219 protein-coding genes, 3 tRNA genes, 4 rRNA genes and 3 pseudogenes (2 of these 229 cut by a window edge) are annotated in these 230,686 nt (G+C 38.5%); 68 read left to right on the top strand and 161 right to left on the bottom strand.

Annotation, left to right across the window (positions count from 1 at the left end; translation table 11 throughout):
• From PL_RS20725 to PL_RS20715, 3 genes are all read left to right on the top strand, one after another.
• Positions 1 to 311: the 3' end of a homogentisate 1,2-dioxygenase gene (locus PL_RS20725; protein WP_041885394.1), read on the top strand. It extends 856 nt beyond the left edge of the window; the window shows 311 of its 1,167 coding nt (coding positions 857-1,167); the start codon falls outside the window, past its left edge; it ends in the stop codon at positions 309 to 311.
• 53 nt (positions 312 to 364) lie between these two features.
• Positions 365 to 1,492, top strand: a complete 1,128-nt coding sequence (hppD, locus tag PL_RS20720; RefSeq protein WP_041885392.1) for a 4-hydroxyphenylpyruvate dioxygenase — start codon at positions 365 to 367, stop codon at positions 1,490 to 1,492.
• A gap of 487 nt (positions 1,493 to 1,979) precedes the next feature.
• Positions 1,980 to 2,900 carry a YihY/virulence factor BrkB family protein gene (locus PL_RS20715; RefSeq protein ID WP_041885390.1) on the top strand — a complete coding sequence of 307 codons (921 nt, stop codon included), beginning with the start codon at positions 1,980 to 1,982 and terminating at the stop codon, positions 2,898 to 2,900.
• Here PL_RS20715 and PL_RS20710 read toward each other — a convergent pair.
• Both PL_RS20710 and PL_RS20705 read right to left on the bottom strand, forming a co-directional pair.
• Positions 2,897 to 3,175, bottom strand: coding sequence for a hypothetical protein (locus PL_RS20710; protein WP_041885386.1), 279 nt, complete (start codon positions 3,173 to 3,175; stop codon positions 2,897 to 2,899). The genes PL_RS20715 and PL_RS20710 overlap by 4 nt on opposite strands.
• 111 nt (positions 3,176 to 3,286) lie before the next feature.
• Complete coding sequence (locus PL_RS20705; protein ID WP_041885383.1) at positions 3,287 to 3,886, bottom strand: porin family protein; 600 nt, start codon at positions 3,884 to 3,886, stop codon at positions 3,287 to 3,289.
• Positions 3,887 to 4,055: 169 nt separating this feature from the next.
• Between PL_RS20705 and PL_RS20700 the strand changes: the two genes are divergently transcribed.
• A complete protein-coding gene (locus PL_RS20700) occupies positions 4,056 to 5,822 on the top strand; it encodes a sensor histidine kinase (RefSeq protein ID WP_041885380.1) in 1,767 nt (588 codons plus the stop codon).
• A gap of 78 nt (positions 5,823 to 5,900) precedes the next feature.
• Here the strand turns inward: PL_RS20700 and PL_RS20695 are convergent, their stop codons facing one another.
• The 4 genes from PL_RS20695 to PL_RS20680 form a co-directional block, all read right to left on the bottom strand.
• Positions 5,901 to 6,200: a hypothetical protein gene (locus tag PL_RS20695; RefSeq protein ID WP_041885377.1), complete on the bottom strand. Its 300-nt coding sequence runs from the start codon at positions 6,198 to 6,200 to the stop codon at positions 5,901 to 5,903.
• Between the two features lie 78 nt (positions 6,201 to 6,278).
• Complete coding sequence (locus tag PL_RS20690; RefSeq protein WP_041885374.1) at positions 6,279 to 6,863, bottom strand: riboflavin synthase; 585 nt, start codon at positions 6,861 to 6,863, stop codon at positions 6,279 to 6,281.
• Positions 6,864 to 6,868: 5 nt separating this feature from the next.
• Positions 6,869 to 8,353, bottom strand: a complete 1,485-nt coding sequence (accC, locus tag PL_RS20685) for an acetyl-CoA carboxylase biotin carboxylase subunit (protein ID WP_041885371.1) — start codon at positions 8,351 to 8,353, stop codon at positions 6,869 to 6,871.
• Between the two features lie 24 nt (positions 8,354 to 8,377).
• Positions 8,378 to 9,406, bottom strand: coding sequence for a threonine aldolase family protein (locus PL_RS20680; RefSeq protein ID WP_041885369.1), 1,029 nt, complete (start codon positions 9,404 to 9,406; stop codon positions 8,378 to 8,380).
• Between the two features lie 543 nt (positions 9,407 to 9,949).
• On the opposite strand from PL_RS20680, the gene PL_RS20675 reads away from it, so the two are divergent.
• Positions 9,950 to 10,813: an N-acetylglucosamine kinase gene (locus PL_RS20675; RefSeq protein WP_041885366.1), complete on the top strand. Its 864-nt coding sequence runs from the start codon at positions 9,950 to 9,952 to the stop codon at positions 10,811 to 10,813.
• Between the two features lie 74 nt (positions 10,814 to 10,887).
• Here PL_RS20675 and PL_RS20670 read toward each other — a convergent pair whose 3' ends face one another.
• The gene (locus tag PL_RS20670; RefSeq protein WP_041883350.1) at positions 10,888 to 11,577 is read right to left on the bottom strand and encodes an NUDIX hydrolase; all 690 of its coding nucleotides are present in this window, start codon (positions 11,575 to 11,577) and stop codon (positions 10,888 to 10,890) included.
• 118 nt (positions 11,578 to 11,695) lie between these two features.
• On the opposite strand from PL_RS20670, the gene pfkA reads away from it, so the two are divergent.
• Genes pfkA through gap (PL_RS20655) form a run of 3 tightly spaced genes read left to right on the top strand, consistent with a single transcriptional unit; the run spans position 11,696 to position 14,533 of the window.
• Entirely contained in the window at positions 11,696 to 12,682 is a 987-nt protein-coding gene (gene pfkA / locus PL_RS20665; RefSeq protein WP_041883349.1) for a 6-phosphofructokinase, read from the top strand.
• A gap of 1 nt (position 12,683) precedes the next feature.
• Positions 12,684 to 13,526 carry a hypothetical protein gene (locus PL_RS20660; RefSeq protein ID WP_041883347.1) on the top strand — a complete coding sequence of 281 codons (843 nt, stop codon included), beginning with the start codon at positions 12,684 to 12,686 and terminating at the stop codon, positions 13,524 to 13,526.
• 5 nt (positions 13,527 to 13,531) lie between these two features.
• Positions 13,532 to 14,533 (top strand): type I glyceraldehyde-3-phosphate dehydrogenase, encoded by a 1,002-nt coding sequence (gene gap, locus PL_RS20655; protein ID WP_041883346.1) that lies wholly within the window; start codon positions 13,532 to 13,534, stop codon positions 14,531 to 14,533.
• A 116-nt stretch (positions 14,534 to 14,649) separates the two neighbouring features.
• On the opposite strand, the gene PL_RS20650 is transcribed toward gap (PL_RS20655), so the two are convergent.
• The 4 genes from PL_RS20650 to PL_RS20635 form a co-directional block, all read right to left on the bottom strand.
• A complete protein-coding gene (locus PL_RS20650; protein ID WP_041883345.1) occupies positions 14,650 to 14,886 on the bottom strand; it encodes a hypothetical protein in 237 nt (78 codons plus the stop codon).
• A gap of 196 nt (positions 14,887 to 15,082) precedes the next feature.
• The gene (locus PL_RS20645; RefSeq protein WP_041883344.1) at positions 15,083 to 15,844 is read right to left on the bottom strand and encodes a LytR/AlgR family response regulator transcription factor; all 762 of its coding nucleotides are present in this window, start codon (positions 15,842 to 15,844) and stop codon (positions 15,083 to 15,085) included.
• Positions 15,819 to 16,916, bottom strand: a complete 1,098-nt coding sequence (locus PL_RS20640) for a sensor histidine kinase (protein ID WP_082035971.1) — start codon at positions 16,914 to 16,916, stop codon at positions 15,819 to 15,821. Before PL_RS20640 ends, PL_RS20645 begins: the two co-directional genes overlap by 26 nt.
• Positions 16,917 to 17,909, bottom strand: a complete 993-nt coding sequence (locus PL_RS20635) for a hypothetical protein (protein ID WP_348620271.1) — start codon at positions 17,907 to 17,909, stop codon at positions 16,917 to 16,919.
• A gap of 183 nt (positions 17,910 to 18,092) precedes the next feature.
• Between PL_RS20635 and PL_RS20630 the strand changes: the two genes are divergently transcribed.
• The 3 genes from PL_RS20630 (at position 18,093) to PL_RS20620 (ending at position 22,167) form a co-directional block, all read left to right on the top strand.
• Positions 18,093 to 18,476, top strand: a complete 384-nt coding sequence (locus PL_RS20630; protein WP_052496402.1) for a hypothetical protein — start codon at positions 18,093 to 18,095, stop codon at positions 18,474 to 18,476.
• A gap of 232 nt (positions 18,477 to 18,708) precedes the next feature.
• Complete coding sequence (locus PL_RS20625; RefSeq protein WP_041883341.1) at positions 18,709 to 21,075, top strand: TonB-dependent receptor; 2,367 nt, start codon at positions 18,709 to 18,711, stop codon at positions 21,073 to 21,075.
• A 66-nt stretch (positions 21,076 to 21,141) separates the two neighbouring features.
• Entirely contained in the window at positions 21,142 to 22,167 is a 1,026-nt protein-coding gene (locus PL_RS20620) for a PepSY-associated TM helix domain-containing protein (protein ID WP_235324569.1), read from the top strand.
• 41 nt (positions 22,168 to 22,208) lie between these two features.
• Here the strand turns inward: PL_RS20620 and PL_RS20615 are convergent, their stop codons facing one another.
• From PL_RS20615 to PL_RS20605, 3 genes are all read right to left on the bottom strand, one after another.
• Entirely contained in the window at positions 22,209 to 22,736 is a 528-nt protein-coding gene (locus PL_RS20615; RefSeq protein ID WP_052496401.1) for a GNAT family N-acetyltransferase, read from the bottom strand.
• A gap of 3 nt (positions 22,737 to 22,739) precedes the next feature.
• Entirely contained in the window at positions 22,740 to 24,701 is a 1,962-nt protein-coding gene (gene glgB / locus PL_RS20610; RefSeq protein WP_041883339.1) for a 1,4-alpha-glucan branching protein GlgB, read from the bottom strand.
• 101 nt (positions 24,702 to 24,802) lie between these two features.
• Positions 24,803 to 27,274, bottom strand: coding sequence for a glycoside hydrolase family 31 protein (locus tag PL_RS20605; RefSeq protein ID WP_041883338.1), 2,472 nt, complete (start codon positions 27,272 to 27,274; stop codon positions 24,803 to 24,805).
• A 292-nt stretch (positions 27,275 to 27,566) separates the two neighbouring features.
• Here PL_RS20605 and PL_RS20600 point away from each other — a divergent pair, with 292 nt between their 5' ends.
• The 3 genes from PL_RS20600 (at position 27,567) to PL_RS20590 (ending at position 31,396) form a co-directional block, all read left to right on the top strand.
• Positions 27,567 to 30,005 (top strand): penicillin acylase family protein, encoded by a 2,439-nt coding sequence (locus tag PL_RS20600; RefSeq protein WP_041883336.1) that lies wholly within the window; start codon positions 27,567 to 27,569, stop codon positions 30,003 to 30,005.
• Positions 30,006 to 30,008: 3 nt separating this feature from the next.
• Positions 30,009 to 30,350, top strand: coding sequence for a hypothetical protein (locus PL_RS20595; protein WP_041883335.1), 342 nt, complete (start codon positions 30,009 to 30,011; stop codon positions 30,348 to 30,350).
• A gap of 62 nt (positions 30,351 to 30,412) precedes the next feature.
• Positions 30,413 to 31,396, top strand: a complete 984-nt coding sequence (locus tag PL_RS20590) for an acyl transferase (protein WP_082035970.1) — start codon at positions 30,413 to 30,415, stop codon at positions 31,394 to 31,396.
• On the opposite strand, the gene tyrS is transcribed toward PL_RS20590, so the two are convergent.
• The gene (gene tyrS, locus PL_RS20585) at positions 31,397 to 32,683 is read right to left on the bottom strand and encodes a tyrosine--tRNA ligase (protein WP_041883334.1); all 1,287 of its coding nucleotides are present in this window, start codon (positions 32,681 to 32,683) and stop codon (positions 31,397 to 31,399) included.
• A gap of 155 nt (positions 32,684 to 32,838) precedes the next feature.
• Here tyrS and PL_RS20580 point away from each other — a divergent pair, with 155 nt between their 5' ends.
• Genes PL_RS20580 through dapA form a run of 3 tightly spaced genes read left to right on the top strand, consistent with a single transcriptional unit; the run spans position 32,839 to position 36,452 of the window.
• Positions 32,839 to 33,528, top strand: coding sequence for an ACP phosphodiesterase (locus PL_RS20580; RefSeq protein ID WP_041883333.1), 690 nt, complete (start codon positions 32,839 to 32,841; stop codon positions 33,526 to 33,528).
• Positions 33,529 to 33,547: 19 nt separating this feature from the next.
• The gene (gene ligA / locus PL_RS20575; protein WP_041883331.1) at positions 33,548 to 35,566 is read left to right on the top strand and encodes an NAD-dependent DNA ligase LigA; all 2,019 of its coding nucleotides are present in this window, start codon (positions 33,548 to 33,550) and stop codon (positions 35,564 to 35,566) included.
• A gap of 4 nt (positions 35,567 to 35,570) precedes the next feature.
• Positions 35,571 to 36,452 carry a 4-hydroxy-tetrahydrodipicolinate synthase gene (gene dapA, locus PL_RS20570; RefSeq protein ID WP_041883329.1) on the top strand — a complete coding sequence of 294 codons (882 nt, stop codon included), beginning with the start codon at positions 35,571 to 35,573 and terminating at the stop codon, positions 36,450 to 36,452.
• A gap of 87 nt (positions 36,453 to 36,539) precedes the next feature.
• Here dapA and PL_RS20565 read toward each other — a convergent pair whose 3' ends face one another.
• The 19 genes from PL_RS20565 to rrf (PL_RS20475) form a co-directional block, all read right to left on the bottom strand.
• Positions 36,540 to 36,719, bottom strand: coding sequence for a histone H1 (locus tag PL_RS20565; protein ID WP_041883327.1), 180 nt, complete (start codon positions 36,717 to 36,719; stop codon positions 36,540 to 36,542).
• A gap of 261 nt (positions 36,720 to 36,980) precedes the next feature.
• Positions 36,981 to 38,222, bottom strand: a complete 1,242-nt coding sequence (locus PL_RS20560) for an aminotransferase class I/II-fold pyridoxal phosphate-dependent enzyme (RefSeq protein ID WP_041883325.1) — start codon at positions 38,220 to 38,222, stop codon at positions 36,981 to 36,983.
• Positions 38,223 to 38,395: 173 nt separating this feature from the next.
• Positions 38,396 to 40,030 carry a cell division protein FtsZ gene (gene ftsZ, locus PL_RS20555; protein WP_041883323.1) on the bottom strand — a complete coding sequence of 545 codons (1,635 nt, stop codon included), beginning with the start codon at positions 40,028 to 40,030 and terminating at the stop codon, positions 38,396 to 38,398.
• Positions 40,031 to 40,159: 129 nt separating this feature from the next.
• Entirely contained in the window at positions 40,160 to 41,521 is a 1,362-nt protein-coding gene (gene ftsA / locus PL_RS20550) for a cell division protein FtsA (protein ID WP_041883322.1), read from the bottom strand.
• An 83-nt stretch (positions 41,522 to 41,604) separates the two neighbouring features.
• On the bottom strand, positions 41,605 to 42,753 hold the full coding sequence (locus tag PL_RS20545; RefSeq protein ID WP_052496400.1) for a cell division protein FtsQ: 1,149 nt from the start codon (positions 42,751 to 42,753) through the stop codon (positions 41,605 to 41,607).
• Complete coding sequence (gene murC, locus PL_RS20540; protein WP_041883321.1) at positions 42,746 to 44,101, bottom strand: UDP-N-acetylmuramate--L-alanine ligase; 1,356 nt, start codon at positions 44,099 to 44,101, stop codon at positions 42,746 to 42,748. The genes PL_RS20545 and murC overlap by 8 nt, the downstream gene beginning before the upstream one ends.
• Complete coding sequence (gene murG / locus PL_RS20535) at positions 44,102 to 45,214, bottom strand: undecaprenyldiphospho-muramoylpentapeptide beta-N-acetylglucosaminyltransferase (protein WP_041883319.1); 1,113 nt, start codon at positions 45,212 to 45,214, stop codon at positions 44,102 to 44,104. It abuts the gene before it with no gap.
• Between the two features lie 10 nt (positions 45,215 to 45,224).
• A complete protein-coding gene (locus PL_RS20530) occupies positions 45,225 to 46,433 on the bottom strand; it encodes an FtsW/RodA/SpoVE family cell cycle protein (protein WP_041883318.1) in 1,209 nt (402 codons plus the stop codon).
• 1 nt (position 46,434) lies between these two features.
• Positions 46,435 to 47,778 carry a UDP-N-acetylmuramoyl-L-alanine--D-glutamate ligase gene (gene murD / locus PL_RS20525; RefSeq protein ID WP_041883317.1) on the bottom strand — a complete coding sequence of 448 codons (1,344 nt, stop codon included), beginning with the start codon at positions 47,776 to 47,778 and terminating at the stop codon, positions 46,435 to 46,437.
• Positions 47,778 to 49,025: a phospho-N-acetylmuramoyl-pentapeptide-transferase gene (gene mraY, locus PL_RS20520; RefSeq protein WP_041883316.1), complete on the bottom strand. Its 1,248-nt coding sequence runs from the start codon at positions 49,023 to 49,025 to the stop codon at positions 47,778 to 47,780. The genes murD and mraY overlap by 1 nt, the downstream gene beginning before the upstream one ends.
• Positions 49,025 to 50,482 carry a UDP-N-acetylmuramoyl-L-alanyl-D-glutamate--2,6-diaminopimelate ligase gene (locus PL_RS20515; RefSeq protein ID WP_041883314.1) on the bottom strand — a complete coding sequence of 486 codons (1,458 nt, stop codon included), beginning with the start codon at positions 50,480 to 50,482 and terminating at the stop codon, positions 49,025 to 49,027. The genes mraY and PL_RS20515 overlap by 1 nt, the downstream gene beginning before the upstream one ends.
• A gap of 1 nt (position 50,483) precedes the next feature.
• On the bottom strand, positions 50,484 to 52,583 hold the full coding sequence (locus PL_RS20510) for a penicillin-binding protein (RefSeq protein WP_041883352.1): 2,100 nt from the start codon (positions 52,581 to 52,583) through the stop codon (positions 50,484 to 50,486).
• Positions 52,573 to 52,995, bottom strand: coding sequence for an FtsL-like putative cell division protein (locus PL_RS20505; protein WP_348620262.1), 423 nt, complete (start codon positions 52,993 to 52,995; stop codon positions 52,573 to 52,575). The genes PL_RS20510 and PL_RS20505 overlap by 11 nt, the downstream gene beginning before the upstream one ends.
• Complete coding sequence (gene rsmH, locus PL_RS20500; protein ID WP_041883312.1) at positions 52,992 to 53,897, bottom strand: 16S rRNA (cytosine(1402)-N(4))-methyltransferase RsmH; 906 nt, start codon at positions 53,895 to 53,897, stop codon at positions 52,992 to 52,994. The genes PL_RS20505 and rsmH overlap by 4 nt, the downstream gene beginning before the upstream one ends.
• Complete coding sequence (gene mraZ, locus PL_RS20495) at positions 53,887 to 54,354, bottom strand: division/cell wall cluster transcriptional repressor MraZ (RefSeq protein WP_041883311.1); 468 nt, start codon at positions 54,352 to 54,354, stop codon at positions 53,887 to 53,889. Before mraZ ends, rsmH begins: the two co-directional genes overlap by 11 nt.
• Positions 54,355 to 54,543: 189 nt before the next feature.
• Complete coding sequence (locus tag PL_RS20490) at positions 54,544 to 55,737, bottom strand: phosphoglycerate kinase (RefSeq protein ID WP_041883309.1); 1,194 nt, start codon at positions 55,735 to 55,737, stop codon at positions 54,544 to 54,546.
• Between the two features lie 81 nt (positions 55,738 to 55,818).
• A complete protein-coding gene (locus PL_RS20485) occupies positions 55,819 to 56,256 on the bottom strand; it encodes a GNAT family N-acetyltransferase (RefSeq protein ID WP_041883308.1) in 438 nt (145 codons plus the stop codon).
• Positions 56,249 to 57,241: a type I glyceraldehyde-3-phosphate dehydrogenase gene (gap, locus tag PL_RS20480; protein ID WP_041883307.1), complete on the bottom strand. Its 993-nt coding sequence runs from the start codon at positions 57,239 to 57,241 to the stop codon at positions 56,249 to 56,251. Before gap (PL_RS20480) ends, PL_RS20485 begins: the two co-directional genes overlap by 8 nt.
• A 351-nt stretch (positions 57,242 to 57,592) precedes the next feature.
• Positions 57,593 to 57,704 (bottom strand): 5S ribosomal RNA (rrf, locus tag PL_RS20475).
• A gap of 306 nt (positions 57,705 to 58,010) precedes the next feature.
• Here rrf (PL_RS20475) and PL_RS20470 point away from each other — a divergent pair.
• Entirely contained in the window at positions 58,011 to 59,231 is a 1,221-nt protein-coding gene (locus tag PL_RS20470; protein ID WP_160292126.1) for a retropepsin-like aspartic protease, read from the top strand.
• 71 nt (positions 59,232 to 59,302) lie between these two features.
• Here the strand turns inward: PL_RS20470 and rrf (PL_RS20465) are convergent.
• The 8 genes from rrf (PL_RS20465) to PL_RS20430 all read right to left on the bottom strand — a co-directional run bounded on the left by rrf (PL_RS20465) (position 59,303) and on the right by PL_RS20430 (position 69,306).
• A 5S ribosomal RNA gene (gene rrf / locus PL_RS20465) occupies positions 59,303 to 59,414 on the bottom strand.
• A 144-nt stretch (positions 59,415 to 59,558) separates the two neighbouring features.
• Positions 59,559 to 62,437, bottom strand: a 23S ribosomal RNA gene (locus tag PL_RS20460).
• 229 nt (positions 62,438 to 62,666) lie between these two features.
• Positions 62,667 to 62,743: transfer RNA gene (locus tag PL_RS20455), tRNA-Ala, on the bottom strand.
• Positions 62,744 to 62,758: 15 nt separating this feature from the next.
• Positions 62,759 to 62,832: transfer RNA gene (locus PL_RS20450), tRNA-Ile, on the bottom strand.
• Between the two features lie 198 nt (positions 62,833 to 63,030).
• Positions 63,031 to 64,552: ribosomal RNA gene (locus PL_RS20445) — 16S ribosomal RNA — on the bottom strand.
• The 16S, 23S and 5S rRNA genes sit together here with 2 tRNA genes alongside, the layout of an rRNA operon.
• A gap of 1,304 nt (positions 64,553 to 65,856) precedes the next feature.
• Positions 65,857 to 67,062, bottom strand: a complete 1,206-nt coding sequence (locus PL_RS20440) for a PAS domain S-box protein (protein WP_041882467.1) — start codon at positions 67,060 to 67,062, stop codon at positions 65,857 to 65,859.
• A gap of 291 nt (positions 67,063 to 67,353) precedes the next feature.
• Complete coding sequence (locus PL_RS20435) at positions 67,354 to 67,713, bottom strand: CoA-binding protein (protein WP_041882465.1); 360 nt, start codon at positions 67,711 to 67,713, stop codon at positions 67,354 to 67,356.
• A gap of 51 nt (positions 67,714 to 67,764) precedes the next feature.
• A complete protein-coding gene (locus tag PL_RS20430; protein ID WP_041882464.1) occupies positions 67,765 to 69,306 on the bottom strand; it encodes an NAD(P)/FAD-dependent oxidoreductase in 1,542 nt (513 codons plus the stop codon).
• 193 nt (positions 69,307 to 69,499) lie between these two features.
• On the opposite strand from PL_RS20430, the gene PL_RS20425 reads away from it, so the two are divergent.
• The 9 genes and pseudogenes from PL_RS20425 (at position 69,500) to PL_RS20385 (ending at position 76,626) form a co-directional block, all read left to right on the top strand.
• Positions 69,500 to 70,729, top strand: a complete 1,230-nt coding sequence (locus PL_RS20425; protein ID WP_041882463.1) for a tyrosine-type recombinase/integrase — start codon at positions 69,500 to 69,502, stop codon at positions 70,727 to 70,729.
• A gap of 198 nt (positions 70,730 to 70,927) precedes the next feature.
• Positions 70,928 to 72,292, top strand: a complete 1,365-nt coding sequence (locus PL_RS20420; protein WP_041882462.1) for a hypothetical protein — start codon at positions 70,928 to 70,930, stop codon at positions 72,290 to 72,292.
• A 58-nt stretch (positions 72,293 to 72,350) separates the two neighbouring features.
• Entirely contained in the window at positions 72,351 to 72,962 is a 612-nt protein-coding gene (locus PL_RS20415; RefSeq protein ID WP_041882460.1) for a hypothetical protein, read from the top strand.
• A 122-nt stretch (positions 72,963 to 73,084) separates the two neighbouring features.
• Positions 73,085 to 73,243, top strand: a pseudogene (locus tag PL_RS20410) (transposase); the annotation flags it as partial.
• Between the two features lie 508 nt (positions 73,244 to 73,751).
• Positions 73,752 to 74,333, top strand: coding sequence for a LemA family protein (locus PL_RS20405; protein ID WP_041882485.1), 582 nt, complete (start codon positions 73,752 to 73,754; stop codon positions 74,331 to 74,333).
• 82 nt (positions 74,334 to 74,415) lie between these two features.
• The gene (locus tag PL_RS20400; protein WP_041882459.1) at positions 74,416 to 74,859 is read left to right on the top strand and encodes a TPM domain-containing protein; all 444 of its coding nucleotides are present in this window, start codon (positions 74,416 to 74,418) and stop codon (positions 74,857 to 74,859) included.
• 9 nt (positions 74,860 to 74,868) lie between these two features.
• A complete protein-coding gene (locus PL_RS20395) occupies positions 74,869 to 75,645 on the top strand; it encodes a TPM domain-containing protein (protein ID WP_041882458.1) in 777 nt (258 codons plus the stop codon).
• A 14-nt stretch (positions 75,646 to 75,659) separates the two neighbouring features.
• Positions 75,660 to 76,064: a hypothetical protein gene (locus tag PL_RS20390; RefSeq protein ID WP_041882456.1), complete on the top strand. Its 405-nt coding sequence runs from the start codon at positions 75,660 to 75,662 to the stop codon at positions 76,062 to 76,064.
• Between the two features lie 10 nt (positions 76,065 to 76,074).
• Positions 76,075 to 76,626: an NUDIX hydrolase gene (locus PL_RS20385; RefSeq protein ID WP_200890738.1), complete on the top strand. Its 552-nt coding sequence runs from the start codon at positions 76,075 to 76,077 to the stop codon at positions 76,624 to 76,626.
• 89 nt (positions 76,627 to 76,715) lie between these two features.
• Here the strand turns inward: PL_RS20385 and PL_RS20380 are convergent, their stop codons facing one another.
• The 6 genes from PL_RS20380 to PL_RS20355 all read right to left on the bottom strand — a co-directional run bounded on the left by PL_RS20380 (position 76,716) and on the right by PL_RS20355 (position 86,490).
• Positions 76,716 to 77,528, bottom strand: coding sequence for a tyrosine-protein phosphatase (locus PL_RS20380; protein ID WP_052496301.1), 813 nt, complete (start codon positions 77,526 to 77,528; stop codon positions 76,716 to 76,718).
• An 8-nt stretch (positions 77,529 to 77,536) separates the two neighbouring features.
• Positions 77,537 to 79,147, bottom strand: coding sequence for a SusD/RagB family nutrient-binding outer membrane lipoprotein (locus tag PL_RS20375; RefSeq protein WP_041882455.1), 1,611 nt, complete (start codon positions 79,145 to 79,147; stop codon positions 77,537 to 77,539).
• A 22-nt stretch (positions 79,148 to 79,169) separates the two neighbouring features.
• Positions 79,170 to 82,535 (bottom strand): SusC/RagA family TonB-linked outer membrane protein, encoded by a 3,366-nt coding sequence (locus PL_RS20370; protein ID WP_041882454.1) that lies wholly within the window; start codon positions 82,533 to 82,535, stop codon positions 79,170 to 79,172.
• Between the two features lie 249 nt (positions 82,536 to 82,784).
• On the bottom strand, positions 82,785 to 84,215 hold the full coding sequence (dnaA, locus tag PL_RS20365; RefSeq protein WP_041882452.1) for a chromosomal replication initiator protein DnaA: 1,431 nt from the start codon (positions 84,213 to 84,215) through the stop codon (positions 82,785 to 82,787).
• Between the two features lie 195 nt (positions 84,216 to 84,410).
• Positions 84,411 to 85,958 carry an acyl-CoA mutase large subunit family protein gene (locus PL_RS20360; protein WP_041882451.1) on the bottom strand — a complete coding sequence of 516 codons (1,548 nt, stop codon included), beginning with the start codon at positions 85,956 to 85,958 and terminating at the stop codon, positions 84,411 to 84,413.
• A gap of 1 nt (position 85,959) precedes the next feature.
• Positions 85,960 to 86,490 (bottom strand): hypothetical protein, encoded by a 531-nt coding sequence (locus tag PL_RS20355; RefSeq protein ID WP_041882450.1) that lies wholly within the window; start codon positions 86,488 to 86,490, stop codon positions 85,960 to 85,962.
• Positions 86,491 to 86,759: 269 nt separating this feature from the next.
• Between PL_RS20355 and PL_RS20350 the strand changes: the two genes are divergently transcribed.
• The gene (locus PL_RS20350; RefSeq protein ID WP_041882448.1) at positions 86,760 to 87,110 is read left to right on the top strand and encodes a HesB/IscA family protein; all 351 of its coding nucleotides are present in this window, start codon (positions 86,760 to 86,762) and stop codon (positions 87,108 to 87,110) included.
• A 92-nt stretch (positions 87,111 to 87,202) separates the two neighbouring features.
• On the top strand, positions 87,203 to 88,435 hold the full coding sequence (locus PL_RS20345; RefSeq protein ID WP_041882447.1) for an ABC transporter permease: 1,233 nt from the start codon (positions 87,203 to 87,205) through the stop codon (positions 88,433 to 88,435).
• A 117-nt stretch (positions 88,436 to 88,552) separates the two neighbouring features.
• Here the strand turns inward: PL_RS20345 and rfbB are convergent, their stop codons facing one another.
• From rfbB to PL_RS20320, 5 genes are read right to left on the bottom strand one after another with little or no spacing between them, the layout of a single operon-like run.
• Positions 88,553 to 89,602, bottom strand: a complete 1,050-nt coding sequence (rfbB, locus tag PL_RS20340; RefSeq protein WP_041882446.1) for a dTDP-glucose 4,6-dehydratase — start codon at positions 89,600 to 89,602, stop codon at positions 88,553 to 88,555.
• A 35-nt stretch (positions 89,603 to 89,637) separates the two neighbouring features.
• Positions 89,638 to 90,204, bottom strand: a complete 567-nt coding sequence (locus tag PL_RS20335) for a hypothetical protein (RefSeq protein ID WP_052496299.1) — start codon at positions 90,202 to 90,204, stop codon at positions 89,638 to 89,640.
• The gene (gene galE / locus PL_RS20330; protein ID WP_041882445.1) at positions 90,205 to 91,227 is read right to left on the bottom strand and encodes a UDP-glucose 4-epimerase GalE; all 1,023 of its coding nucleotides are present in this window, start codon (positions 91,225 to 91,227) and stop codon (positions 90,205 to 90,207) included. It abuts the gene before it with no gap.
• 6 nt (positions 91,228 to 91,233) lie between these two features.
• Positions 91,234 to 92,223, bottom strand: a complete 990-nt coding sequence (locus PL_RS20325; RefSeq protein ID WP_041882444.1) for a UDP-glucuronic acid decarboxylase family protein — start codon at positions 92,221 to 92,223, stop codon at positions 91,234 to 91,236.
• Complete coding sequence (locus PL_RS20320; RefSeq protein ID WP_041882443.1) at positions 92,223 to 93,533, bottom strand: UDP-glucose dehydrogenase family protein; 1,311 nt, start codon at positions 93,531 to 93,533, stop codon at positions 92,223 to 92,225. The genes PL_RS20325 and PL_RS20320 overlap by 1 nt, the downstream gene beginning before the upstream one ends.
• Before the next feature lie 218 nt (positions 93,534 to 93,751).
• Between PL_RS20320 and PL_RS20315 the strand changes: the two genes are divergently transcribed.
• Positions 93,752 to 94,948 (top strand): 3-deoxy-D-manno-octulosonic acid transferase, encoded by a 1,197-nt coding sequence (locus PL_RS20315; protein WP_235324531.1) that lies wholly within the window; start codon positions 93,752 to 93,754, stop codon positions 94,946 to 94,948.
• Here the strand turns inward: PL_RS20315 and hemH are convergent.
• The 4 genes from hemH to PL_RS20295 form a co-directional block, all read right to left on the bottom strand.
• Positions 94,926 to 95,951 carry a ferrochelatase gene (gene hemH / locus PL_RS20310; RefSeq protein ID WP_041882442.1) on the bottom strand — a complete coding sequence of 342 codons (1,026 nt, stop codon included), beginning with the start codon at positions 95,949 to 95,951 and terminating at the stop codon, positions 94,926 to 94,928. The two genes, PL_RS20315 and hemH, sit on opposite strands and share 23 nt — an antisense overlap.
• A 127-nt stretch (positions 95,952 to 96,078) precedes the next feature.
• The gene (locus PL_RS20305; protein WP_041882440.1) at positions 96,079 to 96,927 is read right to left on the bottom strand and encodes a 4-hydroxy-3-methylbut-2-enyl diphosphate reductase; all 849 of its coding nucleotides are present in this window, start codon (positions 96,925 to 96,927) and stop codon (positions 96,079 to 96,081) included.
• Positions 96,928 to 97,076: 149 nt separating this feature from the next.
• The gene (locus PL_RS20300) at positions 97,077 to 98,126 is read right to left on the bottom strand and encodes a hypothetical protein (RefSeq protein WP_041882439.1); all 1,050 of its coding nucleotides are present in this window, start codon (positions 98,124 to 98,126) and stop codon (positions 97,077 to 97,079) included.
• Position 98,127: 1 nt separating this feature from the next.
• Entirely contained in the window at positions 98,128 to 98,637 is a 510-nt protein-coding gene (locus PL_RS20295) for a phosphoribosyltransferase family protein (protein ID WP_348620249.1), read from the bottom strand.
• A gap of 136 nt (positions 98,638 to 98,773) precedes the next feature.
• On the opposite strand from PL_RS20295, the gene PL_RS20290 reads away from it, so the two are divergent.
• Positions 98,774 to 99,481, top strand: coding sequence for a head GIN domain-containing protein (locus tag PL_RS20290; RefSeq protein ID WP_041882438.1), 708 nt, complete (start codon positions 98,774 to 98,776; stop codon positions 99,479 to 99,481).
• Between the two features lie 63 nt (positions 99,482 to 99,544).
• Here the strand turns inward: PL_RS20290 and PL_RS20285 are convergent, their stop codons facing one another.
• The 6 genes from PL_RS20285 to kbl all read right to left on the bottom strand — a co-directional run bounded on the left by PL_RS20285 (position 99,545) and on the right by kbl (position 105,129).
• Positions 99,545 to 99,943, bottom strand: a complete 399-nt coding sequence (locus PL_RS20285) for a hypothetical protein (RefSeq protein WP_041882437.1) — start codon at positions 99,941 to 99,943, stop codon at positions 99,545 to 99,547.
• A gap of 8 nt (positions 99,944 to 99,951) precedes the next feature.
• A complete protein-coding gene (gene rlmD, locus PL_RS20280) occupies positions 99,952 to 101,367 on the bottom strand; it encodes a 23S rRNA (uracil(1939)-C(5))-methyltransferase RlmD (RefSeq protein ID WP_052496298.1) in 1,416 nt (471 codons plus the stop codon).
• Positions 101,368 to 101,739: 372 nt separating this feature from the next.
• On the bottom strand, positions 101,740 to 102,315 hold the full coding sequence (locus PL_RS20275; protein ID WP_348620245.1) for a TetR/AcrR family transcriptional regulator: 576 nt from the start codon (positions 102,313 to 102,315) through the stop codon (positions 101,740 to 101,742).
• Positions 102,315 to 102,740, bottom strand: a complete 426-nt coding sequence (locus PL_RS20270) for a hypothetical protein (protein ID WP_041882434.1) — start codon at positions 102,738 to 102,740, stop codon at positions 102,315 to 102,317. The genes PL_RS20275 and PL_RS20270 overlap by 1 nt, the downstream gene beginning before the upstream one ends.
• An 18-nt stretch (positions 102,741 to 102,758) precedes the next feature.
• A complete protein-coding gene (gene pheS / locus PL_RS20265; protein WP_041882433.1) occupies positions 102,759 to 103,796 on the bottom strand; it encodes a phenylalanine--tRNA ligase subunit alpha in 1,038 nt (345 codons plus the stop codon).
• A 142-nt stretch (positions 103,797 to 103,938) separates the two neighbouring features.
• The gene (gene kbl, locus PL_RS20260; RefSeq protein WP_041882432.1) at positions 103,939 to 105,129 is read right to left on the bottom strand and encodes a glycine C-acetyltransferase; all 1,191 of its coding nucleotides are present in this window, start codon (positions 105,127 to 105,129) and stop codon (positions 103,939 to 103,941) included.
• A 373-nt stretch (positions 105,130 to 105,502) separates the two neighbouring features.
• Between kbl and PL_RS20255 the strand changes: the two genes are divergently transcribed.
• The 3 genes from PL_RS20255 (at position 105,503) to PL_RS20245 (ending at position 107,653) form a co-directional block, all read left to right on the top strand.
• Positions 105,503 to 106,189 (top strand): LexA family transcriptional regulator, encoded by a 687-nt coding sequence (locus tag PL_RS20255; RefSeq protein ID WP_041882431.1) that lies wholly within the window; start codon positions 105,503 to 105,505, stop codon positions 106,187 to 106,189.
• Between the two features lie 106 nt (positions 106,190 to 106,295).
• Positions 106,296 to 107,054 carry a type I methionyl aminopeptidase gene (gene map / locus PL_RS20250; protein WP_041882429.1) on the top strand — a complete coding sequence of 253 codons (759 nt, stop codon included), beginning with the start codon at positions 106,296 to 106,298 and terminating at the stop codon, positions 107,052 to 107,054.
• A 155-nt stretch (positions 107,055 to 107,209) separates the two neighbouring features.
• Complete coding sequence (locus PL_RS20245; protein ID WP_041882428.1) at positions 107,210 to 107,653, top strand: nuclear transport factor 2 family protein; 444 nt, start codon at positions 107,210 to 107,212, stop codon at positions 107,651 to 107,653.
• 12 nt (positions 107,654 to 107,665) lie between these two features.
• Here the strand turns inward: PL_RS20245 and PL_RS20240 are convergent, their stop codons facing one another.
• The 11 genes from PL_RS20240 to PL_RS20190 form a co-directional block, all read right to left on the bottom strand.
• Positions 107,666 to 108,430: a LytR/AlgR family response regulator transcription factor gene (locus PL_RS20240; RefSeq protein ID WP_041882426.1), complete on the bottom strand. Its 765-nt coding sequence runs from the start codon at positions 108,428 to 108,430 to the stop codon at positions 107,666 to 107,668.
• Positions 108,405 to 109,457 carry a sensor histidine kinase gene (locus PL_RS20235; RefSeq protein ID WP_052496297.1) on the bottom strand — a complete coding sequence of 351 codons (1,053 nt, stop codon included), beginning with the start codon at positions 109,455 to 109,457 and terminating at the stop codon, positions 108,405 to 108,407. The genes PL_RS20240 and PL_RS20235 overlap by 26 nt, the downstream gene beginning before the upstream one ends.
• 22 nt (positions 109,458 to 109,479) lie before the next feature.
• Positions 109,480 to 109,953 carry a hypothetical protein gene (locus PL_RS20230; protein ID WP_152620319.1) on the bottom strand — a complete coding sequence of 158 codons (474 nt, stop codon included), beginning with the start codon at positions 109,951 to 109,953 and terminating at the stop codon, positions 109,480 to 109,482.
• 3 nt (positions 109,954 to 109,956) lie between these two features.
• A complete protein-coding gene (locus PL_RS20225) occupies positions 109,957 to 110,904 on the bottom strand; it encodes a heme-binding domain-containing protein (RefSeq protein WP_041882424.1) in 948 nt (315 codons plus the stop codon).
• Between the two features lie 544 nt (positions 110,905 to 111,448).
• Positions 111,449 to 112,363, bottom strand: coding sequence for a bestrophin family protein (locus PL_RS20220; RefSeq protein ID WP_041882423.1), 915 nt, complete (start codon positions 112,361 to 112,363; stop codon positions 111,449 to 111,451).
• Positions 112,364 to 112,381: 18 nt separating this feature from the next.
• Positions 112,382 to 113,920, bottom strand: coding sequence for a SulP family inorganic anion transporter (locus tag PL_RS20215; RefSeq protein ID WP_041882422.1), 1,539 nt, complete (start codon positions 113,918 to 113,920; stop codon positions 112,382 to 112,384).
• 26 nt (positions 113,921 to 113,946) lie between these two features.
• Complete coding sequence (locus tag PL_RS20210; RefSeq protein WP_152620318.1) at positions 113,947 to 116,250, bottom strand: TonB-dependent receptor; 2,304 nt, start codon at positions 116,248 to 116,250, stop codon at positions 113,947 to 113,949.
• Positions 116,251 to 116,484: 234 nt separating this feature from the next.
• Positions 116,485 to 116,619, bottom strand: a complete 135-nt coding sequence (locus PL_RS20205) for a hypothetical protein (protein ID WP_262496962.1) — start codon at positions 116,617 to 116,619, stop codon at positions 116,485 to 116,487.
• 178 nt (positions 116,620 to 116,797) lie between these two features.
• Positions 116,798 to 117,820 (bottom strand): GTPase ObgE, encoded by a 1,023-nt coding sequence (gene obgE / locus PL_RS20200; protein WP_041882418.1) that lies wholly within the window; start codon positions 117,818 to 117,820, stop codon positions 116,798 to 116,800.
• Between the two features lie 77 nt (positions 117,821 to 117,897).
• Positions 117,898 to 118,467 (bottom strand): adenylate kinase, encoded by a 570-nt coding sequence (locus PL_RS20195; protein WP_041882417.1) that lies wholly within the window; start codon positions 118,465 to 118,467, stop codon positions 117,898 to 117,900.
• A 412-nt stretch (positions 118,468 to 118,879) separates the two neighbouring features.
• Complete coding sequence (locus tag PL_RS20190) at positions 118,880 to 120,643, bottom strand: hybrid sensor histidine kinase/response regulator (protein ID WP_348620229.1); 1,764 nt, start codon at positions 120,641 to 120,643, stop codon at positions 118,880 to 118,882.
• A 633-nt stretch (positions 120,644 to 121,276) separates the two neighbouring features.
• Between PL_RS20190 and PL_RS20185 the strand changes: the two genes are divergently transcribed.
• Together PL_RS20185 and PL_RS20180 are read left to right on the top strand one after the other, a co-directional pair.
• Complete coding sequence (locus PL_RS20185; RefSeq protein WP_041882413.1) at positions 121,277 to 121,831, top strand: TetR/AcrR family transcriptional regulator; 555 nt, start codon at positions 121,277 to 121,279, stop codon at positions 121,829 to 121,831.
• 187 nt (positions 121,832 to 122,018) lie between these two features.
• Positions 122,019 to 122,432, top strand: coding sequence for a nuclear transport factor 2 family protein (locus PL_RS20180; RefSeq protein WP_041882412.1), 414 nt, complete (start codon positions 122,019 to 122,021; stop codon positions 122,430 to 122,432).
• A gap of 54 nt (positions 122,433 to 122,486) precedes the next feature.
• Here PL_RS20180 and PL_RS20175 read toward each other — a convergent pair whose 3' ends face one another.
• On the bottom strand, positions 122,487 to 124,892 hold the full coding sequence (locus PL_RS20175) for an outer membrane beta-barrel family protein (protein ID WP_041882411.1): 2,406 nt from the start codon (positions 124,890 to 124,892) through the stop codon (positions 122,487 to 122,489).
• A gap of 107 nt (positions 124,893 to 124,999) precedes the next feature.
• Between PL_RS20175 and PL_RS20170 the strand changes: the two genes are divergently transcribed.
• Together PL_RS20170 and PL_RS20165 are read left to right on the top strand one after the other, a co-directional pair.
• Positions 125,000 to 126,667, top strand: coding sequence for a histidine kinase (locus PL_RS20170; RefSeq protein ID WP_348620224.1), 1,668 nt, complete (start codon positions 125,000 to 125,002; stop codon positions 126,665 to 126,667).
• The gene (locus PL_RS20165; protein WP_041882409.1) at positions 126,664 to 127,362 is read left to right on the top strand and encodes a LytR/AlgR family response regulator transcription factor; all 699 of its coding nucleotides are present in this window, start codon (positions 126,664 to 126,666) and stop codon (positions 127,360 to 127,362) included. The genes PL_RS20170 and PL_RS20165 overlap by 4 nt, the downstream gene beginning before the upstream one ends.
• 17 nt (positions 127,363 to 127,379) lie before the next feature.
• Here the strand turns inward: PL_RS20165 and PL_RS20160 are convergent, their stop codons facing one another.
• Positions 127,380 to 128,930 (bottom strand): serine hydrolase, encoded by a 1,551-nt coding sequence (locus tag PL_RS20160; protein WP_052496292.1) that lies wholly within the window; start codon positions 128,928 to 128,930, stop codon positions 127,380 to 127,382.
• A gap of 522 nt (positions 128,931 to 129,452) precedes the next feature.
• On the opposite strand from PL_RS20160, the gene PL_RS20155 reads away from it, so the two are divergent.
• The 5 genes from PL_RS20155 to PL_RS20135 all read left to right on the top strand — a co-directional run bounded on the left by PL_RS20155 (position 129,453) and on the right by PL_RS20135 (position 137,470).
• Complete coding sequence (locus PL_RS20155) at positions 129,453 to 130,019, top strand: RNA polymerase sigma factor (protein WP_052496291.1); 567 nt, start codon at positions 129,453 to 129,455, stop codon at positions 130,017 to 130,019.
• Between the two features lie 88 nt (positions 130,020 to 130,107).
• Positions 130,108 to 131,256 carry a FecR family protein gene (locus PL_RS20150; RefSeq protein WP_041882408.1) on the top strand — a complete coding sequence of 383 codons (1,149 nt, stop codon included), beginning with the start codon at positions 130,108 to 130,110 and terminating at the stop codon, positions 131,254 to 131,256.
• 80 nt (positions 131,257 to 131,336) lie between these two features.
• Positions 131,337 to 134,897 carry a SusC/RagA family TonB-linked outer membrane protein gene (locus PL_RS20145; protein ID WP_348620216.1) on the top strand — a complete coding sequence of 1,187 codons (3,561 nt, stop codon included), beginning with the start codon at positions 131,337 to 131,339 and terminating at the stop codon, positions 134,895 to 134,897.
• Positions 134,898 to 134,907: 10 nt separating this feature from the next.
• Positions 134,908 to 136,299, top strand: coding sequence for a RagB/SusD family nutrient uptake outer membrane protein (locus PL_RS20140; protein WP_052496288.1), 1,392 nt, complete (start codon positions 134,908 to 134,910; stop codon positions 136,297 to 136,299).
• Positions 136,300 to 136,312: 13 nt separating this feature from the next.
• Positions 136,313 to 137,470: a TlpA disulfide reductase family protein gene (locus tag PL_RS20135; protein WP_087149082.1), complete on the top strand. Its 1,158-nt coding sequence runs from the start codon at positions 136,313 to 136,315 to the stop codon at positions 137,468 to 137,470.
• Between the two features lie 183 nt (positions 137,471 to 137,653).
• Here the strand turns inward: PL_RS20135 and PL_RS20130 are convergent.
• From PL_RS20130 to PL_RS20115, 4 genes and pseudogenes are all read right to left on the bottom strand, one after another.
• Positions 137,654 to 138,865, bottom strand: a pseudogene (locus tag PL_RS20130) (IS256 family transposase); the annotation flags it as partial.
• Between the two features lie 128 nt (positions 138,866 to 138,993).
• Positions 138,994 to 139,320, bottom strand: coding sequence for a hypothetical protein (locus PL_RS20125; protein WP_152620316.1), 327 nt, complete (start codon positions 139,318 to 139,320; stop codon positions 138,994 to 138,996).
• A 1,006-nt stretch (positions 139,321 to 140,326) separates the two neighbouring features.
• Positions 140,327 to 140,659 (bottom strand): DUF1493 family protein, encoded by a 333-nt coding sequence (locus PL_RS20120; RefSeq protein ID WP_041882398.1) that lies wholly within the window; start codon positions 140,657 to 140,659, stop codon positions 140,327 to 140,329.
• An 18-nt stretch (positions 140,660 to 140,677) separates the two neighbouring features.
• Positions 140,678 to 141,358, bottom strand: a complete 681-nt coding sequence (locus PL_RS20115) for a hypothetical protein (protein WP_041882396.1) — start codon at positions 141,356 to 141,358, stop codon at positions 140,678 to 140,680.
• A gap of 67 nt (positions 141,359 to 141,425) precedes the next feature.
• Here PL_RS20115 and PL_RS20110 point away from each other — a divergent pair, with 67 nt between their 5' ends.
• On the top strand, positions 141,426 to 141,758 hold the full coding sequence (locus PL_RS20110; protein WP_152620315.1) for a hypothetical protein: 333 nt from the start codon (positions 141,426 to 141,428) through the stop codon (positions 141,756 to 141,758).
• A gap of 226 nt (positions 141,759 to 141,984) precedes the next feature.
• Here PL_RS20110 and PL_RS20105 read toward each other — a convergent pair whose 3' ends face one another.
• The 9 genes and pseudogenes from PL_RS20105 to PL_RS20065 form a co-directional block, all read right to left on the bottom strand.
• Positions 141,985 to 142,404 carry a hypothetical protein gene (locus PL_RS20105; protein ID WP_041882391.1) on the bottom strand — a complete coding sequence of 140 codons (420 nt, stop codon included), beginning with the start codon at positions 142,402 to 142,404 and terminating at the stop codon, positions 141,985 to 141,987.
• Positions 142,401 to 143,162, bottom strand: coding sequence for an RHS repeat domain-containing protein (locus PL_RS20100; RefSeq protein ID WP_235324530.1), 762 nt, complete (start codon positions 143,160 to 143,162; stop codon positions 142,401 to 142,403). The genes PL_RS20105 and PL_RS20100 overlap by 4 nt, the downstream gene beginning before the upstream one ends.
• 729 nt (positions 143,163 to 143,891) lie before the next feature.
• Entirely contained in the window at positions 143,892 to 144,329 is a 438-nt protein-coding gene (locus PL_RS20095) for a hypothetical protein (protein WP_348620211.1), read from the bottom strand.
• Positions 144,330 to 144,331: 2 nt separating this feature from the next.
• Complete coding sequence (locus PL_RS20090; RefSeq protein WP_082036046.1) at positions 144,332 to 145,009, bottom strand: hypothetical protein; 678 nt, start codon at positions 145,007 to 145,009, stop codon at positions 144,332 to 144,334.
• Positions 145,010 to 145,582: 573 nt separating this feature from the next.
• Positions 145,583 to 145,867, bottom strand: coding sequence for a DUF1493 family protein (locus PL_RS20085; RefSeq protein WP_052496604.1), 285 nt, complete (start codon positions 145,865 to 145,867; stop codon positions 145,583 to 145,585).
• Between the two features lie 78 nt (positions 145,868 to 145,945).
• Positions 145,946 to 146,587 (bottom strand): annotated as a pseudogene (locus PL_RS20080) (DUF6443 domain-containing protein); the annotation flags it as partial.
• 16 nt (positions 146,588 to 146,603) lie between these two features.
• Positions 146,604 to 147,089: a hypothetical protein gene (locus PL_RS20075; RefSeq protein WP_152620396.1), complete on the bottom strand. Its 486-nt coding sequence runs from the start codon at positions 147,087 to 147,089 to the stop codon at positions 146,604 to 146,606.
• Positions 147,090 to 147,094: 5 nt separating this feature from the next.
• Positions 147,095 to 150,559 (bottom strand): DUF6443 domain-containing protein, encoded by a 3,465-nt coding sequence (locus PL_RS20070; protein WP_348620208.1) that lies wholly within the window; start codon positions 150,557 to 150,559, stop codon positions 147,095 to 147,097.
• 59 nt (positions 150,560 to 150,618) lie between these two features.
• Positions 150,619 to 153,915, bottom strand: coding sequence for a hypothetical protein (locus PL_RS20065; protein WP_041886818.1), 3,297 nt, complete (start codon positions 153,913 to 153,915; stop codon positions 150,619 to 150,621).
• A gap of 872 nt (positions 153,916 to 154,787) precedes the next feature.
• Between PL_RS20065 and PL_RS20060 the strand changes: the two genes are divergently transcribed.
• Together PL_RS20060 and PL_RS20055 are read left to right on the top strand one after the other, a co-directional pair.
• Positions 154,788 to 155,138 (top strand): hypothetical protein, encoded by a 351-nt coding sequence (locus PL_RS20060; protein WP_348620205.1) that lies wholly within the window; start codon positions 154,788 to 154,790, stop codon positions 155,136 to 155,138.
• A gap of 117 nt (positions 155,139 to 155,255) precedes the next feature.
• Entirely contained in the window at positions 155,256 to 155,678 is a 423-nt protein-coding gene (locus PL_RS20055) for a hypothetical protein (protein WP_041884600.1), read from the top strand.
• A 32-nt stretch (positions 155,679 to 155,710) separates the two neighbouring features.
• Here PL_RS20055 and PL_RS20050 read toward each other — a convergent pair whose 3' ends face one another.
• From PL_RS20050 to PL_RS20000, 11 genes are all read right to left on the bottom strand, one after another.
• Positions 155,711 to 156,136 carry a hypothetical protein gene (locus PL_RS20050; protein ID WP_348620204.1) on the bottom strand — a complete coding sequence of 142 codons (426 nt, stop codon included), beginning with the start codon at positions 156,134 to 156,136 and terminating at the stop codon, positions 155,711 to 155,713.
• 252 nt (positions 156,137 to 156,388) lie between these two features.
• Complete coding sequence (locus PL_RS20045) at positions 156,389 to 156,841, bottom strand: CHAP domain-containing protein (RefSeq protein ID WP_041884607.1); 453 nt, start codon at positions 156,839 to 156,841, stop codon at positions 156,389 to 156,391.
• A complete protein-coding gene (locus tag PL_RS20040) occupies positions 156,834 to 157,040 on the bottom strand; it encodes a hypothetical protein (RefSeq protein WP_348620201.1) in 207 nt (68 codons plus the stop codon). Before PL_RS20040 ends, PL_RS20045 begins: the two co-directional genes overlap by 8 nt.
• Before the next feature lie 5 nt (positions 157,041 to 157,045).
• The gene (locus PL_RS20035) at positions 157,046 to 159,121 is read right to left on the bottom strand and encodes a hypothetical protein (RefSeq protein WP_052496490.1); all 2,076 of its coding nucleotides are present in this window, start codon (positions 159,119 to 159,121) and stop codon (positions 157,046 to 157,048) included.
• A 2-nt stretch (positions 159,122 to 159,123) separates the two neighbouring features.
• Positions 159,124 to 159,696: a hypothetical protein gene (locus tag PL_RS20030; protein ID WP_041884610.1), complete on the bottom strand. Its 573-nt coding sequence runs from the start codon at positions 159,694 to 159,696 to the stop codon at positions 159,124 to 159,126.
• Positions 159,697 to 159,758: 62 nt separating this feature from the next.
• A complete protein-coding gene (locus PL_RS20025) occupies positions 159,759 to 161,402 on the bottom strand; it encodes a hypothetical protein (RefSeq protein WP_041884612.1) in 1,644 nt (547 codons plus the stop codon).
• Entirely contained in the window at positions 161,402 to 163,423 is a 2,022-nt protein-coding gene (locus PL_RS20020) for a hypothetical protein (RefSeq protein WP_041884613.1), read from the bottom strand. Before PL_RS20020 ends, PL_RS20025 begins: the two co-directional genes overlap by 1 nt.
• Positions 163,423 to 166,566: a hypothetical protein gene (locus PL_RS20015; RefSeq protein WP_041884615.1), complete on the bottom strand. Its 3,144-nt coding sequence runs from the start codon at positions 166,564 to 166,566 to the stop codon at positions 163,423 to 163,425. Before PL_RS20015 ends, PL_RS20020 begins: the two co-directional genes overlap by 1 nt.
• The gene (locus tag PL_RS20010; RefSeq protein WP_041884616.1) at positions 166,559 to 167,092 is read right to left on the bottom strand and encodes a hypothetical protein; all 534 of its coding nucleotides are present in this window, start codon (positions 167,090 to 167,092) and stop codon (positions 166,559 to 166,561) included. Before PL_RS20010 ends, PL_RS20015 begins: the two co-directional genes overlap by 8 nt.
• A gap of 58 nt (positions 167,093 to 167,150) precedes the next feature.
• Positions 167,151 to 167,423, bottom strand: coding sequence for a hypothetical protein (locus PL_RS20005; RefSeq protein WP_041884619.1), 273 nt, complete (start codon positions 167,421 to 167,423; stop codon positions 167,151 to 167,153).
• A gap of 1 nt (position 167,424) precedes the next feature.
• Entirely contained in the window at positions 167,425 to 167,871 is a 447-nt protein-coding gene (locus tag PL_RS20000; protein ID WP_041884620.1) for a hypothetical protein, read from the bottom strand.
• A gap of 204 nt (positions 167,872 to 168,075) precedes the next feature.
• Between PL_RS20000 and PL_RS19995 the strand changes: the two genes are divergently transcribed.
• Positions 168,076 to 168,429, top strand: a complete 354-nt coding sequence (locus PL_RS19995; RefSeq protein WP_152620362.1) for a hypothetical protein — start codon at positions 168,076 to 168,078, stop codon at positions 168,427 to 168,429.
• 21 nt (positions 168,430 to 168,450) lie between these two features.
• Here PL_RS19995 and hemF read toward each other — a convergent pair whose 3' ends face one another.
• The 12 genes from hemF to PL_RS19935 form a co-directional block, all read right to left on the bottom strand.
• Positions 168,451 to 169,347: an oxygen-dependent coproporphyrinogen oxidase gene (gene hemF, locus PL_RS19990; protein ID WP_041884623.1), complete on the bottom strand. Its 897-nt coding sequence runs from the start codon at positions 169,345 to 169,347 to the stop codon at positions 168,451 to 168,453.
• 103 nt (positions 169,348 to 169,450) lie between these two features.
• Positions 169,451 to 169,615: a hypothetical protein gene (locus PL_RS19985; RefSeq protein ID WP_160292142.1), complete on the bottom strand. Its 165-nt coding sequence runs from the start codon at positions 169,613 to 169,615 to the stop codon at positions 169,451 to 169,453.
• A complete protein-coding gene (locus tag PL_RS19980) occupies positions 169,615 to 170,553 on the bottom strand; it encodes a hypothetical protein (protein WP_152620363.1) in 939 nt (312 codons plus the stop codon). Before PL_RS19980 ends, PL_RS19985 begins: the two co-directional genes overlap by 1 nt.
• A 12-nt stretch (positions 170,554 to 170,565) precedes the next feature.
• Positions 170,566 to 171,141, bottom strand: a complete 576-nt coding sequence (locus tag PL_RS19975; protein ID WP_041884627.1) for a hypothetical protein — start codon at positions 171,139 to 171,141, stop codon at positions 170,566 to 170,568.
• Positions 171,138 to 171,656, bottom strand: coding sequence for a hypothetical protein (locus tag PL_RS19970; RefSeq protein ID WP_041884628.1), 519 nt, complete (start codon positions 171,654 to 171,656; stop codon positions 171,138 to 171,140). Before PL_RS19970 ends, PL_RS19975 begins: the two co-directional genes overlap by 4 nt.
• A gap of 10 nt (positions 171,657 to 171,666) precedes the next feature.
• On the bottom strand, positions 171,667 to 171,891 hold the full coding sequence (locus PL_RS19965; protein ID WP_041884630.1) for a hypothetical protein: 225 nt from the start codon (positions 171,889 to 171,891) through the stop codon (positions 171,667 to 171,669).
• Positions 171,892 to 171,893: 2 nt separating this feature from the next.
• Complete coding sequence (locus PL_RS19960; RefSeq protein ID WP_041884631.1) at positions 171,894 to 173,240, bottom strand: phage major capsid protein; 1,347 nt, start codon at positions 173,238 to 173,240, stop codon at positions 171,894 to 171,896.
• Position 173,241: 1 nt separating this feature from the next.
• Complete coding sequence (locus tag PL_RS19955; RefSeq protein ID WP_348620193.1) at positions 173,242 to 174,072, bottom strand: hypothetical protein; 831 nt, start codon at positions 174,070 to 174,072, stop codon at positions 173,242 to 173,244.
• Between the two features lie 87 nt (positions 174,073 to 174,159).
• Positions 174,160 to 175,428 (bottom strand): phage portal protein, encoded by a 1,269-nt coding sequence (locus PL_RS19950; RefSeq protein ID WP_041884635.1) that lies wholly within the window; start codon positions 175,426 to 175,428, stop codon positions 174,160 to 174,162.
• A gap of 89 nt (positions 175,429 to 175,517) precedes the next feature.
• A complete protein-coding gene (locus PL_RS19945) occupies positions 175,518 to 176,804 on the bottom strand; it encodes a phage terminase large subunit (RefSeq protein WP_041884636.1) in 1,287 nt (428 codons plus the stop codon).
• Complete coding sequence (locus tag PL_RS19940; protein WP_052496491.1) at positions 176,776 to 177,249, bottom strand: terminase small subunit; 474 nt, start codon at positions 177,247 to 177,249, stop codon at positions 176,776 to 176,778. Before PL_RS19940 ends, PL_RS19945 begins: the two co-directional genes overlap by 29 nt.
• A complete protein-coding gene (locus tag PL_RS19935; RefSeq protein ID WP_041884637.1) occupies positions 177,249 to 177,653 on the bottom strand; it encodes a recombination protein NinG in 405 nt (134 codons plus the stop codon). The genes PL_RS19940 and PL_RS19935 overlap by 1 nt, the downstream gene beginning before the upstream one ends.
• A 157-nt stretch (positions 177,654 to 177,810) precedes the next feature.
• On the opposite strand from PL_RS19935, the gene PL_RS19930 reads away from it, so the two are divergent.
• Positions 177,811 to 178,170, top strand: coding sequence for a hypothetical protein (locus PL_RS19930; protein ID WP_041884639.1), 360 nt, complete (start codon positions 177,811 to 177,813; stop codon positions 178,168 to 178,170).
• Between the two features lie 269 nt (positions 178,171 to 178,439).
• On the opposite strand, the gene PL_RS19925 is transcribed toward PL_RS19930, so the two are convergent.
• The 11 genes from PL_RS19925 to PL_RS19875 form a co-directional block, all read right to left on the bottom strand.
• Positions 178,440 to 178,955 (bottom strand): hypothetical protein, encoded by a 516-nt coding sequence (locus tag PL_RS19925; protein ID WP_041884641.1) that lies wholly within the window; start codon positions 178,953 to 178,955, stop codon positions 178,440 to 178,442.
• Between the two features lie 184 nt (positions 178,956 to 179,139).
• On the bottom strand, positions 179,140 to 179,547 hold the full coding sequence (locus tag PL_RS19920) for a hypothetical protein (protein WP_041884643.1): 408 nt from the start codon (positions 179,545 to 179,547) through the stop codon (positions 179,140 to 179,142).
• Positions 179,544 to 179,798, bottom strand: coding sequence for a hypothetical protein (locus PL_RS19915; protein WP_041884645.1), 255 nt, complete (start codon positions 179,796 to 179,798; stop codon positions 179,544 to 179,546). The genes PL_RS19920 and PL_RS19915 overlap by 4 nt, the downstream gene beginning before the upstream one ends.
• Entirely contained in the window at positions 179,795 to 180,088 is a 294-nt protein-coding gene (locus PL_RS19910) for a hypothetical protein (protein WP_041884647.1), read from the bottom strand. Before PL_RS19910 ends, PL_RS19915 begins: the two co-directional genes overlap by 4 nt.
• Before the next feature lies 1 nt (position 180,089).
• Positions 180,090 to 180,329 carry a hypothetical protein gene (locus tag PL_RS19905; protein WP_041884648.1) on the bottom strand — a complete coding sequence of 80 codons (240 nt, stop codon included), beginning with the start codon at positions 180,327 to 180,329 and terminating at the stop codon, positions 180,090 to 180,092.
• Between the two features lie 5 nt (positions 180,330 to 180,334).
• Positions 180,335 to 180,517 carry a hypothetical protein gene (locus PL_RS19900; RefSeq protein ID WP_041884649.1) on the bottom strand — a complete coding sequence of 61 codons (183 nt, stop codon included), beginning with the start codon at positions 180,515 to 180,517 and terminating at the stop codon, positions 180,335 to 180,337.
• A 35-nt stretch (positions 180,518 to 180,552) separates the two neighbouring features.
• Complete coding sequence (locus PL_RS19895) at positions 180,553 to 180,795, bottom strand: hypothetical protein (protein ID WP_041884652.1); 243 nt, start codon at positions 180,793 to 180,795, stop codon at positions 180,553 to 180,555.
• A gap of 21 nt (positions 180,796 to 180,816) precedes the next feature.
• Positions 180,817 to 181,035: a hypothetical protein gene (locus PL_RS19890; protein WP_041884653.1), complete on the bottom strand. Its 219-nt coding sequence runs from the start codon at positions 181,033 to 181,035 to the stop codon at positions 180,817 to 180,819.
• Between the two features lie 34 nt (positions 181,036 to 181,069).
• A complete protein-coding gene (locus PL_RS19885) occupies positions 181,070 to 181,375 on the bottom strand; it encodes a hypothetical protein (protein ID WP_041884655.1) in 306 nt (101 codons plus the stop codon).
• 233 nt (positions 181,376 to 181,608) lie between these two features.
• Positions 181,609 to 181,863, bottom strand: coding sequence for a hypothetical protein (locus tag PL_RS19880; RefSeq protein ID WP_041884656.1), 255 nt, complete (start codon positions 181,861 to 181,863; stop codon positions 181,609 to 181,611).
• 235 nt (positions 181,864 to 182,098) lie between these two features.
• Positions 182,099 to 182,326, bottom strand: a complete 228-nt coding sequence (locus tag PL_RS19875; protein WP_041884658.1) for a hypothetical protein — start codon at positions 182,324 to 182,326, stop codon at positions 182,099 to 182,101.
• A 103-nt stretch (positions 182,327 to 182,429) separates the two neighbouring features.
• On the opposite strand from PL_RS19875, the gene PL_RS19870 reads away from it, so the two are divergent.
• Positions 182,430 to 182,633, top strand: coding sequence for a hypothetical protein (locus PL_RS19870; protein WP_041884660.1), 204 nt, complete (start codon positions 182,430 to 182,432; stop codon positions 182,631 to 182,633).
• 26 nt (positions 182,634 to 182,659) lie between these two features.
• On the opposite strand, the gene PL_RS19865 is transcribed toward PL_RS19870, so the two are convergent.
• The 19 genes from PL_RS19865 to PL_RS19775 all read right to left on the bottom strand — a co-directional run bounded on the left by PL_RS19865 (position 182,660) and on the right by PL_RS19775 (position 191,224).
• Complete coding sequence (locus tag PL_RS19865; RefSeq protein WP_041884662.1) at positions 182,660 to 182,848, bottom strand: hypothetical protein; 189 nt, start codon at positions 182,846 to 182,848, stop codon at positions 182,660 to 182,662.
• A 361-nt stretch (positions 182,849 to 183,209) separates the two neighbouring features.
• Positions 183,210 to 184,097 (bottom strand): DNA cytosine methyltransferase, encoded by an 888-nt coding sequence (locus PL_RS19860; RefSeq protein ID WP_041884665.1) that lies wholly within the window; start codon positions 184,095 to 184,097, stop codon positions 183,210 to 183,212.
• 2 nt (positions 184,098 to 184,099) lie between these two features.
• On the bottom strand, positions 184,100 to 184,297 hold the full coding sequence (locus tag PL_RS19855) for a hypothetical protein (protein WP_041884667.1): 198 nt from the start codon (positions 184,295 to 184,297) through the stop codon (positions 184,100 to 184,102).
• Positions 184,294 to 184,530 (bottom strand): hypothetical protein, encoded by a 237-nt coding sequence (locus PL_RS19850; protein ID WP_041884670.1) that lies wholly within the window; start codon positions 184,528 to 184,530, stop codon positions 184,294 to 184,296. Before PL_RS19850 ends, PL_RS19855 begins: the two co-directional genes overlap by 4 nt.
• A 32-nt stretch (positions 184,531 to 184,562) precedes the next feature.
• Complete coding sequence (locus PL_RS19845; RefSeq protein ID WP_152620364.1) at positions 184,563 to 184,796, bottom strand: hypothetical protein; 234 nt, start codon at positions 184,794 to 184,796, stop codon at positions 184,563 to 184,565.
• A gap of 4 nt (positions 184,797 to 184,800) precedes the next feature.
• Positions 184,801 to 185,025 carry a hypothetical protein gene (locus tag PL_RS19840; protein ID WP_041884673.1) on the bottom strand — a complete coding sequence of 75 codons (225 nt, stop codon included), beginning with the start codon at positions 185,023 to 185,025 and terminating at the stop codon, positions 184,801 to 184,803.
• Complete coding sequence (locus tag PL_RS19835; protein ID WP_348620186.1) at positions 185,022 to 185,387, bottom strand: hypothetical protein; 366 nt, start codon at positions 185,385 to 185,387, stop codon at positions 185,022 to 185,024. The genes PL_RS19840 and PL_RS19835 overlap by 4 nt, the downstream gene beginning before the upstream one ends.
• Positions 185,387 to 186,397 carry a hypothetical protein gene (locus tag PL_RS19830; RefSeq protein WP_041884677.1) on the bottom strand — a complete coding sequence of 337 codons (1,011 nt, stop codon included), beginning with the start codon at positions 186,395 to 186,397 and terminating at the stop codon, positions 185,387 to 185,389. Before PL_RS19830 ends, PL_RS19835 begins: the two co-directional genes overlap by 1 nt.
• Complete coding sequence (locus tag PL_RS19825) at positions 186,394 to 187,152, bottom strand: hypothetical protein (protein WP_348620180.1); 759 nt, start codon at positions 187,150 to 187,152, stop codon at positions 186,394 to 186,396. Before PL_RS19825 ends, PL_RS19830 begins: the two co-directional genes overlap by 4 nt.
• Positions 187,153 to 187,218: 66 nt before the next feature.
• A complete protein-coding gene (locus tag PL_RS19820) occupies positions 187,219 to 187,578 on the bottom strand; it encodes a hypothetical protein (protein ID WP_052496534.1) in 360 nt (119 codons plus the stop codon).
• A 13-nt stretch (positions 187,579 to 187,591) separates the two neighbouring features.
• Positions 187,592 to 187,972 carry a hypothetical protein gene (locus PL_RS19815; RefSeq protein WP_041885584.1) on the bottom strand — a complete coding sequence of 127 codons (381 nt, stop codon included), beginning with the start codon at positions 187,970 to 187,972 and terminating at the stop codon, positions 187,592 to 187,594.
• Positions 187,969 to 188,481 carry a hypothetical protein gene (locus tag PL_RS19810; protein WP_041885581.1) on the bottom strand — a complete coding sequence of 171 codons (513 nt, stop codon included), beginning with the start codon at positions 188,479 to 188,481 and terminating at the stop codon, positions 187,969 to 187,971. The genes PL_RS19815 and PL_RS19810 overlap by 4 nt, the downstream gene beginning before the upstream one ends.
• 2 nt (positions 188,482 to 188,483) lie before the next feature.
• Entirely contained in the window at positions 188,484 to 189,119 is a 636-nt protein-coding gene (locus PL_RS19805; protein ID WP_348620174.1) for an ERF family protein, read from the bottom strand.
• Positions 189,120 to 189,142: 23 nt separating this feature from the next.
• Positions 189,143 to 189,445 (bottom strand): hypothetical protein, encoded by a 303-nt coding sequence (locus tag PL_RS19800; RefSeq protein WP_041885575.1) that lies wholly within the window; start codon positions 189,443 to 189,445, stop codon positions 189,143 to 189,145.
• A 7-nt stretch (positions 189,446 to 189,452) separates the two neighbouring features.
• Positions 189,453 to 189,815, bottom strand: coding sequence for a hypothetical protein (locus PL_RS19795; RefSeq protein WP_348620169.1), 363 nt, complete (start codon positions 189,813 to 189,815; stop codon positions 189,453 to 189,455).
• Positions 189,816 to 189,833: 18 nt separating this feature from the next.
• Complete coding sequence (locus tag PL_RS19790; RefSeq protein WP_152620379.1) at positions 189,834 to 190,031, bottom strand: hypothetical protein; 198 nt, start codon at positions 190,029 to 190,031, stop codon at positions 189,834 to 189,836.
• A 109-nt stretch (positions 190,032 to 190,140) separates the two neighbouring features.
• Positions 190,141 to 190,428 (bottom strand): helix-turn-helix domain-containing protein, encoded by a 288-nt coding sequence (locus PL_RS19785; RefSeq protein WP_041885571.1) that lies wholly within the window; start codon positions 190,426 to 190,428, stop codon positions 190,141 to 190,143.
• 2 nt (positions 190,429 to 190,430) lie between these two features.
• Positions 190,431 to 190,655 (bottom strand): hypothetical protein, encoded by a 225-nt coding sequence (locus PL_RS19780; RefSeq protein ID WP_041885570.1) that lies wholly within the window; start codon positions 190,653 to 190,655, stop codon positions 190,431 to 190,433.
• A complete protein-coding gene (locus tag PL_RS19775; protein ID WP_152620378.1) occupies positions 190,646 to 191,224 on the bottom strand; it encodes a response regulator transcription factor in 579 nt (192 codons plus the stop codon). The genes PL_RS19780 and PL_RS19775 overlap by 10 nt, the downstream gene beginning before the upstream one ends.
• A 126-nt stretch (positions 191,225 to 191,350) precedes the next feature.
• On the opposite strand from PL_RS19775, the gene PL_RS19770 reads away from it, so the two are divergent.
• The 5 genes from PL_RS19770 to PL_RS19750 all read left to right on the top strand — a co-directional run bounded on the left by PL_RS19770 (position 191,351) and on the right by PL_RS19750 (position 193,895).
• Positions 191,351 to 192,046, top strand: coding sequence for a S24 family peptidase (locus PL_RS19770; RefSeq protein ID WP_052496533.1), 696 nt, complete (start codon positions 191,351 to 191,353; stop codon positions 192,044 to 192,046).
• Positions 192,047 to 192,060: 14 nt separating this feature from the next.
• Entirely contained in the window at positions 192,061 to 192,594 is a 534-nt protein-coding gene (locus tag PL_RS19765; RefSeq protein WP_152620377.1) for a hypothetical protein, read from the top strand.
• A gap of 11 nt (positions 192,595 to 192,605) precedes the next feature.
• On the top strand, positions 192,606 to 192,959 hold the full coding sequence (locus PL_RS19760; protein WP_152620376.1) for a hypothetical protein: 354 nt from the start codon (positions 192,606 to 192,608) through the stop codon (positions 192,957 to 192,959).
• Between the two features lie 190 nt (positions 192,960 to 193,149).
• Positions 193,150 to 193,551: a hypothetical protein gene (locus PL_RS19755; RefSeq protein ID WP_041885559.1), complete on the top strand. Its 402-nt coding sequence runs from the start codon at positions 193,150 to 193,152 to the stop codon at positions 193,549 to 193,551.
• Positions 193,551 to 193,895, top strand: a complete 345-nt coding sequence (locus tag PL_RS19750; protein WP_041885557.1) for a helix-turn-helix domain-containing protein — start codon at positions 193,551 to 193,553, stop codon at positions 193,893 to 193,895. Before PL_RS19755 ends, PL_RS19750 begins: the two co-directional genes overlap by 1 nt.
• On the opposite strand, the gene PL_RS19745 is transcribed toward PL_RS19750, so the two are convergent.
• The 4 genes from PL_RS19745 to PL_RS19730 form a co-directional block, all read right to left on the bottom strand.
• Complete coding sequence (locus PL_RS19745; protein ID WP_052496532.1) at positions 193,887 to 195,098, bottom strand: site-specific integrase; 1,212 nt, start codon at positions 195,096 to 195,098, stop codon at positions 193,887 to 193,889. The genes PL_RS19750 and PL_RS19745 overlap by 9 nt on opposite strands.
• 141 nt (positions 195,099 to 195,239) lie before the next feature.
• A tRNA-Arg gene (locus PL_RS19740) sits at positions 195,240 to 195,313 on the bottom strand.
• A gap of 106 nt (positions 195,314 to 195,419) precedes the next feature.
• Positions 195,420 to 195,884 carry a redoxin domain-containing protein gene (locus tag PL_RS19735; RefSeq protein WP_041885554.1) on the bottom strand — a complete coding sequence of 155 codons (465 nt, stop codon included), beginning with the start codon at positions 195,882 to 195,884 and terminating at the stop codon, positions 195,420 to 195,422.
• 35 nt (positions 195,885 to 195,919) lie between these two features.
• A complete protein-coding gene (locus PL_RS19730; protein ID WP_041885590.1) occupies positions 195,920 to 196,837 on the bottom strand; it encodes an SDR family oxidoreductase in 918 nt (305 codons plus the stop codon).
• Positions 196,838 to 196,987: 150 nt separating this feature from the next.
• Here PL_RS19730 and atpD point away from each other — a divergent pair, with 150 nt between their 5' ends.
• Together atpD and atpC are read left to right on the top strand one after the other, a co-directional pair.
• Complete coding sequence (gene atpD, locus PL_RS19725; RefSeq protein ID WP_041885552.1) at positions 196,988 to 198,493, top strand: F0F1 ATP synthase subunit beta; 1,506 nt, start codon at positions 196,988 to 196,990, stop codon at positions 198,491 to 198,493.
• A 22-nt stretch (positions 198,494 to 198,515) separates the two neighbouring features.
• On the top strand, positions 198,516 to 198,758 hold the full coding sequence (gene atpC / locus PL_RS19720) for an ATP synthase F1 subunit epsilon (protein WP_041885551.1): 243 nt from the start codon (positions 198,516 to 198,518) through the stop codon (positions 198,756 to 198,758).
• A gap of 97 nt (positions 198,759 to 198,855) precedes the next feature.
• Here the strand turns inward: atpC and PL_RS19715 are convergent, their stop codons facing one another.
• Positions 198,856 to 201,237: an ABC transporter permease gene (locus PL_RS19715; protein ID WP_041885549.1), complete on the bottom strand. Its 2,382-nt coding sequence runs from the start codon at positions 201,235 to 201,237 to the stop codon at positions 198,856 to 198,858.
• Between the two features lie 688 nt (positions 201,238 to 201,925).
• Between PL_RS19715 and PL_RS19710 the strand changes: the two genes are divergently transcribed.
• The 11 genes from PL_RS19710 (at position 201,926) to ilvA (ending at position 215,975) form a co-directional block, all read left to right on the top strand.
• On the top strand, positions 201,926 to 202,816 hold the full coding sequence (locus tag PL_RS19710) for a branched-chain amino acid transaminase (protein ID WP_041885587.1): 891 nt from the start codon (positions 201,926 to 201,928) through the stop codon (positions 202,814 to 202,816).
• Positions 202,817 to 202,837: 21 nt separating this feature from the next.
• Complete coding sequence (gene ilvD, locus PL_RS19705) at positions 202,838 to 204,535, top strand: dihydroxy-acid dehydratase (RefSeq protein WP_041885548.1); 1,698 nt, start codon at positions 202,838 to 202,840, stop codon at positions 204,533 to 204,535.
• A gap of 32 nt (positions 204,536 to 204,567) precedes the next feature.
• The gene (gene ilvB / locus PL_RS19700) at positions 204,568 to 206,307 is read left to right on the top strand and encodes a biosynthetic-type acetolactate synthase large subunit (protein WP_041885546.1); all 1,740 of its coding nucleotides are present in this window, start codon (positions 204,568 to 204,570) and stop codon (positions 206,305 to 206,307) included.
• Between the two features lie 9 nt (positions 206,308 to 206,316).
• A complete protein-coding gene (gene ilvN / locus PL_RS19695; protein ID WP_041885545.1) occupies positions 206,317 to 206,937 on the top strand; it encodes an acetolactate synthase small subunit in 621 nt (206 codons plus the stop codon).
• 71 nt (positions 206,938 to 207,008) lie between these two features.
• Positions 207,009 to 208,490, top strand: coding sequence for a ketol-acid reductoisomerase (ilvC, locus tag PL_RS19690; RefSeq protein WP_041885542.1), 1,482 nt, complete (start codon positions 207,009 to 207,011; stop codon positions 208,488 to 208,490).
• 58 nt (positions 208,491 to 208,548) lie between these two features.
• A complete protein-coding gene (gene leuC, locus PL_RS19685) occupies positions 208,549 to 209,955 on the top strand; it encodes a 3-isopropylmalate dehydratase large subunit (protein WP_041885540.1) in 1,407 nt (468 codons plus the stop codon).
• A gap of 108 nt (positions 209,956 to 210,063) precedes the next feature.
• Positions 210,064 to 210,648, top strand: a complete 585-nt coding sequence (leuD, locus tag PL_RS19680; protein ID WP_041885538.1) for a 3-isopropylmalate dehydratase small subunit — start codon at positions 210,064 to 210,066, stop codon at positions 210,646 to 210,648.
• On the top strand, positions 210,648 to 212,111 hold the full coding sequence (locus PL_RS19675) for an ATP-binding cassette domain-containing protein (RefSeq protein ID WP_200890791.1): 1,464 nt from the start codon (positions 210,648 to 210,650) through the stop codon (positions 212,109 to 212,111). The genes leuD and PL_RS19675 overlap by 1 nt, the downstream gene beginning before the upstream one ends.
• A 4-nt stretch (positions 212,112 to 212,115) precedes the next feature.
• Positions 212,116 to 213,207 carry a 3-isopropylmalate dehydrogenase gene (gene leuB / locus PL_RS19670; protein WP_041885534.1) on the top strand — a complete coding sequence of 364 codons (1,092 nt, stop codon included), beginning with the start codon at positions 212,116 to 212,118 and terminating at the stop codon, positions 213,205 to 213,207.
• Positions 213,208 to 213,214: 7 nt separating this feature from the next.
• Positions 213,215 to 214,723 carry a 2-isopropylmalate synthase gene (locus PL_RS19665; RefSeq protein ID WP_041885532.1) on the top strand — a complete coding sequence of 503 codons (1,509 nt, stop codon included), beginning with the start codon at positions 213,215 to 213,217 and terminating at the stop codon, positions 214,721 to 214,723.
• Position 214,724: 1 nt separating this feature from the next.
• Positions 214,725 to 215,975, top strand: a complete 1,251-nt coding sequence (ilvA, locus tag PL_RS19660) for a threonine ammonia-lyase IlvA (protein WP_041885530.1) — start codon at positions 214,725 to 214,727, stop codon at positions 215,973 to 215,975.
• 99 nt (positions 215,976 to 216,074) lie between these two features.
• Here the strand turns inward: ilvA and PL_RS19655 are convergent, their stop codons facing one another.
• The 3 genes from PL_RS19655 to PL_RS19645 all read right to left on the bottom strand — a co-directional run bounded on the left by PL_RS19655 (position 216,075) and on the right by PL_RS19645 (position 218,949).
• Positions 216,075 to 216,932, bottom strand: a complete 858-nt coding sequence (locus tag PL_RS19655) for a cupin-like domain-containing protein (RefSeq protein WP_041885528.1) — start codon at positions 216,930 to 216,932, stop codon at positions 216,075 to 216,077.
• A 126-nt stretch (positions 216,933 to 217,058) separates the two neighbouring features.
• Positions 217,059 to 217,952, bottom strand: a complete 894-nt coding sequence (locus tag PL_RS19650) for a M12 family metallopeptidase (protein ID WP_041885527.1) — start codon at positions 217,950 to 217,952, stop codon at positions 217,059 to 217,061.
• 115 nt (positions 217,953 to 218,067) lie between these two features.
• The gene (locus PL_RS19645) at positions 218,068 to 218,949 is read right to left on the bottom strand and encodes a M12 family metallopeptidase (protein WP_041885525.1); all 882 of its coding nucleotides are present in this window, start codon (positions 218,947 to 218,949) and stop codon (positions 218,068 to 218,070) included.
• Between the two features lie 345 nt (positions 218,950 to 219,294).
• Here PL_RS19645 and PL_RS19640 point away from each other — a divergent pair, with 345 nt between their 5' ends.
• Entirely contained in the window at positions 219,295 to 219,705 is a 411-nt protein-coding gene (locus tag PL_RS19640; protein ID WP_041885524.1) for a hypothetical protein, read from the top strand.
• Positions 219,706 to 219,715: 10 nt separating this feature from the next.
• Here PL_RS19640 and PL_RS19635 read toward each other — a convergent pair whose 3' ends face one another.
• The 11 genes from PL_RS19635 to hemA all read right to left on the bottom strand — a co-directional run.
• A complete protein-coding gene (locus PL_RS19635) occupies positions 219,716 to 220,702 on the bottom strand; it encodes an ABC transporter ATP-binding protein (RefSeq protein WP_348620150.1) in 987 nt (328 codons plus the stop codon).
• A gap of 142 nt (positions 220,703 to 220,844) precedes the next feature.
• Positions 220,845 to 221,642 (bottom strand): outer membrane beta-barrel protein, encoded by a 798-nt coding sequence (locus PL_RS19630; protein WP_235324632.1) that lies wholly within the window; start codon positions 221,640 to 221,642, stop codon positions 220,845 to 220,847.
• 921 nt (positions 221,643 to 222,563) lie between these two features.
• A complete protein-coding gene (locus PL_RS19625; protein ID WP_041887343.1) occupies positions 222,564 to 223,112 on the bottom strand; it encodes a CopD family protein in 549 nt (182 codons plus the stop codon).
• Complete coding sequence (gene hemE, locus PL_RS19620) at positions 223,112 to 224,134, bottom strand: uroporphyrinogen decarboxylase (protein ID WP_041887341.1); 1,023 nt, start codon at positions 224,132 to 224,134, stop codon at positions 223,112 to 223,114. Before hemE ends, PL_RS19625 begins: the two co-directional genes overlap by 1 nt.
• Positions 224,135 to 224,140: 6 nt before the next feature.
• Positions 224,141 to 224,665, bottom strand: coding sequence for a tetratricopeptide repeat protein (locus tag PL_RS19615; RefSeq protein ID WP_041887339.1), 525 nt, complete (start codon positions 224,663 to 224,665; stop codon positions 224,141 to 224,143).
• Positions 224,665 to 225,372 carry a response regulator transcription factor gene (locus PL_RS19610; protein ID WP_041887337.1) on the bottom strand — a complete coding sequence of 236 codons (708 nt, stop codon included), beginning with the start codon at positions 225,370 to 225,372 and terminating at the stop codon, positions 224,665 to 224,667. Before PL_RS19610 ends, PL_RS19615 begins: the two co-directional genes overlap by 1 nt.
• 5 nt (positions 225,373 to 225,377) lie before the next feature.
• Entirely contained in the window at positions 225,378 to 226,214 is an 837-nt protein-coding gene (locus tag PL_RS19605; RefSeq protein ID WP_348620148.1) for a sensor histidine kinase, read from the bottom strand.
• Between the two features lie 85 nt (positions 226,215 to 226,299).
• Positions 226,300 to 227,673, bottom strand: coding sequence for a glutamate-1-semialdehyde 2,1-aminomutase (hemL, locus tag PL_RS19600; protein WP_052496607.1), 1,374 nt, complete (start codon positions 227,671 to 227,673; stop codon positions 226,300 to 226,302).
• A gap of 1 nt (position 227,674) precedes the next feature.
• Positions 227,675 to 228,643 (bottom strand): porphobilinogen synthase, encoded by a 969-nt coding sequence (gene hemB, locus PL_RS19595; RefSeq protein WP_041886691.1) that lies wholly within the window; start codon positions 228,641 to 228,643, stop codon positions 227,675 to 227,677.
• Between the two features lie 15 nt (positions 228,644 to 228,658).
• The gene (hemC, locus tag PL_RS19590; RefSeq protein WP_041886690.1) at positions 228,659 to 230,242 is read right to left on the bottom strand and encodes a hydroxymethylbilane synthase; all 1,584 of its coding nucleotides are present in this window, start codon (positions 230,240 to 230,242) and stop codon (positions 228,659 to 228,661) included.
• A gap of 158 nt (positions 230,243 to 230,400) precedes the next feature.
• A protein-coding gene (gene hemA / locus PL_RS19585) for a glutamyl-tRNA reductase (protein WP_041886689.1) crosses the window boundary here: on the bottom strand, positions 230,401 to 230,686 show its 3' portion. Its footprint extends 941 nt past the window's final position; the window shows 286 of its 1,227 coding nt (coding positions 942-1,227); the start codon falls outside the window, past its right edge; the stop codon is at positions 230,401 to 230,403.

Below are 230,686 nucleotides of genomic sequence, written 5' to 3'. Positions count from 1 at the left end.
AATTTGATTATCATCCGCTATCTATTCCTGCACCTTATAATCATAGTAATGTAGACAGTGATGAGGTTTTATACTATGTAGATGGTGATTTTATGAGCAGAAAAAGTGTAGTTAAAGGACAAATCACACTTCACCCCGGAGGTATTCCTCACGGACCACACCCTGGCACAGTCGAAAAATCGATCGGTAAGGAAAACACAGAAGAACTGGCTGTCATGATTGATCCTTTCCGTCCTCTGATGTTAACTGAAGACGCACTGGCAATCGAAGATGAAAGTTATCATAAAAGCTGGCAGATTAATATTAAATAAACCAAAACTAACCTTATACCCAAATACATTTTTTTAAAATAAAAAAACAAGACATGCAAACACTAGTTGTAGAAAAAGACACAGAAGTACGTGATTTCCTGCCGCTTAATGGCACAGACCATCTTGAGCTTTATGTAGGTAATGCCAAACAATCTGCACACTTCTATAAAACAGCCTTTGGTTTTGAAACTGTGGCGTATGCGGGACCAGAAACCGGCCTGAGAGACAGGGCTTCCTATGTATTACAACAGGGAAAAATCAGATTGGTACTGACCACCCCGATGAACTCAGAAGGTTTAATCGCAGAGCATATCAAAAAACATGGTGATGGGGTTAAGATCCTTGCCCTATGGGTAGATGATGCCTACAAATCTTATGAAGAAACCGTTAAACGTGGTGCGGTATCCTATCAGGAGCCTAAAACCCTGACTGATGAATTCGGAGAAGTGCGCACTGCAGGTATTTATACTTATGGCGAAACTGTCCACTTATTTGTAGAACGTAAAAACTATAAAGGTGCATTTATGCCTGGTTATGTTGCGGTTGAAGGTGGCTACACCCCAGGTAGCACTGGTCTTTTATATATTGACCACTGCGTAGGAAATGTTGGGTGGAACAGAATGAATGAAGCTGTAAAGTGGTATGAAGATGTGATGGGCTTTAAAAACATCCTTTCTTTTGATGACAAACAGATCAACACAGAATACTCTGCTTTAATGAGTAAAGTGATGAGTAACAAAAATGGTTACGTAAAATTCCCGATCAACGAACCTGCTGAAGGTAAAAAGAAATCACAGATCGAAGAATACCTGGAATTTTATGAGGGTGAGGGCGTACAGCATATTGCAGTAGCTACTCATGATATCATCAAAACAGTAAGAGAAATGAAATTGCGTGGTGTAGAGTTCTTAAGTGCTCCGCCAAAAGCCTATTATGATACTTTACTGGAACGTGTTGGAAAAATTGATGAGGACATCGCTCCGCTGCAGGAACTGGGAATTTTAGTAGATTATGACGAAGAAGGTTATTTACTGCAAATTTTCACTAAACCTGTTCAGGATCGTCCTACCTTATTTTTTGAGATTATTCAAAGAAAAGGTGCGCAGTCTTTTGGTGCAGGAAACTTTAAAGCTTTGTTTGAGTCATTGGAACGCGAACAGGAATTAAGAGGAAATCTATAAAAGAAAATGTGCTGTGCGTTGTCAGTAATACCTTGTCTGAGGGGGTAAGGAGTAATTTCATCACATAAGCACATTTTTTTTAAAATAAATATCATAAGCGCATAGGGGCTTTCCTTTTTTAAGCGTCTTATACCAGGACGAGTTATCTGACTTTGTCTGACATGAAAAATTCAGGGTGATTTAATCACCCTGTTTATAAAATATTTATCCATATCAATCATTATCATTCAGGGTAATGACATATGGTGTGTTACTTGTATAGTGTCTCAACTATATGGGGTGTTGTTTAGTTAATTATGTGGTGTGTTTAGCTAAATTGTTCTTAAAAAACCAGGTATACCTCGTGGGAAGGCCTTAGGGTCTCCCACGGGATCTCCCTGGTATAAAAGCACAGTAGTCTGTGTTTTTTCTTACCACCAATCTTTTTTTATATCTTTTCATTCGGAAAAAATAAGTACTTTCGGGCTTCACCGGCAACCAGAGAGGCATGTTTAACAATACTATCCAGAACGTTCATATTTTTACCGTGCATTTTCGGAAAGCATTTAAACTGTTTCAAAAGAATGACCCTTTAAGACTTGCGGGAGCGACTGCCTTCTTTGCAAATTTTGCTTTGCCACCCATCTTATTAATTCTGATCCGCCTGTTTGGTTTTTTTATAGACCGGAAAACACTGGTTAACAGAATTTTTGAACGCCTGGGCACATTACTGGATGACAGCAGTACTCAGCAGATCAGGCAGACCCTAAGAAATATCAGGGGGATGGATCATGAATGGTATGCCACCCTGCTCAGTTTCATCTTTTTTCTTTTTGTTGCTACCACACTTTTTGCAGTGATTAAAAACTCCATGGATCAGATCTGGTCTATCGGGATAAAAGATAAGACCAGCTTCCTGTTTAAACTAAAAATAAGAGCAAGGTCTATGGCGATTATTCTGGTGGCAGGTATACTTTTCTTTGTAGGATTGCTTACGGACAGTATCCAGGCATTTATAGGCGTGTACATCAATACTGCTGCACCGACTTTTGGTCATGTCTTTTTAAGTATACTAAATCAACTCCTGTTTATTGCTATTGTAACTACCTGGTTTAGTGTTTTATTCAGATTTCTCACTAATGGAAGGCCTACCTGGAAATCTTCTGTCAGAGGGGGTATCCTGACAGGCATACTTTTCACCTTAGGGAAATACATTCTACGTATCGCCCTGCCGATGAGTAATATAGGCAACATTTATGGGGCATCAGGATCTATTGTTCTGATTATGCTTTTTGTATTCTACTCTTCTTTTATTTTTTATTTCGGGGCTTGTTTTGTAAAGATACTGAGTGATGCCAAAGAGACTCCCATACGTCCCGTTAAAGGTGCGTTTAATTATGAAATCAAAGAGGTTTTAAAACCATCCTAAGTCAGTTCCTGCATTGCCGTCCGCTCAAAGCCATGCATCTCAAAGACTGCTAATTTATTCAGAAGGTTATAATGAAGGGTGCCAAAAAAATTAATTATTCCATCTTTATTTTTCCCTTCGATACAAATACTCTCCTTACTGACCTCGGGGTGTTGCAAAAATTGGTCAGCTATTACATCTTCGTCCTTAATTTTAATATCGGCGATGTCGATAGCATACTCTTTCATTAGCAATAAAAAGCTTGTTCCATTCAATAATAACTCTTTGATACTCATAGCTGAAGGATTTAAGGTTAGGGAAGATTACCTCTGCAAATTTAAAGCCAAAAATAAAGGGGTAAGCCTGCATGGCTCACCCCTTTATGTCATATTTTACAGCACTGATTTTTAGAACAGTCTTAACGCAAGTCCCAAGGTAAATAAGTTCAGTCTCTGACCATCATAGTTTTGTTTTCCCAGCTTTGTAATACCAGCTTCGTATCTAAGATCTACACCTAATTTACCAATATCAACACCAGCACCAAATTGCCATGCTACAGCCTGTTTTTTAAAGTCACCTCTAAAAATATTACCTGTTGCATCTCCAAGGGATTGTTTATCATCCAGGATAAATGAAACTACAGGACCTGTATTTAAACGCACGCCAATACCGGCAGCACCAATCTTGGTTCCAATTAACAATGGTACATCAAGACTTGTAAATTTAACTTTGTTTTCCTGACCAACACTTGCAGGATCGTTACTGGTCATCTTTGTGTTTTTACCCGACAAATAAAGCTCTGGCTGGAAGTGTATGCCAGCTGCACCGATTCTTGCCCAAACACCCGCATAGTAACCAGCTGAGTTATCACTGCTGAATGTGTTATGACTGCTTAGTTTAGAAAGATTGGCTCCTCCTTTTACACCAAACTGAAAAGTTGGTAATATCTGGCCGAAGGCAACTGCACTAAAGCAGATAAACAATGAGAATAGGATTATTTTTTTCATAAATTTTTATTTGTTTATTTATCAATTTTAATAAAACATCAGCTGTTTTATATTGAGTAAAATTAGGAATATTTTTTTTGCAAACTAAATTACGTCAATTTAAATTAATCGGGCCTTATTTCATAGATTTGTTGATGCCCTCAAACCACATGCAACAATCAGTATTCTAATGGATTTTGATTTTAACCTCTATGCATTAAGCCTGATTATTTCCGGCATCATCACTCTTCTTCTTTCAAGTTACATACTGAGTAATGAAAAGGGGACAGTCCGCTGGGTCGGATACCTGATGTTATCCAATTCGATCTGGTCTCTGGCTTATGGTTTTGAACTGGCAAGCACCACGCTGAGCCAAATGAAATTCCTGATCAACATCGAGTACATAGGAATTGTTGCAGTCCCTTTTTACTGGTTTTTGTTCTGCATGGATCTTTCGGGAAAAGAAGAATGGTTAAAAAAAACAGGCAATCAATTATTGATCACTGCTGTTCCGATACTTTCACTGATACTGGTATGGACCAATCATGTGCATCATCTGCATTATAAGATGCTTAGTGTAGATTACAGTGGCAGCTTCCCGATGCTCAAGATTATGCCGGGGATAGCTTTTTATTTTTTTATCGGTTATTTCTATACCCTGCTTATTGTAGGGAATTATTTCCTGATCAGGAAATTCAGAAATTCTGACCGGATTTATAAAAAACAAAACCAGGTTATCCTAACCGCAGCCATGATTCCATGGCTGGCAAACTTCTCTTATCTGGTAGGATTAAGACCTATACCCAATCTGGATATTACTCCTTTTGCTTTTCAGCTCTCCACTTTCCTGATCTTTATTGCCATTTACCGGTTTAAATTTCTGAGTGTCCTGCCGGTTGCCAGAGAAAAGGTTCTGGAGCTGATGCAGGATGGATTTATCGTACTGGATTACCGGAACCGGGTTATAGATTACAACTCTGCATTCAAAAAATACATCAGTGTGTATCATTCTGATAAAATCATAGGTAAAGACATTAATGAATTACTGCAATATCAGCCAGAACTCCTGGATCTGCTCAATCATCAGGAATCCGGAAAAGTAGAATTACTCGTGCATACAGCTAATGGTGTATTTGATCTGGAAGCTGATATCTGCTTTTTAAACGAGAATAAGTTAAACCGTAATGCAACCATTATCAAGCTACAGGATTTAACCAATGTCAGACAGGAAGCACTGAAATCCAAACGCCAGGCAGAAGAGCTGCAAAAGCTGAACCAGTTAAAGGACAGAATATTCTCTATTATGGCACATGATCTGAGAGGCCCGCTGTTAAATCTTGCAGAAGTACTAAAAATGACTTCTGATGATACGATAAGTGCTGAAGAGTTTAAAGACCTCTCTCCTACGCTTACCAAAGATATTTCTTATACAACAGACCTCCTGGAAAATATCCTGCACTGGTCAAGAAGCCAGCTTAAAGGATATGGAATCAATAAGGATCTTTTTGATCTGAAAAATCTGATCAATACGGAAGTCAATTATCATCTTAAAGCAGCTACAGGAAAAAAAATAGAAATTATCCAGCAGCTGGCTGATGATCTGACTGCCCATGCCGACCTGCTGATGATGCAGATCGTGATCAGAAATCTGATTATCAATGCGATCAAATTCTGTCATGAGAACTGCAGGATCAATATTTCTGCTACTTATTTAAATCCCGATTATATAGGACTGAATATTCAGGATAACGGTGTTGGTATCGCCTTTGAAAATATTCAAAAGATATTTAAGGGAGAGAACTTCTCCAGCAGAGGAACACAGAATGAAAAAGGAACAGGAATAGGACTGATGGTCTGCTGGGACTTTATGGCCAGAAATGAAGGCAGTATTCATATCGAAAGTGAGCTGGGTAAAGGAACTACCTTCAAACTTCAGATTCCCAGACGGTCTTTGTAAAAACCTGAATCCGGCAGTATAAAAAAGGGACCATTCTTTTCAGAACAGTCCCTTCTGGTAATGCAATCAATTTATTGACTATCCTTTGGTTGCATCATTAATGATTTGCCTTTCTTTCAGCGCATCAACATTATTTTTATTTCCGAAATTCTGAGTTTTATCTGCAAAATATGCCAGTATCTCTACAATGGTATCTAAGTTATCAGCAACCCGTTGATGCATATCCGGTAAATCTTTATCCAGTTTTTTGTCACTTAACTCAATATTATCAACTTCAATTTTTCCTATCTTTTGAATAATTGCCTGTTGTGAATGCTGTAAGTCTTCTAATTCTCTTACAATTTTCTCCATCAATTCAAACTTCTTTAAGGTATCCATATAATTGTATTTTAAATTATGATGTAAATATTTACAGTCAATATCAACCAATTACCTTGCCATAGATTTGAATTCTGTTTATTTATTGATTAAGCGGGCTACATATTTACCTATAATATCAAACTCAAGATTCACTGTATCTCCGGTATTTACTTCCTGTAAATTGGTATGTTCAAAAGTATATGGAATGATAAACACAGAGAATTCATCTTCAGCAGAATTGACTACGGTAAGACTAATTCCATTTACCGATACAGATCCTTTTTCCACAGTTACATTTCCCTTACTGCTATCGTATTTAAAACGGTACTCCCAGCTCCCATCAAGTTCTTCTCTCCGTACACATACAGCCGTCTGGTCCACATGTCCCTGAACTATATGCCCGTCAAGACGGCCATTCATCTGCATACATCTTTCCAGATTCACCTTCATTCCTTCGGTCAGGTGCTGCATATTACTTTTCTCCAGGGTCTCCTGGATTGCAGTAACCGTATGGGTACGCTCATTAATTGCTACTACTGTCAGACATACGCCGTTATGCGATACACTCTGATCAATTTTCAATTCGTGACTAAGCGCAGATTCAATTGTATAATGAATGTTTGTTCCTTCTACTCTGATCTCTTTAACTGTTCCTAGTGTTTCAATAATGCCTGTAAACATAAATTCTAATATTTTGTCCGGTTTTTAAGCCAGTTACTGGTTGTCCCGCCTGCCGTTTCTGTTACTGCAGTGCTTTTTTTCTTCTTCAGGTTTTTCAGTGCAACTATAGCCGCAATAAGGGCTTCATCTTCTTCTGTTTTTTCCCTGTCCTGTGGGTTAAAATATTTACTTACGAAATGGGTATCAAAATTTCCGGAAGTAAAAGCCTCATGTCCCATGACAAATTTACCAAAGTTCAAAGTAGTTTGAATGCCTGTAATGTCATATTCTGAAATCGCACGGCTCATTCTGGAAATAGCTTCCTCCCGGTTTGCACCATAGGTAATCAGCTTGGCAATCATTGGATCATAGTAAACAGGAATTTCCATCCCCTGTTCAAATCCATCATCTACTCTGACTCCATTCCCTTTTGGCGTGCGGTAAGTCTTTAATATGCCAATGTCCGGAAGGAAATTATGCTGCGGATCTTCTGCATAAACTCTGAGTTCCACGGCATGTCCGTTAATTTTTAAATCCTCCTGGCTATAGCTCAATTTCTCGCCCCTGGCTATTTTAATCTGTTCTTTAACCAGATCAAGCCCGGTAATTAATTCTGTAACCGGATGTTCTACCTGCAAACGGGTATTCATTTCCAGAAAAAAGAAATCCAGGTTTTCATCTAAAATAAACTCTACAGTACCTGCTCCGGTATAATTAACAGATCTGGCAACGTCTACAGCACATTTACCCATTTTCTCTCTGATTTCAGGAGTGAGCACACTGGAAGGTGCTTCTTCAATGACCTTCTGATGTCTTCGCTGAATAGAGCATTCTCTTTCAAAAAGATGAACTATATTTCCATGATTATCTCCCAATACCTGTATTTCGATATGTCTGGGTGATGAAACATATCTTTCTATAAAAACTGCTCCATCACCAAATGCGGATTTGGCTTCACTTACCGCCAGCTGCATCTGCTCTTCAAAAACAGCCAGTTCTTCTACAATACGCATCCCTTTTCCTCCTCCGCCTGCGGCAGCCTTAATCAGAATCGGAAAGCCAACTTCCTGTGCCCTGCGTTTAGCTTCTTCTATATCAGTAATGGCTTCTTCGGTTCCGGGAACCATAGGAATATGATATTTCAATGCGGCAGCTTTAGCAGATAATTTATTGCCCATTGTTGCCATCGCTTCTGGTGAAGGCCCTATTAGAATCAGTCCGGCATCTTTCACCATCCTGGCAAATTCGGCGTTTTCTGATAAGAATCCATATCCAGGATGTATAGCTTCAGCACCTGTGGTTATACAGGCGTCTATAATCTTTTGTCCTACCAGATAAGACTGGCTTGCAGGTGCAGGGCCAATAAAAATAGCTTCGTCTGCATAACGTACGTGAAGGGCTTCTCTGTCGGCTTCAGAAAATACAGCGACAGTCAATATGCCCATTTCTTTTGCAGAACGCATGATACGCAATGCAATCTCGCCCCTGTTGGCAATTAAAATCTTCTTCATATTAATCTTTATATAATAGAATTATTATGGTTTAAGTTCTTTGATCAGCTGAATGGCCCTTGCAATCTGACCGGCATCTGTATTGAGGTGAGTAACAAATCTCAAAGTATCCGGGCCAAAAGCACCACATAAAATACCACTGGTATTTAGACTGTCCAGTATACCCGCAGCAGTATAACCTGCTGCTATTTTAAAAATAACAATATTCGTTTCTACTGGCATTACTGATTCTACAAACACGGCTTCTTCCAGAGCATCTGCCAGAAGCTGCGCATGCAAATGATCTTCTGCAAGCCTGGTTACATGATGGTCCAGCGCATAAATCCCTGCAGCAGCAAGAAAACCTGCCTGGCGCATGCCACCACCAAATGCTTTACGGATCTTTTTTGCCTGACGAATAGTAGCTTTTGTACCCAGCAGTACTGAACCCACCGGCGCGCCCAGTCCTTTAGAAAGACATATTGAAATTCCGTCAAAATACTGACCGTAATCTCCGGCCTGATCCCCTGTTCTGACCAGCGCATTAAAAATTCTTGCACCGTCCAGATGGACTTTTAAACCCCGGCTCCTGCAGAGTTCTGCTATCGGTGCGATCTGCTCCAGTGTATAACAGGCTCCACCTCCTTTATTTACTGTATTTTCCAATACCACTAAACTGGAATTAGGATAATGGATATTATCTTCATTAATTTCCGGGGCAATCATTTCCGGAGTAAGAATTCCTCTTGGTCCGTTAAGCAGCCTTACTGAAGCAGAAGAATGAAATGCAATACCACCACCCTCATAACGGTAAACATGTGCGGTCTGATCACAAATTACCTCATCCATAGGCTGGGTAAAACACTTAATCGCTATCTGATTGGTCATGGTCCCCGAAGGACAAAATAATCCGGCTTCCATATTAAAGAGTACAGATAGCTTGTTTTCAAGTTCAGCAACAGTTTCATCTTCCCCGTATACATCATCACCAACTTTTGCCATCATCATTGCAGAGATCATATCTGCAGTAGGCATCGTTACAGTATCACTTCTAAAATCTATTTTTTTTTGCATGGAATAGTGCAGGATAACACACAATTTCATTTTTATGTGCTTCCTGTAATGGTTAATGGTGAAATTATCACAATTACAGTTCACATCAAAGTATTTTTATTCGTGTGGTAATGAAATACAACATTAAATTCTTTATTTGCTCGTTATGAGTGATTTAAAATTGAATGATTGGGTATTTTAAAAGAATATTGTGACCTTTATCTGCTATGATAAAATATTAAAATTTGGAATTTAAAATAACTAGTGTAATTTTATCTTAGTGTTAATTTAACAATATCTTAATTACCGAGGCTTACAGCCTGAATACTTGCACTTTACAAAGAGGCACAAGAAAAAGATAATTAAATTGAGGGGGATAAAAGAAGGCAAATACAGGGAATAACACTAAAATTAAAAAATAAATACAGAGATAAACGCCGGTATCAGGCAAACAAAAACTGAACGGGCAAAAAGGACCATAAACAGACCATTAAAAAAGACCGAAAATGGAAAAAAACAAGTTGTCAGGAATATTTACTTTTACCCCAAAAAAAACGAATTAAGATGATAGTTATTGCAGATGGTGGTTCAACCAAAACCAATTGGTGCTTAATTAATGAAGCTGGTAGAAAAATTCATTTTAACACTGAAGGTTACAATCCGTATTTTTCAAGTACAGATTATATCGTTGAATCTTTAAAAAAATCCTTACCGGATCATTTAGAAGCAGATAAGCTAACAGAAGTATATTATTACGGCGCAGGCTGTTCAACTGATGCAAATAAAAAAATTGTATCAGATGCTATGGGACAGATTTTCCCTAATGCAATCATCTTTATCGGACATGATTTACTGGCTTCGTGCAGAGCATTATTAGGTGATGAACCTGGTTTCGCTGCTATCCTGGGTACAGGTACGAATTCATGTCTTTATGATGGAAGCGACATTTCTTTAAACATTGATTCTTTAGGTTATTTCCTTGGTGATGAAGGTAGCGGATGTTACATCGGTAAACGCATTCTTGGTGATTACATGAAAGGTTATATGCCAAAAGGACTGAGAGAAAGTTTCTATGATAATTTTGCACTGACTAACGAAGATATCTTTGACCACATCTATAATAAGCCGCTTCCAAACCGTTTTTGCGCAGGATTCAGCAAGTTCTTATATGACTTCAAAGATAACTACGAGGACTATGCATTCTCTACTGTAGAATATGCTTTCACCGCATTTTTTGAGAACCTGGTTATTCACTATCCTAATTATAAAGACTATACCTTAAACTGTGTGGGTTCTGTAGGCTATAGCTTCAGAGATATCCTGAGCATTGTTGCTGACAGATACGAAATGGGTGTAGGTAAAATTATCCGTTCTCCTATAGATGATCTTGTTGATTACCATATGCAACCAGCAAGAAGTCTGAGATAAAAAGGAAATCAATGCATAAAAAAAACCGGTTATAAATAACCGGTTTTTTTTATGCATTGATTTATCTTGTCCTTTTAAAAAGAGATTTCTTTTCCAAATAACTTTCCATATTTTCTTTTATCAAAACGGTACAGCGTGGCTGCCCTAAAAGACACTCCTTTCTGTTTCTCATTCAGGTCTTTTAAAACGTTGAAGCTGAGCATTTTTTTCCTGAAATTTCTTTTGTCAAGTTTTTTGCCCAAAATAACTTCATACACATTCTGCAATTGCGTTAATGTGAATTTTTCAGGCAGTAATTCAAATGCTATAGGCTGATGTTTGATCCTCCTTTTGATCTTTTCAAGCCCCTGATCAAATATTTTCTGATGATCAAAAGCCAGAGGAGGCAGCTCTTTGACATTAATCCAATGTGCCTGTTTAGCATAATTGCTGATTGGTTTAAGGGCTTTATCGCCCCCCAAACGCAACATTGCATAATAAGCTACTGATATAATTCTCCCCTGAGGGTGGCGGCCGACATCACCAAAAGTATAGAACTGTTCCATATAAACATTCTCTATACCAGTTAGTTCGTGCAGAATACGCGCCGCTGACTGATCTAAACTTTCGTTCTCGTTTACAAGATATCCGGGAAGGGCCCACCAATCTTTAAAAGGTTCTTCATTCCTTTCAATCAAAAGAACTTTTAATTCTCCTTCATCAAATCCGAACAAAACACAATCTATCGAGAAGGTGGAAGTAAGCTGTGGTAAGACTTCTTTCAAAACATTAAATTTTTAAAAACTAAAGCAAATTAATATACTTGTTTGCGATTTACATAAAATAAATCAAAATAAATTACTTAGTGTAATATCTACACGGTATATTCGTATATATAAACACATGAAACCAAATATCAAAAATATCGCTGTATTGACATCTGGGGGTGACGCTCCCGGGATGAACGCATGCATAAGAGCAGTTGTACGTACCGGTATTTACAATGGTATAAATATGTTTGGAGTTTTGCAAGGTTATCAGGGATTAATAACGAATAATATTATTCCTATGGATGCCCGTTCAGTGAGCAACATTATCCATTTAGGTGGAACCGTACTCAAAACGGCACGTTGCTTAGAGTTTAAAACTGACGAAGGTATGGACCTTGCGTATGAAAACCTCAAGCTGCATCAGATAGATGCACTGGTTGTTATTGGTGGTGATGGTACTTTTACCGGAGCCCGTCGTTTTGCGCAAAGACACCAGATTAATGTAATTGCCATTCCCGGTACTATTGACAATGATTTATACGGATCCGATTTTACATTGGGCTATGATACTGCCATTAACACAGTCATCGAAGCCATAGATAAAATCAGGGATACCGCTGATTCACACGACCGTTTATTCTTTGTTGAGGTAATGGGCCGCGACTCAGGTTGTATCGCTTTAAGAAGTGCTATTGCCTGCGGAGCTGAAGCTGTATTACTGCCTGAGAGAGCAACAAGCCTGGACGAGCTGATCAAACAGCTTGAAGCCGGAGCAGCAACAAAGAAGTCTTCCAGTATTGTAATTGTATCTGAAGGACATAAACAGGGTGGTGCCTATGACATTGCCAAACATGTTAAAGAAAAGTTCAACCATTATGATACAAAGGTGACTATCTTAGGACACCTGCAGCGTGGTGGAAGTCCAAGTAGTTTTGACAGGATCTTAGGTAGTCGTTTAGGATATGCAGCCGTAAATGAATTGCTGAAAGGCAACACTCAGCAAATGGTTGGATTAAGAGGAAACGATATTAAGCTGACCAGTCTGGACGAAGCGCTGACAGAACATAGTTTTAAATTAGAAAGTGATCTTTTGGAAATGACTAAAGTTTTATCCATTTAACATGATAGCGGTAGTATACAGCGGCTCAAAAACGGCGCTATGGAAAATAGCTAAAGATGGCAAAACCATTGCAGAATGCAGCATGCCTGGCATAAATCCATTTTTCGTAGACCAGAAATCGTTATTACAACAGCTTAATAAAAAAACTATTTTAATCAACAATGCAGAGCAGATCAAAAAGATTCATGTTTTTGCTGCCGGAGCAACTTCTTTAGACCGCAGAAATGAATTGGTGGCCTCTTTAGAGATGTTCTTTAAACATAGTAAAATTACTGTTCAGGATGACCTGTATGGTGCTGCTATAGCTGCATGTTTTAATAAAAGTGGTATTGTAGGCATTTTAGGAAGCGGAGCAAACTGTGCATACTTTGATGGCAGTAAGCCCGAACCAAATAATTATGGCCTTGGTTTTATCCTTAGTGATGAAGGTTCTGCAACCTACCTGGGTAAAATGGTCCTGAAGTATTATCTGCAGGAAAAACTTCCGGCAGACCTGATGGCAAAATTCAGTAAAAAATATGATCTGAGCAGATCAGAAATACTGGATAAAGTTTATAAAAAAACTATGGCTCAGCAGTTTCTGAGCTCTTTCCTGGATTTCTTTATAGAAAACAGGGAACATGAATATATACAACAGTTACTGGATAATGCTTTTCAGCGTTATATAGATACTTACCTGTTACCGACCATCAAACTTCATCCTGGTGAAGAAGTTCATTTTGTAGGGATAGTGGCAGGAAACTTTCAGGATCGTTTGCGTGCGGTAGCAAAGAAAAACGGTATTGAAATTACAACGATTACCAAAGAACCAATATATAATTTACTTAATTACTATTCAAATTAATAATAATGACAAAAATTGGAATAAACGGTTTTGGCCGTATCGGCAGACTGGTTTTCAGAGCTGCTTTAAAAAGAGGTTTAGACATAGTTGCAATTAATGATCTTGTTGAGCCGGATTATATGGCTTACATGTTAAAATACGATTCTACACATGGTCGTTTTGATGGAACTATTGAAGTAGTTGACGGACATTTAGTAGTTAATGGAAAAACAATCCGTATTACTGCGGAGAGAGATCCTGCAAACTTAAAATGGAATGAAGTAGGTGTTGAAACTGTTATTGAGTCTACAGGGTTATTCTTAACTCAGGCTGATGCTGAAAAACATCTTGCTGCAGGTGCAAAAAGAGTTGTTCTTTCTGCTCCGGCCAAAGATGATTCTATCCCTACTTATGTAATGGGTGTAAATCATGACAAGTTAACAGCAGATCAGACTGTTGTTTCTAATGCTTCATGTACAACTAACTGTCTTGCACCAATCGCTAAGGTATTACACGATAACTGGGGTATTGCTGAAGGATTAATGAGTACTGTACACGCTGTAACAGCAACACAGAAAACTGTTGATGGTCCTTCTGCGAAAGACTGGAGAGGCGGACGTGGTGGTTTCTCTAACATCATTCCTTCTGCTACAGGTGCTGCAAAAGCAGTAACTAAAGTTATTCCTGCACTTAAAGGTAAATTGACTGGTATGGCTTTCCGTGTACCGGTTGCTGATGTATCAGTAGTAGATTTAACTGTACGTCTGGAAAAACCAGCTACTTATCAGCAAATCAAAGATGCAATGAAAGCTGCTTCTCTTGGTGAATTAAAAGGAGTTTTAGGTTACACTGAAGATGAGGTTGTTTCATCTGACTTTATCGGTGATGATCACGCTTCTATCTTTGATGCAAATGCAGGTATCGCATTAAATGACAACTTCGTAAAAGTAGTTTCATGGTATGATAACGAATGGGGCTATTCTTCAGCATTAGCAAAATTCGTAGAATACTACGGAAACTTAAAATAAAACCCGTTCATACAGGTTTATATTTGGTTAGAACAGGGATGTTTCGGATGGAACATCCCTTTCGTTTTTCTATACCTTCCAGTTTTTATACCTTCCAGGCTTTTGTTAATCCTGTTTTAAACTTTAAATTCATCCAGAGAATAGGGCATCTCTATACATAAAAACCCTTGCTCCAGTAAGAGCTGTTCCACTGCAATAGTGCAAAGTACAGGGCTCACAACTCTGAGAATCTTATCGACATCTTCTAAATCAAAAGTCCAGTTCTTCTCTCCAAGGAAGGCATTTAATTCTGGCCTTAAACACTCCAGATCATCATTGTCCTGGACTGATGTTTTAAAAATAATAATGTTCATCACTTATAATTAAATAGTTCAAGATTTATAAAAAATATCAGGAGACAAAACCTGTAAATTCTAATCTGCCACAGGAGAATAATCTCTAAGATAAAGATGTGACATAAGGTTCGATATTTATAGGGATTACAAGCTGAACCGCACAAAATAGGCGGTGAATAGTCCTAATTTGCCGGTAAAATCATTATATAATCAATTACTTCCTGGCCAGCCAATCCAGAAACTGAGGCGTTTTTTCCTTACTGATGGTAATAGGATCCCTGAACGAAACAGACAGGTTAATCACCAGCTTACGGGAAAAAAAATGTGCTGCATCTTTTACAGCTTTCCGGTTCACAAGATACTGACGGTTTACTCTGAAAAAATCATCACCCGATAGTTTTTCAAGCTCTTCCAGATTCTTATTCAGCACATAGGTTTTATGATCAAAAGTCAGCAGACTGGTTTCCTCATTGGCGATATAGAACAAAGCGATATGATCAGTTTTGACAGGAATGATTTTATCCTTATAGCTCACTAATATAGAAGATGTCTTTGGTGGCATCTTACTTACAAAATGATCAAAAATAGCATCATAGGTTATTCTTTCAGGAGAGAATCCTCTGCGTAAAGAATGGTATTTGTTTAAAGCCTGTGCAATGGAAACTTCAGTAAATGGCTTTAGAATATAATCAATACCGTTGGTCTTGAAAGCATTCATCGCATACTCATCATAAGCAGTGCAAAAAATAATAGGTGCAGCAACGTTGACGGTTTTAAAAACATCAAAGCTCACCCCATCACCTAATTGTATATCACTAAAGATTAAATCAGGTACAGGCCCTCTTTCAAAATATTCCACGGCTTCTTTTACAGATCTGAGAAAAGCAACCAGCTGCGCGTCGGGCTGCAATTTCAAAATCACATCAGCGAGATCTTCAGCCGTTAACTTTTCATCTTCTATAATTACGATCTTCATTATCTAAAATTTTTAAACTCACTGAAAAGACTTTACCATCATCTTTGATTTCAATATCATCCCCTGATAACAGTTTATATCTTTCAGCAAGATTAGCTAAGCCGCTTCCGGTAGAGTGTTCGGTCACTGACCTCAGCTTAATATTATTGGCTACACTGATCCAGTTTCCAGTTTGTTTTATTTCTATGGTAAGCGGATCTGCATCAGTCAGTTCATTATGCTTAATTGCATTTTCGAGAAGAGGCTGCAAAGAGAAAACAGGCAGCAGACCCTCTGATTTTGTGGTGTCAAAAGAAAACCGCAGCGCTTCCCCAAATCTGACCTTCTGCATTTCCAGATAATCTATCCCTAATTTCACTTCATCATGGAGTGTTGCGAGTCCTCTTTTATTTCCGGATACCGAAACCCGCAAAAAGTCTGATAACCGCTGCAGGTAATCTTCTGCTCTGGCAGGACTCTTTTTGATTAACGATTTAAGAATATTAAGAGCATTAAATAAGAAATGAGGCTGAATCTGCTGCTGTAGTAACTGATAAGCAGCTTCTGAACTAGCCGCATTTAACCTGGAGTTTTCCAGTTGTGCTTTATTATTCGCATCCTGAACAATAATGAAATTTTGCAACAGCAGCAATACACTATTGACAAACAGCCCCTGCACTGCAGTATACAGATAAATAATATCTCCTTTAACTTTAATGCCCAGTGTTCTTGCAGAGATCCCCTGCTGAATCAGATACATTTGAAAAGCGTACATAATCCACATAATCAGTGTACTCATCACAAAACTGGACACATAGAACCAGGCTGTACAATTACGTCCGCCAACACGGTTCTTTTCTTTCAAAATGACAAGCAAACCTGTATTACCTATACTGATAAACATCATCAGGAAGAAAAACATAATTGATCTGCATGATGCTCCCTCCATAGTCTCTCCTTCCATAGAGGAAGAACTGAACAGGAACAGGCTTATAGCCAGAGAAAAACTACAGCTTACTTTTAATAAATTCTTAATCGGAAGCTTTGTCTTCATCGTGGCAAATATAGTCAGGATAGAAAAAGGATCTTTCATTTATTTTTTCTTTGGAGCGCTCAGCTTACTGTTGGGTATTACATAGGATATATTCATATTAAAAAATGTGGAAGCTATTTTAGTTCTGGATTTATAGTCATTAAAGCTCTCATTCACCTTAATCAAACGAGTAGTAAGTGTATTTCTATATCCACCTTTAATTCCCAGCAGAAAAGTTTTCCCCAGCAGATGTTCATATCCGGCATAGCTGTTGATTTCATTGGATATCCATTCGTAATTACCTGCTTTATACGGTCCTTCAGCATCCTGCTTTAAAAAAAAAGAATTACCTGTCAGTTCAACACCAGTACTGAACCAGCCACCCAATACGCCCGATCTTCTTGCAATCAGCTTTTGCGGAAGCACCATATCCATCTCCCATAAACTGCCAGAGAATTTATGCCAGTAAGAATACATTGGAAAAAATGGGACTATAGTAGATTTTTCAAGATTCACATAGAGGCCGATAATCGAAAGTGTTGAAGCATTCTGTTTCAGAATCAGTGAAGAGGAAAGACTTCCGCTTAGTTTTTTAATATTAAAAAAATTTGAACTGCCCAGTACCAGGTTTGCATTATAAAAAACAGGCTTGTTCCATAAGACACCGCGATATCCTGCAGAAAACATAGCATCAAAATCATCTTTAGCCGTTTTTCCTCTGTTATAAAGCCCGTCTGAGGTTTCCTTGCTATAATACGAAAATGAACTTCTGGTATAGGTTCCGCCAGCTGACAGTACCAGTTTATTTTTGGTATAAACAGGAAAAGCCGCAAAAATCCTGAGCCGCTGGCCTGAGAACTCCCCCTCTCCTTTCCGCTCCTCTCCTTTGGAAAGTAATTTATAATCAGAATCCCCGTAATATTCCTTTTGAATAGTGACCAATTTAAGGATGGGGTAACTTTCCTGAACTGGTTTCCTGTTTAAAAGAGAATCCTGAGCAGAAACAGAGATTGTAAGCTGAACTAATGACAACAATAATAATGGAACTTTCATTTACCGGATTTTTATGCGAAAATGCCGAGTTAGCCGGAAGCGCGAAAGTATTTTACCACCGAAACGGACAACATTACACCCGAAAAGTACAATTACAATTCCCTTCTAAACCACAAGTTTTAACTGTTTATTCCCCTACTGGCAAAAAAATCTTACATTTGCGCCATATTCAAAGCATATCCATTGAAAAGATCACTCTGTATTTTATTACTGTTTATCATTGCCTCGCAATCCTTTAACAAATTGTGGGTAACGGTATCTTTTAAAATGAATGAGCGTTATATTTCAACAGTCCTTTGTGAGAATAAAAACAGACCTGAAATGCATTGTAACGGGCGCTGTATTTTAGCTAAAAAACTAAAACAGGCCGAAGAGAATGAGCAAAAGCAAAGAAATCAGAATCAGGAGAACACGAACGTATTATTTTTCTGCAAACTGAACAGACTTAAATTTACCGGTGTTCCTTTAACCGGACAAAAAGATAGCTTCAACAGATTCTATCTGCATTTCAAACCTTCTTCGTTCCATAACGATATTTTCAAACCACCACAAGGTCATTTAGCTTAAATTTCAAGGTATAACATCTGACCAGCATAAGATTCGTTCATGCTGTCAGCATTCACTGAGCTATGATTATGCTGATTTTCTGCATACGCATATCTTTTACAGGTAATACCTATGCTTTGCCTTTCCGGCAGGGCATATGACCGGCTTATAATAGCTGATCATCTATACATATTATGCAATATGATTTGATAAAAGCATTCAGCTTATCCCAAATCGCAATCTATAAATAAACATGAAAATCAAGGTTTTCCTTATCATATTACTATTTTTTCCTTTTCACAGACTTTCGGCTCAATCTCCTTCAGGTTCTTTACATGGTAATATTATTTCTTTTGACAACGAGCCTATTCCTGACGCCAATGTCGTGTTCCAAAATACAACGCTTAAAACAACAACTGATGCAAATGGAAATTTCAGCTTCAAAAATGTCCCTGCCGGAACTTATATTCTGATAGTTTCCAATATCGGTTATACTGCCAAAAGACAGAATATCATCATTGAAGCAGGAAAAAAGCTAAGACTCAATTTTCAACTCTCAAAAAGCAGACAGGAGCTGAATGAGGTTGCCATCAGCGGAGCCAGAAACCATTATAAGGTAAAGAACTCCAGCACGTCTACCAGAATGGATATTCCACTGTTAACCACGCCTCAGTCTGTTCAGATAGTCTCTAATCAGGTCATCAAAGACCGCCAGGCATTTACACTGAACGAAATTTCAAACTCCTTTACGGGTATGAAAGCCAATAATGGCAGCGGTTCTTTTAGCATCCGCGGTTTTACAGCTTACTCTCCTACGGATGCCAGCTTTCTGTTGTATAACGGAATCCGCGGAAATCTATACTTATGGAGCCAGCAGCCTTTACTTTATAATATTGAAAATGTAGAATTACTGAGGGGGCCATCAGGAGCATTATTCAGTGAAGGTTCTCCGGGAGGAGTGATCAATTTCGTAACCAAGAAACCGCTTGCAAAAGAGAGATATGAATTTGATTTATCTGTAGGGAGCTGGGATTTCAGGCGTTTATCTGCTGATTTAACAGGCCCTTTGTCCAAAAACAAAAAATTGCTTTACCGGGCTATTATTGGTTATGACAAATCAAAAAGCTTCAGAGATTATCAGGATAAAGAGAACATCTTTATTGCTCCATCGCTAACCTACCTGTTCTCTGATCAGACTGATTTGAATTTAGAGATCAATTATGCGCATCAGAAAACAAATCAGCAATATGATAATGGTACTTATATCCGTACCAACCCGGACGGAACTTTTGACTTTAATTATTATCCGAATAACCTGACTGTACAGAGTCCTTCAGACTACGGAAAAACAGACAATGTCTCAGCTACACTGACTTTTAATCATCAGTTCAGTGACCGGCTTAAACTGACTGCTGTTCACCGGGCAGTAAATAGTAAACTGGACTATACCGATCACATCCCGGTAGGAAAAATCAGAAATGACTCTATCAGCCGTGGTTATCAGGACTGGGAAACCAGCCGCTTTAGCTTACAGACAACCGCTTACTTAGCTTATCAGACCAATACAGGCTCCTTAAAGCATAATATGATTACAGGGGTTGATTATAATCGTTATGGATGGACTAAAAATGATTATCAGTACAAACCCGCAACACGTATCTCTATTTTTAACCCTGATTACAGTAATGATCCGCCTGCTGAATCTGTTAAAGCACAGGAATCGGATGATAATAAAAGAATTACCAATCTTATCGGTGTATATGTTCAGGATCAGATCAGCCTGGGCGAAAAATTAAAAGCTTTACTATCTCTACGTTATGATTCTTACAATGCAAAAGAAACCCCGCTTTCGGCAAGAGACAATAAACAGGGTGATGAACTGCAGGCCTCCGGGTTTATTCCGCGTGCCGGACTGGTTTATTTACCTGCTGCTCATATTTCAGTATATGCCAGCTTTTTAAAATCATTTAATCCGCAAACGTCTAATAACGTTCTATCTGGCGGCCCTTTTCCTACCCGCAGAGCCACACAATATGAAATTGGCTATAAAGGAGACTTCTTTAACAACGCACTTTCTACCAGTGTTGCGCTTTATCAGATCAGGTATGCAAACATTCTTGCCTCAGCTCCCACCGAAGAGAATTCTCATCGCCAGGAGGCTCTTAAAGGGACCAGAAGCAATGGTATAGAGTTTTCCGCAACAGGGACTATTCAGAATTTCAATATCATAGCTGGTTATGCCTACAATGACCATGTGATTCTCACTACCAGTACTTTTGGTAAAAAAGGCGATCGCTTTAATAATGCGCCAAAACATATAGCCAGTTTATGGTTAAAATATAATGTCGCAAAAGGCGTGGTTAAAGGATTGGGCGCCGCGGCCGGAGTAAGATATGTGAGTGACCAGGTAGGTCAGATTAGTAATCAGAATTTTGTGTTCCCGTCTTATACAGTTTTTGATGCTGCATTGAACTACCGCAGAGGAAAATACAATATTCAGCTCAACGCTTATAATTTAACTGACAAACGTTATTTCACTGGCAGCCGGTCAGGTACAGTGACTGGTGGTTTAGGTGATCCGTTGAATTACAGATTGGGGATAAGTTACCTGATTCAATGAAAAAGTTAAATTTAACACGTGTTCTGGTTTTCTCCATACATAGCTGGCTGGGTTTAATTACTTGGTGTGTTTTTGCTTTTATTGGGAATAAGCGGATCAGGCCTTGTCTTTCTGAAAGAAATAGATCAGGCCGTACATGCTGAGCTCTTAACTGTAAAACCTGCAGGTAAACGTTTACCACTGGATAGTTTTTATCTTAAAATCACCCGCAGCCACCCAAATATCAAAGGGATAGCCTGGCTCAATCCGGTTGCTGCTCCAGACAGGGCTTATGAATTCAGGTTATACCAGAATGATGGTAAAATCAGCACCTATGACCTGGGTATGGTTAGTATGAATCCATATACCGGTCGGGTGTTGAGAGATGGAAATTTAAAAGACTTCAATACTGGTTTTATGCACTGGCTGATACAATTCCACTGGAGTTTTCAGTTAGGTCTACCCGGACTTTTAATGGCTGCTATATTCGGTATAACCATGTTGATTTCGATATTGACCGGTCTGATTATTTACCGGAAATATATTTGGAAGGTATTGACATTCCGGGTAGGTATCAGATGGAAAAACCGGAATACGATAGCTTCTGGTTTACATCGTGTGGTTGGTGTATGGACACTTGCGTTTAACCTGATCATATTTTTCACAGGCTTCTGGATGAATATGTTCGCCTTTGACTATCAGTACTGGCAGAAACAAACCATCCCCTGCCCGGCAAATACTTTAGCTAAACAGTCACTGGAGGGGCTTTTAAATCAGGCTTATCAAAAATTACCGGCTTTAATCCCACAAAGTGTTTATCTGCCAGCACAGCCTGGAAGTGATTTCAAAGTCACCGGTACATTAAAAGATCAGAGTCCATTATTTCAGGGTGGGAATTCTGTCTCTTTTGATGCTGTCAATGGCCAGCTGACAGCAATAAAAATGTTTAGTGAAAAAAGTCTGTGGGATAAAACAGAGGCAACATTTTTCCCTTTACATACCGGGAATTTCGGTGGTGTCCCGGTAAAGATTTTATATGTTCTGATCGGTCTGCTACCGGGTTTATTATCAATTACCGGTTTTATGCTCTGGTGGAGAAAAATAAAGTTATAAATTAAAAGGGACGTGCCCGCAACGGCATGTCCCTTTTAATTTCAAGTGTTTTTTTCATAAACAAAGGTATCCCTGAACCTCCCCTTCATCTCAATATCCTTTTTAATCAGCTTTACACGAAAGAAACCACATTTTTTCAGGACAGCCTGCGAAGCAAGGTTTAAAACATCACAGGTAGCTTCTACAGTTTTCACGTTTAACTTCCCGGCAGCAAATTCAATTAAAGCTTTGGTCGCTTCTGTAGCGTATCCGCTTCTCCAGTATGCCGGGTTTATAATATAACCCAGATTTCCTTTGGATTTTTCGGCTGTATCAAATCTGAAACCACATCCACCAATCAGCATCTCTTCTTCTTTTAAGATGATGGCTAATTCAAAACTAACCCTGGGGATAGCATTCCGGGACTCCATCACAGTTTCAATAAACTCTATAGTATCAGCTTCACTGTTCGGACCCCAGTTTTCATAGATTAAAATTTCTTCGAGTTTTGCATACTCGTGCACTGCTTCCCAATCCGCCTCCTGATATTCTCTGAGGATCAGTCTTTCTGTTTCTATCCTGGTTTCCATCTGCTAAACTGTTTTCAGTACCATTGCTCCCAGAGGTGCAATATTGATCGTCATAGAATATTCTCTTCCATTTGCCCGGACAGCTTCAGGCATAAAGTCCTGCTCATTGAGTTTACCGCTACCAAAAAACTCAGTAGCGTCACTATTGAAAATTTCTTTCCACGAAGCTTTAAATGGTAATCCGATTCTATAGTTCTGTCTGTAAACCGGCGTCATATTCAGAATCACAATCAGTGTATCCTTAGCTTTATGTCCCTTACGGGTATATACATAGATTGAATGATTGCTGTCATCGGCACTGATCCATTCGAATCCTTCAGGAGAAAAGTTAAAATTATATAAACCAGGTTCCGTACGGTATAGCTTATTAAGTGCTTTAACATAATTCTGCATCCCTGAATGAGCTTTATAACGCAGTAAATCCCAGTCCAGAGATCTGGTAAAATTCCATTCTCCGTTCTGTGCAAACTCGTTCCCCATAAAAAGAAGTTTAGTTCCCGGCTGGGTAAACATATAAGCATATAAAAGACGCAGATTAGCATGTTTTCTCCACTCGTCGCCTGGCATTTTATAAATCATGGATGACTTGCCATGTACTACTTCATCATGAGAAAAAGGAAGCATAAACTTTTCTGAAAAGGCATAGGTAATACTAAAGGTAAGCTGATGATGATTATACTTTCTGTCAATCGGATCAGTTTTAAAGTATTTAAGCGTATCGTTCATCCATCCCATCATCCACTTCATACCAAAACCCAGTCCGCCTTCTGTTACAGGATGAGTTACACCAGGATAGGTACTGCTTTCTTCTGCAATGGTTTGTACACCTTTAAAATTACTGTAAACAGATTCATTCAGGTCTTTAAGAAACTGTATTGCGCCCAGATTCTCTGAACCTCCATACTGATTGGTTGCCGCATCACCTGCTTTTCTCGAAAAGTTAAAATACAACATCGAAGCCACAGCATCAACACGCAGGCCATCAGCATGGAACTGATCCAGCCAGTACATGGCATTACTGATCAGAAAAGATCTGACTTCATTTCTGTCATAATTGAAGATATATGATTTCCAGTCCGGATGAAAGCCTTTACGCATATCGGCATGCTCATATAAATGCGTTCCGTCAAAATGGAACAATCCATGTGCATCTCCCGGAAAATGTGAAGGTACCCAGTCCAGTATCACAGCAATATTATTTTGGTGAAACTGTTCAATCAGATACATCAGTTCCTGTGGAGTACCATGTCTGGAGCTCGCTGCATAATACCCTGTAATCTGATAACCCCAGGAAGGATAATAAGGATATTCCATAATGGGCATCAGCTCTACATGGGTAAAGCCCATTTCCAGTACATAAGGAACAAGGCTATTCGCTATTTCTTTATAGGTTAGAATACGATCGGGTTCTGAAGGATCACGCTGCCAGGATCCCAGATGGACTTCATAGACAGAAATTGGCTGATCAAGAGCGTTTAAAACCGGACGTTTTTTAAGCCATGCTTTATCTTTCCATTTATACACTGTATCCCAGACTACAGAAGCCGTCTGAGGGGGATGTTCCCACCGGGTAGCAAAAGGATCTCCTTTTTCGTAATTTTTCCCATCAAATCCCTTGATAAAGTATTTATAAACTGTTCCTTTCCCTACCGAAGGAATAAAACCTTCCCAGATTCCTGATTCATCAAGCCTCTTATACAAGCGGTGAGCTGTAGCGTTCCACTGGTTAAAATCTCCGGTAACATAAACATCCTGTGCATTTGGAGCCCATACTGAAAAATAAGTTCCTTCAGTATTGTTCAGTGTCAAAAGATGTGCTCCCATTTTTTCATACAAACGGAAGTGTTTGCCGGAAATAAACAAGGCGACATCAAAATCTGTCAGTAAACTAAAAATCCAGACAGGTGCATCTGCAGGTACAGCAATAATTTCTTTAACAGGTTTACCCTGATTCGCTTTAGCCATTATTCTATAGGATTATATTTATTCAAAATGCTCCCTTCAGGAAAATACCGTCCTTGTTATCAGCTATCTGGGTTTCTTTACAGAGACTCAGACAGCAAACCTTATTCTCCCTGAATTTGTATTACAGAAAAGTTCTTATTGGTCTTAAAACGTAAACAATTTCTGTCGTCTGTATAATAATCCTTTATCTCCAGTCCGTCAACAATCACTTTCTTAATTCCGAAAGGTATGCCGATCAGATTATAATTATAGGTTTCATAATTCGGTGTATATAAGCCTTCCAGTTTTTGCTGAATCAGCAAACGGCGATCATTTCCTTTCACCGTAAACTTCTTCTCAGAATAAATATCCTGCTCATAAGCAAAGGTATCTCCATGATCTTCAAAGAAAAATGAATTGACCTCATAATTCGCATAATAAATATTCAACAGTACTTCATCAACATTTTTCTCTCCCACATACTGCATTACCGGATATTCCGGAATAACAGCACCTGCCTTGATGAAGATAGGCATATCTTCTAATGGTGCATCTATTAAATGTTCATTTTCACCGGCTAGCAATTCATGTGTCCAGAAGTTATACCATTGTCCTTTTGGTAAATAAACTGTTCTTGAAACTGCACCCTGTTCCAACATCGGACACACCAGGATTTTATCACCAAAGGCAAACTCATCCTGTCTGAAATGATTACTCACTTTATCCTGCTCCAGCATAACCAGAGGTCTTAAAATCGGGAAACCATAACGATGATGTTCCCAGAACACAGAATACAGATAAGGCATTAAGCGATACCTCAGCTCAATAAATTTACGGTTGATTGCTGTATAAGGTTCGCCAAAACTCCATGGTTCTCTTTCTGCAGTATCTCCAGCAGAATGTGCACGCATGAAAGGAGAAAAAGTGCCCAGTTGTATCCATCTGGTAAATAACTCTCCATCGGGTTCTCCGCTAAAACCACCAATATCCGTCCCGCAAAAAGGGACCCCTGACACAGACATCCGCTGACATTGTATATTTCCTATTTTCAAATGCTCCCAGCTGGCTACATTATCTCCGGTCCAGACGCAACCATAACGCTGCATCCCGGCATATCCGGCACGCGTAATTGTAAATGGTCGTTTATTACGCATCAGCTTTTTCAGGCCGTCATAAGTGGAGCGTACCATTTGCATGCCGTAAATATTATGTGCTTTCCGGTGTGATCCCCTGTGTCCGTCGTAATTATGCCGCACATCGTTTGGAAAGGTTCCTGCCCCGAAAACTGCCGGTTCATTCATATCGTTCCATACACCTGCAACTCCCATATCCACAAGTTCCTTGTATAAACCACCCCACCACTCTCTTACAGTAGGATTAGTAAAATCCGGAAACTGACATCTGCCCGGCCATACATGACCTTCCATAAAGTAGTCATCACTCCTTCTGCAGAAATAATTATTTTCTTTTCCTTCTTTAAAGACCCAGTAGTTATCATCAACCTTAATACCGGGATCAATCATAACGACTGTTTTAAATCCGTCATCAGCCAGTTCCTTAATCATCTTCCTCGGATCAGGAAAATGCTTTTTATTCCAGGTGAAACAACGGTAACCATCCATATAATCAATGTCGAAGTAAATCGCATCGCAAGGAATATCCCTGGATCGGAATCCTTCTGCTACCGCTTTGACCTTGGTCTCAGGATAGTAACTCCAGCGGCACTGATGATAACCCAAAGCCCATTTCGGAGGCATAGGATGTGTTCCGGTAAGACTCTGGTAACGCTTAATCACATCCATCATATGTGGTCCGTGAATATAATAGTATTGCAGTTCACCACCGTCCGACCAGAAGCTGGTCTTTTCATTGTCTTCTTTTCCGAAATCAAAATAAGAGCGGAAGGTATTATCAAAGAAAATACCATACGCAGATTTCTGATGAATACCTGTATAGAAAGGAATAGTTCTGTATAGCGGATCCTGATCCCAGCCAAAAGAATAAGCATCAGTATTCCAGTTCTGGAAATGACGCCCTCTCAGATTCATATTTCCTGACTTGTCCCCCAGGCCAAAGAAGTTTTCTTCAGGAAAACATTTCTTGGTTGCAAAAACATAATATCCGCCAAAGTCTGCATTTTCTTCCCAGTGCATGGGAGATGCATCTTCACTCATTACAATTTGTGAGAGGTTCTCTATAAATGAGATATGAAAATCTGCTTTTCTGATTTTACAGGTAATGGTATTGGTAGAAATTGCATAACAGTCTTCCTGTTCATCAAAGCTGAAAGTACTTACTTTCTGATCTACCACCGGAACAGCGTAAGAGAACTCTTCGAGGAATACACTGTGCGGGGCAAGTCTGACACGAATAATTTCGTTACTTACCACTCTTACCTCTACACTCGCTTCGCCATCTGAAAAGAAAAATTTATTTCCTTCCTTACGTACTTCCTGCACATGTGTCAGATATTTCTTAACTATCGGTTTTAAGGCTAATACCGGATTATTTAAATGTTGAATCGTAGTTTCAACTATTTCCTTAATATTATCGTTGTCCTTTATTTCGTTTCCTTGTTCTTCGAATTCTTCCATAAAAAGGTTTCCGTAATCTGTTTGTCTGAATAAATTCTTTGTTGCTATAGCTAAAGTGTTAATTATTATGCCAAAACACAAGGCTTTTCAGATATAATTAATGGCGGATTTCAAAGTTTTGAGCCTACAATGTGCTTTGCTGAATCTATTTAGCTTTTTCTTTGACAAAGCCAGAGCTATCTTCACATAAACCACATAAAAATGTGCAACATTAGTAATCAATCCAGTTTTATATTAAATTGCCGTAGAATACCATGATCATGAAAAACCTTTAACCGGCAATGCAATTCATATGAGGAACAAATTCAAAGCATTAATCTGCGTCATTACACCTATACTATTAGCCTTTGTTTTAAATACAAAGTTTGGAAGTCTTCCCCCTCTTTTAAAGTTTCTTAACCCATTTACGGGTTTTTGGCAGAATGCAGAAAAAATGAGTATCTCCAGACAAAGCGGATTAAAATTAAAAAAGACACTCGAGAATGTTGATGTTATTTTTGATGACCGTATGATCCCTCATATTTTTGCTAAAAATGATCATGATGTCTATTATACCCAGGGTTATATCACAGCAATGAACCGCTTATGGCAGATGGATTTCCAGACCCGCTATGCTGCCGGCAGACTATCCGAAGTTGTAGGCGCCAAAGCCATAGAGCTGGACAGATACCAGCGCCGTATGGGTATGGTTTATGGCGCTGAGAACTCCTTGAAAGGAATGATGGAAGATCCTAAGTCAAAAGCAATGATCGAAGCTTATACAGATGGAATCAATGATTATATCCATTCTCTTTCCAGTTCACAGCTTCCACTGGAATATAAAATACTGGATTTTACTCCCGAAGACTGGACTCCGCTAAAATGTGCATTACTGCTTAAACAGATGTCTGCAGTCTTGGCAATGGGTTCTGATGAATTCTATATGAGTAATATCATGAAAAAATATGGCCCGGAAGTAACTGCGAACCTCTTTCCTGATTATCCTTTCCGTGAAGACCCGATTATCCCTGTGGGTACAAAATGGGATTTTAAACCCTTGCAGATACCTCAGGCTCCTGCCTCTTTTACAGAAAGCACTACAGGTAAAGTCAAAACTAAAGTACTTGAAGACGGTATTGGCAGCAATAACTGGGCTTTATCAGGTGCAAAGACTGCTTCTGGTTATCCAATACTGGCCAACGATCCGCATCTCAATTTAACACTGCCTTCAATTTGGTACCAGATTCAGTTAAATGCCCCGGGATTAAATGCTTACGGTGTCTCCTTACCAGGCGCACCAGGTATTACAATTGGTTTCAACAAAGATATTGCCTGGGGAGTGACTAATGTTGCCGCAGATGTACTCGACTTCTATCAGATTCAGTTTAAAGACAACACCCATCATCAATATAAATATAACAACGCATGGAAAAACACAACCACCAGACTGGAAACCATCAAAATCAGAGGAGCGAAAAACGAAATTGACACAGTCTACTATACCCATCACGGACCCGTTGTTTATTTTCAGAAACCTAAGAGACTTAATATGGCCGATAATGTTCCTCTCGGACATGCACTGCGCTGGATAGCTCACGATAAATCAAATGAGCTGAGGACTTTTTATGAACTCAACAGAGGAAAAAACTATGCAGATTACCGCAAAGCTTTAACTTACTACTCAGCTCCTGCACAGAACTTTATTTTTGCTTCTTCAGCGAACGATATAGCCATTACTGCTAATGGAAAATTCCCTTTAAAATGGAAAGATCAGGGTAAATTTATCCTGGACGGATCTGATCCTAAAAATGACTGGCAGGGATGGATACCGGCAGCACAGAATCCCACTGTTAAAAATCCCGAAAGAAACTTCGTCAGCTCTGCCAATCAATCCTCTACAGATCCTACCTATCCCTATTATATCAACTGGGAATTCGGTTCTTATGAAAGAGGCAAGAGAATCAATGACAGACTAAAAGCAATGACCGGAGCAACTGCCGACAGTATCAGGATCATGCAGAGCGATAGCTATAGTATCCTTGCACAGAATCTGCTGCCTGCCCTGATAGCCAAAGTGGATCCTGCAAAATTAAATGCTACTCAGAAAGAAGCACTGGAGCTTACAGCTAAGTGGAACAAATTCTTTTCAGCAAAGGCAATAGCAGGCAGTATTTTTGACCTGTGGACTAAACGTTTGTTTTTTGACATCTGGGATGATGAATTTACTATCGCCTCTGTTCCGATGCGTTATCCTTCAAAAGACAGAACCACAGAATTAATTTTAAAAGATCCGGGGTCCAAATGGTTTGATAATGTCAACACACCTCAGAAAGAAACATTAAACGACCTGGTTAATGAAGCTTTTAAATACGCCTGTGACAGTCTGGAAAAGAAATACGGGCCGATTGGCAAAAACTGGCAATGGGCCAATGTGAAACAGACACACGTGCCGCATCTGGCAAAAATCCCGGGTCTGGGTTCAGAAACACTGATGATTGGCGGGGCTAAAAGTACAATCAATGCTTTAGGCGAAACCAACGGACCATCATGGAGAATGATTGTTGAGCTTGGAAAGACACCAAAAGGCCATGGGGTTTATCCTGGCGGTCAGTCTGGTAATCCGGGCAGTTTTTTCTATGATGATATGATTAATACCTGGGCTGACGGTAAATTATATGATCTCTATCTGATGCAATCAGCAGATGATAAACAAGGTAAAGTTCTTTCTCATTTAAAAATTTCTAAAAAATAGCTCATGGTATTTCTCGTTATACTTATCGCCTCTTTTCTATTACAATTGGTTTTACCCTGGTGGATCATTGTTATTATTTCGTTTGCTACCTGCGGACTGATTGGTAAAACTGCAAAATTATCCATTTGGCAACCTTTTTTTGCTATTCTTTTATTGTGGACAGGAGTAGCTCTTTATCAAAGTCTGCCTAACCATAATCTGCTCGTTTCCCGTATTGCAGAAATGTTTGGCCTTCATGGCTGGTGGTTAATTCTGGCAGTCTCTGCACTTTTAGGCGGATTTGTAGCAGCAATAAGTGGTTTTTGTGGTTATCAGTTCAGAAAAGCTGTACTGATAAAAAAATAAATACAGAAAATTAAGACCCTGTTAAAAATCCATCTAATAATCAGTTTGTGTATTTTTGTCACGTGAAAGCTTTAATTCCTCAAATATTTTCTATCCGCAATGAACAAGAATTTAATGATGCTGCCTTAGCTGTCTTTAAATATCAGGCGGAATTTTGTATCCCTTATCGTCAGTTTATAACAAACCTGAACATAAAAACAGCTCAGATAACCCAGGTTACAGAAATCCCGTATCTGCCAATCAGTTTTTTCAAAAGCCACCGTGTAGTTAGCAATACTGATCCGGAAGAGATTGTTTTCAGTAGTTCCGGTACTACAGGACAGATACAGAGCAAACATCTGGTTACTGACCTCAAAGTATATGAAGATAGCTTTAACAAAGCCTTTGAGCAATTCTATGGTAAAGTAGCAGATACCTGCCTGCTGGCTTTGCTTCCGTCATACCTGGAAAGAGATGGTTCTTCACTTATTTATATGATTGATGCCCTGCTGAATCAGAGTAAACATCCTGACAGTGGCTATTTCCTGCATAATCATGAAGACCTTTTTAATAAATTATCAGCTTTAAAAGCGGCTGGACAGAAAACCATTTTAATTGGTGTCACCTATGCTCTGCTGGATTTCCTGGAGCTTTATCAGTTGGATTTCCCTGAACTGATTGTAATGGAAACCGGAGGAATGAAAGGAAAAAGAAAAGAAATGGTCAGGGAAGAATTACATGAAATACTGAAAAGCGGATTTGGTGTTGATGCCATTCACAGCGAATACGGAATGACAGAATTACTTTCACAAGCTTATTCATCAGGCAATGGTGTATTTGATTGCCCTAACTGGATGAAGATTGTGTTAAGGGACACAAATGATCCCCTAACACTCCTCAATTCTAATCAGACAGGAGGAATAAATATCATTGATCTGGCAAATATCAACTCCTGTTCATTTATCGCTACTCAGGATCTGGGCCGGTTATTGCCTGGCGGTTCCTTTGAAGTACTTGGCCGTTTTGACAATGCGGACATCAGAGGCTGTAACCTGCTGGTTCAGTAATTATTCTGCTATTAACAGGAAATAATTCTTTTTACCTTTCTGAACGATAATATATTGGCCGTTAATCAGGTTGCTGGCAGTATAGCTGGCAGTAACCTCGGCTACTTTTTCTTTGTTAATACTTAGTCCACCACCCTGGATCGTTTTCTTCACCTCTCCTTTCGAAGGGAATACGGTAGTTTTTTCTGCCAGTAAAGTAGCTACGTCAATACCTGCAGCCAGTTCTTCGCGGCTTATAGCAAACTGTGGTACACCTTCAAATATCTCCAGGATATGAGCAGGGCTCAGGCTTTCCAAAAACGACAGAGAACCATTACCGAACAAGAATTCTGAAGTTTTCACAGCCGTTTCCAAAGCCGCTTCAGAATGCGTTCTGATGGTAATATCAGTTGCAAGAGCTTTCTGTAAAATTCTTAAATGCGGTGCTGCATCATGTTCTGCTTCCAGTTTCTCCAGCTCCTGTTGGGTCAGTAAAGTAAAGATACGTATCCATGCTCTGGCATCAGAATCAGTTGCATTTAACCAGAACTGGTAATATTTATAAGGAGAAGTTTTTTCAGGGTCCAGCCAAATTGCACCACTTTCGGTCTTTCCAAATTTGGTACCGTCTGATTTTTTGATCAGTTGTGTAGTCAGTCCATAAGCAGTTCCCCTGTCTTTTCTTCTGATAAATTCTGTTCCGGTTACAATATTACCCCATTGATCAGAACCACCCATCTGTATCGTACAGTTGTTATTTTTCCATAAATAATAGAAGTCATAGCCCTGGATCAGCTGGTAACTGAATTCTGTAAAAGACATACCAGTATCACCTTCAAGACGTTTTTTAACACTGTCTTTGGCCATCATATAGTTCACTGTGATATGTTTACCTACATCTCTGATAAAATCAAGGAAACTAAACCCTTTAAACCAGTCTGCATTATTAACCATTACAGCGCCATTACCCTCAGTGCTAAAGTTTAAAAACTGATTTAATTGTTTTTTAATACCATCCAGGTTATGAGCCAGCGTTTCTTCGGTCAGTAGGTTTCTTTCCTCAGACTTTCCCGATGGATCACCAACCATACCTGTAGCTCCGCCAACAAGTGCATATGGTTTATGTCCTGCACGCTGAAAGTGGATTAACGTCATGATTTGTGTCAGGTGACCAACATGTAAAGAATCTGCTGTAGGATCAAAACCAATATAACCTGAGCACATGCCCTCATTTAATTTATCTTCTGCATTGGGCATGATATCATGTAACATGCCTCTCCATCTTAATTCATCAACAAAATTGGTCATCGCTTTATAATTTCGCCAAAGATAAGAAACCGTTTAAATTTATAAGATGATAATTAAATATCATCTTGGACAGATTCTTGTCAGGTTTAAATAATTACGGGTTATTTTGACTATTTCCCACAATGCCTCATTAAAAAAACTCTATTTTTAAAGCAATGAACTTTCTTTCGCACTTTTATTTTGAACGGCAAAACTCCAGTGATTATATGGTGATGGGTGTGGTATTGCCAGATCTGATTAAAAATGCAGATAAAGACTGGAATCTGAATCCTCAAAAAGACGAGTATCTTTTCAGAGATGTACCAGAATATGCCGCATTACTCAGCGGATGGAAAAGACATCTGGAAGTAGACCGTATATTTCACTCTTCCCTATTTTTCAAAGAACAGACTGCACTGCTTAAACAACTGATTTTACCAGCTTTACAGACTGGCCCGGTAAAACCTTTCTTTTTAGCACATATAGGACTTGAGCTCATCCTTGATCATTTACTTTTAACCCAGGGAATCGTAGACACTGCTCACTTTTATCAGCAGCTTAATAATGCACATACCCCATCCCTGGCTGGTTTTTTAAAGTATGCCGGACTTCCTGATCAGAAACGGTTTGATCATTTTCTTGACAACTTCATTTCCAGTGAATACCTTTTCAGTTATGAACAGATAGAGAATATAACCTATGCATTGAACCGGATATGTATGCGGTTATGGAATAATCCATTTCAGGAAGAGCAGTTACAAACCTTAACACTGAAGCTCGGAGAATTTAAACAGCAGCTGGATAAACAAGGTTTTATGACCATATTTAACCAGATAAATGAGGAACTCGATAAGCAAAATTTCTAAAATTTAGTACCTTCGCCTTATGTCGCAATCCACTATTAAAGACACTATGGACGCCTTGGTTAATGAGCTTAACCAACACAGTTATAATTATTATGTACTGGCTATGCCAACCATTGCCGATTACGAGTTTGACAAGAAACTGGAAGAACTGGCAAAGCTGGAAAAAGAGCATCCCGAATTTGCCGATCCCGATTCCCCAACTTTAAAAGTTGGAGGAGATATCACCAAAAACTTCGTGACAGTGAAACACAGATGGCCTATGCTTTCACTGGGTAATACCTATAATGAGCAGGATCTGCGTGATTTTGATGAGCGCATCAAAAAATCAATCGGTGATAATTTTGAATATGTATGTGAACTGAAGTTTGACGGACTTTCAATCAGTCTTACTTATCAGGATAACCAGCTTTTAAGAGCTGTTACCCGTGGAGACGGAACCAAGGGGGACGATGTAACTGCCAACGTAAAAACAATCAGTAATATCCCCCATCATTTAAAAAAAGCAGATACCCCTCAATTGTTTGAAATCAGAGGGGAAATCTTAATGCATAGTGCAGCTTTTGAAAGACTGAATAAAGAAAGAGAAGAGCTGGGAGAAGTACCATATGCCAATCCCCGCAACTTTGCATCAGGCACGATAAAAATGCAGGATCCTAAAGAAGTAGCCAAAAGGCCGCTGGATGCTTTCTTTTACTCTCTGCACACAGAAAAAGAGTATTTCAAAACACACTGGGAGAGTCTGCAGGAGCTCAAAAAATGGGGTTTCCACGTATCCGAACATACCAGACTGAGTAATAACATTGAAGAGGTTCTCGAATTTATCCATTACTGGGAAAATCAGCGTTTTAAACTCAGCTATGACATTGATGGAATTGTTATTAAAGTCAACAGTTTTACTCAGCAGCAGGAATTAGGTTTTACGGCAAAATCTCCGCGCTGGGCAATTTCCTATAAATATAAGGCACAGGAAGTAGAGACTATCCTTGAAAGTGTGAGTTATCAGGTTGGACGTACCGGAGCAGTTACCCCTGTGGCTAACTTAAAGCCTGTACAATTAGCCGGGACAACAGTAAAACGTGCCACATTGCATAATGCCAATGAGATTGAAAGACTGGATCTCCATGTTGGGGACAGTGTTTTTGTAGAAAAAGGAGGTGAGATTATCCCTAAAATCATCGAAGTCAATCTCGCGCAGAGAAAAGAGGGTGCCCAAAAAGTTATTTACCCTGTAATATGCCCTGAATGTGGTACGACCCTGGTTCGTAAAGAAGGTGAAGTTGCATTTTACTGTCTGAATGATGAAGGCTGCAGACCGCAGATAGTAGGTAAAATTCAGCATTTCATTTCCAGAAAAGCCATGAACATTGACGGTCTTGGGGATGAAACCATAGAATCATTTTACCACAAAGGTTTACTGGGTCATATCAGTGACCTGTATACCTTAAAAGACAAGGCTGAAGAGCTGAAAAACATAGAAAGATTCGGAGAGCGTTCTATCGAGAATATGCTGAAAGGTATAGAACTGTCTAAGCAAATGCCTTTTGAAAAGGTTCTTTTTGGTCTTGGGATCAGATATGTAGGTGAAACAGTAGCTAAAAAACTGGCCATTGGAACAGGTAATATTGACCGTTTGATTGCTGCTACACAGGAAGAATTAACAGCAATAGATGAAATCGGAGGCCGGATTGCAGAAAGCATTACAGAATACTTCAGTAAACAGGCACATATTGATCAGATTAACCTCTTAAAGTCATATGAACTACAGTTTGAGACTATTAATACTGTAATTACACTTGACAGTGACAAATTAACCGGAAAAACATTCGTAATTTCGGGGGTTTTTGAACAATACAGCAGAGAAGAGCTGAAAGACATGATTGAAAACAATGGCGGAAAGATATTAAGCGGTATTTCTGCCAAACTGAATTACCTGCTTGCAGGTGATAACATGGGCCCATCAAAATTAGAGAAAGCCCAAAAACTGAATGTTCCCCTGATTTCAGAGAACGACTTATTAGAGATGTTGAATAAAGATTAAAAAAATGAACAAATTTCATGGAACGGGTGTAGCTCTTGTTACACCATTTAACGCAGACGGATCTGTAGACTATGACAGTTTAGCAAAACTGATCAACTACCAGATCGATGGAAAAGTAGAATACCTGGTATCATTAGGTACTACAGGTGAAACAGCAACACTCAATAAGGACGAAAAGAAGAAGATCTGGGCATTCACAGCAGAAATAAATAATGGCAGATTACCATTGATTGCAGGTATCGGCGGTAACAATACAGCAGAAGTTGTACAGGAAATCAAAACCTTTGACAGTACAGGATATGATGCTATACTTTCAGTAAGCCCATACTACAACAAGCCTACACAGGAAGGCATATATCAGCACTATAAAGCGATCAGTGAGTCTACAGACCTATCTATAATGCTTTACAACGTTCCGGGCCGTACAGCAAGTAATATGAGCTCAGAAACGACCTGTCGTCTGGCAACAGACTGCAAAAACATCATCGGCACCAAAGAAGCTTCCGGAAGCTTCGATCAGTTCAATCAGATTATGAGAGACAAGCCTGCCGGTTTCCTGTTGATTTCGGGTGATGATCCTGTTGCTTTACCAATGATTGCACTTGGTGCAGTGGGCGTAATTTCTGTAGTTGGAAATGCTATTCCATTGTTATTCTCTGAAATGATCAGACTATGTCTTAAAGGTGACTTTAAAGGAGCTCAGGCACTTCATCTGAAAACAGTAGAGTTTACCAGATTAGCATTTGAAGAAGGTAACCCTGCAGGAATAAAAGCTGCTTTAAAATATTATAATGTTTGTGGCGATCACGTGCGTCTGCCGTTAGTATCTGCTTCAGACCGTCTTACTCAGTTGATCAGCACTCAAATCAAGCAATTCAGTAACTAGATCTGTTAAGTTCAGATTATATAGCTGATCCATAAAAAAACGCCCCGGTACTACCGGGGCGCTATAAATTGAAAACAAGAAATTGGTTTAAGCCTCTTTGTTTTTGGTTTCCTGAATCTCCAAACGAATAGCCTGCGCTATATTTTTAAGATCCTGCATTCCTTTGCGGACACGTGTTCCGGCTGCACTGTTGGCTTTGTTGTAAAACTTGTCTGCATCAGTTTCTAATGTGGTAACAAGTTTCTTTAACTCATCAAATTTTTTCATGTTCTAATTACCTTTTGGTTTATTGATTAGGTTTGATTAATACTCAATTACTAATGTAAGCGGTTTATTCTAATAAATGAAAAATTACCAATACAATTAAAAACGATAAAACCGTGTTTTTATCCACAAAAAGCATGGTTATTCACAAATTAAGCAAAAAACCAAAGATATTTCACTGAAAAACAGACATATACAAAACAAGAAAAATAAAAAATGCCCTTTACATGTAGTAAAGAGCGTTTTTTATGAACGTTAATCAGCCTATTCAGGACTGAATTTATTATCATTATAATAACCACTTTTCAGTTTTTCTGAGACCTCACTGAAGGCCTCCAGCGTACGCTCAACATCTTCCAGTGTATGCATGGCAGTTGGTATCAGTCTAAGCTCAATTAAGCCCTTAGGAATAACCGGATACACAACGATAGAACAGAAGATGCTATAGTTCTCACGAAGATCCATAGTCAATGCTGTTGCCTGTAATAACTCTCCTTTTAAAAATACCGGCGTAACCATAGTATTGGTAATACCCAGATCAAATCCGCGTGCTCTTAATCCTTTTTGCAGGGTAGTAGCAATGTTCCAGAGTTTCTCTCTTAATTCAGGATTGTTTTTCAGCAATTCTAAACGCTTAAGCAAACCAATTACCATTGGCATTGGTAATGCTTTGGCAAAAGTCTGGGAACGCATATTATAACGGAAGAAATTAGTGATTTCTTCTGATGAAGCAACAAAAGCACCAATTCCGGCCATTGACTTTGCAAATGTGCCGAAATAGATATCTACTCCCTCAATACAATCCTGTTCTTCATGTGTTCCGGCACCGGTTTTACCCATCGTACCAAATCCATGCGCATCATCAATTAACAAACGGAAATTGAAGTCTTTTTTCAGTTCAATAATTTCCTTTAATTTTCCCTGTGCACCTGACATACCAAAAACACCTTCAGTAATTACAAGGATTCCACCTCCTGTATTCTCTACCAGTTTTGTAGCACGCTCAAGCTGTTTGCGGGCACTCTCTATATCATTATGTTTATAAACAAAACGTTTACCTAAATGCAGACGTAAACCATCAATAATACAGGCGTGACATTCTCCATCATAAACAATAACATCATTTCTGTCAACAAGACAATCAATGATAGATAACATACCCTGGTAACCGTAGTTAAGCAGGAATGCATCAGGCTTACCAACAAATTCTGCCAGCTCCTGTTCTAATTGCTCATGATATTTAGAGTTTCCAGACATCATTCTGGCACCCATCGGGTAAGCCATACCAAAATCTGCAGCTCCTTTTGAGTCAGCTTCTCTTACTTCCGGGTGATTCGCTAATCCAAGATAATTATTTAAGCTCCAGACCAAATGTTCTTTACCACGAAAATTCATATGTGGTGCAATCGCACCTTCTAATTTTGGAAAGGAAAAATATCCATGTGACCATTTTTGGTGTTGCCCAAGCGGGCCCATATGCTTTGCTATCTTTTCAAAAATATCCAATGTATCTGTATTTAAGTTGTCTTTATATTTTATGCAAATTTAAGCTTTCTAAGGCTGAAATACAAGATTGGCCAAAAACCGGCAATCTTGCTGACATGCATACGATTATTATGCCAAAAAAGCCTTAACATGGGGTTGTTAAGGCTTTTTATTATTTTTTTTATACTGGCTGATTAATCAACATTATCGTGAAGGAATGAATTATTAGGTCGGATCTCAGTTCCTCCCTCTTCATCATTGCTCAAAGTAAATCTTGATACCTGCGATTCTGAAGAATGCTGAACCTGTTGTAACTGGGTTTGCTTACGTTTATAAGCAGGCTCATTTTCAAGTTCCTGTAATCCGTTGGTGGTACGTAATTTCATGCTCAGATCTTTAAGCCTCATAATACGTTCCTTTGATTTCTTCAACTGATCTTCAATAGATTCGTCACTTTTATCATCATCCAGACCAGGAACAACAATTTCCTCCTGCTGTTGCGCAGCTGCAGGCTCAATATAGTTTGATTTAGGTGTTTCAAAAACAAAGTCAGTTTCTGACACTTTTAATTCAAAGTCTATTCCTGCTTCCTGTTTGTTTTCAGCCGGGGTAGATTCTTCTTCTACCAGCGTATGTCTGATAATGCCACTATCGGCATCATCTCTTCTGTTTTTACTTCCACTGTACATGTCCCCAAAAAGATCTGATTGTTTCAGATCATCTTTCAGTTTCATTACAGGCTCATTCGTATAAGCACCAGCTTTTGGTTCAATAAAAGAGTTAACCGGTTCCAATGGTTTTACCAAAGGAGCTTCTTCAGGAGTCAGTAAAGAAATTTTCTTTACATTCTTTTTGTCATGAGCACGCTGTTCAGTAGTCTGGAATCCTGTAGCAATAATTGTAACAGAAATCTTTTCTCCAAGGTTCTCATCAATACAGTTACCCCAGATCAGATCTGCCGTTAAACCAGCTTTATCCTGAATATAATCAGTGATAATAGCTACTTCATCCATTGTAACCTCTTTTAAGCCTGAGCTGATGTTCAGCAGAATATATCTTGCACCTTCAATCTCATTATCTTTCAGCAATGGAGAAGCAAGAGCACCTTCTACAGCGCTTAATGCACGGTTTTCTCCTTCACAGGCAAAACTACCCATGATAGAAACACCGCTGTCCTTCATTACCGTACGCACATCTTTAAAATCCACGTTGATATAACCGGGAACAGTTATGATTTCAGCAATACCTTTGGCAGCAGTTGTCAGAATATCATCTGCCTGTGCAAAAGCAGAACCCAGAGTAAGGTTCCCGAATATTTCACGTAAACGATCATTCGAAATAACCAGATAAGAATCTACATATTTCTTCAGTTCGTCCAGACCATCTTCCGCCTGCATTTTACGTCTTTTACCTTCGAAAGAGAAAGGAGTGGTAATGATAGCGACAGTTAAAATGTCCAGTTCCTTCGCTGCCTGCGCAATGATTGGACTGGCACCTGTTCCTGTACCACCACCCATACCAGCAGTAATAAACAGCATTTTTGTAGTACTGCCTAACATGCTTTTGATATCGTCTATATTTTCAATAGCCGAATTTTTCCCCACTTCCGGAATTGAGCCTGCACCCATTCCTTCGGTTAAACTTGCACCAAGTTGTACTTTATTAGGTATAGGGCTGAACTCCAATGCCTGAGCATCAGTGTTACAGATTATAAAGTCTACACCTGCAATTCCTTGACGGTACATATGGTTAACCGCATTACCACCACCGCCACCAACACCAATTACCTTGATGATTGATGACTTATCTTTTAACATTTCAAAATACATATATTTATGAATCAGTTACTTAAAAATTGGTTTTACCTGTTCATCTCTCATTGTAATATTAACACTTTTTCAACACACGTTTTCCACAAGTGTTTAAAATGTGGAAAAATCGTTTATTGTGGATAATTATTACGGTTTTATATAATCCTCATCGCTTACGTTCATGTCGTCTTTGATGAAATCCTTAGTCTTTGCTAATAATTTATCAAATAATCCACCACCCGGGCGCTTCACTTTATCCTTAACAACTGCTGGTCTTTCCACATAAATACCTGGCTGTTTTAACTCTTCAATCAGCTCTTCAGCTTTTTGAATTCCTTTAATCAGCAAGCCGACACTGGTCGCATACATCGGGCTTTTCAGGTCATCATAAATGGTCTTGGGCATATCCTCATATTTCGACAAATGTTCATTCGGATAACCCACACGACAATCCAGTCCTGTTACATATTCAACCAGTTGAGAAAGATGTTTTAATAACGCTCCACCACCGGTAATCACTACACCACCGATTAGTTTTTTCTCATAACCAGAAGATTTGATTTCGTAATAAACATGCTCTATGATTTCTTCCATACGGGCCTGGATCACATAAGCTAGGTTTTTTACAGAAATTTCTTTTGGTTCCCTGCCACGCAGACCAGGTACACAAATAATTTCATTTTCTTTATTTTCTTCAGCTAAAGCAGAACCAAAACGTGTTTTCAACAGTTCAGCCTGATTTCTCATGACAGAACAGCCTTCACGAATATCTTCAGTTACACTATTTCCACCAAAAGGAATAACCGCAGTATGACGGATAATACCCTCATGGAAGATAGCAATATCGGTAGTGCCACCACCGATATCAACCAAAGCGATACCAGCTTCTTTTTCTTCATCACTCAATACCGATTCAGAAGAAGCCAGGGGCTCTAAAATCAATTCCTGAGTCTGTAAACCAGCATTTGTCACACATCTCATGATGTTTTTCACAGCTGTTACCTGACCTGAAATAATATGGAAATTCGCTTCTAAACGAACTCCGGCCATACCGATCGGATCTTTTACACCAGGCTCATTATCGACAGTAAATTCCTGTGGCAGTACATGAATGATTTCTTCTCCCGGGGGCATAACCAGTTTGAACATATCATCAATCAACTTATCCAGATCTTTTTTACTGATCTCATTATTAAGTTCCCTTCTGGTCAGGATTCCACGGTGCTGCAAACTTTTGATATGCTGACCTGCAATACCTACGTTTACTACACGTACTTCTACATTGGACTGACCACTTGCCAGTTCAACCGCCTGTGAAATACCCTGTACAGTTTTTTGTATGTTGGAAACCACACCACGGGTAACACCCGCAGACTCTGCTTTCCCAATACCCAAAACCTCAATTTTGTCATGCTGTGTTCTGCGACCAACTATCACACAGATTTTTGTGGTACCGATGTCCAACCCCACTACTATTGGAGACTGAACGGTGGTTTTTTCTTTGCCCATAACTATATTTATTTGTCGAATTATCTAATCTTATTTTTCCTGGTATCTTATTTATCATTTGGTGGTTATCTTCCTTCCCGGTATCAGGGAGCCGGAGGTTTAACCGTTTTATGTGTGTCTTTTACTGGTTTTGCCGTAGCTTTTGCAGCTACCGGTTTTACCGGCGCAGCTTTTTGTTGTTTACTTTTATCTGTTACTGGTTTAACTACAGTTTTTACCGCTTTCGGTGTTACTTTTACCGGTTTATGTGCAACCGTGTTCCCCGTTTTGTGCACTGGCTTAACCGAAGCAGGTGTTATTTTTTTAACTGCCGGAACACTTACCTCAGACGTCTCCGGATTATTACGAAGTTCTGCTTCTACTTCAGCCCTCACCAGAGAATCCATGACTTTCTTGGCTGATGCTATAGTTGGTTTTGCAGGTTTAGCTCTGCCGGTTAACCCCAATATGGAATCCATGTTGTTTTTTTCACAAACAATCTGATTGGTGTATTTGATGTTTATGGTTTTATAGGTATCCCAGCCTACCTTTGGCATCGCCTCTTTATAGAAGGTCAGCAGGTTGGTCATTTTCGTTTGAAGAGAATCCGCATTACCTAAAATGATACGCTGATTACCTACCCTTGGTATCAATTCTATATCATCCCTGTCATTAACAAATATTTGCTCAATTTGTGAGTCCCAAAGTGTATCTTTTTTCAAAAACAATGCCGTTTTATATAAATCCGAAGCCATCTTGGTGATCAGTGTATCTACTTTGCCACTAAAGTGCTCCAGAATATGCCCGTTCGCCACTACAACATTTGCTGTAAAGTTCACAGACACAGGCATTTTCAATCCATTCTTATCAATATAAAAATCCTGACCACTGGCGCTGATAATTCTTAATAAAGGTTGTCTCTGACTAATTTCTATATGAATAACTCCATCCATATCCGCATAAACTGTAGACATTGCGATATAAGGATTAGACTTAATTTTTTCTTCAATAGCATGCAGGTTTATCCCCTCCAGTTTACGTCCGATCAGCTGTCCTTCATTCTGTTTCAATATCGCATCAATTTCTTCTCTCTCGATAAAATTATCTGCCCCGGGGATAAGAATTTTAATATTAGTACAAGTAACGGTATTCTTTTTTATCGACACAAAGCTCATTAGAGTAACTATTCCGCCAAGACAAACTATCCAGGCAAAACACTTAAACACAAACTTCCAGTCGATCCTTTTAAGCATTGGTCAAAATATTTTTTAACGGTTGAATCAAAGTATCTATATCACCAGCCCCTACCGTAACCAGTAATTCAGGCTGAGTTTCTTTTACATACGCCAGTACTTCTTCTTTTTGATAAACCTTACTGTTTTTCAGCGTAAGTTTTGCTCTTAAAAATTCGGCATCAATACCTTCCATTGGCAACTCTCTGGCAGGATAAATATCCAGCAGCAGTAATTCATCAGCAGTACTTAAAACCTTTGCAAAATCATCTGCAAAGTCACGTGTACGGCTAAAAAGGTGTGGCTGAAAAACAACCGTCATCTTTTTATCCGGATACAATTGTCTTACGGCATCAAAACAGGCACGCAATTCTTCAGGATGATGCGCATAGTCATCAATATAGATGTGCTTATCCTCACGGACAACATATTCAAAGCGTCTTTTTACCCCTTTGAAACTTGCAATAGCCGCTTTCACTTTTTCAGGATCTATACCCAGTTTCAGTGCAGCCGCCATAGCCACTATAGCATTCTCTATGTTATGTTTTCCAGGCAGCATCAATGGTATATTAGTAATACTTACATCCTGGTCTTTATAATCAAACACAAAATTTCCTTCTTCTACCCTGATATGGAGCGCCTGAACCTCTGCATTTATATCGACCCCATAAGTTATCCCACCATTGAGCGGTAAGCCTTTCTTAAAGAATAAAACGCCACCGGTTTTCAGCTGCTGTGCAAACAAATGAAAGGATTCATGCAATTGTTCTGCATCACCATAAATATCCAGATGATCCGCATCCATTGAAGTAATTACTGCAATGTCCGGATGCAGAGTCAAAAAAGAACGATCATATTCATCCGCTTCCACGACCACTACATGATTGTCACCAAGCAGAAAATTACTTTGATAATTTGTAGCAATCCCGCCTAAAAATGCAGTACATCCATAACCACTATCGGTCAGAATGTGTGCAACAATAGAAGAAGTTGTTGTTTTACCATGTGTGCCGGCAACAGCAATACAAAACTGTCCCTTACTGATTATTCCCAGTACCTGAGATCTTTTCTTTAAGTTGAAGCCATTATCCCTGAAATAATTCAGCAGCACTGCATTTGCCGGAATTGCCGGCGTATAAACAATCAGTAAATCACTTGCCGGTATTTCAAAATCAGCAGGTAATGAACTCGCTTCATCGGTATAAGAAATCAATATCCCTTCCTCTTCGAGTGTCCGGGTCAAAACAGTACTTGTTTTATCATATCCGCCTACCAGGCAGCCACGTTTTTTAAAGTAACGCGCAAGCGCACTCATTCCGATACCACCGGCACCAATAAAATAAACGCGTTTGATCAGATCCAGTTCCATTTATATATCTTTCTTTACTACTAATTTAAATACCTCATCAGCGATCAGCACATCTGCTTCCGGCAATGCCATTTCGCCAATATTCGCAGATAACTCTTCACACTTTGCACTATCTTTTAATAAATCAAGCGCCTGCTTTACCAGTGTATCCTCAGCAGAGCGATCATTAATTAACAAAGCAGCATTTCTTTTCACTAAAGCCATTGCATTCTTAGTCTGATGATCTTCTGCCACATTTGGAGAAGGCACCAGAATTACCGGTTTCTTAATCAGACAGAGTTCAGCAATTGTTCCCGCACCTGCCCTCGAAATAATCACATCAGCAGCTGCGTAAGCCAGATCCATCTGATTTAAAAACTCAAGCACGCGGATGTTTGGATGAAAATCAAGTCCGATACGTCCGGTAATACCTGCATAATAATATTTACCCGTTTGCCAGATCAACTGTACATCCTGGTCTATAAAATCCTGCAAATGCTTTTCTATACTTTTATTTAATGTTGCAGCGCCCAGACTTCCGCCTGTCACTAAAACAGTTTTCTTTAGCGGATCCAGTTTAAGCAGTTCTGCACCATGGAAACGCTTATTATAGATATCTATAACATCTTTACGAACCGGGTTACCAGTTTTCATAACTCTGTCAGCAGGGAAAAACCTGTCCATCCCATCAAACGCGACACAAATTTTAGAAGCCTTTTTCCCCAGTCTTTTGTTGGTCATACCAGCATAGGAATTCTGTTCCTGTATCAGGTATGGGATTTTTTTCCAGGAAGCAGCAAATAATACCGGCCCTGAAGCATAACCACCAACTCCTACTACTACATCAGGTTTGAAAGTTGAAATCAGCTTCAAAGCCTTTTGCATACTGTCTATCAGTTTAAAGGGTAAACTCAGATTTTTAAGTATAGATCCCCTTTGTATTCCACTGATATTTAATCCTACAATTTTGTAACCGGCAGCAGGAACTTTTTCCATTTCCATTCTGCCCAGTGCACCTACAAATAATATTTCACAATCAGGCTCTATGCGTTTTAGCGCATTAGCTATAGCAATGGCCGGAAAGATATGTCCGCCAGTACCGCCTCCTGAAATAATTACTCTTGTTGGTCTCATTTTATATCTGTTATGTCATTGCCGGTAACTCACCAACAATAACTTTATTCATTTTACTTTCTGGTTTAGTGATATCTTCACTAAGCCCTTTTTTGCCATTTTCTTCTACGTCTCTGCTCACACTCAGGATAATTCCAAAAGCGATACTTGTAAAAATCATCGAAGTACCACCCATACTTACCAATGGTAAAGGAACACCGGTTACCGGCCCCAGTCCTACTGCTACAGCCATATTTGCAAAGGCCTGTATGGTCAGACTAAAACTTAAACCTGCAGCGAGCAGTGCACCAAAAGCCTTCGGACTCTGGGTGACTATCCTGACACAGCGGTAGAGCAGCACCAGGTACAGAACGATAATGATCAGTGCCCCAAACAAACCATATTCCTCTACGATAATCGCAAAGATAAAATCCGAATAAGGGTGAGGCAGGAAGTTACGCTGCGTACTATTTCCAGGTCCTTTCCCAAAAACACCACCAGAAGCCAGTGCTATCTTAGACTGATCAGCCTGAAATGTTTTGTCAGAATGCTGCTTCTCAGGATGCATATAAGAATTGATACGGGATTTGTAAGTCTCCCGTCTCGGCCCCAGAAAAAACACAAACATCAGCAGGACAAAACCACCCGCACAAACAATCATAATCTGCTTGATACTGATCCGGCCGATAATCAGCAATAATATACTTACCCCGAACAACATCAGTGCTGTTGACAAATTGGCTAATGCAATCAATACGAAAACCACACAAACAGAGCCCATAATCGGGATAAATGAGGTCTTTACGTCTTTAATATTTTCCTGTTTCTTGGTCAGCATTCTGGCCAGAAACGTAATCAATGCCAGTTTAGCTAAATCTGAAGTCTGAAAGGTCAATCCGATAATAGGTATTTTAACCCATCTGGAAGCATCATTCAGGCTGGCTCCGAAAACCAGGGTATAAAACAATAGCGGAATCGTAATAATCATAAGGATCTTTGAAATTCCCGCATAATATTTATAGTCCACCAAATGCGCAATATAGATCATACCAATCCCCATCACCACAAAAATCAAATGTTTGGTGAGCAGAATTTTCTCTACAGTTTTACCCTGTTTATAAGCAAGTGTTCCAGTTGCACTATAAACCGCAAAAATAGAAATCAGAGACAACAGGATTATGATAAGCCATATCCAGCGGTCCCCTTTGGTTTTCTCTAACAGCGCTTGTACCGTACCCATTTTACAATTCTTTTACAGCCATTTTAAATTGGTTTCCACGATCCTCATAATTCTTAAACAAATCAAAACTAGCGCAGGCAGGTGACAACAATACGGTATTCCCTTTTGTTGCCAGATGATAAGCTACCTGTACAGCTTCATGTGCAGAAAATGTGTTGACAATAACCTCAACATCATCTTCAAAAGCTTCATGAATACGCTTATTATTTTTTCCCAGACAAACAATAGCTTTCACTTTTTGCTTCACCAGGTCTTTTAACATATCATAATCATTTCCTTTATCAACCCCACCCATAATCAGGATCACATCAGTATTTACACTTTCAAGTGCATACCAGGTAGAATTGACATTTGTCGCCTTGGAATCATTGATATAATCCACACCAGAAATCTTAGCGACATGCTCCAACCGGTGTTCAATATTTTTAATATCCCCCATACTCTCTCTGATAGTCGCATTGCGGATGTCCAACACTTTTGCGACTATGCCCGAAGCCATAGAGTTGTAGATATTATGCTTGCCTTGTAAAGCTAACTCTGAAATTGACATGGTTAAATTGTCTTTTGGATTTACATTGATATGAATATTGTTACCTTCCAGATAGGCACCGCCTTCTATCTTTTTACGAATAGAGAATGGGCATTTCTGTGAATTCACCTTGGTACTTTTCAATACCTTAAGGGTTTCATCATCATCGGCACAAAAGATAAAATGATCTTCAGGTCTCTGATTCTGTACTATACGCATTTTGGATGCTGCGTAATTTGTCATTTTGTAATCGTACCTGTCCAGATGGTCAGGCGTAATGTTTAATAGTACAGCGATATCAGCCCTGAATTCATACATATCGTCCAGCATAAAGCTTGATATTTCCAGTACATACCAGTCAAAACTCTCTGTCGCAACCTGTGCAGCGAAACTATGTCCTATATTTCCTGCCAGACCGACGTTCAGGCCAGCTTTTTTAAGGATATGATAAGTCAGCATCGTAGTTGTAGTTTTACCATTAGATCCGGTAATACAAATAGTCTTTGCTGTAGTATATCTTTTGGCAAACTCAATCTCTGAGATAACCGGAATATTTTTCTTTTTCAGTTCTCTGATAATCGCAACTGAATCTGCAATCCCGGGGCTCTTAATAACTTCATTTGCATTAATAATACTCGCTACTGTATGTTGCTTCTCTTCAAATGCAATATTCAGTTCTACCAGCGTTTCTTTATAACGTTCAGCAATTGCTCCAAAATCCGAGACAAAGACATCAAAACCCTGCTTTTGTGCAAGTATTGCTGCCCCTACGCCGCTTTCTCCAGCTCCAAGTATGACGATTCTCTGCTTTTCCATTATCTCAGTTTTAAAGTGATTATGGTGATAATAGCCAACAATATTCCTACAATCCAGAAGCGGGTCACAATTTTCGCTTCATGGTAGCCTTTTTTCTGATAATGATGATGCAATGGCGACATCAGGAATATCCTTTTGCCTTCACCAAAGCGCTTTTTAGTGTATTTAAAATAAGATACCTGCAGCATCACTGAAGTCACCTCAATCAGGAATACACCACATAAAATCGGGATCAGCAATTCTTTTCTGATCATAATAGCCAGTGCAGCGATTATACCGCCGATGGCCAGACTTCCGGTATCTCCCATAAAAACCTGTGCAGGATAAGAGTTATACCATAAAAATCCGACACACGCACCTACAAAGGCACCGGCAAAAATCATGAGCTCACCAGAATTGGGGATATACAGGATATTCAGATAATCTGCGATAACCGTATTACCCGATACATAGGCCAGTAAACCCAGGGTAATCCCTATAATAGCGGATGTACCCGTTGCCAGGCCGTCTATTCCATCGGTCAAATTCGCTCCGTTCGAAACTGCCGTAATAATAATTACCACAAAAAGGATGAACACGAAAACCGCATATTTTTCATATCCAGGGCCTAAAAACTTCAGTACCTTGGCATAATCAAATTCATTATTTTTATAAAAAGGAATATTGGTAATTGTAGACTTTACATCCTGCGTATAATAAAACTTCTCTCCTTTTTGTCTCAGTACCATAGGCGCCGTGTTTTTGCTTACCCCTGTTTCATCAACAGTCTGCCTAACCACAATATTTGGATTGAAGTACATTGTCCAGCCTATGATCAATGCCAGACCAACCTGTCCTACAATTTTAAATCTGCCTGCAAGCCCTTCTTTATTCTTTTTAAATACCTTGATATAATCATCTACAAAACCAACCGCACCCATCCAGATCGTGGTTACAATCATCAGTAATACATATACATTGGTCAGGTTAGCCAGTAATAAAGTTGGAATCAGAATCCCCATCAGAATCATAATACCGCCCATAGTTGGAGTACCCTGTTTCTGCATTTGTCCTTCCAGCCCCAGATTTCTTACCGTTTCACCAACCTGCATTTTGTGCAGATAATTGATAATCCTTCTTCCATATACTGTTGTAATAATCAATGAAATGATAATCGCCAGCGAGGTACGGAACGTAATGTACTGGAACAACCTTAAACCAGGAAATTCGTAATGTGCATTTAAATATTCAAACAGATAGTATAACATTAGCTGATTAAGTTTAATTGTTCCATCAACACTTCTTTATCATCAAAATGATATCTTACTCCATTAATTTCCTGATACTTTTCATGTCCTTTACCAGCAATAAGGATAATATCCCCTGGTTTAGCTAAATGACAGGCAGTTTTAATCGCTTCCCGGCGGTCAGCAATAGTTAAAGTTTTTCTTTTATTGGTTGGTGATACACCGGCTTCCATTTCAGCCAGAATCTGATGCGGATCTTCCGTTCTTGGATTATCAGATGTCAGGATTACTTTATCACTCCAGTCACAGGCTACCTGAGCCATTACCGGGCGTTTGGTTTTATCTCTGTCCCCACCACAACCAATTACAGTGATTACCTGTTCAGTGCCTTTTCTGATATCATGGATTGTACTTAATACATTCTGAACTGCATCAGGGGTATGCGCATAATCCACCAGACCGATAATCTGTGCAGTGTTTGGTACTTCTTCAAAACGGCCTTCAGCTCCTGTAAGATTACTCAGCAATGTTAATACACTTAATTTATCCTGTCCAAGTAACATAGCCGTACCGTATACAGCTGCCAGGTTATAGGCATTAAATGACCCTACCAGTTTAAAAAACACATCGGTATGGTCAATTTCAAGATTTAAACCACTGAATCTGTTCTCAATTATACTTACCTTATAATCAGCCAGCTGTTTTAAGGCATAACTCTTTTTCACTGCCTTAGTATTCTGAAGCATAACCATACCATTTTTATCATCGGCATTGGTTAAAGCAAAAGCATTTTTTGGAAGCATGTCAAAAAAGGATTTCTTAGCTCTGATATAATTATCAAAGGTTTTATGAAAATCCAGATGATCATGTGTAATATTTGAAAAAACACCACCAGCAAAAGTAACCCCCTCAATTCTGTGCTGAACCATAGCATGAGAACTTACTTCCATAAAGCAGTAAGTACAGCCCAGCTCAACCATCTGTTTTAAAAGCTGATTAAGCGCTAATGGATTTGGTGTAGTATGTGTAGCAGGAATGATCTGATCATTGACCTGATTCTGTACCGTAGAAATCAATCCGGTATGAAAACCAAGACTTCTGAATAATTTAAATAAAATAGTTGCAATGGTAGTTTTGCCATTTGTACCTGTGATACCAACCAGTTTCAATGCAGAAGAAGGATTTCCGTAAAAATTGGAAGCCATAATTCCAAGTGCCACTGAAGAATTTTCCACAATGATATAAGTAACCGCAGGATTTACCTCTGCCGGAATCTCTTCACAAATAATGACCGTTGCCCCTGCAGCAATAGTCTGGCCGATAAATTTATGTCCGTCCGACAAAGTTCCTTTTATGGCAAAAAACACAGCATTCTGCTGTACCTCACGTGAGTCAAACGTAAGCACATTAATCACCCTGTTGGTTTTTCCAACCAGGTTTTTAATTGCTACTCCATATAAAACATCCTGCAACTGCATCTTAATTCAATTCTAATTGTACCAATAATCCCCTTCCAATCTTCATCCCTGCGGGAACAGACTGGCTTATTACTTTCCCACTTCCTTTGATCTGTGTTTTCAGACCTGCATTTCCTAAAAGGTAAAGTGCATCTTTCAGCCCCATTCCACTTACATTAGGCATCATGCCTTTTACTGAATTATATTCTTCGTAAACAATCCCGTTGCTGGTATCCACACTATTGAAATAGTCAGATTTAGCTGCATAAAGGGCTTTAATTCCCAGGGCATTATAAACGCTTTTTACTGCTTTACTCTGTCCGGCTTTCGCTTCCGGACTTTTAGTGTTCCCAACCAGATGGTCAGTCATATCATTATACATCTGCATATCGCTTGCATAAATACGATCTGCAATTTCTTTAAATACCGGCCCTGCTACCGTTCCGCCATAATATCCGTTCTTAGCTCCATTAACCGAAACCATAATCGAATACTTAGGCTTGTCAGCCGGAAAGTATCCACAAAAAGAAGACTGATAACTCCTCTTAGCCTTATATCCGTTTCTTCCATCAGCTACCTGTGCAGTACCAGTTTTACCCGCTACCCTGTAAAATGGAGATCCCATGAGTTTACCAGTACCTTCTGTCACTACCCCCTCAAGCATTGCATGAAGTTTTTTTAAGGTACTTTCAGAACAAACCTGCTCGCTAATCACTCTTGCATGAAACTGTTCAATCGGATTTCCCAATCTTCTGATTTCTTTCACAAAAATTGGCGCTATATATTTTCCATTATTTGCAATGGCATTATAAAACGTCAAAATTTGCAGCGGGGTAATCTGCATTTCATAACCATAAGCCATTTGCGGCAAGGTTAAACCACTCCATGATTTATAGGATGGGTTCTTAATAACCGGTTTTGTCTCACCAGGAATTTGCAATCCCAGCCGCTCATTCATATGTATCCGATATAAATGATCTGTAAATTGTGAGGGATTATCTTTATAAGCCCCATAAACAAACTTGGCGACCGCTGTATTGGCAGAAACCTCAAATGCTTTTTTTGCGGTTACCACTCCCACACCGCCGTGAGAATCTTTTATCGTATGGTTAAAAATCCTGAACGTACCGTTTCCTGTATCTACAGTGGTATTGGTGTCTATTTTTTTGTCCTCCAGTAAAGCCATGTAAGAAGCCAGCTTAAACGTAGAACCAGGGTCCTGACTTCCGCCTATTGCGTAATTGAACATTTCTTTATAAACACCATCACTTTCTTTGGTGAAGTTTGCCACTGCTCTTACCTCTCCGGTTTCAACTTCCATTAAAATCACGGTACCATAATCCGCATTACTTTTAATCAGCTGTTTCTCCAATGCACTTTGTGCAAGATCCTGCATATTGATATCGATGGTAGAAATAATATCTGATCCTTCTTTAGGCGCAATTTCAGCTTCATCATTTACCGGCATCCAGACACCACCGGCAATTCTTTGTACTAATCTTTTACCACTCTCCCCATTGATATAATTCCCGTAGGCACCTTCCAGCCCTACACCGTTTGATACATTTTCATTTTTATACCCGATAGTCCTTGCTGCCAGAGACTTGAAAGGTAAAATCCTTTTATTTTGCTGAATAGCCATCAGACCACCACTATATTTTCCAATATTATATAATGGAAAAGTCCGGATAGTCTTTAAATCCTGGTAATTCACTTTACGTTTAATCAATAAATACCTCACACTGTCTGCCCTGGCAGTACGCAGAATACGCGAATATTCTTTTGGGGTTTTATCCGCAAAAAACTGAGAAAGTTTCATAGCCAGAGAATCCACTTTGGCATAAAAAATCTTACTGTCACTTATACCTCCGGCATATAAGTCCATCCGAAGTTCATACTCCGGTACAGAGGTAGCTAACAGGCTTCCATCATTAGAATAAATATTACCACGTGCAGCATCCACATTGATATACTTTGTAGAAAGACTATCGGCCATGGCACGCCATTTATGTCCCTCTACAAATTGTACATCACATAACCTGACTATTACTGCCACGGCAAGCAGTACAATCAGTCCGAAGGACAAATAAACACGTAATAGTATGTTAGCTCTAATGTTCATCATTACTTATGATAATTTTTTTAGGAGGCTCTGTCAGCTCCTTAATGCCTAACGTATCTACTTTCTTAGCTACTTCTGTCAATTTACTTTTGAACATCAGATCAGCTTTCAGTGACTTATATTCCCAGCTCAGTTCTTTTACTTCCTTATTTAACTTATCTATATCCCTGATATTTTTAACCGCCATATGGCTGTTTGCGATATAAAGCATCGTAAGCAGCGATAAAAAGATCAGAAAAGGCAACATAGCGGTAGCGGCTTCTTTACTTACCACCCCGTCTACAAAAAGCTTTTTAAAGAAAAGATTAGCACTTTCAGTCTCCTTTTCTTTCTTAGGCTTTTTCAAGCGGATTACTGGTTCTTCCAGTAATTCTTCTTCTTCCTCTTCTTCTCCTCTGAACTGGTTGTTCATATCTTTTCTCCAATTCTCAATTTTGCACTTCTGGATCTGCTGTTTCTTTCCAGCTCGTCCTCTTCAGCAATCACAGCTTTACGTGTAATTGCTTTATATGGTTTTTCTTCATTGCCAAAAAAGTCCTTATCAGCTTCTCCTCTGATTTTACCTTTAGCAATAAAATTCTTTACTGGTCTGTCTTCCAGTGAATGATATGACATCACGACCAGCCTGCCGCCCGGACTTAAGACCTCAGCAGTCTGTAATAAAAAGCTCTCCAGCACTTCGATCTCCGCATTAACCTCGATCCGCAAAGCCTGGAACACCTGTGCCATATATTTATTTTCTTTGCCTTTAGGGATATGAGCCCCTGCTGCAGTTTTAAAATCAGCCAATGTTACAATAGGTTGTCCTGCACGAAACGTTACGACCGCTCTGGCCAGTGATTTCGCATTTTTAACCTCCCCATAGATTCCAAATATTTTATGGAGCTTATCTTCCGTATAGGTATTTAAAACATCGGCAGCGGTAAGCTTACCCTGTTTGTCCATCCGCATATCCAGAGAAGACTCAAATCTTGTAGAGAAACCTCTTTCCGGCTCATTAAACTGATGTGAAGAAACCCCAAGATCAGCCAGAATACCATCTACCTGTTTGTATCCCAGTAAACGAAGATTATTTTTCAGGAAAGCAAAATTCTGATCAACAAATAAAAAACGAGGATCATCAATCTTATTTCTCTGTGCGTCCGGATCCTGATCAAAAGCGATGAGTACACCATCTTTCCCCAGTTTAGACAAAATTTCTCTGGAATGACCACCTCCGCCAAAAGTAACATCTACATACACACCGTTAGGTTTAATATTCAAACCATCAATACATTCTTTCAAAAGTACCGGTACATGATAATTATTTTCCATCTTCCCCCCTGTTTTTATTTCCCATCACTTCTTCTGCCAGATTTGCAAAATCTTCCGGCTCACTATCCAGTAAATTGTCATATGCAGTTTTAGACCAGAGCTCTATTTTATCAAACTGACAAGACAGAATTACTTCTCCATCTATACCTGCAAATTCCAATAATGACTTCGGAAGATTGACTCTACCCGAGGCATCCAGCGTCAATTCTGTCGCGCCACGAGTAAAAAACCGGATAAATTCTCTTGTTTTTTTCTCGTACTGGTTCAGTTTACTCAACTCTTCCACTATCCCTTCCCATACTTTTTTTGGGTAGATGACCAGGTGCTTCTCAAAACCTCTGTTTATCACAAGTCCCTCTTGCTCAACGTTTGGCAATTGTTTTTTCAGATTCGACGGGACCATCATGCGGCCTTTCGTATCCAATTTACAATCAAATTCTCCAAGTAGTTGAACCATTTTAGTATCTACACATTTTATGTAGTGTAAAAATAGACACTTCTACCACTTTTTACCACAATCTACCACAAAAAAGTTTTCAACATAAATTATCCTCCACATTCTACCACCATATATGCAAAAAGGCCGCTTTAAAAAGCGGCCTTTAAAAAAGACAATTATTCTGTGGAAATTTTGTTGGTTTCGGGCTTATCCGTTAATTGCCTTTACGCCAGGGAGTTCTTTGCCTTCCATATATTCCAGTAAAGCACCACCACCGGTTGAGACATAACTCACTTCATCTTCCAGATTAAACTTGGCAATTGCTGCTGCAGAATCACCACCACCAATCAGTGAAAATGCACCATTTTCTTTTGTCGCAGCTACTACCGCATTAGCGACAGCACGTGTACCCTGCTCAAAATTTGCCATTTCAAAAACTCCCATCGGGCCATTCCATAATAAGGTTTTTGATTTTTTAATGATTTCAGAGAAAAGCTCAACTGACTTAGGACCAATATCCAGTCCCATCCAGTCTGCCGGGATATGACCAGCATCCACATTTTTCTTTGCTGCGTTATTATCAAATTTATCTGCGATAACCGTATCTACCGGTAAAATTATATTTACTCCTTTTGATTTTGCTTTTTCCAGCAATTGCAGACAAAGTTCCATACGATCAGCTTCCAGCAGAGAAGTGCCTATTTCGCCACCCTGTGCTTTGCTGAATGTATAAGCCATACCACCACCAATAATCAGATTATCAACTTTTTCCAGTAAGCTTTCAATTAACAGGATTTTATCCGAAACTTTTGCACCACCCATAATAGCAGTGAAAGGTTTTTCAGCATGATGATTTATTTTCTCTGCATTTTTCAGTTCTTCAGCCATCAGGTATCCGAAGTATTTTTCTGTCGGGAAAAACTCAGCAATGATTGAGGTAGAAGCATGAGCACGGTGAGCTGTACCGAAAGCATCATTGACATATACATCTCCTAATTTAGCCAGTTTACCTGCGAAATCTTTATCTCCTTTTTCTTCCTCTTTGTAGAAACGAAGATTTTCCAGTAGCAATACCTGTCCCGGAACAAGATTTTTTGCTTTATCAACTGCCGAAGCACCGATACAATCATCAGCAAATTTCACTTCAAGATCAAGCATTCTTGATAAATCACCTAAAATGTGTTTCAGCGAGAATTGATTATCAGGACCTCCTTTTGGACGGCCCAGGTGTGACATTAAAATCACAGATCCACCGTCATTCAAGATTTTAGTGATCGTTGGTAATGCGGCACGCATTCTTTTATCATCTGTGATATTAAAATCTTTATCCAGAGGGACGTTAAAATCAACTCTTACTAAAGCTTTCTTATCCTTGAAATCACATTGGTCAATTGTTTTCATCTTGTATCTAATTTTTAGGTGTTAAATGGAGTTATTATCCTGATTGATAAAGGATAAATAACCAATTTCATGTTAAATAATTTATTTTTCGGCTATTTGGTTCAACATATCATAATGCGGGCCGATTCCCGGGATTTCAAACTCCTCAGAAATGACTTCAAAACCCAGTTTACTATAGAAACCTACGGCTGCAGTTCTTGCATTACACCAAATATAAGAAGCATGAACCGATCTAAGCTCATCCATTGCAAAATTAATCAGTTCTGCACCAAAACCTTTACCTGTATAAGCCGGATCAGTTGCCATAGCACGTAATCTGAAGCCTCCCGTACCTCTGTTCTTATAATCTTCCGGAATAAATGTCCCGATAGAAACCAGCTTATCAGCTTCAAAACAACCCAGGTGAAATCCACCTTCAATACTATCTGTAGGTAACTCACACTCTTCCAGCGGTCTGTTCTTCCATAAGACTGTGCTTCTTAAAAATCTCGTTTCTTCTTTAGCTATCCGTTTAATCATAACGCTGAGAGAGTTTAAGTACCAGATCCACTAATCTTGCCGAGTAACCGGATTCATTATCATACCAGCCTACAACCTTAACCAGGTCACCAACTATAGAGGTTAATTGTGCATCAAAAATACAAGAGTGAGAATTATCTAATATATCGACAGAAACGATAGGGTCCTCTGTATATTCCAGCACTGCTTTCATTTCATTGTCTGCGGCAGATTTAAAGGCCTGATTAATCTCTTCTATAGTTGCTTTTGATTTAAGGATACAGGTAAAATCCGTCAATGAGCCATTTAATACCGGCACACGAATTCCTGCTCCGCCTAATTTGCCCTCCAGATGCGGAAAAATATTAGTAATTGCTTTTGCCGCGCCTGTGCTTGTAGGAATAATAGATGCTGAAGCTGCTCTGGCTCTTCTCAAATCCTTATGCGGTGCATCATGAAGATTCTGGTCGCCGGTCATGGAGTGTACGGTTGTAATATAGCCGTCCAGAATCCCCCATTTATCATCAAGGATCTTGACCATTGGCGCTACGTTATTTGTCGTACAGGAAGCGTTAGAAATAATATCCGCACTTAAATCAATTGTCGAATCATTTACGCCCAGTAAAAACATAGGAATATCCTTATCTGCGGGAGCCGAAATCAATACCTGTTTAGCCCCTGACTGCAAATGTTTGCCTGCACCAGCTCTGGTGGTAAATTTCCCTGTAGATTCCAGTACGACATCTATCTCCAGCGTTTTCCAGGGTAAGTTCTCAGGTTGTGCTTCTCTGAAAACCCGAATTCTTTTTCCATTAATAATCAGTGCCTCATCATCAAATGTTACCTCACCTTTAAAACCACGGTGAACGGTATCATATTTAAAAAGATGTGCTAATGTTTTTGGGTCACCCAAATCATTGATAGCCAATACATTGATATTTTTATCCAAAGCCGCACGTAAAAATATACGGCCTATTCTACCAAAACCATTAATTGCTAATTTCATTTCATCTATTAATTTATTGTCTGTTTTTAGCAGGAACCTTTGGTCATCAACGCTTATAAAAACAAAAGCGACCTTTAAAACCCCTGAATAAATAAATTATCGCACTGTGTGCTTAATAATAATTTTAATCCTGCGGGATTCCTGCTCAACTGACGGCACAAAACTAGCTATATTCTTTGGGCTTAACCTATGATATTTAATTGTTTTACATCTGATTTATAGATCAGTTGAATCACAATGGTTTAAAGTGTTTAAAGGCCAGTAAACAGCAAAAAAATTATATAATTTCAACAATTCGGCTCCTCCGGAAACAAGAAAAGCCTGCAGTTTTCACTACAGGCTTTCTTTAAGATTTGGCACCGACCTACTCTCCCACGTGTTACCGCAGTACCATCGGCTCTGGTGGGCTTAACTTCTCTGTTCGGAATGGGAAGAGGTGGACACCACCGATATAGACACCTAAATATTTTGAACATTTTAATACGTTAGCATCAAATGTTTTTATGTCTTATTGATGGCTCAAAGATAGCTAAAAAACTCACATCTGCGCTATAAATTCCAAATTATTGATGATTAGCTTAACAATTAATTTTTGTATATTTAATATAAAGAATTTCTAACCAAATATAATCTTGCCTTCAGTGACTTAGCGTTCCCCAGCTTTCCAGAGGACCTATATGTCCCGTATTAACAGAAATATATTTTGCTGGAAATCATAACCAGAACTATGACGATCCAACGCCTCTCCAAGCAAGTTAACAGATTAAAATTGTCATACGGCTCAATTATTCTAATTGTTCTGTCTCTCTATTTCCCTTTATCAGTACAGGCGCAGACTTTTCAGTTTAGCGGAAACCGTCAAAAACAAACCATCAGTTTTACGCTGGTAAAAAATCTCATTATTATTCCGGTTTACGTGAATGAAAAGGGCCCTTATAATTTCCTGCTGGATACCGGGGTAGCCCAAATGATTATTACTGACACTACATTTCTAGCCGATCTGGATCTGAAAAACGCACAAACTGTAAAGGTCCAGGGCTATGGCCTTGGCGATAATATTGAAGCCGTGCTCACCAGAAATATTACGGCCAGAGTAGGTAAAGCAACGATCAATAATATTCCGACTGCCATATTCAAAAAAGATATTTTCGACCTGTCCAGTTATCTGGGAATTAAAATATATGGAATATTGGGGCATTACTTCTTTAATAGTTTCATTGTAAAAATCAATTATTCAGGAAACAGGCTTACTTTCTATAACCCTGATACTAAAATAGAACCTAAGGGTACAAAAATACCTATACAGATCACCAATGGTAAACCTTATATCAATACACAGATAGAAACAGCTACACTAGGCAAAATTGATGTAGAATTATTGATAGATAATGGTTCCAGCCATCCGCTGATGATGGAATCGCTCCAGGACAAACCTTTCCCTCTTCCTCCTACTGTAATCCCGGCAAATCTGGGTGTGGGAATTAATGGTATAATCAATGGAAATATGGGTAGAATAGCTGATTTGAAATTGGGTACTTATAATTTTACTGATGTATTAACAGGTTTTCCTGATTTCAATATAGAACGTTCAACCCTGGAAGGAAAATCAAGGAATGGCAGTCTTGGTTCAGATATCCTGCGCCATTTCCTGGTTACTTTTGATTATCAGAGTGGTTTTTTATATCTTAAAAAAACTAATAACCGTATTCCTGTTTTTGAGCATGACATGTCCGGACTTGAAGTCTATGTCATCCAGGGTATGAAAGACCGGTTTTATATCGGAAGGATTGAATCCGGATCTCCGGGAGAGCTGGCAGGTTTGCAGGCTAATGATGAAATTACGGCTATAAACTTTAGCTCTGTCCAGCATTTCACCTTAAATGATCTTACAGAATTGCTGAAAGAACACGATGGTAAACAAATCCTCATCGAGATCTTACGGGGCTATGATAAGCATATTTATATTCTCAAACTAAAAAAGAGAATTTAGGTCTTCGTTCACCAGTAAGGAAAAGTCTATAAACAAGAAAAGCCTGTAGTTTCCTACAAGCTTTCTTTAAGATTTGGCACTGACCTACTCTCCCACGTGTTACCGCAGTACCATCGGCTCTGGTGGGCTTAACTTCTCTGTTCGGAATGGGAAGAGGTGGACACCACCGATATAGGCACCTAAATGTCTTTATCAATTGTTATTGATCAGTATTTTATTTGTTTTTCTCCAAATAACCTTTACAGTTATCCTGTTTCCAGCTCAGAGACAAACGATGACATATTATTGAAAGAAGTTAGTTATGAAGAACAAACAACAGTTTATTGCTCTTGAAAGCTTCGGATGATTAGTATTACTCGACTATGCTGTCACCAGCTTTACATCTGTAACCTATCAACGTAGTAGTCTGCTACGGTCCTATATGGAATTCTCATCTCGTGGCTAGTTTCGCACTTAGATGCTTTCAGCGCTTATCTATTCCCAACGTAGCTACTCTGCAATGCCCCTGGCGGAACAACAGATTCACTAGAGGTTAGTCCAACCCGGTCCTCTCGTACTAAGGTCAGCCCCACTCAAAATTCCTACGCCCACAACAGATAGGGACCGAACTGTCTCGCGACGTTCTGAACCCAGCTCGCGTGCCACTTTAATCGGCGAACAGCCGAACCCTTGGGACCTTCTCCAGCCCCAGGATGTGACGAGCCGACATCGAGGTGCCAAACCTCCCCGTCGATATGAGCTCTTGGGGGAGATCAGCCTGTTATCCCCAGCGTACCTTTTATCCTTTGAGCGATGGCCCTTCCATGCAGAACCACCGGATCACTATATCCGTCTTTCGACCCTGCTCGGCTTGTCTGCCTCACAGTCAAGCAAGCTTATGCTATTGCACTCCTCATACGGTTACCAAGCGTATTGAGCTTACCTTTGAAAGCCTCCGTTACCTTTTTGGAGGCGACCACCCCAGTCAAACTACCCATCAAACAATGTCCTCTCCTGAAAGAGTTAGACACCGAATACAAAAAGGGTGGTATTTCAACGTTGACTCCACAACACCTAGCGATGCCACTTCATAGTCTCCCACCTATCCTACACATCCTGTATCCAATGTCAATGTTAAATTGTAGTGAAGGTGCATGGGGTCTTTCCGTCCCGTTGCGGGTACCCGGCGTCTTCACCGGGACCACAATTTCACCGAGCTCATGGCTGAGACAGCGCCCAGATCGTTACACCATTCGTGCAGGTCGGAACTTACCCGACAAGGAATTTCGCTACCTTAGGACCGTTATAGTTACGGCCGCCGTTTACTGGGGCTTCGATTCAATGCTTCGCCTTGCGACTAACATCCCCTCTTAACCTTCCAGCACCGGGCAGGTGTCAGGCCTTATACTTCATCTTTCGATTTTGCAAAGCCATGTGTTTTTGTTAAACAGTCGCCTGGGCCTTTTCACTGCGGCTGACATTGCTGTCAGCGCCCCTTCTCCCGAAGTTACAGGGCCATTTTGCCGAGTTCCTTAGCCATGATTCACTCGAGCACCTTAGAATTCTCTTCCCGGATACCTGTGTCGGTTTGCGGTACGGGTTTTTATAACCTGAAGCTTAGCGGTTTTTCTTGGAAGTCTGATTACCTGCGCTATCCACTTACCCGAAGGCTTGCGGTACTATCGACCTTTAGCAAAGAATGCGGATTTGCCTACATTCCCTATACCTACAGTCTTTAACGATCTATTCCGTCAGATCGCGGCAGTGTCACTACTCCGTCCCCACATCGCAGTTATAAAAAGTACTGGAATATTAACCAGTTGTCCATCGAATTTCCCCTTCGGGTTCTCCTTAGGCCCCGACTAACCCTGATCCGATTAGCGTTGATCAGGAAACCTTATCCTTTCGGTGGGCAGGTTTCTCGCCTGCCTTATCGTTACTTATGCCTACATTTGCTTTTCCAGAAGCTCCACCCTGGCTTACGCCAAAACTTCGCTGCCGCTGGAATGCTCCCCTACCGTAATATTAATATTACCCATAGCTTCGGTGTACTACTTTATGCCCGTTTATTATCCATGCACGATCGCTCGACTAGTGAGCTGTTACGCACTCTTTAAATGAATGGCTGCTTCCAAGCCAACATCCTAGCTGTCTAGGCAATCGCACCTCGTTAGTTCAACTTAGTAGTAACTTAGGGACCTTAGCTGATGGTCTGGGTTCTTTCCCTCTCGGCCCGTGACCTTAGCACCCCGGGCCTCACTGCAGTGTATATTTAATAGCATTCGGAGTTTGTCTGGATTTGGTAGGATTTGACTCCCCCGCACCCAATCAGTAGCTCTACCTCTAGTAAACTTAACCACCACGCTGTTCCTAAAAACATTTCGGGGAGTACGAGCTATTTCCCAGTTTGATTAGCCTTTCACCCCTACCCACAGATCATCCGGAAACTTTTCAACGTTTATCGGTTCGGTCCTCCAGTACGTGTTACCGCACCTTCAACCTGTCCATGGGTAGATCACAAGGTTTCGCGTCTACCTCCCCTGACTATACGCCCTATTCAGACTCGCTTTCGCTTCGGATCCATGTCTTAAACATTTAACCTTGCCAGAGAAGAGTAACTCGTAGGCTCATTATGCAAAAGGCACGCCGTCACGCCACCTGGACGCTCCGACCGCTTGTAAGTACACAGTTTCAGGTTCTATTTCACTCCCCTGTTCGGGGTTCTTTTCACCTTTCCCTCACGGTACTGGTTCACTATCGGTCTCTCAGGAGTATTTAGCCTTACCGGATGGTGCCGGCAGATTCCCACAAGGCGTCTCCGACCTCGCGGTACTCAGGATACTACTAGACTAATGTTACTTACGTGTACGCGGCTCTCACGCTATATTGCCAGGCTTCCCATCCTGTTCCACTTCATTTCATTAATGCCACATCGTAGTCCTACAACCCCAGTTATGCCGTAACATAGCTGGTTTGGGCTCTTTCCAGTTCGCTCGCCACTACTTTGGAAATCATTATTATTTTCTCTTCCTCTGCTTACTTAGATGTTTCAGTTCGGCAGGTTTGCGCATCGTAATGCGACTAGTCTTCAACTAGCCAGGTTTCCCCATTCGGAAATCTTCGGATTAATTCATATTTGCTAATACCCGAAGCTTATCGCAGCTTATCACGTCCTTCATCGCCTCTGAGAGCCAAGGCATCCCCTGTGTACTCTTTCTTACTTTCTTCTCTCCATAGCCTTTTGCGCCTATGGAAATGCTTTTTTTGATGGTTATTAACTCTACGGATTGTATCAATGCAAGCACCTTTACCTTCCTTCAAGCTAACAACGTCTCTATTGTTGTTTGCTCTTCTTTATTAACTTCTTCCAATATGTCAAAGAACTTTATTGTCCCAGATATTTGTATTTCTACGCCTATCCTATTTCCTGTACCTTTTATCTTAAGTACGGGCCAATGGTGGAGAATAACGGAGTCGAACCGTTGACCTCCTGCGTGCAAGGCAGGCGCTCTAGCCAGCTGAGCTAATCCCCCTTAGAATTATAACTGTAGTCCCGAGCAGATTTGAACTGCTGACCCCTACATTATCAGTGTAGTGCTCTAACCAACTGAGCTACGGGACTATTTACCTCAGTGCAGTATTGTTGTTGAGGTGTCTCAGCACAATTCCTTTTCCTCGGTCAATACCTTCTTTCAGTAGGCGAACAACTATTATGATGTTTCATCCTATGGGTTTTTCTTTTGAGATTTGTTGTCATTTACTTATACCAATTGATCAATCGGTATATCATTTACGCAGCGAGTAATCTACCTTTCTCCAGAAAGGAGGTATTCCAGCCGCACCTTCCGGTACGGCTACCTTGTTACGACTTAGCCCCAGTTATCGGTTTTACCCTAGGACGCTCCTTGCGGTTACATACTTTAGGTACCCCCAACTTCCATGGCTTGACGGGCGGTGTGTACAAGGCCCGGGAACGTATTCACCGTATCATTGCTGATATACGATTACTAGCGAATCCAACTTCAAGAGGTCGAGTTGCAGACCTCTATCCGAACTGTGAATGGCTTTTGGAGATTTGCTTGCTGTTACCAGCTTGCTGCCCTCTGTACCATCCATTGTAGCACGTGTGTAGCCCCGGACGTAAGGGCCATGATGACTTGACGTCGTCCCCTCCTTCCTCTCTGTTTGCACAGGCAGTCTGTTTAGAGTCCCCACCTTAACGTGCTGGCAACTAAACATAGGGGTTGCGCTCGTTGCGGGACTTAACCCAACACCTCACGGCACGAGCTGACGACAGCCATGCAGCACCTAGTTTCGTGTCCTTGCGGACTCATCTATCTCTAAATGATTCACTAACTTTCAAGCCCGGGTAAGGTTCCTCGCGTATCATCGAATTAAACCACATGCTCCTCCGCTTGTGCGGGCCCCCGTCAATTCCTTTGAGTTTCAATCTTGCGACCGTACTCCCCAGGTGGAATACTTAACGCTTTCGCTTAGCCGCTAACTGTGTATCGCTAACAGCGAGTATTCATCGTTTAGGGCGTGGACTACCAGGGTATCTAATCCTGTTTGATCCCCACGCTTTCGTGCCTCAGCGTCAATAAAATCATAGTAAGCTGCCTTCGCAATCGGTGTTCTGTGACATATCTATGCATTTCACCGCTACTTGTCACATTCCGCCTACCTCTAATTCATTCAAGCTCTTCAGTATCAAGGGCACTGCGATGGTTGAGCCACCGTCTTTCACCCCTGACTTAAAAAGCCGCCTACGCACCCTTTAAACCCAATAAATCCGGATAACGCTTGGATCCTCCGTATTACCGCGGCTGCTGGCACGGAGTTAGCCGATCCTTATTCCTTCGGTACATTCAGCACATTACACGTAATGTGGTTTATTCCCGAATAAAAGCAGTTTACGACCCAGAGGGCTGTCTTCCTGCACGCGGCATGGCTGGTTCAGAGTTGCCTCCATTGACCAATATTCCTTACTGCTGCCTCCCGTAGGAGTCTGGTCCGTGTCTCAGTACCAGTGTGGGGGGTCATCCTCTCAGATCCCCTAGACATCGTGGTCTTGGTGGGCCGTTACCCCGCCAACTAACTAATGTCACGCATGCCCATCTTAATCCTATAAATATTTGATCATTGTACAATGCTGTACTGTGATTTTATGCGGTGTTAATCCGAATTTCTTCGGGCTATCCCCCTGATTAAGGTAGGTTGCATACGCGTTACGCACCCGTGCGCCACTTTCGCTACCAGCAAGCTGGTAACTATCGTTCGACTTGCATGTATTAGGCCTGCCGCTAGCGTTCATCCTGAGCCAGGATCAAACTCTCCATTGTAAAATGTGTTGTTTGAACGCTGACCATTCTTAACTTGTATTAATAATAGTCTTTATTCTTATTTGTCTGTCAGAATAGACTTAAAAAACTCGCGCGGTTCATGTACTTTGAACTTGTACGTGTTTACCTCGCTACGTTTGTAAATGACATCTCTTTAATGAACTTCTCGACTTAACCTCCCGGCAGTCTATATATGTTGCAATGCTAATCTTTCTAATCCCTCAAGTCTTAATGTTCTCAAGGTCTTTTCCAGCTTCTCATCGTTTCAATCTTGTTTATTTGCTTTGTCAACATCCGTTGTAAAGCTTCCCGTTTTTGTTGGGACTGCAAAGGTAGAAATCTTTTTTAATTTGTCAAGCTTTTTATTTTTTATTTTTGAAGTTTTTTATTCCTTCTTCAAACTCAACCAATCTCTGTTTTTGCACCCTCTCCATATCCTTTTCACTGTTTCCCTTCCTCCGAAGCGGGATGCAAAAGTAGGAAAATTATGCCGCTATCCAAACATTAACACACTATTAATTGTATCTATTCCTTAACTACATGATTATCAGTTCAAAATACCGTAAACTATTTTCAGCAGTAGCAGCAGAGCGATCAGCTTTCCTTCAATGAAGCCTTAATAGTGCAGTATTTAACAACAGCATGAAGTCCAATTACACCGATTAACAGCATCATCTGCCCGGTTAACTAAGCAATCGCAGCTCTCAAATCGCACAATTACATCACATAGACCTGCCCTTTCACCTCTCATTACCACAATTTCAACATCCAATACTCAACTGATTGTCCGGTGAATTATTATTTCCAGGGTTTCTTTAGTGGTAGTGCTGGGGTTTGAACTAGCCTTGAACTGGGGTTGAACTAGCCTTGAAGTAGCCCAGGCTAGTTCAACCCTACTTCAACCCTACTTCAATACCACTTCAACAGGCTACACAACCCCTACCCAACCCAAACAATACGATCTAATACCGGTCATGATATATATACTCCAGCCAGATGACCATTCCTTTATAGCACAGCTATAGCACACATCTAACAGATTTGTTCAATCCCCACAGATAACAACAAGTCAGCTCACAGCTCAATAAGACTTCGGGGTTGGCATAGGGTTGGTATACCCCAGGGGTATACCAACCCTATGCCAACCCCGACCACAAACACCCTTTAAACCTCCCCGCAATTCACCCTCCCTTTTAAAAGCCATATTATAAAGACATCCTCTTTTTAAACGGACCAGCCAATTCCGGTCTTTAAAAAGATATTTCTGAATTAGCTTACCGCCCGATAAAATTTTCTTTTGAAAATCAAGCCATATCCTGAGACTGCTGAACAGCCTGGCCTTCCATAGTTTGTTTATTGATCATAATGACAGCGTCATCCAGCTCTTTGGAAGAGACTGCAAGAAAATCAACAAACTCCAGGACATCATCGCTATTTGCTGAATCTTTAATTAAACTGATCAATCCTAATATATTACTTAGTGGTCTTCTTACCTGATGAGAGTTCAGCCAGGCAATTTCTTTCAGCTGTTCGTTCTGATTGAGCAGCTGCTGTTCATATTTTTTCTGCTTATCAATATCCTGCATCGCCCCTATCATCCGGATAGGTTCACCTTCAGTATCAAAGATTGCGTAGCCACGATCCCTGATATATTTAAAAGAACCATCAGCACACCGGTAACGGTACTCTGCAAAAAAATACTTCTGCTTATCTGTAAATATCTTTTTGAACGAATCCATTACCGACAAGCGGTCATCCGGATGAATCTTCTGCATCGCCCCGAAAATATCAGGACTTGTATCCCTGGCATAACCATAAGTTTCATTATACCCCTGCATCCATTTGAGTTTATCCTTTACCACATCATAATCCCAGATCACATCATTTGTTGCATGGTTAACGGTCTCATATAAATGAAGCAGGTCGTTAATCTTTTTTTCATCCTTAATAGATTTATCTATATCGGCGACCATGACAAGATAAGCTCCGCCTTTCAACAGGGGTATAGGATGAAAAGTTGTTTTGACATAAAACCGCTCTCCATCTTTTTTCTGATGCAGCCAGACTATAGATTCAGGATTCTGATCTCCATATTGGTCCATGAAGTTCTTGATACGTTCACGCTCCTCTTCAGGCCTGATATCAAAAGACGTCATTTGCAAAAACTCCTGCTCAGTATAACCGTATAACTTAGTCATTGCCTCATTGACAGAAATGATTTTAAAACTTCCTTTGGCCATTACATATATAGCAAGCGGACTTGTATTAAATAGCTTCTGATAATTCAACGCTGTAGTTTCCTGATCTTTTTGATAAAACCGAACAGAGAAAAAGATAATAAACGACCCAATGACCATAAAGGTCACATCCAGTAAAAAATGAAAATTCCATAAATTGTTATGCTCCCTGCCCGTCCAGATCCAGTCAATTAATCCATGCCCCAGCAGCAATGCAGCGATTCCGAGCAACAGATAAAAAGCTATTATTTTAAGCAACGGCAGACTCTTCATCTGGGTAATATTTATCTTTTACAGGTGTTCTGATTATCTAAAATAGCAATCAATTATCAAACATTCATCCTTTTAGCAATTATTCTTTATCAAAACAGACAAAAAAACTATTATTATATAACATTAGCCAGATCATCAAAAACTGATCAAAACGATAACATTATAATTAAAGAATAGAAATGAAAAACATGACAGTCATCAGGTTCCCGGATATGAATACCGGGCTCTATGTCAGATCAGACAGAAACCGGGCCACAATTCTCCCGGACAAAGTAAAACAGAAATGTTGATTTAATACTGACCGGTAGATAATAAAACCAGTGTACAGGCTTCAACAGCCTCTATATGATGCTCCTTTAACAAGGATTCCAGTTCATCATTCTCCGTTCCGGGATTAAAAATAACCCGTTTAGGTTTTGTCTTCAGAATATAGTCGAAATATTCAGTCTGCAAATGCGGACCAACATATAATGTAATCGTATCAATATCAGTATGAATTTCCCCTGGCTTCTCAATTGGGATACCAGCAACCTCACCGCTCTTAATACCCACATTAACAATGGAATGACCTTTTTCCGTAAGCATTTTAGCTGCCAGATAAGCATATCTTGCCGGGTTGGGTGTTGCACCTATAATCAATGTATTCTTCATCTGCTGTAAATTCTCCTGGTATCTTTAAAAACAGTAGCCTTACTGAATTGTTTAGCTAAATTTCAATATCGCATTTGCACAGTTGACCCCATCAATCGCTGCTGAAACTATTCCACCGGCATAACCCGCTCCTTCAGCACATGGATACAAACCAGCTACTTCCGGATGCTGAAAGGTATCACGGTCTCTTGGTATACGCACCGGCGATGAACTTCTGCTCTCCACACCAACCAATATCGCTTCGTTTGTATAATAACCTCTCATCTTTTTACCAAAAAGCGGCAGTGCATTTTTCAAACTTGAAGCAATAAAATCCGGCAGCATATCTTTAAGCATCACACTTTTTGTACCTGGCAGATAAGAGTTTTTTGGTAAATCTTCAGAAAGTCTGTCTTCCACAAAATCTATCATCCGCTGTGCCGGAGCAACCAAATTACCCCCACCCATTGCAAAAGCCTTTTCTTCAATAGCCGACTGAAAATTCATCATCCGCAGCGGGTCATCGCCCGGAACATCTTCCAGGGTAACCTGAACCACTGTACCTGAATTGGCAAAAGGATTATTCCGTTTTGATGGCGACCAGCCATTAACCACGACTTCATTTTCGTAAGTTGCACAGGGAGCGATAATACCACCCGGGCACATACAAAATGAAAATACGCCTCTGCTGCCAACCTGTTCTACCAGGCTGTAATAAGCTGGCGGAAGAAATTCGCTTCTGACCGGGCAATGATATTGTGCTTCATCAATAATAGCCTGTGGATGTTCTATCCTTACACCCATCGCAAAAGGTTTGGCCTCTACCAGAATTCCTTTCTGATGTAATAAAGTATAAATATCACGTGCTGAGTGACCGGTTGCGAGAATAACGGCATCGGCCTGTAAAGTATAAAGTTCATTGACAACCACCCCTTTGATTTTACCGGATTCTATGATAAAATCAGTGACTTTCTGATCGAAATGGACTTCGCCACCTGCGTTTAATATAGTCTCTCTGATCGCAGTGATAATATGCGGGAGTTTATTGGTACCGATATGTGGTCTTGCATCAACAAGAATATCTTCTGTTGCGCCATGCTGAACAAAAATCTGCAGTACTTTATTAATATCCCCCCTTTTATTGGAACGGGTATATAACTTTCCGTCAGAGTAGGTTCCTGCCCCGCCCTCACCATAACAATAATTCGATTCTGTATTTACAATTCCTTCTTTATTGATCAGTGCAAGATCGCGTCTGCGTTGCTTTACGTCCTTTCCACGCTCCAGTACTACAGGTTTCATCCCATTTTCTATACACTGCAGGGCTGCAAAAAGTCCGGCAGGGCCGGCACCTACAATAATTACTTCTTTTTGATCACTAACGTTCTGATAACTGAAAGTTAATGTTTCTTCGGGCTGAGGCTTATCAATGAACGCTCTTACCTGTAATCTGAAAATAACTTTGCGGGAACGTGCGTCGATAGATCTTTTAAAGATTTTATAGCCTTTAATACGGGATATATCCAGTTTCAGGGCTGCTGAAAGCTTTTTAAGGATGGGTTCATCCTGTCCTGATTCTTCGGGGGCGATGGTTATTTCTATCTCTTTCTGCATACATTATGTCAGGTATTTATCCTGAATGGCGGCAAAGGTACAGAATTATCAGTTTACTTGTCCATTTACATACAAGTTGTCAGGTTTTTCTTCTTAAATGTAACAAAGGTACGGAATCGAAGAAAAAGTACTAATTACTAGGTGATTACGAATAAACATTTTTTCAAACCTCTTTAAATAGTATCAAAAGTTTATGGTAGTTAAACCTTATCCATTAAATCCTCAATGCTCCACCGTTCATATTAATATAGGAAAGGAGAATTATGTGTACTTCTATTACACCGCAGAAAATAAACGTAAACAGGTAAAATATAAAACAGGATTAAATAAAGTAGGAGTTACAAAAAAAGAGCGTGAAAAGCTCATTAAGGCAATGTATAATGCTATACATGATTTACTAACTACCAAGATATATGATGGCAGAACCTTTAATGAGATCTATAAAAAGCCCGTAATGCCCTCCTTTAATCAGGCATCAGATGCTTACTTGGAAAATCGTAAGCAATTCCTATCTGACAAAACAATAACCAATTATGAATTGGGAATAACCTTCTTTAGGAAATACCTTTTAAAAATTGATAAAGCTAATATCATGCTAGATTGTATTGACGGTGAATTGATAGAGAACTACATCATTTATATCAAATCTTATATATCACCTTTGTTTAAAAAGCCTCTTTCCAAATTTACCATAAAAGAGTATAAAGACAGATTGGGGGCAGTACTGGATTACTGGTTTACAAAAAAGCCAGTATTAAGTTACAATCCTATGAAATCAATAAGATTAGGATATGATCTTAAACGTGAATATCAGGATAATACAACGGTATTTACCGTTAAACAGCTACAGGACATCATTGAATACACAAAGAAGCATCGTAAGCCTCCTTATTTAACATTCTTATTAATGATCTATTACACGCATTTAAGACCTATAGAAATATGCAGGGTAGAAGTTAAAGATATTAGCATGGATAAAAGGATGATATATCTAAAAGCAGCTAAGAGTAAAACCAGAATTGCAAGGAAAGTAGCTCTGGACGCTCCTATTTATAACCATCTATGTATGATAGGTGTGGATTTCTCCGATATCTCAATACAGGATAAATATTTATTTAGCTACCATGGAAATGCAAGAATTGGTTTTGTAGGAGAACAGATCTACAATCATAAGAATATGAGCTACAGTTTTAAAAAGATGCTTAACGATCTTGGTATTGACAAAAAATTCAACAAATATAATCTAAAGCATACGGCTAATGTCCATGAGATAATTTATGAAGGGATGTCATTTGCAGAGGTTCAGGCAAAAAATGGTCATACACTAAGTAAAACCACGGAAGTTTACTTGAGAGATTTGAAGGATTACTATCATGAAAACAGAAACGAAGAAAAGGAAAGAATTTTGAAGTTTGATATTTAATACTTTTTTCTTAATAAATGAGGCTTAATAGAAACATAAAATTGACGAACGAGATAAGAGAGAAAATATCGTTCACCACGGCAATAGAGTTGTTGATGTAATTATCAATTGTTAATCAATTTTTAAAAGGTACACTTGCTAAAAATCACTTTTTATGAAAAAAACAATACCTAAAACAATTATTCTGTACTTATTACAATGGGTTGCCTCATCCTATTTTTTGCTGCTTGTAAAAAGGATATTTTAAATAGCAAAAAATATATTGGGACAAATGAAATTAATATCCAGGAAGCAAAAGACTACTTCTATAATTCAGTATTAAAAAATGCAGATGGTAAAATAACTTCCAGCGATTCCAAAACTACAAATTCAGATGAGATCCCAAGCTCACTTTGGGAATATGCCCGCAAAAAAGGGCTTGGTGTTCGTGTTCCATTAAAATTCGATAGTAAATTAAAATATAAAATTGAAGGTACAACCAGAAGTTATTCTTTTGATGAACTGATATATCTATTCTTATATAAAAACAAAGAGGATAAATTTGAGGTCGAAAAGGTAACCACAATGCCTGATAAGGATTACGTGAATAACACTTCAAAAGAAAGAAAATTTTCCGGTTTAGTCATTGTTGAAGACTGGTACGGTAACATTAAAAAGGTATTTCAATACAAAGGTGGTCAATACAGAAAGTTAGCTATACAATCGGGGCCTTATGCTAATAAAACATCGGAAAACAGAACAGTGGTAAATGGTTTAGGAGATGGTGATTGCGTATATATAAGCGGAGGCTTTGCTTGTGTTGGAGCGGGTGGCGGTCAAACCTGTACAGAAAGACCGGGTAGATATGTTTGCCCAGGTGGTGGTGGAATAGGCCCTTGGGGCCCAGAGAATGGAGGAAGACCGGATCCTACAATAGATCGCCCTGACCCAAATGGTACAGATGAAGGTTATGTAGAACCTCCATCAACTTCTACAGATATTAGCATAGATTTTAAAGGTTACCCATGTGCTCAAGATTTGGGAAATAAATTACCACAGCTAAAGAATAGTATTGAAGGAATGTTAATTAGTACGTTTTCCCAAAATCAGGATGTCAATTTGACATTCGAGCCAAGGCCTTCCTTGAAAGGAACTGCGACAGATGGAGAGTTAGTCTCAGCTGCCAGGACTAATTATGTAGTAGGTATAAATCCAGATATATTAGAAAATTCAACTAAAGAATATATTTTAGTTACATTATATCACGAAGGTTTGCACGCATACTTTGCACAAAAGAAGAAAGATCTAGGGGATGATGAATTTAATAAGCAATTTCTTGGTGTTGATGTTAATGGAGGTCGATTAATTGCTGTCCAAAATGAAGGTCATTGGCCTATGGGTTATGATAAATATATAAGAGGCCTTAAAGATGCCATATTATCCTTTAACCCCAACTTTGGAGAAGATAGAGCAATTGCATTAGCTCAAGGAGGGATTGTTCAGTTGAATCAAAGCTATTCTGATATTAATGATCAGGAAAGAGACACCAGAAAAACCGGATATAAAGGAACAAAATGTCCTTAACAAGAGTAAAACACTTTACATTATAATTTCAGACTAAAAACATCATAAATATTCAATTATGAAATTATTCACTAAAATATTTATCATTTCTGCTACTTTAGCTTACATAACTCCCCTGTTTTCAATCGCTCAAAGTCTTAATAAGAACAAACAAAAAGAATCTTATTTGAAGGTAGTAGATTCTATCTTCAATCGAAGTATCAAAACTACGGAACTCAAGGACAGTATAGCCCTATACGCAATTAATTTCAGTATTGATATCGTTAAAAATAACAACGGAAAAACTACTGTGACAAAAATTAATGTTAACGACAGTTTAGCCTATAAATTATTCCCTACTTACACAAGACTCCGTTCCTTAAACTATGGTAGTTTACTGGGGAGCAGAAAAAAATTGAGATTGATTATACCAGTCTTAATTGTCAATATTTCTGACACAGCAAAGAAGAAATATAAAAAAGAAGACGGTAGTCTACTGATTGATATGCATGGGGCAGTAAATGCTGCTTATGCGTTATATTCTACATTGCCATTTAATAATATAAAAGAAGCGCACATTCCTTTAGAAAATAGATTATACAAATCAAAGGGGGATACTAATGAATTAAAATTGAAAACTAATGTGGTCTATTTAATCCCATATTTAATCCACATTTTAAACATCAGATAATATCCGTTAGATTTGACATAAAAACTCAAATCCCATTTACACAGTTTTTTGGGTAGTGTCTTGCATTTTGTGTAAAGTTAAAAAGTAGGCTGGGTCAACCATATTGTATATAAAGGATCAGGTTAACAAACTATTTTGACTTTCCTATTGAAATCCGTAAAATCATTTATACCACCAATGTTATTGAAAGCCTGAACAGTGGAATAAGAAAATTCACCAAGTCCAAAAACTTGTCCCCAGACGATCAGGCTGCACTCAAGGCAGTTTATTTATCGGTGATGCAGCAGGACGGACTATTATACAGTATATTCAAATCTCTCAAACAAGATAAAAACGTCTCACACTAATCTGAAAAATTTCAATATCAGCATAAATAAAGTTGATTAATCTAACAACTTAAATTAACCCATGAAGAACAAACCAACATAACTAAAAGAATATGAGATAGATACGCACAATAAAAAAAAGCATCAAAAGTGTTTTAAAAAACCTTTTTTGATCCCAAACAAATGTATAATCTTGTAATTATTCTACTTTTCTAAGCCTGCTGAAAGCTTTTTAAGGATGGGTTCATCCTGTCCTGATTCTTCGGGGGCAATGGTAATTTCTATCTCTTTCTGCATACATTATGTCAGGTATTTATCCTGAATGGCGGCAAAGGTACAGAATTATCGGTTTACTTGTCCATTTACATACAAGTTGTCAGGTTTTTCTTCTTAAATGTAACAAAGGTACGGAAATTGAGTTCTAATGTGTAAATTAACACATAGAAACCAAAACATGATAAAAATGAAAAAAGCAATATTAGGAGTTATCGCTGCCCTGTTCATCACCACTACATTTAGCAGTTGTGGATATAATACCATGGTTAAACTGGATGAGGATGTAAAAACCAAGTGGAATCAGGTAGAGACCCAGTACCAGAGACGTTCTGATTTAATCCCTAATTTAGTAAGCACAGTTAAAGGCGCTGCTAAATTCGAACAAGGTACGTTAACTGCTGTAATTGAAGCACGTGCTCAGGCAAGTCAGGTGAAAGTTAGCGCAGATGACTTAACTCCTGAAAAATTAGAGAAATTCCAGGCTGCACAAGGTCAGATCGGACAGGCGCTTGGTAAATTAATGGTGCTTACAGAAAACTATCCTGAACTCAAAGCAACACAACAATTCAGTGATCTTTCCGTACAGCTGGAAGGTACAGAGAACAGAATTGCAGTAGCCCGCAAGGATTTCAATGATGCTGTTCAGTCTTATAATGTTAAAGTAAGATCGTTTCCTAACAATTTAACAGCTGGCATGTTTGGCTTCAAACAAAGAGCTGGTTTTAAGGCAGATGCGGGAGCACAAAATACGCCTAAAGTAGAATTTTAGTCCACGTTTATAATATTTAAGGGTATTGGGTGTTTTTATTTGTAAGACACTCATTACCCTTATCTGTTTAATTCTTATCATTATGCCATTTCTGACAGAACAAGAACAAGACCTGATTACCAATGCCATTGGTGAAGCTGAAAAACTTACATCAGGCGAAATTAGAATTGCTGTAGAAAAACATTGTAAAGGTGAAGCTTTTGACAGAGCCACGGCTTATTTCGCTAAACTGGGTATGGATAAAACGTCACAAAAGAATGGCGTACTGATCTATCTGGCCCATATCGACCATAAATTTGCCATTATAGGTGACAGGGGTATTCACAAATTAGTACCTGAAGACTTCTGGGAAACTACACAGATTGCAATGCAGGCACATTTTGCTGGTGGAAACATCGCAAATGGTCTTATCGCCGGTATCGGACTGGTAGGTGAAAAACTTGCCGTGCATTTTCCATATCAGAGCGGTGATATTAATGAATTACCGAATGATATCATTTTTATGGATCAAAAGCAATCTAACTAGCCGATTCGAATGAAAAAAATTATAGTAGCCCTATTACTTACAGTATTTTATACAGCTGCATTTGCACAGGAGTATCCTGCTAAGCCAAATACGCTTGTCAATGATTATACGGGCACGCTTTCTGAAGCTCAGAAACAACAACTTGAAGACAAACTAGTCGCATTTGATGATTCTACCTCTACACAGATCGCTATAGCGATTGTGAAAAGTGTAGGTGAATACGACATTAATGAATATACCCTTGGCCTGGGCAGAAGCTGGGGTGTTGGAGGAAAGAAAAACAGCAATGGTGTAATGATCGTTGTTGCTTTAGGTGACCGCAAAATTGCCATGCAAACCGGATACGGTGTAGAAGGCGTCTTACCGGATATTATTACCAAAAGAATTATTGAAAACGAGATTAAACCCGAGTTTAAAGCAGGTAATTATTATGGAGGACTTGATGCCGGTACAACAGCCATCATCAAATACACCAAAGGAGAATATAAAAATGATAATCCAAGGGCCGCATCCAGAAAAGGTAGTGGTGGTTCCAGTGCTTTCGTTATTATTATCATTATCGTAGTTATTATCATTATCATCAGAAAAGGTGGTGGCGGTGGTAATGGCGGTCAGGTAATAGGCGGTCGTGGTGTAGGCGAAGCCTTATTCTGGGGTGCACTGTTTGGCAGCGGAAGAAGTTCTGGCGGTGGCTGGGGCGGCGGAGGCGGCAGCAGTGGCGGAGGTGGATTCGGAGGCTTCGGCGGAGGTAGTTTTGGTGGTGGTGGTAGCAGCGGAAGCTGGTAAAAAGCGGGTAAAACATGTATAAAAGAGATTTAATAACTGCCGAAATTCAAAAACTTGCGCAGGCACTGACAAGAATCCTGGGGTTAAAACATGAGGGCAAACTGGAAGAAGCAGATAATGAATTGAATGAAATGCTGGAAACGGATTTCGGAATTCTTTTTTCTGATCTGGTAGCCTGCGATGATACTGATTTTATAGCTTTTCTGACGGAGAAAAATTTTCCGCCGGAAAAGCTTGAAATACTCTCACAGGTATTATATATCAAATTCAGTCCTGCTGAACAAACTCAGGAGAATAAGTCTGTTGCAGAGAAACTGCAGCTCACTTATCAGACACTGGAAGTCAAACACCATGTGGTAAACATGAATAATCTAAGCCGTCAGCAAACAGTTAAAGACTATCTGAAACAGAACGGCTAAAATAACACGAATGGAAATTTTAAAATGGGAAAAGCTTTCCTCCAGATACCTGGTTAAGGAAAAATGGGCAACGTTGCGCGTAGATACCTGCAAATTACAAAACGGCACAGTAAAAGATGATTATTTCGTACTGGAATACCCGGACTGGGCTAATGCGATTGCACTAACAAAAGATAACAAACTGATTCTGGTACGTCAGTACCGCCATGCAGCAGATATCATTTCACTGGAAATACCTGGTGGTGTGATCGAACCTGATGAAGATCCAAAGGAAGGTGTACAAAGAGAATTACTGGAAGAAACCGGCTATTCTTTTGAAAGCTGTGAGCTGATTGCCACATTGTATCCAAATCCTGCTACTTCAGACAACAGGACTTTTACCTACTTATTGACTGGCGGTATTCAGACACAGGAACAGGATCTTGATGAACATGAGATCTTAAATGTCGAAATCTATACGATAGAAGAAGTAAAACAACTCCTGGCCGAAAATAAAATTGAGCAGTCTTTACATGCTGCAGCGCTGTTTTACGGGCTGATGAAAATTGAGGCAATTAAATAAAGAATTATAATCTGCATAAAAAACGGGCTGCCTTTTGATAAGGACAGCCCGTTTTTTATACTGATTAGAGACATGAGCTCTTGTGTTTGTTAATTCGTATACTTTTTCCTTAACAGAGCGATATCTTCAGTTTTCAGACCCAGCTCTTCAGTTACAAACTGATCTAAACTTCCGTATTGCTGATAAATTGCTTTTACGGTAGCAATCAGGTATTCTGGTTTAACCGCAGCCATATCACGTGCAACCTGCTCTTTAATATTCATTTGCATCATCATTTTAACCATCTTTTCATTCTCTGCTTTACGATATTCGTTAGTAGCGAGATAATCCTCCAGAACGGTTTCATCCGGCACTCCCAAAACATGCAGAAACAATGCAGCCCCTATTCCTGTACGGTCTTTTCCGGCAGTACAATGAAAAAGTAAAGCATCACTATCCGGCATTTTTAACAGCTCCTGGAAAAATGGTTTATACTTATCTTTTAAATGAGCTGTCTGACTATAAAATGAGATCATTAACGAATCTCCTGAACTCAGCTTAGGCAGTACGGCCATAATTCCAGCCAGGCTTTCACTACCGGCTGGCAGCTGTAAATAAGAAGCATTGGCTGGTAAACGGTCTTTGGCCTTTGCTACTTCTTCATCGCTTCTAAAATCAACTACAGCCTTAATATGTTTTTGAGCCAGTAATTTAAGATCAGCATCAGTCAGTTTACTGATCTCTGCAGAGCGATATACTTTACCCCATTTTACATGCGTACCTTCACTGGTCATATAACCACCAAGGTCTCTGAAATTAGCCGCTCCCTGCAAAGGCACCAGCCTGGTCGTATCATTTACTGTTGCTCCCGCAGCCTGCAAACTTACAATTGCGGAAAAGAATAAAACGATTATTGCTTTCATCTGTCTGTTTATTTAAGTAACCACATTTTCTGATTCACATCATCGCTGCCTCCGTATTGTGAGCCAACTGCTGCTTTGTAATTTGCAGTATTATTATTCTGCTCATCCAGCGGATATTGCCAGCGTACCGGTATAATACCTGAAGGATTAATACCAGGACCGTTATTGGCAAACACCGGAATTCCGGTACGACGCCAGTTATAAAAGGCCTCCCAGGCTGAGTTCTCAAAAAAGGCAACATATTTCTGCTCCAGAATCTGTTTTAATCCGTCAGCGTTATCTCCCTTATAAACGACATTGGGGTGATTCAGGAAATTACTGATTTTAATAGTTACTGTACCTAAGGTTACACCCTTAACGTCACCGATATCATAACTCTGTCCTTCATTTAATCCATAGAAACTAATAGAAGCTTTTATTCCGTTCTGATACCAGGTAGCAGCAGAACCACTTACCCAGCCTCTGTTAATTGCTTCTGCAATGTTAAAACACAATTCCGGATAACCAATCATAACTGCTGGCTCAGGTCCTGTAAAAGTTGTGAAATAACGTTTATAGTTTACATAGGAATACATTCCTTTGGCATCATTTGCAGAAAGTGAACTTTGTGTAAGTGCTGTACTTGCACCAACATAGGCACTGAAATCGCTAACGGTTTTACCAGATTTAATTTCGGCCGGTGCCGGAGTCGAAGTAATAAAAGTACGCGGATCCTGATTCGCAGTAGTCAGATCAAGATAGGTTTTACCCATATTCTCAAATACGTTATAAGTTTCATCAGGGTTATAGATAAACTTATTTACGGTCGCATTATACTTGAAAGATAAATTATCAGCATTTCCGGTTTGCAAAGGATATTTAACCGGATTGTTTAAGATATCGGCAAACTGCTGTCTGATATTCAGATCGGCATTATCATCAGCACGTTTACTCAGACTGATCAGTATTCTTATGCGGTAACTGTTGATTACTTTCTGCCACTGCAGATAAGTTAATCCAAAAATATCACCACCAACTACAGTATTGGAGTTATCTACTGAGACTGCTGGCTTGATAGCAATAGTGATAATTGAATTGGCCTCATCCAGTAACTGAAGACTTCTTTTATAGACATCTTTCTGTGCTTCAAATTTTGGTGTCAGATTTTTTGAATCACCAGCTTCACCTGCCGGAATATCCCCTACCCGCTGACTGAGCCAGATAAAACTATAAGCTCTGAAAAATTTACCTAAAGCACTGTAAACGCTATTCGGGGTTCCCAATTGGGTCTGCGCCTGGCTCTCCATCTGATTGACATATCTGACCAGATCATAAGCTGTAGCTGTATTACTGAAAGCATAAGCATTGGTTGCCCGGTAGTATGCATTAGTAGAAACTGTATACTGATTCCATTTACTCAGCTGGCCAAATGGCTCCTCACCCACAGCATTGGAAGCTTTTTCTACTACACCGCCACCACGGTACATGCTCCAGGTCAGGTGATTCAGTAAAAGAGATACCGGCACATTTGAATTTTCGTTAGCTACATTCGGGTTAGAGAGTAAATCGCCCTTCTGGCAACTGCCCAGTGTTACTGCTATGGCAATCAGACTGGTTAATTTTATGATATTTAATTTCATTTGTTTTAAGATTAATTGGGGATTAGAAGCCTATGCTGATATTGAAACCATAACGGCGTGCCGTTGAACTTTGCAGATCGCTTTGTTTACCACCATTGGATTTACTTGACAGATTAAATCCTGAAGCATACTGATCAAGGTCTATGTCTTTACGTTTTGCAAAATAAAGCAGGTTCCTGCCAATCAAAGAGATACTTGCCGATCTGATAAATGATTTACCCAGGAACTTTTTAGGTAAATTATAACCAATGACAACTTCACGTAGTTTTACATAAGAACGGCTGATCATAAATGGTTCATCAAATAGTCCATAAACTCCATTCTGCACATAATTTCTCAGCGTTACTGCTTTAGTATTCGGCGCAAAAGTCAGCTGATCGTAATTATCAATTTTACCATTGGTATAGTGTGGTGTGCCTGAAGCAATGACCACCCCGCTTCCAACCATTGCACCAGTTGCATTGACTGTTCCGCCATTAGTACTCTGCCATTCTTTTAAACGGGCATCACCATATTGTCCTTCAACCAGATCTGCTGCAGTACCTGCATTTAACATCTGAGCATAGGCATAGTCAAATATTTTACCTCCGATACGTCCGTCAAACTGGAAACTGAAGCTGAAGTTTTTATAACTGAATCTGTTGTTAAAACCAAATACAAAATCAGGATTTGCATAACCTAATAACTGGTTATTGTTTACACCTGCCTGCTGTGCCAGCGGTAACCCACTTGCATCATGGATGATCTGTCCATCCGGAGATCTTACATATGCACGGCCGTAAATTCCGTCCAGACGCTCTCCTACTTTATAGTTATGGTTATTTATTGCCCAGCCATCTACGCCGTCATAAATTTTACTCAGTGTTTCTTTATAGGTAGAAAGGTTAGCCATCACATCCCAGGTGAAGCCGCTTTGCGCTTTAACTGGTGTGCCTGTTATGGAAAGTTCCCATCCTTTTTTCTTTGAGGTTATCGCATTCACACTTTCGGTAGCATATCCTGTGGATGGGGCAACCGGTAATTGAAATACCAAAGGACCATTAACTGAGGTAAAATAAGTAAAATCAAGACCCAGTCTGTTTTTCAGGAATCTGATTTCTGTACCTGCTTCATATGATTTTACATCAAAAGGTTTAATCTTGCTGTTGGCAATATTCTTCGAGAAATCAACTGAAGGTGTATTGTTATAATAAGTGTTAACATTATATGTGTTCTGGTTATCATAGTTAGGTCCGTCATAAGAACTGTATAACTCTGTTCCATAACCACCATAAGTACCACCACCTAATAAAGTACCTACAGTACTTCCTGTTAGTGCATTATAAGCTGTTCCTATAGTCGGGCTGGTTAAAGCTCCTCTTACATCGGCAAAAGATCCTCTTACTTTTAAGAAAGATATAAATTCAGGTAATTTAGTATAATCACTAATTACAGAACTCAAAGATACTGATGGATAGAAAAAGACATCATTGCCTTTAGGTAAAGTGGAAAGTTTATCCACACGACCGGTAGTATTAATGTTTAACCAGTTCTTAATGCCAAAGTCAAAGGTATAATAACCACTGGAAACCTGCATTTTTGAACCAAAGTTGTAAGATTTAACAGGTCCCTGAGAATTGGCAAGCGTATATACACCGGGTAAGGTAAGCGCATAAGTAGTTGCCCAGGTAGAATTATATTCGAAAGTTCTCAGGTTAGCACCCGCAGAACCGGAAAGGCTGAAATAATCACTGAATTTCTTGTTATAGTTAGCCAGGAAATCGTGATTATGTTCAATTAAATTACGCTGATCTTCCCTGTAGTCACCATACCAGATATTATATACACCATTAACCTTATTGAAATAGTAATCGTTTACATATTGATTTAAGTTAGTTGATGGTGGAACTTTTTCTGTACGCAACTGATTCCAGGTTGTGATTTGCGAACGCAAACTGAAATTCAGGTTATCATTAACCTTATAGCTTAATTTCGCATAACCATTGATATCTGTCTTTTTATGGCTGTGCAACCATTCATTAGCTGTAAAATATGGATTGTTATGTCTGCCATATTCTACGAAATTCTGTACCAGACCCGGCCGCCCGCGTGGCCCGCCGAAATAATCTTTGACATCATTAATATCCCAGCTTGAAGAACCGTATACTTTAAACTGATAAACATAACTGTTAGGCCCGTAAGACACATCAGGAATGTTTGGTGTATACTGAGAATTTAAATTCAGACTGGCATCCATTCTCCATTTAGGACTGAAATTATATCCCCCGTAAATATTCAGGTTATCAATATTCAGTTTGGTATTCGGAGCCATTCCTTTCTGATAAGTATGACTTACTGAAGTACGCATATCATATTTATCACCTGATGCACTTACTGATACGTTATTGGTACTCAGTAAACCCATTTCCATGAAGTTCTCGAAATTTTTGGCGCCTTTGGCAAGCCATGGTGTTTTAGTTCTGATTCCCGTTACCGGATCTATCGGACTGTCATACTGAGCTACACCTTGTCCATCAAATTTAGGTCCCCAGACATTGGTACGTCTGTAACTTCCGTCCAGATCATAAAGGTCATTTCCATAAGCATATTTATAGTCGTTACCATAACCGTATTGTGTCTGAGCTTTTGGAACAGCTGTAAACCCTTTTTCAAACATAGTACTGCTGTTCAGTTCAACACTGAAACCACGGTTATCTTTGGTTCCCTTTTTGGTAGTCACCAATATTGCACCATTTTGTCCTCTGAAACCATATAAAGCTGCAGCATTCGGGCCTTTTAATACGGTATAGGTTTCTATATCATCTGCACTGATATTCCAGGTATCAGAGTTTACCGGTACACCATCTACAACAAACAGCAGGTCCGTACTTCCTCTTAAAACCAATTGCGGACGACCAAGCAATTCTGCATTCCCCCCAACTGTTAATCCTGCAATTTTTCCGGTTAAGGAATTGATTGCATTGGGCTCTCTGGCTTTAACCAGTTCGCTTCCCTTAATTTCCTGTGTAGCATAACCGATTTTTCTGACATCTTTTTTAATACCAAGTGCAGTAACTACCACTTCAGTCAATTGCCTGGAATCGTTTTTCAGTTCTATATTGAGTACGGTTTCTCCGCCGGCAACAATTTCCTGTGTCAGGTAACCGATAGAAGTAACTGATATTGTTTTACCTTTTGGTACACTGATCGAGAAAGTTCCATTAGTTGAACTGACAGTTCCCAGGGCTGTTCCTTTGACTTTAATACTGACACCCGGAACCGGTGCTTTGGTCTCGTCTGTGACAGTTCCTTTAATCTGCACCTGCTGTGCAAATAACTGTACAGCAGTAAGACTGACAAATGCCATTGTAAGAAGCATTCGTAAAAAATTGAGTAGTTTTTTTTCCATGAGCTTTTTTTAGATTATTGCTGCACGAAAATATCCTGAAGGTATTACGGAATTGTTGGCTTTGGAATATGATAAAATGATTTATCATCTTGTTTTATGGGACAAGAAGCCGATTTCTGAATTTAATGTTAAGGAATTGAGAATTTAGTCTTCAAAGACGGAAATCACCGGACAGGACGTAACTTCTCTATTACAGAAATTACGAAATAATTTATAGTAATCTATTAATGAATAGGTTATCAGAAATGATTAACTCATCTTGAGTTTTTTCTGTATGTCATGGACATAACCCTTAAATTTTTTATCGGTGTCAATCAAATCTTCAACGGTCTGACAGGCATAGATTACAGTAGAGTGATCTCTGCCTCCAAAGAAAGCACCTATCGTTTTCAGCGAAGATTTGGTATGGCTTTTAGAAAGATACATAGAAATCTGTCTTGCCTGTACAATTTCTCTTTTACGGGTAGAGGATTTCACCATATCCACAGGAACTTCAAAGTATTCACATACCAGTTTTTGTATGTACTCCATTGAAATCTCTTTGGTGGTGTTTTTGATAAAGTTCTTCAGCATCTGTTTGGCCAGAGAAAGATCAATATCTTTTTTATTCAAAGTAGATTGAGCAAGCAGTGATACCATCGCTCCTTCCAGCTCTCTGACATTATTATCAATGTTATTAGCAACATATTCAACAACTTCCAGCGGAAGTTCAATTCCATCTGCGTACATTTTCTTTCTCAGGATAGCAATCCTGGTTTCCAGATCAGGAATCTGCAGATCTGCTGAAAGCCCCCATTTGAACCTGCTTAGTAATCTTTCTTCCAGTCCGGCAAGATCTTTGGGCGCTTTATCAGAGGTCAGAATAACCTGTTTACCTGACTGATGCAGATGATTGAAAATATGAAAGAAGATATCCTGCGTTTTTTCTTTTCCGGCAAAATTATGCACATCATCCATGATGATAACGTCCATTGCCTGATAGAAATTCACAAAGTCATTGATCGTATTATTTTTCAGAGAGTCTACAAATTGCTGGCAGAACTTCTCACAGGACACATAAATAACCAGTTTATCCGGCATCGTCCTTTTAATTTCATTTCCTATAGCCTGTCCCAGATGGGTTTTACCCAAACCTACACCGCCATAAATCATTAAGGGATTAAAGGAAGTTCCCCCTGGTTTTGCTGCAACAGCATAACCGGCCGACCGTGCAAGACGGTTACAATCACCCTCAATATAGTTCTCAAAGGTATAATTTGAATTTAACTGAGGATCTACATTCAGCTTTTTCAGACCTGGTATGATAAATGGGTTTTTAATGTCCTTGTTGATAGAAACAGGGATGGGCATGGATTGCAGTTTAGCTTCTGCACCGTTACCGTTGGAAGGCATATTGGTCGTATAGGGAGAACCACTGTTCGAAGACTTGTCCACAACAATGTTGTACTCCAGCCTGCCATCGTCTCCAAGCTGCTTTTTAACAGTCTTACGCAGCAGGCCGACATAGTGTTCCTCCAACCATTCATAGAAAAATAAACTGGGTACCTGAATAGTTAAAACTTTGCCATCCAGCTTAAGGGCAGAGATCGGTTCGAACCAGGTTTTAAAACTCTGGCTCGGGATATTGTCCTTAATAATTTGAAGACAGTTTTTCCATACTTCGGTACAAGTTTTTTCCATAGTGCCCTTAATATATTAATGATTTTACCCAACGAAATCAGCCTATAGAAACTGCTGATCCGAGAGATCGAAGATTCAAAAAATTATCAACAAAAAAAACTAAAATTTCATTTATTTAGTAAGTACCTAATCAGCAGAGTAATACCATAGTTAACCTAAATTTTTTATGTGGATAACTATTTTTTAACATTACATTTAATACTCACCAAAAACACTACGCATCACGTCTGCAATTTCTCCTAAAGTAGCATAGGACTCCACTGCTGTCAGGATGAACGGCATGAGGTTTTCAGTAGATTCAGCTGCCTTTTTCAGGTTAACCAGTGCAGCTGTTACCGCCGCATTGTCCCGCTCTTTTTTCAACTGGTTTAATTTATCAGTCTGTATCGTTCTTATCGATTCATCTATCCTTAACGTATCGGTAATACCTTCTTTTTCCTGTGTAAATTTATTCACCCCGACAATTACCCTGGTTGCTTCTTCTACCTCTACCTGATAAGCATAAGCTGCATCCGCAATTTCATTCTGAATATAGCCATTTTCAATCGCATTTACTGATCCGCCCATGGCATCAATCTTATCGATATACAACTGCGCAGCAGCTTCAATTTCGTTAGTCAGGTTTTCCACAAAGAAAGAACCTGCCAGCGGATCTACTGTCTCTGTCACTCCACTCTCAAACGCAATAACCTGCTGTGTACGCAAAGCAATTTTTGCTGCTGCCTCAGTAGGCAAAGACAATGCTTCGTCATAACCATTGGTATGTAAAGACTGCGTACCTCCAAGGACGGCCGCCATGGCTTGATTAGTCACTCTGATGATATTATTCATCGGTTGCTGTGCCGTGAGCGTAGAGCCGCCCGTTTGGGTGTGAAAACGCAACATTTGCGCCTTCTCATCTGTCGCGCCCAAAGATTTGGTAATATTAGCCCACATTCTTCTGGCAGCACGAAATTTTGCTATCTCCTCAAAAAAGTTGTTATGACAATTGAAAAAGAAAGAAAGACGTTTAGCAAAAATATTGATATCGAGTCCCTTTTCCAGAGCAGCATTCAAATAGGCTTTTCCATTGGCCAGCGTAAAAGCCAGTTCCTGCACGGCTGTAGAGCCGGCCTCACGAATATGATAACCTGAAATGGAGATCGTATTCCATTTCGGAACCTCTTTACTGCAGTACTCAAAAATATCTGTAATGATCCGCATTGAGGATTTAGGCGGGTAAATATAAGTGCCCCTGGCTGCGTATTCTTTTAAGATATCATTCTGTATAGTTCCCGATATTTGTCTGATATCTGCTCCCTGCTTTTTAGCCAGCGCAATATACATCGCCAGTAAAATAGACGCAGTGGCATTGATCGTCATGGAAGTAGTTATTTTTTCCAGTTCAATACCATCAAACAAAGTTTCCATATCTTTCAGGGAATCAATGGCAACCCCCACTTTTCCAACCTCACCTTCAGCCATTTCATGATCAGAATCATAACCGATCTGGGTAGGCAGATCAAACGCAACAGACAAACCCATTGTCCCTTGCTGTAAAAGATAGTGATAACGTTTATTTGACTCTTCGGCGGTGCTAAAACCTGCGTATTGACGCATAGTCCACAATCTGCCACGATACATATCTTTCTGAATACCTCTTGTATAGGGAAACTCACCTGGTATTTCAGTCATTGGCTTAGCAAGGGTATAAGTTGCCTTGATTTCTATTCCTGAACTGGTAACGAATTTTTTATCTTCCATATTAAAATAACTGATGAATATCTTTTTGAATCAGCTGAAGTGTAAGCTCATATGGGTTATCGGCAATTCCTGCCATATGCTCCAGAACCTTTCTGCTCAGCTCTACGCCACTTGCATCGGCAGGCAGGCCTGCTACAGCATTATTAAGCATGGCAATAGTATCTTCTTTTAATTTACGCATAACTGTCCAGCTTGCTGCTGATACATACAATTGCTGGCTCACATTATGCTGATATTCTGATCTGATTTCATTCAGAATGACTGATTGCAGCTCTCTGGCAGAGATTCCCTGCTGATGCAGGCGGATAAAAAGATTAGCAGGATTAAGTCTTTCCACAAAAACTATCATACGTTCATGTGCCTGTAAACGAAGTGGAAGTAACTGACTTCGTTCTTCTTTTCCGGACTCAAAAGATTTTATGCTGAAATATTTCTGAAGATCATTTCTAATCAGATACCAGGTAAAAAATACAGTGATGATCCCTCCTGCTGCCAGAACGGCCACGAGGGTAAAAAAATATTGTATGTTCATTGTTTCTATTTGTCTTCAGCAAAAATGTATTTTTATTTCTAGAAATTTCAAAAATTTATTCCTGATCTGTTCCGGGCCATTTGAATCTCAGCCAAAAAATAAAGAGACATTTTAATTCTTTACCTCAAATTGACTGTCCTGCACTTTTTATCTTATACATTATAAACCATTTGTTATTATCTTTGCTCAGACAATCCGGCTATTGGATAGCCAAAGCCACATGTTTGTGCGCCATAAGGATATATTTGTTATTCCAAATTAGAAATATCATGAGTACAGTTGATACAGCATTTGCACCGGTTTCTTTTACTGAAACGGCTTTAAAAGAACTTTTGAAATTAAAAGATCAGCAGGAAATTGCTGAAGATTTTGGTTTACGCGTTGGTGTTGAAGGTGGCGGATGTTCAGGCATGAGCTATTTGCTGGGCTTTGACCAGAAAAAAGATGGAGATCAGGAATTTATCATTAGTGGAATGAAAATTTTCATGAATAAAGCACACCAGATGTATTTACTGGGCATGCAGGTAGACTGGCAGGATGGATTAAACTCAAGAGGTTTTACTTTTAGTAATCCAAATGCAGAAAGTACCTGTGGTTGTGGAACCAGTTTTTCAGTATAAATAAAAAAAATTTCCTGTAACATTTTAAAAGTCCCGTTGTCCTAACAGCGGGACTTTTTATTTTTAACCCATCCAAATCAGCTCAAGAAGAAATGACCTATACAGAAAATATAAGGCTCGCCCTGCAATCTATACAAAGTAACCGTCTGCGTACTATGCTTACTGCATTAATTATCGCCATTGGTTTATCAGCGCTGGTAGGGATTCTGACTACTCTGGATGCGGTAAAAACAAGTATGACGGATGCATTTTCCAATATGGGGGCAAATGCTTTTACCATCAGGAACAGAGGTTCTGGTATTAATTTTGGTGGCCCCGGTCAACAGGCTAAAGCATCCAAAGCTATACGCTACGATGATGCAATTACCTTAAAAAAACAACTGGATGTTCCGGCTGTAATCACCATCAGCGTAATTGCCTCTGGTGGAGCTACAGCAAAATACAATCAGGAAAAAACAAATCCGAATATCAATATCCGGGGTATTGACGAAAATGGACTGAAGTCTCAGGGGGTAGATATTGCCAGCGGACGTAATTTCACTGCTGAAGAGGCAGAACAAGGACCAAATGTCTGTATTATTGGTAGTGAGATTGGTACTTCCCTATTCAAAAAAGAGTCTCCTGTTGATAAATTTATTACCGCAGGTGGAACCCGTTTAAAAGTAGTTGGTGTACTGGCTCCAAAGGGTTCCAGTATGGGATTCAGTGCCGACAGGGCTATCTTCATCCCGCTATATAAAGCAAAGGTCATTAATGCATCTCCTAACCCCTCTTATACTATCAGTATTATGGTTACTAAACCGGAGCAGATGGAGAATGTCATTGGGGAGGCAACTGCCGAGTTCAGGAATGTACGTAAAATAAAAATCAAAGAGCCTAATGACTTTGAAATAACCAAAAGTGATGCCCTTGCTCAGACTTTGTTTAAAGATCTTGCGATGATTGCAATCGGTGGGGTAGCCATTGGGGTAATTACCCTGATCGGTGCTTCTATAGGTCTGATGAACATCATGCTGGTTTCAGTAACTGAGCGTACCCGTGAGATTGGGATCAGGAAGGCTATCGGCGCAAATCCTTCGGTTATCAGAAAACAGTTTCTGATTGAAGCTGTCATGATATGTCTGATGGGAGGTGCTATGGGTATTCTGTTTGGTGTAATGCTTGGAAATGCAATTTCACTCATGATGGGTGGTTCATTTATTATACCGTGGCTATTCATCCTTGGTGGATTTGCACTGTGTGTTCTGGTTGGGGTGGCTTCTGGTTATTATCCCGCCAAGAAAGCCTCAAAACTTGATCCGGTAGAAGCATTGCGTTACGAATAATTAAAGAGCAATCCCGCTACGCAAAAAGTCTGTTACTCAATCCTGACATTCACGGCCTTCCAGGAGGAATTCCGCATCAGAATTGGATAACAGACTTTTATATCTTATGCTCCGGGACTATCTGTTATACTGAGTTTGATAGTACTTTTGATAGTTTCCTGAAGTAACGTTATTCAACCATTCTTCATTCTCAAGATACCACTCTACTGTCTTCTCCAACCCTTCTTCAAACTGCAGACTAGGCACCCAGTTCAGTTTTTCCTGCAACTTCGTGGAATCAATTGCATAACGCAAATCATGTCCGGCACGGTCAGTTACAAAAGTGATCAGTTTAGCAGACTCACCTTCTCCGCGGCCTAATTTCTTATCCATGATTTTACATAGTAAATGGATCAGATCAATATTTTTCCACTCATTGTGTCCACCTATATTATAGGTTTCTCCTGTTTTAGCTTCATGAAAAATAACATCAATAGCACGTGCATGATCTTCTACCCATAACCAGTCACGGATATTCTCTCCTTTGCCATAAACCGGTACCGGGAGGCTATTTTTGATATTGTTAATAGCCAGTGGAATCAGCTTTTCAGGGAAGTGATGAGATCCGTAATTATTAGAACAGTTTGAGATTACAATATCAATACCATAAGTATCATGATAAGCTCTTACAAAATGATCTGACGATGCTTTGGAAGCAGAATAAGGACTATGTGGATCATAACTGGTACTTTCAGTAAACATACCCGTATCACCTAAAGCGCCATAAACTTCATCCGTTGATACATGATAAAAACGTTTAGTCTGATAGTCACCTTTCCAGAATTCTCTTGCTGCATTAAGCAGGTTAACTGTACCAATTACGTTTGTCATTACAAATGCTGTAGGATCTGTAATAGATCTGTCAACATGTGACTCTGCTGCCAGGTGGATTACAGCATCAAAATTTTCCTGCTTGAACAATGCATTGATTTCTTCTGCATCAGTAATATCTGCCTTTACAAATTTGTAATTTGGGTTTGCTTCTATATCTGTTAAATTGGCAAGATTACCAGCATATGTTAACTTATCCAGATTTACGATTTGATAATCAGGATATTTATTAACGAATCTTCTCACTACATGAGAACCGATAAATCCTGCACCTCCCGTTATTAAAATCTTCTTCATTGTTCCTATCTTTTATCTTCTTTTTTGTAGGTATTTTAAACTTCTTTGGGCAACCCCAATTCTGATGCCGCTTTTGTTAAGTCCTGTTGTTCCAGCTTTTGCAGGACTGCATTAAACTCATCTTTCAGATCATACTGTAAATCTTCATGCAGCTTCTGATACTTTTTGTATAAGGCCAGTGTTGTTCTCAAAAAATAAGTTTTCAAACGTTCATTAAACTTAGCCAGCGGCGATAATACACTTTCGTTATAACCTGCAGGTACACTTTTCAATAAGTACAATCTAAGTTCTGCTTCTGTATTAGGATCTTTAGTCACTTTATAATGATGATTAACCCTGCCGTTCAGCTTTCTCAGTATAAGCAATGCATCTTTAGAAGTTGCTTTTCTCATCTGATTCAGTATTTCTACTGATTCGTCAATTTCCTGTTTCAGTAATTGATGTCTTTCTTCAAGGTCAGCTTTATCTTCCAGTAACTTAAAATGGAGATGCTCTGTCAGTACTTTATCTTTTGCGATCAGACGAAGCAATAACTTATCCTTTTCTTTATCAGGGATTGCTGTTATTGCTGCTTTAAGGTCTTTATGATCTTTTAATAACATTTAAAAGGGGTTATCTTTAATGTAGTTTTCCCATGCCCATGCCGATGACATCATCTGGTCAATCCCCAGTTCTGCCTTCCAGCCAAGCTGAGCAGCAGATTTGGTTACATCACCCCATACCTGTTCAATATCTCCTTCTCTTCTTGCCCCTATTGTATAGTTTAATTTCACACCGGTTGATTTTTCAAAAGCGCCGATAATTTCCAGTACAGAACTGCCTTTGCCTGTTCCTAAATTAAAGACTTCATAATTAGTAGCTGCTTTACCACTTTCCATACGCTTAATTGCAGCAACATGTGCTTTGGCAAGATCTACCACATGTATATAGTCTCTGATTGCACTGCCATCAGGTGTATTATAATCGTCACCGTAAACTGTAATAGGACCACGTTTACCAATTGCTGATTGTGTGATAAAAGGAATCAGATTCTGAGGCACACCTATAGGCAATTCACCAATCAGAGCTGTTTCATGAGCACCAACCGGATTAAAATAACGCAGTGACGTTACGTTTAAACCAGGGGTAACTGCACAGGTTTCGGCCAGAATTTCTTCTGCTATCTGTTTTGTATTTCCGTAAGGTGATTCTGCTTTCTTAACAGGCGCGTCTTCTGTTACCGGTAAATGATCAGGCTGCCCGTATACGGTACAGGACGATGAAAATACCAGATCTATTTTACTGTCAAAAGCATTAATCAGGTTGATTAACGAATAAAAGTTATTCCTGTAATATTTAAGTGGCTGCTGTACCGATTCACCTACTGCCTTATAGGCTGCAAAATGAATTACTCCGGTAATTTCAGGATGAAGCGCAACGAATTCTTTCACTTTAGCTTCATCACAAAGGTCCAGCTCTACAAACTCTGGTTGCTGACCAAGAATAGTTTCCAGTTGTGTAAGAATTCTTCTGTTGGAATTTGAGAAGTTGTCTACCAGAATTATTTCGTAACCTGCATTAATCAATTCAACTGCAGTATGAGAACCAATAAATCCTGTTCCTCCTGTAACTAATATTTTTGCCATTTCTAATTAACGATTATAAGTTGTAAAATCTTTATGTTCTTTGTTTATTAATGCTTCTGCAGGTAAACTTTTGAAATATTCATAAGTAATTTTCAAGCCCTCTGCACGGTTCACTTTAGGTTCCCAATTAAGCAGAGCCCTTGCTTTAGTGATATCTGGTCTGCGTTGTTTAGGATCATCTACCGGTAAATCTTTATAAATAACTTTTTGCGTAGTACCGGTAAGTTTAATGATTTCTTCGGCAAACTGCCCGATAGTAATTTCATCAGGGTTCCCGATATTTACAGGTTGCGCATAATCGCTTAATAACAGTCTGTAAATTCCTTCTACCAGGTCATCCACATAACAGAAAGAACGGGTCTGTGAACCATCACCAAAAACAGTCAGGTCCTCCCCTCTTAATGCCTGCCCGATAAAAGCCGGCAGTACACGTCCGTCATTCAGACGCATTCTGGGACCATAAGTATTAAATATGCGTACAATACGTGTTTCCAAACCATGAAAAGTGTGGTAAGCCATTGTCATAGCTTCCTGGAAACGTTTTGCCTCATCATATACTCCTCTTGGACCTACGGGGTTTACATTTCCCCAATATTCTTCCGGCTGAGGATTTACACTTGGATCACCATATACTTCTGATGTGGAAGCTATGATCATCCGGGCCTTCTTATTTTTAGCTAAACCCAAAAGATTATGTGTTCCCAGCGAACCTACTTTTAAAGTCTGTATAGGAATTTTAAGATAATCTATCGGACTTGCAGGAGAAGCAAAATGAAGGATATAATCCAGTTTACCTGGTACATAAACAAACTTGGAAACATCATGATGTGAAAACTCAAAGTTCTCTAATGCAAAAAGATGCTCAATATTTTGCAGATCACCTGTAATCAGGTTATCCATCGCAATAACATGATAATCTTCCTTAATAAATCTGTCGCACAAATGCGAACCAAGAAATCCGGCTGCACCGGTAATCAATACTCTTTTACGCTCCATTAATCTACCAATTTACGGCCAATACTGTTGTAATAATATCCTAAATCGATCATCTTCTGCAAATCGTATAAATTACGACCATCAAAAATGACCTTGCTGGCTAATTTCTCTTCCATTCTCTCAAAATCAGGATTACGGAAAACTGACCACTCAGTAGCGATCAACAAAGCATCAGCTGCGTCCAGCGCATCGTACTGATTATTTGCATAAGCTACTTTATCTCCAATCAGGGCTTTTACATTTTCCATTCCTTCAGGATCAAAAACTGTAACTGTAGCTCCTTTTGCTATCAGTTCATCTATAATGTATAAAGCAGGAGCCTCACGGATATCATCAGTTTCAGGTTTAAAAGCAAGTCCCCATAACGCGAAATGCTTGCCTTTCAAATCATCATGATAATAGCTTAATAATTTATTTACCAATACCGTCTTTTGCTTCTCATTGATATTCATTACAGCTTTAAGGATCTGGAAATCATATTTATTCTCTTCAGCAGATTTTGCCAGGGCCTGCACATCTTTAGGGAAGCAGGAACCTCCGTATCCTATACCAGGAAAAAGAAAACGTTTTCCAATTCTGTCATCAGATCCGATTCCTCTGCGCACAGCATCGACATCAGCACCAACAAGCTCACATAAATTGGCTACTTCATTCATGAAGGTAATTTTTGTCGCCAGGAATGAATTAGCAGCATATTTAGTCAGTTCAGAGGATTTTTCGTCCATAAAAAGAACCGGGTTCCCCTGACGAACATATGGCCCGTAAAGTTCTGCCATCAGTTTTCGCGCCTGCTCACTTCTTGTCCCGATAACAACACGGTCAGGTTTCATAAAATCTTCTACTGCAACCCCTTCACGTAAAAATTCAGGATTTGAAACTACATCTATTTTAACACTGGTATGTTCTGCAAATACTGCCTGTACTTTATCGGCTGTGCCTACAGGAACAGTAGATTTATTAACAATCACTTTATACTCAGTAACCAGTTTGGCAATGTCTTTAGCTGCCCCTAAGATATAAGATAAATCAGCTGCACCATCCCCGCCCGGAGGCGTTGGCAAAGCCATAAAGATAATCTGTGCCGATGCTACTGCCACAGCCAGATCAGTAGTAAAAGTCAATCTTTTTTGTTCAATATTTCTAAGAAATAAGACGTCTAATCCTGGTTCATAAATAGGAATCTCTCCATTTTGCATTTTCAGGACCTTCGCTTCATTGATGTCAACACAAATTACAGTATTACCTGTTTCAGCAAGGCAGGTTCCTGTCACAAGCCCAACATAACCTGTTCCGATTACGGCAATTTTCATATAGATATTTTAAAATATATTTAACTCGTTTAAATAACTCACAGCCTGCTTAAATTCAGATGATCAGATTTCAAACAGAACTCAGATACATCATACTAAAGCCTAATGACTTAACATATAATCAGAAAATTTTAAATTTTAATCAAGTATCTTCGGCTAAGATAATAAAAAACAACAAAATGCTTTTGCTTTATAATTTTGGGATTGCGCTTTACAAGATGCTCATATACATCGTTTCGTTCTTTAACCTGAAGGCTAAATTATTCCTGAAAGGCAGAGAAAATATCTTTAGTAAGATTAAAGAAAAAGCAGACGGAAATCAAAAACACATCTGGTTTCACTTTGCCTCTCTGGGCGAATTTGAACAGGGCAGACCCGTTTTAGAAGAACTAAAAAAAACACATCCGGAAAAAAAAATCATAGTTACTTTCTTCTCTCCTTCGGGCTATGAAATCCGTAAAAATTACGCTCTCGCAGATGGCATTTTCTATCTTCCACTGGATACTAAAAAAAATGCAAGACGTTTTATAGATCTTATACAGCCGGAAATTGCAATTTTCACCAAATATGAATTCTGGTATCATTATTTCCAGTTACTGCATGAAAGAAAAGTACCATTATTGATTATTTCAGGGATTTTCAGACCCAACCAATTATTTTTCAAATGGTACGGCGGTTTTTACCGCAAGATGCTTCATTGTGTAACCCATTTTTTTGTACAGAACACAGAGAGCGTGAATCTTTTGGAGGGATTAAATTTTAAAAACGTGAGTCTTAGTGGTGATACACGCTTTGACAGGGTAGCAGAGAATGTATTAACTGTTCAGCCATTACCGCTTATTGAAGAATTCTGCGGACAGGCTCCGGTTTTTATTGCAGGAAGTACCTGGCCTCAGGATGAACAGCTGATTATTGCTCTGATCGCCGCTTATCCGCAATGGAAGTTTATCATTGCCCCTCATGAAATTGGCCCTTCTCATATAGACCAGCTCGTCAAACTCATTCCCGGTGCATTGCGTTATACTCAATTAGATGGACAGGTTTCTCAACCCGAGAGTCAGGTTATGCTTATTGACAACATTGGCTTGCTTTCTTCAATTTATCAATATGGAAAGGTGGTTTATATTGGCGGAGGTTTCGGTGTCAGTATTCATAACACCCTGGAAGCCGCTGCTTTTGGTTTACCCGTAATCTTCGGACCTAAATACGATAAATTCCAGGAAGCAAAAGACTTATTGCAGATTAACGCAGCAATAACTATCAGCTCTATGCCTCAGCTATCATCTGCTTTTGAGAAATTACAGCATGATGCCGATGCAGGAACTGCTGCCAAAAAATATGTTCAGGATAAAAAGGGAGCTACCAGACAGATTTTAACCTATCTGGAGCCATTTATTTCCCGTGATGGTCTTTAACCATTTTCACCAAAGTGGCAATCCATTGCGGGTGATCATTTAAACTGGAAACCAGTTGTACTTCTTCACCACCTAATTCTTTAAATTCTTCACCATATTCAACGGTTACTTCATAAAGTGTTTCCAGGCAATCAGCTACAAAAGCAGGACAGAACACCAGAAGTCTTTTTTTGCCTTTGGCAGCCAGCTCTTTCAATACATCTGTAGTATAAGGCTGTACCCATGGTTCTTTTCCTAATCTGGATTGAAAACATACAGAATACTGTGATGCCGGTATATTCAGTTCTGCAGCAATCAGTCTTGCCGTATCATGACATTGCGCCGAATAACAAAATTTGTTTACGTCTGTTAAAGTAGCACAACAATCATCTTTCTGCAGACAATGCTGACCAGAGTGATCGCATTTGATAAGCTGACGCTCAGGTAAACCATGGAAACTAAACAGAATCTGATCATAAGTTTCTGGCTGATATTTTCTCGCATTATCAGCAAAAGTACTGATCATCATCTCATTATCATGGAAAGAGCTCACAAATGATATAGGAGGAATAGTCTGCCATTTACCAACAATCTCCATCACCTTCTGAACGACAGATCCGGTACTTGCAGATGCATACTGAGGAAATAACGGGATAACCTGGATACTTTCAACCAATCCGGCCTTCATTCTTTCTAAAGCAGATTCAATGGATGGATTCTGGTAACGCATAGCTAATTCCACATGATATTCAGGTCCTAACTGCTCCTGAACCAGGGCTGCTTGTATTTTACTGTAATACAATAAAGGAGAACCATTTTCATCCCAGATTTCTTTGTATAATTTAGCCGTTTTCGGACTACGGAAAGGTACTATTATTCCTTTTACTAATAATGTTCTGTTCAGTCTGTTAATATCGATAACACGCTCATCCATTAAAAATTGATCCAGATATCTGCGTACATCTTTTACTTCCGGGCTGTCCGGAGTTCCTAAATTCACTAATAATATACCCTTTTTTCCCATAGTTTACATAAAGAACTAACCCAAAATATCAATATGGGCCGGTTTCTGCGACAAATATACTATTATGCTTAATGTGCCTTAAAACGGCGTTTGAATAATTACTTTTTAATGATGAACAAGTCTTTGACTATAAAGACTCCAGTTTTGCTTTTACCTGTTCCATTAACCACATCGGTGTAGAAGTAGCTCCGCAGATACCAATTTTATCATTCGGACTAAACCAGCTGAGATCCAGCTCCTCTATATTGGAAATGAAATAAGAGTGATCATTATATTTTTTGCAGACATCATAAAGCACTTTACCATTGGACGATTTTTTACCGGAAACAAAGATGATCCTGTCATAATTCACAACAAATTTCTCCAGATCCTCATAACGATTAGACACTTGTCTGCATATCGTATCATTAGCTTTCACTTCATAGCCACGGCTTAATAACTGCTCTTTAATATGATAGAATTTATCTGTGCTTTTAGTAGTCTGACTGTACAGCGTAAATTTACCAGGCAGGTCCATATCATCCAGTTCTGCCAGGTCCTGAAAAACAATTGCATTTCCATCAGTTTGCCCCTGCAGACCAATCACCTCAGCATGACCGTGTTTTCCGAAAATCAAGATCTGTTCTTTATCATCGTATGAATTCTTTATCCTGTTTTGCAATTTCAAAACAACAGGACAGGAAGCATCGATTAAAATCAGGTTATTTTCCAGTGCCAGCTGATAGGTTGAAGGTGCTTCACCATGAGCTCTGATCAGTACTTTTTCATTATGCAGACTATGTAATTGCTCATGATCAATAATACGCAAACCTTTATCGGTTAAACGTCTTACTTCTTCATCATTATGAACAATATCTCCCAGACAGTATAGATACTCTTCTTCTGCTAAAATATCTTCGGCCATTTCTATAGCATATACTACCCCGAAACAGAATCCAGAGGCTTTATCTATCGTTACGGCTAAATCGTATTTCATATGTTCTATTTTCAATGATTATCTAAACATCAGCCAGGTGTAAAATCCGGACTTATTCATTGATACTGCAAAATTACGCAAAAAGTTTTCATATCAATAACTCTTATTGCTTCCAATCTCAGAGAAACAGACATTTATCGGGCAGACATTTATCGTTTTTGCTTAGATACCCTCTGGAAGATTCTGGCAAAAATTGCCTGAGATAAAGAGAGAACCAGGAAAATCATTTGTACCGGATGAAGTAAAACATTCCATAATGGATTTTGTCCGGATAAGAAAGAAATCATTATCCTGCTTAAAAAGATAAGTCCGGCAGGAAGGATAAGTAACCTGTAATCATAATCAGTGAGGATCAGTAATGGTCCCCCTGCCACCAGAAGAAGATAAAGAGTAGCGACAAAAATATTATTTCCAAAAATCCTTAACAAGCGCTGCCCTGTCTTTTGAATCAGACTCCCCTGATTTTCACTTACATAACTGTATATCAGGTCATGACCAACCAGAGTCTCAGCTTTTAAATTCTCCTGTTTAACCGCCTTAACAATCTCAAGAGCTTCAGGTATTTCACCTTTCAGTCTGCGGTGCCATTCATATTTTTTATAAACTCCAGCATCAAAAAACATACATTGATTTGTTCCTGCAGAAAATGCAGGGCTGGAAAACAGACGGACCAATCTGAGCGGGATTAAATTAAGCAATACAAAATTATTCAGCGGAAGAAGACAATGATTATATAGTCCACTGATTGCCTGGGTAGGAATAATATTAAGCAAGGTTAGATTAAACACTTTTGTCCTGTAAATCAAGCTATTGATTAATCCATTACGGATTACAGTGTGTGTACCCAAAAATAAAAAGTAAGCTCCGGTTGCTTCATCTTCGGCTGCGCCGCTTCTTTGTTTCCTAAGTCTGAACCGTTGATCTTCTGCACAAAAAGCGAGCAGATCAATAGGTTGTCCGGCATCTTTATGCAGTTGAATGATCACTTCTATATCCTGATAATCCTGTTCTTTAATAGTTTTTAACAGCTCCAGTAAATCTGTCGTATCAGGTGTTGCTTCAATAAGTACTGAAACCCGGTCATTAAAACGTCTGCCATAAACTCCAAGTTTAGGATTGGACAGAAAATTAAAAACCGTGACGGAAAATCGGAGAACCAGGAAAACAAGAATTACATATATAAATGTGATTATAAGCATATTAGCTTAAATAGACACCATCCTCCTGTCCTTCTACATCAAGTACTACGTCTACATGTTCTTTAAGAACCGTAGCCATCTGCAGACCTACAAAATCAGTTGCCACGGGATATATTTTATGGCTTCTGTCTACCAGTACAACTGTGCGGATTTTTTTATGCGGTGTATTCAGGAAAACACCAAAACCATAGGCTAATGTTTTACCACTGTTTAATACATCATCAACCAGAATGATCACTTTATTCTTTACTTTAACAGGTTCCAGGTCTGTAGAAGCAGCCAGACAGCTATTTTCTTTTTCCAGCTCAATTTTAAGCATGGTAACCGTAAGGCCGGATATTTCCTGTAAAACTTTTTTTAATCTCAATGCCAGCTTATATCCTCTATCCCAGATACCTGCCAATACAATCTCCTTCTCATTTAAATTATCTTCCAGTATCTGATAAGCCATACGGTTGATTTTTTGCTGGATTTGTTTTTTATCTAGAATAAGTAATTGTGAATCGGCCATCTAAATTATAATTGTTTTAAGGGATAAAAAGAAGGATTATTTTAGCTCAACCAAATATCAGAAAAATAATTTCAAAATATTGCAACGTTTACGTAGTCTGTGCGTCTAATTTATATAAACCAATCAAACCATTCATATGAAGTCTATTTTTTTACTCAGACCAACACTGCTTTTATTAATCACAGCTGCCTTCGGTAGCGTTCAGGTAAAAGCTCAGGGAACTAAAACTATATCACTAAATAATGTTTCAGGAGTGAATGTACATGCAGGCATCGATCTGTTTATCACTCAGGGAAATTCTGAATCTGCAAAAATCGTTGCTAATAACGATCTGATCAATGAAGTCGTAGTCGAAAATTCAGGAGGAGACGTAAAAGTGAGCTGGAAAGAAGACACTAACTCCAGGTGGAAAAACAAAAGTGCCAAAGTGTATATTACCTACAAGAAGCTGAACAGAATTGCTGCGAGCAGTGGTAGTAACTTAAAAACCGAAAACACTTTAAAAACAGATGCACTGGATATCAAAGTTTCTTCGGGAGCGAATCTGACAGCCAGCATTTCCTGTAAAGACCTTCAGGTAAAAACAAGCAGTGGTGCTAATGCGAACCTGAACGGGACAACAGCCAATATGGATGTAAAATCAAGCTCCGGTAGTACTGTAAAAGCTTTCGATGTGACCAGTGATTATGCAAATGCTACTGCAAGCTCAGGCGCAGATATCAAAATCAATGTAGCAAAAGGATTAGAGACAACTTCCAGCAGTGGGGGCAGTATTCGTTATAAAGGAGCTGCAAGTTTGAAAAATAACTCTTCCAGAAGTGGAAGTGTAAGTAAGGCTGACTAATACAAAGTAATTGAGTTTTAAATTAAACCCCTAACCTATTGCCATTGGTTAGGGGTTTTATATTTACTTTTTGTAAGGATAGAAAATAAAATTAGCGCCTTCAGGAACAATGACAAACACGCACATATAATCTTCCGGGTTTTTATAGTTTTTCAGAAAAAGTTCTTTCAGCTCAGGTTTGATAATTCCCTTTTCTATAAACTCTTCAACCATTGAAGCCTGAATAGTCCAGTTGGTATTCAGTTCTTCTTTATTCAAGATCATTTCTCCTATTGACACCGTATGCTGGTGAGCAACAAATATCGGATTCAGAGATACCCCTTCAGCAATAATCTCCAATGCAATCTCTCTAATAGACTCAGCATAAAGTTCCAGGTCTTTTTCCAGGCTAACCAAAGGGCTAACCTTTTTTTCACTTTTCCCTTCTTCAGGCTGCTGAGGCAATAACTCTTCTATATCCATTATATAATTTATTTGATCAGATTTAATAAGACAACGTTTTCCACGTGCTGTGTATGCGGAAACATATCAACAGGTCTGATACGGCTTATTTCATATTTTTCTTTCAGTAAAGCCAGATCTCTTGCCTGTGTAGCAGCATTACAGCTCACATAAACAATTTTCTCTGCTTCCATTTCCAGAAGTCTTTCTACTACATCAGTGTGCATTCCTGCACGTGGCGGATCAGTGATCACAACATCCGGCTTACCATGTGCAGTGATAAAATCAGTTGTCAGAATATCTTTCATATCACCCGCATAGAAAACTGTATTCTCAATCCCGTTAAGCTGGGAGTTGAATTTTGCGTCTTCTATAGCCGTAGGTACATATTCTACCCCGATTACCTGTTTTACACTACCAGCAACAAAGTTTGCAATTGTTCCGGCACCCGTATACAAGTCATACACCAGTTCGTCACCTTTAAAACCTGCAAATTCTTTGGTAATCTTATACAGTTCATGCGCCTGTAAAGAATTGGTCTGATAGAATGATTTTGCTCCGATCTTAAATTTAAGACCATTCATCTCTTCAAAAATATAATCTCTTCCAGCATAAGTAATTACATCCTGATCAAATATAGTGTCGTTCTTTTTCTGATTCAGTATATATAGTAATGACGTTATTTCAGGAAAATTATTCTTTAAGTGCTCCATTAAACCATCAACCTGATCCTGATCGGCGTAGGCAAAAACCACTACCACCATAACTTCTCCGGTCGAAGATGTACGGATAATTAAGTTTCTCAGGCTTCCTTCATGATTACGGAGGTCGTAAAAACTTAATCCGTTTTGAAGTGCATAAGCCCTTACTTCATTTCTTAAAGTATTTGATGGTTCTGCCTGCAGATAGCAATGCTGAATATCAAGAATTTTATCAAAACGCAACGGCACATGGAAACCCAGAGCATTCATCTCCAGATCTTCACGATCAGTCATATCAGTAGAATTCAGCCATCTTTTGTTAGAAAAAGTATACTCAAGCTTATTGCGGTAATATTTATTTTCAGCAGAACCTAAAATAGGCTCCATTGACGAAGTATCGACTTTAGCCAGACGCTGTAAAGCTGCTTCAACATTTTTTTGTTTAAAGTGTAACTGAGCATCATATTGCATATGCTGCCATTTACAGCCACCACAAGTGCCAAAATGTTCACAAAAAGGATCTGTACGTAAATCTGAAGCTGTGTGCAGTTTTTCAATTACTGCTTCTGCAAAATTCTTTTTCTTTTTTACAATTCTGACATCAACGATATCGCCTGGTACGGCTTTATCCACAAACACGACTAATTCATCAGCTTTGGCTACTCCTTTGCCTTCTTCAGCAATGTCAATAATACTTAACTCGGGCAGGATTGTGACCGTTCCGGCTTTTCTATTTCTACTCATTCTGCTGCAAAGCTAAAACTTGTATTTAACAGTTCCTATTTTTTTTAGCTCCCGGAAATAAGATGATAGAATTTAAACGAATAATTTGGGCATAGAAATCTCTCTGGGCGTATAAATCACAACCATCCTTAAGAAATTTCCCCGTCAGCCCCTAACCCCAAAAACCTTTAATATCAAACCAAAAAGGCCTTCACTAAGATTAAAGCTGACATCGAACTTCTCATCTACCAATATCGAAATCTCTAATACCTCTTTGCTCATTGTAAATGATGTTACAAAGTAAATATAGATGATTATATACCGAAAACCAAATTGGTATATACACTTGGTATTAACAAATTGTGAACATTGGATTCTTAACTCCGGAAGATTCTAGAGTGCAGCCTTTACTAAAAATGGCAGCATCTCCTTCTGGAAACTCACAAAATTCTTACGTACATCAGAATCGCTTACAGAGGTAAAAGCGAAAGAAAAGACAATACTCTTACTGGCTTTTAACAAAAAAGCCAGTCCTTCTCTTCTGGAAGGGTTATTTTTAAAATGGTCCAATCCAAGATAGGCTGAAAGCAAAAGAGATTCCAGCTGATCAGAAAGGTGCTTTAGAAATTCCTGGGAATTGGCATTTTCCCTGACAAAATCCCAACCTATAAATTCGTTGCAAACGGTATAGGTGAGTCTGCAGGTTTTCATAACCAATGCCTTCAAATGTTCTTCTTCGTCTGTAAACTGAGCTTTATTTTTTAATATTTCATGCAGATTCAGATCAAGATAATCCATCAGAATGGCATCCAGCACCTGTTCTTTACTTTCAAAATATTTATAAATAGTTGCTTTGGCTATTCTCGCCTTTTTTGCAATCTCGTTTACACTGGTTTTGTGATAACCATACTTTCTGAATAATTCTTTGGCAGCTCTAATGATGCTCTCTTTAATTTTTTCTGGTTCCATCAATTAGTTACACGGTAATTATTATTTGCTGAAATGGATATACTGTATTGCTTCAAGGCTATTTTTGCAGGCGCTTTAGTAGGCGTACCATCTAAAAGAGAAAACTTGGCTCCTGAACACGGGTCATCTAAGGTATAAGCGTTCTCTAAAGTCACGGCACATCTGTTTTCCGGATTTACAGTACTGCAGCGATCAAAGGCTTTATAAGAAAACCCTGCGCCGCTGGGATCTACATTATAGGCAATGACTATACCTGCAACACCATAACCATCTATAAAAATTGCTCCTTTCGCTTTGAGTTCCGATAATTGTGCCGGTGTAAAAAAACCATTCAGGTTTACCCCTACATTGGGTACCTGATTGGTTTGTTTTCCACATGCAGAAAATAAAAAAAGCGCCAAAATAAACCCTGCAATTTTTCCCATATGATTAAATAAAGCCGATTAAATCAGAGATGTTTTGAATTGTTTCAGGAAACGCTGATCGTTTTCAGAAAACAAACGTAAGTCTTTGATTTCATATTTCAGGTTTGCAATACGTTCGATACCCATTCCAAATGCAAACCCACTATATTTTTTACTGTCTATACCACAGTTTTCAAGGACATTAGGATCTACCATACCGCAGCCTAGTATTTCTACCCACCCGCTGTATTTACACAACTGACAGCCAGCACCTTTACAGATTGTACAGGAAATATCCATTTCTGCAGAAGGTTCTGTAAAAGGAAAATAAGAAGGACGGAAACGTACTTTAGTACCTTCACCATATAGTTCCTGTACAAAATAAAACAAAGTCTGTTTCAGATCTGCGAACGATACATTTTCATCTACATATAAACCCTCTACCTGGTGAAAGAAACAATGTGCTCTGGCAGAAATAGCCTCATTACGATAAACACGTCCTGGCATCAGCGCTCTGAAAGGAGGCTGACCTGCTTCCATCATTCTCACCTGTACCGAAGAAGTATGTGTTCTCAGGGCTATATCACCATTTTCTCCACCTTTTCTGATGAAAAACGTATCCTGCATATCTCTTGCCGGATGTTCCTCAGGGAAATTCAGCGCAGAAAAGTTATGCCAGTCATCTTCAATTTCAGGTCCCTCAGCTACAACAAATCCCAGTTTACTAAAAATATCGACGATTTCTCTTCTTACCAAAGCCAGTGGATGACGTGATCCCACTTCAAAACCAGCGCCCGGAAGTGTTAAATCCAAACCAGCATCTTTTCTGGTTATATCAGCAGTATCCTGCTCTTTTAGCAGCTGATATTTTGCTTCAGCAAGTTGTTTAAACTCATTCAGTACTTTTCCCAATGTTCTCTTTTCTTCAGGAGACACTGCTTTAAATTCATCAAAAATATCTTTGATAATTCCCTTTGTTCCAAGGAATTTTATTCTGAACTGCTCTAATTCGTCTGCATTTTCTGTAGAAAACGCATTTATTTCTGTAGTATATTCTGTGATTTTGGCTTGCAACATGAGGTCAAATATACAGCTATTTCATTAATATCTGAATAACCGGTAAATCGCCGCATAGAAAGGAAGGATTTTTGACGTTAAAACAAGAAGCCGCCATTCTACAATAAGAAAGGCGGCTTCCCGATAATATTTGCAGAATATTTTAAGAAATCACTTTCAGTTCCTTACCAACTTTGATAAAAGCAGCTATTGCTTTATCCAGATGATGTTGGTCATGACCAGCTGAAAGCTGTACACGAATACGTGCTTTTCCCTGAGGAACAACAGGATAGTAGAATCCAATCACATAAATCCCCTCTTCCAGCATTTTTGCTGCAAATTCCTGTGCAAGTTTAGCATCATATAGCATAACCGGAACAATCGGGTGAATACCTTCTTTAATATCAAAACCTGCTTCCGTCATTTTTTTACGGAAATAAAGTGTGTTGTACTCTAATTTATCTCTCAGTGCAGTGCTCTCATTCAACAAATCCAGAACCGCTACAGAAGCACCAGCAATTGCCGGAGCCAGTGTATTAGAAAAAAGATAAGGTCTTGAACGCTGACGCAGCATGTCAATAATTTCTTTTTTACCAGCAGTAAATCCTCCGGAGGCTCCACCCAGTGCTTTTCCTAAAGTACCTGTGATAATATCAATTCTGTCAATTACTCCGCAATGTTCATGAGTTCCTCTTCCTGTTTTACCCATAAATCCAGAACAGTGAGATTCATCAATCATCACCAAAGCTTCATATTTATCGGCCAGATCACATATTTTATCAAGCTGGGCAATAGTTCCATCCATAGAAAAAGCACCGTCAGTGACAATGATTCTATGACGGCAATCTGCTGATGCTTTAAGCTGCTCTTCCAGATCTGCCATATCACTATGTTTATAGCGGAAACGTTTTGCTTTACACAAACGCACACCATCAATGATCGAAGCATGATTCAGCTCATCAGAAATGATAGCATCCTGATCATTGAATAATGGTTCAAATACACCACCATTTGCATCAAAAGCTGCTGCATAAAGAATAGTATCTTCAGTACCCAGAAATTCAGAAAGCTTTTGTTCCAATTCTTTATGTACATCCTGAGTTCCACAGATAAAGCGGACAGAAGACATTCCGTAACCATATTTATCAATCGCATTTTTCGCAGCGGCAGTTACCCGGGGATCTGAAGATAATCCCAGATAGTTATTGGCGCAAAAATTCACCACTTCCTGACCTGTACTTACTTTGATATCAGCTCCCTGAGGAGTTATGATTACTCTTTCCCGTTTGTATAACCCGTCTTTTTCTATTTGTTCTAATTCCTGTTTAAGAACAGGTTGCAGTGTTTTATACATATATGTGCTAGTTATTTGATGCAACCAAAGTTATAAAAATATCAAATACAGACTGCTTAAATTCAAAAGCAATTAAAGTTTAACCAATAATGTTAAAAATCAGCCGGTAAAATCATTTATCATCCTTGCTGAACAGTTCTCAGAATTCAATCTATATATGTAATTATTCTGCTACTCATCTTTAGAGGACCTGAATTCCCGTTATTTAAACGATGATTTCCAGACAATTTAACAAGAATGAATAAATAATAATTCAGACAACATACTTTAAAAGAATTTTATTTCGTATATTGCAATAAATTATAAAGTAAAGATAATTTACGGTTAATATATAATTAATATTCATTAGTAATTAATTTTCTCAATTAAACAAATGACTGATAATCAAAGAAAAAATTTCGGGCCAAGATTAAAAGAGATCAGGTTAGCGAAGAAAATGACCCTTCAGGAATTCTATAGTCCGATCGCCAAACATGTAAACAACTTTTCCCCTATAGAAAATGGTTCAAGAATGATTGGTAAAAGGCTTTCGGAAGATGTAGTAAAACATTATCACATCAATGAAACCTGGCTGGCGACAGGTGTGGGGAAAATATTTTCAGGAGAAGATGCGTTTAAAGAACTCAGGACAAACCATACTGAAACACAGCAGGGTGTTCCTTTTATTAATATTAATCCTTCCGATTTTTCATCCGGAGAACTTAATTTCCTAAAGGAAAAACCAGAGTATTATGTAAATTTCAGGCCTTTTAATGACTGTGATGCTTACTTACCGGTATATGGAGACAGCATGTTTCCAAAATACTCTAGTGGTGAAATTATTGCAATCAGAGAACTTGTAAATAAAGATATCATCCAGTGGGGAGAGGCTTATCTGGTCATAGCCGATGAAAGTGCCAATAACCTGACTACTGTTAAATTACTTTTTGAACACACTACCCCAGGCAAAATTGTACTTCGCGCTGCAAATCCGGATTATAAGGGCGATACTATCCTGGATAAAAGTGCAATCAAGCGTTTATTCATTGTGAAAGGGAAAATCACGCGAAACCAGTTGTAACATGAAATATGATTATTCCATGAAATTAAACTAAGGCCCTCTCACAGTCCATACTGGAGAATTAGCTTACCTTTGCATAAACATTTACCAAACAATAAATACCCATATGTCAATCACATCAGCAGAAGAATTATTAGGAATGCAGCGTGTAAGCGATGCCGTTGCAAATACACTTAAGCAAATGCGGGAATTTGCTCAACCGGGTATTTCAACAAAAGAACTTGATGACTTTGGAGGAAAAATACTAGCTGAATATGGTGCAAATTCTGCTCCGCGCTTAACCTATGGATTTCCGGGATGGACCTGTATAAGTTTAAATAACGAAGCGGCTCATGGTATTCCCTCAGAAGAAAAAATCCTGAAAGATGGAGATCTCGTCAATATAGACGTATCTGCTGAACTGGATGGCTTCTGGGCCGACAACGGAGGTTCATTTGTACTGGGTAATGATATCAACAATCATCAGCCACTGGTAGACGCTTCAAAAGAGATCCTGTATAAAGCAATCAACAAAATAAAAGGTGGCGTAAAAATCGCCGATATCGGGAAACTTATAGAAACTGAAGCCAGGAAACATGGTTTTACAGTTATCCGCAATTTAGCTGGCCATGGTGTAGGCAGAAGCCTGCACGAATCCCCGGACTGCATTTTAAATTGTTATGATAAATACAACACCCAAAGATTTAAGAAAAACACAACCGTTGCAATCGAAACTTTTATTGCAACAACTTCAAGCATGGCCGTTGAACAGGCTGATGGCTGGACATTGAAAGGGAACAAAGGCGGTTTCGTAGCTCAGCATGAGCATACTATACTGGTTACGGATGGGATCCCTCAAATTCTGACTACAGCCAATGAGATATAATCATTAATACCTTATTATAGAAGGATACCTCATAACGAGTGTATCCTTTTTTTTTGCCTCCCAGGCAGTTTAATAATCAAGATTTTTAGACTTCTGTTGATTAATTGATTAAATTAACAACACCAAATAATCTGTATAACCAAAATTAAAGAGCGATGAAACACTTAGCTACAGTTTTCTTAGCAGCACTTACCTTAATTTCATGTCATAGTAAAGATCATGAAACTATGGTCTTACTGAATAATCAAAAATTGGTAAAAACCTATTTTGAGCATTTCAATAATCATGAATGGAAAAAAATGGCCGGTATGTATGTTGAAAACGCAGAGTTCAAAGATCCCTCATTAGGAAAAGGCATGACCAGGCAAAGCAGAGAACAGATTATTAAGAAATATCGGGAATTAAATCAGCTGTTCCCCGATATTAAGGACCAGGTTATCAATATTTATCCTTCGGGAGATCATAGTATAATTGTAGAATTTGTTTCAACCGGAACCGCATCTGACCAGACTAAATTTGAATTACCAGTCTGTACAATTTTCACTTTTGAAAAAGGACTGATTACAAAAGATTTCACTTATTACGATAATTTCGAGTAGAGATCAGGTTAACTATCGATTGTCTAACCAGTTTAAGAATAAAGTAGCCTTATCTTTCCCAACAATCAATTGTTCAGCAGTCGGGATATTTAATTTAACCAGTAATTTGCGGGCAAAATAATGTTCTACTTCTTTTACAGCAGTATAGCCAATCAAATACTGACGGTTAATACGAAAGAACTGATTTGGATTCACCAACTTATGAAGTTCTTCCAAAGAATGCGGAATACCATACTCCTCCTGATTAACCGTAACAATAAGTGTCGTTTCATTATAAATATAGAATAAAGCGATATCACTGGTTTGTATAGTGATATATTTATTGTTTTTAAATACCAGAAAGCCTTTTTTACCAGTGGTACCAGTAGCATCCAAAAGATGATTAATCCGGAGTGAAGCTTGTTCATTGACCTGGAAGAAGTTCTTAAGCAGCGCAACTTTTTCAAACGCACTTCCTATACTCTCCACAGAAAAAGGTTTTAAAATGTAATCAATACCATTTGCCCTAAAAGAGTCCATCACATACTCATCAAAAGCTGTACAAAATATAATGGGTGATAAAACTTCTATTTGTTTGAAAATCTCAAAACAATTGCCATCCGCCAGTTGAACATCCATAAAAATAAGATCAGGATTAACATTTTCGGAGAGATAAGCTACTGCTGTCTTCACACTTTGGATTGTAGCTGCAATTTTAGCTGAAGGCTGGAGTGACAGGATCATTTTTGCCAATGCTTTGGCCGTCTTGATCTCATCCTCTATAATTACAATATTCATAAATCAACGGAAGTTTAACAGTAAATGAATCGGTTTTTTTTTCTATTTCTATTTTTTTATGCGTTAAATGTTCATAACGCTGACATATATTCTCCAATCCCATTCCGGTTGAAGGTTCAGCGGCCATTTTTAATTGCAAATGGTTTTCAACGTGCAACAGGTCATCTTTCACGTATAACGAAATAGTCAGAGGTTGTTCCAATGAAACAATATTATGCTTTATACAATTCTCCACCAGCAATTGCAGTGTAAATGGCGGTATTAAGGATGACGCATGATCCTGGGACAACCGATCGTCAAAGCAGATCCCATCCTCAAACCTCGCCTTCAACAGAAAAATATAGGAATATAAAATACTCAGTTCTTCAGCTAAGGGAATAACATCTTGTTTACGCTTCTCCAGAGTAAATCTATAGAAATCTGAGAGGTTTAAAATAAATTCAGGTATATGTTTATCATCAATCTCCACCATTGATTTTAACGTATTAAGGCTGTTAAAAAGAAAATGCGGATTGACCTGTTGTTTCAGCAACTCAAATTGTGCTGTCACATGATCAGCCTTAACACGTTCCAGTTCAATCTCAATTTTATGATTTCTGTAAGTTTGATATAGAAAATACAAAAACATATATATGGTCAGGTTAATTAAAATACCACGAAACTCATACATCAGGATCATCGATTGAAAATTATATTCTGGGAACAGGAGTTGATGAATACCAACCAGAATAGCCATAAACATTAGCCCGGATAAGATGCTGTAAAGAAGCCTGAGATTAAAAAATCTATTGGTAAACCGGACACCGGAGAACTTTGGTAATCTGTATATATTGAAATACCAGATAGCAATGGAGAATAAAAAAGCGATTGAAGAATCCACGACCAGTTCTGCAACCGTTACATGAAGCTGAAGAATTTTTGGTATAGAAGCTAATATCCCCATCAACAGAGAGCTAAACCAAATGATTTTTGCAGACACCAGGAAAACGGATTGACTAACCGGAGAGTTGATTTTTTCTGAACTCATTGAATAATTATAAAGGAAAGAATTAGGGCATCACAGCAGCAGTTTGAGCTAAGATATATTTTATTCTCGCGTTCTCAGTCAAAGCATTATTCCGCCATTTTCCTTTTCCGCTGTATATTTTATACAATGTATGCCCATTGGTTTTTGAAGTAACCATTTCTATACTTTGGAATTGCCCGGGAATTTTTGCACCGAACCAACGCTCATCATTCTGCTGCTTCCAGGTTACCAAAGCAAATACCCTATCTCCGACAGGGCTGTCTTTCTGAGCTTTCGCATAGTTCAGTGCAGTGACATTGCCGTATAAAGTTGACATGGTAGCTGCCTTTTTGTTGATCATAGAAGTAATTACCTTCAAACCCAATTGTTCAAAATGTAATTGTTGTGGCAAACCAGCGGCATCATTTAATTCACCAGCATGGTTATTCACTTGCTTACAGCCCATTACAAAGAGCAATAAAAACGTAAAGACTAAATATTGAGGGACTATTCGCATAACTTAATGTTTAACAGGAAGGGTGAATACAAAATCATTATTGGAAACAGGACGGTGACAGTTGACACATTCCGTAGCATAACCGATATTTTTTCCATAGGGTAATAATTGCATTGTTTTAAATCTCGCCCAACCCCAGCCCTTTGTACTTTTATATTTTTTACTGTCTTTGATCATGTATTCCACCTGCTTAAATGCTCCGGATTTGACATTTCCATCAGCATCCTGAAGTTTATCCCAGGCTACTTTGGCAAAAATAGCTCCGTCCGGCCAGGGATTAATCCGGTGCTCCGCTATTGCTTTCATTGCAACAGGATTTCCAAAGATTACCCGCATTGTTCCATTATCAGTCCGGTCGGTTGTACTGACCACCTGCCAGTTTTTATAATCCGGCTGGAAAGGAATCCCGGTTAAGGTTTCTGGTAATTTAGCAGGCTTACTCTCCCCTTGCCAGGTTTTAAATTGCTTATCTGCTGCATTAAGTAATGCAGTGTCGGCAGGATGTTCCTTAATCATACCAGCAACATAATTCTTAACAACAGCGATTTCATCAGGACTAAGAATCGCTGATCTGTGCAGCAGCTGATAACTTTTCAGCGGCATGGCACCAGTGGTCATTTGATTAAGAATTTCAAAAAGCTTAGCCTTTTGTTCCCCAGCTGCCATATTGCCCCATTCAGAAAAATTAAGACCAGCTTTACCTTCCTTAACATCTGAAACAGCAATACTATAAGCTGGCTGGAACTGATCAAACCACTTTAAGTCTGTTTCATTGGAATGGCAGTCATAACAGGCTTTTTTCAAAATGGTCTTCACATTTTCCGGACCATTAAAATCTGCTGTTACGGCCTCTTTTTTGAGTTCTGGTCTAAAAAGTTGTAACACAAAGAAACAGCCGGCGAGTATCCCCAATACCCTTAGTGTTTTTCGCTTATAAAAAGGTTTTTTCATATGCTGAATTATTTGTAGTACTTAAATCTACATTAATCCAAAGCAGGATAAAAGCCTAAAACCTGCATCCCGGCGAAATCGTCTTTAAGCCGGCCAAAGCCACACCCGATAAATGTTGATCGCATTTTTTGAGACTGGTTTTGACGAAAATCCCTAAAACAAGAAAGGGATGTTCCATCCAGACACATCCCTTTTCTAACCAAATATAAACCTGTATGAACGGGTTTTTCTTTTATGTATCTGTTACAGATACGCATATCATCTATATAAAAACTACGCCAGTCTTACAGAACGCCTGTTTCCTTCAAAATTAAAGACTGAATGGATTAAACTGACCTGATTTATGAGTGCTTTTGTCTTATTAAGGATCAGGAATGACCAGTTTACTACTCAAATATCAGTAAAACTATCAGCTCAGCTCAGATAATTAACAACTTTTAACAAAAAACCGTTATAAATCACACCGAACCAAAATTCAAACGCCTGTCTGGAATTATTATTATCTCTATATACAATAAAAGATATAGATGACCTTCCACAGAAATTAATCCTGTATATAGCCCTCCCGGACAGGAGCAACAGGAACTTCACGATCTGACATTTCCAGCAGAGTTGTTTCTATCATAGTGCACAACGAATTCAGGGCAAGGTCATTTGGTTCCAGCCCAAAAGGGTCTTCCAGTTCATCTGCCACTGCTTCCAGAGCGACAAAGGTATAAGCTATAAAGACAACAATAACCGGCATCATCCAGCCTAAGCTGTCTACAAAACCAAAAGGCAGTAAAAAACAATAGATATAAACCGTTCGGTGCAGCAGTACCTTATAGGTATAGGGGATTGGTGTACTGGCAATTCTTTCACATCCGCCAAGAATATTTGACAGCTCATTCAAACTCTGATCAAAACTGGTGGTCTGAATGGAATCAAAATCACCTTTAGCCTTCCTCTTTTTGACCCACATGCCCATTTCTTTGATCAGCATTGCAGGTTTATAGATTGCCGGCTTTAATTTATCTGCAAGTAATACACCAGAAATTCTTGTAATATCCGGCGTAGCATCCGTATGACGCAGCTGATGCTTTAGTGCATAAGTAAATGAAACCAGTAAATTAACAAATTCATTAACTTCTTTATTGTCCTCTTCGCCGTTAAGCGTCTGAACCTGTCTGGTCAGAGACCTGGTGGTATTTAACAATGAGCCCCAGAGTTTTCGGCCTTCCCAGAACCGCTCATAACTCACGTTATTTCTAAACCCAAAGAATATAGCCAGTGCAATACCAAAGAGCGTAAATGGCCCGGGATTTAACTGTATTTTATAATTAAAAACTGAACCCCGGCAATAAACAACAAAGACGGAAATCAGTAACAGCAATATCAAACGATAAAGAATCTGAGGTAAAACCGATCCTTCCCAGACAAAAAGCATCTTCAGCCAGTTTTCTTTTTTCCTGATTATCATAAATTCTGTTTTAATCTTTTATTTTCTATCTGTAGCAATCAGATAATTCGGATCTTCTAAAATATTCACCTCAATTACTGCAGCTGCGTCTGCCAGTAACCTTCTGCAATCTGCGCTTAAATGTTTCAAATGTAAATGTTTATTTGCTTCAAGATAACGTTTTGTTAATTTATGAATAGCGTCTATAGCCGACATATCAGCTATCCTGCTTTCTTTAAAATCTATGATTACCTGTTCAGGATCAGAAGAAATATCAAATTTCTCATTAAAGGTAGTTACTGATCCAAAAAACAACGGACCAAACAGTTCATAATGCATGACTCCGGCAGCATCCTGATATTTCTTCACACTGATACGTTTAGAACTTTCCCAGGCAAATACAAGTGCCGATATAATTACTCCGATCAATACTGCCAGAGCAAGATTATGTAACCAGACTGTAATTGCGGCAACCAGTATCCCTACAAAAATATCCTGTACCGGCATTTTGTTGATAATGCGAAAACTCATCCATTCAAAAGTACTGATTGCGACCATAACCATCACCCCTACCAGTGCCGCCATCGGCACTCTTTCAATAACCGGTGCACCCCAGATGATAATCAGGAGAATAGTTAAAGCTGCAATGATCCCGGATAGACGTGCCCTTGCTCCGGCAGACAGATTAACCAGCGTCTGTGCAATCATAGGACAACCTCCCATTCCAAAAAAGAACCCATTTAAAATATTAGCTCCCCCTTGTGCAATACATTCTCTGCTGCTGTTTCCTTTTGTTCCGGTAATCTCATCTACAAGATTGAGCGTGAGCAGTCCCTCTGTTAAACCTACCCCTGCCATGATTAATGCAAAGGGAAAAATCACGCCAAGCGTTTGCATATTAACAGGAACTGAAGGGATATGAAAAGGAGGAAAACCACCACTAACCGCAGCAATATTTCGAACAATTTTGGTATCAACCCCTGCAACTAGTACAAGAATAAATACAACAATTATAGCCACTAAAGAAGAAGGGACAGCCTTAGTCAGCTTAGGCAATAAAACAACGATAGTTATAGTCAGTGCAACCAGCCCCAGCATAATCCAAAGCGGATTACCGGAAAGCCATACCTGATGTCCGTTTACCAGAGTTTTAAACTGCTCAAGCTGTGACATAAAAATAATGATAGCCAGTCCGTTTACAAAACCAAACATCACCGGCTGAGGGACCAGCCGGATAAATTTACCAAGCTTAAAAACCCCTACCAATATTTGTATTATTCCTGCCAAAGCAACAGCAGCAAAGACATAATCTATCCCATGGGATTTCATTAAAGCAATCAGCACAATTACCGTAGCTCCTGCCCCACCTGACACCATTCCTGGTCTTCCGCCAAAAACTGCAGTAAACAACCCCATTATAAAGGCAGCGTATAAGCCTGCCAAAGGTGGAAATCCACCCAGGATAGCAAACGATAGAGATTCCGGGATCATGGTCATTGCAACCGTTAAACCAGCAAGAATTTCTACTTTATAATTAATCTTTTGAGAAAAATTGAAAAGATTGAGGTATGGCTTCATTAGAAGCCAAAGCTAATCAATTATAATTAAAACGAATAGGCCATGGTCAGGTTATAACGTGCTCCATTAGCTTTGATATAAGACTCTGTCCGTACTTTCCCCTGCGATAAAACCGGATAATAATCAGCATTAAACAAATTGTCTATACCCAGTTTCAAAGCCACCTTAGGCGTAAAATGATAAGCAGTATATAAATTAAAGAAATTAAACGACTTAATCGGACCTTCCCCCAAAGCATAGTTGCCTTTAGCATCAGGCTTGAAATCCGTTCCGTTTCCGGAATGTATCCAGAATAAACTAAGATCCCAGCTTTTCAACGGACTATAATTCACACTGCCCGTAAATTTATCCGGACCAATCCGTGTGGCAGGTAATGATACTTTTTCACCATTAACCTCTTTGGTTCCTTTCAGATGAGAATATCCCGCTGATATTGACAGATTAGGTAAGAACTCATAATTTGCTGTGGCTTCAAATCCATTTACACGCTCTGGTGCTCTTTCAGCTGTAGCCACGCCATTCACGTCTTTCAGACTTGACCCCAGATCAGAAGTACTGATATAATAAGCACCGGTAAAACTCAGTTTTTTCCAGTTAGAGCTAAAGCCGATTTCATAATTATTGGTGATGATTGCCTCAGTTTCAATCTTTTTGATATCATCTACCACACTCAGTCTTAAAGTACGTCCCAGATCATACAAAGAAAAACTCTGTGAAAAACTTACAAAAGGATTAAACACGTTCCATTTTGCATACCTTAAACCAGCATTAAAAACCAGGGCATTATAACTTAAGTCTGCTCCTTTGACAGCAACACCACCCTTATAGGCACCGAAAGGAATGGTTGTATAATCCGGAATACCCAGGTTAATGTTCTCATAACGTGCTCCCGCTTTGAATATCAGATCTTTATTTATAAAAGTCTTCAGCTGTGCGTAAGGCGCAAAGTTTTTCATATTCATTTCCGGCACGAATCCTCTTCCATCCACAAGATCCTGTTTGGTGATATCGTTCAAAATATCAACACCATAAGTGATATCCCCCTCCAGCTGTTCTGAGATTTTATATTGTGTATTAAAGTTAATTCTTGCACCTTTTTTCTTAGAACCTATCGCCGAATTCCCTGCTGGCTTATAAAAGTCCGAATATTCAAATATGGAATAGAAATCCTGCATATAAAGATTCAGGTTTAATGAAGTTCCTTTAAACAATTCCTTGTTGGTATATTGTATATAAGCATTGTAATTATATGGTGTACCCTGATTTGCACCTAATGCCTTACCTAATTTACCCGTTATAGGACGAACACCGTAAATACCACTTGAGTCCACATAATTACTGTTCTGGATCGTATTAAAGTAATTAAACATAACTTCAATACGATTCTTATCATTGATATCGTAACCAGCTTTGGCAAAAACATTTTTACTCGTGGTTTCACTTAGAGACTGAAACGGTGAAATAACAACACCATCAGCATCCTTATTCACTCCCGTCTGTTCAAATGTTCCGCTCAGCACATAGTCGAATTTATTCACTTTGCCAGAGAAAAGCTGCGCTAATTTAGTGCCTGTAGAATTTGCCGGACTAACCAGAGAACCCATTGCAGAAAGTTCCGTAACTGAACTTAGTTTCTTGTTTTTATCCGGTTTACGGGTAATATAATTGATAATACCACCATCAGCACCATTACCATAAATAGCAGTGGAACCTTCTATTACCTCTATTCTTTCAATAACGGATGGATCGATGCTTCTAAAATCACGCTCTCCGTTACGTAAAGGAGTAGATTGTGGTATCCCATCAATCATAACCAGTGCATTTCTGCCCCTTAATGTCTGTCCTTTATTCGTTGCTGTATTGGTCCCCAGGGTTAATGCCGGGATATTGTAAGACAGCAACTGATTCAGATCAGTTGAAATGCTTCGCTGAACTTCAATCTGTTTAGAATTTAAAATCTTTACCGATGAAGGTACTTCTCCTATTGTCTCTTTATTTCTTGAAGCAGTAACCACAACTTCGTTTAATCCGCCTGAAGGCTCCATAGACAGGTTAAGGACAATGTCTGCTGTTCCAGAAACGTGGATTGCTTTGATTATAGATTGATAACCCAGAGCAGAAGTGATAAGCTTATAGTCACCATCTTTGACTGGTGAGAGTATAAACAAACCATTTAAATCTGTTTTAACAGCGTTTTTCTGCCCCTGCAGAGCTACAGTTATATTAACGGCAGGCAAACCCTGCTCATCATTAATATGTCCTTTAATAATGGTTTGTGCAAATATACTTACTGGTAAAACCAGCAGGATGATCATCAAAATTCTCTTCAATTTTTCTCTAATTATTTAAACTAAATCTTAATAAAGCGCAAATGTAGAAAAATCCAGCTAAATAAGCTTTCGTTGAACAAATAATCAGAGGTGGCTTTAAAATAAAGCAGGGCTTTTCAGTATCACAGAAAAGCAAAAGGAATTCTTCAGACAATTTGATTAATTAAAATAACATTGTCTGGAAATATCAGGTGCTACAGGTGCAGCAAACCTGCCATTGGAAAATGGCAGGTTTTATTTAATGACTTTAGTAGCCTGGTTACGCGGATTGGTAGTATGTACTTTTTTCTTCGCGATTTTATATGTGCCTAAAATAAGCATCGAAGCAACTACAACAGTAAAAAGGAAATTAAATGATCTCTTATCCATACATTCTAAATTTAAATTGATTGATACAAAACCTGTGCCTATAAATTCATTTGCAGGAGAAATTCTATTCTGGGTTTGAGAGACGAATTAGAAGAGCAAATGTTAAGACATTGATTGTTAACCCTAATTTAAAAATAATTAAGAATAATAGCAAATAATTCAACAAGAATCAGAAAATTTATTTTTCCAAAGGAGAGGTCTGATCAGCATCAATAGCCTTCCAAATCATATCCTTTAACTCAGTAAGCCCTTTTTGTGCAACTGAAGAAATAAATACAGAAGGAACATTAGCTGGCAGGTCTTTTTTAATTTCAGCTACCAGTTCATCGTCCAGCATATCTGATTTAGTGATAGCCAGTAAATGAGGTTTTTGCATCAGTTCCGGATTGTAGTCCAGTAATTCAGACTTAAGAATCTCATATTCCTGAGTGATTGTTCTGTTGGTATCAGCAGGAACCATGAATAAAAGCACCGAATTACGTTCAATATGACGCAGGAAGCGATAGCCCAATCCTTTTCCTTTTGAAGCACCTTCAATAATACCAGGAATATCAGCCATTACAAATGATCTGTTGGAACGGTAAGATACGATACCCAGGTTAGGAACAAGAGTTGTAAAAGGATAGTCAGCAATTTCAGGCTTTGCAGCGGAAACCACAGAAAGTAAAGTAGATTTTCCTGCATTAGGGAAACCAACCAAACCAACATCAGCTAAAACTTTTAATTCAAGTACCACCCACTGCTCTTTACCAGACTCCCCAGGCTGTGCAAAACGTGGAGTTTGAAGCGTAGATGTTTTGAAGTGCCAGTTTCCAAGACCTCCCCTTCCTCCTGCAGTCAGGATTTCAGTTTGTCCGTCTTCCGTAATTTCAAAAAGATCTTCTCCGGTCTCTGCGTCTTTGGCAATAGTTCCCAGCGGAACATCAAGATATTCATCTTTACCCGATTTACCTGTGCTTGTAGAGCTTGATCCCGGTCCGCCATCAGTAGCCAGAATATGTTTACGATATTTTAAATGTAAAAGGGTCCAGAACTGGGCATTACCTCTAAGGATAATATGTCCGCCTCTTCCACCATCACCACCATCAGGACCACCAGTTGAGGTCATCTTGTCACGGTGTAAGTGTGAAGACCCTGACCCTCCTTTTCCTGAACGGCAGCATATCTTAACGTAATCTACAAAATTCGAACCCTGTGACATAACCTTTTATTTTTTCTTACTAATAGAAATAGCGGGAAGAACTTACATCCGTCCCGCTATTAATTATATTATTTTAATTAATACTTATCAAGCACTGCACATAAGTCAGCAAAGATATCATCAATTTTACCGATACCATTTACTTTTCTCAACTTATCCTGTGCTTCGTAATATGGCAAAACGTGAATAGTTTTGCTGAAATACTCATCAATGCGTTTTTGCAATTTATCAGCCTGATCATCAACCCGGTTGGTTAATTTCTGACGTTCAGCGATCCTTTTAGTCAGTTCACCCTGATCTACATCCAGTGCAATTACAACTGCGATAGAACTTCCTTTGCTTTCTAAAAATTCATCCAATGCTGCTGCCTGAGCTACTGTTCTCGGGAAACCATCAAAGATAAATCCTTTTGCATCAGGATTTTTATCTACTTCTTCTTCCAGCATTGCAATCGTAATCTCGTCCGGAACAAGTTGTCCGTCCGCTATAAGCGCACTTACCTGTTTGCCCAATGGACTCTGGTTACTGATATGTGCTCTGAAAAGATCACCTGTAGAAATATGTATCAACTGATAACGATCAATCAATTTTTGTGACTGGGTGCCTTTGCCTGCACCCGGTGGGCCAAAGAGAACAAAATTTAGCATTTGGGTTGTCTTTAAAATTTTAAAAGCCTTTCTGCAACAGGCAGCAAGGCTTTTTCAGTTGATTATATTTAGCTTCTAAAAAAGAGATTTAATCACCGAAAACAATTTATTTATAATTACCAATTAAATCACTATAATCCTTAAAATCCCATCAGCAAAATACTGCATAAACAAGAAAAGGTTTAAGTTATTAAATTTAGTCTTAGCCAAAAAGACGAACTTTTTGTTCCAATTGACCATTTTCTTCAAAAGATTTTAGTGCAACTGATCAGAAAATTACTCTCTTCCGATGCAGCGAACTTTGAATCTTTTCAAGGCTGCAAATATATAATTATTAATTTACTATACTTACTTTTTTTCAAAATACTCCCGTAAACCGGCCTGATGCAGGCTAAAATATTTCTGATGAATTTCACGTTGATTTCAGGCTATGTCCCAGCCAGATATTTTCCATTTTCTGATACAGAATTTCGGGCTGAAACGGCTTATGAAGTGTATCGTTCATTCCTGCTTCCCTGACCAGAGCAATAACGTCATCAGATACAGATCCCGTAAGCGCTATGATAAAAACAGCTGCTTTCTGTTTGTCTTCCATAGCCCGGATCAGTTTCGCAGCCTCATAGCCGTTTAGCACGGGCATATGAATGTCCATTAAAACCAGATCATAATGACGCTCATTCATCAGCCTGACAACTTCTCTTCCATTCTCCGCTACAGTAAGTTCAATTTTCCATCTGTCGAATAATTTTTTCATAAACAATACATTCATCGGATTGTCCTCTGCCATTAATACCTGCATCCCGGGCAGCTGAAAAACTTCCGTCTGTTCACTATACTGAGCTGGCAGTTCCTGTCCTGCAGAGGCCTCAGCATAATCGATATCAAAATAAAACCTGGTACCAGTGCCTATTTCACTTTCAAGATGGATGGTACTTTGGTGCAGCTTAAGTAAATGTTCTACGATACCAAGCCCTAAACCCGTACCTCCAAACTGTCTGGATGTTGTAACTGAAGCCTGCGTAAAAGGATCAAAAATATGCCGTTGATTTTCAGCGCTGATTCCAAGCCCCGTATCCTGAATAATAAATCTGAGTTTGAAACTGGTATCCACATGCTGAATTACCTTCACTTTAATCCCGACTCCCCCTTTATCAGTAAACTTAATCGCATTCCCTACCAGGTTATATATAATCTGCATTAATCTTGTAGGGTCACCCAAAAGATTGCGGTCTCCAAATTCAGCCGCAACTGAGATTCTGAAATACAGCCCCTTTTCCAGTGCCTCAATTTTTAATCCCCCACAGGCATTTTCAAGTAGTCTTTTCAAATTAAACGGAATAGATTCAAGCGCCACTTTTCCTGATCCCATTTTATTAAAGTCAAGAATATTATTAATCAGGGAAAGGAGGCTTTCGGCCGAAAATTTCAGAATATCCAGATTCTCCTGCAGCAGCTGATCCTTATTCTCTCCTTTTAACAGATTAGCCATCCCGATTACTGTATTGAGCGGGTTTCTTAATTCATGGGATACAGTTGAAAAAAAAAGTGTCTTGGCCGCATTTGATTTTTTAAGTTCTTCATTCAGCTTCTCTTTAGCTTCAATGACTTCATACAGGATATTGCGGTAATAGTAATGGCCCAGAAATATAATGATGAAATTCAGCAAAATAATCAGCGATGTACTTTCCAGTGAAGTTTGTGTCATAACTAAACCCAGATCAGCAGACTGATTAAACAGAACCCGTGCAATTACAGGGATAGCCGCAGCAGCAGAATAAACCAGTCCCCACCAGCCGCTTAAACCATAAAAGCTCCACATGCAGATCATAAACAAATCCTGAATGACAATCAGATTGAGATTCCGATGATAAATCAAAAGATTAATCCAGCTGAAAATGACAGAAGACAACAAAGCAAAATGGATCAATCTGCTCAGATACTGTGGTCTGGATAAAAGAATTTTCAGGATAATTGTAGTAATAACTGTTGCTATAATACACTGTATTATACCATTTACCTGATGATTTCTCAGATAAGAAGGCAGCAATATCCCTACTTTTAGAAAATTCATCAGGAACACAAAATAAAAAACAATAATTTTTGCCCTTGATACAGAATCATTGGTTCTGCCGAGTGTTTCTTTTAAAGACCAGTTGAATAAACTTAAAGGAGGCATGCATCTTCTATATTTCCTTACAAATATACGATCAATTTTAATCCTTAATTAAATTTTAACTCATTTTAACCGATTAAATCAAGAGCTTAGGCTTATAATATTTTATTGAAACATAAAAACTAAAGATTAAGTTAATTTTACAGTAACATTAAATCCAGTAGCTTTTTTCAGCAGGATCCGGATTATAACTATCTTTGGATCGTAATCAATAGCCCTATGAAAACTCTGATGATTTTCTGTGGTATTCACAGCCTGTTCTTTGCAGTGTTCCACTGCCTGTTCTGGAAAAAATTAAACTGGAACACGGAGCTGAAACAACTAGCGCCTTATAACCGGGCCGTCATGCAAATTCTAAATCTGAGGCTGATTTACATCTTCTTTATTCATTCATTGATGTGCCTGTATTTTTCATCAGAACTACTCCTGACGCCTATCGGGAATTTTATTCTGGTTGCCTCCTCATTATTCTGGATTGGAAGAACCATTGAACAATTCCTGTTTAAGAAGCTACTTCCATTTAATGTACCCATAAATATATTTCTGACTGCATTGTTCATCATTGGCTCTGTCATCTACTTAATTCCCTTGATTATCTGATAGCAGATATTTAAACAGAAGACCTAACTTTACCCGATGAAACAAAAAGCAGCTGATCCTAAAACAAGAATACTGGAAACAGCAACCAGACTTTTCTATACACAGGGATATAACGCAACGGGGATTAATCAGATAATTAAAGAAGCTGAAGTAGCCCGTGCGAGTCTGTATATGCATTATCAGTCCAAAGAAGATCTGTGTATTGCTTTTCTCAATTTTCGTCACGAATACTGGTTTAAATGTTTCAGAGAATTTATTGACCCGGTAACTGTACCTGAACGGAAATTAATAGCGGCATTTGATTTCCTGATCAGTATGAATGAGAAAGAAGATTTCAGAGGTTGTGCCTTTATGAATATTCTGTCAGAAATCAGCCCTGCCGATGCGACCATCTATGCCATTATACAAAATCACAAACAAAAATTACGCAATTACCTTGGCCATATCCTCCCTGATTCAGCTCAGTTACTGAAGGATCATATCTATCTTCTTTTTGAAGCTTCTATGCTTGAAAGTCACCTTTACAGAGATCAATGGCCGGTCATCCAGTCAAAAGAACTGCTCAAAAACCTGATTCGGAACAACAAATAAACTACTGATCAACAGACAATTCACAATAAAAATCCATAAAACAGACAGATCGGTCTATTTAACACTTAATTTTAGTAGTTTTGCTTTGTCTGAAAGCTGATTATTCCTTATCCGGATAGGAAAATTCACATCTGGAAACAGACAGACCGTTCTACCTTAATTGTCTAATCTAATAATTTTAAAGATCATGGAAAAGAAATTCCCTTTACCCCCATTTAACCTGGAAACAGCTTTATTAAAAGTACAACAGGGCGAAGACGCCTGGAATAGCCAGGATCCACACCGTGTAGCTCAGGTATACACACCGGATACTGAATGGCGTAACCGTGACCAATTTATCAATGGCCGTGAAGAAGTAGTTTTGTTTCTTACAGAAAAATGGAAAAAAGAACAGGACTATAAATTAAAAAAAGAACTCTGGGCATTTACTGATAACAGAATTGCGGTAAGATTTGAATACGAATTTCACGATGAATCGGGAGATTGGTTCCGTGCTTATGGCAATGAGAACTGGGAGTTTAATGCGGATGGGCTGATGCAGAGAAGATTCGCTTCTATCAATAATGTTCCGATTGAGGCCAAAGACAGAAAGTTCGTTTAGCCGGGTTTTCTGTCTCTGGCGAACATGGAGTTTAAACAGGAATTAGCAAGCATACTAATTCCTGTTACCACTTTTAGCCTGTCTTACCGACTGGTTCTCTTTGAGATTCAAACGATATACAAAAGTCAGACGGTAACGTGCTGCATTCGGACTATTTGTTTGCGCCAGCATATAATCATTTCCAGTAGTAATTGTCCTGTATTTACGGAGATTAAATACATTGCTTACATCAAATAATAACGTGGCTTTATCGCTAAATAAATTCTTACTGGCACCAAAATCAATATTATGTATTGTTGCAGAATAAGTCTGAGCATTACTTTGAGCTCCTGTATAATTATAACGGCACTGTAAAGCCAGTTTATGCTGAAATTTCACCTGTGTACTTAGACGTCCGGTAAAAACATCGCCAGAGTAATTAAAATTATGTTCTTTATACAAGCCCTTTTGTTTGAAGCTGTAAGCGTTCAGTTCTGCATTAATCTGTAACCATTGAAATGGATTATACAAAGCTGAAAGTTCTGCACCGCGGCGAATCTCACCATCGATATTAACTGGTGTAGTAATAAAAACGCCATCCTGATTCCTGAAGGTATAATCCTGAATAGTTCCTTTATTATTTTGATAGTATAACGATGGATTAAGCGTAAGCGTGCTCCAGCGTTGTAAAAATCCCAGTTCAAAAACATTGGCATAAGATGGATTTAGTTCAGGATTCCCCATAAACCTGGCGTTAAAGTCAGTCAGTTCGTTAAAAGGATATAAAAGCTGCAGTGCCGGCCGGTTAATTCTTCTGCTGTAACTCCCCTGTATAGCGGGACCTTTTGTCAATTGATAAGTAAGACTAAGCGTTGGAAATAAGCGCATGTAGTTCTTTTGGTCAGCATAAGTCCCGGCTCTATCCTCAACTTTAACACGGGTTAACTCAGAACGCAAACCCAGCTGATAAGCCAGTTTACTGATCTTACTTCCCAGCTGCACATAAGCGCTCCCTATCAGTTCATTATAAGCCAGCTGATTATTGATATTCTCAATAATACTCCACTGATCTGCATCTTGCTGCTCGGCTTTGAATTCACTGGTTACTTTTCGATTCTCTGTCTTAAGCCCCATTTCCAGTATCGTATTGCTATCCAGAGGTAACTCCAGATCCGTTTGTGCCATAAAATCTTTACTGGCACCGACAGAACTGGTTCTGACAGGAGACAGCGCTGTTATTACAGGCAGTAGCTTTTTAGTATTGAGGTTCCAGTCTTTATCACTGTTCCAGAAATCATATTGCATATCAATAGTATACTTTTTCCGCGGCTGCTTAAACTTCCTGGTATAATTGAATTCCAGTTGGTTATAACTCCTTTTTTCCCAGGACTCGCCATTCCTGAGTATACTGCTGTCCGGCCCGTTTCCTTTAGCAGTGTAATTGTAATTTATAGCAGTTTTATCATGATCACGCGTAGCATTCTTCAAAAAGGCGATAGTAATGGAATTTTGATCATTGAACTGATAATCGGCACCAAAATATAGCAGTTTAGCATCATCGTGACGTTTTTCATCCTGTCTCTGATTCAGCAAAACAGTAGTTCCGGAATTGGAAACCGACTGATTGGTTGTATATAACCCTACATAATCAGATAAACGGATTCCAAAAGTAGAGAACACATTGAGTTTATCGGATTTAAAATTCAAACTCGGCGCAATCCTTGTTTCATTTGGTATACCGCCAACCAGCCTCAGCTGCCCGTTAAATCCTCCCTTTTTATTTTTCTTCAGGATGATATTGATAATACCTGAAGAACCTGACGCATCATACCTGGACGAGGGATTGGTAATCACCTCCACCCTTTCTATCTGATCGGCAGGTATCTGATCAAGTGCATTCCCCTGGGTAAGTCCTGAGCGACGGCCATTGATCAATACCAGTACATTGCTGTTTCCTCTCAGGCTTACCACCCCTGAAGGGCTCACGCTCACAGCCGGTACTCCATTTAAAAGTTCAACTGCAGAGCCACTTTGCGATATAATATCTCTCCCTGTTTCAAATACTTTCTTATCCAGCTTTAAACTGATAGCCGGTTTGTCGCTTGTTACAGCTATTTCTTTTAATAAGATTTGATCAGCTTTAAGCAAAGTTGTTCCGACATTGATGTGTGTAAGCGCAGCACTTATTTCCAAAGGCTTTTTAAATGTCTGATAACCCATCAGGCTAAATTCAATGATCATATTTCCTGAAGGAATACCATCCAGCTTAAACCCTCCTTTTTCATCAGTTATTCCCGCAGCAACCATTTTCAATGTCTGATCTTTTATACTCACTGTAGCATAAACAACTGGTGTTTTTGACTGCTGTTCCAGCACCAAACCGGAGATAGTTTTCAACTTCGCATCAGAAGAAGCAGGCTGCTGGGCAAGAGCGGCGGAAAAGCAAAAAGCCGAAATAAAAATAATAAAGAGTCGTTTCATAGCACAAGTCTAAGCTATCATGACAATTGCGCAGAAGAAAAACATGTCAACGGCTCTATCACCTTTTGAAATGCAATTTTTCGCTTATATTAGACTTAAATTACCCTATGCAACGCCTCCTGATCTTTTTAACTATCGCTCTGTCTTTTTCTTCCTGCAAATCAGCTGTGACTTCCGAGCACTCTCCGACCGTTTATCAGACAGGAGACAACAGCTTATGGGCAGAAAAAAACTTTAATGATAGTAGCTGGTCCACTAAAAGAGGTAACACTGATCAGCAGATTTTCTGGGCACGATCAGTTGTGAAATTCATCAAAACCCCTTCTGCTTCAATCGGACTGCAAATTGAAGCTTTTGGTGCCTTTGAGCTTTACTGGGACGGGGTACTGATTGGTCACAATGGGCAGATAACCCAAAAGAACAAACCAGAGCAACCAGGTACTGCTACAAGTTTTTTCCAGATACCATCTGCTTTAGCCGATACGGGCAGACATATCGTGGCTTTACGTATCACCCAATCTTATTTAAATGGTGTAAAACGACCAATAGGTATTAAACCGGACATCTATGCAGATTTGCTGAGAAGGCCCCTGATCCTTATCTCATTTATGAATCTGATGGCGGGTGCATTTCTGACTGCAGCAATCTACTATTTCTTCCTGTTTCTCAACAGCCGGCGTAAAGAATACAGTGTACTGATCTTTGCCTTCATCTGTTTACTTTTTTTTGCGCTGCAAATTACCGAATACATTAAGTTCTATCTGGATATCCGCTATACTGATTTCTTTTTAAGGCTCGAAATTATTGGCTGGCTGACCTTTGCTATTGCATTGCTGGTCCCTTTATATTTTAGTATTCAGTTTAGTTTCCCTCAAAAAAAAGCGCTCCTGATTATCTTGTTCATTATACTGATTACTGTTTATGGGATAAATCGTCAGCATTACGATCTGACAGCCATGCTTTACAGCCTGGTGATGTGGCTGGCTTCCCTTATTATTGTAGCCAACGCAATTCTTCAACGGGAAAAAGGCAGCCTGATTGTACTTTCCGGTTTATTGGCAACTGCAGCAATCAATCATTTTCTGTTCTACGATTTTGGTCTTTTCATCAGCTTCACGATGATTGTCCTATGTATACTTTATCTGCATACTATCCGCACCAGAATGATAGAAGATGAATATCAGTCTTCCTTACTCCTGTCTTCAAGATTACAACTGGAACTGATTAAAAAAAATATTCAACCCCACTTTCTGAAGAATACTTTAACTTCAATGATCGACTGGGTAGAAGAGTCTCCAAAACAGGGTGCCGAATTTATACAGGCGCTGGCAGAAGAATTTGATATTATGAATTCGATATCCGAAGCTGTTTTAATACCCGTGAGACAAGAAATAGAGCTTTGCAAAACCCACCTGACGGTGATGCAGTTCCGGAAAGAAATCAGGTACGAATGGGAAGACTCAGGAATTGAGGATAGCGAATATATCCCTCCGGCATTGATTCATACAATTCTTGAAAATGGAATTACGCATAGTATTCCGCATGCCGACAGCCTCATTACTTTTAAGTTGAGTTATTTACGTACAGCAAACTATAAACAATATACCTTCTGTACTCATGCACTGAACCGGGAGGTATTGAAAAAAAGAGAAGGAGGCAACGGTTTCCGTTATGTCAAAGCCCGTTTGACAGAAAGTTATGCAGACCGTTGGAAATTTATTTCAGAAGCAGCCCCAGGAGGCTGGTTAACCACTATTCAGATTTACGATAAATGAGAATACTAATTATTGAAGATGAGGCAAGAATAGCCAGAAGGCTTGAACGGATGACCCGCGATTTCTTTGAGCAGAATATATCCGGTATTGCGATTTATGACTCTTTGCAGAATGGTTTGTCCTATATAGAAAATCATACGATTGATCTATTGTTATTAGACCTGAATTTAAACGGCGAAAATGGATTTGATATACTGGAATCCATGGTAGCCAGATCATTTCACACCATTATAGTATCTGCCAACACAGATAAAGCAATCACTGCTTTTACTTACGGCGTGTTAGATTTTGTAGCCAAACCTTTTGATCAGGCAAGATTATCCATGGCTTTCAGAAGGATCAATGCCAGTGGAAAAAATGCAGAACATACCATGAAATACCTGGCCGTAAAAAAAGCCGGGAATACCCGTCTGATAGATATTCAGGAAGTACTTTATATCAAAGGAGCTGGTATTTACAGTGAATTGTATCTGCAAAATGGGAAACAGGAATTACATGACAAATCAATGGAGATGCTGGAGCAGCTGCTTCCTGATTCATTTGAACGTATTCATAAATCCTATCTGGTCTCCCTGGATCAGGCCGAAAAGATCATTATAAAACCAGGGAGCAGTTATAGTTTATTACTTAAAAACGGAGAAATACTACCTATAGGCAGATCAAAATACAAAGAGTTAAAGCAGAAGATGATTTAGCAATTTGCAGGCTGAACCTATTTTTCAGGTTTCGTGACTTTGTTAAACACAGATTGCTTGCCATTCTCATCTAATGGAATAGTTATATTCTCTATTTTCCCATCCAATCCTGTTATAAAATTAAGCTGGAGATCAAATCCTGTTGGCATGGCATCATTCTCTCCATCGCCTCCTTTTGCTTCAAAAATATCATAATGATAGTGTCTGACGCGAGCAGTTTTTTCTCCGATTTTCATAACCAGCGAATCTTTTTTCAGGACAAGCTCAATTGTACCATAGGCAGGATTCTTATATAAACCTATATAATTTTTTAAAGCATGGGATGGTTTTGTATGCAGCACCTGAACAGAATCGATTATCTTTTTTTCTTTATTTACTTTGGTTTTGGCCATTGCTTTTACGCTATTGAGTTTACCATTCCAGTCATTAGGGCTAAGCCTGAACATCCGGTCAGCAATGCTGCTCACAATAGTTTCCGGAACCTTAGAGCTATTTTGATTGGTTAACACGACTATTCCCAGCTCGTCTGAAGGAAAAAATGACACCAGGGCACTGAAACCATTGATATTTCCACCATGCTCAACTCTGTAATGGCCTCTGTAAGAACTGATCATCCACCCCAAACCATAATTGGACAGAAATATATCTGCATTTTCTTTAGGCAAGGCTTCGCTCATCACCATCTGGGAACTGCTGGCCGCCCGGACATAAGATGACGGTAGAATTTCCTTAGCTAAAAAGCGGCCGCCACCTATCCATAATTTCAGCCAGTTGGTCATGTCATTTGCAGAACTGTTTATACTACCGGCAGGCCCCATTCCGGAAATATTGTAATAGGGTATTCTTTTAATCCGCTCATCTTGATCAACTGTATATGGCAGGGAAGAATCTGTGTCCTTCTGCAATTCAAAAATACTGGTATTTGAACGTTTCATATTTAACGGATCAAAAAACCGTTCTTTAATATTCTGTTCCCAGGTTTTGCCTGTTAGCTTTTCAGCAATCATACCCTGTGCTAAAAACATATAATTATTATACTGCCATTTTTCTCTGATACCATAGGTTGGGATCATATAACGGACACGGTATAAAAGACTGTCCCGGTTATTTGAATTAAACAGATACCAGGAAGTGTCATAACGGGATAAACCTGTACGATGACACATCATATCACGAACAGTAAGCTGATTGTTCATCTCATTGTTATAAAAACGCAATTGCGGAAGATAAGTGGTTGCTTTTCCATCCAGATCCAGTTTCCCTTCTTTCTGTAACAGCCCTAACAAAGCAGAGGTAAAAGCCTTTGAAGACGAGCCTATAGCAAAAAGGGTATTTGGAGTAACTGGTTTCTGATGTTCCAGATCCCGGTAACCAAAGCCTTTACTATAAATAACCTGATCTCCTTTAACTACGGCTACAGCAAATCCTGCAACATGCTGATCTTTTAATATTTTTAAGAATAGCGAATCTATGTCTTTAAGCGGTTCAACCGCTGTGCCGGCAGGTTGCTGAGCAAATGAGTAAAATGAAACTGTACAGAAGAGAACGAGATTTAGAATATATTTCATAAAATGAATTGACGTTTTACAGGAGCTTTCCAAAGTCTCACCAGACCAGAGAAATACTAAATCAATTTAGACATTTATTATAATAATAAAAGATAATAAACGCTTTTAACCGATTGTTTTTTTATCTCCGGAGAACTGAAAATACAATTCTGATAACGGTTATTACCTTTTTTGCAGAAAATATGGCTTTCGGCTAAGAAAACGGGTTAAGTAGTGACGTAAATACCTGTTAGAAGGGTATTAAAAGGATATTGAAAGGGGGTTGAAAGGACCCAGGTCATTGCAAGGTCCTTCCAACGTCCTTTCAACCCCCTTCCAATGTCCTTTCAACAGGGTTTTTAACCCCATGAAAAACACATTTTATACGGCGAACCGCTACATCGTTTTTCACTCGTTATTTATATTATTTACAAAAAAAAGATTATCAGCATAAGATTACAGCTGATTTACAGTATGATTTAGAGAAAAGAGATAAAAAAAATAAAAAAAACTTCTATCATTGATCAAAATTGTTCCAAAACCTTGACTTCTTACACTACAATTTCCGATTCAGACTTAATTAACCTCCTTAAAAAGGAAGACAGGAAGGCATTTAACGAAATTTACAGGAGATACGCTGGTAACTTAATTAATTTTGCCAGTTCAAAATTATATTCTTTGGATGATGCTAGAGATCTGATTCAAGATCTGTTTACAACCTTATGGGCAGACAGGCATAAAATTCTGATCACTTCTTCTATTCAATCTTATTTATTCACTGCAGTAAGGTATAAAGTAATTGATAAAATAAGAAAAAATGTAACCCGGGAGGAGTATGTAATGATTATACAGTCACTGGTTATACATCCTGATTATAACCCCGAAAAAGAACTCGAAGCAAAAGATCTTAAAAAGGTTATGGATCTGGCTATTCTTAAACTTCCTCCCCGCACCAGGGAAATCTATGAACTCAGCCGCAATGAATATCAGAGTATAACAGATATCGCGTCAAAGCTTAATCTTTCTGAACAAACAGTAAAAAACCAGTTAACAACGGCCATGAAGATTTTAAGGGAAGCATTAGATAAACTGTCTGTGTTGTTATTATAAGGGAATATTTACCAAAGCAAAAATATTTTCAATCCTTATAGTACTAACCGGTACATGAGCCGACACTCTATTGAAACCTTTTAATTTGATGATGGACGAAATAAAAGATCTTCTGGACCGCTATATCAGTAACACTTGTTCTGTTGTTGAAAAAGAGCATATAGAAAACTGGCTGGATACCTATGTCAATGAGAACAATGAATGGCAAACTATCGATGATGCACAGAAAAAATATTACCTGGATTCTTTGTTATCGACTATTCATACAATTATTGATCAGCCACAAAAGAAACATTATTTCAAATTAAATCTAAGCAGAGTACTCGCTATTGCATCAGCAGTAATTTTGGTTTTATTTTCTGTATTCTTCTGCTATCAACGTTACCAATATCGGCAAGCAGCAGTTTCGCTGATTAAAAACGATGTAAAGGGGGGTGGAAATAAAGCCCGTTTAACTCTTGCAAATGGTAAACAGATTTTGTTAGCTGATGCATCCGACGGGGCAATAGCTAATGAATCAGGTATCAAAATAACCAAAAAGGAAGATGGTCAGCTTACTTATGAAATCTCTGAACCATCAAAAACTGCTTTTGAACAATCGCTATATAATAAGATAGAGACACCAAATGGCGGACAATATCAGCTTAACTTACCAGACGGGACTAAAGTATGGCTAAATGCTGCGACGACATTAAAATATAATGTGAATATGGCTTCGGCAAAAGAACGCAAAGTGGAATTATCAGGAGAAGCTTATTTTGAAGTTGCGAAGGATAAGATTCATCCTTTTATTGTACAGTCTGCCAGACAGGAGATCAAAGTATTGGGAACTCATTTTAATGTTGATAGTTATCCGGATCAGCACATGATAAAAACGACTTTACTGGAAGGTTCTGTTCTGGTTCATCAATCCGGATTTACCGATTTGCTTCTAAAACCCGATCAGCAGTCAATAAATTCAGCTAAAGGATTACAAATTATATCAGCCAATATTAAAGAAACCATGGCCTGGAAAAATGGCTATTTCATCTTCAATGGAGAAAAACTGGAGGATATCATGAAAAAAATATCCAGATGGTATGATGTACAGGTTATTTTCGAAGATGACCTGCAGCTTATGCCGTTTACTGGTGTGATCTCAAGATCAAAAAATTTATCGTCCATCCTGCAGCTACTGCAGGAAACCGGAAATGTTCACTTTAAAAAAGAAGGAGGGAGTGTAATTATAATGAAGTAAAACTACCAGACCCCTTGTATTAGCTTAGATCATATATCGCCATCATCAAGTACAACAACTAACCATTAACTACTAAACATATGATTTATTCTAAACTTAGGGGCGGGCTCTGGACTGGTCTCTGGGCTGGACAGGCAATGCTGAACAAAAATAAATGCAAAACAGGTATTAAGCTGATCATTCTCAGTTTTCTAATCTTCGTGAATGCAAACAGTTTTGCACAAACGATCAGCCTGAATGAGAGAAATACGCCTTTCGAAACTGTTATCAATAAGATTCAGCTACAAAGTAACTATGATTTTATTGGGAATACTTCTTTATTCAAAACGGCTAAACCAGTTAGTCTGAGCGTAAATAAAGTAACGCTTAAAGAGGCTCTGGATCTTTGTTTTGAAAATCAGGAAATGACCTATACCCTGAAAGATAAAACTGTTGTGATCAAAAAAAAGAGGACCTCAGTTGCAGAGAAAGTTTTTGATTTTTTTCATGAGATTAACATTGAAGGCAGAGTAACCAATGGAAATGACATTCCGCTGGCAGGCGCAACAATAAAAATAAAGAACAGCAAAAATATATGCGTTACCAATAACAGAGGCCAATTTATAATTGGTCATCTGGACGAAAATGCTATTGTCAGGATTTACTATATAGGTTATAAAACCGCGGAGATTTCAGCGAAAAGCCTTTATAACCATCCAGTGGTAAAAATGGAAGAGGAAGCTGGTGACCTGCAGGAGGTAGCGGTAACCTTTACAGGTTATCAAAAGATCAAGACTGAACAGCTTACGGGTTCTGTCAGCAGGATAACGACCAAAGCTTATGAATCAGTTATTACCACGAATAACTTTCTTCAGGGATTACAAAATAAGTTACCCGGATTATTGATCAATAATGACTTGAAATTTGAAGGGAATTCACTTTTTCAGGTTCGTGGAATTTCAACAATGTCAGCTAATAAGCAACCATTGATAGTGGTTGACGGCTACCCTACCGAGTTGACACTGGATGCAATCAACCCCAATGAAATCGAATCTGTTACTTTACTGAAGGATGCAGCAGCGGCAGCAATTTATGGTGTCCGCGCTTCAAACGGAGTTATCATTGTAGAGCGTAAAAAGGCCGTCCGGGGAAATACAAAGTTTGAATTCAGGAGCACAGTTAGCATTACACCTAAAGAAGATTATTCTACCTACAGGCTGGCACCGGCAAAAACGGCTATGAATTATGCCATTGATTCTTATTTCAGAAATGGTTCACTAGGACGTGATTATTATCAGCTAAATTATTACCGTCTTCCACCGGGCACTGAGCCCCTTGTAGATCTTGCATCTATAAAAAATCCTGTTCAGAGCGATACCCTGAATATGATTAAAAAGATGAATGAACTTTATGATTATAACAATACGAAGGATTTCAGTCGTCTGTTTGAACAAAATAAAATTACGCAGCAATATGATTTTAACTTTTCTGGCGGAGCTGATAAAGCACTGTATTATGTATCTTCCAATTACACTAAAAATCAATACTCGGCTGTAAAAAACAAAAGTGACCGGTTTCTGCTTTCAGGCCGCGGAACTTATCAGTTTACAGATAAATTATCTTTCAGACTGACTACAGACTTTTCACAATCGACTGGTACGAGTGTGCCTCAATATAATTATGGAGATTTTTCATCTACTGAACGCTTTCAGGATAGTAACGGGAATCCTTTACCTACTGTTTTTGGTTCTCCGAGCAGTACTATATATAATCCTGGCATCATTGCACAGGGTTATTATGATAATCTGAATTATCCGCTGAAAGAGATCAATGAGGTCAGCGATATTAATAAGCTTACCATGAATAGAATAGTCGGTGATCTGAATTATAAACTTACTCCCGGTTTGTTGCTGACATTAGGAGGTGTTTACGAATACAGTTCTGCCAATAAAATTCATTATGCTTCTGAAAATTCTGCTGAAAGCAAGCAGTTTGTAAATTTTTATTCGGAGAATAATAATGGAACTATTTTATTCAATCTGCCACGCGGAGGTTATCAGAAAACAACCGTTGCCAGTACTTTGGGCTACACTTTTCGCGGACAACTGACTTATGATAAAAAATTAAGCGAAAACCATTCTATTAACGTAATTGCTGGTGCAGAAGTCCGTAAAATTATTGCAGAAGCCAATACATCAGCAAATTTTGGATATAGTGATAAGACATTGCTTCAGCAGCCGGTAAACTATCCTAAAATATTTAACGGAAACTGGTACAATACGCGTTTCGGCAATATTAGTCTTTATTATCAGGATCTGTTTAATAAGGTATATAATGAAGACAGGTATCTGTCCGCTTACTTCAATGGTGTATATGCCTACAAATCAAGATATATACTGTCCGGAAGTATGCGGATTGATCAGTCTAATTTATTTGGAACCAATCCTAAATATAAATATAAACCACTCTGGTCTGTTGGTCTTGCATGGAATGTGGACAGAGAAGGTTTTATGCAACCTGTTAACTGGGTAAACAGTTTGAAGTTACGTTTATCTACAGGATTTAATGGTAACATTTCCAAAGAAAGTCTGCCTCAGATCATTGCTGCCTATGCACTCAATAACAGAATGGTTCCGGTTGCGACTTCACTGAATATTAAAAACCTGGAGAATAACAATTTAAAATGGGAAGAGACAAGCAACTTCAATAGCGGACTGGATTTCACAGTGTTTAATCGTATTTCGGGAAGTATAGATTATTACAATAAAAAAAGTAAGGACCTTTTGGCAAATGCTGCCATAGACCCGACAAAAGGCGGTGCGGCAACCCTGCTAAATTCGGCAAGGATTCAGAACAAAGGATTCGAACTTACGCTTAATGGCGATTGGATTCAGCGCAAAAGATTTAACTGGAATACCGGAATAGCTTTCAGTTATAATACAAGTAAAGTCATAGATGTTTATCAGAATAACCTGAAATACAATTATCAGTTTGTAGACGGAACCGTTGCCTCAAATTATATAGTGGGGTATTCTGTTGGAGGAATGTTTAGTTTTAGAGATGCGGGCTTAAATTCACTGGGTTTACCAATTGTGTATGATCAGAATGGTAAAGCAAAACAACTCAGCTATATCAGCAATGATGAGGGTATTAACGATCTGGTTTATTCAGGAAATAATATTCCGGCTTATACCTTAGGTGTGAGTAACAGGTTTGATATAGGTCCCTTCTATCTATATTTTATGATAGATCTGAATGCAGGTTTTAAAACGCGTATTCCAAGGCCTTCACCAAATAGTTTCAGACCACAGGAGGGTGCAGAATCTTATTTTAAAAATCCGGGTGATGAAAAGACAACGGATGTGATGGGTTTTCTGGGTACCTATAACTATGATTCCACCCGTGCCTATTATGCTTATGACAATTCTGATAAGTACACCGTAAATGGTGCATATATTTTGCTGCGGGATGTGACTCTATCTTATAAACTCAAAAGTGCTTTCTTAAAAAAGACAGGTTTCAGCAATTTTGAGCTCAAGGCTCAGGGTACAAATCTGTATACCCATGGTTTCAATAAATATAATTATAGTGTAGCCACCGGATCCTATCTCAGGAGAAACCTGGTTCCCACATTCACATTAGGTTTATTTACTAATTTTTAATCATTGATTTATGTTTATTCATCGATATAAGCTACTTATAGTTTTTTTAATTATCAGCCTGAGTACTGCGTGTAAAAAATATCTGGACATCGAGCCGAAAGGGAAAGTTATCTTAAAAACATTTTCAGATTTTGATCTTTTGTTAAACAGCAGGTCGCTAACATCCAGTGGTGATTCTTATCTCAACCTGATGTCCGATGAAGTGGATAATCCAGGTATTAAACCAGAAGATTTAAGTATCAATACTTTAAGTTATCTGTGGGCCGATCAGCTCGTACCAGACGCAGGTAAACCAGCCGCTATCTGGACCAGCACCTATTCTAACATATATATTTATAATGCTGTAATCAATAAAGTAGAAGATGCAACAACAGGTACGCTGGAGGAAAAGAAAAGACTCAAAGCCGAAGCTTTGCTGGGCCGCGCATTTGAATACCTCTATCTGGTCAATATGTATGGGAAACCTTATCAAAAAGCAACAGCTGATGCCGATTTTGCTATTCCTTTGATGACAGCTACCGATATTACTTTCAAAACACCCCCCAGAGCAACAGTTAACTTTATCTATAATCAGCTTATTACAGATATTAACAGTGCGATACCGGATCTGATCAAGGGGAATAACCCCAATAAATTCAGAGGGTCTGTAAATGCAGCTTATAGTATACTGGCCAGAATTTATCTGTACAAAGCTGATTATTCGGAAGCGGCCAGATATGCAGATCTGGCTTTAAGTGATCCGGCAAACGGACTTTTAGATCTGAATACTTTTGCCAGTGTTTCAGATATACCCGGGATGACGAGTAGTAAACAGGAAATTTTTATCCGTTATGGTACTGAACCTGCACAATCATTATCTGTTGATATTGCTTTTTTAAAGACTTTCAGCGAGGGTGATCTGCGTCTGAAAACCTACTATACCAATTCCACTGACAGAAAAATACCAATAGAAAAAATAGATTTCGGGAAATTGAAACGGGGAGACATTCAATTCAGACGTGACGGCGCTCCTACTGCAAGTTTTGGTACTTCGGTAGCAGAAATGAAACTGATCATTGCAGAAACCGCAGCAAGGACAGGTAATCTTACGCTTGCGGTTAAGCAATTAAATGAGCTCAGAATATTTCGGATAAATAGTAAGTTTTATAAAGCTTTTCAATCTTCTGATCAGGAAGAAGTTTTACAGCAGGTATTACTGGAAAGAAGACATGAACTGGCTTGTGCTGGTTTCAGATGGATAGATATGCGTCGTCTTGATCTGGAAAACAGAATGCCAGCTATAACACGCCTTGATATCAATGGAAATGTCATTGCCACCTTACCACAACACAGTACTAAGTATACGCTTAAAATACCAGCCAGTGTTTTAAGTTTTAACCCGGATATGCCACAAAATCCATAAACAATTATAACATATGAAATTAATCACCAAAACAATTATTACCGTGTTAGCCTTGTCACCAGGGCTAGCCATTGCACAGAGCAGTTTTACACTTAAAGCTAAAGTAGCATCGCCTGGTCAACAGAAAAAAGCTTATCTTATTTATGAATCTGCAGGTAAAACTATTAAAGATTCTTCTGCTATTGTAAACGGGGCTTTTCAGTTTACAGGAAAAGTTGAGGAGCCTACAGCTGCCAGACTCATCCTTGATCATAAACATGAGGGCATAGAAAAATTAAAGAGAAGCAGAAATGCAGATTTTAAACGCCTTTATCTGGATCAGGGAACTATACAGCTCAATACCACAGATTCTGTTTCGAAAAGCAAATTATCGGGTTCAAAGATCAATGAAGAGGCTGAAGTTTATGAAAATTATACGGATGGCGAGTTCACAAAGACAGCTAAAGAGGTTAATGCTGCTTTCAGCAAAGCTTCTGCAACTCAGAAAGAGGATACAACTTTTGGAAATGCTTTAAGAGAGAGATATAATTCAGCAAGTCAGCAGAGATTGGTTCTACGGGAAAAATATGTGAAAGACAATCCTGATTCATATTTTAGTCTGGAGGCACTGAATGACATTTCTGGAAATGGAAATTCCGGTAAAGCCGATTCACTTTTTAATGGACTTAGTGACAGACTAAAAATAAGTCCTACGGGTAAGGATATTGAAGAAACAATAATTACAGCACGCAAAACAGCTGTCGGAGCGATAGCTATGGACTTTACACAGAATGATGTTAATGATAAGCCGGTAAAGCTATCGGATTTCAGAGGAAAATATGTTTTACTGGACTTCTGGGCTTCGTGGTGTGGCCCCTGCAGAGGTGAGAATCCTAATGTAGTCAAAGCTTTTAACGCTTATAAGGATAAAAATTTTACTGTTCTTGGGGTTTCACTGGATCAGCAGGGTAAGAAAAGTGACTGGTTAAAGGCTATTAAGGATGATGGTCTGGCCTGGACGCAGGTTTCGGATTTGCAGGGATGGAAAAACGCAGCCTCTACACTTTATGGGGTTAGAGGGATTCCAGCCAATTTCTTAATTGATCCGCAGGGTAAAATTGTGGGGAAAAATTTGAGGGGGAAAGAGCTTGATAAGAAGCTGAAAGAGTTGTTAGGTAATGGAACTTTATGAACCCCTCTTGCAAGCTGAATGGGAAAAGAACGAACTCTTAAAGGGGGTAAATAACAACAAAAGCCCGGTTACAATCGGGCTTTTGTTGTTATTTGGGAGTGTAAATTGAACTGTGTCAAACATCACTTCTTCCTTGGTGGAGGCTGAAGGGCCTCCACCAAGGAAGAAGTCGCCGAAGGCTTTTAATCTGTCTCCAAATTTAATATAGAGCTGAGACATTGTCAAGCCCCAGTTCCACATTGGCATCGTCCATTTTTTAGAAAAGTCTCTATAGGCCAGATATACGAGTTTTAGCAACGATTGATCCGATGTAAATGCCCCTTTTGTTTTGGTTATTTTACGGATTTGTCTATGCATTGCCTCAATAGCATTGGTGGTGTAGATCACTCGTCTGATTTCCGGAGAATATTCAAAATACGTAGACAAATTCGTCCAGTTGTCCATCCAGCCTTTTACAGATAACGGATATTTTTTGCCCCATTTATCTTCAAACTCCAACAGTTTTTCGTAGCCCTGTTCTTGGTTATTGGCTTTGTAAACCGGTTTAAGATCGGCAACAACAGCTTTCTTGTCTTTTTCAGGCACATAGCGGAGGCTGGTGCGGATCTGATGGACAATGCATAACTGAATCTGTGTTTTTGGAAATACAGATTCTATAGCCTCCGGAAAGCCTTTTAAGCCATCAATACAGGCCACCAGGATGTCTTCTACGCCGCGTTGCTTCAAATCCATCAGTACAGAAAGCCAGAACTTAGCACCTTCATTTTCTGAAAGATATACACCGATCAACTCCTTCTTTCCATCACGGTTCACGCCCAGGATATTGTAGACCGCCCGGGATTCAACACCACCGTTATCACGGACTTTATAATGCATACAGTCCAGAAATACAAAGGGGTACACCGCTTCCAGTGGCCGGTTTCGCCATTCGTTCATCGCAGGGATAATCTTGTCTGTTATGTTAGAAATCTCTGTTGCGGAGATATCCATATCATACATTTCCTTTACATAATCAGAGATATTACGGGTGCTCATCCCACGGGCATACATCGCGATCACGTTATCTTCCAGCTCGGCTGTGATAATCAACTGGCGCTTGGGGACGATTTTAGGCTCGAAAGTACCGTTACGATCACGGGTGCCCTCTAACTCAAATTCCCCCGACTGAAGACTCCGTACGGTCTTACGGGTCTTCCCATTACGCCGATTGGGATCATCACTACCCTTACTCTCCTGGAGGTGATTATCCAGCTCTCCTTCGAGCATAGATTCAAGCAGGTGCTTTAACATTGGGGCAAATACACCATCGGTACCGCCCATCTTTTTGCCTTGATAAAGGCTTTCCATTGCTTCAGCCTTGAAGCGCTCAAAATCAAATGGTTCTTTACTTTTCATTGTGTCCTAAGTCATACTAAATTACTTATTTTAACTCTTTCATACTAGAGTTGACACAGTTCAGTTTACAGTCTCTAAAATTTAGATGTATAGCCTCAAACTCCATAGGCATATCCAACAATTTTATTTTAGCTATTAGTAGATTCGTATATTTTGTATCTTAATTTGAGTTCTTTAAAATCTGTAGTCAATATTGCAGCTAAGACATTATTCTTCTCTTCTAATGCAGAGAATTCTGCCATCAAATCTTCGACCAAGTTTTTTTCATCCTCATTATAACTATATAGTATAATCTTTACCTGAATATCTTCATTCTGTAAAATATCGAATGATATACTATAAAAATTATTATTCACATTTCTAATCATTGCATTACAGAGATTACTGTAAATTAATTTAACATTATATTCCAGATTCATATTCCCGATTTTGAAAGTACTACAATTGATTGCCATTTGTATCTTGTAGGAATCCAATTTCCATTATTAGAATTATAGTCCAACTTGGATATAAAAATTACATTTAGCTTAACCGCAAAATCCTTCAATTTATAGATCAATTCTTTCAAATAGAGACTATCTAACTCTGTATTCTCTAATAAAACAACTTGTATATTAATTTCATGAGATTCTATAGAATAACTTACATCAAGAATATTTGGTCTAATGTTTAGTAAGAACACATTCATCATAATGTATTTTACGTCTAGAAAATTTTCATCATACTCCATATATTTAGTTTAAGGTTTCCAATTTGGATTTATTGGCACAACACTTGGGCTTGCGGTACCTTTTATCATAAATAAATTTGTTGACTGATTTGTTATTCCGGCTCCAGCATTAACATTTGTACCCGTTACTCCAGTAAATTTAAAGACCTGATGCCCTCCTTTCATTGTCCCAACAAACTCAGCTTCCCCGGAATGAACAGCATTTATCACGGACTGAGCATCATCTAAACTGATAGACTAATAATACTTTTTCGTTCATCTTAATGTTTATCTAATTTACAGCCACGACATAATACCTGACCATTATTCGGTGTCCCACTACTACCTTCTCGTTTAGATTTTTCATGAGCTGTATGAGCTTGATTACTTGGAGGCGTTACACCTCTTTCATGCTTTTTACCATTTTTAACTTCCAGTGCACTTTTAACCCGCTGGACGAGGTAATGGAACTTTATGAACTCCTTAAAGGTAGTATGTAGACCTCTGCAGCAGAAACCGAATTGCGAAGGCAAGTTGTGTTTTTGGAGTACCCAAAAACACAACTTGCAAATCATAAAACAACAATAGGCTGCATAAACATATATGCAATTAATTAGCAAAGCCCTTAATCGGGAATCACTGATTTTCCATTAAGGATACACCTCGACAACGCCATCATAGGGGATGCAAAAAGATATTTAGATTAACTAATAAAACGGGGTTTTATTAATTAATCTAAATATTATGGTAATCTATCCATTTATTATTTTGTCATCTAATCGACCAGCAATAATACCTTTATAAAGACAATTAACCGTGAATGGCTTTCTTTTTCCTTTAGATCCAAAAAGTTTAGCCCCTATATAAGACAAAAGACCTAACCCTTCGCCATTAAAATAATCAGCTGCCATAAAGTTAGAAATATCAACTCCAAAGCGTTTTCCATAGGTTATTAAAAAGTCCACTGCATCATCCCCACGAATACCAAGATCATCCTGTAAATCTGTATCCATATCTATATCAATGTCAGAAACAGCAGATTGGTCTTTTACAAACTGAAAAAGTTCATATTCATCTATAACCATAATTTTATTTGTTTAGATCTATTTTGCATACATATAAAAAGTGCTTGGATTTGAACGTAGCTTATAGTAATCACCTCCACCAGCACTAAATGCTTTCATACCTACTCCAATAGCTTCCTTATTTTCCCATATATCATATGCAGTTATACTCCACCCAACGTAAGGAACCAGCCGTCCTAAAAATCTTCCAACCACATTAGTTCCAATTTTTCTTGCTAATCTTTTACTCACAAGACCTACCGCTTTTCTTTGGGCCGTTTTAAGAGCGGTACTTCTCCAGGGAAACACCTTAGATAAAGTCCAGGATGCAATAGAAGAGCCCCTTTGAGATCCAAGTGCGCCAACTGGCTTAAGATAACTAATAGGCTCTCCTAACGCAATTAAAGATGGTCCTATCCAATGATTAAAGTTATTATTATTATTTCCAACTATATTAACTTGTTTTAATTGATTAACTTTCCCTGTATCCAGTCCCAAAGGATCAATATAACTGATTGGGTTACCTAAAACGTAGGCATAAGGACTTGAATTATAATGAATAGCTGAATTATTGACCGCTATCATATTCTGTGGCCCCAATAACCCAAAATATCTATTGGCATTCATTCTACCTTCTACCAGGTCTATTTCATACCCTTCATCTAAAGATTCCTGAGTATATTCCTTATCAAATTCAGCCCAATATTCATCTTCTTGCAAAGGGTCTGGCGTACTCCATCTCCCAATAACAGGATCATAGAACCTCGCCCCATAATCGTGTACCCTTATGCGACTTTTTTCGGGTTTGCCGGATTTGCCGGCTGCACTTTTTCAGCGCTATAAAGAACTTTCCTTTTCCGTAAAGTTAGTGCTTTATTTGTGTTTACGGGTTGGAAGGGTTCGCGTTTTTTTGTTAAGGATTTTACAATTAAGTTGCGAAACTTTCAATGATCAGCGGCAGTGCGTGTTCGTTAGTTCATCGGTTAAAGCACAGATAGTCCAGGCTTTTGAGGTAACCTTAGATTATATCGGCGGTGAAGGAACCAATGCCTTTTTTGATAAAAAGACAGTAAAAAGGATACAAGAGATAGAAGACTTGCTGGAAAACGACAAAACCTAACTACTGGTGATTATTGACGCATTTCTTAGGGATGCTAATACCAGAAAAGCTTAAGAGCAATAAACAACAAAGCCTGGCTTAACGAACCAGGCTTTTATAGAACTTAGAATAGGTGTAAAGACTATGACATACACCAAAGTGTCCCACCAATGGGACTTTACACCTTGTAAGGTTTTATCACAAACCCATTTACAGAGTTTTATTGGATACTGCTGCCAGACAGTCATTAAACCATATTCAAATCATTAAAATATTTCAAAAAAAGTCGCAATTCTTTCGCTGATTTCAACAATTTTCTTTTCAATCCATCCTCCGATTCGAACTTTAAAAAGTATTCATTATTTAAACTGAGATCACTTTTACTAGCAGTTGAAAGAATTTTTGAATTGAACCGATTTAAATGCAATGTTTTTGTTTTATCATCATAATTAGGCAGTTTGCCATTGTGAAGTATAAAAATAATCACTTGCAAATAATCTTCTGCATTTTCGTAAGAGACAGAGATGGCATGCTCCTTATCCTTATATGAAACATCATAATAAAAACTTCCATTAACCACTTCTTCTGATAAATCCATATTATATTCAGTCTCAAGAAATGAGAAATACTCTTTTACTGTTTTGACATATTCTTTTCCGTCTATCATGGATTAACGATATTTAATGACCCAGGATGAAGTACCTGATAATTTTTCAACATATTTTGTTCCATTTGATAAAAGATACTTGGTGTTGCTCTATTTACATCTGCTCCGATATCTAAAATAGTTCCTCCACTACGCATCTCATTTAATATCCATTGTCTATTATATTGCATCATTTGACTTGTTACCTGATCAGCTGTACCTGTAAAATTAGGCATTGTATTTAAGGTTCTAGCACCAGGTATTTCCGACGCTGCTGTTGATACACGTTTCATTGTCTCACCAATAACAGTAGTTCCACTGTTAGCAGCAACAGAGACCTCAGTTCCTGCAACTCCCTTTAAACCTTTACCTATTTGCCCTAAAAGCCCACCTGTAGCCTCCCCTAAAGCAAGTCCAACTGCTAAGTTTTTAACCCCCTGATTAGCCGCAGCAGTATATTCTGCTTTCACCTTACCTTTTGCCATACCAGCATTATTGGCATTAGATACAGTATTCAGAACTGATGCAACATTATTCATGCCCATCTTCATGATGGCTTTTTGATAACTCAAAAACAGCTTCATAAGTGGTAGCCCAAGAATAGGTGTACCATTCGGTCCAGGTCCCTGTGGAGCTCTTCCATCAGGATCTACAAATCGAATCGGATTATTGAAAGCATAATTATAAGGCGAATGCCGCCTCATCTTCTCAGAAAGCGGATCTACCACATTCCACCTCGCCACTACAGGATCATAGAATCTTGCCCCGAAATCGTGCACCCTTATGCGACTTTTTTCGGGTTTGCCGGATTTGGCGGCCGCACTTTTTCAGTGCTATAAAGAACTTTCCTTTTCCGTAAAGTTAGTGCTTTATTTGTGCTTACTGGTTGGAAGGGTTCGCGTTTTTTTGTTGGGGATTTTACAATTAAGGTGCGAAACTATAAACGGTACTGCTTATTCGTTAGTTCATCTGTTAAAGCAAAGATAGTCCCGAAAGTAATGTTCTAAAGGGCTTTCGCTGCATAAACGCACGTAGCCTTTGCCCGCACAGGCCATTTATCCCACGATCCCTTGACTGCTTCACTTTCTTAGACTCAGAGTGGCTTAACAAATGAACTATCTAAACCCATGATGAAAGAGTCGGCATCTTGCTCCCTCCAGTGATAAAACAAGCTTTGGCAGCTGGGAGGATAAGGGAGGCATTTCAAGGGTCATGATCGATAAATACGAAAGAGAAGAAACTATTTTCCTTCTATAGGGGTAGCTAAAAAGATTGCCCAGGCTTTTGAAGTCAATTTAGACTATATCGGCGGCGAAGGTACCAGTGCCTCTTTTGATAAAAAACAGTAAAAAGGATACAGGAGACAGAAGACCTACTCGAAAACGACAGAACCCACTTACCGGTGATTATTGATGTATTCCTTAGAGATGCTAATGCCAGAAAACCTTACAGACAATAAATAAGAGCCCAGCTGTGTAAGCTGGGCTCTTATTTATTGTCTGTAAGGTTTAACGATGAAGATATTTAGTACCTTCTAGCATTTCAAATACGCCTTTCAAAAAGGCATCATTCTTAGAATAAACTATCCAATATGTTGAGTCAATTAATTCAATTGTATAATCACAATTTTCATATGCCCCATTAGTTAAACGCTCTCTTATATTTAAAAGATCTTTATCCCCAATAATCAAAAGATCAATTGCCTGAGTAATTTGACTCGACAAATCCAATAATTCCTTCCATGCCATTATTGTAACTTTTTCAGCTTTATTGACCCTTTGCTCCAAATCAAGTATCGATTCAGTACCATCTAATTCCCCAATAGCTTCTAACCACAATAATCCCCAATTTGTACTTTCTCCATCATCGATACAATTCAAGATATCAATCAAACCAACAGAGAGTACCTCACTAGAATCTCCATCTATTCTTATAGCCTTTCTCATCTTCAAAATTTATAAGGTGTATATTTAAAAGGCTCTGCCTTCTTACTTCTTTGAGGTGTACCACCTGTAGGGTTAGGAAGATATTCGTGCTGGTGAGGATTAGGATGACTATCAGGACGACCATGATCGGTGAAGTCAAGATCTTTTACTGGATTACCTTTTTCATCAAATTCCCTAGCCTGTTTATAATCACCATTTCGACCAGACTTCTTTCCGAGCTGTGTATGACGACCAGCACCTGAAGCTTCTGGATCCACTTTCGGAGTTCCATCTTTATTCCTAGGCAATTCTCTATCCGTAGGATCTGTAGGAGCACTTTGATCACCATCAGATTTAGCACTACTAGCTATTTTCTGCAACTTAGGCTGTGCCAAACTTGTACCATCTTGTACCGAGTCAGAATAATTTCGACCTTTTGAATAATTCTTATATACAGAATTTCCTATATATCCTACTGTACCAGCAACGGCCGCGCCAACAACAACTTCAGTTGTCACATAACTAGCTATTGCTTCAAGAGCACCATAAATTAAAGGCAGTGCTGGAAAAAACGCTGGAACTGGACCTGGCGCCATCCCATCAGGATCAATAAATCTAATTGGATTATTGAATGCATAGTTGTATGGTGAATGTCTACGCATCTCATCTGCTTTTGGATCTATCACACTCCACCTCGCCACTACAGGATCATAGAATCTTGCCCCGAAATCGTACTCCCTTACGCAACTTTTTTTAGGTTTGCCGGATTTCCTGGCTGCACTTTTTCAGTGCCATAAAGAACTTTCCTTTCCCGTAAAGTTAGTGCTTTATTTGAGTTTAAGGTTGGGCTGGTTCGTGATTTTTTTGTTGGAGATTCTACTTTGAAGGTGCGGATCTATGAACGGCAGTGCTGGTTCGTTAGTACATCTGTTACAGCAAAGATAGCCCCGAAAGTAAAGCTGTAAAGGGCTTTCGCAGCATAAACAAATGTAATCTTTGCCCTCACAGGCCATTTATTCCACGCCCCCTTGTTGCGATTTCTTGCTGAAACTCTTGCTCGGTTAGAATATAGATTTTGTATCTCGATGAAGATCTGTTTATTATCATTCAAAATGATACGATAGTTATTTTATATTCTAAGCTATACTTGATTTTTTTACTCATAAAAATGCCCCAAAAAGTTAGACACTTTTTTGGGGCATTACAATTAATAAGAGCTTCCTATTATTATATGCTGTTTAATCAAATAACATTTACTCTATTATGGATAATATTTATAATTTACCTTCATAAATCGCATTATTGAGCATTCCAATTGTTAATAATTCTTTTTTTGATGAACTTGTAAACAATGAAGGCTCAGAATTAAAGTAATCATTAAAGTTAAACTCTTCAATATTAATTTGAAACTTCTTACTAAATGCTAATATAAATTCACTTGCATCATCCCCAGAAATGCCTAAATCATCTTCAAGTGAAAGATCAGCCGTTATTTCGAACTCAGGATCAAGGATCTCATCTTTAATAAAGCTTATCAAATCGTCGTTCAATTTTCTCATTATTAAAACTTTTTTATAGTTAAATTATTCACTCGTGTATTGTCTGCTGGGACTATTCCATTAGGCAATTGTGGAGGATCATACCCCCGCAGGAGGTAACCCCATAGTTGCCACATCCCATCCCGTCAAAGTCCACCCTACAGGCCCTAGAACTCTTGTTGCCCATCGTCCTAAAAATCTCCCGAGCACTTTTGTGTAAATTTTACTTCCAACAGCGTTTGTATGTGTGTATCTCCTTACTTTCATCACTTGAGGAAGAATCTTGCTCATCCCGCTAGAAAGTAAATTAGTAGTTCCACTACCTGTATTTGCAAAGCCTAAAAAACTTTTAGGAAAACTCGTTGTAAGGCCTACCAAAATTTGTCCAGTTGGGAATAGGGATTTCCTATTCTCAACAATATTAACTTGTTTCAACTGCTTTACTTTCCCAGTATCTAATCCTAGTGGATCAATATAATTTATTGGGTTATTTAATACGTAAGCATAGGGACTTGAATTATAATGAATAGCTGAATTACTTGCGGTTACAATGTTCTGCGGAACTAATAATCTAAGATATTTACTCATATTTGCTCTTTGTTCTTCCAATCCCTCTTCATCTTCTCCTTCCAAAACAGACTCTTTATCAAATTCAGCCCAATACTCATCTTCTTGCAAAGGATCAACCACATTCCATCTTCCAATCACCGGGTCATAAAACCTTGCCCCGTAATCATACTCTTCTATATACTTTTACTTAACCTTGCCCTACCCTTGGCTCATCAAAAATCTTTATAATTGAATTATATTCCCAAACTCTTTTTGAATTATTATAAACTAATTTCAGTTGTCTTTTATCAATGAATGAAAAAAACTTATATGGCCCAAAATACTGGTCATCCTTTGTACTTGATATTTCCAATATAATTTCCATTACACCATTACCAATTTTATTAAAATAAACAGATAAAACTGTTAAAATTTTCACCTTTCTTAAGTGACTTTCAAACGCCATATCATTCCGATAATATTTGATATTAAATGATCGAGTTCGATCTTCACTTTTGACAGTATCAATGATAGATATATATTTAGGAATCACATAGTTCAATTCCTTGCCATTAATAATTGACAAATCAGACGTCTTGGAATATGCATGTTTTAGTATATCATCTAATTTGACGGACTGTCCATTAGCATTTAAAGTTAATAAAACAGCAATTACTAAAATCTTAAATTTCAAATGTATCATCTTATGTTTAGATTGGGTAAATGTGTTGCATAATTTTGAATTCTTATTGAAGACGTATTAGACTTGAACGCACTGTAATTAATAGTTCTGATATCACCTCCTTGGTTATAAAAAGTTATAGTTTTATTAAATTTGGCCGGATTTAAAGGCATGAATTTGCCAGAGTTACTCACTGCGTTAGCTACATCAGCTGCCGTTATATTACCAGTTTTATTTTGCACATCATATCCTAATACTACATTTGGCTGGCCATAAACCGAGCCACTCCTATCTCCCGCAGAAGAACCACTTCCTCCAACAATAATGTTACCTGTTTCAGGATCTGATTTAATAACAGCGCCATGAGTGTGCCCATCATAACTTATAGTATTTCCAGATCCGGCTAAAGTTGCTATTGCCTTACCCGTTTGAACACTAGTATTACCAGTACTTGACACTGTCTCTATATTTTGCTGCCCATTATTATTACCTACACCAAACCCTTGCTCCTTCATACCGCTAGATTCCATAGTTGCAAATGCATTATCCATCGTACTAATCTCGTTGGAAGTTGGATTATTAATCAAATCTTTATAATCACTATCATTTATATTAACCTTGTCATTTTTTATAGAGGAAGTAATCGCTTTTTCTGTTGATTCTGTTAAAGCAACTTTAACTTTACCATTATTAACCCCATCCGTTCCAAGATAATTACCACTTGTCCCATAATAATCCGTATACATTCCATCTACATCAATGAAACGTATGGGATTATTTAAAGCATATCCATAAGGGCTATTTCTCCTAGACACTTCAGAAAGTGGATCTACCGTATTAAAACGCCCAATCACCGGATCATAAAACCTTGCGCCGTAATCGTACTCCTCCAACTCCTCCTGTAACTCTTTCTTATTATAAAGATATTTATTAGTTCCCGCGCTTACAACTTTCCGCAGTCCAAACGCATAATAATCATCACTCTGTATTGGCTGTAGTGCACCCGTCACCGGATGCTTATTAAAACTATAACGCACATTGCCCAAATGATCACTCAGGTTATATTCATAACTGTAAGTTCCGCCGTTATTCCTGGCTAATCCTTCCTCAGTAGCAATGAAATCAATACTTCCATCAGTCTTGTGCTGAATGCCACCGATATAATCCGTAACCTCCGAACCACTTGTTTTTCTCAGCTTATTTCCAGTCGCATCATAAGTATAACTCAAAGTCTTATTACCCGTAACTTTCTCCGGCAAATTCAGGTAATTATAAGTCAGCGTTATTCCCTTCCCGCTATCAGTGATTAAGTTTCCATTGCTGTCGTAACTATAAGTACTATTGGTAGCCCCCTCTATCTTAGTCAGCTGATTCCCGGTATATCCAGTATAGTTATTGATCACTTGACCTTCCCGGTTCAGCATCTTGATATTTCCCATCACATCATAAATGATGTTCTCTCCCAAACCTGGTGATACCGCTGAAGTCAACCTGTTTAGTTTATCATAACTGTATTTGAACGTATTATCAAATTTACCTTCTCCTCTACCCCAAACCTGACCAGAAATATTACCATTCCATTGAGGCACATCACCCTCAGTATATTTCAGCTGCAGATTGAACTCTTTGCCTGTAGCCTTGTTCAACCAGCCTCTTTCATTATAGGCATAATCTGTATGTTGTAGATAGTTCGATCCGTTATCCGTACTATGTAACTGTTTCTTCAGCAGCTGTCCGGTTTCAGTATAATCCAGCTGACTCAGCACCACTTCTCCTTTGTTATTGATATTCTCCAATGTTGCAATCTTACGCCCCATATGGTCATAGAAATAACGATTAGCAATCTCTGTAGTCGTACTGCCAGTCGTATGACTACGTGTACTCGCTGTCAGCTCACCCGCAAAATTGTAGGTATTATCTATAATATCCTTTCCACCCAAATGGTTCTCACTTTTGCTCTGAATCACACGACCTTCATCATCATAATAATGAACTGAAAGTAACATATTCGCTGTACCCAAAGTAGTCACTTTAGTCCCGGTTAATAACGATTTAACCCGATCAGCTTTCATCTGGCTTCCTGATGGCTCACCAAAAGTATTCTCCGGAAAACTATAATCATCATAATAATTGATCACATGATAAGAACTTATCGAAGAAACCTCTGGAAAAGAAAGATTATCATAACCTATACCACCAGCAACTCTTTTCTCCCAAAGAACTGTCTGTGCATTGACAACCCCTTGTAAAGTAGCTCTGTCATTCTCTCCGCTATATATACCCGAACTCACTACCCGCCCAAAAGCATCATATTTGGTAAACAACCACTGACCTGCTCCCTGATTTGCATCCCGGGTCAAAATTACCTGATCCAATGTATTATACACCATAGATTCCTGACCTTTACCCGGAATTTTCTTTTCTACCAGTCTCTTCCTGCCATCATAATGATACCCGTAAATAAACTGCTTATAGACATCATCGCTCTCGGAAAAAGTGCTGATACTTCCAACTCCCGGAGGCAATACATAGCGCAAATTGCCCAGATCATCATACACATAATATGTAGAAAGACCTTGCGCGTCACTTTCCCACACACGTTTTAAAACCACTCTGCCTTCAAAATCTTTATACTCATCTACTGTCCCTGCTTTTAAATCCGCAGCAACCCAGTTCTCATCTTTTGTCGTCGTTTTATATAATGTCCCTGCAGCATAATTAGAGCTAGCCGAGGCTCCAGTTGCATTCACCACCCAAAGTTTTACCTCTGCAGCATTAGTTCCATACTCAATTTTCTGAGTATGCCCGGTACTATTGCCAGAGACTGGTTGCCATGCAGCACCTGGTGCACCCTGTTCTAAAACACGGTTCAATGGCGAAGATTCAAAAACAGTTACCCCATAAGCATTAGCTGTTGCTGCGATACCCGCCGGAGGCGTTGTATAGAAAGCCCCTTGTTCAGTTACCCCGCTACCTCGATACCCACCTCCGTTGCTCCCAATAGCATAAGGCTGATACTTTACCGCCTCACGTCCAAAAGCATCATAAACAACAGGCTGCACTACATCAGCAAAACTGGGACTACCCTGTACCGTTACCGTTTGTAGCGGACGGCCCAAGCCATCAAAGTATTGTATACTCTGGTTAACTTCACCTGTATTATAAGCATTCGAGCTCGCAGCAGCATCATCTTTTATACCAGGCTTTTTAAATATCCTGGTCAGTATATAATTCTGATCAGTACTTGGCTTACTCGAAATAGTAACCCATTTCCCAAAACTTGCACCAGTATAAATCCTTACTTTTTTTCCCGCAGGAATACGAAATCCAGACTTAAGTGTAACCCGCCGTTTAGCAGTAATCTCTGTTTGACCGGTATAAGTATCCAGCACCGTATCCTGAGGCACCTGCGCATAAGCGGTATTCAGACTTAAAATAGATAAACAAAAAAATATAGTAGCGTAATACAGATGTCCCTTCATGAGGCTTTAATTCTTATACTGACAATAAAATTCTTTAGATAATTTAAAAACCTTTTTAACTAAGGTCTGTAGTGATAATCATTTCTTTTGAGAATATTTTCATTCTGATCTTTGACATGTTTTAATCGCTGAAATCCATCATACTCAAAATAAGTTGTTTTACCTGTCGCATCAGTCTGACTAACCGTACCAGCTAAAGGCTGATAAGAATAAGTTATAATTTGGGCATCAGGTGCTGAAGCTCTTAATGGTGCAATAAAACTATCTATAGCTGCTTTATCTGGATTGGTTCTGCTGCTAAAATTATTAATAGCTTCTTCGCCAAGGATACTCTTAACAGTTTCATAAGTGACATTCTTAATTTCTGCTATAGGATGTTCCGCACCATAACTCCACAGATAGCAAACCGGTATCCCATTTGCAGGACGAACCTGCACAGGCGTTGAGTTGTTCAGACTACTATAACTCAGGTCTGCTTTCAAAGTATATCCTGTTGTAAGGATATTTCCAGCATCGACAACTGCCGTATCTACTCCCGCAGCCGACTCAAATTCATACACTTGTATAGGTTTACCATACACATTATATTTAAGTACCTCACCAGCCCTTATTTTCCCATTAACACTATTTTCTTTTTTTAAGACCAGACCTGACAGATTATTTTGTTTCAAGCCCGCTATATCAAATCCCGGAGATGAGCTGTAATCAGCAGGATAGGTATATCTTGTATTATTTCTCTTCCCGTCACTACCATAAGATAAGGTGTTTGAGAGTTGATAATTATCATTTTTATTATAAGTCAGGACACTGTTTTTAACAATAACAGATCCGGCTACATTCCCGTTATAGGTAAAAGTTGAATCAGTTTCTCCAGTTTTCACCTGCCATTCCGTGACTCCTCCGTAATTTGATATTGAAAAAGTTGCAGGATTAGCATTGGCTCCGAATTTCATTCCGAAATTATTACTGTACTTAGTTTCATAATTACGATATGCGTATTCCGTAGAGCGGACCGGACGATATGAACCAGAGCCACGATATTCATAATCTCTTTTTAAGATTAACAAATTAGTACGCCAATCTGCCTTGGAAGAAGAAGCAAAAGGATAATCACCCGGATTATCAAGTCCTATATGTTCATAAGTGTACTCTGTTTTTTGAGAAGATGCTGCATCATCCATATACTCAGTAACGTTATCATACCTCACTGCCTGTCCATCACCACCTACTAAAGGAACTGCACTCTGAGAAGTCACCCTGGTTACTCCAAAACTTCCGCCTAAATTATCGCACGGAATCTTAAAAGCATGAACAGGAATATTCTCTATGCTACCACTTGAATATAATGCATCATGGAAACGATTGTAACTGAAAGATCTGCTAAGAATTTTACCCAAGCCATCGCTGCTAACTATTTTCTTTACTCTCAACCCACCAACAACTATACTGTTATCTGTTATAATACTCTGCTCCTCCCAGTCAAATAAAACAGAGAATTCGGCATCCTGATTTTCAAAAGAATTATTAATTGTTGTTGTAATATCATAGCTTCCCTCTGGTAAGGTGAAATAAGAATCTGTCGTATTCAACGCTATATATATACTTTTATCCGTGATCCCTCTAATAGTAGTTACCAACGGGCAACTAAAATTATTAAAATCTTCACACCCTATATAATGGAAATGAACAGGCTTAGGTTTAAAACCTATATTAAAGGTTTTCTCATAAATATTTGTAGTTCCAGGACTCAGATACTGATAACTTTTAAGCAACACATCTGATTTCTGGATTAATCCGGAAAGTTCAAAACCACTATTATCTCCTCCTCCTATGCCTTGCTTATTAGCCCGGTTTGTTTCATAGACATACGTTGTTTTACCACCGGTAGGATAAGTGACAGAAGTCAGAACTCTGGCCTGATTGGCTAACGTATCTACCCTCCTGTCGGCTCCGGGTAAATAACCACCCCCAGAATTTCCATTTATAAAAGTCGAACTGATCTTAGGTGTCAGGTTAATCCCGTTCTGCCCCCTGTTATAATATCCCCAATAATCCTGTGAGCTGGATAATCTGTTTGGCAGAGCAATATTGCTATATTCAAAAGTATGGCTGTACTTTTCATTTAAAGTTGCATTAATTTCATCCAGTGAAGAAAGGTAAAGTCTGTACTGCGCCACTACATTTGCATCTCCACCAGTTATTACAGGAATATCAAGATGCAGATTTTCATCACTAAACCAGTATCCGGTATTCAATTTGAAGGCTTTTATAAGCGTATTATTTTTGTTTTTAACTAAAATACTGTCCAATGCCTCCGGGCCACCTATAATATCACTACGCTTTGAACTACTTGTCTTAAAATATATATCTCCTTCAGCAGCAGAAATTTTCTCCAGCACATTCTTTGAACCATACTGTGCATAGTATGACCAGTTAGAGGGATTATTCTGAACAAATTCACAACCACTTGTTCCTGCATAGTCCTTAGACTCACCGCCTTTTCCAAAATTGATAACGCTTTTATCAACACTGTAATAATAATTTATGCTTTTACCTGCAATACTCTTGATATCCAGAATCTGCCATGAGGTAATATGAGGTGGTGTGCTTCCCCCAGAATCCTCTGGAACATAAGTCATACCATTACTGACAATCACACTTTGAGTACTTGAAAAGTTTTCATAACCAGTTCTTGTCGCATCTTCGGATTTTCCAAAATAACACTTTGTTCCATCGGGAAGTGTCAGTATAAATTGTACTATCTTATTATCTCCGTTAACCGTATAATTTATTTTAACCTGACTGCGGGGCATTTGTACAAATGTTCTTTCTGTCTGATCAAAATAAAACTTACCTGAAAACCCCATAGCTGAGAAATAATAAATATCAGGTTCAACATCAAGGATATTTGCAAAAATGTCATGATAAGCCATATACTTATCATTAGTGCCATCCGCATATTCCAGAACTTTTTTTATCGTTCTGTTAGTATACATCAATCCATTAATACTAGCATCATCAGGCAATCCATGTACCACTCTGTACAAGCTGCTCCCGGTATTCAGATTCCAGCCCAGTCCTGCCCATGTAGCCACTTCTTCAACCTTAACTCCGGATGCATTATAAGATAAACTTACAGGCACTTCAAGTTCTCCGGATTTCAACTTGTATAATGGAATATTGATTACAGGAACTCCAGATGAATAAGTCATCGGAAATTCAGTGTATTTTCCAAGTGCTGATATATCTGGTGATGGAGGTATGATATTACTGAAATTGAACTTGTCAATTCCCTGTGCATTTAAACCTGAATAAGAAAGAAAACCAAGAGCTAATGAGAGGAGAAGTTTTTTCACAAATTGATTCTGTTAAAATAGTACTGATAGAAATAGCGTTGTTAATATTCACTCAGATAAAAAGAAAACTATATAAACCCCGGATGAAGTAAAAGTACTTTTATACTGTAAATATTTAATGAATATAGAGTTAATTATAACACAGCAAGCATATTAAACTAAAAATATAGAAATAAAAAAATCAAGTGGAGAAAATACACTATAATGTCCTGATACAAATTGCTTAAACACCCATTTCCGGGAGGATAAGGTGTTTTTAATATTAGTATATTACTGATATGATCACAAAAAGACATTAGAAATGTCTTAAAAACAAAAAAGCCCTAGATTTCTCTAAGGCTTTCAGTGCACTTGTAGGGGCTACAACTTATAGCATTAAAACATATTTAAACACATATTTTGCAATTTTACTTACCTTTTACTTACCAAGTATCAGCTTAAACTCAAAAACCCTCACATTTCTGCAAGGGCTTCGCAACAGTATCTGGTGATCAAAGATAATGAATTACAATGATTGTTTATATACCGGCAATGCCTGGGATTCGATCTCAATTTAATATTGAAACAATAATATATTTTATATGTTTGTATTATATCACTAATTGATTATGGGACATACGGCCCTAGACAGATTGACTGATGATGATTAAATTTGTTATATCAGTATTTATATAAATTTTGTAAATAATGATTATAAATAATTGGAATTTAAATTCTTTAGTATATATTTATTAAAAGAAAGAATTATAAGTGGGGGAGTAAAATTGACATTATATCTTATGGTATAATTTTTTTATTAAATTGTATTTATATAAATAATTTTTAATACTTTTGCGCTCCCATTTTTTATTTGAGAAATACGCTCTACCACTATGATAGAATCATTAGAACATAAAGACAATCTTTCTAAGAGTGTTATGGATGTGCTTGCTCGATTAAGCCATGAGGTTCAACATTCAGCTGAAATGCATCATGTTGGTGTAAATACTAAACTTGCTGCCTCAATTGAAGGTTTTTTCACGAACCCTTTACTTGGTATGCTTGACAATCACAGATCTTCTAAAAGAAATGTTAAGCAAATAGTAGGCGACCTTACCAATTGGTTCTTATTGTCAAAAAAGGATCTTATTATTAAAGCATTCTTAGTTGAACAAGAAAACCAACTTATCTACTATGTAGTATTAAAGAATGACACAATAGATAATAGAGAAGTTTTTTTTTAATATTCTTGATCTTTATGAAGAACTTGGAATACAAGAAAACATAAATGTAGTTATCAAATTTTTGCCTGAACGAGTTATGGATCAAGCTAATCTTGAAGTTGAACTTAATTTTAGTTAATGCAGGCGCATGTTAATCAAGCATTACATAATGAGAATTTTATTAATGAATGCATAAAAAACCACCCAGATTCATTTTTTGATTGGAAAGTGACCGCATCGTTCTATACTGCGTTACACTTATTTAGAGCTTTTTGTGAATTAAGGGGTGTTGATCCAGGTAGAACCCACCAAGACATAGCAAATAATTTTGACCCTAAAAGGACCTCTAAGCCATTAACGAGTATTGCACCATTTGTTTGGAAAAATTACATCAGACTACAAAGATATTCCGAAAACGCAAGGTATGAAGTCTTCTTAGAGCCTGATGTAGAAAATGAAATCCAAAGGGGTAACTTTGGTCATTGCCTTACCCTCTTAAATGAATTGAAAAGTTTCTTTCATAAACAAGGGGTCCCATGCCAAAAAGACAAGGCGGCGTAAATAAATTCAAAAAACAACAATAGAATATATAACTATACATTTGCTTTAATAGTATTCTGATACGCGTTCTCTATTGTGATAGCTGACTGCCCATAACTCATACCCGTAACCTCCTGAGTTAACCTCGTTGCCAATGGTTGAAGATCAGTTTTTTTATACTCTCCGGGCTTTACATCATGAAGTTTTAATTCATTAATCAAATCGTTAAGCTTCAATCTCAACCACGCCACTGCCTTATCATCTTTATCACCTGGAATAGCAAAAGTAATCAGGTCAACTGCCGGACTGTCAACATATGACTTAATCCTTTCGATAATTTGAACAATGTCAATTAGTTGAGGTTTGATCTCAGTAGGAATCTTATTCCATAACTTAACCAGAAAATCTTTGTAATTTTCTTTGAATACGCTGAACACTGCAGCCAGTATTTTTCCGATGAATGTTTTTTCTTTTGCCATTTTGATATTGTGTTTAAGTTGTCTCTTTGTTTGCTAATGAATCACTGATGATCTGATCTTTTTTATTTGCCCCTTGCGAAGACCCAAAATAATATTGTAGAGTATTAGACATAGCCGCCACAATCGCAATTATAACCTGCGGATCAGCCTGCCTTTCACACAAAGTGATTATGAAAAAATAAAGGAAAGACGAGAAAACTACTACAGTTGCTAAAATTCCCTTGAAATTATCAGGGTTCCACTTTATCATAATTAAAATTCTATAAAGCCCTTTGCCGAGCTGATTAAACGTTTCTTTTTAAACACTCCTATTCCCTCCCGGCTACCATTATCATTTGTATTTCCTTCGATAGTTAGTACGTAAAGTCCATCTATACCATAAACTATTCCAGTATGTCCCAGTCCTTTGCCATAATCTAAAATCATAACCGAACCAACCGTCGGGACTTTAGATTTACGTCCTGTTGATGCCTCCCACTCTTTAAGTACCCCACCAGTTTTATAAAGAGGATTCTTTAAAGAAAGATCCTTGGCCGACTTGTTAAAACACCAGTAAACAAAAGCCATGCACCACGAATAACCCTTTCCTAATCCAACGGAAGACAAGTAGCTTTCAACTGCCGGGCCGTCATTTTTCCCTGTTGCTTCCCTTACCCCTACCTGAGATAAAGCGTATTTAATTGCTAAGTCACTGATTTTATCCATTCCCATTTAATCGCCTCCTTTCTTCGTTTATTTTTTTTGTTGAATAGTAATAGTGCCTGATAGCCATTATGCCAGAAAGCACGGCTACCGCTGCTGCAGTAAGCGAAACATAAGCTTGTATATTGTCCATTATTATTGATATTGCTGCGGTAATCATTGATATTGTTGCGGTTATGTTCGCTGGTGATTTATGTTCCATATTCTTTAATCTTTGAAAATCTTTATCTTAAATACCGATGAGCTAAGATCTACAGTATTTGTAGAGCTATAATTTGAACATTCAACTGATACGGTATTAGGACCAACTACACGACCTGTTACCAAGAAGCCCGATCCAGATGTACTTCCCCCTATTATTACGGGATCACCTGCTACGGCCCCTGTAACTGTGACTTGTAAACTTGAAGAGGTTCCCGGCCCAGTAGACGGAAAATCTAACGTTGCCGAAGCAGTCAAAACTTTAGCATCTACATAAGCTTTGGTTACTGCTGAATTGGTTAATGTTGGAGTTGGCACTGTAACAGTCCCGCCAGAAGGTTGTAAGTTTAAATTGTATGCCGTGGCTGTGCCGTCAGATCTGTGCACCTGAATCCATGATTCACCGCTACCTGTAGCGCCCATATTAATACCGTAATTGGTGCTATTATTTGATACCGCAAAAGAACCACCGAAAGTACCCAACGTGGGAAGGTTTTCGCCAGTCCCCACAATATTAGACACGTGAAGCCTTGTCAAGGGGGTTAATGTAGTTACGCCTACGTTGCCGCCATTTGGGTTTAACAGTAAACTACTATATGTGCTCCCGAAAGTTCCAGCCTGTAAATACCCAAAATCCCCATTAAGGCTATAACCCAATGCTAATTGCTTATTCGGTGTCGTTATTGTTTTTAATAATAACTGTGCATCTTGCCAACCATTCACGCCGAAGTTTGTATTTGAACTTATATTAATTTTCTGATCAGTCGTATTCCCCCTAGCCGTGACACTTTGAAGCGTTTCGCCCCCTGATGGGATACCTAAGAATGTTCTAAGTGTTGAGGCTTGTATCGGCTTAACTTTACCTGCCGTAATGTCTTCTGCCAATATTGTTGCAGGGTTTGTTCCGAATGAAGTAAAGTCAGCCTGATCCCCTCCCCATAGTGTAGTACTTGCAGCATTACCCGTTGTATTAGCTCCAATTGTTTGACCTGTGGCAATATTCTCAGCTAATACAAATGATGTTGCAGCCGTGGGTGTGGGTATTGCTATCGGGTAACCTATACCAGCCACATTTTTTTGTATTTGAGTTGCAGATATCAATAAGTTGTCATTAATAGTCCCAAATGCTGTGCCTTGTGAAAATCTATTTATGCCACTGAATAATTTATTACCAGTAGCAGTTTCTGTGCCAGCCAAATGCATTACTAGGTTATCGTCAGCTTTGTTTGCTAACGCTGATATTGTGGCTGTTGATAGAGGCTTATTTAAATCAGATGTATTATCTACATTTCCGAGTCCTACGTCGCCTTTATTTAAAGTAACTATCCCTATTTTTCCTGCTACAGATGAAACTATATTGTTGTTGTCAACCTTGCCCCATGTAGACCCATTTGATATAACCCAGTCATTGATAGATAACGTTAACCCAACTTGAGTGCCCGGGGCAGATACAACATAATACCATCCTTTATTGCCAGATGCGGCTGCGGGTAGTGCTGGCGTATTAGTCCCCGCATCATATGTTCCTTGGTAATTAACCGCGCCAATTAAAGAGGCATTTATTTGAGATAATGGCACTTTACCACCTGCATCTAATCCAGCATAACCATTATTTTGTCCTTTCTCACTTTTCAGTTGATACGGCAATGTACCTGCAATTACATCATTTACAGTTGCTATCTGTCCTGCATTACCCGGCCACGCAGTAGTGTATTGACTTACTCCATTGTTAAAAAAGGTTATTCCCGAGACGTCAAATCTTCGTTCAAATACTCCGCCTAATAACCGTAGATTGTTTGTTGTTGCAAGTGTACTAGCGGTAATAGCCGAATTAGATGTCACATCACCTGTTAATGTCCCGCCTGTTTTATCAAGTTTGGCTTTCAAATCCTTAAACCGGGCAATACGTGACCAGCCTAAATCTACACCTTTATACTGCCATGGTATCGAATCGGGAAGCTGCCAGTACCACTGATTTGTTGTAAGTAATTTAAAATTAGGCCCTGGTGACGGAGGAGTCTCCTGAGCGAATGCCGTAATACCAATTAAGGTTATTAATAATGTTAAAATGTATCTTTTCATGATTAGTATATTAATATGTATCCATCACCGAAAACACCGTCAAGTGATATGCTTGTGATCTTACTCCCCGAAATTGTTTGAGTCTGACTTACTCCCGGTATCAGTGTATTTGTTGATCCTGAAATAGACCATACTTCTATGTGAGGATAAAGGCCAAATAAGGCTTGACGGTTATTTAAAGTAAAGTCTATTGTATAAGATCCTGTTGCGCCTGTATAAGAAATTACCTCGTCTTTTTTAGAATACCCTATTACCTTCCATGTATTGTTTGATAAAGTCGGCTCTGATACGTTGCCATCTGCCAAAGATTGAAAAATGTATTTAACACTTTCATCTGTATGTAAAACCAATCCCTGCTCATCTGTAGGCGTACTTACAGACCATTCAGGTATCACAGCTGTAGCTGCAGCAACCAGAGACATTACTTTTTCTAAATCCGGAATATCTCTTGGATTTGAAAACTCATGCCTTTCTTTATACCTGGCTAATGAAGAAATCATTACAGGATCATTAAGAATGATGTTTATCAATTCATTCGCCTGAGTCTGAGCTGTCCTAATATCGTGCTTTCCCATTCTTAAATTATAACATTTATAACAATGTGTTATAAATATAGGTAAAAAAATATTTATAGACCTTAATCAATCAATTTGATAATCGGAATTTCTATTAATGATCTTGGCGTTATGTCTACCGGGTCGCCATTTCCCAAATTTTGTGAAGTACCTGTTTGCTCCGGCTCAGACTCTCCATCCCCAACACCTCCGACTCTAACGATCGGCTTACCAGATCCTGAACCTGTTCGCCATGAACCAGAAGCCGCCTTTCCTATCGAGATACCAACGCCAACCGCTGGCAATTGTGCTTTTGTAAGATTTATTGTTTTCGCTCCTGTCGCTGTCCCCACCACCGGCATATTGTTATAATCAAACCCTATCGACACCATACCTTTCATATCGTCTGTGCCGTTTCGCCCATCTCTCCACGCCCAGCCAGCATAAGGCGTGTTTGCGTTACCTAATCCCGTTGCCAGGTTCCAATGTACAGCCAAATCGCCAGGTGTAACCTCTCGGTAAATAGCGCATGTTCCTTTTGCACCAAATACGCCAGTCGCAGGAGCTGGCCCAATTGGCACGGCAGCTTCATCCAGTTGCTTATATACTACATAAACATCTGTGTCAGCACCATCCAATCCAGAGATGTAAAGCGTGGTTGTGCCCCCGAATAGCCATTCAATAGTAAATGTGTTTTCTGTCTGGTCTACTGTGAAAGTGGCTATCTCTGCACCGCCAAGTGTTGTACCAACCTTAAGCACAAAAGTTGCAGGAGTACGTTTTGTAATCAAAATCTTTTCCAGATCTGAAAAATTGTTGAATTTTCCGGCTATTACCAGATTAGCAGATTGCCCATAATATCTAAGTACTTTTTGCATAGGAATAAATTCGGGGCCAGTTCCCGGGCCGGTTTGATATCTTTTAAAATTGTTTTCTATTGGCTGTATGTCAATTGATCCACCCATGAAATTATTATCCGGGTTTGTTTCATACTCATATTCTGCACCAGATACCACCTGATAAGGAATGTTATTGTATGACACCTGATCTACTGACTGAATCTGATTAATCTTATCAACTACCCATTCAGGAACCCCGTATTGATACCCGAGTTTAAATTTAAATACCCGGTAAGGTGTTGCTGATAGCTGAGTCGCATTTACTCTTTGATCGTTATAAACAACCCGAACGTTTTTAGGATTGAAATTCTGTATTGCAGATTGCACCCGAAATTCAAATTCAATACTGGTGTTAAATACTACGTTAAAATCATTCTCACTATGTTTATACTTTAACAGAATGGTATTTTCCTGAACGTCCTTGATGTCGATCCCTTCAGATACTAAAGGATGAACTGTCAAATCCGTATCAGTGTAAGAGAATGATGCTATATAACGACCCACTGGCAACCCTGTGAACGGAAAGGACAATTCATAAACTTTGAAAGTATAGCCAATAATGGTTGTATCCTTTAACGCCCATGATACAGAATTTGCAATTGCACCGGTTACCGGATCTGTAAATATCAAATCAGTCGGTGATTTTTCAAATAGGCCCTGTAACTTCAAAGTGTCTGATCTCTGCCACGGTTGAAAATAGCATTTTGGATTCTGGAAATTCAAAACTTGATTCACGGCAAAATTACCATCGAAGCCGAAGTTAATATCGCTCAAGTCTATAAACCTGAGCGGATTCAAAAGAGCTATTGTGTCTTCTATTTTTGCCATTATACTAAGTTTTGTAAGTCATTATCATTGGTTAACAGTAATTTGAATTCCTGTTCAGTATTCTTGGCTATATCAACAGATATTTCAAGAATGTACCCTTTCAGCTTAACATCATTCCATGTGAATGACACATAGCCAAAAGGCATTTTGTCTATTAACCACATGGAATTTACCGGCAGTTTAGCCGTGAATGTTGCTATGTATGGGAGAAAGTATTTACCGCTTAATGATGATATTGGTATGTTTTCATTCTCCTTTACCCTTACACCGTCTTTGATTGTCAATAATGCTGTGTTCTTGTCGCCAGATCCGAAATTAATATACCTTGTATCCAGCTTGTCAAGCATCGATCTCAGATATGGAGCATGGCGCAGCAGGTTCTTTTTAGGCGTTAAATTAAGATTATAAGCTGAGTCTTTAGAAATCAAGTCTTCAATGTGCGAATAAGAAGATCCTAATATTGGCCTGTAACTATCTCCATCTTTAAAACATTCAACCATAAATACATCGTTGTCGCTGCTAGTATCGCTTGTGTTTTTAATGATGTTATAATCTAACCTTAATTTTTCAATTCCAAATTGATCGGCCCTTGTTGGCGAGATCCAATCCTGTTGTTTTTGAATCCGTGTACTTGGCATTGCCCAGATCTGGCCCGAATTATACTCTTCACGACCGTCCTTATTATCCGTGTTACCATCTTCGTATCCTATTTTTACCGAATTAAAAACAAAAGACTCTGCAGCGGTTAATTTAAAATCTTTAACATTGCTTATATTTATAATTTCAATATTTCTGGCAAAATACGCCCCAGATTCAAGCCGAGCTACACCGTTTTCAAGCCCAAAAGCAGCATGCTCAAGACCGTTGAATGTTTTATAAAAATCTTTCCATGCAATAGATAGTTTAGCTCCACCAACCTCTCTGATTCCATCACCACATGTAAATATTAAGTTTTTCCAATTATTAGAAAGCATAAAAGATTCAACTTGTGTACCGGGTGTGATTCTTGCCATAATTCTTTTATAAAGATTAATTGCAGGAATACCTTTACAAATTGAAGGCGGTGAAGTTGTTGCATATGACACAGTAATATCACCTTCCTGCACAAATGTCACCAATGTCCTAGGCGGGTCATTTGGATCTGGTCTGATATAAAAAAATAATCTTTCATTATTACTAATAGAAAATGTCAAATTGATATTTACATCAAAATCAACTCTTTCATCATCCCTTAATCCCATTGAAGGACTGGTGTACAATACCTGTACAAAAGAGCCGGAATCATTTCTAATCTCTATAGTGAAATTTTGAATACTTCCTCCTGTAACTATTGTCTTTGTTGCAAAGCCTTTAATTCTTCCTACTATATTTAGATTAATAACTTCGGGTCTATTTCCCTTTACAAACCACCCATTCGAGTTATTAAATCCGTCATCATTTATATCTCCACCATCAACACCTTGCGCTAATACATATTGCGAAGAAAAACCGTTGGTAATAATCGGCATTGCTGGAATTCTTCTAGTAGCCCTGCCTTCCGTTGGGCTAAAAAAGTAGGTGGATTTTTCAGAAAACCCAATGCCAGGCAACACAATATCAACTATATCGGATCCGCGCAATTCATATTCATACTTCACCCCTTCAAAAGCCTTAATATTACGAGTAGCACCGCTTTCCATCAACGTTACACTAACATGATCTTTTAAATCTTCAAATTTCGAAAAATCAATATCACCTCTGAAAAAAGGTTTGTATTGCCAGCTTGCCTTGTTTAAAACTTCAACTTCTATTCTAACCTCCGCCTCAATGCCATATTTATAAAATGCTTGCCTTAAAATAGTAGCCCCATCTAAGACAAATTGTAAAGGCAGAGCAAGGGATCTTATCAAACCGAAGTAATCTTCACTACGCTTATAGGTTACTGTAGTATCTTTGTCCCATCCATCAGGGGCAAAGATTATTTCCGTTCGATTATTATCGAGGGTTAAGAAGTATCTAAAATCATTTGGCTGTGCTCCCATTAAAAGTTACGTTTTATATATTCGTTCATTGATGAAATCCTTTCACTATCTGCTAAGAATCCACGTTTACTATTTCTTTGTACAGGTTGTTTTATGTTATTTATCGCTTTAATAAGTTTTTCGTTACCATTTACTATAGTGTTTTGTAGTGGCAACAAGTCAACTTTTGTGGTTTGATTTAACAATAAATCCGGCTTGGCCACCATTCTGACAAGCTCATCATGAGGAATGATCTTAGTTCCCGCTTTTAAATCTTTAATATTTGGCTTATTGCTCCCTATGAAAGTATTTCCGTCTGGCTCAATGTATAATTCTGGCCCTAATTCATCTGTCCAGGCAAGACCCTCTTTGGAATTATCAGTACCGGTATAATATTTAGGTAGAGGTGTTGCTAGTACGGTAGCAATCTGGACAGCTCCAATAGCTGCCTGAGCAATAGCCAAAGGAATACCGAAGGGGAACCCAAATTCAGAATATGTTTTCATAACGGCCACTGCAGTGTTTCCGGCTATCTGAAAAATGTTAGCTGCTTTTTGGAATTTGGCTTGCCTTAATTGCTCATCTCTTTTTCTTTTTTCTAATACTTGCTGTTGTGCGTCGGCCCTTGCATTTATAATTGCAATTTTATCAGCCTTTTCAGCTTCAGTGTCAACACTACTGTTTACCTGCTCGATGTCTGCTTGTTTTTTCTTGTCGGCAGCGTCCATTTCGCCCTGTATCTCGTTAAGCCTACGTTCGTAAGTTGCATTTCCGAGCTGAACACCAAAATTAAATACCTCTTGACCCAGCTGCATAAGAGACGCATTAAGCTGTTTATTGCGTTCAGCTGTTTTTTCTAAATCCTTTATCTTGGCATCAGTAGTTTTTTTGCTTAATTCAATTTGAAGTTGAGCAAGTTTCTTCTCGTCGTCTGCAATAGCTTTATTTGCGCCAATACCCGCCCCCAAGTAGTTTTTTTCTAAATCAATTACTTTTTTAATAGCATCAATTTGAATTTGAATAGATTCGGCCGACGATTGATTGTCAATTTCAAGCAACTGCGAATCATATTGCTTTTTGGTAATGATTCCGGCTGCATATTGTTCTGCTAAAGCTTGGGCCGCCTCAGCACGATATTGTTCAATCTGCTGCAACTTTTCGCTGTTGCCTTCACGAATTGCTAATATTTCATCTTGCTCCTGCTTAGTAAATAAATCAAGAATAGCCTTGTTAGCTTCATCAGTTAACTTAATTCTTTGCTTATTGACTTCAATGTCAACTTTTTGATTTGCAGTAGCCTCTTCAGCTCTTGCCTGAGCAATGAGACCGGCAGATCCTCTGGCTTTTTTAATCTTTTCCTGTTCTGTCAGGTCGTTTACTTGTTTACTTAAGTTGGAGAAATTTTGAAGAGCAGCAAACCTTTCAACATATGATGCTTTTTCATTTTCAACTATAGCCTTTTGAGCGTCCCGCTCTGCAATTACTTTTGCTTTTTGAGTATCTATTGCGGATGTGTCTATCCTTTGCTTTTTTTCATTTTTATTTGAATCATCAGTAATTACCGCCCCAGCTAATATCTGTTTGGTAATATTTTGTTCTAGAGCTAGGTTTCTTTTCCCTAAAATTTCACGGTCTGTGGCTAAATTATAAATTCTTCTATCAGTATCTTCAACTAGCTTTTTCGCCTTATATAGTTCTGTTTCAGATACTATGTTAGTAGTGCTTGCGCCTGTTGAACTAGCTGATGAAACAGGTGTCTGAGACGCTTGACGAGATAACTCTTTTAGTTTAATCCTATTCTTAATTTGTTCTGCTTGCAAATCCGTCATCTGTTGTTCGTCATCAAGTTGACGGCTTGCGTTTTCTGCTATTTTATCCTGAGACGCTCTTGCTCTTGCAGTTGCAATAATGGATACTGACAACCTATTGTAAGCATCAGCAGCTTTCCCTGCCCTGAAATCTTCATTGCTGATGTTGCCTAAATAATCCGGATATTTTTTTTGCAGATCATCAATATATTTGTTTCTATCCCTAATAGAAAACGAAACATTTTGAGATGCATCATAAAGCGTTTTTAGTTGAACTATTTCTAATTGTGCATTTTGTGCGCCCTTCAAATTAACATCATTAAGCATTTTACGAGTTGCCAGCAACTGATCTATTTTCTTAGCAAATAAATCCAATGATGAAATGTATTTTATAATTGGCTCAGTGGCAAAACCAACTATAGTTCCAATTCCTACGCCTGGCAATATGTTAGCGATTTTCACCAATCCATTGTATGCCGAAGAAATTCCAGATCCATAATTACCAACATTACGCTGACTTCTACCCGTTGACTTTTCTAGAGTTTTAACTTGCTCGTCAAGCCCTCCTAGTATTTTTTGTAGTCGTTGCCCTGCAGCCGAAGCGCGCTCTGTTGGACTTTGATTGTCAAATATTGTATTTAACCTGATGAGAGCGGCTCGCCTCTGTTCTAGTGAACCTTTTACTGCATTTTGCTCTCTTACTTGGTTTTTTAATTCAGCAGTACTTCGTTGTATGTTGAATTTTTCCTCGGCAAGCAGAAATGCTTGTTGCTTTTTCGTAAGTGTATTAACCCTAGTTGCTTCTGTATTTTTTTTAACCTCTTCGGTATTAGTTCCTCTGGCTAAACTTAAGGCCGTAAGGCTGGACGCTACTTGTGCTTCAAGCTCTTGTTCTTCTGTTACAGCAGTCTTTAATCTTGCAGATCCGTCAATAGCATTATTATAGGCGTCAACTTCTGCCTGAGAATTTGAAATTACAGTTTTAGTCTTCTTTTCTATAGACGCAACTCTTTCGGCATCTGCTTTAATTGCCTTTTCTGCTGCTAAGGCATCCTTTGCCGCTCTTTTTTCATTATCAATTGCTGCTTTTGCATAAACTTGCTGTTTCTTGAATTCCGCAACCTCTACTTGCTTAGCTGAAATGGCCACTTTGTTGGCTAATATTTGCTGCTGCGCAATAGCCTTGTTTAATTCCCCTACTGTCTTACTACTGGCAATTACTGAATTTAACTTTTCAGCGGCCAAAATAGCATCTGATAATACTTTTACAACAATTCCCAGCTCTTCTTCAAGCTTTTTAAGCTGATCATATGCTTTCTGGTCAATTATTTCATTTATTTTCTGTTCGTTAGCCATTTGCCTGCGGTTTATTTTCCTGCTTAAACATTTCCAGGTAATTGATAAAGTTCATTACCGTTGATTCTTTGGCATTAATCCAGAAGCCCAGAAACTTGCTTAACTGAGCTATTAAGGCATCATAATCCTTTTCAGTTGCTTTACCTGCATCATTATCCAGTTTGTCAAACTCTGCCTGAGCTTCTGCCCGGCTCATAAGCAATGATTTAGCAGTAGATATGGTCATTTTTAAATCCTTATCCATTGATTCAGGGTTATACTGAAACATGAAGCCCATTGACCGGAGCATATCACACAACCTGACATCAAATTGCCGGGCAAGAAAACTGACTGCCTGTTGAATTACATATAGCTTACTGTTAAGCACTGTAATCTCTTTGATTAAAGAGAATACATGTTGACCCCTTGTATCGTTCGTAAGGGTCGTATACTCATCGAAAATAGTTTGCCAAGCCTCTTCCAGATTAACGTTTTTATTCCATGGCTTTTTAGGCTCTGAATACAGATACGCATGATCCTCGGTCACAACTATCTTTATAAAGTTGTATAGTGGTAAGTCACTACAAGAGCTATATATTTTTCGGTTACTTAACATCAGACAGTCGCTCATTAAATTCTAACTTTTCAGCTTCAGAAATCTTTCTTTCTAGATACATGATTGACTTAAATACAGTCTTACCTAACTGAGTATTGCGCTCCAATTCTGAGAATGACCAATAAGTTTTACGTAAAGACCTAACACGAACCTTCATCTCATCAAGTGACATTTTTTTCGGTATTGACAAGTACCAAAGCCAGCCAATAAACCCAATTGCTAAAGCACCAATTAAGGCAAGTATTATGTAAATAATATTCATATTATCTAAATGTTAAACCAGTTTTAAATGTTATATACCGCTGAATGGCCGAATAAAATACGCCTAAAGCGTAAACCTTTTTATTATCCTTAGTTAGCCCAAATATGGCGTCACCATAGTGTTTTTTTAATGCAGAGGACTTCATATTACTTGAATCCAATTCATAATCCGTACGGTTTGCTGACAGTGTGTAGTCCTGATAGAATTCACCAGTATCTTTCAAGTCGGGTTGGCCAAACCCTGGCCCCGGATTCCTCGAAAACTTTTTCCTTGCGTAAGAATCACTTTTATAGGGGGTCAGGAGATTGCCGTTTGCATCTATACCATGATTATACAGTTGTATCTGGTTGAGCAATATCATATCGGCTTTGGTTTGCATAATAATATCAGGAACCGCATTTGGCAGATCAATTGATTTTACTTTATTTAGCATTCCTTCTATTGTCATCTATACAAATTTAAAATAAAATATAACAATTATAACACATTGTTATAAATATAATATTACATTTGACTTATCCGAGTGGAAGCGGAATAAAAATCTTATAATTGCTGTTGTTTGGATTGGCGTCTTCCACCGCTGATTTAGATAGCAGCTTTTTTATTTATTATGGAAATCAACCCTACAGAGTTAAGACTCGGAAATCTTTTCATGGAAGAGAAAACCGGGCAGATTATCGAAGTGATTGAGCTGACAAAGGATAATATTACATTCTCTGGTAATTTTGAAAAGGAATGGCAAGCTACTGCAATCCCCTTAACAAAATCGACATGTATTAGATTAGGCTTTATAAAAGATGACGAGGGGGTTTATGATGGCTACTACCTATCCTATCAAGCAGGTAATAACATTCAAGTAACTATAGATCCTAAAACTATGGAAGTTGGGATTGCACTGCAATGGCGTGCAGAAGGAACCGGCATTTTCGGGGAGTGTAAGTATGTTCATCAATTACAAAACTTAATATTTGCTTTAACCGGTGAAGATTTAAAACTTAAATCATAAAGACTGGGCTTAAAAAACATGTTAAGCCCAGTCTATACCTTTTATTAACCTGGTTAGAGTTGCAGCCTCTGGACTGTTTTCAGCGGGTTGGTGGTTATAGATCCACTTTGCCATTGGTGGTAAGCTCATTAGGATAGATTCGATTCTTCCGTTTGTCTCCAAACCGAACTTTGTACCCGAATCATAGACCAGATTAAATTCAGCATAACGGCTTCTTCTTACGTATTGCCACTCCTGCTGAGCAGCTGTAAAGGCAGTATTTCTGTTTCTTTCAATCAGCTCAGTATACGCAGGAAGGAAGGAATTTCCTACAGCAAGAGAAAAATTGAACAACTGATCCCAGTCAAGACCGGTATTCTCCGGTTTTAGTCTGTCATAAAATATACCGCCTACTCCGCGGGTTTCTTCCCTGTGTTTAATATAGAAATAATCATCTGCCTGTTTTTTAAACTTCGGATAAAATGAAGTGTCAAATTCATCACAGGTTTGTTTGAGTAAATGATGAAAAAAACGCACGTCATTATCAATAACATAATGCGGGGTTAAATCTATACCACCCCCAAACCATCTGGTCTGTTCATCCATTTCAAAATAACGGATGTTCATATGAATAATAGGTACAAAAGGATTGGAAGGATGAATTACGATAGAAACACCAGTAGCAAAAAACTCATCATTATCGACTTTGAAAGCTTTTTTTACGGCCTCCGGTAATTTACCATATACAGCAGAGAAATTAACTCCACCTTTTTCAATTACATTTCCATGCTGAAAAACGCGTGTACGCCCACCGCCCCCACCCTCTCTGGTCCAGATCTCTTCTTCAAACTCTCCTTTACCGTCAACACGCGCCAATGTCTGGCTAATTTCGTCCTGGATCTTCTTATATGCTTCTACAACTTTATCTTTTAACATCATCGCTAAGTGAATATACGGGGCCAAAGTTAGGTTTTATAAATTAAAAAAGGTGTTGCCTCATCCAAGAACAACACCTCCAATCTAAACTACCATATGAAAAAACCTACCTCTTAACCTTTTCTTCCTTTTTGGGTGGTGAGATCTTATCCCACTCAGCAACTAAATCACGCAAGGGGTATATGTCCTTAAAGTGTTTCAAGAACTTTTCCTTGCCCGCTTTTAAAGCCCATTCTTTATTGAACCCAACTTCTCCCGGCTCGTGTCTCATTAGGCTACAGTTAACGGTTTACCTTCGTAACCTACAACACCAGCAGCAGTAAGTACAGAAACTGGCGCGGTACTTACGATAAATGGCCCTGCTACACTATAATCTGGATCAGTTGCATCAAGAGTAATAGTAAACGATTTTGAATTAGGATCTGCAGCCACAGAAGTAATCGTAATGTTCTTGCCGGCTTCAGTTACTACGAAGTTTCCTACGGCTGCCAGTTCAGTTGAGTATAAATCATACATGTCAATACCTGCGCATCCAGTTGTAAGCTTTACTTTTATAACATTGGTTACTCTTGGGGCCGCATTAGAAATTACAATATCTTGTAGACCGTTTAATCCTAACAGATCAACTAGATTTAGCTTTAAAAAAGCAATATTCTCATTGAAGTATGTAGGCATAAAGTTCACACGATAAGCATAAATAGTAGCCGTTTCATAGGTGGCTGCTTTAAGTTTATCAGTAAAAATATAGTTTGCCGGGATGCCTTTTAAGGATGTGCCTACTTTAGTTCCATACAGCATCCCCTGACCGTCTACTACTAAAAACTTCTGATTGCTATTGCCGTTGAACTTTCTGAGTTTATTGCTCAAACATAGCCCGCCTTTGGTAAACTGGAACGTCCAATCATACATACCATCATTTACAGGAGCCAGAGATCCGCTGCCAAAAGTTTGGAAAGCCGCGTCTGTGGAATTGTCTGTAAATGTTACCTGTACTGGAAAAGGATAAATTCTTAATGAAGGATTATCGTTAATAAGTGCCGCCCTTAAAGCTGCCATTACCGTTTCTGGTGAAGCCATTTGTACCTCAGTCAACTCGAAATTACTAGGTACAGCAATTAAGAACTGAAGCAGCTTAACGTCAACTGGGCAATCTGAAACGCCTGTATTAGCTCCGTTGGAGCTGCAAAGCGATGTGTTTAATATTGACATAATATTTGAAGTTTATACTACCTGTTTAGGGCAGTAGTTAATAAATACTTTTAATTTGATGTTTAATTCAATGCAATCGACCCAGTCGTTAAAGATGTTTCCTTCATTGCCCCATAGCCCGCTTTTACCCCAGTAATATCTATTTGTAACATCATGAGGTATCATTTCCTGCCCCGGCAACTGAAATACATCGCCTCTTAGACTAATTTGATGCATGAGCTCCAAATAAATAGGAGTCAGCACTGGTATAAAATTTGTTTTATCACGTTCATCAGCCGTCTGATTTGGATCTAAACACTCTCTGATAATAGCCATGTGGACATTAAATTCACCATAAATACCAGGTGACTTCCCTCTTTGAACAGTAGTATCTAAGAAAAAAGCAACTAAAGGGTATTTGTCAAACTTTGAAGATGTACCCACCTCATATTTACCAAGTGTGTTAACAATCTCTAAAGGATGACCGAAATGGTAATGAATCCCGGTAATAGCCTCATCATAAGCCTTTAGTTGAGGCAGTAGCTTTCTTGATACTTCTGCAACTATATCAGGGAAAGGGTCACGATGTAAATAGATAGGCTGTATCATAATCCAAGACTGTTTTTAAACTCATAAATGTTATCTATCCGAGATCTGTTACAGTAATTGCCCCACATTTCGTAAACCCATACCGTGTTCCTATGCGGATAATCAGGATAAATACTTCTATCTAAAGTGAATTTCCTAGCCATGTGTACCATATTATTCCATGATTTCGTACACTTATCTATGACATTAACAGGATTACTGTTTTCATTCTTTGATTTAACCTCACCTGTCCCAGACGTAAGTGTTATTTCGTTCTGCCTATAGTGGTAATACACGCAACAAACTAACATCTTCTTAAGGCTCGTGTTATCTCTAAGAAACAACCATTTAGGATCTATTGGCGCTAAAGCAAGTCCAGCAACAAACTCAGCGGCTAGGGCATCACCTAACAACGACTCCAAGAAAAGAGGTTCATATTCATCAATAAATACCTGTAATGATTCCCGAATACCAATATTTGATATCGCAGCTATATTTTGCTCTCCCTTAAAGTCGTTGTATGTGATGATTGACATTGAAATAATTTTACTCTGCTTTATCCGATTTTTCCCCTTTGTAGGTTTTAATTAATCCTTTTGCCTTCATAATTGCGGCAGTAGTTGGATGAACACTGTCTTTATCTCCCTTAACGTAGAAAGATCCATCTTTAATGATCTCAATTTCTACTAAGTCAGATTGACTGTTACCTTTGTAAGATGCTTGGCTCTTAACTAGGTCTTCTGTTGTGATTGGTTTTATTTCCTCTGCCATGATTATGCTGCTGGTTTTTCAATTGCAGTTTTAACAGCTGCAAAAGTTGATTTAACAAATGCCACTTTTTCATTTTCATAAATCCATAAGTGGAAGCGGCTTTCTCCAAGTATGGTATACATGTTACTCTCAAAATCTGATACAATTGTCGGCGTGCCCGCTACGTCAATTGTGTTGATACCCTGACCAATTCGGATGGTAAACACTTTGTATAAGTTATAGTGTAATCTATTCCAGTCACCCAGAATAAAAGATCCATCAGCAACAGTTCCATCAGATACTTCAACAACCTGTACTCCTGAAATTTTAGATCCATCAGGCAAAACAAAGGTTGGCAGGACATATTGCCCAAGTGTATCTTTAGTCGCCCCCATGTTGTATGAATCTGCAGAAGGAACCAATACCATGTTTGGAATAAACTTACCTTTCGATTGAATTTTAACAGCATAAATAGACGCTCTAATAGCATCAAAATTGGATGGCGTACTAGTAGAAGCAGCCATACCACCGGCAACAAACGCTGGCGCAAAAGAAGCTACCTTAGTGAAAATAGCAGACTGAACTGCCATGTCATGTTCATACTTAAGCTCATTCCTAATAGTCGACATGATAAAAGGAATGTCGTCTAGTGCTTCTTCTGATAATTTAGCTCTACCTGAAACCTTTTGAGCCTGAGAGTAATTCAGTTTGAAACTAATTGAAATTAATGGCTTTAACGCTCCCTCAGCAGTGATAGCCATTGTGCCCTGATTAGGCAGCTTATCCATAAAAGGAATAGTAGACTTATTGGTTCCGCCAGAGCTTAGGAATTTAATAATGTATTCAAGACCTCTAACATCTTCCGCATAGTCAGTCACCTGCTGATATACGTAGCTAACAGGGGTATTAACTCCTGCGGCATTGGTAATAGCACCTGTGGTAATGTTAACAGGAGCTTTAATTTCCATCTCAACGTCCCAATCCTTTTCTGATCCAGCTTGTTTTTTGGCTTCCGCTTTTACCTTTGGTAGAAACTCTACTAATCCTTTCTCGATTTCCTGGTACATCGCTTCGTCACCAAATACAGAAAAACCAAAATTAGATTTTGATTCTTTAATTTGGGCAACGTGTTCTTTCACCTCATCGAATTCGGCTTTCGATACTCCTTCTCTACCTTTTAACACTTCTGCCAGCTGAGTTTTAATTTCATCCTTTTGAGCATTAGTTAATTCTGTTTTTAAGCCTTCAACTGTGTCGTTAACCAGTTTTTCAAGCAAGCCTTTTTCATGAGTACGCTTATCGGCCGCATATTCGTCACGCTCTGCCGCAGTCATTTTACTCAATTCTTCGTCGTTTTTGTATTTAAACATCTTAATAAAGATTTGGGTTATAAAAATTGTTAATTACTTGAGTGCCCTGTGGCGAGTCAGTTTTATCTTCATCTGAAAGTGATTGCTCGGTTTTCAGGTTGTTGTCAATTGTTGGTGTTACGAAGTTGCTGCCAAATAAAACGGCAGATATTTCTACAAGCTTAGCTTCAAGGATTGCATAGAAGTACATTACGTCTTCTGCATCATCTTTATTTGCAATCATAGGGTAGTATTTATCCCAATTTGCTTTCTCTTCTTCTGCCCATTTTTCTGTACTATTCATGCAAACTCGTATATCTACATATTGCATCCCTACAGAGTGATTGTTAACCCACCCATTTTTATACTGATCAAACATATAAGGGTTTCTGGCGGCCTTTATAATTGAATCGGCCAAAAGAACTTGTGTATCTCCTTCGTATGGGGCTCCAAGATCCTTCCAAGCCATTGTTTTTGCGTAAACCTTTGCTTGATCATTTATCACGGCATCAAACCTTCTAACATGCTCCTGAAGATGCATCTTAGTATCTGAGGACTTAAGGGTTCTTTTCCAAATACCATCGATATGGACATCTCTGTGGCTATCTAAAAGATTCGTTGTATTACCAGCAATTCTTACTTTAATCTCAGTTGGATTATCAATAATAGCTTCATTACCTTTGATGACTATATTTTTTAACGTCTCCTGATCAGCAAAAGAACATTCATATCCGTCTGTAAACTTAATAGCATCTTTCTTTAATGCAATTACTTGGCTTTTATTAGAAATAATCGCCTTAAGTAATTCATCATAAGTATTGAAACTCTTGTTTAGCTCTTTACAAAATATCATTTCCGTATAGGTTTATTAATGTACTTCAACTTTTCATTTATAGACTTCTTGATCTCTTCGGGAACTTCCTTTTTACCTTTGAATCGTTCAAGTGTTTCTATTGTTTTGTCCTGCTGTTCTTTGTGCTGATGCATAATCCAAGTGTGTTAATTCTAAATCTAGGATGGTGTTTATTTCAGGGATCTTAACCCCTGCCCTCATTAAATTCAATAAGCTTTCCGTCTTTATTTTCTCTGTTTCAGCTCTTTCCTTTGCAAATGCCTGCATAAACGGCAGATGCTCCCAGTCGATAACTATTGACTTATCAGTGTAACCAAAGAACCTTTCAAGCTCTCCGCATAACTGATCACCGGAAGGCTGCAAAGAATAACTAACATGTGCCCCTCTTGACTTCTCTTGATTCTCGAAAGTAGCTCCCTGCAAATTGGCCTCTAATACTTCTTTTGGTATATCGTACATAGAACCGATCAAGAAATAATCAGCTAAATAAGACTCGTCAAGCTTTAAATTACCTATGTTATCAACGAACCGTTTAATATCAATCATGCTTTTTATAGCATGGACATTTTTATGCCCGTTTATTTTAGTTTCTATAGTGAGTTTCTCATCATTACTTAGTGGCAACTTATTAACGTCACTAGGGTCTGCAGTACCAGCAACTAAGAATTTGCCGGAATACCTAACATTTATGTTTTTACTATCTAAAGCAGTATCAGAATTTGAAATTATTTTATAGAGCGCAGTAAGTTTGCTATGCCCCCTGAACCAGTCCCCCGTACCATTAGTCAGATCTGGTACATGTATAATATTCCCCCATTTAAAAGATGTTGCTGGCGAGTATTTGTAATTGTAGGCTATATTATAATTATTTATAGTTTCTATTGATGATTTGGATAGTATTATCCTATCTCGCTGCTTCAACATGTCCTCCGGAAAAACCATCTTAGAGCTATCAAGAAAATAAAGCTTATTTCCTTCGTTGGTTACGATTTTACTGTCGCCATAGCAGTATGCATTACCGATCATTTTCCAGAACATATAATCCCATTTAAACTGTGATTCTTGCTGAAATGGATTAGGCCTTTTGATTAAATCCAGAAATGGGTCTGATTTTAATGCTTTGCCATTCTGGTAAACATACATTTTACCAAGGGCAAACATGTTGCACTGCAATGAGAATACTTTAAGTACTGCCGGGTTTGCGAACACTAACGCTACTTTCCGTAAATCATCCCCTATCTCATTGAAATCTGTTATAGGATCGACAAATCGGCTTGAATAGCTTTCAAAGAAAATGGGATTGACAAACTTGTCAAGTCCGGTAAAATTAGCAATAGACTTCTGAATCCAGTTCAATACCTTATGAGATTACAATGTTCAATTTATAACATTTATAACAATGTGTTATAAAATTAGATATATTTATTTTAAAAACAGAATTTTTATTAAATGTTTTTGATTATGCCTTCTGAAAACATATACTGAGTAGCATAGGCAATACCGTCAATTGTGTGGTTATCCTGATCTATTGGCTTTTCAAGCAACACGCCATTCGTGTCTTTATCGTAGCAATAGCCTTCTTGTTCGGCTTCAATATTCTTGCTGTCGTCCGTATAAAATATATTCAGCCCGGATAGCACGCCAATTCTATTTACCAAGTCAATCTTCCCTCCAACTGCTATGGCATATTCCCAACCGGCCCGCCTTAATGATCTGATCTTATTAGGCCTGTTATTATCACATACGATTACAGCGTCGTAAGGTATCCCAAGTTTTTTAAACATATAGGACACTAATCCGTCATGTCTTTCGTCACCCTCTCCTGATTCAGCACCTCTAATCGATTGCAATAACGAAGGTGACATGTTACGCTCAATCTCGTTTTCGCTGGCATAGTTCAGCTCTCTTGTGTATAGATTACCATCGTGATATTTAAGACCGATAATTGCCCATGGGTCAACCTTACCCCAGTCAGTAGCAAAATACTCCGTTACATTTAAACTTAAATAAAAACTCAATGTGCATGGTTTCCAGATGTAAATACGCCCTTCTACTTGACCAACTTCACCTAGTCCATATACGCGCCACATATTAGCCCAGTACTGATTGATGACTATCAGTTCACCGTTTTCGTTTACAGCGTAACCCTCTGTATCACCTGGTGCGTAGCCGAGCTTTTTATAACGGAGGATCTCGGATCTTTCTTCCGTACTTAAGAACTCGTTATCTAAGAATGTCAGTTTAATGAAGTCGCAATCATCACGAGTCATAACCTCAGTATGGAACCAGAATTTCTTATTCGGGTTAAAATCTATGATAACCTGTTTTGCTCTTGATGTTAATTCTCTGTAAGTGTCGAATTTAACCTTGTTGCCCTCATTGATAAACATTATATCAGAACGAAGGCCCTTGCCTATATCAGCTTTATCGAGTCCTATAAACTTAATGAATGATCCATTAGGGAATCTATAAAGCGTTCCGTCAACCCATCTGTATCGCTCAAAAATCCCGAACAGGTTCATTATCTTAACAAAATCCTTTATAACAGTAATACGCATCTTTGACAACTCGTCTGATGCTACATATATCTCTTTGTTGGGATGGCTTGACGCGTGGTTGCATAGCAATTGCAGGATAGCGTAAGTTTTACCAGCTCCCTGACCGCCTTGAATTCCTTTGATTCTTTTCTTTAGCCCAGATATTTTACGTAGTGCTGTCGTCGGCTGTATCATCAGTTGAGCTATCTAAAGGATCAATATTCATAAGAGGGATATTTGTTACTTCATTCTGGATCTTGTCAGCTAATCCTAAATCCCGTGCAATGATGCTATGGTTATATACTCCAATTGCAGCATTTTCAAACTTCTGCTGAAAAACTGTTTCCTCTATATTATAAATGACCGTGTTATAATCTTTTTCTCCATCAGGCAATTGAGCTTTAAAAGTTCTGAAATATCCTGTATTACAGTTCATATAAAGACAAAGACCATGCATTGTAAATGGACGCTGAATCTTTTGCTTGCCTCCGAAAGACCTTGGATCAAGAATCGGATTATCTACACACCAATTGAAATACTCACATGCAGCATCCCACATTAAGGTAGGAGAACCAAATAACTTCTCTCTACCGTGTTTACTTCTGAACTCCCAAAATCTATTACCTTTAGGTGCTCCCATTACATGACTCCTTTCTTGTTAAGATCTTTGTACTTATCTATTATTTCAATCAGCTCATACCTATCCCATTTTTGGCTCATATGCATATTATCTTCCAGAATGCTTAATTGATCCTGCCCTATCTTCTTTAGAAGGTTAACCCGATACTTTATCAGGTTGCCGGACAAGTGACAATTGCAAGCCATACATTGACCGTGTACGTTATCTTCGTTAAATCTTAAATATGAGTGATGCCCGGCAGAGAAGTAATGACCTGCTTGCATTTTATCTGGATGTTTCCACTTATTACATGAAATGCAAATGAAATAGCCGTCTTTCATATCCCTTGCTCTTATAAAGGCATTGAAATGCTTCTGTGCTATTTGTAGCAGCTGTGGTACTGATTTTTTGTCGTAAACACTCATCAATACAAATATAACAAAAATAACACATTGTTATATTTTATAAATATTATAGATTTTTATCACCGATTTTCCGGTTAAAACTCCTTAGCTAAAACGATAGAAATTATAAATCTTGAATCCCTTGACTATTTGCTAATTTCCTTAGTAATTTTGTCAAATGGGAATCAGTCATTACGGAAGACAGAGAGGGGACAATGTGAGGTTAAGGCCACTGGTTAAGGAGGCTTTACTTGCAAAGTGCTGGCTGTTCGATAAAGTTACGGGTGCCTGGTGGTTGCCATGGGAGTTTGAAGAGAGGTATTTTGATAAGGAGCTGTGCAACCATGATATAGACGAGTTACTGGAAAATGTTATTGTACGGCCTTTTGATTCCGGAGTGCGGGCAGCTGAGAAGCAAATCATTAATGCCGGCATAGAGTATTCCCGTATGATCATTGATTTAAAGAATAAGCTGGAGGATTTTAAACGGAAAGACATTGAATTCAGAGAAGGTCTCAAACAAAGAGGATTTAAATAACGATAATATTGATCCGGTGTTGGTTGATCTGATAGGCGAAATGATAGACAGGCACGAGAATAATTCTTAATGGATAAATTTACTTTAACGCTCAACGACAAGACCATTACCGTATCACAGATACGCGGACAGTCTAATCTATTCATGGTACAGTTCGACATGTCGTTTGCTGGGTATATTGATACCTCTGTTGATGTTTCAGTCTCTGGCAATACTCATCTAACCAGAGAGGAAGAAACAGCACTGAGGGATGAGATTAAAGCCAGGGGTTAGTCTGTTTTATGTGGTTCTGGTGCCGCATAATCATTATCAAACAACCATTCGCTTAAATCTTCATCACTTGATAATTCCTTTACATCCTTTAAAGCATCCCTTAGCACTTTAAGTTCACCGGTCATTGAATTAATCCAAGATCTTAATTGTTCATCATGGCGTTTCAGTGTTGTTACCTCATCGCTAACCCCATTGAAAGCATTATCCCTGTACGGCTGAACTTCTTTTTCGAGTTCTTTGATTCTGTTCAACAAATGAACCTCTTCTCTATTTCCAGCTTTAAAAGCTAATTTGTGAATTTGAAAAAGATTTTTTGTTTTATATAAATTAACTTTTTCTTGATGATCCGTTTCGCTTACGTGCTCCCCCTGTTCTATCAGGTAGGTTTTGAATTTTGAAAGGATGTCAGGTATACTTTTGTTACCATCGCCTAATCCTATAACTTCTCCGGAGAAAAGACCTATTGACTCACAAAAAGCCTTTTCAATTTTATATTCTTCTGGTTCTTTCATTTTATAGTTTTTTTTATTTAAGTGTTATTCTGAAAGCGCATAGTATTTCGGTGCCACACCATAGAATATGCTTTCTCCCGTCTTTAGGCGTGAATACTATACCAAAAGTGATATTCGCATTATGTTCTTTAATAAAATCAAGCAACTTTTCATGTCTACTGGTTACATTTATAACAGTCATATCCTAATAAATTGGTGGTAAATCTTTAACAATTGGTTTCCAGTGGGTGACACTGTTATAGCTCGATAAATGACGAGTCCCATCACTTACAATATGGAAAAAACACCATTTATCTTTATCGTAAAAAGCTTGTCTATATCCTTTAAGACCATCAACAACAATTAAGTACTCTTTAGTTCTGTCAGTTGGCAAATCATCTTCGCTTTCAATTTTTTGCCAGCCGTTATTGTCTTCGATGCCGTTAAGTGAAATTGGTCTTATGAATGTGGTATTGCCTATGTTTTTAGTTTGATATGAATCTGGCAATGGCATTAAATCTATGCAATTCCATGGAGCCCACCCATCAGTGTCAGAAACACTACTGTTATATTTGTTCCCGTAAGCCTCTTTAATCTTTTCTAATTTAGTCATGGCGTTATTATTTCTGTGTTTAAAATTGATATTCTTTGACTATTAAAGTCTGCATTCCATTGCCCTGATGTCTGTCTTAATTTTTCACTTGCATCTTTCAAAGCCCGTTCAGCACATTGTCGGCCGTACTGTCTTAGCATCGCAGTTAAATCGACCAATAGAGTTCCGTTTATAGAATTAGAAGAAAGGATGTGCTCTACGTTATCCCTATTTAATTTTAATGATTTTGCGTATTCGATTGCTGTCTTCATAACCCTTTAGCGTTTAGTAGTGCTGTTTCTGAAACTTTTTTATAATTATCTTTCATGTAGTCCGGCTTTATTGGCCAGAAATGCCAGCCTTGATCTTCTGAATATCCTTTCATTATGAAATCACCAGAAACTACGATTTGCATTCCTTCGCCACTTTCAGGAGTTTTTAAAAGAATAGATCCATCTAAACCTCGTTTGCCACAACACCATTCCATTAACTCTTCTCTGTTTTTCTCTGTAAGTTGCCTAGCCTCCCTAGGCTCAACTTCTTTTTTTACATATAATCCCATTTTATCTTTCTGTTCCGTTTAAAAAGTGATTTACTACTGTTTGAACTATTTCGAATGCTTCTTTATAGTTCCCATTTATTACTGTTATTTCTTGTATTTCCTCCAACGCCTCAATAAGCGGGGCTGTGTGTTGGTTAGTGTGTTCTTCCATTCCATCAGTGGCCGGCTTTCTATGCTTGCCCATGATATAATAAAAATCGCCTAATCTTTCGATCAATATTTCTTCTGCTGTCTTTTTCATTTTACTTATGGTTTATAACCGTTTTTCTTTAAAAAATTATTAATGTTCCTGATATGTCTTATCCAGTGTTTATCTGGATCTCCATTAATAGGGTCGTCAACATCGCCACCTCCACCTAACATAGCTTCAATGTCGTCTTTCATCTTCTTTATGCTTTGTAACTGAGCCATAGTAATTTCTACTTTCATCTTACTTGTTTTAATTGTGGCTGAATTGCCGGGGGTTAGTTAAATCTTATACCTACTAATCTGCCATTAATTGGCATACCGTCGCTTAGTCTATCGCACTCTATCTCCGCAATTTTTGTGTCATCCCAATTGCCTTTACATAGCTTCCAAAGCGAATCAATCTTATCCTGTGGCATATCTATGATAGCATGAAAAGTATCTTTATCGGTATTTAAATGTTCTAATGTTGCTGATTTTGGCCTACTTAGGCCAACTAATTTAAAATCGTGCTTTTCCATCTTCCTTGTTGTTATCCCCTCTTATGGGGTGGTTAAAACTGTATTTGGATTGAATATTTTCAATTCATTACCATTATCGAATACTATGTTATAAAACCATCTGTCACCACTGCCCATTGCTTGGTGTTCCTCAATGGTCACAACACCATTAACGCCAACATGATATTCATCAGCACAGTCAATTGTTTGATGACCATCACTTACGACACGCCAGTTATATGTTACGTTTATTATTCCCATTTCTTTGTGTATTTACCCCTTTGCAGGGAGTGAGTTAACTTAAAAAACCTATCTCTTTTAATATGTCTACTTCTAGGCCGGTTATTGATTCTTTGTCAATCTCGCCAGTCATGCCATTGTGCCCAGCAGAATAATCATAGTGATCTACATAATCTATTTCATGGGAGCATGAAACTTCTGAACTTGCTTTATAAAGTGTGTATTTTACAGCTTGAATTGTAAATATTTTCAAAACAGTATGATGATACAATCTATCTTCTGTTTCTTGGTCTTGCAAATCAAGGGTCTTTAGCGAAATTCTTACCCTTTCTTTTATTTGCTCTAATGATTCAATTACCATCTTCTTTTATTTTAGCCCTTCCGGGAGTGATTTAAATTACCCGTTACAGTCTTCGCAACAGCTACATTTCATCTTTTGGCTGTATACCAATTCTGAAGAATTGACAACTTCACCACAACAAGAACACATCTGTTTATCATTACTATCATAATCATCCATCATTGATGAATAGATAAGATCATCTGCAAAATCTCCCATTTTTTTTATTTATGTTATGCCCTATGGGCGGTTAGTTAAAGTACAGCCCCGTCAAGAGCGTATATAATTGCAGCGTTTATATCTTCCAAGTCTTCCCAAGAATTACAAGCGTAACACCCTCTTGGATCTGTAACTTCAATATGGTATCTGGTTAACTGGATATCTTTTGACTTACCATGACCATGATCATCAGTAACATAAATGCTGTGATTCTTGTAATAACCAGAAAAAGTATGCTCATCATTATGAGTAATATTTCTGGTTTGAATTATTCTTCCTGCTATTTTCATTTCCTTATTTGTTAGCCCGAAGGCGGTTAGTTATCCAGCAACCATTGAGTTACTTCTTTTTCTTCTTCCTCGTTTAAATTCCAACAAGTTTCTTCCTTGTTATCGTACACCGGGCAATCGTATTGCCATCTATTTTGATAGTATGCCATTTCCTTATTTGTTATCCGCTTTAGCGGGGGTAGTGATTAATTTGCACCTGAAAACCCCGAACCATTTACGGTGTCGGGGTGGATTGTTAAATGGCGATGTAGAGCTTATCTAACCACTCTTTTACCTCTTCGTGAGTGAAAGGCTGTTCTTCGCCAATTCCCAGGTGAGTTGTCTTCTCTGAATTTGCCGCTTCAAGTGCTCTGTAAGTATCAGAGAATAATGACATCAGGAATAACTTCTCTCTTTTAGACTCAATTAAGATGTTTAGCGAACTTTTCTGAGAGGTCTTTGTTTTAAAATGAATTACTTTCATATTCGTTTGATTGATTTGTTAATTCAAATGTATAACTTTAATTATACATTATCAAGTATTTTGTATAATTTTTATTATGCAATTTATTTTATACTTTTGCTTTATGACAGTTGAAGAATATTTAAGAACAGGACCTGTTGATTTATCTTATGTCGCTCAAAGGATGTGGCCAGATAATAAAAACGCTAAAGTGTACATGAGTATGAAGCTTAACGGCAAAAGGCCATTTACCAAGAAAGATGCAGAGTCAGCAATCGAAGTTCTAAAGAGTCTATCAGATAATATATCTAACTTAACAATTGATTAGTGAGACATAAAACGGTTATCCGTACTTCAATTATAACATACGGCCAGATAATCAATCACATTCCCTGTGTCTTGGTCAATCTCTTTCACTATCTGGCCATTAACCCAGGTACCCATCTGTTCAGCTATAGACTCAGCTTTATCCCATGATTCGGCTATAATGGTTATGTCTCCGAATATTTCCCCGTTAACAATCCGGTAAGATTCAAATTTCATGGCCGGTAAACATTAAATGGGTTAACACTTGTGTGAGGCTCTGGCTTTATTGATACCTGGTATAATCTGCAAGCCAGAATAAAGAGTATCAGAACGACGATTGCGATTAGCTTTTTCATATGCATTTAATTAATTCGTTTTCACTTTTGATCACAAAAAACAGATCAACTTGTTTATCCCACAGGAGGCTTAATTCTATCCGTTTATTTCTTATAGACTCTTCTAACTCTGAAAGACATTCAAGGTGAAATGCATGCTTATGATAGCAAAAGACTTTATTCAGCTCCTCTATTTCTGAACCTAGATCTTTACACCTCATAGCGTTATAGTTGTAGAGAATTTGAATGTTATCCATAATACATTAATTAAAATATCTCATTGCTTGCATTCCGGCCCACATGCCCATTGGTATAGGAACTGCATTTCCAATCAATTTATATGAGCTACGTTTATCTGGAAAAACAAATCCTTCAGGAAATCCCTGCAATCTTGCATATTCTCTAATTGTAAAGGGTCTTACACCATGTTTTGCATTAGAGTCCTTAACCATACGAGTACCCAAATCCTTTGCGTAATGCGCAACACATGTGGGGGCATACGCTCCAGGCTGGTCAGGATCCACGATAATTGGCTTATCTCTATATTTACCATTTAACCTTGCAATCAAGCTATCAGTCATTTCATACACTGGGTCTTTTTCAAGAATATCTTTTATTCTTAATCTGCGTAAAGCTGGCTGAGGATGAGATATAAAGAAAGGTTTTTTAGTTCCGATGATAATCAGTCTATCTCTACGTTGTGGCAACCAGTTCAAAGCACTCACAGGGCAAATAACGTTTACATAATAACCCGGTAACTTAGTCATCGCTTCCATAACTACCTCAAACTTTTTCATGCCAGGGACATTTTCAACTATATACATTTCTGGCTGACGAATAGCGATGTGCCGGAAGAAATGAAGAAACAAGTCATCACCAGTACGCGTGCCGTGAATATCTGCAATTGTCGAATACTTAGTACATGGATATGTACCTACTATAATGTCTGATTGGCTCTGATCCATAACCTTGATGTCCTTTATGTCTCTGTGTATTATCTTATGAGAAATAAATCCGCTATTCATTTTAAGACAATCTATTGCATCCTGATCCAGATCTAAGGATTGAAGCACATCTACCCCGGCCTCCTTAAGTCCTAATTCCATACCTGCGGCTCCAGAAAAATAGCCGTTCGCTGTTGGTCTATACATAATTAAACAATTGACATTTGAATGTTATACCCGAACTTAGCACAAAGCTCCATCAGGTACTTATTTTCTCTAGCCAGATCAATTGTATCTGGCGTTACACTAACTTCCCTGTTATGTGAATTAACAATAAAGTGCTTTTTCACTATTCCGTGGAGATAATATCTTCTGCTATGGTCTTTTTTGGAGAGTAGGCTTTTCATGATACATCATTTACGTTTCTTAAATAGACAACCCGGGTAGATCCTTTTAAGACCTTAACCTTACACGAGTTTTTAACCTGACCGTTAAGCATGCCAGATGCTTCACAGGCTTCAAATTTCTCATGGGACTCTTGCCTTAAGAACTGAAAAACTGTACTTGACTTACTTGCTGCTTTCTGGAACCTGTCGCCCTCCTTCAGCTGATTTACTGTAGTTAATAATCCCCTTTTCATTTTGATTGATTTTAAGCTGGTACACTTGTTAATTATTTTGGCTGTTTTGAAAGCCAGTACTTTTTATATCTCCTGCCGTTGGGGGAAGTAACCCACTCTCTGATAATATTCATAGTCTTTTTAAGAATTGCTAGGTAGTGTCTTCCTTCGTAGGTGTTAACTGTTCTCTTGATAGAAATCACAGTTACAACTTTGCCAGATTCGAGCATTTCTTTAATCTTCTGTAGGTTCTTTGCACACCGTGGCGTTTCGATTAGTTCTTCCATGACTTTAGTTTTTAGAATATTTATCAGCATCTACCAAGTCATCCATTGAGCTGACTTTCCTTATTTTGCTGTAATCGTGATTAAACTCAATACTTCCTCCATTATCGATGTAATTTTTACCATACTGGATAAATGCTCCCGGGTCTTTCTTAGCAAATTCTCTGATGATAATCACATCTGATATTTTCATGCTGTCAAATACTTTGAAAGCTTGCTCTTGAATGTTCATAATCCTTGGATTTGTTTATTTAGATTTACTATTTGCGTTTCTAATACCTCAATTTTTTTATCCTTTTCGGCTTGCTGATCATACATTTTTTGCATAACTAATCTGAACTGTTTATTTCTTTCAGCAGACACGGTGAATGCATCAAGTGTATTTATTAGTATTTTAAGTCTTTCTTGTTGACGTCTACTATTAGGCGTTTCTTTCTTTTCCTTGTGAAATTTAACCAGGTCGCTTTCCATTTCTACGATAACACCCATAGCAAGCATTATTTTTAATGAAGGCTCTACAGCATCATAATAATGTCCCAGATAAACCTCTGACAGCTCCCAATAATATTTCTCTATTTCAGACAGATTTTTCATTAGAACAATTGGTTTGGGTGTATCCCGAAGTCAGGTCTTAGTACATTTTCATTGCTTTCGTGATCAAACGCAAATTTCTTATAACCATCAATTAACTCGTAGTATCTGTTTTTAGTCCAATCAAAATACAACGATGTTGCGCCTTTCTTGGCGGTGCCTTTAGGCTTTGCCTTTAAAATTTTGATTATAACTTCGTTCTCCATAAATGGCATTCCTGTAGCAGGATTAATAGTTAAGCTAACTTTTCCATTTTCCCGGTTATGCTCTGGACGCCAAACTGCCACAACATTAAAAGCTCGTCTTCCCCATACTTGACCACCAGCAAAACTGTTTAGATTTGGTATGGCAGAACAGTATACATCTTGCCCGGACTCATCTTTCAAAACTATTGGCGGTAAGTCTTTAGCATGGGTTACAATATTGTTGTGCCATTTGTTATTAATAGCTTCTTGTCGTACTTTTTTTAAAGCCCATGCCAGATACTTATCCTCACGACCACCGAACTTTACTAAATCTTCTTCTAGATCATTGAAAGGGTCTAAAGATGTTGTTTGAAGTTTAATATTTAATTCTTTTTCAAGGCTTTTCCAGTACTCATAAAAGCTTTCTATATTATGTTCAGTGTCATCAGCATCAACCAAAAAAAAGTGTTCATCTAGCCAGTTTATGGCGTTGTAAATTTCCTTTTCAGAAGGTGAATAGGGATTTGATTTGAAGAATGGCTTCCTTAAATATTTGCTTACAAGCTCCCCAATTACATCAGTCATATTTCCTATTTCACCAGAATAAACACCGTGTTTCCATCCAAAATGCTCAGACTGGTTAAACTTCATTTCCATTTCCATCTCAGTTTTACCTGCACCAGCAAAGCCCAAAAAGAAAGTAGAATACCCTAATTTGAAACTTAAAAGTTCGTCTAAGCACTTAAATCCGGTATTATGACCTCGTTGAACGCCTGATTGATAATGCTCCAATACGCTTTCTGTGTAATCTGATATTCGCTTTCTCATTCGGTTAAAAAGTTTTTATTTGATGATTGATCCACCACAGCAGACCTTTGGAAAGATTTTGCTTTTACTGATTTTTGTTTTAGCGATAAACCCACTGATTTAAAACTATTTCTGAGGTGCATTTCGTCATTAAAAGCATAAAAATTATACTCTTCATCCAGTTTATTCATTACAGAATCCTTGTTAATTCCCTTCAAAACAGTCATTAATAATTGCTCACAAGAAGAAAGCAGATATTGCTGAACATACTCACTGGGCAATAACCTATGCAATACGCCAGAAATTGTTATAAAATCTTCACGTACTTTTTTATTTATAATAGAAGAAGAAGATGAAGGGGTTGCATTTTGCTTACCTATTTGCTTGCGTTTTGCTTGCGTTTTGCTTGCGTTTTGGTTAAGCAAATTTGGGTTACCTCCCATTTTACCACACTTAGCACGTTTATTGCTAATTTCAGCATCCCTAACCATGCGTCTACTGAACAAAACATTTGTACCATTATGCGAAAGCACTCCAGCGTCTTTCAATTCATCTAGGCAATGATTTAGATCCTCCCCTGTACAGCCCACCATTCTAGCCAACTGTACTTCGGACGGAGCCTTACCATTGATTAACAAAAATCCTCGCTCTCGGCTCTCAAACATAAGACACAACATGTCCATCCATAAACCACGGGCGGCAATAGATACAGATCTTAATTCAGGATCCTTCATCCAATCGCCTGGATAAAACTGCATTGATGGTTTCTTTGACATATTATTTTTTAATTCTATCTGCTTAAGGTTTGTATTTTGGTATTTTAATTAGTGCTATGGTTTAAACTAAAAAGGCAAGTCATCATCTTCATTCTGTTCAATAATTACCGTATCACCCATTTGACCACCAGACCACAGGATATGACTACCAAGTATTGGAAGAGCTTTCTTTTCTTCTTCAGTTAGGCTCTCATATTTTTCCTTTGGAAGCGATTGTTTCACCAGGTGAGTGTCCTTGCTATCATTGACCTTATTTTTAATGTCAAATCCTTGTAAGTCTAAATACACGCCTTTTTCACCTTTAAATAGGTTGTTAATCTCGATAGGAATGACAATACATGAAACCATTTCTCCAGTCTTACCTTTAATATCTCTTACCGAATGTTTCAACCCAGCTAGGTTGATTTTACTGCTAATTCCGCTCATGTTATTATTTTATTTAATGTGTTTGATTATGTAAGTTTTCCATTTCAGACTTGATGAAGCTTAATGTTGACCTGAGTACATCTTGTCTATGTACTAAGCTTTTAGCAAGCCTTTCAGAATTTGTCACGTAGTAAATCTCGTTTTTAGCTTTACCCATTATCACAAATCTTTTATCTGTAGCAGATAGCTTTGAATATTCTGCCGCCTGAACAAGTTCCATTAACTTCTGATTGTATACCATTTCTGCTAATGCCATTGTATGTGATGCTGTCCCTTGCAATGATGCAAGCTCATTCATCTTGCCTATAACTTCATCAGGGTTTGTATTGTCTATTGATTCATCTAATGCTTTCCTGATCTGATCAGTAAGCGCTTTAAGTGATTCTAAACTCATGGCTTAATAGATATGGTTAATCCCATTTTTCCTGATCTTACCGGGGGATGAATTGTGTATGACTCTCCTGTTTCAGTGTCAACTACTTCCAGATCTTTGTTGACTCTTTTAAGGAACTCTTCACGGACTTTAAGATCCGCAGATATAGATTCGTGCTTTTCCTTTAGTTCGTTGTATTCCCTATCGTCACAAGTTGAAAAGTCATACTTAACTCCAGACTCTTTTTGAGATACATCTGCATTATGAACTGAATAGACCTCGCCTTTAGATAATTTTTGCTGATCTTCTGCTATTGGTCTGATAGACTTTTCAAGCTGAGTAAATAACTCCTGACCTTTCTTTGCATATACAAGAGCCTTAATTGGATCGTAATGACCTTCTGTTACCGACTTAGTGGCCATTTTTACTGTATCTGAAATGTAACTTTTGGTAAGATTTAAAAGGTTCACCATTTTAAAGTCAAAACCTTCTGGTACTAATGTGTTGGTCGTTGATATTGTATTTTCCATGATTAAGCGGTTTTTAATTGTTCTAATTGATCAGGTTTAATCTGAAAGGCATTTACTGTTAACTGATAAACTTCTGTATTACCAGCTTTTATCTTATCAATTGCCTGAGTCAGCATTCTGGCTGTAATCCAAGGACGATTGTCTGCTGGATATGATTGTATTTTTTTTGTCGGCACTTCATGTTCTTCTGAGTGAGAAGTGTCTGCGTCATCTATTTTACCAGTAGGGACAAGGAAAGTGTATAATAAAGTATATTTTAAGGCGTAGGTAGTCGCTTTACCGGCAGACTTATCTTGACTATCAACACCTTGTCCGTAACCCTCTAAAACTTGGCTTTCACCGCTTTCATGCAGTAGTAGATATTTAGTTGTAGTTTCAGTAAAAACTGATTGCTTGGTCTTTGTGCCATAACTATTTGTTTCTTCCCACCTGTCAACTCTTGTTTTTGCATCTACACCAATAGGTAAAATAGTTAGTCCAGCATTTATCATCGCTTCTCCAATAATCTTTTTTACTTCTTGATCCGGAACACCTTTGTAAGCACTATCGCCTTTACCGACAGTCATGCTCTTTTCGATGCCTTTAACTTCTTTCATCACAGATATGATAGCTTTCGCTAATTCTCCCTTTGTTTCCATATTAGTTTAGTTTGATTGATTATTTATGATGCTTCAGCGTATTCAACCTGAGAAGGAACAGTTTTTACAAAAGGAACAGAGTAAGCGAATAAAGTAAAATCACACCCATGGTCATATGCACAGTACTGTAGCCTTAATTTTTTACCGTCCTCGCTAACTGAGCTTTTGAATAACTCTTGTGCTTTAAATAGAACATCTACACTAATATTTTCAACCTTAAAAAAAGCTTGTGTCAACTCTGGGTATTTGGCCTTGAGTTCATTTTTAGCCTGAGCAAGTCTCAAAATCTCAGCTTCTAATTCTTGTAGTGTTTCAATTTTTTTCATGACAATTTTAATTAGTGGTTGAAATAGCTACTGCCAATGCGATAGCCGTAATGAACATTATCAGATAAATTACCTGATCACCTTGCTCTCTTTCTTTTCTAGTAGTTGGCCGGAAGCTTGGCTTTTTAGTTATAATCCGGTTTGCCTCAACAATTAACATGTGAGTTGGCAATAATTTGCCTTCTAACTGCGCATGTATGTATTCCCTCCACCCCTCTACGTCATTCTGGCTTTCATTCCAAGGGCGTATAGTTTTTTGAACTGCGAGTACTTTTGATTTAGCTGCCATGACCTGTGTATTTAATAATGAAATAAAATACTGTTGCCGTGAATATTGCGATAACCCAAAGCTTCCACTTTGGCGAGTCATTTCCTGACCCATGCTGACCTATTCCCATTCTCCCAGGTTATTAATAGATTCACGGCCCTGATTCTTTTCCTCCGCCAGGTCTGCGCATCCAATTGAGCAGAAAGACCGGTTTAACATTGTGTAAGAATCTGAATAACTTACTCTCTTGCCACACTCACGACACCCTATCATCATTACTGGTGTGACTGTTTCCCTTAAAATTTGTAGATTTGCCATAACTAGTAGTTTTTATTTGATTGATTTAAACCGCTGGACACTTGTGGCCTGAAGCTTGGTACCTTCAGGCCTTTTTTTTTGTTTTTGATTGATTAATGGTACACTTGTTTTAATACTTTCGTGGTTTAGGCCCCCGGTAATACTTGTGAAGCCATACTTCTAAATCTTTAGGAAAAAAGAAAATGTTCTTGCCTATTGTATGGTATCCTATTTCCTCTTTTCTTAACCTTAATGTCTTTTCACTATATCCGGTTAGCTCTGCGGCCTTTTCAGCACTGATCATAACAATATTGTATCCTGCGATTGTAGCAGCCTGATCAGCTATCACCTGTTTATTCTGCATGTGCATGCCCTGTATTTCCTTAAAGGCTTCGCTTTCAATTGTTATCACTTCCATGGCTACGCAGTTCTTTTTATTTCACCGTATTTAACTACCTTATTTTTAACTATCTTCTCTTTAGTCTCAGTCTCGAATTTCATTTCTACTCCTGAGTTTGGTAAACTCCTGCTTATGGCCTGTCTTGCTGCAGACAATGAAGAAATGCTTACCGGAATAACATTTCCAACTTTCATAGATTTGAGCCTCTCAGGCCAACCCTTTGCTTTTTCAGTTTCTAAAAACATAATTGATCTAGATTAATAACCCCCATACTTGAAGCCCATAAGGCCAATTTCTTTCCGGAAGGAATCCCGGTTTTAATTCTTATATTCTGTGAGTGTCTTTTAACTGTCGCCGGAGAAAGGCATAGCTTTTCAGCTATTTCCTTTTCTTCCAGCTGGCAAACCTCTAAAACCCTCATTTCACTCTTACTTATTTCATTACCAGACATTGATAGCTTATTACACGCTATACCTTCAAACTTGCACCCCCCACCCCTTTTTTCGCACGGAACAAACTCAGTGTTATTGATCATTCCATTTTCATCTATATCAGGCACACCGTCAAGATTAGCGAACATGCACTTTACACACTGCGACATCTGAGCATTAACATCATCACCAGCCATTGACACATATGCCTTTTCTCTTTCAGGATCTGCTTTGATAAATCTTACCAATGCCGATTTAATTTTTTCCGGAGCATCTAACAGGTCAACAGTCATTCTATTATGTGTTATATATGGCTGATCATCACACACAAAAAGCTCTGAGCCTTTACCTGTTAAAATATGTGCTAGTGAACTCGTTTTCATTTTGGTACTTTTTAGGTAGTTTTTATTGTTTTGATAATTAGTATCTTTGTTTGTGTAGTACAAATATAATAAGACTATTCTTATAATTCAAAGATTAATCTTATTATTCTTATTAATTTATTGTAAATGACTGAGAATCAGAGACTAAAATTTCTATTACCAGAATTAGGGTTTACATCTCAGCTGGGGTTTGCAAAGGCATTAAACATTACTGCAGGCGGATTATCAGATGTTTTGAGATCAAAAGGTGGTATAGGAGTTTCAGACAAAATAAAAAGAATATTAGAACATTCTTATAACATAAATATTAAATGGCTAGAAAGTGGAGAAGGAGAAATATATTCGGTAGCTCCAAAAGAGCCGATCAATATATCAGAAAGTGACATTACAACTTTAAAAAGAAATGTTAGGAAACAGAAAGCTTTAATTCCATACTATAACGCAGATTTTATGGCAGGAAATTCGGATGTTTTTTATGAAGATGGGACTATCTATCCTGAATATTATATGGATGTGCCTGAATTCTATGGCTGCACCGCTTTTAGGGCTTACAGTGACAGCATGGAACCCAAAATAAGATCTGGCGCAATCCTATTTGGGGTAAAAGTAGAAGACTGGCAAAGCTCTTTAGAGTATGGCCAGATTTATGGAATCACTCTAAATGACGGCAGAAGGTTTTTAAAGTATATAAGAAGATCACAAGACTACAAAACAGAATTCATCCTTAAAAGTGAGAACCCTCTGTATGACGATTTCGAAATACAGAAAACGAAAATAAAGAACATCTGGCTTATCGAAGGTTGGCTGGATAAACGAACATAAATTATTATACTATAATGATAAGACTATTAACACTCTCAATGTTGATTATATTTATTGCAGGATGTGAACAAAAGCAAGAAGAATCAGCAGAACAAAGAAAAGCTAGACTAGATAGTTTTTCGATGAAAAGATACGGCAAAAGCTCTGATGAACGTATAAAGGAAATGACTCACAAGGTTATAAGTAAATCATTACTTGATACGGCTGGATTGTATAAGTCACCTATAAAAATAATTAAGGCTACATTAGTTAAAAAAGAGTACAGCAATTTTAGAGATATAAGAATATCATACAAAAATGTATCTAACAAACCTATTAGTGCAATAAGATTTATGTGGAAAGGCATTGATGCATTTGGAGAACCTGCTGATATGGGTGGAGCGTATGATGGTTTTGGCGGAGGGTTTACAGATGATGTATTGCGCCCTGGTAAATCTGAAACTAGAGAATGGAGTATTTTAAGTAGAGACGGCAAAAAAGTACAACTGGCTTGGCCAACTGAAATAGCATTTACCGACGGCACAAAGTGGAAATTATCAAAAAAATAAAACCAAATACTATGAAAAAATTAATCCTCTTATTATTAATACCAATTCTTTTTTCTTGTAAAAAAGATGAAAAAGAAAATAAAGCTTCCTATGACATCATTGTAAATGTAATAGGGACTTCCTCGTTCAGTTTGTATGAGCCAAACTCTGGACTAGTGAACCACATACCTAACGCTGGTGCATTAACCAACAATTACAGCATGACTGCAACTTATGACAAAGGGGCAAAAATAAACATTGTAGCTGCTTTAAAAACTAATCAGAAACTAGAAATAGAGGTTATAATTAAAAACACTAAAACTTCCCAAGTAATATTTCAGGATAAACAGATCGGAGAAGTTAAAACATCTTTCACAGCTCAATAAAATGGATAATTCAACTATATTTTTTGGAATAGTTTCTATATTTTTCATAATAATGTTTATTAATTTATACGTAAACATTAGTAAAATAAAAAGAAACTCATATAAACAAACATATTTATTAAGAATGATTTATGAGCAAAATGGTGGACAACTAGATGATGCTGACAAAAGAATATTAAATTCTTAAAACATGGAAAAGGAATATTTAAACGCTTTATTAGGCGATATTGAAAAATCAGTTATACCAGAAGAAAAGATTAGTCTTTTAACAATCCTTATTAAAGATCTGGTACAGGAAGATATTGAAAAGACTAAAACTATTGAGTCTATAAAGCAAGCTCTTGAACTGTCTTCTTTAGCACACAATGCTCTTCTTAAAAATAATCAGCTATTGGCTCGCTCACTTGAAGAATTAAGTAAATCAGTTGCTATTTCTGCCGGTCATGTTACTCGATTTATGGACTCTGTAAGCCAAATTAGCGACGCAGTCCCAAGGAATATTAATGATATTACCAATCTTTATGAAATGGTAATGCAGATTTACGAGCACATAGACAAGGTTGAAGCAAGACTAACAAGAACGTTAAAATAATGCGCAATAACCATACAGAGGTAGATCAAAAGATCGGTAAACGATTCCACCTAGTAAGGAGGCACCTAGAGCTTACACAGGCTGAAATGGCAGCTATTTGCGAGATAAAGCAAAGTATGATTTCTTACATCGAAGGAGGGAAGCGCGATCTGCCAACTAATGCAATACAAAATCTTTTTCTTAAGAAAAACATATCGCCTACCTATCTACTTACCGGCGGTGATAATATGGAGTTTAATAAGCCTACAGACACACAGATAAGTGGCAAAATAAAAAATATGGAGGCAGATATAGAGATCTTAAAAGCAGAAATTGAAAGACTTAAAACGCCTGTGTTAAAGTAGCACCTTGTCTGCAGCATCGTCCAGATCATCAACTCTCCGGATATCCCTGATGTATATCTCGGTCATTTCTCTCGTAGAATGACCAAATAAACCCTGTAATGTCTTAAGGTCACCGCCCAGCTGCTGATCGGCAATACTTGCAAATGAATGCCTTGCAATGTGTGTAGTTACCGTTTTTGTAATACCACATTTAAGGGCAATTTCTTTCAGATTTCTATTGATAACCATTGTTCTATTTTTCACCTCTGTTTTAAACTGCAGAACAGTTGTATCTGGCTCTTTTAATCTTAGAAATGGAAAAATGTAATAACCCCCGGTATCCCTGTATTTATTCAAAATATTCATACACGGCTCCACAATCTTCATATCATAAGAATTACCGGTTTTACCGGCATCATATTGAAGTCGTCCGTCTTTGATGTCAGACCATTCCAAACGAAGCGCATCTCCGATTCGCATCCCTCTAAAATAAAACTGGACTAAAAATATGTTACGGGCATGATACATAAGAATATCTTCTCTTAAATTAAGCTTTACCAAGGCATTTATTTCATCATTAGTAAGCTTGCTCTTAATGTTTTTGTCGTAAGATAGATTATGTGAATTTAGCGCTTTGTTAATATCCCCCGAGTAACTTACAACACGTTTGATAAATTTTATAACATGGTTAATGGTATTCTTAGCGTTCCCAACACCTCCTTTTTTATCTTTCTCTTTTGTCTTGCAATGATTTATAAAATTTGCTATCCAGTTTTTATCAATATCTGAGATCATAAAATCTCTTGAAGCAAATCGTTTAACCTTTTCAAATCTGGATCTGGTGCCATCGTAAGTAAACGTACCTTTCTTAAGTGTATTTAAATAAGCTTCAGCAAACTGATAGAAAGTAACCGGACCTTCTGGCGCAACTTCAATCTTGAAAACATCATCGGCCACCCAAGGAAGAACAGATCTTTCAAGAGCCTTGAATCTGGCTTTGTATTTTTCAAACTCGTCTTCTATATGGATGTTCGCATCAATATGGTCTTTTCTTCCTTTTGGCTTGATCTTTTTATTGACCGAGTCCCATTCTTCCTTATGAGCAACCCCCACTAGCTTACGTCTTGGTACGCCATTATGCCGGACTGTTACAAAGACAGGATGCCTGTCGCCTTCCTTCTTTAATTTTGTCGACGTGAAGAGTTCAAGGGTGATTGTAGCCATGGTAATTATTTTAGTTACGTTTTACTTACGCAAATACTTACCAAATATGTCCAAATAAAACCATAAGACAAAAATAAACCCGACTTATGTATTAAATAAGCCGGGTTTGAATATTTTTTCGTCTTTTATTGACGTTAAATGTGCACTTGTAGGGATTCGAACCCCAAACCTTCTCATCCGTAGTGAGATGCTCTATCCAATTGAGCTACAAATGCATTTCCCAATTCTGTATCGCTTTGGGATTGCAAAAGTAGTATTTCTATTTGAAATTCAAAACTTTTTTCAAATAAATATTCAAATAAATATAGCCTCCTACTGCTGCTACCCCTCTACAACTTTCTTAATTGCATCGAAATCAGGAAGATCACCTGCTGATTCTAAAACCTCAGCATAAATTATTTTTCCCTGTTCATCAATCACAAATGCAGCTCTTTTTGATACACCTTTTAAATTAAAGACAAATTCTTCATAAATCGACTGGTAAGCAGTTGACGTTTCTTTATTAAAATCCGATAATAAAGGGAACTGATAAGCTTGTTCTTCTTTAAATTTAGCCAGCGTGAAAGGTGAATCCACTGAAATACCCACCACTTCAGCATTCATGCCCTGGTAAAAACCAAAACTATCTCTCATTGTACAAAGCTGTGTTGTACATACCCCGGTAAATGCCATAGGGAAAAATTGTAATACTAATTTCTTTCCTTTGAAATCAGCAAGTGATGTTTCTTTTAAATCTGAGCTGAATAATTTAAAATCCGGAGCCTGATCGCCTTTTTGTAATCCCATTTCTATAATTAAATTAGTTGTTTGTATAATATCTTTTAATTTTCTTTTGTCCTGTCTTTTAATTGCTGATCCAGCAAAGCCAGCCCCTGCTCAAAACTATGTGGGGCATATCCAAGCTCTTTTATAGTTTTATCCAGTATAAAACCAGTCTTTACCGGACGTTTTGCTGCCTGATTAAGTGTACCAGCGCTAATTTCTGTAATCAGTTCTTTATTCAGCTGCCAGAAATCTGCTACCCGGGAAACTAATTCAGCAATACTCATCATATCCTTCCCGGAAACATTAAATACCCCCTGTGCATCTTTTTCTACCACAGCCAGGCATGCCGCTGCCAGGTCCTCTGCCAATGTCGGCATACGCCACTGGTCATTCACTACGTTAATCGGCGTTCCTTTCTCCAGCGCGCCCTTAGCCCATAATACAATATTGCTTCTGCTTTCATCACTGATAATACCATATACAATAATAGTACGCAGGATAGCCCATTTACATCCGGAGTTTTTAATCAGCTCCTCAGCCTCCAGTTTGGTTTGTCCATAATAGCTTAACGGATTTGGTTCATCCGACTCTTTATAAGGACCATTCGCTCCATCAAAAATAAAATCTGTAGACAAATGCACAAGCTGTATATTATATTCTTCACAAATTGTGATCAGTGTTTTCACAGCTTCCACATTAAGTGCATAAGCCAGCTCCTTTTCTGTCTCACATTTATCCACATTTGTTAATGCCGCAGTATGAATCACCGCATCGGGTTTATATTGCTTCAAAACATTACTGACACTGACAGGATCAAGAATATCCATTTCAGCATATTCATAGCCCTGAGTGCTTTTAAAACGATTTCCACCTTTGGATGTTGCAACCAGATTAAACTGTTTTCCGGCTATTATTGCTTCGGTAATTTTCTGTCCGAGAAGCCCGTTGCTGCCCGTAACCAATACTGTTTTCATGGCTCCTAAATTATTGATAAAAAAACTGTGGAAAAACTTTTTATTTATATACAAAAAATATATTGAAAAACCTTAGCTTTGCAAACCGAATTGAAGCCTTTAAAAGGGCCTTTAACAATTTGATATTTATAATTTTACCAAAAACAATATATGCCTAACATTGGAAAAATAGCGCAGATTATAGGACCGGTAGTAGACGTGAGTTTTGCTGACGATGCTCATTTACCTCAAATTTTCTCTGCATTAGAGATTGAAAAAGAAAACGGACAAAAGATCGTTTTAGAAGTTCAACAACATCTTGGTGAAGACCGTGTACGTGCAATTGCAATGGACTCGACTGATGGTTTAGTACGGGGAATGGCTGTAGCAGATACTGGCTCTCCTATTAAAATGCCTATTGGTGATCAAATCAAGGGTCGTTTATTCAATGTTGTAGGTGAAGCTATCGACGGGATTAACACAGTTGATAAAACTGGTGGTAAACCTATCCACAACGCGCCTCCTCGTTTCGACGAACTTTCAACAGAATCAGAAGTACTTTACACTGGTATCAAAGTAATCGATTTATTAGAGCCTTACGTTAAAGGTGGTAAAATCGGATTATTTGGTGGTGCGGGTGTAGGTAAAACTGTATTAATCATGGAGCTGGTAAACAACATTGCGAAAGCATATGCTGGTTTATCTGTATTCGCTGGTGTTGGTGAGCGTACCCGTGAAGGAAATGACCTTTTACGTGAGTTCATCGAATCTGGTGTAATTAACTATGGTGAAGAGTTCCTGCATTCAATGGAAAAAGGCGGATGGGACTTAAGCAAAGTTGACACTGAGAAATTAAAAGAATCTAAAGCAACATTGGTATTCGGTCAGATGAACGAGCCTCCTGGAGCACGTGCGCGTGTAGCTTTATCAGGATTAACTGTAGCTGAATATTTCCGTGATGGTGATGGTGAAGGCGCTGGAAAAGATATCCTTTTCTTCGTTGATAACATCTTCCGTTTCACTCAGGCTGGTTCTGAAGTATCAGCACTGTTAGGTCGTATGCCTTCAGCAGTAGGTTACCAACCAACCCTGGCAACAGAGATGGGATTAATGCAGGAGCGTATTACTTCAACTAAACGTGGATCTATTACTTCTGTACAGGCGGTTTATGTACCTGCGGATGATTTAACTGACCCGGCTCCGGCTACAACGTTTGCCCACTTAGATGCAACAACAGTATTATCACGTAAAATTTCTGAGCTTGGTATCTATCCTGCTGTAGATCCACTGGATTCTACTTCACGTATCCTTTCTCCGGCTATCTTAGGTGATGAACACTATAACACTGCGCAACGTGTGAAAGAAATTTTACAACGTTACAAAGAGTTACAGGATATCATTGCGATCTTAGGTATGGACGAGTTATCTGAAGAAGATAAATTAACTGTTCACCGTGCTCGTCGTGTTCAACGTTTCTTATCACAGCCTTTCCACGTAGCTGAGCAATTTACAGGCTTAAAAGGTGTATTGGTTGACATTAAAGAAACCATCAAAGCATTTAACATGATTATGGATGGTGAAGTTGATGAATATCCTGAAGCTGCATTCAACTTAGTTGGTGGCATCGATGATGCAATTGAAAAAGGAAAGAAACTATTAGCTGAAGCAAACGCTTAATTAAGGCGTATACACTCAACATATGACATTAGAAATATTAACACCAGATAAAAAAGTCTACGAAGGCGAAGTAACTGCAGTTACTGTACCGGGTACCATGGGATCTTTTCAGATTTTGAAAGACCATGCTCCTATTATTTCAACTTTAGAAGATGGACCAGTAATTATTAAATGTAAAACTGAAGAACAAACCTTTATGATTAAAGGTGGTGTTGTAGAAGTTTTAAAAAACAAGATTATTGTTTTAGCTGAGGGTGTAGCTTAATATTTAATCATAACTTATAAAAAGAGAGTGCTCCAAAAGGGTACTCTCTTTTTTTTATCAGCATTTTCAGATGTTACTACAGAAATAACGCCGGAAACTATTCGTATTTCAATGCATCGGCAGGATTGGACCTCGCCACTTTAAAGGTTTGCAGACTTACAGATAATATGGCAATGAAGACAGATAATAACAGCGCCGTTAAAAAAGGCAGGTAACTGATCCCTATCCTGTAATCATATTTTTGCAGCCATTGATAAGCAACTATATAAGCTACTGGGATGGAAACAAAATTGGAGATAATAACCAGCTTAATAAAATCTCTGTTTAAAAGGATCAGAATATTTCTCAGATCGGCTCCCAGCACTTTACGGATACTAATCTCTTTGCTCCTTTGTTCTGCTACATATAAGGCCAGCCCTAACAATCCAAGACAGGAAATGAAGATGGCAAAACCACCAAATATTTTGGAAAGTATACTCAATACTTTTTCGTTCTGGAGCTTTTCTGCCATCCGCTGACTAACAAATGTTATTTCTAATGGATAACCCGGATTGATTTTCAGACTTAATGCTTTTATTTTTTCGATAGATGAGGTCATGTTCATCGCAGGATTAAGACGCAGGACAATCACATTAACCACTTCATCGGTTCTGTAAAAATACAATGACGGTTCTACCTTTGCCCCTAATGACGAGTATACATAATCTTTGATTATTCCAATAACCGTAAAGGTTCTGCCCCAATCATCATTTCTGATCTTCGCCCCTATCGGATTCTTAAGATTCATTGTTTTCACCGCGGTCTCATTCAACACCACTGATAAAGTGTCATTGCCAAATGCCTGATTAAAATCCCGCCCAACAAGCATTTCTGTTCCAATAGTTTTAGCAAAATCATACCCTGAAAAATGAAGCTGCATTTTTATCTGCTCATCTTTCTGCTGTTCCGGCCATCTGATTTTTTCGGTACTCACAGCATTATTTGTTACTCCGTTTGCTGTTTCTGTAGCAGCGACTATAGCTCCCGACTTCATTAATTCGGCCTTAAAAAGATCCAGCTTATGAGCATCACGTAGAGCTCCGGGTCTCCATAATTGAACCAGGTTGTCTTTATTAAAACCCAGAGGTTTAGTACGCATATAACTGGTCTGCTGATGCACAACTATTGCACAAACAATCATACAGATAGAAAAGCCAAATTGAATTATAACCAGCATTTTACGTATAGATAGGGTGTTTTCTCCAGTACCTTTGAAGCCTTTCAGGACCTTAACAGGCATAAAAGAAGAAAGGTAAAATGCAGGGTAACTACCAGCAAGAAATCCTGTAAAAACAATGAGCAGGATTAAAATCGTCCAGATACCATAGGAACTGTAATTGATGGACATTTCAATTCCCAAAAGATGATTAAAATAGGGCAGTGAGATTTCAAGCAGGATAAATGCTATAACCATTGCCAGAGAAGACAGTAGTAAAGATTCAGCCAGGAATTGCCAGATAATTGCCCGGCGGGATGAGCCTAGACTTTTTCGGACGCCTACCTCTCTGGCTCTTTTTTCGGAACGTGCGGTAGACAGGTTCATATAATTTATACATCCGATAAAAAGAACAGAGGCTGCAAGTATCAGGTATAATTTCACCTGATCGATACCACCTCCAACCAGTTTACCATTTTCAAAAGAAGTATATAAATGGTTTTTCTCAAACGGGAAAAGAAAAAACTCAATGTATTTTGCTCCATTCTGCTTTTGCATAAAGATCTTTCTCATCTGCGTATCTGCTGCTGCAAATGAACTCTTGTCTTTAAGCTGAATGAGTGTATTTAATGCCCCGTCACTCCAATCCATACGTTTTAAATAGGGCTGTTCTTTTTCTAAAAAAGACCAGGTGGATAGTAAGTCAAACCGGTAACTCTGATTTACGGGCAAATTTTTAATCACAGCGGTCACGGTTAAAGGAACTCGATTATCAAATTTCAGGGTTTTACCAATGGGTTCTTCATCGCCAAAAAACACCTTTGCCGTTTCTTCGGTAATCAATACGGAACCAGGGGAAGATAAAGCAGTAACCGGATCTCCTTTGATAAATTGATAATCGAACATTTTCAGAAAGGAAGGATCAGTGTAGATGATCTTTTTATTGAAACTGTTATTCTTGTAGTTCAGCAGACCACCTCCCTCAACCAGGCGACAGACATATTCAATTCCGGGTATGGTTTGCTGAGCAGTGGCAGCCAGTTGACTGGGAGTAGCATATGAACGGTTAGTCGTAACCTTATCACTCATCCGGTCATTTTCATAAACTGAGTATATCCGGTTGATATTTTTAAATTGCTTGTCGAAGCTCCACTCGTAATTCACATATAATAACAGAAGCAGACAACTGGCAAGGCCGATCGCCAGTCCACCTATATTAATCAATGAAAAGACTTTGTTTTTCCAGAGATTCCGCCATGCGATTTTTAAAGCGAGTTTATACATGCCTGATTTGCTATAGTTAATATAGGAGTTAAAATCCACAGGACACTAACTTTATGCCATAACAAAACTGCTGGAATACACACCGTAAACAGCTTATTACAGAGAAATACAGTACGTTATCGGACAGCCAGGTGTGCAATCCTGAACAGTTATTCATAAATCATTACGGTAACACCATAATTTTCAAGAAAAAGACAGTCAAAAAATCACTTTTTAGCTACCGGTAATCCAGTATATTTTTTTGAATTTCTCAGCACTTTTCAAGATTTTAAGCAGAATTTCTTCAAAATTATGATGCAAGCATAAAACCTATACCAAATACCGAAATCATATTCGGTATAGATGACACCACCATTAGAAAGGTTAAATGCATTTTGCACCAAATTTTATATTGAATATTCATAAATATTATATCAAATATTTTTTTTCATTTATTTTCAATCTGCTATTGACAGTCTGTAAAGCAAGAACTAAATTGTATTTATATAAAGCAAACAAAAAAACTAAGAAATGAAAGGTTTATTCAAAGCGCAAATTAATGTCATTATTAACCTAATTATTCTGCTGATTCTTCAGGAGACTAAGGCGCTGTAAATGAATATTTAACCTACAAAAATATCCGCAAGCGCCTCCCAACAGAGGCGCTTTTTTAATGAGAGCAAAACCGAACAACCGAAACAAAAACAAAATGCAATACTACGATTCAGCCACAGTCCTTTACTTAAACGGGAAGTTTATCAAGGCCGCAGAAGCCAAAACAAGTTTGTATAGCCAATCTTTACATTATGGCTATGCAGTTTTTGAAGGTATCCGTGCGTACAATACGCATAACGGAACCAGAATATTTAAAGCAAAAGAGCATTATGACCGCCTGCAACGTTCTGCAGAATTGATGCATATTCCTTTTCCATTCGACAAAAACGAACTGATTAAACAAACCTATAAATTACTGGAAAAGAACAACATAAAAGACGCTTATATCCGTCCTTTAGTGTATTGCGCACCTAATATGACTCTTTCTGCGGCAACAGAAGTTTCGATCCTGATCTGCGCATGGGAATGGGGAGCATATCTTGGAACACAACTGCAAAAAGCCTGTGTTTCAACGTATCAGAGACCAAATCCAAAATCAACTCATGTTGAAGCCAAAGCCAGCGGTCATTATGTGAATTCTATACTGGCCACAACTGAAGCAAAAAGTAAAGGCTTTGATGAGGCCATTCTGCTGGATATGAATAATAACATTGCTGAAGCCCCGGGAGCTAACATCTTCATCGAGAAAAATGGCAGGTTATATACTCCCCCACTGGGAAATATCTTAGCAGGCATAACCAGAGCAACGGTTCTCAGATTATGTAAAACACTTGATATAGAATGTATTGAAAAGCACTTATCGGTTGATGATTTGAAAAATGCTGACAGTGCTTTCTTCTGCGGAACAGCGGTAGAAATTGCCGGAATTGCGTCTGTAGATGACGTCACTTTCCCTGCAATCTGGACAGAGAGTTTAGGGGCAACCTTACAGCGTACCTATAAAGCATTGGTATTAGAGAAACAAAACTACGAAGTAATCATATAACAAAAACCATAAAACTAGAAGATGTCACAAACACCAGAATTGAACCGCTACAGCAAAGTTTTCACACAAGATCCTACCCAACCAGGCGCACAGGCTATGTTGTACGGTATTGGTCTGACTACAGAAGATATGCAGAAAGCTCAGGTGGGTATTGCCAGCATGGGTTATGATGGAAACACCTGTAATATGCACTTAAATGATTTGGCTAAAATTGTTAAAGACGGCGTGTGGAAAAATGAAATGGTCGGTTTAACCTTTGGAACTATTGGAGTCAGTGATGGCATGTCCAATGGTACTGAAGGAATGCGTTATTCATTGGTATCCAGAGATGTAATTGCAGACTCTATTGAAACAATTTGCGGCGGACAATACTATGACGGCCTGATTACCATCCCTGGATGCGATAAAAACATGCCCGGATCAATCATGGCTATGGGACGTTTGAACAGACCTTCGATTATGGTTTACGGAGGTAGTATCCACTCCGGAAAATACAAAGGAAAATCACTGAATATAGTCTCGGCTTTTGAAGCATTAGGTGAGAAATTAGCAGGTAATTTATCTGAAGAAGATTATCAGGGTATCATCCGCCATACATGTCCCGGTGCAGGTGCCTGTGGCGGAATGTATACCGCTAATACAATGGCCTCTGCTATTGAAGCTTTAGGGATGAGCTTACCTTACAGCTCATCTTATCCGGCATTGAGTGAGGAGAAAAAACAGGAATGTCTGAATGCAGGAATAGCCATCAGAGTACTGTTAGAAAAAAACATTTTACCATCAGACATCATGACGGAAAAAGCATTTCACAATGCTATAGTAACTGTCATGGTATTAGGTGGTTCGACTAATGCTGTATTGCATTTGATTGCCATGGCAAAATCTGTAGGCTTAACTTTAAAACTGGAAGATTTCCAGCGTATAAGTGATAATACACCGGTGCTGGCTGATTTAAAACCAAGTGGACAGTATCTGATGGAAGATGTGCATGAGATAGGTGGTATTCCGGCTGTCTTAAAATATCTGTTAAAAGTTGGACTGATCCATGGCGATTGTATGACCGTTACTGGTAAAACCATAGCAGAAAACGTAGCCGAAGCTGCAGATCTGAATTTTGAGGAACAGAAGGTAATTTTCCCGGTAACACATGCATTAAAAAGCACAGGACACCTGCAAATGCTTTATGGTAATCTTGCCGAAAAAGGGGCAGTAGCCAAAATCAGCGGTAAAGAAGGAGAAAGATTTGAGGGCCCTGCCCGTGTATTTGAAGGAGAGCAAAAACTAATTGCAGGAATTCAAAGTGGAAAAGTTCAGCGTGGTGATGTTGTAGTGATCACCAATGTCGGTCCTAAAGGAGCTCCCGGAATGCCGGAAATGTTAAAACCAACTTCTGCAATTATAGGTGCGGGTTTAGGTAAATCAGTTGCGTTAATTACAGATGGACGCTTCTCTGGAGGTACACATGGTTTTGTAGTAGGCCATATTACACCGGAAGCCTGGGATGGAGGAAATATCGGACTGGTTAGAGATAACGATATTATCACTATTGATGCGGTTACAAACACAATTCAATTAAATATTTCTGACGAGGAACTTGCACAAAGAAGATCCGAATGGAAACAGTTACCACCACCCGTCAAAAGCGGCGTCCTTTATAAGTATCTGAAACAAGTAAGCAACGCAAGTGAAGGCTGTGTTACAGACGCCTACACTGATTAATTAACCAAGGCCCCAAATTAAAAGCAAATAAAATGGACACATTACAAGAGGTAACTACCACCCCTGCAGCACCTAAAGAAACCAAACAGGTAACAGGTTCTGTAGCCTTGCTCGAAGGATTAATTGCCGAAGGAACCGAAACTATTTTCGGATATCCCGGTGGAGCCATCATGCCTATCTATGATGCAATTTATGATTATAAAGAAAAGTTAAATCACATATTGGTAAGACATGAGCAGGGCGCGACACACGCAGCTCAGGGTTTTGCCCGCACTTCCGGTAAAGTCGGTGTTGTTTTCGCAACCAGTGGCCCCGGAGCAACCAATCTGGTTACCGGACTGGCCGATGCCCAGATAGACAGTACTCCTCTGGTGTGTATCACCGGACAGGTATTTGCTCATCTTTTAGGTACTGATGCTTTTCAGGAAACTGATGTAATCAACATTACTACACCAGTAACCAAATGGAACTACCAGGTCACTGATGCCAATGAAATACCTGCTGCACTGGCAAAAGCATTTTATATCGCCAGAAGCGGAAGACCAGGACCGGTATTAATTGATATTACCAAGAATGCTCAGATGCAGCTGTTTGATTATGAAGGTTATACCCCTTGTACTCATATCCGCAGTTATCGTCCGAAACCAATTATAAGAAACGAATATATTGAGCAGGCTGCTGCCTTAATCAATAGTGCCAAAAAGCCTTTTATTCTGTTCGGACAGGGAGTCTCATTAGGTAATGCAGAAGCTGAATTTCAGGCTTTTGTAGAAAAAAGTGGTATTCCGGCAGCCTGGACCATTCTGGGGGCCGGCGCTATTCCAACAGATCATCCCCTGAATGTAGGTATGCTTGGTATGCACGGCAATTACGGACCGAATGTACAAACCAATGAATGTGATGTATTGATTGCTATCGGGATGCGTTTTGACGATCGTGTAACTGGTCGTCTGGATAAATATGCTAAACAGGCAAAAGTTGTACATCTGGATATTGATCCGGCTGAGATCGATAAAAATGTAAAAGCTGATGTACCTGTTTGGGGAGATTGCAAAGAAACCCTTCCCCTGCTGACCAAACTGGTTACTGAAAAAACACATCCTGAATGGTTAGCTGAATTTAAAGCATTTGAAAAAATTGAAAAAGAAGACCTGATTGAACCAGAATTAAATCCGCAAAGCGGAGAATTAACTATGGGTGAGGTTATTCATCAGCTGAATATATTAACTAAAGGTGAGGCAGTAATTGTAAGTGATGTTGGACAGCACCAGATGGTAGCCTGCAGATATGGAAAGCTAAACGCAAGCCGTCTGACTGTGACCAGCGGTGGACTGGGGACTATGGGCTTTGGTTTACCTGCTGCTATAGGTGCAAAATTCGGTGCTCCTAACCGTACAGTTGTAGCTGTAATTGGCGACGGTGGATTCCAGATGACCTTACAGGAATTAGGTACGATTATGCAATTTGGTGTAGATGTCAAAATACTGATCCTTAACAATCAGTTTCTGGGCATGGTACGTCAATGGCAGCAGTTATTCAATGAAAAACGCTATTCATTCGTTGACATCACCAGTCCTGATTTTGTCAAACTTGCTGAGTCTTATTATATAGCAGGTAAAAAAGTTACTGAACGTGCTGACCTGGTGGGCTCACTGGAACAAATGCTGCAGCATCCCGGATCATTCCTTTTAGAGGTAATGGTTAGTAAAGAACATAATGTATTCCCTATGGTTCCTCAGGGCTGTAGTGTAGGTGAAATCAGACTTAAATAATTAACGATTATGAGCAATTCTCAAGACATAGATTCAGCAAATGCTAAACAGGAATTTACTATTACGGTATACACTGAAAATCAGATTGGTATACTTAATCGTATCGCAATTATATTTTCAAGAAGAAAGATCAATATTGAAAGTCTGAATGTCTCTCCTTCTGAAATTGAACACATCCACCGTTTCAATATACTGATTACAGAAACTGAAGAAGTAGTACGTAAACTGGCCAGACAGATAGAAAAACAGGTAGAAGTTCTTAAAGTATATTTCAACACCAACGAGGATATTATCTGGCAGGAACTTGCCCTGTACAAAGTACCAACAGACACCATTCAGGAAAAAGTACTGGTTGAACGTCTGCTACGTGAAAACGGAGCCCGGGCTGTGGTCATCCGTAAAGATTATACAGTTTTTGAAACCACTGGTCACCGTACCGAAACAGATAAACTGATCGAAGTATTACAACCATATGGACTGATCGAATTTGTCAGAAGTGCACGTGTAGCTATTATCAAAGACAGCACAGGTTTCAATAGTAAACTAAGAGAATTCGAGCGTCTTGACCCGGGTCATGATGTGATTGAAAATGAATTCCTTGATAAAGAAAAGAATGTATTTACCATGTAATCTGTTTCAGATATAAATAATTAGCCAAACAAATAATTAAAAGAACCTTAAAAATCAAAAAACAATAAACGATGTCAAATTATTTTAACACACTTCCTCTCAGAGAAAAATTAAACCAGTTAGGTGTTTGTGATTTCATGGACAGTTCAGAATTCCTGGATGGTGTAGATGCATTAAAAGGAAAAAAAATAGTCATTGTAGGCTGTGGTGCTCAGGGACTAAACCAGGGTTTAAACTTAAGAGATAGTGGTTTAAATGTTTCTTATACTTTACGCAAAGAAGCTATTGAAGGCAAAAGAGATTCATGGAAAAATGCTACTGAAAACAATTTTGCAGTTGGTACTTACGAAGAATTAGTTCCAGAAGCTGATGTTGTAGTTAATCTTACGCCTGATAAACAACATACTTCGGTAGTTAATGCAATTATGCCCCTAATGAAAAAAGGAGCTACTTTATTATACTCACACGGTTTTAACATTGTTGAAGAAGGAATGCAGATCCGTAAAGATATTACAGTGATCATGGTAGCCCCTAAATGTCCGGGAAGTGAAGTAAGAGCAGAATATGTAAGAGGTTTTGGTGTACCAACTTTAATCGCTGTGCACCCTGAAAATGATCCTGAAGGAAAAGGTCTGGCACAGGCAAAAGCTTATTGTGCCGGAACAGGCGGACACAGAGCGGGTGTATTAAAATCATCTTTTGTAGCCGAGGTGAAATCAGATTTAATGGGTGAGCAGACTATCCTTTGTGGTTTACTGCAAACTGGGTCTATCCTTTCATTTGATAAAATGGTTGAGAAGGGAATCGATGCAGGTTATGCTTCAAGACTGGTACAATACGGTGTGGAAGTAATCACTGAAGCTTTAAAACAAGGTGGAATCACCGCAATGATGGACAGATTGAGCAATGTGGCCAAGATTAAAGCATTTGAGCTCTCTGAAGAATTAAAAACCATCATGCGTCCATTGTTTCAAAAGCATCAGGATGATATTATGAGTGGTGAATTCAGTCGTATCATGATGGAAGATTGGGCAGCAGGAGATAAAAATTTACTGGCTTGGCGTGCAGCTACCGGCGAAACTGCTTTTGAGAAAACACCTGCAGGTAATGTCAAAATTGGTGAACAGGAATATTTCGATCATGCTTTATTAATGGTTGCTTTTATCAGAGCAGGTGTTGAACTGGCTTTTGAAACTATGGTTGAGGCAGGAATTAAACCAGAATCTGCTTATTATGAGTCATTACATGAAACTCCGCTGATTGCCAATACGATTGCCCGTAAGAAATTATTTGAAATGAACAGAGTAATCTCTGATACTGCAGAATATGGCTGCTATTTATTTGATCATGCCTGCAAACCGTTACTGGCAGATTTCATGAAGCATGTGGATACTGACCTGATCGGTAAAAACTTTAATGAAGGTAAAGATGGTTCTGTAGATAACAGAGCTCTGATTGCAGTGAATGAAGTAATCCGCTCTCATCAGGTTGAAACTATCGGAGCTGAGTTAAGAAAAGCAATGACTGCAATGAAATCGATTAAAACAGTATAAGAATAATACAAAACCTCTTGGGCCAATAACCTGAGAGGTTTACAAAAACAATCATAAGATGTCAAAAACATTAGTAGAAAAAATATGGGATGCGCACGTTGTAAAAAGCGAACCAGGATTTCCTGATATTCTATATATTGATACACACTTAATACACGAGGTGACTTCTCCTCAGGCTTTCGATGGTTTACGCAAAAGAGGTTTACCTGTTTTCCGTCCGCAGCAAACTGTGGCTACTGCAGACCATAATGTACCAACTATTGATCAGTTATTGCCGATCAAAGAAGAACTTTCACGTTACCAGGTAGACATGCTGACAAAAAACTGTGCAGAATTCGGTATAGAACTGTATGGTCTTGGGCACCCTTTTCAGGGAATTGTTCATGTTATCGGCCCTGAGCTGGGAATTACCCTGCCAGGCAAAACTATGGTTTGTGGTGATAGCCATACCTCAACTCACGGAGCTTTTGGTGCTATTGCATTTGGTATAGGTACTTCGCAGGTAGAACAGGTTTTTGCAACGCAATGTTTATTACAGCAAAAACCTAAGACCATGAAAATTGAGGTTAACGGTACTTTAGGAAAAGGTGTGTCTGCTAAGGACATCATTTTATATATCATCTCTAAAATATCTGCAGCTGGTGGTACCGGTTATTTTATTGAATATGCAGGTTCGGCAATCGAGGCTTTAAGTATGGAAGCCAGAATGACTATCTGTAATATGAGTATAGAAATGGGTGCCAGAGGTGGTTTAATCGCTCCTGACCAGACTACTTTCGATTATGTTAAAGGCAGAGAGTTTGCTCCGGCCGGTGCGGAGTGGGATAAAGCACTTAGCTACTGGAAAACCTTATACAGTGATGCTGACGCAAAATTTGATAGTGTATTAACTTTCAAAGCAGAAGATATTGCCCCGATGATTACTTACGGAACAAATCCGGGTATGGGTATGGGTATTCAGGAAAATATCCCTTCAACAACTTCACAACCTGATAAAGAGCAATTATCGTATCAGAAAGCACTTGATTACATGGGATTTGAAGATGATTCATCATTAATCGGAAAACCTGTTGATTATGTTTTTATTGGTAGCTGTACCAATTCACGTATTGAAGATTTACGGGAAGTAGCAGAATTTGTAAAAGGGAAACAAAAGGCAGAAAACGTAACTGTCTGGATTGTACCTGGTTCAAAACAAGTGGAACAACAAGCTAAAAACGAAGGTCTGGACAGGATTTTTGAACAAGCTGGTTTTCAGCTTCGCGAGCCAGGATGCAGTGCCTGCCTGGGTATGAATGAAGATAAAATCCCGGCAGGAAAATACTGTGTTTCTACTTCGAACAGAAATTTTGAAGGTCGCCAGGGTCCTGATGCAAGAACTTTACTGGTAAGTCCTTTAACCGCCGCTGCTGCTGCTGTTACTGGTAGAATTACTGATGTAAGAGAAATGTTAACTGAGGCTTAGACAAACCATACCTGATGATGAAACCATCATGTGCAGCAGAACAGCCGAAATGAATATAATCGGATAGCACATGATAGCTTCATTACCGTTAAAAATCTTTATATACCAATGAAAAAATTCGAAAGATTAATATCGGCAATTGTGCCATTAAATATAGAAAACATCGATACTGACCAGATCATTCCGGCCAGGTTTTTAAAGGCGACTACCCGTGAAGGTTTTGGCGAAAACCTGTTCCGTGACTGGCGTTATAATGGTGATAATACGCCTAAACCGGATTTTGTACTGAATGATCCAACTTATAACGGGCAGATTTTAGTAGCAGGAAAAAACTTTGGTTGCGGCAGTAGTCGTGAACATGCAGCATGGGCTATTCAGGATGCAGGTTTCGATGTGGTAATCAGCAGCTTCTTTGCAGATATCTTCAAAGGAAATGCGTTGAACAATGGTCTCTTACCTATCCAGGTTAGCGATGATTTCTTATCTGCTATTTATACAGCAGTGAGCAAAAATCACAAAGCTCAGCTGGATGTAGATCTTGAAAATCAGACTGTGACAATCAAAGACACGGGAGAGAAAGCTGATTTTGAAATTAACGCCTATAAAAAATCATGTCTGATTAACGGTTATGATGACATCGATTTTATCTTAAACCAGAAACATTTGATAGAAGAATTCGAGCAAGCAAAATAATGTCACAACCCATCGTAAATATCGCCAACCTGAATCTGAAGTACCACAATAAACTGGTGCTGCAGGATTTGAACTGGGTTATCAACCGTAAGGAAAACTGGTTATTACGTGGGATAAGCGGGAGTGGCAAAACATCATTAGCCAAGGCAATTGCAGGTCTGGTCAGATTCCAGGGTGATATTGAAGTCAATTTTGATCCGCAGAGCAGCTTACCTCCTCTTGTACATTATGTAGCAAACTGGTATCAGTTTAAAGATCTGGAAGGTCAGTCAAATTTCTATTATCAGCAACGTTACAATAAACAGGCAACGGAAACTACCGCTACCGTAAAGTTTGAATTAGAAAATTATGGTAAAAAACATCAGCTTCAGTTCAGCGAAGCCGAAAAACTTTTAGCTGCTCTGGGCTTTTCTGATTTACTGGATTCCACTCTAATTCAGCTGTCAAGTGGAGAGCATAAAAAATTACAGCTGGTTAGTGCTTTATGGCTTAAACCTCAGTTGTTAATTATAGACCAGCCCTATAATGGACTGGATAAACTTTCCCGGCACAAGCTGAATGATCTGTTTGAAGCTATTACCGCAGCTGGGACGCAGTTGATCCTGATCAGCAATGATAAGGAATTACCTTCAGCGGTACATCGTTTTGCAGCCATCAAAACAGGTAAACTGGTAGAGATCTCTGCTGATGAACATCTGCAGGAATATGATAAAGAAGAGGCTAAATCAATTCCTGATTTTTTAACTGAAACTCCTGTTTCATCGGCTGAAAACATTATCAGGATGGTGAATGTAAATATCAGTTACGGAGAAAAACAGGTATTAAAAGATATCAGCTGGGAAGTTAAAGCCGGAGAAAAATGGCTGCTTCAGGGACCTAATGGATCTGGCAAATCAACCTTATTAAGTTTGATTACCGGCGATCATCCCCAGGCCTATGCCAATGATCTTCATTTGTTCGGTAACAAAAGAGGTAGTGGTGAAAGTATCTGGGATATTAAAAAACGTATTGGATTAATCTCACCAGAATTACACTGGTATTTTGATCCTCTGGCGACTGTCAGACAAAGTATAATCTCTGGTTTTTTTGATAGTTCTGGTTTATTCCGTGAACCTGATTATACAAAAAAGACTCAGGCTGCAGAACTGATCAGCTATTTCGGATTAACGGAATATCAGGATGTGCTGCTCAATCAGCTCCCACTGGGTAAACAGAGACTTGCTTTTCTAGCCCGCACTATTATCAAAAACCCAGAGCTGTTAATCCTGGATGAACCTTGTCAGGGTCTGGATCAGCAGCAAACACAGTATTTCAACAAACTGGTAGATGAATTATGTCAGAATGGTACAACGCTGATTTATGTCGGCCATTTTGAATCGCAGCTGCCTGCATGTATAGAGAAAAGAATTTTATTAGAAAACGGCGAAGTAAAATCCGTAGAAAACATATTAGAAAGCGTTTAGTAAAATGAAGAAAAATATATTAGTTATACCAGGAGATGGTATCGGACCCGAAGTTACCCAATGGGGGAAAGCTGTACTGGAACAAATTGCAGCTAGTTTTGATCATGAATTTCTCTTTGATGAAGCATTGATGGGACATGCAGCAATTGAAGCTACCGGTACTCCTCTGCCGGATGATACCCTGGAGAAAGCAAAAAAGAGTGATGCTATCCTGTTTGGCGCCGTAGGTCATGCGAAATATGATAATGATCCTTCTTTAAAAGTACGTCCTGAACAAGGTCTGCTTAAAATCCGCAAAGAACTGGGACTTTATGCTAACCTGCGTCCTATTTTGTTATTCGATGAATTATTAAATGCATCAAGTATTAAAGCTCATATTCTTAGAGGTACGAACATCCTGTTCTTCAGAGAACTGACAGGTGATGTTTATTTCGGCGAAAAAACCAGATCCGAAGATAAAAACACCGCATCTGATCTGATGATTTATCATAAATACGAAGTAGAACGTATTGCCCATAAAGCTTACGAAGCAGCCATGCAGCGTGGCCGTAAATTATGTTCAGTAGATAAGGCAAACGTACTGGAAAGTTCCAGATTATGGAGAGAGACCGTTCAGGAAATAGCTAAACAATATCCTGAAGTCGAGACTCAGCACTTATTCGTGGATAATGCTGCCATGCAACTAATTAAAGACCCCAAACAGTTTGACGTAGTTTTAACCGCAAATCTGTTTGGCGATATATTAACTGACGAGGCTTCACAAATAGCAGGTTCAATGGGTATGCTGGCTTCGGCATCTGTTGGAGACGGAACCGGATTTTTCGAACCTATTCATGGCTCAGCACATGACATTACTGGCAAAGACCTGGCTAATCCGCTGGCCTCTATCCTTTCTGCTGCTTTGATGCTGGAAATCAGTTTCGGCTTGAAAGAAGAAGCGCAGTTGATTATTTCGGCTGTTGACAGCGTATTAAAAGATGGCTACAGAACCAGTGACATCGCAGACGATACAACCAGCCCATACAAAGTATTAGGTACTCAGGATATGGGTAAACTCGTCTTAAAATTCATCACACAACAAACTTATTCAAATTAAAAAAACTATGCTACACGATCCTAATAGAGTTTACGTATTTGACACCACCCTTCGTGACGGAGAACAGGTTCCGGGCTGCCAGCTTTCTACTCCAGAAAAAATAGAAATTGCAAAAGCACTGGAAGCACTTGGTGTGGATGTGATTGAAGCTGGTTTTCCAATTTCCAGTCCTGGTGATTTCCAGAGCGTGGTGGAATTATCAAAAGCAGTTCGGGAACCAATTATTTGCGCACTGACCAGAGCAAACAGAAAGGATATCGATTCTGCAGTAGCAGCTTTACAATATGCTAAACACCCGAGGATACATACTGGAATAGGCTCCTCAGATATGCATATCAAATACAAATTCAACAGTACACGCGAAGATATTCTGGAACGTGCAGTTGAAGCTGTAAAATATGCAAAGCGATTTGTAGAGGATATAGAGTTTTTCGCAGAAGATGCGGGTCGTGCAGATAATGCATTTTTAGCTCAGATGGTTGAGGCTGTAATTGCTGCAGGTGCAACTGTTGTAAATATCCCGGATACTAATGGATATTGTTTGCCTGAGCAATACGGATCAAAAATCCTGTATCTTAAACAGCATGTTAAAAATATAGATCAGGCAATTATCTCTGTGCATTGCCACAATGATTTAGGTTTGGCTACAGCTAATACTTTAGCCGGGGTAATTAATGGTGCACGCCAGGTAGAATGTACCATTAACGGTATTGGTGAACGTGCCGGAAATACTGCATTGGAAGAAGTAGCTATGGTTTTAAAAACACATCATGCGCTGAACCTGAAAACCAATATCAATACCAAACACTTCAGTGAAATCAGTGCTAAAGTGAGTCGTATGATGAGAATGCCAGTTCAACCTAACAAAGCAATTATTGGACAAAATGCTTTTGCACATAGTTCAGGTATTCATCAGGATGGTTTCCTTAAACACAGAGAGAATTATGAGATCATTAATCCTGAAGATGTTGGAATTGACTCTGCAGGAATTATATTGACAGCCAGAAGCGGACGTCATGCTTTAAAACATCATTTGGAAAGACTGGGTTATGTGATTGAAAAAATCAATCTGGATCAGGTTTATGAGAAATTTCTTCTTCTTGCAGATCAGAAACTGGAAATCTCTGATGATGATTTATTATCATTAATGAGTGACGGAGAAGAACATACCTATAAAAATGGATATAAACTGAACTCTCTGCATGTGGTTTGCGGAGATTCACAACTCCCTGTTGCCATAGTAAAATTAGAACATGAAGGTCAGGAGAAGGAAGCAAAAGCTGAAGGAAATGGCCCGGTTAATGCAACTATTAAAGCTATTGAGACCATAATTGGTAAAGATATTCAGTTAAAAGAGTTTACCATTCAGGCGATGCATGGTGGTAGCGATGATACCAGTAAAGTAAATATGAGAGTTATTTTCGAAGAACGGTCTTATTTAGGATACGGATTCAGCACCGATATTGTTAAGGCATCAGCCGATGCTTATCTGGATGCATTAAATAAATTCTTATAACATGAAACTGCAAAAGGAAGTAGAACTGGATTTTGATGCTGCGGCAGTTCGTATAGCAGATACTGTTAAACGTACTCAGTTGGAATACAATGAAGGATTATCACTAAAATACAATGCCAAAATCTATCTGAAAAGAGAGGATCTGCAAGTGGTACGTTCTTATAAATTACGTGGTGCTTATAATATGATCAGCACACTTGATCAGCAGCAAACCAGCCGCGGTGTAGTATGCGCAAGTGCAGGAAATCATGCACAGGGCGTTGCCTACTCCTGCAAAAAACTAAATATTCAGGGTGTTATTTTTATGCCGGAGATCACACCGAGGCAAAAAATCAAACAGACTGAAATGTTTGGCGGAGACAATATCAAAATTGTACTTGTAGGGGATACTTTTGATGACTGTATGAAAGAAGCACTGGCATATACTGCTGAACATCAGATGGTTTTTGTCCCTCCTTTTGATAATATCAAAATCATAGAGGGTCAGGGTACTGTAGGAGTTGAGATTCATCAGGATCTTCCGGAAGCCGAAGTAATTGTTATGCCTATTGGCGGCGGCGGACTGGCTTCGGGTGTAGGCAGTTATTTTAAAAGTATCAATCCCGATATTACACTGATCGGGGTAGAACCTGAAGGGGCTCCTTCTATGAACCAGGCTTTAAAAAATGGGAGTCCGGTTACGCTGGATTATATAGATCGTTTTGTAGATGGTGCAGCAGTAAAACGTGTTGGTAATCTTACTTTTGAATATTGTAGTGATTTACTGGATCAGATGTTGCTTATTCCAGAAGGAAAAATCTGCACAACCATTTTAAAATTATATAATGAGGATGCTATTGTTGTAGAACCAGCAGGTGCATTGGCTATTGCTGCACTGGATCAGCTGAAAGATACCATTGCTGGTAAAACAGTAGTTTGTATAGTCAGCGGTGGTAATAATGATATCGAGAGAATGCAGGAGATTAAAGAAAAGTCATTGCTTTTTGAAGGTCTTAAACATTATTTCATTGTCCGCTTTCCACAAAGACCCGGTGCATTAAAATCCTTTGTTAATAATGTACTGGGCCCTCATGATGATATTACCAGATTTGAATTTATCAAAAAAACCAACCGGGAAAACGGACCTGCATTAGTGGGTATCGAGTTGCAGGAAAGTACTGACTATGCATCTTTAAAGCAAAGAATGGCAGAGTTTAAGTTCGAGGTAATTGATTTGAATGACGATCAGACTTTATTTGAATACCTGGTTTAACAGGTTTAATCAGTTTATAAAATAAAAAAGGGACTCTATTAGTTATGGAGTCCCTTTTTTATTTTATGGTTAGCTGATTTCAGGAATATGCTTTCCTTATTATGCTTTGATAGTTTCTTTTAATCTGCATCCCATTCCGGAAGCAAGTGCATACAGGTAAGCAGCAACAGCCTTCGGTTTACTACTTTCTTTCTTAAAATTCCAGACATCATTCATAAACAGCGGGAAATTCTTACTGTTCAGCTGATCAAAAGCCACAGATATTGTTGGAGTCAGCGAATGAGCGGTATGCCAGATACCAAATGGGATATATAATGTTTCTCCGGCACTCACCTTAAAACTGATAGGTGTGGCATTTTTAAATTCAGGATGTTTCTCCAGATCAGGATTAAATACATTTACTTCTGAACGCCACTGATTCTTTTCAGTAGCATACAGGTACTTTTCCTGTCCGCGTGGAAAAACTGTAAACAACTTCTCTCCATATAATTGATTAATCCATGCACTCAAATGATAATAGTCCTTATGAACATAAGGAAATTTGCCTCCCGGACCACCAACAAACAGTTCAATAATCCCTCCCCAGTTTCCGCGTTTAAAAGATTTATCTTCCAGCCAGTTTGGTTTTGCATAACCCAGATTGAGTGGCAAAAGCAGATCAAGCATTTCAGGAATTTCTTTCGTAATATTAAAGGTTAAAGGATATGGAGCCAGTTTCTCTTCAGAACTTTGCTCAGCAAGATCCATGACTTCCGTCATTTTGTATGGCTTCCCGGTATCTTTGTTAATCACATCGCTTTCCTTATCCGGATAGTTTTCACGGAACCAGTCCGGAGTGAACAGACCATTTGCCTTCCATACTTTAGTTGCATCAGTAAAAATTACGGGAATACCCGGATTATGGTGTTCTTCCATAAATTCTTCATAACTGATGCCTGATTTTCTTTGAATTTCCATTAAGAACGGAGCTATTAATTGATAACAAATTACCGTATAAATTTTATCAATTACAAACAGACAAGGGCAGCACACCGGCCACCCCTGCAATTGTTTAAATGCTAAATTGATAAACTGTTAACCAGATTATTTTGCGGTAAATACAGAGTCAGGATATAAAAATTTAATCCCTGCAAGATCACCTTCAGATAACTCTTTTCGTTGTCCGGTAAAAGTAGTTCCATCGAGTTTTGTAATAGTAGGTTCTCCGTTTTTCGAGAAAGCATTTGAACTATACAGCATAATAGAGCCAAAATCAAAATCTCCGGTTTCACCACCAGTCCAGCCACGCTCGATATAGGTCTGAAAATTATGAGCCTTACCATCCTCTATATTATCCTTATTTACAATAATAAAATCATCACGATCAGCTCTGCATTGTTCATGTAACAGACCAATAGCATGCCCGATTTCATGAATTGTACTACCTAATGAACAGTTCCCCAGTGTGATATTCTGACGGCCGCCAACCATCCCAATTGAAGATGAGCAGCCGTCTCCCGATACAAATCTGACGTAATTAGCTTCTTTATCGCGTTGTACAAAAGTAAATTTGGTTTTACTTTCCCAATGCGCGATAGCATCGGTAACCCATTTCTTTTTCTTTGCGTTCATGTTGGAGTCTACTACATAATAAACCACACCACCCGGCCATCTCAATTTAAGCTCATCTTTGAATGTACTTTCGGTAGCAACACCTGCAGAATTATACTGACGTTTGATAAAGTCAACTTGTTTTTGTGTCAGCTCCATATCTCCTCCCAGAATATATATTCCGTTTTTTCTTTCAATCTGGATTTGTTTATTTCCGGAACCAAAAGAAATCAGTTCTGCCTTGGTATCAGGCAGAGCTTGTTCAGCTGAACAGTTACAATCATTTTGTTTAATGTCTGATGATTGGCTTTCTTCTCCGTTTTGTTTTTTACAGGCACTGATCATTGTTGCACAGGCAAGTGCAATTAATAAAATTTTAGTCTTCATCGGTTTTGATTAGGTTACTGATTTTTGGTTGGTTTAAGGGATATATCTTTTTCAGAAATGTTAAAGGCAGCTTTACAGGCTGCCTTTAACATAATTATCAATTAATAGACCTGGGCTATAGTGCATAGTCAGGATACAGATATTTGAATCCTTCCAGGTCACCTGCAGAAAGGGCGGTTCTTTGTGCGCCGAAAGTAGATCCGTCAAGTTTTGTAATTGTTGGTTCACCATTACTTGAAAATGCATTTGAAGGGTACATCATAATAGATCCAAAGTCAAAAGCTCCGGTTTGACCACCTGTATAACCTCTGTCTTCCCAGGTATCAAAATTATGTTCAAGACCAGGTTCGATATTATCTTTATTGATAATCACATAATCATCACGGTCAGTTCTGCTTTGTTCGTGAAGCAAACCTAAAGCATGACCTATTTCATGAATGGCATTACCTGTTGAACAGCCGGATCCCAGATTAAGTTTTTGAGCTCCGCCAGCCATTCCCAGTGCAGAGGAGCAACCAGATCCCACAACAAATCTGATATAGTTTGCCTGGGTAGTGCGTGGTGTAAAAGTTAATTTGGTTTTTGCTTTCCAGTGTGCTATCGCATCTGTAATTCTTGCCTGGTTTGGTACATTGGCATCAATTGAATAATACACAATACCATTAGTCCATCTTTTACTTAAATAATCTATAAACGTACTTTCAGTAGCTGTTCCTGAAGGATCATATTTGTGTTTAAGATAAGCAACCTGTTCATTGCTTAACAGGATATCACTCCCCAGAATAAACTGATCATTCTTTTTGGTTAGCCGGATGGATTTATTTCCGGTGCCGAAAGTGATGGATTGTCCTTTAATTTCCGGAGATGCCTGCTCTGCGGAGCAATTACAATTATCGGTTTTTACATCGGCAGTCTGAGTACCTTGATCATTTTGTTTTTTACACGCACTGGTCAGTGCTGCAAAAGCAAGTGCAATTAATAGAGTTTTGTTTTTCATTGGTTTCAGTTTTTTAGGTTTTTAGGTAAAAATCTTATTACATAAGTGTTTAATAAACTTAACAGTTTTTAACAAAACCTGGTAAAGTCCTGATCAAAATGGTAATAAAAAGATACTCTATTGTCAATAAGATTTACATAATATCTAATAATGTTGTGGATAACAAGCAATGGTATAATTAAAAATCAAACAATAGCTGTTAGTATTAGATCAATAATATTATATTTACATAAGAAGACAAAATAACCGATTCCATTCAAAACGGTATAGGTTAAAAGCTGTTAAATTAATTTACCTGTATAAACTTGGCAACACATTTGCTAGGGAAACAACAAACACACAAATATGAAAAAATACATACTATTACTCTTAGCGATAACGGCAATTGGATTGTCTTCGTGCAAGAAAGAGGTCCTGGTTCCTAATGACAATGGATTACCGAACAAGACTTACTTAAGATACATTCAGCCTGGTGACTGGAGACAAGATGGTAATACCCTTAGTGTTTTCTTACCGCTGCCTGACCTTGATAAGGCTACATTTGAAAATGACGAGGTCGCATTGAGTATTTCAAGACTGGATAACGATCTTTATGATAAACTTCCTCTTGTTGATAATGCGCGTAGCTATAGTTATACCTATGCAGTTGGAGGGATAACGCTGTATCTTCAAAATGCTGCGGATCTGTCTGTGCCACCAACAAGACCAACTGACAAGTCAAGAGTTAAGATTATTCTGATAACTTCTTCTCTATAATATTTAGAATTCAAGAAAACGACCAATGTTCGCCTGAACGTGGTCGTTTTTTTTTATGCTCTCCCCTATTGAGCTGAATCGCCCTGATAATTACACCATTTCTCTCCAGCAACAGTTCCTCATAAAATCCTTTGTAGTAGACGTCCTTTACTTCATAACGTTTACTATTCCAGCCACTCTTTAACTCTACCCATTCAGGATAGAACACAACAGACTGGCCTTTTCCCTGCAGACCAATTTTTTGTGCATCTTCTGGCTTAAGAACGACAGCGTTACCTAATAGCTGAGCTGTATAAATATGTTCGGGGTGATTATAAACGTGTGACGGTCTTCCTTTTTGGATCAATGTACCATCTTTCATCAGTAATAATTCATCAGCGAGGAACAGACCATCTGCCGGATCGTGTGATACAATGATAACAGTTACACCAGTTTCGGCCGCTATCCGCTTAATATCAGCACGCAGTTGATTTTTCAGCAAGGCATCTACCTGGCTAAAAGGTTCATCCAGTAATAGAACGCTGGTATCGGTGACTAAGGCTTTGGCAATGGCTACCCTTTGCTGTTCACCGCCACTTAGTTCAGTTATCTTTTTATTTCTCAGATGATCGATATGCAGGTGCTGCATCATATTGACGGTCTTCTCTTCTTTTGCTTTTACATTCGTATTAGAAAGAACAGAAGCAATATTATCATATACTTTAGCATAGATATTCAGAGAGAAATCCTGGGTTACAATTTTCATCTCCTTGTGTCCGGGAATGAGCTGTTCATCAGGTCCTAAAACACGTTTACCATTAAAGAGTACTTCTCCATCATCAACTTTTAATAAACCGAAAATGGACTTTAACAAAGTCGACTTTCCACTTCCACTTTCACCAATTACAGCAATGATGTCTCCCCGTTTAATGTCGAAACTGATATTTCTGATTCCTGAAGCCTGTTCAGTCTGATATTGTTTAGTTAGTTGTCTAACGCTGATGATATTTTCGTCCACGACGTAAAGATACGGTTCGGACACAAATTATCCAGTAATAGCGTCGAATAGAATCGGATATGACATAAAAAAGCCTCTTGACGTAAGAAAGTCAAGAGGCCTTTTTTTATAAGTAAATGATATTTCTTATCAGTAACCGGGTTTAGTGTATCCCAAGAGTGATACCAAATGCTATGTTTTTAAGCCCTTTCTGTGCTTCACTCTCAAACATATCATTGAAATAATATTTGGTGAACAGACCTATTCCCGCATAGGCAACTCTTACTGTTCCTCCTAAACGCACTTTTTGGAAATTATAGTCATCTTTGAACTTTTGTTTTCCGCGTTCCTCACTGATCTGCTTGACCTTCCCATTCAGCAGAAAACCAACTTCCGGGCCTACTACGAAATAAAATCTTTTTCCCCGTTGATTTTCTTTGGTTCTGAATTCAAAATTTAATGGGATATGTACATAGCTGCTGGAAAATCTATTTTTATCAAAATCAACAGGTTCTTCTATATAGCTAAGATCAGGTGTATTTTTCTGAATGGTTATATTTCTCCTCAAACGTATCAAAGTCCAGTCGAATCCTGCTGCGGCATAGATTCTGAAATTAGGGTTGAACCGATAACCAAAATACAACAGATCAAAGGAGATAGTGCTGGTTTTAAATCCTCTGTAACTCAGAAAGTCATTTTTAGGAGAAAGCGTAAAGCTTCCATTGTCAATTAGCTTTGAGAAGCCAATGTCCAGTCTTGTAAAAGTGATTCCGTACCCAAAGCGACCGGTAGGAGCCGATTCATTATTGCTGACACTATCTTCACTACGTCCAAAAGATACGCTTGTCTTATATTTCCTGCCTTTTGAGACAGTTTTCACAATCGTTGTATCATTTGTATCACTTTGTGCACTTACCGTCAGAGAAGCCATCCCAATCATTCCAGTAAGTATCAAATTCATTAGTAAATTCTTCCTCATATCATTTGATCATGTCTGTTTATATCCCTTATCTATTTTCCAGTCCTGTTGCATTCTGTTATTCATTACCTAAACAACTCAACTCTTTATACTCAAATTATTTATTTTCCTGAATGTTCTTTCTTAACTGCAGGTAACAGTTAGAATATCATTTCTGTTTATTGCGGTTAAATTTAATCATTCCTGTACTTAATGCCGTCAAAGAAAAATCATCAATCCAATTCTCTTTCCGACAGGATAACTAAAAGATAAAAACAAGCCTTGAGATTCCTTTAAACAGGCCATTTAATTTATCCAATGAGGACTCTAAAAGTAAAAAATCCCCACCACTCTATAAGCTTTTTCAAATTAAGCAAATCAGTTTATCAGCACGAGTTCCTAAAAGCAAATCTGTCCGTTCTCCTATAAGATTTTACGGAGCAAGCCATTGGTTTATCTCTATAATTTCCTAAAAGCAAATCAGTTTATCAGCACGAGTTCCTAAAAGCAAATCTGTCTGTTCTCCTATAAGATTTTACGGAGCAAGCCATTCGGTTTATCTCTATAATTTCCTAAAAGCAAATCAGTTTATCAGCACGAGTTCCTAAAAGCAAATCTGTCTGTTCTCCTATAAGATTTTACGGAGCAAGCCATTCGGTTTATCTCTATAATTTCCTAAAAGCAAATCAATCGGTTCTCCAATATAAAGCGTCAAAATTAAACTAATAAGCTCCTCCATATTAAGTGCGCCAAAAAGTAAACCATTCTGCTCCTTAACAACTCCATCCCCCCAATACAAGTAATTGATCTCTGGAAACGGGCAGGTTCTCCCTTTGGGAAATAAAAAAAGCCTTGAGTTTTTTCTGACATTGTTCGCTTTTCGCGAACGTCAGAAGAAAAAACTCAAGGCTTTTTTATTTCCTTTTACTCTCCCCGTTTCTGACGATAATTCTTGTACAACTTCACCGCCATCATAATTCCCCCCGCAAAAATTATCAACCCTATCAACCCATAAACCCAGTCAACTGCACTTTTCAGTACTACAGTGAACACGATCGCTACCAATAACACAGTAGCCACCTCGTTCCACAATCTCAGTTTAAAAGAACTCAGTTTAAAAATCCCGTTCTTCATTTGTTTCATGATTCGCTGACAGATAAAATGATAAACCAGCAATAACAAAACAAAACCAAGTTTAACATGTAGCCAGGGTGTACTTAACAATCCCGGGCGGATGCAAATCATACTGATCCCTGCAAGCACAGCAAACGTCATTGCAGGATTAGTAATGATGTGCCACAACTTATGCTCTATCTTAATAAACTCTTTTTGAAGAATTTCCTTTTCCTGAGCAGGGCGGTCATTTGCTTCCGTATGGTAAATAAAGAGTCTTACACTATAAAATAGTCCGGCCATCCAGCTCACCACAAAGATGATATGGACAGAAAGGACATATGGATAATACTGGTCCATTAATAGCGGAATTCTTTAATAAAATCAATTGCGTATTTCACATTGTCAAAAGGAATATCCGGCATAATACCATGTCCTAAATTAAATATGAATCCGTTTTCACCACGCATACGTTCAAATAACTGTAAGATATGCTTTTTAATAACCGGTTTATCTGCATACAGTATATGCGGATCAAGATTTCCCTGAACCGCAATACCAGCAGGTAAAGCCTGTTTAATATTCAGTAAATCAGCATTCCAGTCTACGGAAATTACATCAGGTTTTGCAGTAGCCATAATAGGTGCAAACACTGAACTTCCTTTACAGAAAGAAATCACAGGGATATCTTTTCTGTTCAGGTTAGCAATAATTTCCTGGATGTAACGATGAGAAAATTCCTGATAGTCGTTCCATGACAAAGCCAGGGCCCAGCTATCAAAAATCTGTATTGCATTTACACCGGCAGCAATCTGCAAATTCAAATATTCAGCCGTTACTTTTGCAATTTTAGCCAAAAGTTTGTGTGCAACTTCAGGATGATTGTGCATCAGTAATTTAGTAAGCTTAAAATCTTTTGATGAAGCTCCTTCAACCAGATAGCTCATCACGGTAAACGGTGCACCAGCAAAACCAATTAATGGAATACTACCATTCAGGCGCTGCTGAATTACTTTAATTGCATCAGCAACATATTCCAGCTGATCCAAACAATCCACATTCAGATTTTCTACGTCTTTTAATGTACGTACAGGGTTTGCAAAACGTGGCCCTACTCCCTGAGTAAAGCTGAGATCACCTCCCATTGCTTCACCAGTAACCAATATATCACAAAACAAAATAGCAGCATCAATACCTAACAAATCCACTGGTAACATAGTTACATCAGCAGCAATTTCAGGTGTTTTGCACATCTCTAAGAATGAATACTTGTTTTTAATCTCCCAATATTCCGGCATGAAACGACCAGCCTGACGCATCATCCATACGGGTGGGCGTTCAGTTTGTTTGGACCATGCTGCATCTAAAAATAAAGTGTTCATCTAATCTTAATTTGTTGGTAAGCTATTTGCTTCTTTTTCTATTTTATTAATTATCTCTTTCGTTCTATCGGTATTTGCGAGGTCTTTTGCTTTATCAGCATAAGCCAGTGCTCTTACTTTATCTTTTTTGCGCAGGGCAAGATTAGCCAGATGTATTAATACAAAAGACTTATCACTTTTTGAGCCCAGAGGAAAACGGCTTGCTACCTGAAAATGATATTCGGCAGCCGCATAATCTTCTTTTTTAAGTGCAATATTGGCAATCATAAATTCGTAGTAACCCCGTCTGTTTTTAGCCAGACGATCCGGATTTGGCACTTCTGCCAATAATTGTGCTGCTTTCTCATAATTTCCATCCTTAAAGTATTTGGAAGCAATTAAGATGGAACTGCTTTTAAAATGGCTCCAGATTACAAATCCCGCCATCAAGCCTAAAATTACTGCCAGCTGTTGCTGGTCATAAAAAAGGCACACCCCAGCGGCAATAACAAAAATTGCCATCAGGGCATACCTGCCTTTTGCGTTATACATTAGTTATGAATATCCGTAAATTTATAGCCTACACCACGGATAGAGTGGAAGTAAACCGGGTTTTTCTGATCTGGTTCAAAATACTTACGGAATGTAAGAATGAAGTTATCAATGGTACGTGTAGAAGGATAAACATCGTAATTCCAAACAGTTTCGAGAATTTGCTCTCTTGAAACTGCTTCATTTTTACGTTCAATCAGTAATTTAAGCAGCATCGTTTCTTTTTTAGTTAAAGGTACGATTACCCCGTCATCCTGTTTCAGCTCAAATGAGTTGAAATAGATAGTTTTTTCACCGATTTTGTAAGAGTTTAATTCCTTTAAATCATCTGATTTCATACTACGTTTAACCAGAATACCCACTCTTAAGATTAACTCTTCCAGGTTGAAAGGCTTCACCAAATAATCATCAGCTCCTTTTTTAAGGCCCATAACACGGTCTTCACTAGTGTTTTTAGCAGTTAAAAATAAGATAGGAACCTCAGTATTTTCCAGACGTATAGTTTCACAAACCTGGAAACCATCCATTTCAGGAAGCATCACATCCAGAATAATCAGGTTAAAACGTTCTTCTTTGAATATTTTCAAAGCAGTTTTACCGTCTTTAACTGCATGGACTTTGTAACCTTCCAATTCAAGGTTTAATTTTATAGCATCTAATAAATGGTCTTCATCTTCGACCAATAAAATTCTTAATTTCTGTTGCATAATGATCAACTAAATGTGATTTCAAAAATTGTACCCTGAGGCACATTGTCTCTGACACTGATATCAGCATCATGTTTTTGCAAAACTTCTTTTACTATAAACAATCCCAGTCCCGTTCCTTTCGCTTTCCTTGTGTTTTCTTCACCAACGCGGTAAAACTTATCAAATATGAGCATTTTTTCCGCATCCGGAATACCAGGCCCTCTATCCGAAACACTCAGGAAAGGATGTCCATCACGCATTCTCAGTTCAACTCCCACTTCAGCACATGGGCCAGAATATTTTACCGCATTTTCTACCAGGTTAGTCACTACAGAAGAAAGCGTAAAAGGATCTCCTGTAACTTTTACATTCGGTTGGATTACAGGATTAATCACCTGTTCACATCCGCAGGAATGAATTTGTAACCTGTCAGTTATTTTGGTAACCAGTTCTGAAAAATCAAACTCTTCCTTTGGGAAGGAATACGAGCGGTTTTCAATTTTTGTAGCCAACAGCATATTTTCAACCAGATCATCCAGACGTTCAATATCCTTTAACGAATTATTCAGTAAAGAAGTTTGACGTGCTTTATCCAGATCGCGTTTTATGATAGTTTGAAGCGATAATTTAATCGCTGCCAGCGGCGATTTTAATTCATGCGTAACAGATAACAGGAAATTTTGCTGCTGCTCTCTTAACAGATCTTCCTTTTTAATCGACTGATGAAGGAAATACGCTCCAACACACAGCAAGAATAAAAATACAGATCCCTCTCCCATGACCATGGCCATTCTGGAAGGCTGGAGTTTAACAACTAGTGTCCCCCAGGAGATCAGCTGTACCAGTGAGTACAGCAACATGAAATAAAATATGATAATTGATTTCTTCAAAATTCCTATGCTCTTGAAGCCGTTAAAAACAAACAGCTCTTAAATATACGTTAATTTACTTATTCCTAAAAACAATGTCCAATGCTTCAAGAATAGCTCTTTTAGCCTTCTCCAGTTCAATTTTGGTATGCGCGGCAGAAACAAATCCCACTTCATAACCAGAAGGGCCTAAATAAATCCCCCTGTTTAACAATTCACGGTGCATTACCTTGAATTTTTCCATACTGGCCGGATCAATATCATCCGCACATTGTATTTTGTCTCTGTCCGTAAAAGCGAACCAGAAGATAGAACCTACATGAAATACTTTGAATTTATAATTTCTTGCAGTTGCGAAGCGCTGTATACCTTCAGCAAATTCAGTAGCTTTTGCATTCAGTTCTTTATAGAAACCAGATTTCAGCAGTTCAGTCAACTGGGCAATACCCGCTGCCATTGCTACAGGATTTCCTGATAGAGTACCAGCCTGATACACACCGCCATCAGGAGAGATTTGTCCCATAATTTCTGCCGATGCACCATACATCCCGACCGGTAAACCACCACCTAATATCTTACCATAGGTAACAATATCCGGCTTTGCATTATAATAACCCGCAGCACCTTCAAATCCTAAACGGAAACCTGTAATTACTTCATCAAAAATCAATAAAGTACCATTATCCTTACAGATTTTCTGCAGGAATTCGATATAAGCAGGATCCTGCATCAGCAAACCATTATTTGCCGGAATACCTTCAATAATTACTGCGGCCAGCTGATCTTTAAACTGAGCAAAAGCTTGTGTTAAAGCGGCTGTATCGTTCAAAGGAACAACAATTGTTTCTTCAGCAAAAGATTTAGGTACACCCAAAGAGGAGGTCTCACCAAATGTAACCAGACCAGAACCAGCCTTTACCAGTAAAGAATCACTATGCCCATGATAACAACCTTCAAATTTAAGGATCTTATCTCTTTTGGTATAACCACGTGCCAGACGGATAGCAGACATTACCGCTTCTGTACCAGAACTCGTAAAACGAATTTTTTCAACGTGCTTATTGTTTTTTATAACTAATTCTGCAAGCTCATTTTCCAAAGCAGTTGGTGCACCAAAACTCATTCCATTCTGCATGGTTTCGATCACCTTCTCCCTTACTTTAGCTGGATTATGACCTAAAATTAAAGGTCCCCAGCTTCCGCAGAAATCAATAAACTGATTTCCATCTGCATCCCAGACAAAACATCCGTCACCTTTCTGAATGAATAGTGGCGTACCGTAAACAGATTTAAATGCTCTTACAGGTGAATTTACTCCGCCCGGAAAATAGTTTTTTGCCTTTTCATACAGCTCTGCCGATTTCTCTCTTGAAATATCAGGTTTACTTCCAGTATTTACAGGCATATCTCCTTCGTTGCCGGAAAACATCTTTTTTAACGATTCTAACATATTACATCCAGTTCTTTTCTACAATATCTCTTATATGGTAAGTGGTAATTATACTTGCTCCCGCACGTGCGAAGGCATACATAGTTTCCATTACTATCTTTTGTTCATCAATCCAGCCTTTTTGCGCAGCCGCTTTAACCATTGCGTATTCTCCTGATACATTATAACAGGCGATAGGCAAATCAGTATTTTGTTTCAGATTATGAATTACATCCATATAAGCCAGTGCTGGTTTAACCATCAGCACATCTGCTCCCTCACTCTGATCAAGTAATGCTTCACGCAGAGCTTCTTCAGGATTCCTGAAATCCATCTGATAAGCTTTCCTGTCACCTTTACTAGGCGCGCAGTCAGCAGCCTCTCTGAAAGGCCCGTAATAAGCCGAGGCAAATTTAGTAGCATGCGACATGATTGCTGCGTTTACATAACCATGCTGATCCAGTAAGTTTCTCATTGCGCCGATACGTCCATCCATCATATCAGAAGGAGCCAGCATATCAGCACCAGCCTGCACATGTGTAAGGGCCATTTTAGCGATAACTTCTACCGTTTCATCATTTTGTACATAATCATCTTTCAGAATACCGCAATGTCCATGTGTGGTATAAGAACAAACACAAACATCCGTAACGATATACAAATCATCACCAAAGTTTTTCTTCAGTTCACGAACGGCAGCAGGTACCAGAGAATGATCATGATAGGCAGAACGCGCATCTTCAGATTTCTCATCTCCCACACCAAAAAGCATGATTTTATTTATACCCAGCTCCATTCCTTTTTCAACATCTCTGATTAACATGTCAGTCGAAAAATGATTTACTCCAGGCATGGAATCAATACCATGTTTCACTCCGTTTCCAGGAACAATAAAATATGGATAAACAAACATGTCTTTCGACAGTTTAGTTTCAGCCATCATCTCTCTTACAATCGGGTTCTTTCTTAATCTACGTGGACGGTGCAACATAATCAACCTCTTTTTTTATTTAATATCTATTCCGAATACTGCTTCTGCCAGACCAATTTCATCAGGTGAATAAGGAAGAACATATTCAACACCCATTTCCTCAAATTTCTTTCCTGTTGAATTGCCTATAGCAATTACCTTTTGTCCCGGATCCAGTAAATTATCAGCAAAATAAGCTTCTACATTGGAAGGACTGGTAAAGATTAGTACATCAGCATAAGTATGATCTATATTTTCTTCAATGACTGTCTCATAAATAGGCAGATCAATAATTTTCGTGTCTTCGGCCAGGGATTTCTGAATGCTCTGCAATGAATCCTGTGCACGCGGAAATAAAACAGTCTGATTTCTAACCAGTACAGAAAAATCTTCGCCTACTTCTGTGATATCACCACTTTCGCCAACATAATCAGCTTTATGACCATGTTTTCTAAGTGCATCTTCAGATCCTCTGCCCACAACGCCAAATTTGGTATGTTTAGGTAATACAGGTTTCAGTTTAAAGAAGTATTCTACTCCATTACGACTACTGAAAAATATCCAGTTTATGTGTTTAAGATAAAAAGGATCAAGTACATTTACGATAGGAAAAGTGCGGATCAGTGATCTTCCTTCTATTTCTATATGGTTAGTTTCCAACGCTCTTCTAAAGTAATTGTGTTCCCCGATTTCTCTGGAAATAAATACTCTTGAAGGAAGTTTTCTATCCTTGTCATATTTAGCAACAATTTTTTCAGCCAGCCCTGCCAGGTTATCCACCCGGAAGAATAAACGATTTGGAAAATCATCAGCAGTTAATGCTTTTGAAGTCCAGACCTCATACTGACCATTTTCTTTTTTACAGTAACAACCTAAAGGCATATGGCACCCTCCTTCAAAAAGATTCAGAACTTTACGTTCCACCCCAATTTCTTCAGCAGTATCTGCATCATGAATTTTTTGAAGGATATCATATAATTCCTGATCATTTTCTCTGATCTGAATAGCCAGAACCCCTTGTGCAGGTGCAGGAATCAGCTCAGTCGGATCAATAACTTCCGTATGAAATTCAGACAAGTCAAGGTTCAGGCGGTTTACACCTGCTTTTGCCAGTAAAATAGCATCATATTTCTCATCTCTCAGTTTCTGAATGCGCGTATTCACATTACCACGCAGGTCTTCAATATTAAGATCTGTTCTTAGCGCAAGTAACTGTGCTTTACGTCTGTTGGATGAGGTCCCTACCTGTGCACCGGTTTTCAAAGAAAGTTTCTGCGTAACATCTACACAGTCTTTTAAAATAAGCAGTAATTCAGAGGCATCTTCACGTTCGGAGACTGCCGCGATTGTTAATCCTGCAGGATGTGTTGTTGGCAGATCTTTATGAGAGTGTACAGCAAGATCTATGCTTCCGCTTAATAATTCTTCTTCAAGCTCTTTGGTAAAAAAACCTTTTCCTTCAAGTTTGTCCAGCCTCAGGTTTAGTATTTTATCACCCTGGGTTTTAATGATCTTCAGTTCAGCTTCTACACCAATTTCCGCAAGTTTGTCTTTCGTATAATTGGCTTGCCACAATGCAAGATCACTGCCTCTTGTTCCGATAATAAGTTTTTTCATCATGTTGTTTTATTAAGCTTCCATCAACCTGTTTACAAACAATGTTAATTAAGCTTATGTAGATATCACGTTTTAGATTTGCGCAAATTTAACCTAAAAGAGTTATAGTCTTAAATAATAAACAAATAATGTATTTGTGCTGACTAATCTACCCCGGAAGGCTAGCTGTTGTTGACCAGAATTTCCTTTGCCATGATCATCGGTACGCTAATATATTTCTTTTCCATATAGTCCATCACCCGTTCAAGAACCTGTCTTGAATTTTCATCCAGTGTGTTGATCTCTTCAGCAAAAACAATATCCAGCGCTTTACTTTTAATTGCTTTAATCTTTTGAGGCACTTCACTCATCGCAATTTCTATTTTGCGCTGACGAAGTACTAAATCAAACTCTTTGATATTCTGATCGATGATTTGTTCTGCATTAACCAGTTCATCATAACGTTCC

Origin of the sequence: Pedobacter lusitanus (assembly GCF_040026395.1) — a bacterium.
In the GTDB taxonomy this organism is placed as follows: domain Bacteria; phylum Bacteroidota; class Bacteroidia; order Sphingobacteriales; family Sphingobacteriaceae; genus Pedobacter; species Pedobacter lusitanus.
Note: the sequence above shows the minus strand (reverse complement) of the source record. Positions and strands in the feature narration are given on the sequence as shown.

Bases quoted from the DNA above. Each gene is read 5' to 3' on its own strand.
- PL_RS20680 (WP_041885369.1), bottom strand. From the start codon at position 9,406: ATGCAAAAAAAAATAGATTTTAGAAGTGATACTGTAACGATGCCTACT.
- PL_RS19795 (WP_348620169.1), bottom strand. From the start codon at position 189,815: ATGACTCGCCAAAGTGGAAGCTTTGGGTTATCGCAATATTCACGGCAA.
- PL_RS19785 (WP_041885571.1), bottom strand. From the start codon at position 190,428: ATGGAAGTGATAACAATTGAAAGCGAAGCCTTTAAGGAAATACAGGGC.
- PL_RS19855 (WP_041884667.1), bottom strand. From the start codon at position 184,297: ATGAAAAGCCTACTCTCCAAAAAAGACCATAGCAGAAGATATTATCTC.
- PL_RS20055 (WP_041884600.1), top strand. From the start codon at position 155,256: ATGCAGGCGCATGTTAATCAAGCATTACATAATGAGAATTTTATTAAT.
- PL_RS20435 (WP_041882465.1), bottom strand. From the start codon at position 67,713: ATGAAGAATACATTGATTATAGGTGCAACACCCAACCCGGCAAGATAT.
- PL_RS20270 (WP_041882434.1), bottom strand. From the start codon at position 102,740: ATGGGAAAAATTGCAGGGTTTATTTTGGCGCTTTTTTTATTTTCTGCA.
- PL_RS19905 (WP_041884648.1), bottom strand. From the start codon at position 180,329: ATGAAAAAGACAGCAGAAGAAATATTGATCGAAAGATTAGGCGATTTT.
- PL_RS20505 (WP_348620262.1), bottom strand. From the start codon at position 52,995: ATGAACAACCAGTTCAGAGGAGAAGAAGAGGAAGAAGAAGAATTACTG.
- PL_RS19775 (WP_152620378.1), bottom strand. From the start codon at position 191,224: ATGAAAACGAGTTCACTAGCACATATTTTAACAGGTAAAGGCTCAGAG.
- PL_RS19875 (WP_041884658.1), bottom strand. From the start codon at position 182,326: ATGAAAGTAATTCATTTTAAAACAAAGACCTCTCAGAAAAGTTCGCTA.
- PL_RS20615 (WP_052496401.1), bottom strand. From the start codon at position 22,736: ATGGAAACCAGGATAGAAACAGAAAGACTGATCCTCAGAGAATATCAG.
- glgB (WP_041883339.1), bottom strand. From the start codon at position 24,701: ATGGCTAAAGCGAATCAGGGTAAACCTGTTAAAGAAATTATTGCTGTA.
- PL_RS20220 (WP_041882423.1), bottom strand. From the start codon at position 112,363: ATGATAATCAGGAAAAAAGAAAACTGGCTGAAGATGCTTTTTGTCTGG.
- PL_RS19940 (WP_052496491.1), bottom strand. From the start codon at position 177,249: ATGGGAGCACCTAAAGGTAATAGATTTTGGGAGTTCAGAAGTAAACAC.
- PL_RS19655 (WP_041885528.1), bottom strand. From the start codon at position 216,932: ATGGAAATTCAAAGAAAATCAGGCATCAGTTATGAAGAATTTATGGAA.
- PL_RS20390 (WP_041882456.1), top strand. From the start codon at position 75,660: ATGTATAAAAGAGATTTAATAACTGCCGAAATTCAAAAACTTGCGCAG.
- PL_RS19710 (WP_041885587.1), top strand. From the start codon at position 201,926: ATGCAATACTACGATTCAGCCACAGTCCTTTACTTAAACGGGAAGTTT.
- PL_RS19935 (WP_041884637.1), bottom strand. From the start codon at position 177,653: ATGAGTGTTTACGACAAAAAATCAGTACCACAGCTGCTACAAATAGCA.
- PL_RS20320 (WP_041882443.1), bottom strand. From the start codon at position 93,533: ATGAAAATTGCCGTAATCGGAACAGGTTATGTTGGGCTTGTGACAGGA.
- leuD (WP_041885538.1), top strand. From the start codon at position 210,064: ATGAAAAAATTCGAAAGATTAATATCGGCAATTGTGCCATTAAATATA.
- PL_RS19755 (WP_041885559.1), top strand. From the start codon at position 193,150: ATGGAAAAGGAATATTTAAACGCTTTATTAGGCGATATTGAAAAATCA.
- PL_RS20085 (WP_052496604.1), bottom strand. From the start codon at position 145,867: ATGAGAAAATTGAACGACGATTTGATAAGCTTTATTAAAGATGAGATC.
- PL_RS20315 (WP_235324531.1), top strand. From the start codon at position 93,752: ATGCTCATATACATCGTTTCGTTCTTTAACCTGAAGGCTAAATTATTC.
- PL_RS20375 (WP_041882455.1), bottom strand. From the start codon at position 79,147: ATGAAATTAAATATCATAAAATTAACCAGTCTGATTGCCATAGCAGTA.
- PL_RS20045 (WP_041884607.1), bottom strand. From the start codon at position 156,841: ATGGATAAAATCAGTGACTTAGCAATTAAATACGCTTTATCTCAGGTA.
- PL_RS19605 (WP_348620148.1), bottom strand. From the start codon at position 226,214: ATGTTGCTGTACTCACTGGTACAGCTGATCTCCTGGGGGACACTAGTT.
- PL_RS19650 (WP_041885527.1), bottom strand. From the start codon at position 217,952: ATGAAGACTAAAATTTTATTAATTGCACTTGCCTGTGCAACAATGATC.
- PL_RS20710 (WP_041885386.1), bottom strand. From the start codon at position 3,175: ATGAGTATCAAAGAGTTATTATTGAATGGAACAAGCTTTTTATTGCTA.
- PL_RS20510 (WP_041883352.1), bottom strand. From the start codon at position 52,583: ATGAACATTAGAGCTAACATACTATTACGTGTTTATTTGTCCTTCGGA.
- PL_RS19960 (WP_041884631.1), bottom strand. From the start codon at position 173,240: ATGTTTAAATACAAAAACGACGAAGAATTGAGTAAAATGACTGCGGCA.
- PL_RS20600 (WP_041883336.1), top strand. From the start codon at position 27,567: ATGAGGAACAAATTCAAAGCATTAATCTGCGTCATTACACCTATACTA.
- PL_RS19800 (WP_041885575.1), bottom strand. From the start codon at position 189,445: ATGAAAAAAATTGAAACACTACAAGAATTAGAAGCTGAGATTTTGAGA.
- PL_RS19630 (WP_235324632.1), bottom strand. From the start codon at position 221,642: ATGAATTTGATACTTACTGGAATGATTGGGATGGCTTCTCTGACGGTA.
- mraY (WP_041883316.1), bottom strand. From the start codon at position 49,025: ATGTTATACTATCTGTTTGAATATTTAAATGCACATTACGAATTTCCT.
- PL_RS20165 (WP_041882409.1), top strand. From the start codon at position 126,664: ATGAGAATACTAATTATTGAAGATGAGGCAAGAATAGCCAGAAGGCTT.
- PL_RS20490 (WP_041883309.1), bottom strand. From the start codon at position 55,737: ATGAAAACAATTGACCAATGTGATTTCAAGGATAAGAAAGCTTTAGTA.
- PL_RS19885 (WP_041884655.1), bottom strand. From the start codon at position 181,375: ATGGTAATTGAATCATTAGAGCAAATAAAAGAAAGGGTAAGAATTTCG.
- murG (WP_041883319.1), bottom strand. From the start codon at position 45,214: ATGAGACCAACAAGAGTAATTATTTCAGGAGGCGGTACTGGCGGACAT.
- PL_RS20285 (WP_041882437.1), bottom strand. From the start codon at position 99,943: ATGGATATAGAAGAGTTATTGCCTCAGCAGCCTGAAGAAGGGAAAAGT.
- dnaA (WP_041882452.1), bottom strand. From the start codon at position 84,215: ATGGAAAAAACTTGTACCGAAGTATGGAAAAACTGTCTTCAAATTATT.
- PL_RS20070 (WP_348620208.1), bottom strand. From the start codon at position 150,559: ATGAAGGGACATCTGTATTACGCTACTATATTTTTTTGTTTATCTATT.
- PL_RS20275 (WP_348620245.1), bottom strand. From the start codon at position 102,315: ATGGAACCAGAAAAAATTAAAGAGAGCATCATTAGAGCTGCCAAAGAA.
- PL_RS20440 (WP_041882467.1), bottom strand. From the start codon at position 67,062: ATGAAGAGTCTGCCGTTGCTTAAAATAATAGCTTTTTATCTGTTGCTC.
- PL_RS19890 (WP_041884653.1), bottom strand. From the start codon at position 181,035: ATGGGAATAATAAACGTAACATATAACTGGCGTGTCGTAAGTGATGGT.
- PL_RS19830 (WP_041884677.1), bottom strand. From the start codon at position 186,397: ATGAGAAAGCGAATATCAGATTACACAGAAAGCGTATTGGAGCATTAT.
- hemH (WP_041882442.1), bottom strand. From the start codon at position 95,951: ATGGGAAAAAAGGGTATATTATTAGTGAATTTAGGAACTCCGGACAGC.
- hemC (WP_041886690.1), bottom strand. From the start codon at position 230,242: ATGATGAAAAAACTTATTATCGGAACAAGAGGCAGTGATCTTGCATTG.
- PL_RS20295 (WP_348620249.1), bottom strand. From the start codon at position 98,637: ATGGCCGATTCACAATTACTTATTCTAGATAAAAAACAAATCCAGCAA.
- PL_RS20290 (WP_041882438.1), top strand. From the start codon at position 98,774: ATGAAGTCTATTTTTTTACTCAGACCAACACTGCTTTTATTAATCACA.
- PL_RS20110 (WP_152620315.1), top strand. From the start codon at position 141,426: ATGCGACTTTTTTCGGGTTTGCCGGATTTGCCGGCTGCACTTTTTCAG.
- PL_RS20030 (WP_041884610.1), bottom strand. From the start codon at position 159,696: ATGGGAAAGCACGATATTAGGACAGCTCAGACTCAGGCGAATGAATTG.
- PL_RS20235 (WP_052496297.1), bottom strand. From the start codon at position 109,457: ATGAGTTCAGAAAAAATCAACTCTCCGGTTAGTCAATCCGTTTTCCTG.
- PL_RS19610 (WP_041887337.1), bottom strand. From the start codon at position 225,372: ATGCAACAGAAATTAAGAATTTTATTGGTCGAAGATGAAGACCATTTA.
- PL_RS19835 (WP_348620186.1), bottom strand. From the start codon at position 185,387: ATGAAAAATCTGTCTGAAATAGAGAAATATTATTGGGAGCTGTCAGAG.
- PL_RS20190 (WP_348620229.1), bottom strand. From the start codon at position 120,643: ATGCCTCCTTTAAGTTTATTCAACTGGTCTTTAAAAGAAACACTCGGC.
- PL_RS19980 (WP_152620363.1), bottom strand. From the start codon at position 170,553: ATGTCAATATTAAACACATCGCTTTGCAGCTCCAACGGAGCTAATACA.
- PL_RS20170 (WP_348620224.1), top strand. From the start codon at position 125,000: ATGCAACGCCTCCTGATCTTTTTAACTATCGCTCTGTCTTTTTCTTCC.
- PL_RS20660 (WP_041883347.1), top strand. From the start codon at position 12,684: ATGATAGCGGTAGTATACAGCGGCTCAAAAACGGCGCTATGGAAAATA.
- PL_RS19640 (WP_041885524.1), top strand. From the start codon at position 219,295: ATGAAAAAATACATACTATTACTCTTAGCGATAACGGCAATTGGATTG.
- PL_RS20195 (WP_041882417.1), bottom strand. From the start codon at position 118,467: ATGCTAAATTTTGTTCTCTTTGGCCCACCGGGTGCAGGCAAAGGCACC.
- PL_RS20565 (WP_041883327.1), bottom strand. From the start codon at position 36,719: ATGAAAAAATTTGATGAGTTAAAGAAACTTGTTACCACATTAGAAACT.
- PL_RS20360 (WP_041882451.1), bottom strand. From the start codon at position 85,958: ATGGAAGATAAAAAATTCGTTACCAGTTCAGGAATAGAAATCAAGGCA.
- PL_RS20640 (WP_082035971.1), bottom strand. From the start codon at position 16,916: ATGAAAGATCCTTTTTCTATCCTGACTATATTTGCCACGATGAAGACA.
- PL_RS20305 (WP_041882440.1), bottom strand. From the start codon at position 96,927: ATGAAATACGATTTAGCCGTAACGATAGATAAAGCCTCTGGATTCTGT.
- PL_RS19965 (WP_041884630.1), bottom strand. From the start codon at position 171,891: ATGGCAGAGGAAATAAAACCAATCACAACAGAAGACCTAGTTAAGAGC.
- ftsA (WP_041883322.1), bottom strand. From the start codon at position 41,521: ATGGGCAAAGAAAAAACCACCGTTCAGTCTCCAATAGTAGTGGGGTTG.
- PL_RS19945 (WP_041884636.1), bottom strand. From the start codon at position 176,804: ATGATACAGCCGACGACAGCACTACGTAAAATATCTGGGCTAAAGAAA.
- PL_RS20380 (WP_052496301.1), bottom strand. From the start codon at position 77,528: ATGAAAGCAATAATCGTTTTATTCTTTTCCGCAATTGTAAGTTTGCAG.
- ilvA (WP_041885530.1), top strand. From the start codon at position 214,725: ATGAAACTGCAAAAGGAAGTAGAACTGGATTTTGATGCTGCGGCAGTT.
- PL_RS20300 (WP_041882439.1), bottom strand. From the start codon at position 98,126: ATGCTTATAATCACATTTATATATGTAATTCTTGTTTTCCTGGTTCTC.
- PL_RS20485 (WP_041883308.1), bottom strand. From the start codon at position 56,256: ATGATTAAACGGATAGCTAAAGAAGAAACGAGATTTTTAAGAAGCACA.
- PL_RS20580 (WP_041883333.1), top strand. From the start codon at position 32,839: ATGAACTTTCTTTCGCACTTTTATTTTGAACGGCAAAACTCCAGTGAT.
- PL_RS20545 (WP_052496400.1), bottom strand. From the start codon at position 42,753: ATGCTTAAAAGGATCGACTGGAAGTTTGTGTTTAAGTGTTTTGCCTGG.
- PL_RS20700 (WP_041885380.1), top strand. From the start codon at position 4,056: ATGGATTTTGATTTTAACCTCTATGCATTAAGCCTGATTATTTCCGGC.
- map (WP_041882429.1), top strand. From the start codon at position 106,296: ATGTCAATCACATCAGCAGAAGAATTATTAGGAATGCAGCGTGTAAGC.
- hppD (WP_041885392.1), top strand. From the start codon at position 365: ATGCAAACACTAGTTGTAGAAAAAGACACAGAAGTACGTGATTTCCTG.
- pheS (WP_041882433.1), bottom strand. From the start codon at position 103,796: ATGTTGCAAGCCAAAATCACAGAATATACTACAGAAATAAATGCGTTT.
- PL_RS19810 (WP_041885581.1), bottom strand. From the start codon at position 188,481: ATGGAAAATACAATATCAACGACCAACACATTAGTACCAGAAGGTTTT.
- gap (WP_041883346.1), top strand. From the start codon at position 13,532: ATGACAAAAATTGGAATAAACGGTTTTGGCCGTATCGGCAGACTGGTT.
- kbl (WP_041882432.1), bottom strand. From the start codon at position 105,129: ATGTATAAAACACTGCAACCTGTTCTTAAACAGGAATTAGAACAAATA.
- obgE (WP_041882418.1), bottom strand. From the start codon at position 117,820: ATGTCACAGGGTTCGAATTTTGTAGATTACGTTAAGATATGCTGCCGT.
- PL_RS20005 (WP_041884619.1), bottom strand. From the start codon at position 167,423: ATGAATATTATTTACATAATACTTGCCTTAATTGGTGCTTTAGCAATT.
- PL_RS19675 (WP_200890791.1), top strand. From the start codon at position 210,648: ATGTCACAACCCATCGTAAATATCGCCAACCTGAATCTGAAGTACCAC.
- PL_RS19970 (WP_041884628.1), bottom strand. From the start codon at position 171,656: ATGTCAATCATCACATACAACGACTTTAAGGGAGAGCAAAATATAGCT.
- PL_RS20650 (WP_041883345.1), bottom strand. From the start codon at position 14,886: ATGAACATTATTATTTTTAAAACATCAGTCCAGGACAATGATGATCTG.
- gap (WP_041883307.1), bottom strand. From the start codon at position 57,241: ATGAAATTAGCAATTAATGGTTTTGGTAGAATAGGCCGTATATTTTTA.
- PL_RS20140 (WP_052496288.1), top strand. From the start codon at position 134,908: ATGTTTATTCATCGATATAAGCTACTTATAGTTTTTTTAATTATCAGC.
- PL_RS19825 (WP_348620180.1), bottom strand. From the start codon at position 187,152: ATGTCAAAGAAACCATCAATGCAGTTTTATCCAGGCGATTGGATGAAG.
- ilvN (WP_041885545.1), top strand. From the start codon at position 206,317: ATGAGCAATTCTCAAGACATAGATTCAGCAAATGCTAAACAGGAATTT.
- PL_RS20385 (WP_200890738.1), top strand. From the start codon at position 76,075: ATGGAAATTTTAAAATGGGAAAAGCTTTCCTCCAGATACCTGGTTAAG.
- accC (WP_041885371.1), bottom strand. From the start codon at position 8,353: ATGAAGAAGATTTTAATTGCCAACAGGGGCGAGATTGCATTGCGTATC.
- PL_RS20215 (WP_041882422.1), bottom strand. From the start codon at position 113,920: ATGAAGCCATACCTCAATCTTTTCAATTTTTCTCAAAAGATTAATTAT.
- PL_RS20370 (WP_041882454.1), bottom strand. From the start codon at position 82,535: ATGGAAAAAAAACTACTCAATTTTTTACGAATGCTTCTTACAATGGCA.
- PL_RS19995 (WP_152620362.1), top strand. From the start codon at position 168,076: ATGGAAGAGAAAACCGGGCAGATTATCGAAGTGATTGAGCTGACAAAG.
- PL_RS20025 (WP_041884612.1), bottom strand. From the start codon at position 161,402: ATGGCAAAAATAGAAGACACAATAGCTCTTTTGAATCCGCTCAGGTTT.
- galE (WP_041882445.1), bottom strand. From the start codon at position 91,227: ATGGCAAAAATATTAGTTACAGGAGGAACAGGATTTATTGGTTCTCAT.
- leuC (WP_041885540.1), top strand. From the start codon at position 208,549: ATGTCAAAAACATTAGTAGAAAAAATATGGGATGCGCACGTTGTAAAA.
- PL_RS19955 (WP_348620193.1), bottom strand. From the start codon at position 174,072: ATGATATTTTGTAAAGAGCTAAACAAGAGTTTCAATACTTATGATGAA.
- ilvB (WP_041885546.1), top strand. From the start codon at position 204,568: ATGGACACATTACAAGAGGTAACTACCACCCCTGCAGCACCTAAAGAA.
- PL_RS20125 (WP_152620316.1), bottom strand. From the start codon at position 139,320: ATGGCAATCAATTGTAGTACTTTCAAAATCGGGAATATGAATCTGGAA.
- PL_RS20105 (WP_041882391.1), bottom strand. From the start codon at position 142,404: ATGATAGACGGAAAAGAATATGTCAAAACAGTAAAAGAGTATTTCTCA.
- PL_RS19850 (WP_041884670.1), bottom strand. From the start codon at position 184,530: ATGAAAAGGGGATTATTAACTACAGTAAATCAGCTGAAGGAGGGCGAC.
- PL_RS20705 (WP_041885383.1), bottom strand. From the start codon at position 3,886: ATGAAAAAAATAATCCTATTCTCATTGTTTATCTGCTTTAGTGCAGTT.
- PL_RS19865 (WP_041884662.1), bottom strand. From the start codon at position 182,848: ATGAAATTTGAATCTTACCGGATTGTTAACGGGGAAATATTCGGAGAC.
- PL_RS19840 (WP_041884673.1), bottom strand. From the start codon at position 185,025: ATGAACATTCAAGAGCAAGCTTTCAAAGTATTTGACAGCATGAAAATA.
- PL_RS19665 (WP_041885532.1), top strand. From the start codon at position 213,215: ATGCTACACGATCCTAATAGAGTTTACGTATTTGACACCACCCTTCGT.
- hemE (WP_041887341.1), bottom strand. From the start codon at position 224,134: ATGAACACTTTATTTTTAGATGCAGCATGGTCCAAACAAACTGAACGC.
- PL_RS20695 (WP_041885377.1), bottom strand. From the start codon at position 6,200: ATGGATACCTTAAAGAAGTTTGAATTGATGGAGAAAATTGTAAGAGAA.
- PL_RS20050 (WP_348620204.1), bottom strand. From the start codon at position 156,136: ATGGCAAAAGAAAAAACATTCATCGGAAAAATACTGGCTGCAGTGTTC.
- PL_RS19915 (WP_041884645.1), bottom strand. From the start codon at position 179,798: ATGAAGACAGCAATCGAATACGCAAAATCATTAAAATTAAATAGGGAT.
- PL_RS19910 (WP_041884647.1), bottom strand. From the start codon at position 180,088: ATGGGATTATATGTAAAAAAAGAAGTTGAGCCTAGGGAGGCTAGGCAA.
- ftsZ (WP_041883323.1), bottom strand. From the start codon at position 40,030: ATGTATTTTGAAATGTTAAAAGATAAGTCATCAATCATCAAGGTAATT.
- PL_RS20395 (WP_041882458.1), top strand. From the start codon at position 74,869: ATGAAAAAAATTATAGTAGCCCTATTACTTACAGTATTTTATACAGCT.
- PL_RS19715 (WP_041885549.1), bottom strand. From the start codon at position 201,237: ATGTATAAACTCGCTTTAAAAATCGCATGGCGGAATCTCTGGAAAAAC.
- PL_RS20625 (WP_041883341.1), top strand. From the start codon at position 18,709: ATGAAAATCAAGGTTTTCCTTATCATATTACTATTTTTTCCTTTTCAC.
- hemB (WP_041886691.1), bottom strand. From the start codon at position 228,643: ATGTTGCACCGTCCACGTAGATTAAGAAAGAACCCGATTGTAAGAGAG.
- rsmH (WP_041883312.1), bottom strand. From the start codon at position 53,897: ATGGAAAATAATTATCATGTACCGGTACTTTTGAAAGAATGTATTGAT.
- PL_RS20145 (WP_348620216.1), top strand. From the start codon at position 131,337: ATGATTTATTCTAAACTTAGGGGCGGGCTCTGGACTGGTCTCTGGGCT.
- PL_RS19625 (WP_041887343.1), bottom strand. From the start codon at position 223,112: ATGGACCAGTATTATCCATATGTCCTTTCTGTCCATATCATCTTTGTG.
- PL_RS19745 (WP_052496532.1), bottom strand. From the start codon at position 195,098: ATGGCTACAATCACCCTTGAACTCTTCACGTCGACAAAATTAAAGAAG.
- PL_RS20175 (WP_041882411.1), bottom strand. From the start codon at position 124,892: ATGAAACGACTCTTTATTATTTTTATTTCGGCTTTTTGCTTTTCCGCC.
- PL_RS20345 (WP_041882447.1), top strand. From the start codon at position 87,203: ATGACCTATACAGAAAATATAAGGCTCGCCCTGCAATCTATACAAAGT.
- PL_RS20020 (WP_041884613.1), bottom strand. From the start codon at position 163,423: ATGGGAGCACAGCCAAATGATTTTAGATACTTCTTAACCCTCGATAAT.
- hemF (WP_041884623.1), bottom strand. From the start codon at position 169,347: ATGATGTTAAAAGATAAAGTTGTAGAAGCATATAAGAAGATCCAGGAC.
- PL_RS20425 (WP_041882463.1), top strand. From the start codon at position 69,500: ATGGTAGTTAAACCTTATCCATTAAATCCTCAATGCTCCACCGTTCAT.
- ilvD (WP_041885548.1), top strand. From the start codon at position 202,838: ATGTCACAAACACCAGAATTGAACCGCTACAGCAAAGTTTTCACACAA.
- PL_RS20325 (WP_041882444.1), bottom strand. From the start codon at position 92,223: ATGGAGCGTAAAAGAGTATTGATTACCGGTGCAGCCGGATTTCTTGGT.
- PL_RS19900 (WP_041884649.1), bottom strand. From the start codon at position 180,517: ATGAAAGTAGAAATTACTATGGCTCAGTTACAAAGCATAAAGAAGATG.
- PL_RS19925 (WP_041884641.1), bottom strand. From the start codon at position 178,955: ATGAAAGAACCAGAAGAATATAAAATTGAAAAGGCTTTTTGTGAGTCA.
- PL_RS19930 (WP_041884639.1), top strand. From the start codon at position 177,811: ATGGGAATCAGTCATTACGGAAGACAGAGAGGGGACAATGTGAGGTTA.
- PL_RS20420 (WP_041882462.1), top strand. From the start codon at position 70,928: ATGGGTTGCCTCATCCTATTTTTTGCTGCTTGTAAAAAGGATATTTTA.
- PL_RS20355 (WP_041882450.1), bottom strand. From the start codon at position 86,490: ATGAACATACAATATTTTTTTACCCTCGTGGCCGTTCTGGCAGCAGGA.
- PL_RS19645 (WP_041885525.1), bottom strand. From the start codon at position 218,949: ATGAAAAACAAAACTCTATTAATTGCACTTGCTTTTGCAGCACTGACC.
- PL_RS20405 (WP_041882485.1), top strand. From the start codon at position 73,752: ATGAAAAAAGCAATATTAGGAGTTATCGCTGCCCTGTTCATCACCACT.
- murD (WP_041883317.1), bottom strand. From the start codon at position 47,778: ATGGAAAAGCAGAGAATCGTCATACTTGGAGCTGGAGAAAGCGGCGTA.
- rlmD (WP_052496298.1), bottom strand. From the start codon at position 101,367: ATGAGTAGAAATAGAAAAGCCGGAACGGTCACAATCCTGCCCGAGTTA.
- PL_RS19750 (WP_041885557.1), top strand. From the start codon at position 193,551: ATGCGCAATAACCATACAGAGGTAGATCAAAAGATCGGTAAACGATTC.
- atpD (WP_041885552.1), top strand. From the start codon at position 196,988: ATGCCTAACATTGGAAAAATAGCGCAGATTATAGGACCGGTAGTAGAC.
- PL_RS19780 (WP_041885570.1), bottom strand. From the start codon at position 190,655: ATGTTTTTAGAAACTGAAAAAGCAAAGGGTTGGCCTGAGAGGCTCAAA.
- PL_RS20635 (WP_348620271.1), bottom strand. From the start codon at position 17,909: ATGAAAGTTCCATTATTATTGTTGTCATTAGTTCAGCTTACAATCTCT.
- ilvC (WP_041885542.1), top strand. From the start codon at position 207,009: ATGTCAAATTATTTTAACACACTTCCTCTCAGAGAAAAATTAAACCAG.
- PL_RS20225 (WP_041882424.1), bottom strand. From the start codon at position 110,904: ATGAAAAAACCTTTTTATAAGCGAAAAACACTAAGGGTATTGGGGATA.
- PL_RS20150 (WP_041882408.1), top strand. From the start codon at position 130,108: ATGATGGACGAAATAAAAGATCTTCTGGACCGCTATATCAGTAACACT.
- PL_RS20060 (WP_348620205.1), top strand. From the start codon at position 154,788: ATGATAGAATCATTAGAACATAAAGACAATCTTTCTAAGAGTGTTATG.
- PL_RS19805 (WP_348620174.1), bottom strand. From the start codon at position 189,119: ATGGAAACAAAGGGAGAATTAGCGAAAGCTATCATATCTGTGATGAAA.
- PL_RS19730 (WP_041885590.1), bottom strand. From the start codon at position 196,837: ATGAAAACAGTATTGGTTACGGGCAGCAACGGGCTTCTCGGACAGAAA.
- PL_RS20180 (WP_041882412.1), top strand. From the start codon at position 122,019: ATGGAAAAGAAATTCCCTTTACCCCCATTTAACCTGGAAACAGCTTTA.
- atpC (WP_041885551.1), top strand. From the start codon at position 198,516: ATGACATTAGAAATATTAACACCAGATAAAAAAGTCTACGAAGGCGAA.
- PL_RS19845 (WP_152620364.1), bottom strand. From the start codon at position 184,796: ATGGAAGAACTAATCGAAACGCCACGGTGTGCAAAGAACCTACAGAAG.
- PL_RS20515 (WP_041883314.1), bottom strand. From the start codon at position 50,482: ATGCAGTTGCAGGATGTTTTATATGGAGTAGCAATTAAAAACCTGGTT.
- PL_RS20185 (WP_041882413.1), top strand. From the start codon at position 121,277: ATGAAACAAAAAGCAGCTGATCCTAAAACAAGAATACTGGAAACAGCA.
- PL_RS20040 (WP_348620201.1), bottom strand. From the start codon at position 157,040: ATGGAACATAAATCACCAGCGAACATAACCGCAACAATATCAATGATT.
- tyrS (WP_041883334.1), bottom strand. From the start codon at position 32,683: ATGACCAATTTTGTTGATGAATTAAGATGGAGAGGCATGTTACATGAT.
- PL_RS20245 (WP_041882428.1), top strand. From the start codon at position 107,210: ATGAAACACTTAGCTACAGTTTTCTTAGCAGCACTTACCTTAATTTCA.
- PL_RS20605 (WP_041883338.1), bottom strand. From the start codon at position 27,274: ATGGAAGAATTCGAAGAACAAGGAAACGAAATAAAGGACAACGATAAT.
- PL_RS20350 (WP_041882448.1), top strand. From the start codon at position 86,760: ATGAGTACAGTTGATACAGCATTTGCACCGGTTTCTTTTACTGAAACG.
- PL_RS20205 (WP_262496962.1), bottom strand. From the start codon at position 116,619: ATGGATAAGAGATCATTTAATTTCCTTTTTACTGTTGTAGTTGCTTCG.
- PL_RS19815 (WP_041885584.1), bottom strand. From the start codon at position 187,972: ATGAGTTTAGAATCACTTAAAGCGCTTACTGATCAGATCAGGAAAGCA.
- PL_RS19880 (WP_041884656.1), bottom strand. From the start codon at position 181,863: ATGAAAATAGCAGGAAGAATAATTCAAACCAGAAATATTACTCATAAT.
- PL_RS19870 (WP_041884660.1), top strand. From the start codon at position 182,430: ATGACAGTTGAAGAATATTTAAGAACAGGACCTGTTGATTTATCTTAT.
- PL_RS19765 (WP_152620377.1), top strand. From the start codon at position 192,061: ATGATAAGACTATTAACACTCTCAATGTTGATTATATTTATTGCAGGA.
- PL_RS19760 (WP_152620376.1), top strand. From the start codon at position 192,606: ATGAAAAAATTAATCCTCTTATTATTAATACCAATTCTTTTTTCTTGT.
- PL_RS19790 (WP_152620379.1), bottom strand. From the start codon at position 190,031: ATGGCAAATCTACAAATTTTAAGGGAAACAGTCACACCAGTAATGATG.
- PL_RS20255 (WP_041882431.1), top strand. From the start codon at position 105,503: ATGACTGATAATCAAAGAAAAAATTTCGGGCCAAGATTAAAAGAGATC.
- PL_RS19985 (WP_160292142.1), bottom strand. From the start codon at position 169,615: ATGAGACACGAGCCGGGAGAAGTTGGGTTCAATAAAGAATGGGCTTTA.
- PL_RS20230 (WP_152620319.1), bottom strand. From the start codon at position 109,953: ATGCGAATAGTCCCTCAATATTTAGTCTTTACGTTTTTATTGCTCTTT.
- rfbB (WP_041882446.1), bottom strand. From the start codon at position 89,602: ATGAAGAAGATTTTAATAACGGGAGGTGCAGGATTTATCGGTTCTCAT.
- PL_RS20645 (WP_041883344.1), bottom strand. From the start codon at position 15,844: ATGAAGATCGTAATTATAGAAGATGAAAAGTTAACGGCTGAAGATCTC.
- pfkA (WP_041883349.1), top strand. From the start codon at position 11,696: ATGAAACCAAATATCAAAAATATCGCTGTATTGACATCTGGGGGTGAC.
- PL_RS20160 (WP_052496292.1), bottom strand. From the start codon at position 128,930: ATGAAATATATTCTAAATCTCGTTCTCTTCTGTACAGTTTCATTTTAC.
- PL_RS20715 (WP_041885390.1), top strand. From the start codon at position 1,980: ATGTTTAACAATACTATCCAGAACGTTCATATTTTTACCGTGCATTTT.
- PL_RS19770 (WP_052496533.1), top strand. From the start codon at position 191,351: ATGACTGAGAATCAGAGACTAAAATTTCTATTACCAGAATTAGGGTTT.
- PL_RS20690 (WP_041885374.1), bottom strand. From the start codon at position 6,863: ATGTTTACAGGCATTATTGAAACACTAGGAACAGTTAAAGAGATCAGA.
- hemL (WP_052496607.1), bottom strand. From the start codon at position 227,673: ATGTTAGAATCGTTAAAAAAGATGTTTTCCGGCAACGAAGGAGATATG.
- PL_RS19920 (WP_041884643.1), bottom strand. From the start codon at position 179,547: ATGACTAAATTAGAAAAGATTAAAGAGGCTTACGGGAACAAATATAAC.
- PL_RS20595 (WP_041883335.1), top strand. From the start codon at position 30,009: ATGGTATTTCTCGTTATACTTATCGCCTCTTTTCTATTACAATTGGTT.
- PL_RS19735 (WP_041885554.1), bottom strand. From the start codon at position 195,884: ATGGGATTACAAAAAGGCGATCAGGCTCCGGATTTTAAATTATTCAGC.
- leuB (WP_041885534.1), top strand. From the start codon at position 212,116: ATGAAGAAAAATATATTAGTTATACCAGGAGATGGTATCGGACCCGAA.
- mraZ (WP_041883311.1), bottom strand. From the start codon at position 54,354: ATGGTTCAACTACTTGGAGAATTTGATTGTAAATTGGATACGAAAGGC.
- PL_RS20120 (WP_041882398.1), bottom strand. From the start codon at position 140,659: ATGGTTATAGATGAATATGAACTTTTTCAGTTTGTAAAAGACCAATCT.
- PL_RS20415 (WP_041882460.1), top strand. From the start codon at position 72,351: ATGAAATTATTCACTAAAATATTTATCATTTCTGCTACTTTAGCTTAC.
- PL_RS19820 (WP_052496534.1), bottom strand. From the start codon at position 187,578: ATGAGCGGAATTAGCAGTAAAATCAACCTAGCTGGGTTGAAACATTCG.
- PL_RS20530 (WP_041883318.1), bottom strand. From the start codon at position 46,433: ATGGGTACGGTACAAGCGCTGTTAGAGAAAACCAAAGGGGACCGCTGG.
- PL_RS19615 (WP_041887339.1), bottom strand. From the start codon at position 224,665: ATGTATAACGCAAAAGGCAGGTATGCCCTGATGGCAATTTTTGTTATT.
- PL_RS20135 (WP_087149082.1), top strand. From the start codon at position 136,313: ATGAAATTAATCACCAAAACAATTATTACCGTGTTAGCCTTGTCACCA.
- PL_RS19895 (WP_041884652.1), bottom strand. From the start codon at position 180,795: ATGGAAAAGCACGATTTTAAATTAGTTGGCCTAAGTAGGCCAAAATCA.
- PL_RS20000 (WP_041884620.1), bottom strand. From the start codon at position 167,871: ATGACAATAGAAGGAATGCTAAATAAAGTAAAATCAATTGATCTGCCA.
- PL_RS20035 (WP_052496490.1), bottom strand. From the start codon at position 159,121: ATGAAAAGATACATTTTAACATTATTAATAACCTTAATTGGTATTACG.
- PL_RS20400 (WP_041882459.1), top strand. From the start codon at position 74,416: ATGCCATTTCTGACAGAACAAGAACAAGACCTGATTACCAATGCCATT.
- PL_RS20240 (WP_041882426.1), bottom strand. From the start codon at position 108,430: ATGAATATTGTAATTATAGAGGATGAGATCAAGACGGCCAAAGCATTG.
- PL_RS20095 (WP_348620211.1), bottom strand. From the start codon at position 144,329: ATGAGAAAGGCTATAAGAATAGATGGAGATTCTAGTGAGGTACTCTCT.
- PL_RS19975 (WP_041884627.1), bottom strand. From the start codon at position 171,141: ATGATACAGCCTATCTATTTACATCGTGACCCTTTCCCTGATATAGTT.
- PL_RS20335 (WP_052496299.1), bottom strand. From the start codon at position 90,204: ATGTTATTAAAAGATCATAAAGACCTTAAAGCAGCAATAACAGCAATC.
- murC (WP_041883321.1), bottom strand. From the start codon at position 44,101: ATGGAACTGGATCTGATCAAACGCGTTTATTTTATTGGTGCCGGTGGT.
- PL_RS20430 (WP_041882464.1), bottom strand. From the start codon at position 69,306: ATGCAGAAAGAGATAGAAATAACCATCGCCCCCGAAGAATCAGGACAG.
- PL_RS19860 (WP_041884665.1), bottom strand. From the start codon at position 184,097: ATGTATAGACCAACAGCGAACGGCTATTTTTCTGGAGCCGCAGGTATG.
- ligA (WP_041883331.1), top strand. From the start codon at position 33,548: ATGTCGCAATCCACTATTAAAGACACTATGGACGCCTTGGTTAATGAG.
- PL_RS20015 (WP_041884615.1), bottom strand. From the start codon at position 166,566: ATGGCTAACGAACAGAAAATAAATGAAATAATTGACCAGAAAGCATAT.
- PL_RS20675 (WP_041885366.1), top strand. From the start codon at position 9,950: ATGATAGTTATTGCAGATGGTGGTTCAACCAAAACCAATTGGTGCTTA.
- dapA (WP_041883329.1), top strand. From the start codon at position 35,571: ATGAACAAATTTCATGGAACGGGTGTAGCTCTTGTTACACCATTTAAC.